Annotated in this window: 208 protein-coding genes, 4 tRNA genes and 1 other RNA gene (1 of these 213 cut by a window edge); 125 read left to right on the top strand and 88 right to left on the bottom strand. The window is 35.1% G+C overall.

What is annotated here, in order from left to right; translation table 11 throughout:
- Window positions 1–696, top strand: the 3' portion of a protein-coding gene (locus IEW45_RS11225; RefSeq protein ID WP_188621344.1) for an agmatine deiminase family protein. Its footprint begins 399 nt before the window's first position; the window shows 696 of its 1095 coding nt (coding positions 400–1095); the start codon falls outside the window, past its left edge; the stop codon is at window positions 694–696.
- Window positions 697–751: 55 nt separating this feature from the next.
- On the opposite strand, the gene trxA is transcribed toward IEW45_RS11225, so the two are convergent.
- The 6 genes from trxA to IEW45_RS11195 form a co-directional block, all read right to left on the bottom strand.
- Window positions 752–1054: a thioredoxin gene (gene trxA / locus IEW45_RS11220; protein ID WP_188621343.1), complete on the bottom strand. Its 303-nt coding sequence runs from the start codon at window positions 1052–1054 to the stop codon at window positions 752–754.
- Between the two features lie 86 nt (window positions 1055–1140).
- The gene (locus tag IEW45_RS11215) at window positions 1141–2553 is read right to left on the bottom strand and encodes an MBL fold metallo-hydrolase (RefSeq protein WP_188621342.1); all 1413 of its coding nucleotides are present in this window, start codon (window positions 2551–2553) and stop codon (window positions 1141–1143) included.
- Between the two features lie 149 nt (window positions 2554–2702).
- Window positions 2703–3503: a sulfite exporter TauE/SafE family protein gene (locus tag IEW45_RS11210; protein WP_188621341.1), complete on the bottom strand. Its 801-nt coding sequence runs from the start codon at window positions 3501–3503 to the stop codon at window positions 2703–2705.
- 70 nt (window positions 3504–3573) lie between these two features.
- On the bottom strand, window positions 3574–4209 hold the full coding sequence (locus IEW45_RS11205) for a Crp/Fnr family transcriptional regulator (RefSeq protein ID WP_188621340.1): 636 nt from the start codon (window positions 4207–4209) through the stop codon (window positions 3574–3576).
- 27 nt (window positions 4210–4236) lie between these two features.
- Complete coding sequence (locus IEW45_RS11200) at window positions 4237–4650, bottom strand: DUF6691 family protein (protein ID WP_188621339.1); 414 nt, start codon at window positions 4648–4650, stop codon at window positions 4237–4239.
- A 6-nt stretch (window positions 4651–4656) separates the two neighbouring features.
- Window positions 4657–5217, bottom strand: a complete 561-nt coding sequence (locus IEW45_RS11195; RefSeq protein WP_188621338.1) for a YeeE/YedE family protein — start codon at window positions 5215–5217, stop codon at window positions 4657–4659.
- A gap of 155 nt (window positions 5218–5372) precedes the next feature.
- On the opposite strand from IEW45_RS11195, the gene IEW45_RS11190 reads away from it, so the two are divergent.
- A complete protein-coding gene (locus tag IEW45_RS11190; protein WP_188621337.1) occupies window positions 5373–6959 on the top strand; it encodes a L,D-transpeptidase family protein in 1587 nt (528 codons plus the stop codon).
- A gap of 37 nt (window positions 6960–6996) precedes the next feature.
- Here IEW45_RS11190 and IEW45_RS11185 read toward each other — a convergent pair whose 3' ends face one another.
- Window positions 6997–7677 carry a hypothetical protein gene (locus IEW45_RS11185; protein ID WP_188621336.1) on the bottom strand — a complete coding sequence of 227 codons (681 nt, stop codon included), beginning with the start codon at window positions 7675–7677 and terminating at the stop codon, window positions 6997–6999.
- 201 nt (window positions 7678–7878) lie between these two features.
- Between IEW45_RS11185 and IEW45_RS11180 the strand changes: the two genes are divergently transcribed.
- Both IEW45_RS11180 and IEW45_RS11175 read left to right on the top strand, forming a co-directional pair.
- Window positions 7879–8451, top strand: coding sequence for a helix-turn-helix domain-containing protein (locus IEW45_RS11180; protein ID WP_188621335.1), 573 nt, complete (start codon window positions 7879–7881; stop codon window positions 8449–8451).
- On the top strand, window positions 8451–8897 hold the full coding sequence (locus IEW45_RS11175) for a response regulator (protein WP_188621334.1): 447 nt from the start codon (window positions 8451–8453) through the stop codon (window positions 8895–8897). Before IEW45_RS11180 ends, IEW45_RS11175 begins: the two co-directional genes overlap by 1 nt.
- Before the next feature lie 6 nt (window positions 8898–8903).
- Here the strand turns inward: IEW45_RS11175 and IEW45_RS11170 are convergent, their stop codons facing one another.
- Complete coding sequence (locus IEW45_RS11170; protein ID WP_188621333.1) at window positions 8904–9149, bottom strand: hypothetical protein; 246 nt, start codon at window positions 9147–9149, stop codon at window positions 8904–8906.
- A gap of 152 nt (window positions 9150–9301) precedes the next feature.
- Here IEW45_RS11170 and IEW45_RS11165 point away from each other — a divergent pair, with 152 nt between their 5' ends.
- From IEW45_RS11165 to IEW45_RS11155, 3 genes are read left to right on the top strand one after another with little or no spacing between them, the layout of a single operon-like run.
- Window positions 9302–9736, top strand: a complete 435-nt coding sequence (locus IEW45_RS11165; protein WP_188621332.1) for a response regulator — start codon at window positions 9302–9304, stop codon at window positions 9734–9736.
- Window positions 9737–9744: 8 nt separating this feature from the next.
- Window positions 9745–10335, top strand: a complete 591-nt coding sequence (locus IEW45_RS11160; protein WP_188621331.1) for a biliverdin-producing heme oxygenase — start codon at window positions 9745–9747, stop codon at window positions 10333–10335.
- Window positions 10336–10369: 34 nt separating this feature from the next.
- Window positions 10370–12634 carry an ATP-binding protein gene (locus IEW45_RS11155; RefSeq protein WP_188621330.1) on the top strand — a complete coding sequence of 755 codons (2265 nt, stop codon included), beginning with the start codon at window positions 10370–10372 and terminating at the stop codon, window positions 12632–12634.
- A gap of 78 nt (window positions 12635–12712) precedes the next feature.
- On the opposite strand, the gene IEW45_RS11150 is transcribed toward IEW45_RS11155, so the two are convergent.
- Complete coding sequence (locus IEW45_RS11150) at window positions 12713–12871, bottom strand: hypothetical protein (protein WP_188621329.1); 159 nt, start codon at window positions 12869–12871, stop codon at window positions 12713–12715.
- A gap of 200 nt (window positions 12872–13071) precedes the next feature.
- On the opposite strand from IEW45_RS11150, the gene fumC reads away from it, so the two are divergent.
- The 4 genes from fumC to IEW45_RS11130 all read left to right on the top strand — a co-directional run bounded on the left by fumC (window position 13072) and on the right by IEW45_RS11130 (window position 16252).
- Window positions 13072–14469, top strand: coding sequence for a class II fumarate hydratase (fumC, locus tag IEW45_RS11145; protein WP_188621328.1), 1398 nt, complete (start codon window positions 13072–13074; stop codon window positions 14467–14469).
- Window positions 14470–14552: 83 nt separating this feature from the next.
- A complete protein-coding gene (locus tag IEW45_RS11140) occupies window positions 14553–15050 on the top strand; it encodes a GNAT family N-acetyltransferase (protein WP_188621327.1) in 498 nt (165 codons plus the stop codon).
- Window positions 15051–15062: 12 nt separating this feature from the next.
- Window positions 15063–15803 (top strand): DUF6597 domain-containing transcriptional factor, encoded by a 741-nt coding sequence (locus IEW45_RS11135; protein WP_188621326.1) that lies wholly within the window; start codon window positions 15063–15065, stop codon window positions 15801–15803.
- A gap of 26 nt (window positions 15804–15829) precedes the next feature.
- Window positions 15830–16252, top strand: coding sequence for a VOC family protein (locus IEW45_RS11130; protein WP_188621325.1), 423 nt, complete (start codon window positions 15830–15832; stop codon window positions 16250–16252).
- A gap of 53 nt (window positions 16253–16305) precedes the next feature.
- On the opposite strand, the gene corA is transcribed toward IEW45_RS11130, so the two are convergent.
- Entirely contained in the window at window positions 16306–17394 is a 1089-nt protein-coding gene (corA, locus tag IEW45_RS11125; RefSeq protein ID WP_188621324.1) for a magnesium/cobalt transporter CorA, read from the bottom strand.
- 70 nt (window positions 17395–17464) lie between these two features.
- Between corA and hutI the strand changes: the two genes are divergently transcribed.
- Window positions 17465–18703 carry an imidazolonepropionase gene (hutI, locus tag IEW45_RS11120; protein ID WP_188621323.1) on the top strand — a complete coding sequence of 413 codons (1239 nt, stop codon included), beginning with the start codon at window positions 17465–17467 and terminating at the stop codon, window positions 18701–18703.
- 85 nt (window positions 18704–18788) lie between these two features.
- On the opposite strand, the gene IEW45_RS11115 is transcribed toward hutI, so the two are convergent.
- Window positions 18789–19667: a DUF8428 domain-containing protein gene (locus IEW45_RS11115; protein ID WP_188621322.1), complete on the bottom strand. Its 879-nt coding sequence runs from the start codon at window positions 19665–19667 to the stop codon at window positions 18789–18791.
- A gap of 103 nt (window positions 19668–19770) precedes the next feature.
- On the opposite strand from IEW45_RS11115, the gene IEW45_RS11110 reads away from it, so the two are divergent.
- From IEW45_RS11110 to IEW45_RS11090, 5 genes are all read left to right on the top strand, one after another.
- Window positions 19771–20802, top strand: coding sequence for a formimidoylglutamase (locus tag IEW45_RS11110; RefSeq protein WP_188621321.1), 1032 nt, complete (start codon window positions 19771–19773; stop codon window positions 20800–20802).
- Between the two features lie 89 nt (window positions 20803–20891).
- Window positions 20892–22220: a DEAD/DEAH box helicase gene (locus IEW45_RS11105; protein ID WP_188621320.1), complete on the top strand. Its 1329-nt coding sequence runs from the start codon at window positions 20892–20894 to the stop codon at window positions 22218–22220.
- Window positions 22221–22282: 62 nt separating this feature from the next.
- Window positions 22283–22807 (top strand): hypothetical protein, encoded by a 525-nt coding sequence (locus IEW45_RS11100; RefSeq protein WP_188621319.1) that lies wholly within the window; start codon window positions 22283–22285, stop codon window positions 22805–22807.
- A gap of 78 nt (window positions 22808–22885) precedes the next feature.
- Window positions 22886–23203, top strand: coding sequence for a hypothetical protein (locus IEW45_RS11095; protein WP_188621318.1), 318 nt, complete (start codon window positions 22886–22888; stop codon window positions 23201–23203).
- Between the two features lie 3 nt (window positions 23204–23206).
- Window positions 23207–24052, top strand: coding sequence for an endonuclease/exonuclease/phosphatase family protein (locus IEW45_RS11090; RefSeq protein WP_188621317.1), 846 nt, complete (start codon window positions 23207–23209; stop codon window positions 24050–24052).
- Window positions 24053–24056: 4 nt separating this feature from the next.
- Here IEW45_RS11090 and IEW45_RS11085 read toward each other — a convergent pair whose 3' ends face one another.
- From IEW45_RS11085 to IEW45_RS11040, 10 genes are all read right to left on the bottom strand, one after another.
- On the bottom strand, window positions 24057–24497 hold the full coding sequence (locus IEW45_RS11085; RefSeq protein WP_188621316.1) for a protease complex subunit PrcB family protein: 441 nt from the start codon (window positions 24495–24497) through the stop codon (window positions 24057–24059).
- Window positions 24494–25627 carry an N-acetyl-alpha-D-glucosaminyl L-malate synthase BshA gene (bshA, locus tag IEW45_RS11080; protein WP_188621315.1) on the bottom strand — a complete coding sequence of 378 codons (1134 nt, stop codon included), beginning with the start codon at window positions 25625–25627 and terminating at the stop codon, window positions 24494–24496. The genes IEW45_RS11085 and bshA overlap by 4 nt, the downstream gene beginning before the upstream one ends.
- Window positions 25628–25719: 92 nt before the next feature.
- Window positions 25720–26175: a DUF1801 domain-containing protein gene (locus IEW45_RS11075; RefSeq protein WP_188621314.1), complete on the bottom strand. Its 456-nt coding sequence runs from the start codon at window positions 26173–26175 to the stop codon at window positions 25720–25722.
- A gap of 6 nt (window positions 26176–26181) precedes the next feature.
- Window positions 26182–29148 carry a serine hydrolase domain-containing protein gene (locus IEW45_RS11070; RefSeq protein ID WP_188621313.1) on the bottom strand — a complete coding sequence of 989 codons (2967 nt, stop codon included), beginning with the start codon at window positions 29146–29148 and terminating at the stop codon, window positions 26182–26184.
- Between the two features lie 97 nt (window positions 29149–29245).
- On the bottom strand, window positions 29246–29728 hold the full coding sequence (locus IEW45_RS11065) for an ABC transporter ATPase (RefSeq protein ID WP_188621312.1): 483 nt from the start codon (window positions 29726–29728) through the stop codon (window positions 29246–29248).
- Window positions 29729–29738: 10 nt separating this feature from the next.
- Window positions 29739–30533: a (Fe-S)-binding protein gene (locus IEW45_RS11060; protein WP_188621311.1), complete on the bottom strand. Its 795-nt coding sequence runs from the start codon at window positions 30531–30533 to the stop codon at window positions 29739–29741.
- 9 nt (window positions 30534–30542) lie between these two features.
- Window positions 30543–30995 carry an LNS2 domain-containing protein gene (locus IEW45_RS11055; protein ID WP_188621310.1) on the bottom strand — a complete coding sequence of 151 codons (453 nt, stop codon included), beginning with the start codon at window positions 30993–30995 and terminating at the stop codon, window positions 30543–30545.
- A 13-nt stretch (window positions 30996–31008) separates the two neighbouring features.
- Window positions 31009–32343, bottom strand: coding sequence for a 4Fe-4S dicluster domain-containing protein (locus IEW45_RS11050; protein ID WP_188621309.1), 1335 nt, complete (start codon window positions 32341–32343; stop codon window positions 31009–31011).
- 49 nt (window positions 32344–32392) lie between these two features.
- Window positions 32393–33346, bottom strand: coding sequence for an MlaD family protein (locus IEW45_RS11045; protein WP_308421051.1), 954 nt, complete (start codon window positions 33344–33346; stop codon window positions 32393–32395).
- A 117-nt stretch (window positions 33347–33463) separates the two neighbouring features.
- Window positions 33464–34594 (bottom strand): N-acetylmuramoyl-L-alanine amidase family protein, encoded by a 1131-nt coding sequence (locus IEW45_RS11040; RefSeq protein ID WP_188621308.1) that lies wholly within the window; start codon window positions 34592–34594, stop codon window positions 33464–33466.
- Between the two features lie 122 nt (window positions 34595–34716).
- Here IEW45_RS11040 and IEW45_RS11035 point away from each other — a divergent pair, with 122 nt between their 5' ends.
- Both IEW45_RS11035 and IEW45_RS11030 read left to right on the top strand, forming a co-directional pair.
- Window positions 34717–37419, top strand: coding sequence for a putative LPS assembly protein LptD (locus IEW45_RS11035; RefSeq protein WP_373283192.1), 2703 nt, complete (start codon window positions 34717–34719; stop codon window positions 37417–37419).
- A gap of 14 nt (window positions 37420–37433) precedes the next feature.
- The gene (locus tag IEW45_RS11030; RefSeq protein WP_188621306.1) at window positions 37434–37814 is read left to right on the top strand and encodes a RidA family protein; all 381 of its coding nucleotides are present in this window, start codon (window positions 37434–37436) and stop codon (window positions 37812–37814) included.
- Here IEW45_RS11030 and IEW45_RS11025 read toward each other — a convergent pair.
- The 5 genes from IEW45_RS11025 to IEW45_RS11005 form a co-directional block, all read right to left on the bottom strand.
- Complete coding sequence (locus IEW45_RS11025) at window positions 37795–38169, bottom strand: methylglyoxal synthase (protein ID WP_188621305.1); 375 nt, start codon at window positions 38167–38169, stop codon at window positions 37795–37797. The genes IEW45_RS11030 and IEW45_RS11025 overlap by 20 nt on opposite strands.
- A gap of 3 nt (window positions 38170–38172) precedes the next feature.
- Entirely contained in the window at window positions 38173–39024 is an 852-nt protein-coding gene (locus tag IEW45_RS11020) for an N-acetylglucosamine kinase (RefSeq protein ID WP_188621304.1), read from the bottom strand.
- A gap of 145 nt (window positions 39025–39169) precedes the next feature.
- Complete coding sequence (gene gap, locus IEW45_RS11015) at window positions 39170–40171, bottom strand: type I glyceraldehyde-3-phosphate dehydrogenase (protein WP_188621303.1); 1002 nt, start codon at window positions 40169–40171, stop codon at window positions 39170–39172.
- A 41-nt stretch (window positions 40172–40212) separates the two neighbouring features.
- Window positions 40213–41199 carry a 6-phosphofructokinase gene (pfkA, locus tag IEW45_RS11010; RefSeq protein ID WP_188621302.1) on the bottom strand — a complete coding sequence of 329 codons (987 nt, stop codon included), beginning with the start codon at window positions 41197–41199 and terminating at the stop codon, window positions 40213–40215.
- Window positions 41200–41407: 208 nt separating this feature from the next.
- On the bottom strand, window positions 41408–45844 hold the full coding sequence (locus IEW45_RS11005) for a translocation/assembly module TamB domain-containing protein (protein ID WP_188621301.1): 4437 nt from the start codon (window positions 45842–45844) through the stop codon (window positions 41408–41410).
- Window positions 45845–46029: 185 nt separating this feature from the next.
- Here IEW45_RS11005 and tsaD point away from each other — a divergent pair, with 185 nt between their 5' ends.
- The 16 genes from tsaD to IEW45_RS10925 all read left to right on the top strand — a co-directional run bounded on the left by tsaD (window position 46030) and on the right by IEW45_RS10925 (window position 57562).
- Window positions 46030–47052 carry a tRNA (adenosine(37)-N6)-threonylcarbamoyltransferase complex transferase subunit TsaD gene (gene tsaD, locus IEW45_RS11000; protein WP_188621300.1) on the top strand — a complete coding sequence of 341 codons (1023 nt, stop codon included), beginning with the start codon at window positions 46030–46032 and terminating at the stop codon, window positions 47050–47052.
- Between the two features lies 1 nt (window position 47053).
- Window positions 47054–47758, top strand: coding sequence for a 16S rRNA (uracil(1498)-N(3))-methyltransferase (locus tag IEW45_RS10995; RefSeq protein WP_188621299.1), 705 nt, complete (start codon window positions 47054–47056; stop codon window positions 47756–47758).
- Between the two features lie 138 nt (window positions 47759–47896).
- On the top strand, window positions 47897–48535 hold the full coding sequence (locus IEW45_RS10990; RefSeq protein WP_188621298.1) for a DUF4159 domain-containing protein: 639 nt from the start codon (window positions 47897–47899) through the stop codon (window positions 48533–48535).
- Complete coding sequence (locus IEW45_RS10985) at window positions 48535–49047, top strand: TrmH family RNA methyltransferase (protein ID WP_188621297.1); 513 nt, start codon at window positions 48535–48537, stop codon at window positions 49045–49047. Before IEW45_RS10990 ends, IEW45_RS10985 begins: the two co-directional genes overlap by 1 nt.
- A 54-nt stretch (window positions 49048–49101) precedes the next feature.
- Complete coding sequence (locus IEW45_RS10980) at window positions 49102–50193, top strand: AI-2E family transporter (RefSeq protein WP_188621296.1); 1092 nt, start codon at window positions 49102–49104, stop codon at window positions 50191–50193.
- A gap of 3 nt (window positions 50194–50196) precedes the next feature.
- The gene (locus tag IEW45_RS10975) at window positions 50197–51375 is read left to right on the top strand and encodes a THUMP-like domain-containing protein (protein WP_188621295.1); all 1179 of its coding nucleotides are present in this window, start codon (window positions 50197–50199) and stop codon (window positions 51373–51375) included.
- A gap of 4 nt (window positions 51376–51379) precedes the next feature.
- Window positions 51380–51952: a hypothetical protein gene (locus tag IEW45_RS10970; protein ID WP_188621294.1), complete on the top strand. Its 573-nt coding sequence runs from the start codon at window positions 51380–51382 to the stop codon at window positions 51950–51952.
- Between the two features lie 163 nt (window positions 51953–52115).
- Window positions 52116–52199 (top strand) — tRNA-Ser (locus IEW45_RS10965).
- Between the two features lie 5 nt (window positions 52200–52204).
- Window positions 52205–52279, top strand: a tRNA-Pro gene (locus IEW45_RS10960).
- Between the two features lie 30 nt (window positions 52280–52309).
- Window positions 52310–52383: transfer RNA gene (locus IEW45_RS10955), tRNA-Arg, on the top strand.
- A 62-nt stretch (window positions 52384–52445) separates the two neighbouring features.
- Window positions 52446–52955, top strand: coding sequence for an AAA family ATPase (locus IEW45_RS10950; protein WP_188621293.1), 510 nt, complete (start codon window positions 52446–52448; stop codon window positions 52953–52955).
- A 285-nt stretch (window positions 52956–53240) separates the two neighbouring features.
- Window positions 53241–53525, top strand: coding sequence for a hypothetical protein (locus IEW45_RS10945; protein WP_188621292.1), 285 nt, complete (start codon window positions 53241–53243; stop codon window positions 53523–53525).
- Window positions 53526–53826: 301 nt separating this feature from the next.
- Window positions 53827–55008, top strand: a complete 1182-nt coding sequence (locus IEW45_RS10940) for an acetyl-CoA C-acyltransferase (protein ID WP_188621291.1) — start codon at window positions 53827–53829, stop codon at window positions 55006–55008.
- A gap of 168 nt (window positions 55009–55176) precedes the next feature.
- Entirely contained in the window at window positions 55177–55938 is a 762-nt protein-coding gene (locus tag IEW45_RS10935) for a C40 family peptidase (RefSeq protein WP_188621369.1), read from the top strand.
- A gap of 14 nt (window positions 55939–55952) precedes the next feature.
- A complete protein-coding gene (locus IEW45_RS10930) occupies window positions 55953–56798 on the top strand; it encodes an alpha/beta hydrolase (protein ID WP_188621290.1) in 846 nt (281 codons plus the stop codon).
- A 53-nt stretch (window positions 56799–56851) separates the two neighbouring features.
- Entirely contained in the window at window positions 56852–57562 is a 711-nt protein-coding gene (locus IEW45_RS10925; protein ID WP_188621289.1) for a carboxypeptidase-like regulatory domain-containing protein, read from the top strand.
- A gap of 65 nt (window positions 57563–57627) precedes the next feature.
- Here IEW45_RS10925 and IEW45_RS10920 read toward each other — a convergent pair whose 3' ends face one another.
- Window positions 57628–58173, bottom strand: a complete 546-nt coding sequence (locus tag IEW45_RS10920; protein ID WP_188621288.1) for a DUF6252 domain-containing protein — start codon at window positions 58171–58173, stop codon at window positions 57628–57630.
- A 128-nt stretch (window positions 58174–58301) separates the two neighbouring features.
- Window positions 58302–60209: a molecular chaperone DnaK gene (gene dnaK, locus IEW45_RS10915; RefSeq protein ID WP_188621287.1), complete on the bottom strand. Its 1908-nt coding sequence runs from the start codon at window positions 60207–60209 to the stop codon at window positions 58302–58304.
- Between the two features lie 421 nt (window positions 60210–60630).
- Between dnaK and IEW45_RS10910 the strand changes: the two genes are divergently transcribed.
- The 3 genes from IEW45_RS10910 (at window position 60631) to IEW45_RS10900 (ending at window position 63545) form a co-directional block, all read left to right on the top strand.
- Complete coding sequence (locus tag IEW45_RS10910) at window positions 60631–61038, top strand: response regulator (protein ID WP_308421049.1); 408 nt, start codon at window positions 60631–60633, stop codon at window positions 61036–61038.
- 169 nt (window positions 61039–61207) lie between these two features.
- Entirely contained in the window at window positions 61208–63157 is a 1950-nt protein-coding gene (locus IEW45_RS10905) for a sensor histidine kinase (protein ID WP_188621286.1), read from the top strand.
- On the top strand, window positions 63123–63545 hold the full coding sequence (locus IEW45_RS10900; RefSeq protein WP_188621285.1) for a response regulator: 423 nt from the start codon (window positions 63123–63125) through the stop codon (window positions 63543–63545). The genes IEW45_RS10905 and IEW45_RS10900 overlap by 35 nt, the downstream gene beginning before the upstream one ends.
- Window positions 63546–63548: 3 nt before the next feature.
- Here the strand turns inward: IEW45_RS10900 and IEW45_RS10895 are convergent, their stop codons facing one another.
- Window positions 63549–66038, bottom strand: a complete 2490-nt coding sequence (locus tag IEW45_RS10895) for a M14 family zinc carboxypeptidase (protein ID WP_188621284.1) — start codon at window positions 66036–66038, stop codon at window positions 63549–63551.
- Between the two features lie 160 nt (window positions 66039–66198).
- Here IEW45_RS10895 and IEW45_RS10890 point away from each other — a divergent pair, with 160 nt between their 5' ends.
- Both IEW45_RS10890 and pheT read left to right on the top strand, forming a co-directional pair.
- The gene (locus tag IEW45_RS10890) at window positions 66199–67788 is read left to right on the top strand and encodes a S8 family serine peptidase (protein ID WP_188621283.1); all 1590 of its coding nucleotides are present in this window, start codon (window positions 66199–66201) and stop codon (window positions 67786–67788) included.
- Window positions 67789–67939: 151 nt separating this feature from the next.
- Complete coding sequence (pheT, locus tag IEW45_RS10885) at window positions 67940–70363, top strand: phenylalanine--tRNA ligase subunit beta (protein WP_188621282.1); 2424 nt, start codon at window positions 67940–67942, stop codon at window positions 70361–70363.
- An 80-nt stretch (window positions 70364–70443) separates the two neighbouring features.
- Here pheT and IEW45_RS10880 read toward each other — a convergent pair whose 3' ends face one another.
- Both IEW45_RS10880 and gyrA read right to left on the bottom strand, forming a co-directional pair.
- Window positions 70444–71724, bottom strand: coding sequence for a tetratricopeptide repeat protein (locus tag IEW45_RS10880; RefSeq protein WP_188621281.1), 1281 nt, complete (start codon window positions 71722–71724; stop codon window positions 70444–70446).
- Window positions 71725–71744: 20 nt separating this feature from the next.
- Entirely contained in the window at window positions 71745–74276 is a 2532-nt protein-coding gene (gene gyrA, locus IEW45_RS10875) for a DNA gyrase subunit A (protein ID WP_188621280.1), read from the bottom strand.
- A gap of 259 nt (window positions 74277–74535) precedes the next feature.
- On the opposite strand from gyrA, the gene IEW45_RS10870 reads away from it, so the two are divergent.
- The 4 genes from IEW45_RS10870 (at window position 74536) to IEW45_RS10855 (ending at window position 79763) form a co-directional block, all read left to right on the top strand.
- Entirely contained in the window at window positions 74536–77085 is a 2550-nt protein-coding gene (locus tag IEW45_RS10870; RefSeq protein ID WP_188621279.1) for an ATP-dependent Clp protease ATP-binding subunit, read from the top strand.
- A gap of 141 nt (window positions 77086–77226) precedes the next feature.
- Window positions 77227–78597, top strand: coding sequence for a 30S ribosomal protein S6--L-glutamate ligase (rimK, locus tag IEW45_RS10865; protein WP_188621278.1), 1371 nt, complete (start codon window positions 77227–77229; stop codon window positions 78595–78597).
- 215 nt (window positions 78598–78812) lie between these two features.
- Window positions 78813–79205 carry a hypothetical protein gene (locus tag IEW45_RS10860; RefSeq protein WP_188621277.1) on the top strand — a complete coding sequence of 131 codons (393 nt, stop codon included), beginning with the start codon at window positions 78813–78815 and terminating at the stop codon, window positions 79203–79205.
- A 15-nt stretch (window positions 79206–79220) separates the two neighbouring features.
- Window positions 79221–79763: a GNAT family N-acetyltransferase gene (locus IEW45_RS10855; protein ID WP_188621276.1), complete on the top strand. Its 543-nt coding sequence runs from the start codon at window positions 79221–79223 to the stop codon at window positions 79761–79763.
- Window positions 79764–79801: 38 nt separating this feature from the next.
- On the opposite strand, the gene hutH is transcribed toward IEW45_RS10855, so the two are convergent.
- Together hutH and IEW45_RS10845 are read right to left on the bottom strand one after the other, a co-directional pair.
- Window positions 79802–81310, bottom strand: coding sequence for a histidine ammonia-lyase (hutH, locus tag IEW45_RS10850; RefSeq protein ID WP_188621275.1), 1509 nt, complete (start codon window positions 81308–81310; stop codon window positions 79802–79804).
- Window positions 81311–81385: 75 nt separating this feature from the next.
- Window positions 81386–82867, bottom strand: coding sequence for an NAD(P)H-hydrate dehydratase (locus IEW45_RS10845; protein ID WP_188621274.1), 1482 nt, complete (start codon window positions 82865–82867; stop codon window positions 81386–81388).
- Between the two features lie 213 nt (window positions 82868–83080).
- Between IEW45_RS10845 and gcvT the strand changes: the two genes are divergently transcribed.
- The 7 genes from gcvT to IEW45_RS10810 all read left to right on the top strand — a co-directional run bounded on the left by gcvT (window position 83081) and on the right by IEW45_RS10810 (window position 90178).
- Window positions 83081–84166 carry a glycine cleavage system aminomethyltransferase GcvT gene (gene gcvT, locus IEW45_RS10840; RefSeq protein ID WP_188621273.1) on the top strand — a complete coding sequence of 362 codons (1086 nt, stop codon included), beginning with the start codon at window positions 83081–83083 and terminating at the stop codon, window positions 84164–84166.
- A gap of 3 nt (window positions 84167–84169) precedes the next feature.
- Window positions 84170–86218: a S41 family peptidase gene (locus tag IEW45_RS10835; RefSeq protein WP_188621272.1), complete on the top strand. Its 2049-nt coding sequence runs from the start codon at window positions 84170–84172 to the stop codon at window positions 86216–86218.
- Between the two features lie 79 nt (window positions 86219–86297).
- Entirely contained in the window at window positions 86298–87011 is a 714-nt protein-coding gene (locus IEW45_RS10830; protein ID WP_188621271.1) for a YebC/PmpR family DNA-binding transcriptional regulator, read from the top strand.
- A gap of 131 nt (window positions 87012–87142) precedes the next feature.
- Complete coding sequence (locus tag IEW45_RS10825) at window positions 87143–87709, top strand: RNA polymerase sigma factor (RefSeq protein WP_188621270.1); 567 nt, start codon at window positions 87143–87145, stop codon at window positions 87707–87709.
- A complete protein-coding gene (locus tag IEW45_RS10820) occupies window positions 87702–88295 on the top strand; it encodes a hypothetical protein (RefSeq protein ID WP_188621269.1) in 594 nt (197 codons plus the stop codon). Before IEW45_RS10825 ends, IEW45_RS10820 begins: the two co-directional genes overlap by 8 nt.
- Window positions 88276–89328: a hypothetical protein gene (locus IEW45_RS10815; protein WP_188621268.1), complete on the top strand. Its 1053-nt coding sequence runs from the start codon at window positions 88276–88278 to the stop codon at window positions 89326–89328. The genes IEW45_RS10820 and IEW45_RS10815 overlap by 20 nt, the downstream gene beginning before the upstream one ends.
- Before the next feature lie 124 nt (window positions 89329–89452).
- Window positions 89453–90178 carry a head GIN domain-containing protein gene (locus tag IEW45_RS10810; protein ID WP_188621267.1) on the top strand — a complete coding sequence of 242 codons (726 nt, stop codon included), beginning with the start codon at window positions 89453–89455 and terminating at the stop codon, window positions 90176–90178.
- An 81-nt stretch (window positions 90179–90259) separates the two neighbouring features.
- Here IEW45_RS10810 and capA read toward each other — a convergent pair whose 3' ends face one another.
- Both capA and IEW45_RS10800 read right to left on the bottom strand, forming a co-directional pair.
- Window positions 90260–91300, bottom strand: coding sequence for a cysteate synthase (gene capA, locus IEW45_RS10805; protein ID WP_188621266.1), 1041 nt, complete (start codon window positions 91298–91300; stop codon window positions 90260–90262).
- An 84-nt stretch (window positions 91301–91384) separates the two neighbouring features.
- Window positions 91385–93514 (bottom strand): S9 family peptidase, encoded by a 2130-nt coding sequence (locus tag IEW45_RS10800; RefSeq protein WP_188621265.1) that lies wholly within the window; start codon window positions 93512–93514, stop codon window positions 91385–91387.
- 74 nt (window positions 93515–93588) lie between these two features.
- Here IEW45_RS10800 and IEW45_RS10795 point away from each other — a divergent pair, with 74 nt between their 5' ends.
- A complete protein-coding gene (locus tag IEW45_RS10795) occupies window positions 93589–93912 on the top strand; it encodes a YbaB/EbfC family nucleoid-associated protein (RefSeq protein WP_188621264.1) in 324 nt (107 codons plus the stop codon).
- Window positions 93913–94100: 188 nt separating this feature from the next.
- Here the strand turns inward: IEW45_RS10795 and IEW45_RS10790 are convergent, their stop codons facing one another.
- Complete coding sequence (locus IEW45_RS10790) at window positions 94101–95126, bottom strand: threonine aldolase family protein (protein WP_188621263.1); 1026 nt, start codon at window positions 95124–95126, stop codon at window positions 94101–94103.
- A 50-nt stretch (window positions 95127–95176) separates the two neighbouring features.
- Between IEW45_RS10790 and prfB the strand changes: the two genes are divergently transcribed.
- The 3 genes from prfB (at window position 95177) to IEW45_RS10775 (ending at window position 98865) form a co-directional block, all read left to right on the top strand.
- A protein-coding gene (prfB, locus tag IEW45_RS10785; protein WP_188621262.1) for a peptide chain release factor 2 occupies window positions 95177–96275 on the top strand; the annotation gives its coding sequence in 2 pieces (ribosomal slippage) (window positions 95177–95239 and window positions 95241–96275; 1098 coding nt in all).
- Between the two features lie 390 nt (window positions 96276–96665).
- The gene (locus tag IEW45_RS10780; protein WP_188621261.1) at window positions 96666–97880 is read left to right on the top strand and encodes a GAF domain-containing sensor histidine kinase; all 1215 of its coding nucleotides are present in this window, start codon (window positions 96666–96668) and stop codon (window positions 97878–97880) included.
- A gap of 67 nt (window positions 97881–97947) precedes the next feature.
- The gene (locus IEW45_RS10775) at window positions 97948–98865 is read left to right on the top strand and encodes an AraC family transcriptional regulator (RefSeq protein ID WP_188621260.1); all 918 of its coding nucleotides are present in this window, start codon (window positions 97948–97950) and stop codon (window positions 98863–98865) included.
- Here the strand turns inward: IEW45_RS10775 and IEW45_RS10770 are convergent.
- The 6 genes from IEW45_RS10770 to IEW45_RS10745 form a co-directional block, all read right to left on the bottom strand.
- Window positions 98862–99239: a DUF779 domain-containing protein gene (locus IEW45_RS10770; protein ID WP_188621259.1), complete on the bottom strand. Its 378-nt coding sequence runs from the start codon at window positions 99237–99239 to the stop codon at window positions 98862–98864. The genes IEW45_RS10775 and IEW45_RS10770 overlap by 4 nt on opposite strands.
- 87 nt (window positions 99240–99326) lie before the next feature.
- Window positions 99327–100361, bottom strand: a complete 1035-nt coding sequence (adhP, locus tag IEW45_RS10765; RefSeq protein WP_188621258.1) for an alcohol dehydrogenase AdhP — start codon at window positions 100359–100361, stop codon at window positions 99327–99329.
- A gap of 69 nt (window positions 100362–100430) precedes the next feature.
- Window positions 100431–101936, bottom strand: coding sequence for an aldehyde dehydrogenase family protein (locus tag IEW45_RS10760; RefSeq protein WP_188621257.1), 1506 nt, complete (start codon window positions 101934–101936; stop codon window positions 100431–100433).
- Window positions 101937–102128: 192 nt separating this feature from the next.
- On the bottom strand, window positions 102129–103052 hold the full coding sequence (locus tag IEW45_RS10755) for a phospholipase A (protein ID WP_188621256.1): 924 nt from the start codon (window positions 103050–103052) through the stop codon (window positions 102129–102131).
- A 69-nt stretch (window positions 103053–103121) separates the two neighbouring features.
- A complete protein-coding gene (locus IEW45_RS10750; protein WP_188621255.1) occupies window positions 103122–104180 on the bottom strand; it encodes an inorganic phosphate transporter in 1059 nt (352 codons plus the stop codon).
- A 21-nt stretch (window positions 104181–104201) separates the two neighbouring features.
- The gene (locus tag IEW45_RS10745; RefSeq protein WP_188621254.1) at window positions 104202–104846 is read right to left on the bottom strand and encodes a DUF47 domain-containing protein; all 645 of its coding nucleotides are present in this window, start codon (window positions 104844–104846) and stop codon (window positions 104202–104204) included.
- A gap of 273 nt (window positions 104847–105119) precedes the next feature.
- On the opposite strand from IEW45_RS10745, the gene IEW45_RS10740 reads away from it, so the two are divergent.
- The 4 genes from IEW45_RS10740 (at window position 105120) to IEW45_RS10725 (ending at window position 110393) form a co-directional block, all read left to right on the top strand.
- Complete coding sequence (locus IEW45_RS10740; RefSeq protein WP_188621253.1) at window positions 105120–106232, top strand: hypothetical protein; 1113 nt, start codon at window positions 105120–105122, stop codon at window positions 106230–106232.
- 169 nt (window positions 106233–106401) lie between these two features.
- Window positions 106402–108030, top strand: coding sequence for an acyl-CoA carboxylase subunit beta (locus tag IEW45_RS10735; protein WP_188621252.1), 1629 nt, complete (start codon window positions 106402–106404; stop codon window positions 108028–108030).
- Window positions 108031–108055: 25 nt separating this feature from the next.
- Window positions 108056–108709: a class I SAM-dependent methyltransferase gene (locus IEW45_RS10730; RefSeq protein ID WP_188621251.1), complete on the top strand. Its 654-nt coding sequence runs from the start codon at window positions 108056–108058 to the stop codon at window positions 108707–108709.
- 52 nt (window positions 108710–108761) lie between these two features.
- Complete coding sequence (locus tag IEW45_RS10725) at window positions 108762–110393, top strand: M1 family metallopeptidase (RefSeq protein ID WP_188621250.1); 1632 nt, start codon at window positions 108762–108764, stop codon at window positions 110391–110393.
- On the opposite strand, the gene IEW45_RS10720 is transcribed toward IEW45_RS10725, so the two are convergent.
- Entirely contained in the window at window positions 110390–111442 is a 1053-nt protein-coding gene (locus tag IEW45_RS10720; RefSeq protein WP_188621249.1) for an AMP-binding protein, read from the bottom strand. The genes IEW45_RS10725 and IEW45_RS10720 overlap by 4 nt on opposite strands.
- A 7-nt stretch (window positions 111443–111449) precedes the next feature.
- Window positions 111450–112370, bottom strand: a complete 921-nt coding sequence (locus IEW45_RS10715) for a CPBP family intramembrane glutamic endopeptidase (RefSeq protein ID WP_188621248.1) — start codon at window positions 112368–112370, stop codon at window positions 111450–111452.
- An 82-nt stretch (window positions 112371–112452) separates the two neighbouring features.
- On the opposite strand from IEW45_RS10715, the gene arsC reads away from it, so the two are divergent.
- Together arsC and IEW45_RS10705 are read left to right on the top strand one after the other, a co-directional pair.
- Window positions 112453–112794: an arsenate reductase (glutaredoxin) gene (gene arsC, locus IEW45_RS10710; RefSeq protein ID WP_188621247.1), complete on the top strand. Its 342-nt coding sequence runs from the start codon at window positions 112453–112455 to the stop codon at window positions 112792–112794.
- 89 nt (window positions 112795–112883) lie between these two features.
- Window positions 112884–115421: a TonB-dependent receptor gene (locus IEW45_RS10705; RefSeq protein WP_188621246.1), complete on the top strand. Its 2538-nt coding sequence runs from the start codon at window positions 112884–112886 to the stop codon at window positions 115419–115421.
- A gap of 50 nt (window positions 115422–115471) precedes the next feature.
- Here the strand turns inward: IEW45_RS10705 and IEW45_RS10700 are convergent, their stop codons facing one another.
- Window positions 115472–116746 (bottom strand): Glu/Leu/Phe/Val family dehydrogenase, encoded by a 1275-nt coding sequence (locus tag IEW45_RS10700; protein WP_188621245.1) that lies wholly within the window; start codon window positions 116744–116746, stop codon window positions 115472–115474.
- 245 nt (window positions 116747–116991) lie between these two features.
- Between IEW45_RS10700 and IEW45_RS10695 the strand changes: the two genes are divergently transcribed.
- From IEW45_RS10695 to IEW45_RS10680, 4 genes are all read left to right on the top strand, one after another.
- Window positions 116992–118401 (top strand): MBL fold metallo-hydrolase, encoded by a 1410-nt coding sequence (locus IEW45_RS10695; RefSeq protein ID WP_188621244.1) that lies wholly within the window; start codon window positions 116992–116994, stop codon window positions 118399–118401.
- Window positions 118402–118492: 91 nt separating this feature from the next.
- Entirely contained in the window at window positions 118493–119650 is a 1158-nt protein-coding gene (locus IEW45_RS10690; RefSeq protein ID WP_188621243.1) for a TlpA disulfide reductase family protein, read from the top strand.
- A gap of 181 nt (window positions 119651–119831) precedes the next feature.
- A tRNA-Tyr gene (locus IEW45_RS10685) sits at window positions 119832–119917 on the top strand.
- A 155-nt stretch (window positions 119918–120072) separates the two neighbouring features.
- On the top strand, window positions 120073–120897 hold the full coding sequence (locus tag IEW45_RS10680; RefSeq protein ID WP_188621242.1) for a universal stress protein: 825 nt from the start codon (window positions 120073–120075) through the stop codon (window positions 120895–120897).
- Window positions 120898–120965: 68 nt separating this feature from the next.
- Here IEW45_RS10680 and IEW45_RS10675 read toward each other — a convergent pair whose 3' ends face one another.
- From IEW45_RS10675 to IEW45_RS10655, 5 genes are all read right to left on the bottom strand, one after another.
- The gene (locus IEW45_RS10675) at window positions 120966–121397 is read right to left on the bottom strand and encodes a MarR family winged helix-turn-helix transcriptional regulator (protein ID WP_188621241.1); all 432 of its coding nucleotides are present in this window, start codon (window positions 121395–121397) and stop codon (window positions 120966–120968) included.
- 33 nt (window positions 121398–121430) lie between these two features.
- On the bottom strand, window positions 121431–121916 hold the full coding sequence (locus IEW45_RS10670; protein WP_188621240.1) for a glutathione peroxidase: 486 nt from the start codon (window positions 121914–121916) through the stop codon (window positions 121431–121433).
- Window positions 121917–121990: 74 nt separating this feature from the next.
- Window positions 121991–122407, bottom strand: a complete 417-nt coding sequence (locus IEW45_RS10665) for an organic hydroperoxide resistance protein (RefSeq protein WP_188621239.1) — start codon at window positions 122405–122407, stop codon at window positions 121991–121993.
- A gap of 147 nt (window positions 122408–122554) precedes the next feature.
- The gene (locus IEW45_RS10660; protein ID WP_188621238.1) at window positions 122555–123256 is read right to left on the bottom strand and encodes an SIMPL domain-containing protein; all 702 of its coding nucleotides are present in this window, start codon (window positions 123254–123256) and stop codon (window positions 122555–122557) included.
- Between the two features lie 58 nt (window positions 123257–123314).
- Complete coding sequence (locus tag IEW45_RS10655; RefSeq protein ID WP_229665937.1) at window positions 123315–123968, bottom strand: rhomboid family intramembrane serine protease; 654 nt, start codon at window positions 123966–123968, stop codon at window positions 123315–123317.
- A 106-nt stretch (window positions 123969–124074) separates the two neighbouring features.
- Between IEW45_RS10655 and IEW45_RS10650 the strand changes: the two genes are divergently transcribed.
- Window positions 124075–124968 (top strand): lysophospholipid acyltransferase family protein, encoded by an 894-nt coding sequence (locus tag IEW45_RS10650; RefSeq protein ID WP_188621237.1) that lies wholly within the window; start codon window positions 124075–124077, stop codon window positions 124966–124968.
- Here the strand turns inward: IEW45_RS10650 and IEW45_RS10645 are convergent.
- Together IEW45_RS10645 and IEW45_RS10640 are read right to left on the bottom strand one after the other, a co-directional pair.
- Window positions 124958–126454 (bottom strand): aminotransferase class V-fold PLP-dependent enzyme, encoded by a 1497-nt coding sequence (locus IEW45_RS10645; RefSeq protein ID WP_188621236.1) that lies wholly within the window; start codon window positions 126452–126454, stop codon window positions 124958–124960. The two genes, IEW45_RS10650 and IEW45_RS10645, sit on opposite strands and share 11 nt — an antisense overlap.
- A 62-nt stretch (window positions 126455–126516) precedes the next feature.
- Window positions 126517–127737, bottom strand: coding sequence for a porin (locus tag IEW45_RS10640; RefSeq protein WP_188621235.1), 1221 nt, complete (start codon window positions 127735–127737; stop codon window positions 126517–126519).
- A 75-nt stretch (window positions 127738–127812) separates the two neighbouring features.
- Here IEW45_RS10640 and prmA point away from each other — a divergent pair, with 75 nt between their 5' ends.
- The 11 genes from prmA to IEW45_RS10585 all read left to right on the top strand — a co-directional run bounded on the left by prmA (window position 127813) and on the right by IEW45_RS10585 (window position 145405).
- The gene (prmA, locus tag IEW45_RS10635; RefSeq protein WP_188621234.1) at window positions 127813–128646 is read left to right on the top strand and encodes a 50S ribosomal protein L11 methyltransferase; all 834 of its coding nucleotides are present in this window, start codon (window positions 127813–127815) and stop codon (window positions 128644–128646) included.
- Between the two features lie 26 nt (window positions 128647–128672).
- Entirely contained in the window at window positions 128673–128948 is a 276-nt protein-coding gene (locus tag IEW45_RS10630) for an ATP-dependent Clp protease adaptor ClpS (RefSeq protein WP_188621233.1), read from the top strand.
- Window positions 128949–129438: 490 nt separating this feature from the next.
- Entirely contained in the window at window positions 129439–130854 is a 1416-nt protein-coding gene (locus IEW45_RS10625) for a T9SS type A sorting domain-containing protein (protein ID WP_188621232.1), read from the top strand.
- Window positions 130855–131003: 149 nt separating this feature from the next.
- Window positions 131004–133805, top strand: coding sequence for a helix-turn-helix and ligand-binding sensor domain-containing protein (locus IEW45_RS10620; RefSeq protein WP_308421048.1), 2802 nt, complete (start codon window positions 131004–131006; stop codon window positions 133803–133805).
- Between the two features lie 244 nt (window positions 133806–134049).
- Window positions 134050–137109, top strand: a complete 3060-nt coding sequence (locus IEW45_RS10615) for a SusC/RagA family TonB-linked outer membrane protein (protein WP_188621231.1) — start codon at window positions 134050–134052, stop codon at window positions 137107–137109.
- Between the two features lie 10 nt (window positions 137110–137119).
- Window positions 137120–138595 (top strand): RagB/SusD family nutrient uptake outer membrane protein, encoded by a 1476-nt coding sequence (locus IEW45_RS10610; RefSeq protein WP_188621230.1) that lies wholly within the window; start codon window positions 137120–137122, stop codon window positions 138593–138595.
- 13 nt (window positions 138596–138608) lie between these two features.
- Window positions 138609–140168 carry a PKD domain-containing protein gene (locus IEW45_RS10605; RefSeq protein ID WP_188621229.1) on the top strand — a complete coding sequence of 520 codons (1560 nt, stop codon included), beginning with the start codon at window positions 138609–138611 and terminating at the stop codon, window positions 140166–140168.
- A 7-nt stretch (window positions 140169–140175) separates the two neighbouring features.
- Window positions 140176–141828, top strand: coding sequence for a glycoside hydrolase family 16 protein (locus IEW45_RS10600; protein WP_188621228.1), 1653 nt, complete (start codon window positions 140176–140178; stop codon window positions 141826–141828).
- Between the two features lie 87 nt (window positions 141829–141915).
- On the top strand, window positions 141916–144222 hold the full coding sequence (gene bglX / locus IEW45_RS10595; protein ID WP_188621227.1) for a beta-glucosidase BglX: 2307 nt from the start codon (window positions 141916–141918) through the stop codon (window positions 144220–144222).
- A gap of 4 nt (window positions 144223–144226) precedes the next feature.
- The gene (locus tag IEW45_RS10590) at window positions 144227–145003 is read left to right on the top strand and encodes a glycoside hydrolase family 16 protein (RefSeq protein ID WP_188621226.1); all 777 of its coding nucleotides are present in this window, start codon (window positions 144227–144229) and stop codon (window positions 145001–145003) included.
- Between the two features lie 138 nt (window positions 145004–145141).
- Entirely contained in the window at window positions 145142–145405 is a 264-nt protein-coding gene (locus tag IEW45_RS10585) for a hypothetical protein (protein WP_188621225.1), read from the top strand.
- A 49-nt stretch (window positions 145406–145454) separates the two neighbouring features.
- On the opposite strand, the gene IEW45_RS10580 is transcribed toward IEW45_RS10585, so the two are convergent.
- Together IEW45_RS10580 and IEW45_RS10575 are read right to left on the bottom strand one after the other, a co-directional pair.
- The gene (locus IEW45_RS10580; protein WP_188621224.1) at window positions 145455–145868 is read right to left on the bottom strand and encodes a DUF6691 family protein; all 414 of its coding nucleotides are present in this window, start codon (window positions 145866–145868) and stop codon (window positions 145455–145457) included.
- A gap of 16 nt (window positions 145869–145884) precedes the next feature.
- Window positions 145885–146442, bottom strand: coding sequence for a YeeE/YedE family protein (locus tag IEW45_RS10575; RefSeq protein WP_188621223.1), 558 nt, complete (start codon window positions 146440–146442; stop codon window positions 145885–145887).
- Window positions 146443–146568: 126 nt separating this feature from the next.
- Here IEW45_RS10575 and IEW45_RS10570 point away from each other — a divergent pair, with 126 nt between their 5' ends.
- The 8 genes from IEW45_RS10570 to creD all read left to right on the top strand — a co-directional run bounded on the left by IEW45_RS10570 (window position 146569) and on the right by creD (window position 151805).
- Window positions 146569–147024: a 2-dehydro-3-deoxyphosphooctonate aldolase gene (locus tag IEW45_RS10570; RefSeq protein WP_188621222.1), complete on the top strand. Its 456-nt coding sequence runs from the start codon at window positions 146569–146571 to the stop codon at window positions 147022–147024.
- Window positions 147025–147081: 57 nt separating this feature from the next.
- On the top strand, window positions 147082–147900 hold the full coding sequence (gene kdsA / locus IEW45_RS10565; protein WP_188621221.1) for a 3-deoxy-8-phosphooctulonate synthase: 819 nt from the start codon (window positions 147082–147084) through the stop codon (window positions 147898–147900).
- 134 nt (window positions 147901–148034) lie between these two features.
- Complete coding sequence (locus tag IEW45_RS10560) at window positions 148035–148652, top strand: hypothetical protein (RefSeq protein WP_188621220.1); 618 nt, start codon at window positions 148035–148037, stop codon at window positions 148650–148652.
- Entirely contained in the window at window positions 148652–148951 is a 300-nt protein-coding gene (locus tag IEW45_RS10555) for a winged helix-turn-helix domain-containing protein (RefSeq protein WP_188621219.1), read from the top strand. The genes IEW45_RS10560 and IEW45_RS10555 overlap by 1 nt, the downstream gene beginning before the upstream one ends.
- A gap of 54 nt (window positions 148952–149005) precedes the next feature.
- Complete coding sequence (locus tag IEW45_RS10550) at window positions 149006–149659, top strand: DUF1361 domain-containing protein (RefSeq protein WP_188621218.1); 654 nt, start codon at window positions 149006–149008, stop codon at window positions 149657–149659.
- Window positions 149660–149722: 63 nt separating this feature from the next.
- Window positions 149723–150124 (top strand): hypothetical protein, encoded by a 402-nt coding sequence (locus IEW45_RS10545; RefSeq protein WP_188621217.1) that lies wholly within the window; start codon window positions 149723–149725, stop codon window positions 150122–150124.
- A gap of 2 nt (window positions 150125–150126) precedes the next feature.
- Window positions 150127–150444, top strand: coding sequence for a hypothetical protein (locus IEW45_RS10540; protein ID WP_188621216.1), 318 nt, complete (start codon window positions 150127–150129; stop codon window positions 150442–150444).
- An 11-nt stretch (window positions 150445–150455) separates the two neighbouring features.
- Window positions 150456–151805, top strand: coding sequence for a cell envelope integrity protein CreD (gene creD / locus IEW45_RS10535; RefSeq protein ID WP_188621215.1), 1350 nt, complete (start codon window positions 150456–150458; stop codon window positions 151803–151805).
- 67 nt (window positions 151806–151872) lie between these two features.
- On the opposite strand, the gene IEW45_RS10530 is transcribed toward creD, so the two are convergent.
- The 13 genes from IEW45_RS10530 to IEW45_RS10470 form a co-directional block, all read right to left on the bottom strand.
- Entirely contained in the window at window positions 151873–152289 is a 417-nt protein-coding gene (locus IEW45_RS10530; RefSeq protein ID WP_188621214.1) for a hypothetical protein, read from the bottom strand.
- Between the two features lie 101 nt (window positions 152290–152390).
- Complete coding sequence (locus IEW45_RS10525; RefSeq protein ID WP_188621213.1) at window positions 152391–154055, bottom strand: MFS transporter; 1665 nt, start codon at window positions 154053–154055, stop codon at window positions 152391–152393.
- Window positions 154056–154109: 54 nt separating this feature from the next.
- Window positions 154110–155876 (bottom strand): family 43 glycosylhydrolase, encoded by a 1767-nt coding sequence (locus tag IEW45_RS10520; RefSeq protein ID WP_229665936.1) that lies wholly within the window; start codon window positions 155874–155876, stop codon window positions 154110–154112.
- A 15-nt stretch (window positions 155877–155891) separates the two neighbouring features.
- A complete protein-coding gene (locus IEW45_RS10515; protein WP_188621212.1) occupies window positions 155892–157982 on the bottom strand; it encodes a glycoside hydrolase family 97 protein in 2091 nt (696 codons plus the stop codon).
- A gap of 228 nt (window positions 157983–158210) precedes the next feature.
- Entirely contained in the window at window positions 158211–160451 is a 2241-nt protein-coding gene (gene bglX, locus IEW45_RS10510; RefSeq protein ID WP_188621211.1) for a beta-glucosidase BglX, read from the bottom strand.
- Between the two features lie 46 nt (window positions 160452–160497).
- Entirely contained in the window at window positions 160498–161202 is a 705-nt protein-coding gene (locus IEW45_RS10505; protein WP_188621210.1) for a carboxylesterase family protein, read from the bottom strand.
- A 2-nt stretch (window positions 161203–161204) separates the two neighbouring features.
- On the bottom strand, window positions 161205–162587 hold the full coding sequence (locus IEW45_RS10500) for a glucoamylase family protein (protein WP_229665935.1): 1383 nt from the start codon (window positions 162585–162587) through the stop codon (window positions 161205–161207).
- A 123-nt stretch (window positions 162588–162710) separates the two neighbouring features.
- Window positions 162711–163760: a hypothetical protein gene (locus IEW45_RS10495; protein ID WP_188621209.1), complete on the bottom strand. Its 1050-nt coding sequence runs from the start codon at window positions 163758–163760 to the stop codon at window positions 162711–162713.
- A gap of 67 nt (window positions 163761–163827) precedes the next feature.
- Complete coding sequence (locus tag IEW45_RS10490) at window positions 163828–164718, bottom strand: LamG domain-containing protein (RefSeq protein ID WP_188621208.1); 891 nt, start codon at window positions 164716–164718, stop codon at window positions 163828–163830.
- Window positions 164719–164754: 36 nt separating this feature from the next.
- Window positions 164755–166215, bottom strand: a complete 1461-nt coding sequence (locus IEW45_RS10485) for a RagB/SusD family nutrient uptake outer membrane protein (protein WP_188621207.1) — start codon at window positions 166213–166215, stop codon at window positions 164755–164757.
- 28 nt (window positions 166216–166243) lie between these two features.
- Window positions 166244–169048 (bottom strand): SusC/RagA family TonB-linked outer membrane protein, encoded by a 2805-nt coding sequence (locus IEW45_RS10480; protein ID WP_188621206.1) that lies wholly within the window; start codon window positions 169046–169048, stop codon window positions 166244–166246.
- A 242-nt stretch (window positions 169049–169290) separates the two neighbouring features.
- Window positions 169291–172044: a helix-turn-helix and ligand-binding sensor domain-containing protein gene (locus IEW45_RS10475; RefSeq protein WP_188621205.1), complete on the bottom strand. Its 2754-nt coding sequence runs from the start codon at window positions 172042–172044 to the stop codon at window positions 169291–169293.
- A 90-nt stretch (window positions 172045–172134) separates the two neighbouring features.
- Complete coding sequence (locus IEW45_RS10470; protein WP_188621204.1) at window positions 172135–173343, bottom strand: NAD(P)-dependent oxidoreductase; 1209 nt, start codon at window positions 173341–173343, stop codon at window positions 172135–172137.
- Between the two features lie 196 nt (window positions 173344–173539).
- On the opposite strand from IEW45_RS10470, the gene ssrA reads away from it, so the two are divergent.
- The 8 genes from ssrA to IEW45_RS10430 all read left to right on the top strand — a co-directional run bounded on the left by ssrA (window position 173540) and on the right by IEW45_RS10430 (window position 183432).
- Window positions 173540–173938: a transfer-messenger RNA gene (gene ssrA, locus IEW45_RS10465) on the top strand.
- 203 nt (window positions 173939–174141) lie between these two features.
- Complete coding sequence (locus tag IEW45_RS10460; RefSeq protein ID WP_188621203.1) at window positions 174142–178266, top strand: hypothetical protein; 4125 nt, start codon at window positions 174142–174144, stop codon at window positions 178264–178266.
- The gene (locus IEW45_RS10455) at window positions 178263–178601 is read left to right on the top strand and encodes a nucleotidyltransferase domain-containing protein (RefSeq protein ID WP_188621202.1); all 339 of its coding nucleotides are present in this window, start codon (window positions 178263–178265) and stop codon (window positions 178599–178601) included. The genes IEW45_RS10460 and IEW45_RS10455 overlap by 4 nt, the downstream gene beginning before the upstream one ends.
- 14 nt (window positions 178602–178615) lie before the next feature.
- Window positions 178616–181228 carry a hypothetical protein gene (locus IEW45_RS10450; protein ID WP_188621201.1) on the top strand — a complete coding sequence of 871 codons (2613 nt, stop codon included), beginning with the start codon at window positions 178616–178618 and terminating at the stop codon, window positions 181226–181228.
- Window positions 181229–181236: 8 nt separating this feature from the next.
- Window positions 181237–181545, top strand: coding sequence for a YrhB domain-containing protein (locus IEW45_RS10445; protein WP_188621200.1), 309 nt, complete (start codon window positions 181237–181239; stop codon window positions 181543–181545).
- Window positions 181546–181547: 2 nt separating this feature from the next.
- Entirely contained in the window at window positions 181548–182003 is a 456-nt protein-coding gene (locus IEW45_RS10440) for an SUKH-3 domain-containing protein (RefSeq protein WP_188621199.1), read from the top strand.
- Window positions 182004–182090: 87 nt separating this feature from the next.
- Window positions 182091–182624, top strand: coding sequence for a hypothetical protein (locus tag IEW45_RS10435; protein WP_188621198.1), 534 nt, complete (start codon window positions 182091–182093; stop codon window positions 182622–182624).
- Between the two features lie 343 nt (window positions 182625–182967).
- Complete coding sequence (locus IEW45_RS10430) at window positions 182968–183432, top strand: SUKH-3 domain-containing protein (protein ID WP_188621197.1); 465 nt, start codon at window positions 182968–182970, stop codon at window positions 183430–183432.
- Window positions 183433–183479: 47 nt separating this feature from the next.
- Here IEW45_RS10430 and IEW45_RS10425 read toward each other — a convergent pair whose 3' ends face one another.
- Window positions 183480–183887 (bottom strand): rhodanese-like domain-containing protein, encoded by a 408-nt coding sequence (locus tag IEW45_RS10425; RefSeq protein WP_188621196.1) that lies wholly within the window; start codon window positions 183885–183887, stop codon window positions 183480–183482.
- 126 nt (window positions 183888–184013) lie between these two features.
- Here IEW45_RS10425 and hemN point away from each other — a divergent pair, with 126 nt between their 5' ends.
- On the top strand, window positions 184014–185375 hold the full coding sequence (hemN, locus tag IEW45_RS10420; RefSeq protein WP_373283189.1) for an oxygen-independent coproporphyrinogen III oxidase: 1362 nt from the start codon (window positions 184014–184016) through the stop codon (window positions 185373–185375).
- A gap of 61 nt (window positions 185376–185436) precedes the next feature.
- Here the strand turns inward: hemN and IEW45_RS10415 are convergent, their stop codons facing one another.
- From IEW45_RS10415 to IEW45_RS10380, 8 genes are read right to left on the bottom strand one after another with little or no spacing between them, the layout of a single operon-like run.
- Window positions 185437–186150, bottom strand: coding sequence for a sulfite exporter TauE/SafE family protein (locus IEW45_RS10415; RefSeq protein ID WP_188621194.1), 714 nt, complete (start codon window positions 186148–186150; stop codon window positions 185437–185439).
- 24 nt (window positions 186151–186174) lie between these two features.
- Window positions 186175–186630, bottom strand: coding sequence for a FixH family protein (locus IEW45_RS10410; protein ID WP_308421047.1), 456 nt, complete (start codon window positions 186628–186630; stop codon window positions 186175–186177).
- Between the two features lie 11 nt (window positions 186631–186641).
- Entirely contained in the window at window positions 186642–188048 is a 1407-nt protein-coding gene (gene ccoG, locus IEW45_RS10405) for a cytochrome c oxidase accessory protein CcoG (RefSeq protein ID WP_188621193.1), read from the bottom strand.
- A 20-nt stretch (window positions 188049–188068) separates the two neighbouring features.
- On the bottom strand, window positions 188069–189052 hold the full coding sequence (locus IEW45_RS10400; protein ID WP_188621192.1) for a cbb3-type cytochrome c oxidase N-terminal domain-containing protein: 984 nt from the start codon (window positions 189050–189052) through the stop codon (window positions 188069–188071).
- Between the two features lie 12 nt (window positions 189053–189064).
- Window positions 189065–189265, bottom strand: a complete 201-nt coding sequence (locus IEW45_RS10395; RefSeq protein ID WP_188621191.1) for a CcoQ/FixQ family Cbb3-type cytochrome c oxidase assembly chaperone — start codon at window positions 189263–189265, stop codon at window positions 189065–189067.
- 9 nt (window positions 189266–189274) lie between these two features.
- A complete protein-coding gene (gene ccoN / locus IEW45_RS10390; RefSeq protein WP_188621190.1) occupies window positions 189275–191482 on the bottom strand; it encodes a cytochrome-c oxidase, cbb3-type subunit I in 2208 nt (735 codons plus the stop codon).
- Window positions 191483–191484: 2 nt separating this feature from the next.
- Complete coding sequence (gene ccoS, locus IEW45_RS10385; protein WP_188621189.1) at window positions 191485–191664, bottom strand: cbb3-type cytochrome oxidase assembly protein CcoS; 180 nt, start codon at window positions 191662–191664, stop codon at window positions 191485–191487.
- Between the two features lie 30 nt (window positions 191665–191694).
- Window positions 191695–194115 (bottom strand): heavy metal translocating P-type ATPase, encoded by a 2421-nt coding sequence (locus tag IEW45_RS10380; RefSeq protein ID WP_188621188.1) that lies wholly within the window; start codon window positions 194113–194115, stop codon window positions 191695–191697.
- Between the two features lie 115 nt (window positions 194116–194230).
- Between IEW45_RS10380 and IEW45_RS10375 the strand changes: the two genes are divergently transcribed.
- On the top strand, window positions 194231–194905 hold the full coding sequence (locus IEW45_RS10375; protein WP_188621187.1) for a Crp/Fnr family transcriptional regulator: 675 nt from the start codon (window positions 194231–194233) through the stop codon (window positions 194903–194905).
- Window positions 194906–195194: 289 nt separating this feature from the next.
- Window positions 195195–195626, top strand: a complete 432-nt coding sequence (locus IEW45_RS10370; RefSeq protein ID WP_188621186.1) for a response regulator — start codon at window positions 195195–195197, stop codon at window positions 195624–195626.
- A gap of 47 nt (window positions 195627–195673) precedes the next feature.
- Here the strand turns inward: IEW45_RS10370 and IEW45_RS10365 are convergent, their stop codons facing one another.
- Genes IEW45_RS10365 through IEW45_RS10355 form a run of 3 tightly spaced genes read right to left on the bottom strand, consistent with a single transcriptional unit; the run spans window position 195674 to window position 197288 of the window.
- On the bottom strand, window positions 195674–195988 hold the full coding sequence (locus IEW45_RS10365) for a rhodanese-like domain-containing protein (RefSeq protein ID WP_188621185.1): 315 nt from the start codon (window positions 195986–195988) through the stop codon (window positions 195674–195676).
- 26 nt (window positions 195989–196014) lie between these two features.
- The gene (locus IEW45_RS10360; RefSeq protein ID WP_373283188.1) at window positions 196015–196713 is read right to left on the bottom strand and encodes a thioredoxin family protein; all 699 of its coding nucleotides are present in this window, start codon (window positions 196711–196713) and stop codon (window positions 196015–196017) included.
- 23 nt (window positions 196714–196736) lie between these two features.
- Complete coding sequence (locus tag IEW45_RS10355; RefSeq protein ID WP_188621184.1) at window positions 196737–197288, bottom strand: TlpA disulfide reductase family protein; 552 nt, start codon at window positions 197286–197288, stop codon at window positions 196737–196739.
- A 145-nt stretch (window positions 197289–197433) separates the two neighbouring features.
- On the opposite strand from IEW45_RS10355, the gene IEW45_RS10350 reads away from it, so the two are divergent.
- Genes IEW45_RS10350 through IEW45_RS10340 form a run of 3 tightly spaced genes read left to right on the top strand, consistent with a single transcriptional unit; the run spans window position 197434 to window position 199157 of the window.
- Complete coding sequence (locus IEW45_RS10350) at window positions 197434–197889, top strand: MarR family winged helix-turn-helix transcriptional regulator (protein WP_188621183.1); 456 nt, start codon at window positions 197434–197436, stop codon at window positions 197887–197889.
- A gap of 22 nt (window positions 197890–197911) precedes the next feature.
- Window positions 197912–198550: an NAD(P)H-dependent oxidoreductase gene (locus IEW45_RS10345; RefSeq protein WP_188621182.1), complete on the top strand. Its 639-nt coding sequence runs from the start codon at window positions 197912–197914 to the stop codon at window positions 198548–198550.
- A 37-nt stretch (window positions 198551–198587) separates the two neighbouring features.
- A complete protein-coding gene (locus IEW45_RS10340; protein ID WP_188621181.1) occupies window positions 198588–199157 on the top strand; it encodes a YceI family protein in 570 nt (189 codons plus the stop codon).
- Between the two features lie 82 nt (window positions 199158–199239).
- Here IEW45_RS10340 and cysK read toward each other — a convergent pair whose 3' ends face one another.
- Complete coding sequence (cysK, locus tag IEW45_RS10335; RefSeq protein WP_188621180.1) at window positions 199240–200148, bottom strand: cysteine synthase A; 909 nt, start codon at window positions 200146–200148, stop codon at window positions 199240–199242.
- 12 nt (window positions 200149–200160) lie between these two features.
- Window positions 200161–200976 carry a serine O-acetyltransferase EpsC gene (gene epsC, locus IEW45_RS10330; protein ID WP_188621179.1) on the bottom strand — a complete coding sequence of 272 codons (816 nt, stop codon included), beginning with the start codon at window positions 200974–200976 and terminating at the stop codon, window positions 200161–200163.
- 291 nt (window positions 200977–201267) lie between these two features.
- Between epsC and IEW45_RS10325 the strand changes: the two genes are divergently transcribed.
- The 3 genes from IEW45_RS10325 to IEW45_RS10315 all read left to right on the top strand — a co-directional run bounded on the left by IEW45_RS10325 (window position 201268) and on the right by IEW45_RS10315 (window position 202760).
- The gene (locus IEW45_RS10325; RefSeq protein ID WP_188621178.1) at window positions 201268–201837 is read left to right on the top strand and encodes an anthranilate synthase component II; all 570 of its coding nucleotides are present in this window, start codon (window positions 201268–201270) and stop codon (window positions 201835–201837) included.
- 104 nt (window positions 201838–201941) lie between these two features.
- Window positions 201942–202235, top strand: a complete 294-nt coding sequence (locus IEW45_RS10320; RefSeq protein WP_188621177.1) for a DUF3861 domain-containing protein — start codon at window positions 201942–201944, stop codon at window positions 202233–202235.
- A gap of 78 nt (window positions 202236–202313) precedes the next feature.
- Window positions 202314–202760: a lipocalin family protein gene (locus IEW45_RS10315; RefSeq protein ID WP_188621176.1), complete on the top strand. Its 447-nt coding sequence runs from the start codon at window positions 202314–202316 to the stop codon at window positions 202758–202760.
- Window positions 202761–202820: 60 nt separating this feature from the next.
- On the opposite strand, the gene yaaA is transcribed toward IEW45_RS10315, so the two are convergent.
- The gene (yaaA, locus tag IEW45_RS10310) at window positions 202821–203579 is read right to left on the bottom strand and encodes a peroxide stress protein YaaA (protein ID WP_188621175.1); all 759 of its coding nucleotides are present in this window, start codon (window positions 203577–203579) and stop codon (window positions 202821–202823) included.
- Between the two features lie 172 nt (window positions 203580–203751).
- On the opposite strand from yaaA, the gene IEW45_RS10305 reads away from it, so the two are divergent.
- From IEW45_RS10305 to IEW45_RS10280, 6 genes are all read left to right on the top strand, one after another.
- Entirely contained in the window at window positions 203752–204141 is a 390-nt protein-coding gene (locus tag IEW45_RS10305) for a response regulator transcription factor (protein WP_229665934.1), read from the top strand.
- Between the two features lie 111 nt (window positions 204142–204252).
- Complete coding sequence (locus tag IEW45_RS10300; RefSeq protein WP_188621173.1) at window positions 204253–204783, top strand: DUF4199 domain-containing protein; 531 nt, start codon at window positions 204253–204255, stop codon at window positions 204781–204783.
- 94 nt (window positions 204784–204877) lie between these two features.
- Window positions 204878–205468, top strand: a complete 591-nt coding sequence (locus tag IEW45_RS10295; RefSeq protein ID WP_188621172.1) for a Crp/Fnr family transcriptional regulator — start codon at window positions 204878–204880, stop codon at window positions 205466–205468.
- 300 nt (window positions 205469–205768) lie between these two features.
- Window positions 205769–206497 carry a pirin family protein gene (locus tag IEW45_RS10290; RefSeq protein WP_229665939.1) on the top strand — a complete coding sequence of 243 codons (729 nt, stop codon included), beginning with the start codon at window positions 205769–205771 and terminating at the stop codon, window positions 206495–206497.
- 30 nt (window positions 206498–206527) lie between these two features.
- Window positions 206528–207058: a YceI family protein gene (locus IEW45_RS10285; protein ID WP_188621170.1), complete on the top strand. Its 531-nt coding sequence runs from the start codon at window positions 206528–206530 to the stop codon at window positions 207056–207058.
- A 146-nt stretch (window positions 207059–207204) separates the two neighbouring features.
- Window positions 207205–210618, top strand: a complete 3414-nt coding sequence (locus IEW45_RS10280; protein ID WP_188621169.1) for a hypothetical protein — start codon at window positions 207205–207207, stop codon at window positions 210616–210618.
- Here the strand turns inward: IEW45_RS10280 and IEW45_RS10275 are convergent.
- From IEW45_RS10275 to IEW45_RS10265, 3 genes are read right to left on the bottom strand one after another with little or no spacing between them, the layout of a single operon-like run.
- Window positions 210611–211084 carry a hypothetical protein gene (locus tag IEW45_RS10275; RefSeq protein ID WP_188621168.1) on the bottom strand — a complete coding sequence of 158 codons (474 nt, stop codon included), beginning with the start codon at window positions 211082–211084 and terminating at the stop codon, window positions 210611–210613. The two genes, IEW45_RS10280 and IEW45_RS10275, sit on opposite strands and share 8 nt — an antisense overlap.
- Window positions 211085–211139: 55 nt before the next feature.
- Entirely contained in the window at window positions 211140–212186 is a 1047-nt protein-coding gene (locus tag IEW45_RS10270) for an RluA family pseudouridine synthase (RefSeq protein ID WP_188621167.1), read from the bottom strand.
- 1 nt (window position 212187) lies between these two features.
- Window positions 212188–212805, bottom strand: coding sequence for a PASTA domain-containing protein (locus IEW45_RS10265; RefSeq protein ID WP_188621166.1), 618 nt, complete (start codon window positions 212803–212805; stop codon window positions 212188–212190).
- 103 nt (window positions 212806–212908) lie between these two features.
- Between IEW45_RS10265 and IEW45_RS10260 the strand changes: the two genes are divergently transcribed.
- From IEW45_RS10260 to IEW45_RS10250, 3 genes are read left to right on the top strand one after another with little or no spacing between them, the layout of a single operon-like run.
- Window positions 212909–213895, top strand: a complete 987-nt coding sequence (locus tag IEW45_RS10260) for a D-alanine--D-alanine ligase (protein WP_188621165.1) — start codon at window positions 212909–212911, stop codon at window positions 213893–213895.
- A 47-nt stretch (window positions 213896–213942) separates the two neighbouring features.
- Complete coding sequence (gene coaD / locus IEW45_RS10255; RefSeq protein ID WP_188621164.1) at window positions 213943–214398, top strand: pantetheine-phosphate adenylyltransferase; 456 nt, start codon at window positions 213943–213945, stop codon at window positions 214396–214398.
- 5 nt (window positions 214399–214403) lie between these two features.
- The gene (locus IEW45_RS10250; protein ID WP_188621163.1) at window positions 214404–214967 is read left to right on the top strand and encodes a hypothetical protein; all 564 of its coding nucleotides are present in this window, start codon (window positions 214404–214406) and stop codon (window positions 214965–214967) included.
- Window positions 214968–214970: 3 nt separating this feature from the next.
- On the opposite strand, the gene IEW45_RS10245 is transcribed toward IEW45_RS10250, so the two are convergent.
- On the bottom strand, window positions 214971–215576 hold the full coding sequence (locus IEW45_RS10245; protein WP_188621162.1) for an NUDIX hydrolase: 606 nt from the start codon (window positions 215574–215576) through the stop codon (window positions 214971–214973).
- 7 nt (window positions 215577–215583) lie between these two features.
- Here IEW45_RS10245 and pyrE point away from each other — a divergent pair, with 7 nt between their 5' ends.
- From pyrE to IEW45_RS10225, 4 genes are all read left to right on the top strand, one after another.
- On the top strand, window positions 215584–216225 hold the full coding sequence (gene pyrE, locus IEW45_RS10240) for an orotate phosphoribosyltransferase (RefSeq protein WP_188621161.1): 642 nt from the start codon (window positions 215584–215586) through the stop codon (window positions 216223–216225).
- 27 nt (window positions 216226–216252) lie between these two features.
- Window positions 216253–216645: an SRPBCC family protein gene (locus tag IEW45_RS10235; RefSeq protein WP_188621160.1), complete on the top strand. Its 393-nt coding sequence runs from the start codon at window positions 216253–216255 to the stop codon at window positions 216643–216645.
- 77 nt (window positions 216646–216722) lie between these two features.
- The gene (locus IEW45_RS10230) at window positions 216723–217259 is read left to right on the top strand and encodes a hypothetical protein (protein ID WP_188621159.1); all 537 of its coding nucleotides are present in this window, start codon (window positions 216723–216725) and stop codon (window positions 217257–217259) included.
- 86 nt (window positions 217260–217345) lie between these two features.
- Complete coding sequence (locus IEW45_RS10225) at window positions 217346–218059, top strand: DUF4241 domain-containing protein (protein ID WP_188621158.1); 714 nt, start codon at window positions 217346–217348, stop codon at window positions 218057–218059.
- Here the strand turns inward: IEW45_RS10225 and IEW45_RS10220 are convergent.
- Complete coding sequence (locus IEW45_RS10220; protein WP_188621157.1) at window positions 218056–218784, bottom strand: biotin--[acetyl-CoA-carboxylase] ligase; 729 nt, start codon at window positions 218782–218784, stop codon at window positions 218056–218058. The two genes, IEW45_RS10225 and IEW45_RS10220, sit on opposite strands and share 4 nt — an antisense overlap.
- 92 nt (window positions 218785–218876) lie before the next feature.
- Between IEW45_RS10220 and rsfS the strand changes: the two genes are divergently transcribed.
- From rsfS to IEW45_RS10180, 8 genes are all read left to right on the top strand, one after another.
- Window positions 218877–219248 carry a ribosome silencing factor gene (gene rsfS / locus IEW45_RS10215; protein ID WP_188621156.1) on the top strand — a complete coding sequence of 124 codons (372 nt, stop codon included), beginning with the start codon at window positions 218877–218879 and terminating at the stop codon, window positions 219246–219248.
- Window positions 219249–219266: 18 nt separating this feature from the next.
- Window positions 219267–221198, top strand: coding sequence for an ATP-dependent zinc metalloprotease FtsH (gene ftsH, locus IEW45_RS10210; protein ID WP_188621155.1), 1932 nt, complete (start codon window positions 219267–219269; stop codon window positions 221196–221198).
- A 114-nt stretch (window positions 221199–221312) separates the two neighbouring features.
- Window positions 221313–221915: a lactate utilization protein B/C gene (locus IEW45_RS10205; RefSeq protein WP_188621154.1), complete on the top strand. Its 603-nt coding sequence runs from the start codon at window positions 221313–221315 to the stop codon at window positions 221913–221915.
- Between the two features lies 1 nt (window position 221916).
- Complete coding sequence (locus IEW45_RS10200) at window positions 221917–222723, top strand: phosphatidate cytidylyltransferase (RefSeq protein WP_188621153.1); 807 nt, start codon at window positions 221917–221919, stop codon at window positions 222721–222723.
- Window positions 222713–223363, top strand: a complete 651-nt coding sequence (locus IEW45_RS10195; RefSeq protein ID WP_188621152.1) for a phosphatidylserine decarboxylase family protein — start codon at window positions 222713–222715, stop codon at window positions 223361–223363. Before IEW45_RS10200 ends, IEW45_RS10195 begins: the two co-directional genes overlap by 11 nt.
- A gap of 3 nt (window positions 223364–223366) precedes the next feature.
- A complete protein-coding gene (locus IEW45_RS10190; RefSeq protein ID WP_188621151.1) occupies window positions 223367–223630 on the top strand; it encodes an acyl-CoA-binding protein in 264 nt (87 codons plus the stop codon).
- Between the two features lie 141 nt (window positions 223631–223771).
- Complete coding sequence (locus IEW45_RS10185; RefSeq protein WP_229665938.1) at window positions 223772–224419, top strand: superoxide dismutase; 648 nt, start codon at window positions 223772–223774, stop codon at window positions 224417–224419.
- Window positions 224420–224531: 112 nt separating this feature from the next.
- Window positions 224532–225626: a hypothetical protein gene (locus IEW45_RS10180; protein WP_188621149.1), complete on the top strand. Its 1095-nt coding sequence runs from the start codon at window positions 224532–224534 to the stop codon at window positions 225624–225626.
- A gap of 71 nt (window positions 225627–225697) precedes the next feature.
- On the opposite strand, the gene IEW45_RS10175 is transcribed toward IEW45_RS10180, so the two are convergent.
- Window positions 225698–228328, bottom strand: coding sequence for a valine--tRNA ligase (locus IEW45_RS10175; RefSeq protein WP_188621148.1), 2631 nt, complete (start codon window positions 228326–228328; stop codon window positions 225698–225700).
- 163 nt (window positions 228329–228491) lie between these two features.
- Here IEW45_RS10175 and IEW45_RS10170 point away from each other — a divergent pair, with 163 nt between their 5' ends.
- Both IEW45_RS10170 and IEW45_RS10165 read left to right on the top strand, forming a co-directional pair.
- The gene (locus IEW45_RS10170; RefSeq protein ID WP_188621147.1) at window positions 228492–228920 is read left to right on the top strand and encodes a DUF1573 domain-containing protein; all 429 of its coding nucleotides are present in this window, start codon (window positions 228492–228494) and stop codon (window positions 228918–228920) included.
- A 158-nt stretch (window positions 228921–229078) separates the two neighbouring features.
- Window positions 229079–230272 carry a pyridoxal phosphate-dependent aminotransferase gene (locus IEW45_RS10165; RefSeq protein WP_188621146.1) on the top strand — a complete coding sequence of 398 codons (1194 nt, stop codon included), beginning with the start codon at window positions 229079–229081 and terminating at the stop codon, window positions 230270–230272.
- Window positions 230273–230686: the final 414 nt, after the last annotated feature.

Genomic DNA, 230686 nt, shown 5'->3' with positions numbered 1-230686 from the left:
GACTGGGGTTATAACGCATGGGGTGATAAATATCCTCCGTATGACCTTGATGATGTCATCCCTACCAAAATAGGTGATGCATTAGGGCTGAAAGTATTTCACCCTGAAATTGTAATGGAAGGTGGTAGTGTGGAGTTTAACGGCAAAGGAACGTTAATGACTACTACAGCCTGCCTGCTTAACAAAAACCGAAACCCGCACTTAAGTAAAGAGCAAATAGAAGAATACCTTAAAGAGTTTTATGGTGTTGAGCATATACTATGGTTGGGTGATGGTATAATTGGCGACGATACTGACGGGCATATTGATGATATTACCCGTTTTGTAAACGAAGATACCGTAATAACTGTAGTAGAAGATAATAAGGAAGACGACAACTACGAGATATTACAGGAAAACCTAGAGCTATTGCAAAACATGAAGTTACAGGATGGCACTCCGTTAAAAATAGTGGAACTACCTATGCCGAAGCCTGTGGAATATGACGGGCAACGTTTACCGGCATCATACGCTAATTTTTATATTGCTAACAAGTGTGTGATTGTACCTACTTTTAGAGATAAAGTAAACGATAAAAAAGCTCTTGAAATATTACAATCATGCTTTAAAGACCGTGAAGTAATTGGTATTGATTCTACTGACATAATATGGGGACTTGGTAGTTTCCATTGTTTAAGTCAGCAAGAACCTTTATAAACTAAATAGTTTAATAGAATATAAAAGCACTCTGTAACAGAGTGCTTTTTCTTTTTTAAATATAGCTTGAAACCTGGCTTATAATTTCATCTTTAGAGACAACTCCTGATTGTTTCCAGAGTATTTCTCCTTTTTGAAATAACATTAATGTAGGTACTCCCCTAACCTGATAATCAGGATGTGCCATTAACTCTTGGTTTTTATCTACATCAACTTTAAGTATTGTCACCCTTTCGCCCAAGTTTTGTTTTACTTCCTTTAATATAGGGCTCATCATTTTACATGGTCCGCACCATGTAGCAAAAAAATCAACCAATACAGGTTTTTCGCCATTTATTATTTTATTAAAACTCTCCATATTAAATCAGTTTGGATAAAAATACAAAAGAAAAAGCCCTTTTCATTATCGATAAAAGGACTTTTTTCTAAAAGTTTTGTTAATTATTACAGTAATGTAGTTGGGCAAACATAATCTGTTTTTGGTATATCAGTAGAAGCTATTTCTTTAAAACCTCCTTCTACATCCACAAAATTATCATACCCCAGTTGTTTTAATATAGATGATGCTATCATACTTCTGTACCCGCCAGCACAATGCAATACAAAAGATTTATCTTTTGGTATTTCAGACAGGTTACTGTATATACTGTTCAAAGGAATATTAACCGCATCAACCACATGTTCTGAGTCAAACTCACTTTTCTTTCTTACATCAACTACCAAAGTATCTTTATTGTATTTATTTGCAAATTCCTGTGCACTTATTCTTGCTGTAGTATCAATTTCTTTTCCTGCTGCTTTCCATGCCTCAAAACCGCCTTTCAGGTAACCTATAGTATTGTCATACCCTACACGTGACAAGCGAATCATAGCTTCTTCTTCTTTACCTGCATAGGTAACTAAAAGTATCTCCTGATTAATATCTTTTATCATTTCACCTATCCACATAGCAAAACTGCCATCTAATCCAATATTTATACTGTTTGGAATAAAGCCTTTTGCAAAATCTTCAGGGTTACGCGTATCCAAGACTAATGCTCGTGTAGCATTGGCAGTCATTTCAAATTCTTCAGGGCTTAAAGGCGTTTTAGCTTTTTCCATTACATTGTCTAAACTCTCATACCCCTGAATGTTCATCAATACATTTTTAGGGAAATACCCCGGAGGCGTTGTAAGTCCTGTTAATAATTCTTTTACAAACTCTTCCTCTGTCATATCAGCACGAAGGGCATAGTTTGTTTTCTTTTGGTTACCCAGTGTATCAGTAGTTTCCTTACTCATCATTTTACCGCAAGCACTACCTGCACCATGGTTAGGATATACTATTAAATCATCCGATAAAGGCATTATTTTATTACGTAATGAGTGGAATAAGTGTCTTGCCAATTTTTCTTCCGTAAGGTCGGCAATTACATGTTGGGCAAGATCAGGCCTTCCTACATCGCCTATAAATAAAGTATCTCCTGTTATAATACCGTGTTCTTTATCGTTTTCATCTATTAATAAGTAAGTAGTACTTTCCATAGTATGCCCCGGAGTATGCAATACTTTTACTTTGTAGTTCCCTACTTCGAATACCTGACCGTCCTCAGCTACTATAGCATCATATCCCGGTTTTGCAGTAGGACCAAAAACAATTTGAGCACCTGTTTTGGCTTTCAGATCAAGGTGACCGCTCACAAAATCGGCATGAAAGTGTGTTTCAAAAACGTACTTAATTTTAGCATTGTCTTTATTTGCTCTGTCAATATAAGGTTGTACTTCACGAAGCGGATCAAAAATTGCAGCTTCTCCGTTGTTTTCAATATAATATGCCGCATGGGCAAGACATCCTGTATAAATTTGTTCTACTTTCATTTTTTAAGTTTTTTAAATTTGTAATGTAAAAATATACTGTTCTGAAAGCCTGTGCAGTAACAAAAGTTACAGAACTTTACATACTACAAATAAAGAAAACAGCGCTAATTTTAGAAATGACTTTTGTCATGTAGCAGGCAGTACTGCCCTTAAAAGAAAAGTTCTTTTGAAAGAATATATACTCCCATAATAAGCACGAACCAGCCAAAAAGTGATTTTAGCTTTTCGGCCGGTATTTTTTTAGCAAGGTACATACCTATAAATATACCGATTACAGAAGCCAGTGAAAATAATAAAAGGAAAGACCAGTCTATAGGGTTACTACCTATATCTCCCATAAAACCTGCCATGGATTGTATAGCTATGATTATTAAAGAAGTACCAACTGCCTTTTTCATAGGTAAGCCTGCAAGAAATATCAATGCGGGAATAATTATAAAACCACCACCTGCTCCTACCGCTCCGGCAAGTAATCCTGTAAATACTCCCGATAGTAATAGCTGCGATAAAGATGGTTTTATTTCTTTTTGAACTGTTTTATTACGTTTTGATGATTTTATCATTCGTAAAGAAGCGATAAGCATTACCACAGCAAACAATACCATCATTACTAATGGTTTTGTTACGGCAAAGCCCTCTGTTTCATATAAAGTATGAGGAATTGCGGGTATTATATAAGCTCTGGTTAGGTATGCCGCTACAAGCGATGGCAAACCAAACGTGGCTGCGGTTTTAAAATCCACATTATGCTTTAATGCATTACGCACACCGCCTACCATAGCTGATGAACCAACTACAAAAAGCGAGTAACCTGTAGCAATAACGGGATCTATTGCCATTATATAAACCAATATAGGTACTGTAAGTATTGAACCTCCACTACCAATAAGCCCTAAAGAAAGCCCTACAAGTACTGCTAAAATATATCCGATAAGCTGATGTATCTCCATTTCTGATTTTAGGGCTAATTTATTGCTTGCTTAGTATTTGGGCAGTAACAAAAGTTACATTAAGGGCTAATTAATCTATAGCTATTATTTCTATGTTATTTCTGTTGAGTTTTATCTTACCGTCATTTTCAAATGCCTTTAAAAGCCTGGACACTACCACTCGCGATGTATTAAGCGCATAGGCTATTTCCTGATGGGTGCTGCTTATTACTGTGGTATTGTTAACCTTTGCTTTTTCTTTAAGATAGTTTAAAAGCCTGTCATCCATGTGCATAAAAGCAAGGTTGTCTATTGCGCTAAGCATTTCGCCTAGTCGCTTGTTATAGCTTTCAAAAACGTAGTTACGCCAACTTTTATATTTACCCAGCCATTCTTCCATTTTAGTAACGGGTATCATCACTACACTTCCTTTATTTTCCGCTATGGCTCTTATAGCACTTCGGGTTTGCCCCATGCAGCAAGCCAAGGTCATGGCACAGGTATCTCCTTTTTCTAAAAAGTATAAAAGCAATTCTCCTTCATCAGGGTCTTCTCTCATTATTTTTATGGCACCATTTAAAAGTAAAGGCATGGAACGGATATAGTCGTTAATTTCTATAAGTCTATCACCTTCTTCAAAGTCTATTAAAGCTGCTGTTTCAGCTATTTCTTTAACCAGTTCTTTTTCAAAAATACCGGAATAGGCTTCCTGTATAAATTCTTCCATAAAAACAATGTTTTGGCTAATATAATATTAATGTGGCAATTTATCTTTTAAAAGTCCATAAAACCAAGTGCCCAGTACAGCCCCCAATATTACTACAAGCATTGGCATATACCCTGCTCCTGCCAATACAAACATAGGTCCCGGGCATGCTCCTGCTAATGCCCAGCCTAAGCCAAAAAACGTTCCGCCAATAAAATAACGGGCAAAGCTTTTATTTTTTGGCGCAAATAATATAGGGTTCCCTGAAACATCTTTTAGCCTAAACTTTTTAATTATTGCTGTTAAAATAACTCCGCTAACTACGGCTGTACCAATAATACCGTACATGTGAAATGATTTAAACTGAAACATTTCGTAAATTCTGAACCACGATGCCGCTTCTGATTTGTATAATACTACACCCAGTAGTAAACCTGTAATTATATATGCTAAATTTTTCATCTGTTTTTAAAATAATAAAGGGAATAATAAATGAACCATAATAAGCCCGCCTACAAAAAAGCCTATAATTGCTATTAAAGAAGGTAATTGCAAATTGGTAAGACCTGATATTGCGTGACCTGATGTACACCCGCCTGCATAACGAGAACCAAAGCCTACTAAAATTCCTCCTGCTAATAATAGTAGTAGTAGTCCTTTAGGGGAGGAAAAAACAGCATTACCAAAAAGTTCTATAGGTAAATAAGTTTCTCCTGCGCTTGCAAAGCCTAAACTGTTTAACTGCGTAACAACATCGCTATTAATATCAGGAGAATTATCTGCCGAAAGGTAATGTGCTGCTAAAAATCCACCTATTACTGATCCCAGCACTACCAGTAAATTCCAGCGTTGTGCTTTCCAGTCAAAAGAAAAGAAGTCGCAGCTTTTACCTGCTCCAAATACAGAGCACATAGTGCGAAGGTTTGCAGACATACCAAAATTACGCCCTAAAAAAAGTAATATAGCCATAACGGCTGTTATTAAAAGCCCTGAAACATACCAAGGCCACGGTTGAAGTATTGCTTCCATGTTTTCAATTTTAATTGCAAAACAAAGAAAATTAATTGCCTTTATCAGTATCATTTGTTACATAAGCTTTAATCCCAATTTTTGGTTAAAAACGGCCTGTCTCGACAACTTATAACATAAATTTTTTCTTACTTTGAAAAAAAGAAAATGTTGCTATGAAAAAATTGAAGTTATCTATAATATTACTATGCGGTTTACTGGCTATTGCTACCTCATCCTGTAAGAAAGATAAAAGTGACCCTGAAAATTTAACCTCAGAAGATGTACATAATCACGATGGAGAAACTATCCCCCTTGACAGCACCGCTATAGATCCATTTTTTGAAAAATATGCGAAGTTTAAAGAGTTTGAACCTCAGGTAAAAGAGTTATACAAAAAACATGATTACCACTATATATGGCATGACAAAAAAGGAATTATAGAGTTTGCAGGGGTACTGTTCAACCGTTCAACTCAACTGGATGAAGAAGGTTTACCTTCGGAGCTACCTTATCAGCAGGAGTTTAATAATTTATTTTACAGTATGGACAGTAATAAGCCTGATATTACATCAGAGTTATTAATTAGCTCCATGTACTTTTATTTTACTAAAAATGTATATGAAGGTGTAGACCCTGAAAAAAGTAAAGAAACAGGCTGGTATCTCCCACGGGAAAAAGTATCTTATGTTGCTTATCTTGACACTTTAATGCGTGACCCAAAACTAATTACTAAAGACCAAAAAGAATTTTATTCGCAGTACTATAACCTTAAAAAAGGATTACAAAAATACCGTAAAATAAAACGTACGGGGGGTTGGGGCACTATTACCCTTAATGAAGACGCAAAATCATTAAAGCCGGGAGATACTGCCACCGCTATAGCACAAGTAAGAACCCGACTTTATAAAGAGGGATACCTTAAAAAAGACAGTGGTAAAAAAATATATGATGATGATTTAATAGAGGCTGTAAATACTTATGACAAAAGGCATAACTATAATATAGACAGTCTTATAACTCCTAAATTAGTAAAGGAACTAAACATTCCTGTTGAGGAGCGTATTAAAACTATATCAGTAAATATGGAACGCTGCCGATGGATTACCCCAAAAGTTGATACTTATAGTGAGTATATAGCGGTAAACATACCATCATTCAGGTTACATTATTTTCAGGATGGAAAGCGTGAACTTACTTCAAGGGTGGTAGTAGGAAAAAAACTCAATAAAACAGTGGTATTTAGTGGCGAAATGAGTTATATAGCTTTTAGCCCGTATTGGAATGTACCACAAAGTATTCTTAAAAATGAAATTTTACCGGGACTTGAAAAAAATCCTAATTATTTAGTTGACAGAAATATGGAATGGGTTGGCGACAGGGTAAGACAAAAACCGGGAGGCAGAAATTCTTTAGGTTTAGTTAAGTTTATGTTCCCTAACTCTAACAATATTTATTTACATGATACTCCTTCTAAAAGTTTATTTAATCGTGAAGAAAGAGCATTTAGCCATGGGTGTGTACGTGTAGAAAAAGCTCGCGAGTTAGCTATTGCAATTACTAAAAAGCACGGAGACTGGAGTGAGGAAAAGGTAGACAAAGCAATGCACAGTAAAAGTGAAAATATATTTACTATTGAAGATAAAATACCTGTGTATATTGCTTATTTTACAGCTTGGGCTGACGAAGAGGGTAATGTAGCCTTTTATGATGACGTATATAATAAAGATGGCAGACTTGCTAAGCTACTTTATAAGAGTTAAGCAATAGTATAAATAAAAAGTAAATAAAAAAGCGACGTTATAACGTCGCTTTTTGTGTGTTGTTAATAAGATAAATATACTGAAACATACAAAATGCAGCTACTGCGCCAAATGTATGCCACAAAAAGTGAGTACCTATACTCAACCACTCCAGATTATCTACAACCCTAAAAGTTAGTGCCAGTACAAAGGCTATAAGAGCAAAACCTACCCACTTACCATTTATAAATTTAGTTGAAATAAGGTATGCCAGTACAGGAAACAGTACTATAGCTGCCAGTATAGCATAGTTTATATTGATAAAGAGGTGTATATCCTTATCACCCGAAATAATTTGTTGTCGTGCATAAAACTGAAAGGCTGTATACAATAAAATCAGTAAAACAGCATAATACCATTTGGTAACCTTTGCTAAAAAATATACTCCTGCGGCAACGCATAGTAACATAATAGGCATCCAGTCCATCATAATAAAAAAACTCCATTGCCTTAATCCATGATAAATAGTCCCGCCTATCCCCCCTATATACAGTAATAGTAAGGCTACAGAAAGAAAAATATGTTGTTTCATTTTTCCTTTCAACTTAAATGTCCAGTAAACGGCAATAGCAATAAAAAAGCAGGAAGTTATAGTATTTACAGGCTCCGGAAACAAACTTTCCATATCTGTTTCGGCATATAATATACCGCCATCAGGTGGGTTTTGGTATAAAAACATAGCGTATAATAGTGTTTATACAGTAAATATAGCGGTAATAATTATTCTAAATAGTTTAAAACATAAATATATACTAAACATAAGGTTTTGGGTGCCAGTATTTAATATTTATTACAGTAATTTGATTTACAGTAATTTTTTTAAGTTTAAACAGGTGTTAAATAAATTTACTACTTTTACTACAGAAAAGTAAAATGAAGGATGGAACTTTACATTAAATACAACATTGATATAATGTGTAAGGTTCTCTTGCAGCAGCAGCTTGATAAGTTTAATATTAACTGTGTGGTTACAGAACCCGGATATGTTAAGTTCAGGGAGAATATTCCTATGGAAACTTATCAAAAGTTCATAGCCTCTTTGGGGCAATTTGGTATTGAAATAGTAGATAATCATAAAAGTATATTAGTTCAAAAGATTAAAAATGCTATTATAGAAATGGTATATTCTGATAAAGGCATGCAATCTTTAAAAATATCTACTTACCTGTCTGAAAAACTGAATGAGAGTTACAGAACACTTTCTCAGGTATTCTCGGAGGTAACATTTATATCAATAGAGAACTTTATTATTTTACACAAAATAGAACGTGTAAAACAGTTGTTGTTAACAGAGAATTTATCACTAACTGAAATTTCTTTTATGCTGAATTACAGTAGTGTTGCATATTTATCACAACAATTTAAAAACATAACAGGTGTTACCCCTACCGCTTTTCAGAAAATTATGAAGCAAAAGAGGTACTCTGACTCTATAAATAATACAACTACCTAATGCAACCAAGCTTAATGCATATAATGCTTGCCGATGACGATGAAGACGACAGGCAATTTTTTAAAGAAGCTTTTGAAGATATAGAAGTAAAGCACAAAATATCGGTGTTTAACAACGGTGTTTTGCTAATGGAGTACCTTAACAATTTAGAAAATCCTCTGCCTGATATAGTGTTTCTTGACCTTAATATGCCAATGAAATCAGGTAAAGAGTGCTTACAGGAAATAAGAGGTATACCCCGATTAAAAAATCTTACTATAGCTATCTACTCTACCTCTTCTGCTGAGAGAGATATAGAGGATACTTTTGTGTCGGGAGCAAATGTTTATATATGCAAGCCAACTGATTTTAATGCCTTGAAAAAGGCACTAACAAATGTTATAAATGTTAACTGGCAATATGTAACTGATGGGTTAAATAAAGACAGCTTTATATTGAACGTTTAAGCTTTATTATACTTTACCACTCAATGAATCTTCATCTGTAGTCTTTATCTTTCGGAGCATCTCCTTAAGGTCGGGCAACGTCATAAACAACCCTACCAAGCTGTTACATAAAAGGATTACAAGCAGCAATATGTAGATTATATTGTTAATACTTTGGTAGTTAAAAACAAACAGGTCTTGAGATAAAAAGTAAACTGAAGCACAGAACCCTGCTAGGGAGATTAAAAACAAACCTGCTCTCATTATTGTCATAGTAAGCCTCGTTAATTTGTAAATACTGTTTGTAAAATTACAGCATAAATTATACACAATGTTTATAACATTTTACGTATTCTGTTATAACTCACCGGCATTGTAGTCTTTTTTAGTTACATTTGTTTATGTACAACTAAAAACCTGGTACCATGAAAGAAGGAGTAACTATATTTTATACAGATGATGACCAGGAAGACATTGCGTTTTTCAAAGAAATAGTAAGCCTTATTAACAGTGATTTATCGGTAGTAACACAGTGTAACGGGAAAGAGTTATTACACGCACTTGATAACCCACCACCATCCCCCTACGTTGTTTACCTTGATTTAAATATGCCCGGTCTAAACGGGTTTGATGTATTAAAAAAAATGAAGGAATCAGATAATTATAAAAATATTCCTGTAGTTATATTTTCTACATCAAGCGATGAAAGGACAATACAGAAAAGTTGGGATATGGGAGCAAGCTACTATTTACCTAAAACGGGCTTATTCGACCAACTAAAAAAATCTATTGAACATACATTAAAAATAAACTGGAACAGCTTTATTGCTGACAGAGCTAACTTTGTATATAATTATTAGATTAAAGAATGAATAATAGCACATCGGAAAGTCAGGCTTTTTTACAAAAGCTAAGAAATGCAACAGCGCAATCACACACCGCGCTTGAAGAACTTCCTGTTTCTAAAAGCATAATAAAGCCTGACGTTTCTAACCAAGAGTACATAACTTATCTTACACTTATGTACAACGTAATAAAAGATACCGAAGAAAATATATACCCACTTATAGAACATATTTTTGAAGATCTTGGAGAAAGAAGGAAAAGTCATTACCTGGAAAATGATATACAAAAACTAGGTGCTAAACTCCCTGAAAGTAAAGCACCTTTAACAAGTACCGGTTTCAATGCAACCCCTGGGTTTGCGGCTGGTGTTATGTATGTAATAGAGGGATCTACACTTGGCGGGAGAGTTATTTATAAAAACATAAATAATACTTTAGGTCATACTGAAGAAAACGGAGCATCGTACTTTGCAGGGTATGGTAATACGACCGGAAGTCACTGGAAAAAATTTCTTGAAAAATTTACCACCTATACAATAGACAATAATTGTGAAACTGAAGTTATGGCAGGAGCAGATTATGCTTTTAACGCTATAAGGCAGCACTTAAGTTAAACCCTATCATTTTATTATTTAATTTTTTTTGTAAATGGAGTTTAAGGATATTGTAAATCGTGATATTGTAAATTTAGAAAACTGCGAACAAGAACCTATACACATACCCGGAAGCATTCAGCCTCATGGTTTTTTATTAGGTTTAAATGAAACTACCCTTACCGTAGATTTTTGTAGCGAAAACAGTAAAGACTATATAAACCTCGCTCATTCTGAAATTTTAGGCGAAAATTTTCAGGAACTCTTCGGAGAGTCTGTTAAAAATCAACTCATTGATTATATCAATGATGGGTTCATGCTATCTTCCAAACTGATGGAACTAAACCTAGCAGGAAAGAACTTTTTGTGTACGGTACATAAAAGTGAAGGTGTTATAATACTGGAAGCAGAATTAAAAGATCCTTTCCCTCAAGAAACCAGCCAGTTATACGACCAGACTTCTCAGTTTTTAAACTATATGCACGATACGCATACGTTAAAAGAGCTGTGCCAGTTAGTAGCAAAAGGTACACGTCAAATAACAGGGTATGACAGGGTTATGATATATCGTTTTGATAAAGATTACAATGGTGAGGTTTATGCAGAAGATTGCAGAGAAGATTTAGAGCCTTTTTTAGGCTTGCACTACCCACATACTGATATACCTGCACAGGCAAGACAATTATATAAAAAGAATTTACTTAGACTTATTACTGATGTAGATTATACCCCGGTACCTATTTATGCAAAAGACAGTAGTAACGATAATAAAAACCTTGATTTAAGCCTTTCAATATTAAGAAGTACCTCGCCTATTCATGTGCAGTATTTACACAATATGGGCGTGGGAGCTACACTTACCATATCGCTTATTCATAAAAAGGAATTATGGGGGCTAATAGCCTGTCATCACTACTCACCTAAAAACTTAAGTCCGGAAACACGATTGGCAGCACAATTGCAAGGACATTTTATTACTTCGCAAATAGATTTGAGACAGTCAAACGAAGAATATGAAATAGACCGCAAAACAAAACAGGCACTTAATGCTGTTAACAGATTTAGCCTTGAAAGCCCTGATTCTTTTAAAGATTTAGTTAAATGCGATGATATTTTAAAATTGTGTAATGCCTCAGGCGTATCTATAGTATTTAATGGAGCTGTACATAAGTGTGGGCTTACACCTAGTGACGACCAAGTGCAAAACATAGCGAATTACTTCGCTACCTATACTAATAACAGTAGTTTTAGCACTAATAAATTAATAGATGTTTTCCCTGAATATGGTGATAACTGTAAAGAGACTTCAGGGGTAATATACCATTCGTTAAATGTTGATAATAACGACTGTATTATATGGTACAGGCCCGAAACCCGAATGGAGGTAAACTGGGCAGGAGACCCTGCTAAATCAATAATAAAAGATAAAAAAGGGCTTTCTCCAAGAAACTCTTTTGAACTTTGGAAGGAAGTAGTAAAATGCACTGCTAAACCATGGTTAGAGCCTGAACTAATGAGTGCTGCAGCATACTCATACAGCTTGCAGAAACATATAAACTTGTTATTAATCTCTCAGGAAGAAGAAAAATACAGAAAGTTAAGTGAACTTCTTAAAGAAACGAACTCCGAACTTGAAAATATAAACTGGATTAGTACACACGACCTACAGGAACCACTGCGCAAAATACAATTAATATCTTCTCGCTTACTTATAAAGGAGGAGGAAAATATACCTGAAAGTGTACAAACCGCTATAGTAAAAATGAGTGCCTCTGCTAACAGGATGCAAACACTACTCACCGATATACTTAAATATACAAGGGTTAAAAATGCAGACGGTTCTTTTGAAGATGTAGACCTTAACACTGTGATGGAGAGTGTTAAAGAAGAGCTGGAAGAAACAATATCAGAATCGAATGCAGAAGTAATAGTGAATAAACTACCTGAAATACAAGGAATACCGTTTTTACTTAAGCAACTTTTCTCTAACCTTATAGCAAACTCTATTAAGTATTCTTCCGTAGAAAGAGCACCCGAAATAAAAATTACTGCTTCATCAAAACCTCAGCACCACAAACCAAGTGACCCTACTTTATATCATGTTATACAGATAGAGGATAACGGTATTGGTTTTGAAGAGCAGTTTGCAGAATCTATTTTTAATATATTTACCAGATTACATTCTAATTCTGAATATAAAGGCTCAGGAGTTGGGTTGGCACTTTGTAAAAAGATAATGCAAAACCACAAAGGCTATATAGAAGCTGTAGGAAAGCCAAACGAAGGGGCATCCGTTTTAATATACTTCCCGATAAATTAAAAGCAATTTATTTAAAGTAAAATAACCGAAGGGAGAAAAAATAAAGAAATAAAAAAAGCTGCTTAAAAGCAGCTTTTTTTATTCTTGTAGTCTGTTATTTCTTCTTTCTTTAATAAGCTCTACAGTAGCACCACCTACCCAGTAGAATACAAAGCTTACAAGGAACATCATTAACCAGAAGCCTATTGTTATTATAGTTAAGAAAGCTAAAAAACCTAAATATTGTTGAAATTCCATTTTCTCGTGTTTATAATACTACTCGCAAAGATAAGTTTATTATTTTTTCTGGCAAATACCAAGACTGTAAAAACAGTAAAATAATTTAAGAAAAACGTTTTTTTACCTGCCTATTATCCTTAATTTTGACTGACTTCAGATAATGCCTGTTTACAGGCACTAACTATAAATAAACAATTAAGAAAACAACAACCAATACAATGGACTACAGAATTGAAAAAGACACCATGGGTGAAGTAAAAGTCCCTGCCGATAAATATTGGGGGGCACAAACAGAACGTTCCAGAAACAACTTTAAAATAGGTAACCCTGCCTCTATGCCAAAAGAGATTGTAGAAGGGTTTGCTTATCTTAAAAAAGCAGCAGCTTATGCTAACCATGATTTAGGCGTGCTTCCTGTTGAAAAACGTGATGCTATCGCTCAGGTGTGTGATGAAATACTGACTGGTAAGTTAGACGACCAGTTCCCGCTTGTAATATGGCAAACAGGTTCGGGTACACAAAGTAACATGAATGTTAATGAAGTAGTTGCCAACAGAGCGCAGGTTTTAGCCGGTAACAAAATTGGCGAAGGCGAACCGGTACTAAAAGCAAATGATGATGTAAACAAATCGCAATCATCAAACGATACATTCCCTACAGGTATGCATATTGCAGCCTATAAAAAAGTAGTAGAAACAACTATTCCCGGTGTAGAGCAACTAAGAGATACACTTAAAGCTAAAGCTGAGGCTTTTAAAAACGTAGTGAAAATAGGTAGAACTCACCTTATGGATGCTACTCCCCTAACCTTAGGTCAGGAATTTTCAGGATATGTAGCACAACTTAACTTTGGTTTAAAAGCACTTAAAAACACTTTACCTCACCTTTCTGAGCTTGCTCTTGGTGGTACTGCTGTAGGCACAGGGCTTAATACTCCCGATGGTTATGATGTAAAAGTTGCTGAATATATAGCTGAATTTACAGGGCTGCCTTTTGTAACAGCTGAAAATAAATTTGAAGCACTGGCTGCTCACGACGCTATTGTAGAAAGTCATGGAGCATTAAAACAACTGGCTGTTTCTCTTAACAAAATAGCTAACGATATTCGTTTACTGGCATCAGGACCACGTTCTGGTATTGGTGAGATATTAATTCCTGCTAACGAACCGGGGTCATCTATCATGCCGGGTAAAGTAAACCCAACCCAATGTGAAGCTTTAACTATGGTTTGCGCACAGGTTATGGGTAATGATGTGGCTATTACAGTAGGTGGTACACAAGGCCATTATGAACTTAATGTATTTAAACCTGTTATGGCGGCAAACTTCTTGGAGTCTGCTAGGTTAATTGGCGATGCATGTGTATCATTCGATGAGCATTGTGCAAGCGGTATCGAGCCAAACCATACAAGAATTAAAGAATTAGTAGATAACTCTTTAATGCTGGTTACAGCGCTTAACACCAAGATAGGTTATTATAAGGCGGCTGAAATTGCACAAACAGCACACCAAAACGGAACTACTTTAAAAGAAGAAGCGGTACGTTTAGGTTATGTTTCTGCTGAGGATTTTGATGAGTGGGTAAAACCGGAAGATATGGTAGGTTCTTTAAAATAAGAATTTTTCAAGTTATATAAAATTAGTAAGGCTGCTCATTAGGGCAGCCTTATTTATTATTTTTGCTTTGTAAAATACAAGTAATGGAAATAACCATACAAACTGCAACTGTAGCGCACTTAAATAGTATTCTTGGTATAATGAACCAAGCTATACTATACACAACTGCTATATATGACTATGAACCAAAGAATATAAAAGAAGTTGAGCTTTGGTTTAAAACAAAACAAGATGGTAACTTTCCTGTTATTGTTGCTCTGCAAAATGATGAAGTAGTTGGTTATGCTACTTATCATCAACTAAAAGATAAAGCAGGTTACAAGTTTTGTGTAGAACACTCCGTTTATGTAGCCGAAGAACAAAAAGGGAAAGGCATTGGCAAACTATTACTCAGTGAACTTATCGATATAGCTAAAGAACAATCTATGCACAGCATGATAGGACTTATAGATGCCGAGAACAAAAACAGCATAGCTTTTCATGAAAAGTTTGGGTTTACCAAAGCAGGACTGCTAAAACAGGCAGGCTATAAATTTAACCGTTGGCTTGATGTACAAATTATGCAATTGATACTAGACTAGTAATTAAAAGTTATGAATTACTACGAAATAAAACCTAGCGAATTTTTAAAAAGCTTTATTAAATGCTTTTGGTTTTATGAAAACGATGTTGAAACCACACATACTATTTTACCTGATGGTTATTTTGATATTATTGCAACGGTAGAGGATGAACAAATAGTTAGCCTTACACTTACCGGTATATGGAACACCCCAAAAGAAGTAAAACTGCATAAAAATACTACGATTTACGGTATCCGTTTTAAACTTCCGGCAGTAGAATATCTTTTCCGAAAAGAAATACAATCCATACTTAATACATTTAATGAATTGCCCTTACATTTTTGGGGTATTAATACTACAAGCTATACATCATTGGAACAGTATGTTGAATATATTTCAAACTACATAGAAACTGTTGCGGAAAAAACTGCAAAACCTGACGACAAAAAGATTTTATTATTCCGGCTTGTATATCAAAAACAGACTTTTAGTGTAAAAGAAATAGCGGAAAAACTCAATTGGAGTAGCCGCCAAATTAATCGGTATTTTAAAAGTCAATTCGGTATTACCTTAAAGGATTTCATCAATATTGTACGGTGTAATTCTGCTTATAAAGATATAGCCAAAGGCAATTTATACCCTCAAAATAATTTTTACGACCAGGCACACTGCATTAAAGAAGTAAAAAAGTATACCGGCACAACTCCAAAAAAATTGTATAAAAACGATGATGACCGATTTTTACAATTATCGCATTCTAAGTTTAAATAATTTTGTTTTAATATAATTTAAAACACATGAAAATAAGTAAACTTACACCCAATTTAGAAGTATCGGACATTAAAGATACTGTTGCTTTTTATCTAGATATACTGGGCTTTAATTTAGTAATGGCAGTGCCGCACAGCCAAGATAGTATGGACCAGAAATTTTCACCTGAAAAAGAATATGTTTATGCTATGGTTCAGAAAGATAATGTAGAAATCATGTTCCAACGTTCTGATTCATTTAAGAATGATGTAGTTTTTGCCGAAAATTTACCAATTGGCGCTAGTGTATCCTTTTATATGGATGTAGAGGGAATAGCAGAACTTTATGAAGATTTAAAAAATAAAGGACAAGCTATGACGGTACTTAAAACTTCTTGGTACGGAATGAAAGAGTTCTACATGAAAGACCCAAACGGATATATACTTGGCTTTGCTGAAAAATCAGAATAGCTTTTACTTTTCAGGAGTGTTTTTTTAAAACCTCCTGAAAGTTTTTTTAACTGCTAAAACCAATCTTTTACTTTAAAGTAAATAACCATAATTATAGTAATTACCGCCATAGCCCCCAGTGCTACATAATAGCCGTATTGGGTATGCAGTTCGGGCATGTTTTCAAAATTCATTCCATATACTCCCACTATAAAGGTTATTGGCATAAATATAACCGAATAAATAGTAAGCGTTTTCATAATCTCGTTCATGCGTTGCCCTTGCGCAGAATAATGAAAATTAGAGATACTTTCCAGCGAGTTAAGGTCATACTCCACTTGGTCTAACAACTCCATGCTTTTATGGTGTAAACGAGCAAAAAAGGCATAACTACTTTTATTTATCACCTGAAATTCGGCATCTTCCTCTACGTTTCTTAAATTATATAATGCTTCTTTTAAAGGGCTTATAGCACGCTTAAGGTAATTGAGGTCTTCCCTTATTTTTTCAACCTTAGTAATTATATCTGCCTTATAATTTGTTTTAGCTTCTATAGTTAGTTTTTCAATACGTTCTTCATACTTTTCAATCGTAATAAAAAAGTTTTCAATAATAGCATCAAGCATCATGTAAAGCAAATAGTCTGTTTTACGCTTACGAATAATGCCGATGTTTGAACGTATCCTCTCCCTTATATGAGAAAAATAATCACTTTTCTTTTCCTGAAAAGAGATAATAGTATTATCTCTTAGCATTACAAAGCTAATCTGTTCCGTTTGTATAAAATCTTCGCCCTCTTCTTGTGGCAGTATTGATTTCACACTGAAAAATAACATCTCCCCTAAATCTTCAATACGGGTACGCTGAGAAGTATTTAAAATATCACCCATTACAAAGCCATCCAATTCTAAGCGGCTTCCAACCTCTTTTATAAGTTCTGTATCATGTAAACCATGAATATTAAACCATTTAACGCTATCACTTTTACTTGTGTTGTTTTTGGCTTTTACCAATTTATCAACCGATACTTTATTGTCTTCTTCGCAATGCTCTTCATCATAAGTAAATAGCTGCATTTCTACAGGTACTGTAGTATATGCCCCTGTGTATTCATAGCCGTACGGTTGTACTTTTCGTACTTTCCTGTATTTTATTCTTCTCAAAACCTTTATTTGTTTATATAAAGATAGGAGTTTTTTAAAATCAATTCTATTTTTACAAAAAGTTTAAAATATGAAGTTACTTATTACCAATATTACAACATTACTACAGGTACGCGATACCAATATTGATAAAATATCAGGAAAAGACATGGCAAACCTGCCTTTACTTGAAAACGCATGGTTACTTATAGAAAATGACACTATAGCCGATTATGGCACTATGGACAACTGTCCTGATATAAATGATGCTGAAATTATAAACGCAGAAGGTAAAACGGTACTGCCTGCTTGGTGCGACAGCCACACCCACATAGTATATGCCGGTAACCGTGAACAGGAGTTTGTAGACCGTATTAACGGACTTTCATACGAGGAAATAGCATCGCGCGGAGGTGGTATACTAAACTCTGCTAAAAAACTGAATAAAACCAGTGAAGAGGAACTATATCAACAGTCAAAAGAAAGGCTGGAAGAAGTAATGCGTCAGGGTTCGGGAGCGGTAGAAATAAAATCTGGTTACGGGTTAACTGTAGATGGCGAACTTAAAATGCTACGCGTTATAAAACGCCTTCGTGAAGAATATCCTGTTGCTATTAAAGCTACTTTTTTAGGGGCTCATGCATTCCCTGCGGAATATAAAGAAAACCATGAGGGCTATATAGATGTTATAGTTAACGAAATGCTTCCTAAAATTGCCGAGGAAAATTTAGCAGACTATATTGATGCTTTCTGTGAAACGGGTTACTTCTCTGTAGCAGAAACCGAACGCATTATGGAAGCGGGTAAAAAATACGGACTTACCGCTAAAATACACGTTAACCAGTTTACAGCTATTAACGGTATAGAGGCTTGTGTTAAGCACAATGCACTAAGCGTAGACCACCTTGAAATAGTTACTGATGAGGATGTTGAAGTACTGAAAAACAGTAACACAATTCCAGTAGCACTACCTAGCTGTTCTTTCTTTATCAGTATACCATATACACCTGCTCGAAAAATTATTGATGCAGGTTTACCACTGGCACTTGCTACCGATTTTAACCCTGGTACTACCCCATCCGGTAATATGAACTTAGTTGTGGCAACAGCCTGTATTAAAATGAAAATGACTCCGGAAGAGGCTATTAATGCAGCGACTGTAAATGGTGCATATGCTATGGGTATAAGCGATACTCATGGCAGTATTACAAAAGGGAAAAAAGCTAATATTATAATTACAAAACCGCTTTCTTCATACTATCAACTACCGTATGCTTTTGGCAGTAACTTAATTGATACTGTATTAATAAACGGTAAAGCTATAGAGTAGAAAGCCAATATTGCTTTTAGGTATGAGCAATAAAAAAGCCTGTAGTTGTACTACAGGCTTTTATTTTTATATGTTGCTTACTTTATTAGTCTAAAGTAAAGGTTGATGAAGCTACAGGTGTACCTCCGTCAAAAAGGTTTACATAATAAGTACCTTTTTCAAAATCATCTCCTTTAAGTTCTTCTGAAACTTTTATCGTTTTATTTTCATATTCTGCATTGGTTATAAAGCTATACGTTAACGTATACTCACCAAACACTTCTGTTTTCTTATCACCTAAAACGTTGTTCTTAGGGTCTATAACCTGTACATAGTACATCTTTTCTCCCGCATTTGCTACTTCGTTAGCAGCAATAGTAAATCCTATTTTTAAAAGGTCTACACGTCTCGCTCTGTCCGTAGCAATTAATTTACCGGATCTTCTTTGCTTGTAAGGTTCCGCTTTAAGGTCTACAATAGTTAACTTAGAAGCTCTGTCAATAGTTTTACTTAAACGCTCATTTTGGTTTATCAGCGTATCATTATACGTCTTAGAGTCACTAAGTGCAGTCATGGTACTGTCACGCTCTGTTAATAACCTGGCATTTTCCTCTTTAAGCATTTTATTTTCAGCTATAAGGTTATCCATCTCCTTTTTAAGCTTAAAATATTGTTGCTTGTATCTGTTTAATGCTGCAACATCGCCTTCTGCTTTTTTAACCTGCTCCAAAAGTTCCTGCACTTTAGCGCGCTCTTCCTCAAAATCAGCAGCTAACTCTGAATTTTGCGCCTCAGCATCACTGTACTGTTTTTTAGCAGCTTCAAGGTCAGCTATTAACTGCTCTTTTTCAGTTACAAACTTTTTCTCAGAAGCTTCATTGTCTGTACTCATTTTATACATAAAGGCAAGACTACCTACTAAAAGAATAGCAAGAACTACTATTATAGCTTTTAAGCTGGAATTACTTTTCTCTCTTTTTTCCATGTCTAATTTATAGTTTCAACAAAGTTAAATATTATTTATATATACTATATTTTTTAACGAAATTTTAGTTAATTATAGTATTTTTGGGGTACTAGAAAATTATATGGAAAACATTATAAGGCTTACAAACAGCGATATTACCAAGTATACATCGCAACGCAGTGGAGAAATAAAATTTGGCGAACGCATACTTACAGTTCCCAAAAACAAAGATATCTGGGAGTTTACTAAAGAGTGTAATGCGGAATTTGTATTATTTGGTATACCCGAAGATATTGGTGTTCGGGCTAACTTTGGCAGATGCGGGGCTACATCAGCATGGGAATCTGCTCTAAAAAGTATTGTTAACATACAGCATAATAAATTTTGTAAAGGCAGTCACCTATTAGTACTGGGACATCTTGACGTTACACAGGCTCTTGAAGATGCCGAAGATTTAGATACTAACGTACCGGAAGAAAGAAAAGAACTTTCTTCTATTATTGCTGCTATAGATAAAGAGGTATCACATATAGTACGCAATATAGTTGCAGCAGGTAAAACACCTATTATTATTGGCGGAGGGCATAATAATGCTTACGGTAATATAAAAGGTACTGCCCTTGCCTATGGTAAACCTATTAATGTTATTAATTTTGATGCCCATACTGATTTCCGAATAATGGAAGGACGCCATAGTGGTAACGGATTCACCTATGCTTATGAAGAAGGTTTCCTTAAAAAGTACTTCATATTCGGTATTCATGAAAACTATACCTCAAAAGGTGTATTAGAAAGCCTTAAAAAGCAAAAGGAAAGAATAAAATATAACACTTATGAGCAAATAGCCGTACGCGGAGAAAAAAATTTCTCTGATGAGCTTGGTCATGCGCTTGGTTTTATAGAAGATGAAACCTTTGGTATTGAAATAGACTTAGATGCTTTACCAAATGTTGCCAGTAGTGCTATGACGCCAAGCGGTTTCAGTATAGAAAAAGTACGCCAGTTTATACATTATTTCGGGAGAAATAAAAAAGCTGCTTACCTGCATTTATGCGAGGGAGCACCTACCTTAGACAATAAAGCTAACCAGCACTTAACAGGCAAGCTAATTGCATTTTTAGTTACTGACTTTATGAAAGCTAAAGAGTTGTAAACCATAGCAAAAATAACTGCTAAATTTAAATAGATTACCTTTGAAGGCGCTTAGTACATATTGCTAAGCGCTTAATACTATTATTATACATGAAATTTGAAGATTTAAACTTATTAAAAAACATACAACATGCATTGGCTGACCAAGGGTACGAAGAACCTACCCCTATACAACAGCAAGCCATTCCTGTTATACTTAACGATAAAGACCTTGTGGGCTGCGCTCAAACCGGTACCGGTAAAACAGCAGCTTTTGCTATACCTATACTTAATCAACTACATAGAATTGTAGGTTCGGCAAAAAAAGTAAAGCGTATACGCACACTTGTTATTACCCCTACCCGCGAGCTTGCACTGCAAATTGGTGAAAGTTTTGATACGTATGGTAAATATACCAATGTACGGCAGCTTACTATTTTTGGTGGTGTAAATCAGGTTACACAAACAGACCAGCTTAAAAAGGGTGTTGATGTACTTATTGCAACACCAGGACGTTTACTGGATTTGCACAAACAAGGCTTTATAAACCTTGATTACCTGCACCACTTAGTGCTTGATGAAGCCGACCAAATGCTGGATATGGGCTTTATTAACGATGTAAAAAAGATTATAAAGCTAACACCCGATAACAGGCAAACATTATTGTTTTCGGCTACTATGCCTATTGCAATACGTGAACTTGCCGACACCTTCCTTACTGAACCTGAATACATATCAGTAGCACCTATATCGTCAACAGCCGAACGTGTTAAACAACAGGTTTACCATGTAGATAAAACCAATAAGCGTAAACTACTATACCATCTTATTCGCAATGAAAACCTGTCTAATGTTTTAGTATTTACCCGTACCAAGCACGGTGCTGATAATGTTGTAAAAGCATTAAAAAAGAATGGTATAGAAGCGGGTGCCATTCACGGTGATAAATCACAGAATACAAGAGTTAAAATGCTTAATGCATTTAAAAATAAAGAAATAGCTGTTTTAGTAGCTACTGATATTGCTGCAAGAGGTATAGATATTGACAACCTGCCTTATGTTATTAATTTTGACTTACCTAATATTCCCGAAACTTACGTTCACCGTATTGGGCGAACAGGAAGAGCGGGTAACGAAGGGCTTGCTATTTCATTCTGCGGAAAAGATGAACTTACCTATCTTAAAGATATTCAGAAGTTAATACGACTGCAAATTAAGGTTATTGACGGTCACCCTTATCCCTATCAGGAAAACGCTGATAAAGAAGAGGAAAGTAAAAAGCCTGCGGGTAATAACCGAAACAGTAACAACAGGAATAATAACAGAAGTAATAGTAATAAAGGAGGTAGTAGTAATAAAGGAGGTAGTAGTAATACCTCGAAAAAATCAAAGTCTCGAAAGTCTACTGCTTCTAAAAAAAAGAAAAAACGCTGGTATTAATCAGTGTTTTTTCTTTTTAAATATGTTTACATTTATATGCTGTAAATAATGCTTTAAAGTTTATGAAGAAGTTTTTTATATTTTGCCTGTTCCTAGTTGCAGGTACAGGTTTTTCACAAAATAATACATCATCTGAAAAAACAGATAAAAGTGAATGGGATGCTTTAGATAAAGTTTTCATCAAGCTAATAGAATCTCTATTAAACGAGGACAAAAACACATTTAAAACTGTTTGTTATGGTGCTGTAGACTGTATAGATTGTGTAGGAAAACCTGAATTTAACGAAGAAGGTAATTTTGTAACATCGGAAGTATTCTATTTAAACATTGCCAAAAACTTTGATAAATCACCTGTGTATAAAGCATTAGTAAAAAGAGGCTACACTTTTAGCACAATTACTATAAAAGACTTTAAATCTAAATACTTACCAACAAACTATCCTAAGGATTTAAAGCTTTATGAGGTATGGATACCTACCTACTTAGCAAACGAACTTTCGAAAGGGCACCCGGGCTCCAGCCATGCTTTTCAGTTTGTAAAAATAAACGGTGAATTTAAACTTTACGGAATGACTTCTATTCCATAAAAAGGGTATTGGAGCAACTTACATTTAACACGCTAAATAAAAATATTTAAGTACTTTTAAGGATAAATAATAATCCTTATGAGTAACATTTCCTATCACTACGCTACTGTTTTAAAAGCTATAAACGAACTAAGAGAAAAAGGTTACACCGAAGATTTTAACCTTGAAGAAAACTGCCTAACCTGTATTTCGGGCAATTTTAATCATGATGAGTTTGAAATAAGCGATATTTACTTTTACGAAGGCGAATCAAACCCTGATGATGAAGCTACTGTATATGGTATTGTATCAACATCGGGTGTAAAAGGTATATTGGTAACAGGTGATGAAACCACTTCTTCTCCTATGGAGAATAAAGTTATCGAAAAACTTTTGATACACCGTAAAAGGAAGTAAACAATGACTTGTAAAAGAACTTTAGTCCTTTTCACATTACTAATCAGTCTCAATAGTTTTTGTCAGGATATTAAGGTCATGTCCTATAACATCAGGCTTGATGTAGCAAGCGACGGTGAAAACCGTTGGGACAACCGAAAGGAATTTTTAGCACAACAGGTAATGTTTTATGAACCCGACTTTATGGGCGTTCAGGAAGCCTTACCTACGCAAATGGCATATCTTCTTTTGTATTTAAACAATCAGTATGATGCTATAGGTGTTGGACGAGAAGATGGAAAAGCCGAAGGCGAATATTCAGCTATATTTTACAATAGTAAAAAATATAAGGTAGTACAGCAATCAACCTTTTGGTTGTCCGAAACACCTGATTTACCATCAATGGGTTGGGATGCTGCCTGTAAAAGAATTTGTACTTATGGCTTATTTGAGAATATAATTACCAAACAAAAAATATGGGTTTTTAATACGCATTTTGACCATGTAGGGACTATTGCACGTGCTGAAAGTGCTGAACTTATCCTTAAAAAGATAAACGAGCTAAACACACAAAACTATCCTTTTGTACTTACCGGCGATTTTAATTTAGAACCTGATAGTGAACCTATAAATGAAATAAAAAAAGTATTAAATGACAGTAAAGATATAGCCGAACTTACTTTTGGACCTATAGGCACATTTAACGGTTTTGAGTTTAACAAACCTGTTACTCGTAGAATAGATTATATTTTCACGACTCCTACAGGTATAACAGTAGTAAAATATGCTGTATTAAGCGATTCTAAAGATTGCCGTTACCCTTCTGACCATCTGCCTGTATATGCAGAGATAGAAATAACAGAACCTTAAAAACTTACATCTTTACAGGATTCTCTTTTACCTCAACATCATTTGCTTTGGGTATTAATGCTACACAGTAAGGTGCTGTTAATGCCATAGTAACGGCAGCACCGGGCTCAGGAACTGTGTTTTTAACTAAAACAAGTGCTGTGTTCTCTTCAACTGTAACCTTTTCTATAGTTATACTATAGCCACCACTTCTTTTTTGCCCCATAAAAACAGCTACTACACTATTTTTGGCAAAGTTTACAGCAGGTACTTCCTGAATATTCAATTCTTTGCATAGTGCTATTAACGCTTTTGTATCGTTAACAAGTTCGTGCGATTCGGTTTCTCTGCCTCCGTAGCCATTTTCTTTTAAAATGGTGAAGTTGGCTTCTCCGGAAGCTGCTTTTTTACTGTTACAACTTATTATTGTTATCAAGATAAAACTTAATGCTACTAATTTTTTCATACTAATTTTTTTAAAGCTTTACGATATAATTGTTCGTATAAAGGTACTATTTTATCTATATTAAATTCCTGTGCTACTTTTAAAGCATTTGATTTGAACTTTAGTAATACTTCATCATCCGAAAGTATGCTTAGGGCTTTTTGTGCCATATCCTGCACATCGCCCACATTACTAAGGTAACCTGAAACACCATCTCTGTTAACTTCCGGTAAACCACCAGTGTTAGTAGATATTACAGGTACTCCGCTAGCCATAGCCTCCAGTGCTGCAAGACCAAAACTCTCCGTTTCCGATGGTAACAGGAATAAATCACTAAAACATAATATTTTATCTATCTCGTGGCTATTACCAAAAAATATCACTTTGTCTCCTATGCCCAATTTATCACATAAATCTTCTGCTTCTGCTTTTTCAGGACCATCACCCACCATCATTAATTTGGCAGGTATGCTCTTTTGCACTTCATAAAACACCTTAACAACATCTATAATACGCTTTACACCTCTAAAGTTACTAATGTGTGTTATAATTTTTTGCGTTTCGGTAGCCATCATAGAACGGTGACATTCCGATGTTATATCCGTTTTGTTTTTATCTATTTCAATAAAGTTAGGTATAACTGTTATTTCTCGGTTTATATCAAAATGTTTATACGTATCTTCTTTTAAATTCTCCGATACTGAAGTTACTACATCCGAATGGTTAATACTAAAACTAACGGCAGGTTTATACGTTGGGTGCTTCCCTACAAGTGTAATATCAGTACCGTGCAGTGTAGTTACCATTGGTATGTGTATTCCCTGTTCTTTCAGCATTTTTTTAGCCATATAGCCTGCATAGGCATGCGGAATAGCATAATGCACGTGTAAAAGCTCTATACCATGTAGTTTTACCATATCTACCAGTTTACTGGACAGGGCTAGCTCATACGGTTGGTAGTGAAATAAAGGATATTCAGGAACGTGAACTTCATGATAATGAATGTTTGCATTTAACAATGCCAAACGTACGGGCTGGCTATAGGTAATAAAATGTATTTCGTGCCCTCTGCGTGCTAACTCCAACCCCAGTTCGGTAGCTACAACACCACTACCGCCAAAAGTTGGGTAACATACTATTGCTATTTTCATATAATTATTAAAATGGAGTAACGAAATTAAATAAAAAAAACAGGGTAAGCCCTGTTTTTACACGAAATTAACGCTATAGTGTTTTTATAAAATCAACGTTTAATTTGCGATTCATATAGTGCTATCCATCTTTCAGGAGCAATTTTTGCTACTAATTCTGCTATTAAATCATACGGTATAGCTTCAACTTTTTTAAAACGTACACAGCTTTTACCCATATCCAGTTTGTACTTACTGTGCTTGGGGAACTCTTCAACAAACCAGTTGTACAACTCTTTATCACTATACATACCCATGTGGTAAAACCCTATAAAGTTTTTTTGCGAAGCAATACTCAAAAATGGTAAAGGTGTATTTGGTGTACAATGGTAACCGGCAGGGTATAACGAAAGTGGCACTACATAACCCAACATTCCATAAGCCATACACTCTTCAAAACCTTTAGGTAAATTATTTAAAATCACGTCTCTCAGTTTTTCCATTGCTTCTTTACGATCTTCCGGTAACGAAGCTAAGTATTCTTCAGGTGTTTTTGCTGCTGACTGCATAAGTACTTATTTCTTTTGATTTGTTGTAGTTGACTTTTCTTCTGTGTTAGCCATATCATCAGGCAGCTCTTCATCTATTATAGAATCTTGTATCACCTTTTGTATATCCTCTCTTATGTTATTTTTAGAAAGCCTGTTTTCTCCTGCTTCAGGATACGTCCTGTTAGACAAGAATACATATACAATTTCTGTTTCAGGGTCTGCCCACGCCATAGTACCTGTAAATCCTGTATGCCCAAAACTGGCTTCAGATACACAGTCGCATGTTGGTCCCGGTGGTGTTATTTGCGGCTTGTCAAAACCTAAACCTCTCCTGTTATCTTTTTTACGGGCATAGCTGGTATTAAAAGTATCAAACGTTTCTTCTGAGAAAAAGCGTTGCCCGCCATACGTACCTTTATTTAGGTACATCTGCATAATTTTCGCAACATCCATACTGTTAGAGAAGATGCCGGCATGACCTCCTACTCCGCCCTGCATAGCGGCGCCCATATCGTGTACATAACCTTGTATAGTTTGGTAGCGGAAATAATTGTCTATCTCCGTTGGTGGTATAATACACATATCAAACTTACGTAATGGATTATATGTTGTATAACTTGCACCCAATGGTTTATAGAAAGCCTCATCACTCAACACATCCAGTGTTTTACCCGATTGTCTTTCTAAGTACTCTTTTAAAAGTATAAAAGTAAAATCGCTGTATTTATATTTCTTTTTGGGTAATAAGTCTGTCTCAGCAATTATCTTAACTATACTATCAGGATAGTCTTTACGCATATACAGGTTTTCCGATACTTGATATGGAAATTCAGGGCTATATACTTTCTTGTAATAAATGGAATCAGGGTGTTTGGTACTATCCAATGTATTTACATAGAAAGGTAACCAGGGCTTAAATCCTGCCTGATGCAATAACATATCTTTTAGTGTAATGTTCTTTTTATCAGTATTAGCAAACTCTTTCAGCATTTTACCAAGTCTTGCATCCAACTCAAGTTTATTTTCGTCATATAACTGCATTACATTAGGTAATGTAGAAAGTATTTTGGTTAAAGAAGCTACATCATAAATATCGCTGTTCTTTACAGGCATATCATTATCATAGGTATGGTAACCAAATGATTTTTGGTAGAAAACCTTACCTCTGCGCGCTAGTAATACCTGTAAACCGGGAGTCATTTTTTCAACAATAGCTTTACGTGCCAGTAAATCTATGTGGGTAAGCATAGCAGGATTCATACCTACATTTTGAGGCGTTGTAAAACCAAGCCTGTTTAGTGACTGCGTTTCTATACCTTCGCCCACTGCAAAACTGCCACCTATAGAAACAGGTACTTTTCCTTTTGAGCCTAATGCCCCAAAAATAACTTCGGCAGCAACTGTTTGCGCTATTTCATTATTTTGATATGCCAAAACAAGTCCTTCAATAGACTTGAAGTTTTTAATTGGTATTAAAGAATAAGGTTTTGTAAAAGCCGTAAGTATTACTTTTTTTTGTGCTGCAATAGTATCCAGCCACAGTAATTCTTCATCAGTAAAATTATGGTTTTTCCATGCGCCATCAGCTTTATGGAAACCTATAATTACCGTGCTATATCCTGAAAGATTATCTAATATCTCAGATAAATTATCGCCTGATACTTCGGTAACGGCTGCATACTTTTGTAGCATTTCTAAAAAATGAGAACCATCATCATTACCCATTTTTACATACGCTATATTTTCTGTAGCAAGGTCTTGTATCGGTAAAGTATTATAGTCGCTTTTCAGTACTGTTACCGCTTCTTCATACAGCTTATAGTTGATATCATCATTCTCAAAGCCGTTTAAATCATTGTATAAATTATCAATTTCAATCGGCTTATAGTTATTTAATCCTGCCCTGAATTTATATGCTAATATCTTTTTAACCGAATACTCTAAACGCTCCTCTGACAGCACCCCATTATCGTAGGCTTCCTTAAACTTTTCAATAGCAGTAGGTACATTTTCACTAAACAATAACACATCGTTACCTGCTAAAAAGGCTTCTACATCAATATCACCCGGTTGCATATAGCTACTGGCGCCTTTCATATTAAGGGCATCTGTAAAAATAAGACCTCTAAACCCTAATTCATCCTGTAGTATATTGGTTACTACATTATACGATAATGAGGTAGGATAATTGGGCGTAGGGTCAACACTCGGTACATTAAGGTGTGCTACCATTATACTGGCAAGCCCTTCATCAAAAAGCTGTTTATAAGGATAAAACTCCATGTTTTCGAGCCTTTCCCTGTTAAATGGTAAGTATGGTAACGAATGATGAGAATCAGTAGCCGTATCGCCATGTCCCGGGAAGTGTTTACCTGTTGCATACACTCCTTGGCTTTGCAGTCCTTTCATTAATGCTAAAGCGTGGCTGGCAACATTTTCTTTACTTTCTCCAAATGAACGATTACCTATAATCGGGTTATCAGGATTTGTATTAATATCCAAAACAGGTGCGAAATTAAAATGAATACCCATTCGGTTAGATTGTAACCCCATCTGCTCACCAAGTGTCTCAATAAGGTCTAAATCTTGCACTGCACCAAGTGTCATATTCCAGGGAAAGCGGTAGGTGGAGTCTAATCTCATACTTAAACCCCACTCGGCATCTATACCGATGAATAGAGGAACGTCAGACTCTGCCTGATAGCGATTAGTAAGTTTTGCCTGTCTTACAGGTCCACCCTGAAAAAAAATAAGCCCACCTATTTTATGCTTAGTTATAAGTGTATCTATACTTTGTACATGCTTCGAATCTTTATTGGAATAGGCTGCAACCATAAATAACTGCCCTACTCTTTCTTCAAAAGTAAGTTTGTTATACAAACTGTTTACCCATTGTTGTTCGGCAGGTGTTTTGTAACCGTTGAAAACTTTTACTTCTTGTGCGCAAACAAACTGAGTAAATAAAAATATATATACTATAAGTAACCGCATTAATAATACAGGTGTTTATATATGACAAATCATCATTATCAATTACGTGTAATGATGATTCGCGGATTAATTTTTTATTATTGAAGATGTTATATCTTTAAAAAAAGCGGCTGTGCCAACTTTCACTTGCGGGAACTTCCCAAAAGTCCTGCAACTCTCCTATAGTATTAACGAGATTATTAAACACTATAGTATTTGCCGAAACAGCTTTTTCTTTAGCCATTCTCTTGAAGTCCTTTAAAGGCTTGTGTGCTATATGCTCACCTGTTTTAAAAGTAACGTTCATTTTATCCAGCAGAGAAACATTATATTTTTTCTCTAACTCCTGTATAAAATGTACGGAAGCATCTATAGAACAGCCCGTAGCTGATTGTGACTCCTGATTTACTGCCAGTATTATAAAACGATTGTATTTTATTTGGTAAGAGGCTTCTAAACCTGTACCATGGGCAGCCCACCCTTCAATAAATGTTTGTAATGCTGCATCTAATTCTGCTAATTCTTCTTCAGAGAACTTTCTGTCAGACTGATATATCCATACCCTTGCTTCTTCGGGTAAATTTTCAAATGGAACGTACATAGTTTCTTAATTATAAATCTTGTGCATTAGCAATAAGCTCGGCAACATCCAGCACCTGAACATCTGCTTCTCTGTTTTTGGCTTTAACACCATCGGTAAGCATAGTGTTACAGAAAGGGCAACCTGCTGCTATAATTTCAGGCTGTGTTTCCAGTGCTTCTTCTGTTCTTTCTACGTTAACGTCCTTATCTCCTTTTTCAGGTTCTTTAAACATTTGCGCGCCACCAGCACCACAACATAAACCATTTCTTTTAGAGCGTTTCATTTCTACCAATGCAGCATCCAGTTTCTCTATAAGTTCACGCGGTGCTTCATAAACATTATTTGCGCGACCTAAGTAACAAGGGTCGTGGAAAGTAATTTTCTTTCCTTTAAACTGACCGCCTTCAATGGTTAGCCTGCCATCTTCCAGTAATGATTTTAAAAACTGGGTATGGTGTACTACTTCATATTTTCCACCTAACCCCGGATATTCGTTTTTAATAGTATTAAAGCAATGCGGGCATGCAGTAACTATTTTCTTTACCTCATAACCATCTAAAACCTGAATGTTCATCATGGCCTGCATCTGGAAAAGAAACTCGTTTCCTGCTCTTTTAGCAGGGTCTCCCGTACAACCTTCTTCTGTGCCTAAAACAGCAAAAGAAACGTTTGCACGGTTTAATATTTTTACAAATGCTTTGGTTATTTTTTTCGCCCTGTCATCAAAACTGCCCGAACAACCAACCCAAAATAAAACTTCCGGTTGTTGTCCTTGTGCCATCATTTCGGCCATTGTGGGTACTTTCAATTCTTCCTGACTCATATTGTTCTTTTATATATCATGTTTACCATCATCAAAAACCTGAATGGTAACTTCTTTTTCTATTAAATCTGTAAATTTTCCTCTGTAGCGGGTTGCCTTTACTAAGTGGTTATCAATCCAGTGATAGTTTCCTCCACGTGGTTTCCCCATTATCATTCCATGGTATTTGAAACCATGTTTTTTTAACCAGTCTTCAGTTACTTTTCTGTGTTCCTCAGTACGCGATGTAAAAAAGCAAATAATATGCCCCTCATCATACCAACGGTTAAGTGTATCTAAAGCATCAGGATAAACTTCGGCAGTAGCCATACGCTCAGGCTCTTCGTTAGGAATGTCATCACATATAGTACCGTCAATATCAATCAGGTAGTTTTTAATACCTGACGGAAGTATAGGGCTAATGTGTTCCCCGTTTTCGGTAACCTGCTGTAGCTTTTTGTTTATGTCTTCCTGATTTGCCATGTATATATTTAACCTATTCGTCTTTCCAGTTTAACCTGTCCATTTGGTTATACTGCCATGGTGCACCGTTGTTTTCAACATTCGTCATCATGTTGTTTAACTCCATAGGTGCGGCACTCTGTTCCATTACAAGGAATTTTCTTAAATCCATAATAATAGAAAGCGGGTCTATGTTTACCGGACAAGCCTCCACACATCCATTACATGTAGTACATGCCCAAAGTTCTTCCTGGGTTATATAATCATTAAGTAGTGATTTACCATCATCTACAAATGTACCTTTGTTTTTATCAATATTCTTTCCTACCTCTTCCATTCTGTCACGTGTATCCATCATAATTTTACGTGGTGACAGTTTTTTACCTGTTAAATTAGCAGGGCATGCGGAAGTACAACGCCCGCATTCCGTACAAGTATATGCATTCATTAGCTGTACCCAGTTAAGGTCTTGCACATCACTTGCTCCGAATTTTGAAGGAACTTCTTCTTCGCCTGCTTCATTTTCAGGTGGTGCAGCAAATGGGTCAGCATTAGGATCCATCATTAACTCTACCTCTTTAGTTACAGAAGCAAGGTTTTCAAATTGCCCTTTAGGCTTAAGGTTTGCATAATACGTATTAGGGAAGGCTAACAGTATGTGTAAGTGTTTTGAGTAGTACAGGTAGTTCATAAATATTAAAATACCTATAATGTGTAACCACCATGTAGCTCTCTCAATCATTATTACAGTACCTTCTGCCATACCGTCAAAAAGCGGTGCTATAAAGCCTGATACAGGAAATGCTCCTGCCTGAGTGTAATGGTCTGCTCCTACTGTTTGTAAATGGAAATCTGCTGCATTCATTGTAAGGAAAAGCAGCATTAATACTGTTTCAAAGTATAAAATATAGTTAGCATCATTATGTGGCCAGCCTTTAAGGTCGCCATGTGCAAAACGCCATAGTTTTATAATATTTCTTCTTATCCAGAAAATTACTACTGATACTATAACACCCAGTGCTAAAATCTCAAAAAAGCCTATTAAAAAACTATAAGCTCCTCCTAAAAACGAAAATACTCTGTGTGTACCGAATATACCATCTATAATAATTTCAAGAAGTTCAATGTTAATTATTACAAAACCTACATATACTATAATGTGCAGTATACCGGCTACAGGTCGCCTTACCATTTTAGACTGACCCAGCGCAATAAGCGCCATATTATTCCAGCGCTCCTTCGGGTTATCAGAACGGTCTATATCGCGCCCTAATTTAATATTGCGTATTAGTTTTTTTACATTAAACGCAAAAAAGCCGAAGCCTGCTGCGAGAATTAAAACGAATAAAATATTATCAATATAACTCATATAATAAAAAAGTGGCTGGAATATAATACTTAGTATTCTTTCAAAGTTACTATTCTTTTTCTTCTTTTTCTACATAAGGAGTTCCTTTTCTCCCGAATACTGAAAAATGTATATAACGCTTAGGGTTATTTTTTATATCCGCAAGCAGTTCTTTTAATTCGTTTGATGCATCGTTAAGGTTGTTATACATGCTTTCATCTTTAAGCAATTTGCCCATTGTACCTTTACCTGCCTGTACATCATTTATTATATTATCTACATTAGCTAAAGTGCTTTCCAGTTTTCTTACTGTTTGTGCTAAGTTAGCTGCGTTAATAGAATCTGTTATTTTAGCTAAGTTACTTGTTGTAGCCGTAAGGTTTGTCATAGTACTATCTATTTTAACCCGGTTATCAGCAATAACCCCGTTAATAGATTTTGTAGTATAACTAAATTGTTTCATAGTATTGCTTAACTCAGCGATAGAAGAACGAAGGTTGGCCTGTGTTTGTTTATCAAACACATTGTTTAAATTGTTTAAAAGGCTATCGGCAGTTGTAACTGTGGCTTCTACTTTTTCCTGTAAAGGAGATAGCTTTTTTCCTACTACTGAAAGCATTCCGGGCTCTATACCGCTTTTAAGGTAATCACCATCTTCTGCCAGTGTTGTATTCTCCATATCAGGAATAATAGCAATTTTTTTACCGCTAACTATTCCTAAGCCCGGCTCGTATAATACTGCATTACTTGTTTTAGAGATTGGAAAATCAGTATTTTCTATTTGCATTTCTACCAGCAGGTCGCCTTTTACATCATCAATAAAACTTATTGATTTTACATGCCCTATGTTTAAGCCATTAAGCGTAACAGGAGCCGATGGTGATAGTCCTTCTACTTCCTCATATACTACATAAAAGGTTTTATAGGAATTAAAAAGATCTTTACCTTTTAAATAACTGTATCCCCAAATAAATACCAGTATAGCTGCTATTACCAGTATGGCTGTTTTAATTTCTTTACTCACTTTTATAATTTCAATTTATTTTCTTAACAAATGTAGTGCAATAAGTTTTAACAAAGTGTGAAGAATATTCTAAAGGTTTAGAATATTGCTATTTATATTTTTAACTCTTTCTCCCTCCTACTGCTTTTTTTGCAAACTAAGTGCTTCTGTTACTGATATTTTTTCTCCTTTTTTAAATGCTACAGCAAATGCTTCTTTAAAGCCTTTTTCCCTTGCTTCTTTTTGCAGGTTTTGAACTGTTTCGTAACTATTTGTACTACCATAGTAGTATTTTATAAGTGTACCTGACTTTAGCTTAGATACATTATCCAGTCCTTTAAAGTTAGATGCAACCAACTCTAAATCATTACGGCTTGCTGCAATTTGCACCTTATATATAACACCATCTTCATCTACCTCCTCTATGATAGGTTTTGCATCTGGCTCCGGCTTATTGTCTTTTGCAGGGGCTGTATTTACTGTACTTTGTATTATAGGTATATAATATTCCTTTTTATATTCCAATATTGCATCAGCAATAGCTTTTGCCAGTTTATCCTGTCCTTCATCAGAGTTTAGGTATTTCCCTTCAGGCTTATGCGATAAAAATCCTAATTCTACAAGTATTCTTGGCATATATACACCTCTCAAAACAAGGAAACCTGCCTGTTTAACACCTCTGTTTTTTCTCTTTAAATCCTGCGTAAATCCTTTTTGAATTTTACTGGCAAGCTCTATACTTTGGTCAAGGTATTCCTCTTGCTGAATTTGAAGCCCTATTAAAGACTCCGGCTTATTAGGATCATACCCCTTATATTTTATTTTATAGTTCTCCTCCATTGTAACTACGGCATTTTCCTTTTTAGCAACTTCAAGATTCGATGCATTTTTAGTAATACCCATTACAAAGGTTTCAGTACCGTAAGCTGATTGATTGTCTACTGCGTTACAGTGAATGGAAACAAAAATATTAGCATTAGCATTGTTCGCAATATTAGCTCTTTCATCAAGCTCTATAAAAACATCTGTTTTACGGGTATATACCAGGTCAACATCTTTTTGCTGTTCCAGTAGCTTACCCACTTTAAGTACTACGCTTAACGCTATCTGCTTTTCTACATAGCCGTGAGATGATGCTCCCGGGTCTTTACCCCCATGCCCTGCATCAAGAACTACTTTAAATTTAGAGTTGCCTTGTGCAAAAACACTACCACAGCATATAATAAAGACAAATAATATAAGTTTACAATTAAGGCTTCTTTTTGTCATAATATATCTCATTTCAATCCCTTATTGTTAAATTGGGATTAGTGGTTTATTTTACTAAAAATGTCGTAAGTTTGACACTTCAAAAAATAAGCCACATTTTTACAAAAATAGTATTAATAGCGTTGCACACAAAGTTATTTCATATCGTTTTATCAGCAATTTTCCTAACAATCGGGATTTCAGAAATATCAGCTCAGGAAATACCTGATAAATCAATTTCCGTACCCGCTGAAACTGAAAACGATAAGAATCAGGAATTAAAACCTGCTCTTGTTAAAAAGAACGATACTACAGAACAAAAAATTGTCACTGAAACTGATACTGTTAAAAAAAGTAAGTCTTCGCTTGATGCTATTATAACACGTGTAGCTGAGGATTACGAAGAGTTAAATCAGGAAACAAAACAGTTAACTTTATATAATAAAGCTGTACTGCAATATAAAGACATAGAGCTTAAAGCCGGCATAATTGTAATGAATTATGATACTAATGAAATATTTGCCGGACGTATAAAGGACTCTACAGGCACTTACAGCCAACTGCCTTACTTTAAACAAGGAGAAAATGTTGTTGAAGCTGACTCTATTCATTTTAATACTGAAACTAAAAAAGCCCGTATATGGAACTCCCGAACTAACCAAGGAGAGTTTTGGGTTAACGGTGAAGTAACTAAAAAGGAGAACGACTCTGTATACTTTATAAAAGGCGCACGTTTTACAACATCAAAAAATATTGAAGACCCTGAATATTATTTCTACACAAAAAAAATTAAACTGGTTCCCAGTAAAAAAGTTGTTGTAGGTACTACTTATATGGTAATTGCCGATGTACCCACTCCCCTTGCACTACCTTTTGCCTTTTTCCCAATGACAGATTCAGCTGAATCAGGTTTTATAGTACCAACATTTGGAGATAATAACAGACAGGGATATTTCCTTCAAAACGGAGGATATTATTTTGCATTAAGCGATTATTACGATTTAACTGTTTTAGGGGATTACTATACCAATGGTAGTTACGGTTTACGGTTCCAGTCCAGCTATGCAAAGCGATATAAGTTTAATGGTAATGTAAACATACGTTTTGAAAACAATATACAAAGTGAACGGGGTTTTCCTGACTATGCAAGGTCGAAACAGTATAATATACAGTGGTCGCACAATCAGGATGCAAAAGCAAACCCTAACTCCCGATTTTCTGCCAGTGTAAACTTAGGTTCCAGCCAGTATTACAGGCAATCACAAAACCTAAATAACGTAGGTGCAGGATTAAACAATACCTTACAATCATCAGTATCCTACTCCAAAACGTTCCAAACCGTACCGCAGGTTAATTTCTCGCTTAGTGCTACGCATAGTCAAAACACTAATACGGAAGTTATAAATATGACATTGCCTACTTTACAGGCAAGTGTGGACCGTATTTTCCCTTTTGCATCTGAAGATGAACCAAAAAAAGGAATAATAAAAAATGTAAACCTGCAATATAACCTGCGTGGTGAAAACCGAATAAGAACTACTGACTCTTTATTTTTTAAACCTGAGATGTTTAGAGATGCTAAAAGCGGTATGCAACACACTATACCTATTAGCACTAACTTTAAAGTATTTAAGCATTTTAGTGTTTCTGCCAGTACAAACTATCAGGAAACATGGGTTATGAACACTATACAGCGTTATTACAACTCTAATACTAACGAAGTTGAAACCAAAGACGTTAAAGGCTTTGAAACCTTCCGTACTTATAACTTTTCATCTAGTGTAGGTACTACAATATATGGTACGTTTAATTTTGGTGAAGACAAAAAAATACAGGCAATACGCCATACAATACGTCCATCGGTTTCCTATACCTACACTCCTAGCTTTGAAAGATATTATGATACCTATCAAATAGATGCTACAGGAACTACTTATGAGGATTATACACGTTTTGAAGGTGGGCTTTTTGGTGCTCCCGGTAAAAACTATTCTAATAACATAGGACTTAAAGTTAATAACAACTTTGAGGCTAAAATAAGGAACGATAAGGAACCTGATGAAGAGCCTAAAAAGTTAATGCTGCTTAATAACCTTAACTTTGATACCAGCTATAATATGGCTGCCGATTCATTAGCATGGTCGCCCCTACGGGTAACAGCAGGAACAAACCTGTTTAACCAAAAAATGAACATTAACTTCGGTACAACGTTAGACCCTTATGCACTTAATAACGCAGGTGAAAGAATAGATACTTATAATATTAACAATGGCGGTAGCTTGTTTAGAATGACAAGTGCTAACATTAATTTAAACTACTCCCTTTCCAGTAACGATGGTAAGAGCGGGAAAAATAAAAATGAGGATAACCAAACAGCCAGAAACGGTGGTCGTGAAGATGACTTATTTGGTGTTGCTACCGATTTAAGTGACAGGCGTACCAGTATGTTTGATGAAGATGATGATATTGACGAAACTGAAAGTGAAGGCGACACCTTTTTTAATGCTAAACTCCCTTGGGATTTAAGGCTTGCCTATTCCTTAACCTACAATAACAATAAACGACAAAAAAAAATAACAGGTAACTCTATAATGGTTTCGGGTAATATAGACCTTACCCCACGTTGGAAAGTTGGTTTTTCTACAGGTTATGACTTTGTGCAAAAAGGGGTAACATTTACACAACTCCGTTTTGAAAGAGACCTTTTAAGCTGGCGAATGGATTTCCAATGGGTTCCCACAGGTTACAACAAATACTGGAGTTTCTTTATCGGTATAAAATCATCTGTACTTAGCGATATTAAATACGATAAACGTCAAGTACCGGACAGAGTAATTGGTAACTAAAAACGGACTATAAAATGAAAAAAATAATATTTACAGATAAAGCACCCGCCCCTATAGGACCATACAATCAGGCTGTACTTAGCGGCGATACATTATATACATCAGGACAGATAGCTTTACACCCTGAAACAGGTGAACTAATTACCAGTGATATTGAAACAGAAACCAAACAAGTAATGGAGAACATGAAGGCTGTACTTGAAGCTGCCAACATGAACTTTGAACAAGTAGTAAAGGTTTCTATTTTTATTAGTGACATGAACAATTTTGCTAAAATAAACAGCGTTTACGCTACTTATTTTAATGAAAAAACCGCTCCTGCAAGAGAAACGGTTCAGGTGGCATGCTTGCCTAAAAATGTAAATGTTGAAATATCTATGATTGCTGTGAAATAGCCTGCAATAAAAGTTCAGCAGTAGCAGGATTAGTAGCCAGTGGCACATTGTGCACATCACACACTCTTATCAGCATATTAATATCTGCATCATGCGGATGGCTTGCCATTGGGTCTTTAAAGAATAATACCATTTTGGTTTTACCTTCTGCAACGCGAGCTGCTATTTGTGCATCGCCCCCTATTGGTCCCGAAAGCATTTTGTTTACTTTAAAACCTGCCTTTTCAGCTTTACTACCTGTTGTACCGGTAGCAATTAGTTTTATATTCTCCTGAATAAGAATATCTTTATTTTTATTTAAAAACTGCACCATTTCGGCTTTCATACCGTCATGTGCTATTATGGCTATTTCCATAACTTAGTTCAGCTTATGATATTCAATTAACCCGTCAATAGGTCTTCTTAATACGTTACCTATTTTTAAATTGTTCTTAGTTAAAACTTCCGTAAGTTCTGCTTTAAGGTAAAACGCTATAGAACCAACAAAGTGTACAGGAACATCATATGCATTATCATATTGCAGTATATAGTTATCTACAAATACCTGCATAGCATCTGTTATAATTTCTTTTATAAAGCTGTTATCTTTATTCTGAATAAGAAACTTAGCAAAGGTTGCTAAATAAGCGTTTGGATTAGGCTCCTTATATAGGTTATGCTTTATCACATCCGGGTCAAGGTCATACTCTTTTTCAAACTTTTCCGCCAGTTCTTTAGGCATTTTATTGAAATAGTAGCCTCTTATTAAATCTCTCCCAAAACGGTTACCACTACAGTCATCCATGGCAATATAGCCTAATGATTGTACTTTTTGGTGTAATTCTTCACCATCAAAATAGCTACAGTTAGAACCTGTACCCAGTATGCATACTATAGATTTTTCACTAGTAGGATTAGTAGCATAGGCAGCAGCATAAGTATCTTCTTTTACAGATATCTCAGCATTTGGGAAAAACTCCTGAAAAACTTCTTCTTTCATAAAGTTCTTCATTCTGTCAGTTCCGCAACCTGCTCCGTAAAAATACAAGCTGGAAACTTCATTTCTGTTATTATAAATATCAAAGCGAGCTTTAAGACGTTCCAAGGCTTCTTTTTTGCCTATAACTTCCGGACTAAGTCCCAAAGTTTGCGTGGTAAATAGACGGTCGCCATTTTCATCAAGCGCAATCCAGTCTGCCTTTGTAGCCCCGCTGTCTACTAATAATTTCATAATAAATAAGAGTTAGTTATATGTTAAGTTATGTTTGGTATTTAAACCTTGGGTAATTATTGGGTTTAGATTAGGTTAATTTGGGTAAGTATAAAAAAATAAAATCCCGCCTTTACCGTAATAAAAGCGGGATACAATTAATTTTTTATAGAGAAGCAACGTGAACCGAAAGGTCTATTAATTTGCTTGAATATCCGTACTCATTATCGTACCAGGATACTAATTTAAAGAAAGTAGAGTTTAACCCGATACCTGCTTTAGAGTCTACAATACTTGTTCTTGAATCAGAAACAAAATCCTGAGAAACTACGTCGTCTTCAGTAAAGCCAAGAATACCTTTCATTGAAGTTTCCGAAGCATTTTTAAGAACACTCATTATTTCTTCATAAGATGTTTCTTTCTGCACTTTTACAGTAAGGTCTACTACCGAAACATCGGCTGTAGGAACACGCATAGCCATACCTGTAAGCTTACCGTTAAGTTCCGGTATTACTTTACCTACTGCTTTTGCAGCACCTGTACTTGCAGGTATAATGTTTAGTAATGCCGCTCTACCACCACGGAAATCTTTTTTAGATGGTCCGTCTACCGTAAGCTGAGTAGCTGTAGTAGCGTGTATAGTAGTCATAAGTGCTTCTTCAATACCAAAGTTATCATTAATAACTTTTGCTAAAGGTGCCAGACAGTTAGTAGTACATGAAGCGTTTGAAACTATTTTATCATCAGCAGTTGCTTTATCGTGGTTTACTCCCATTACAAACATTGGGGCATCAGCTGAAGGTGCTGAAATAACTACTTTTTTAGCACCTCCTTTAAGGTGAGCATCTGCTTTATCAAGTGTTGTAAATATACCGGTACATTCAGCAACTACATCAACATTTACCTCATCCCATTTAAGTGTTGAAGGATCTTTTTCTGCAGTTACTCTTATTTGATTACCATTCACATAAAGGTTTCCGTCTTTTACTTCAACTTCTCCTTTAAACGGTCCGTGAACTGAATCATATTTTAAAAGGTATGCTAAATGCTCTACATCAAGAAGATCATTAATTGCAACTACCTCTACATTATCTCTGTTTATCGATTCGCGGAAAACAATACGACCTATTCTGCCAAAGCCGTTTATTCCTAATCTTACTTTTGCCATTTTCGTGATTTTAGTTTATAGTTTATTGTTGTTTTCTCTGATTATATAGAAACTATATCAGATACTTTTATTAATTCTTTTTCTATTTGAGATTTACCTTTTACAGCCTGCTCCAGCGGAGTAAGTACTATTTCGTCCTTTAGTAACCCCACCATATAGTTTGATTTTCCTTCTAATAATGTTTCAACAGCTTTAACCCCTAGTCGGCTTGCTAAAACCCTGTCAAAACAAGTTGGGCTTCCACCCCTTTGCATATGCCCAAGTATTGATACTCGTACATCATATTCAGGCATGTTTTCTTCTACATAGTCCTTAAGTTCAAAAACATTTTTACCTATTTTATCTCCTTCAGCTACTACTACCAGACTTGATAGTTTTCCTGATGCTTTACTTTTTCTAAGGGATTCCAACAACCTGTCAAGTCCCATGTCTTCTTCAGGTATCAGTATTTCCTCTGCACCTGCGCCTATACCTGCATTTAAAGCTATGTGCCCGGCATCACGCCCCATAACCTCAACAAAAAACAGCCTGTTATGAGAACTGGCTGTATCGCGTATTTTATCTATAACTTCTACTACGGTATTTAACGCTGTATCGTACCCCAGTGTAAAGCTGGTACCAAAAATATCATTATCAATAGTACCCGGTATACCAATTACAGGAAAACCATATTCTTCATTAAATACTAACCCTCCTGTAAAACTACCGTTACCGCCTATTACTACAAGGGCGTCAATATTATTATCAACAAGGTTTTTATGTGCTTGTTCACGACCTTCTTTAGTCATAAAGTCTTTAGACCTTGCTGATTTAAGAATAGTTCCGCCTTTATTAATAATGTTATTTACACTACGTGGGTTCATTTCTTTAAAGTCACCTTCAATCATACCCTGATAACCACGGTATATACCGGCACACTCAATATTATAATAAGCAGAAGCACGAACTACAGCCCTTATAGCTGCATTCATTCCCGGAGAATCTCCTCCTGATGTTAACACTCCTATCTTCTTGATATTTATAGACATTTTTTAATATTTAATTGTAAAACTAATAATTTAATATAATAAATTCATTATAAAATCCAATCTATTAATAATCCCCTAACATTTCAAACGTTTTCGTTAATAAGTTTTTTCCGATTTTTAAGTTTTATAATATTAAAAAAGGTCATTATCGCATTATAATGACCTCTTTTTTTGTAATTGATAAAAATATCTTGAGAATAATTACGGATTAATCAATTTCCGGTATCCTTTCCGGTGGCTTTTCATCCTTGTCTTCCTTCTTAGTTTTTTTCTTATTCCTGTTTTCTGAGAATTGTATAAATTCAGGAGATAATTCTGAATCCGGTATATGGTTACCGCTATCACTATCTGTTTTTAATTCTGTTTTCCTGAAAATTTTTCTCCAAAGTTCGTTTAAGGTATTAAAATCAACTTCATAAGTAAGACCTATACCCTGTGTATAACCTATGCCCTCACCTAGAAAGTTAATATCGTTCTCTCTGTTAAAGACTCTTGCTTTTAAACTATTATCATCATTAAGCCTGAATTGCGCTTCTATATTCCCTACAATACTCGATTCGTTTACGCCTCCTACAGGAACCCCTACCTGACCGTTTACCGTAATTCTGTCATTAATTTGAGAGGAAAGGGTTACTCCTAATTGGGAGTTGGTTTCTACATAAGGGTTACGCTCTCCCTGAACATAATTTACACCCACCTGTACTTTACTGTCATCATCACTAAACAGGTCGTTAAACAAACTACTTGCCGTTTCCAACAGTGGTGCGTATGCCATTGAGTTAGCATTTGTAGGGCTTAAGAACGATCTTTGGTATAATAAGGATAACGCTTGCTTTTGGCGCATATCAGGATCATTAAGCCTATACTCTAAATCCGATTTTACAACTGAGCTTACATTAGGAAAGTTTATCTGGAACTCATGGTCGGGCTGCATTAAGTTACCTGTCAATTGTATTACTACCTCAACGGGTATATTACGACTAAATGAGGCGTTTTCTAACAATACCGAAGGGTTTGCCTGCGTTTTATATACCGCTTCAAGGTTTAACCTTGCGCGCGTAGGGTCGCCTTCCCAACTTATATAGCCTCCGGGCTTCGCTACAAGTTGTTTATCAAATAAACCTGCATATTTAAAATTGTAAATTCCTTCACTTACCTGGAAATCTCCCCACATATTAAACTTACCAAGGGTATTAATTTCCAATAGCATATTACCGTTTCCTCTTGCCGATAATCCGTGCCCTGTATTTTTATCTATAATAATTTCAAGTTTAGCATCAGGCGTTACTTCAAAATTAAAAGCCATTTCCATACCCTTATACAGCCTGGTATTAGCTACTACCTGTTCTATACCTTTCTTCTCTTTTTCCTCGGGACTTAAAAAGTCTATGTAAGGGTTAGAGCCTCCGCTACCTGTATTATTAATAGGTATTTTTATATCGGTTCCTTTTGCCGATTTTGCTTTAACCCCTATGTATAATGCTGTGGTAGGTCCTGTTACTGTAGCTGTACCATCCATAAAAGCAGTACCGTAAAACATTGCATCATCAGAGTCTTCTGTATCTAAAGCTACCAGCCTGTCAGTTTCTATTTTAAGGTCAAGCCCCCAATCTTTAAACATATTATGTGTAACCTTACCTTCCAGATAACCAAAAGTATTATACTTGGTATCTGTCATTTTTGGTCTCCTAAAGAATATCTCTTTTTCGGTTAAATCTATTACTGAGTTTGGCTCAAAGGCATAATCAGTATTTAAGTAGCCTACTTTTAGCCCTGCATCATTAAGGTAAAAGCGTGCATCTATCTCGGGTTCTTTTATATTACCAACTATAGCTGCCCGCCCTGTGGCATTACCTCTTATATCAGGGAATATAGTACTTAAGAAAATCTCTAAAAAGCTAATATCAAAATCGGTAAATATTGCATCAAGAGAGAGCTCTGTTTGCTGATTAACTATATCTATACTTCCGTAAGTATATAGTTTTTCTTCTTCATCTTTAAATATTGTAGAACTTACATTAAACTTTCTTAACTTTTCGTCACCATATATTTGTAAATCTAAATCTCCTAATATATTATCATTCATACGGAGGTCTGTTATCGTAAGCATAGACTGCGGTTTATACTCACTACGCTGCTGCTTTACTGTAATATCTCCGTTAATTTTACCCCCAAATTCTAAATTACCTAAAGAGGGAGTTACTTTTTCCAAAGCCACTTCATTAAACCTCAGGGTTACATCTTTGTATGTAGAATCCCTCATTACTCCCATTAACTCTACTTTCTCTTTGTTGTGGGACAAGGTGATTTTATCAATTTTAAAATCAGTAAGTTTTTTATTGAAAATTACTTTATTATCGGCTTCATTTTCTTCATTTAAATACCACAGGTAATCTTTAAAGTTAATTTCCGACCGTTTAAGCCCTACTACTGATTTATTATCTTTATTAATCGTATGGTACAGGTTGATATTAAAATAGTCTTTTGCTTCTTCTCCACCTTTAAACTCTGAACGCAGGTATAGTGTGTCGCTTTCGGTTACATTTACCAAGTTAAAATCTGAAACTTTATAGGTTTTAGTACGGAGGCTATCCATACTAATATAGGTGTTATAAAGTGGGTTTTTATTGTTTATATCAACCGAAAGATTGTTAAAGTAATTGTCTTTAAGTGTAATTTTAGGGGAGTTAAAGTCCAGTACAAAATCACCTTTATCTGCATTTATTCTACCTCTCAATTTGGTATTTTTAGCCAATGTAACATCAGGCAGGAAAATACCAATTATCTTATTGTAAATAGTAAAATTGAAATCTAAAAACTGTCCTTTTTTAACCTTATAAGGTGAATAGTTAGTGTACAAACTACCCATTGCATTTTCTACTACTTTTGGCAACTGGTTAACATCAAACTTACCTCTTACTCTTCCTTCTATTATATCGGTAGAATTAAAGGTTATAGTTCGTATATCATCGTCGTCAAAAGTTGAGTTTACATAAAAATCCTCAAAGTAATAGCTGCTTCTGCTATTTTGATAGGATAATCGGGATATTTGCAGCGTACCTGCAAGGTTGTTTATAGTATTACCTGTAGCATTAAGTAATAAATCTCCTTTAAAAATAGATATAGTATCTTGCTTTATAAGTTTTAAAGCAGCTAAGTCTGCATAATCTATCTGCGCATGGAAATCATACTCATTCGCTTTTTTCCTTATATCTACCAACCCGTCAAACGACATTAACAAGTTAGGATCGTTACTGTTTATTACACCTTTATAATAAGGCCATTTCATTCTGCCGTCTACTGTAATACTGCTATAAGTATATCCGTTAAACCTTAGTTTACTAATATTACCTTTTAAAGTAGTATTAAGCGACTGATTATTAAACCCTGTACCATTAACAACCAGGTTAGCAGTAGTATTACCAATAATATTATTTTCTGCCAGTACTCCTATATTAAAGCCATACAAATTTACCGTACCGGAATACTTAGCTATATCCGGTTTATTAAAATCATCTATAGTAAGGTTTGCCTCTGCTTCCCCAAGCTCTGACATTATTTGTAAATCAGTTTCTAAATCTTTCTTAGTTAACTTTACGTGCCCTGTTAAGTTTACCCAACCCAATTTATCTAGAACTTTTGGTAAGCTCTTGCCCAATATTCTCGGCATTATTTCGCGCAGGTTATTATACTTAGAGGTAACATCCGAGAAATTCCCATCCATATAAAACCCAGGTCCTTCTTTATCGAATAAATTTTTAAAGTTTACAGTACCTATAATTTTACTGTGCTCATCATCCAGCAACTTTAAATCGTGTAATACAAAATTATTAAGAGGTCCTGTTAGCGTAGTAGAAAGGTAGAATTTTTGGTTTTCACCAAATTCATTATAAAAATAATTCAGGTCGTTAGAAGATACTGCACCCTTTTCAACTTTAAAGTCAAACTTAACCTTATTAATGAAATCTTTCATATCCTCTCGGGTATACGTAAGTTTCACATCTCCTTTTAAGGTTGAATTTGCTGTTTTTAAATCGAAGTCTGTTAAAAACATACTGTCAGGGTTATAGGTATAATCTCCCGTCAGGTTTTCTACAAAAAGTCCTCTATGGTCTAATAATGACAAATTTTCTATTCCTGCCGATACACTTGGTCCTTTTATAGAAAAATTACTTAGCTCCCCGTTAAGTTTTTGAAAGTCGAGTATTTTAGGTGTCGTACCATTTTCATTAGTAAGTCTGTACCTTCCGTTAGTTACATATAACTCATCAGCATTTAAACGAAAAGAACCATCGCCTTTTTTACCATTGTCTAATGATTTTACAAAAACATCTAGACTTGAGTTATCTTCCCCTTTATATGTTTTCATATGGAAAGTAAGCGCATCAGCCTTTATAGTACCAAATTGAAATTTATTATTAGTAAGCTGTTTAAAACTTAATATATTTGTTTGTATTCTGTCAGCTGAAATTAAAGTATCATTATGGTGGTCTAAAATAAGTACCTTTTTTAGTTTCACACTCCCAAATAACGATATAGCAACTTTCTCTACCTGGATGTTTGTACCTAAATTCTCATTAAGCTTATCTGTAGCATAATGTGCCAGTTTAGTTTGTACAAAAGGCAGTGAAAGAGCAATACCCAAGAGTAACAAAAACAGGATAATACCTATTAATGTGCGGACAAGTATTTTTTTAAATTTTTTGATACTGCTATTTGTTTTTAAATTTGCGGAACGGCAGCTTTTACAATTTTGAACAAATGTAGGTAAATTTGCCTTTTGTTAAAATAACTACACTTGTTTTTGCTGTTCAAATACCATGCCCTAAAATGACAGATAAACCCATATATATACTAGCCATAGAAAGTTCATGCGATGATACTGCTGCTGCTGTATTAAAAAACGGTAAAGTACTTTCTAATATTGTAGCCCGCCAGTCCGTACACGAAGAATATGGCGGTGTTGTGCCGGAGCTTGCCTCCAGAGCACACCAACAAAATATAGTTCCTGTAATTGATGTAGCACTTAAAAAAGCAGGAATTACCCGTAACGAGCTTAATGCCATAGCATTTACCCAAGGTCCGGGGCTTATGGGGTCGCTATTAGTTGGCAGCTCATTTGCTAAGTCAATGGCATTGGCTTTAGGCATTCCGCTTATAGCCGTAAACCACATGCAGGCACATATTTTGGCTCACTTTATAGAGGAAGAAGGTTTTGATAAACCTGATTTTCCCTTCCTTGCCATGACTATTAGTGGCGGACACACCCAAATAGTAAAAGTGAACAGCTATTTTGATATGGAGGTTATAGGCGAAACCACTGATGATGCCGTAGGCGAAGCCTTTGATAAAAGTGCTAAAATATTAGGGCTACCATACCCCGGAGGTCCTTTAATTGATAAATACGCTCAGGAAGGTAACCCAAAGGCTTTTCCGTTTACTAAACCAAAAGTAGATGGGTTAAACTTTAGCTTTAGCGGACTGAAAACTCAGATACTTTATTTTGTACAGAAAAAAGTTGCTGAAAACCCTGATTTTATAGAAGAAAATCGCAACGATATTTGTGCATCTATACAATATACCATCATCAATATTTTGATGGATAAACTTAAAGCAGCTGTTAAAGAAACAGGTATTAATCAGGTAGCTATTGGCGGAGGGGTTTCTGCAAACAGTGGTATCAGGAATACACTAAAAGAAGCAGAGAAAAAGTATGGCTGGAAAAGTTTTATTCCTAAATTTGAATATACAACCGATAATGCTGCAATGATTGGTATTGTGGGCTACCATAAATACTTGGAAGGCACATTTAACGATGTTACAGTAACCTCTAAAGCGCGAATTTCTTTATAATATGCAACTATTCTATAATGCTGATATAAACACGGAAACATCTGAATTTACTTTTGATAAGGATGAAAGCCGACATATTGTAAAAGTACTGCGTAAAAAAGAGGGAGATGTTATTCAGTTAACTAATGGTAAGGGCGACCTTTTCACTGCCGAAATTATTTTTGCAGCCGATAAAAAATGTACCGTTAGCATTACTGATACTGCAACACATGCTGCACTACCTTATTACTTACATTTGGCAGTAGCACCTACCAAAATGAACGACCGCTACGAGTGGTTTTTAGAAAAGGCAACCGAAATAGGTATTAGCGAAATAACCCCTATCATCTGTGAACATAGCGAGCGTACCGTTTTTAAAACAGAACGTTTTAATAAAATTGTACAAAGTGCCATGAAACAGTCTTTGCAATACCATTTACCTATATTAAACGAGCCTGTTTCTTTTAAAGACTTTATGAGTACTGAAAGAGACGGACAATTATTTATAGCACATTGCGAAGAAACAGATAAAAAACTGCTTAAAAACGAAATACAGCCACAGCAAAAAATAACAATTCTTATAGGTCCTGAAGGTGATTTTTCTCCTGCTGAAATAGAACAGGCATTACAGCAAAAGTATATTCCTGTTTCACTGGGTAACACCCGCCTGCGTACCGAAACTGCTGCTATAGTAGCTACGCATAGTGTTGCTTTTGTTAATGAGTAATAAGACAAGATTGCCACGTCGTTCCTCCTCGCAATGACAAATAAACATAATAGGGTTTTAGGCTACCATGTCATCGCGAGGTACGAAGCGATCTTAACCCAAATAATTACTTATATTTACAACTATTCAAATATTACTATGAAAAAACTATTCTATATACTTTTACTGGCTCCTGCTTTGCTTATGGCACAGGAAATAGCAGTACTAAAATATTCCGGTGGTGGCGACTGGTACGGTAACCCTACTTCATTACCTAACTTAGCGAAGTTTTGCAATCAAAATATCAATACCAAAATAAACAGTGCAATAGCAACAGTTGAAGCAGGCAGCCCTGACTTATTCTCATACCCTTTTGTACACATGACAGGGCACGGAAATGTAGTTTTCAGCGATAATGATGTGGTTAACCTGCGGAACTACCTCAACTCAGGTGGTTTTTTACACATAGATGACAACTATGGTATGGATAAGTACATCCGAAAGGAAATACAAAAGCTGTTCCCTGACAATCAACTGGTATTAGTTCCCGCCGACCATGAAATTTTTAAAGGTCCTTATGTATTCTCAAAAGGGTTGCCTAAAATACACGAACACGACAACAAAACACCACAGGCATGGGGTATTTTTGTAGAAGGTAGGCTAGTACTGCTTTATACTTTGGAAAGCGACTTAGGTGACGGTTGGGAAGATGAAGAAGTACACAACGACCCTAAAGAAGTTCGTGAAAAAGCACTAAAAATGGGTGCTAATATTGTTAATTATGCTTTTACCAACTAATGCAACAGCAATTAACCCACGAAGAAACTTTTTTTACTGAACAAAAATTCCCGATAACCTTACTTTGCGACGGTATAACCTACCAACCCAATATAGGTTCTGTATTCCGTATTTGTGAAGCGTTTGGGGTAGCTAAAGTAATTTTTGTTGGCGAAAACATAGCCTTAACTCCGCGTAAAATAAACCGTACCTCTCGGGCTACACATTTGCAAGTACCGCATCAGGTTGCAAAATTAGAAGAGGCTATAACACTGCTTCAAGGAGCAAAAGACAATTCAGAAATTATAGCTCTTGAAATTACTGATAAAAGTAAACCGTTAAAAGATATTTCTTTAAATAGAAACAAACCTGTTGTTGTAATTGCAGGAGGAGAAGTAAATGGTATTTCCGAAGTGCTTTTAAAACTGGCTAACCAAACAGCACATATTACCATGTATGGCAAAAACAGCAGTATGAATGTGGTAAATGCTGTAGGAATAGCGCTTTATGAAATCACAAACAAAATTTCATAATCACATAAAAAGAGTATCTTAGCATTATTATTTTTTGCTATTAAATTATACAAAATGATTTCATCAAAAATTATAGCTAACGGTATCCTTCGGGCACTAGGTATCGCTTTGGGTATTTATATACTTTTAATGTTCCTGTATAAAATACAGGCAGTTATAATTTACCTGTTTATAGCTATAATTGTAGCTATGATAGCAAGCCCTATCGTAAAATTTTTAAAACGTAAACTTAAGTTCCCTCATATAGCTGCGGTAATAACTACGTTATTCTTTTTTATATGCCTTATGGCAGGTTTTATAATGTTGTTCGTTCCTTTGATTATTTCACAAAGTGAAAATCTGTCACTGCTCGATACCGCAAAATTAGAACAAGACTTTATCAACCTCATTAACCAGGTAAACGGCTATTTAAGCCAGCATGATATTGATACCGAAAAACTTATCAATGAATCAGAGCTAACATCTAAATTAAACTTCAATTTTATACCGGAGTTTATTAATTCATTACTTGGTGTACTTAGTGGTTTCGGTATTGGGTTTGCATCCGTGCTATTTATAACGTTCTTCTTTTTAAAAGACCGTAAAATTATGGACAAAGGGTTTCGTAAGATATTGCCCGATGCTCACGAAGAAAAAATATTAAGTTCACTACGTAAAATAGACTATTTATTAAGTCGATACTTTATAGGGCTTATACTGCAAATGACGATATTGTTTATACTATACCTTATAGTACTTTTAATATTCGGTGTACAAAATGCCTTTATTATAGCTTTTATAACTGCATTTTTAAATATAATTCCATACGTAGGACCACTAATTGCTACCATACTGGTAATAGTACTTACCATGCTGGGGCTTATGGGACCTGAAACACAAGGGGAAATGTTAACCACTACCCTGTATGTTGTTATAGGTTACAGTATAGCACAGGTAATAGATAATAATGTTAGCGCACCTTTAATATTCTCAAACAGTGTTAACTCCCACCCACTTGAAATTTTCCTTGTAATACTTGCCAGTGGTTTTGTATTCGGAATACTGGGAATGATTATCGCAGTACCGTTATACACCATTATTAAAGTAGTAGCTAAGGAATTTTTCCCGGGCAACAAAGTAGTAAAAATGCTAACTAAAGACTTGTAAATTTTGAATCCGAAGTTACTGGAACCGGAAGTACAGCGTTTTATTAAAGAGAATATCAATCAGCCTGTTACACAGCTTGCACTGCAAAAAAATCCTTTTCCTTATTTAGAATGGAAAGAGGTTATAAATCAAATTGCAGCAAGGCAAAAGGCTAAAGATAAGCTACCTACATGGTACACTACCGATGGTATTATTTACCCTGCAAAAATATCTATAGAACAAACCTCATCAGAAGTTGCTGCCAAATATAAAGCAGCACTTGTATCAGGCGAAAGCCTTATTGATATTACAGGAGGACTTGGTATAGACGATTATTACTTTTCTGAAAACATAAATAAAGTTACCCACTGCGAACTGAATTTAGAATTATCTGCTATTGCGGCACATAACTTTAAAGTATTAGATAAAAGCGATAGCATTGAGTGTGTTCCCGGAGATAGTACTAATACTTTGGAACTGCTAAACAGGCAGTTCGATTGGATGTATATAGACCCCTCACGGAGAAGTGATGTAAAAGGCAAAGTATTCCTTTTAAAAGACTGTTTACCTAATGTTCCTGAACTTTTAGACTTCTACTTCAGATACACCCAGAACATACTCATTAAAACAGCCCCGTTGCTCGATATTTCGGCAGGACTTAACGAATTACATTCGGTAGAGGCTATACACATTATAGCTATTAACAATGAAGTAAAAGAACTCCTGTGGGTATTAAACAAAGACTTTAAAGGTACTCCGCTTATAGAGGCTGTAAATATAACTAAAGAAGGCATTGACAACTTTTGTACACAATGGCAAAACGATGCGAATGCGACCCTTTCAATGCCTAAAAGGTATTTATATGAGCCTAACAGTGCCGTAATGAAAACGGGGGCTTTTAATGCCGTCAGTACTCATTACGAAATTGATAAATTACACACCCATACCCATTTATATACTGCTGAAAAACTAATTAATTTTTCAGGCAGAAGGTTTATTATTAATAAAACCATACCCTACACTAAACCAGAGGTAAAAAAGCAACTTGAAGGTAAAAAAATGAATGTAAGTACCCGTAATTTTCCACTCAACGTAAATGAAATAAAAAAGAAGTGGAAAATAAAAGATGGAGGTGATATATACGCTTTCTTTACCACCAATATTAATAATGATAAAATTGTATTACTTTGCAGCAAAATTTAGGTAAATGAAGAATTTATTTTTACTACTTTCTCTGTTAACAATAAGTTTTGCTAATGCACAACAAGATTGTGATTACAGCTTTAACCAAAAAACTGAAGAAGGTATTGAAGTTAAAGGAACGAAGGAATACATGATGTATGAAAAAATATTTGGCGGAAACTCACAATACATATTTTTTTCCCTTACCAATAATGGAGGTACTCCTCTGTTAAACTTTAAAATACTATCTAAAAGCACAGGTTTTCCTGAGCTGTACTGTTTTGACAATACCAGCAAAATATACATACAGCTTACCAACGGTAAAATAATAACGCTTATTAGTGCCACACAACAACAATGCGCTACTTTAGTATACAATCCTGATGATAAGAAAAATATGAGAGTACTTTCAGGGACGTTTTTATTTACAAAAGGTTCACTTGAAGAATTAGAAAAAAGCTCTATAACCTATATTCGGGTAAGATATACAACCGATACTGTAGACTACCCTATACGAAATGAAATAGAAAGCGAAACCATAAAAGAAAAGTATTTCCCTAACAAATACTTTATAAATTACCTTAACTGTATAAAATAATTGTACTTTTATCGCCTCTGTAGTTCATTGAGTGTTAACTACTTTAATTTAATGTTGTAAAAAAATCAAAAAAACATTTAAAAATAGTTGCAAAAAACCGAATAAATAAGTTACATTTGCAACCGCAAAAAAGCAATAAGTTTTACACTTTTTGCAATTGCACGGAGAGGTGCCGGAGTGGTAACGGAGCAGATTGCTAATCTGTCGACGGGCAACCGTCGCCAGGGTTCGAGTCCCTGTCTCTCCGCTCTTCGGGGTGTAGCGTAGCCCGGTTATCGCGCCTGCTTTGGGAGCAGGAGGCCGCAGGTTCGAATCCTGCCACCCCGACATAAAAATTGAAAAATCCCTAGGATTTATGGTTGCGTAGCTCAGCTGGATAGAGCACCTGCCTTCTAAGCAGGCGGTCCCAGGTTCGAATCCTGGCGCAATCACACAAAAGCCACTTTTTTAAGTGGCTTTTTTGTTTTTAAAATATTCCAACACAAGCTAAAAAATGAGAATTGCAATAATTGGTGCTCACCAAGTAGGTAAAACAACATTAGCAGAAGAACTAATGGAAAAACTTACCGGCTATACACTGGAAACAGAACCATATCTGCAACTGGAAGCATCAGGGTATGAATTCTCATCTCCTCCTATCGGCGAAGACTTTCTGGAACAGTTTAACTACTCTCTTAAATTAGTATCTAAAGATGAAGATAATATACTATTTGACAGATGTATTATTGATATTCTTGCTTACCTCCATGCAGTTGAACCTGAAAAGAATATTCAGGAACTATTCAAAACAGCAGAAGAGGCCTTCACCGAAATTGATTTACTTGTATTTATGCCTGTAGAAGAGCCTGATTTGATTCCTAAACATCAAGCAGACATGTCTGAACTTAGAGATACTGTTAATGAATTACTTAATGACTGGATATGGAGTTTTGACATAGAAACAATTGAAGTTAGTGGCAGTGTATCAAATCGTGTAAACCAAGTACTCGCTAAAATAAGATAAATTCCTCACACCAAGTTCTATACGTATTGAATTAGATAAATTCAACAACTAACAATTACTTCTCTAAAGTAAAATTAAAAACATCTAAAAAAATTATTTTTCGGGAAATTCAGGTATAAAACAACTCAATACCAACATTTTACAGTTTACTTCTATTATTAAAAAAGCATATATAAACAATAAAAATTAAAAAATTTTCACTATTTGTTTGTTTTTTTAATAATAAACAATTAATTTAACATACTGTTTAGATGTTTATTTTTCTATTATAAACTCCCTATTATAATGAAAAACATACCTGCCCAACCGATACGAGCTTATATAAGCCGGTGCAAAAGCGAAGAAAAGAAGTTTCAGATGCTGGCACAATCTAGTGTTATTTTTAAAAAAGATATTGAGCAAATAAGTATTTTTGCAATCAATTTTTCTAATGCTATTGAGCTTATTGCCAATTCAGCAAAACAAACTATACCCGAACGCAAAAACGAAATAACTCTTATTTACAAAAGCTATGTAAGGCACTATGTTGACTTTTTAAACGGTTTGTGCCGAACTTGCGACTGTAACTAATAAATGCGTATAAAAACACCTCTTTTTACTTGAATTACTTAATCTTAACTTTACATCCAAAAAAAGATGGGTGTAAATAATATTGTTTTTATTTAACGTAGTCCACTCCCACCTTTTTCTTCTCATTTATTATACAGTAAATGTATGATAACGGTAACTATTTTTACTACAATTACCGCAACAATCTTCAATCATTCACAAAAAATCAATTTATTTGCCTTATTATTTTAAATAATTTATTTTTATAGGCGTTTAAAATCATTAATTTCGTAACGTAAATAAATAAAAACAACATAATATAATGAGCAATAAAAAAGTAGTGATTGTTTCGGCAGCACGTACCCCTATCGGTAGCTTCATGGGAGCATTATCAACTGTACCAGCATCTCACCTTGGAGCTGCTGCAATTAAAGGCGCATTAAACAAAATAAACCTTGACGGCAACCTTGTAGATGAAGTTCTTATGGGTAATGTTGTACAGGCAAATGTTGGGCAAGCTCCGGCAAGACAGGCATCAAAACATGCAGGTTTGCCTGATAGTGTTGTTGCTACTACTGTAAATAAAGTATGTGCATCGGGTATGAAAGCAGTTACACAAGGTGCGCAAAGCATTATGTGTGGCGATGCTGATATTGTAGTTGCAGGTGGTATGGAAAACATGAGCCTTATACCGCACTATGTACCTATGAGAACAGGTAGCAAGTTTGGTCCTGTTACTATGGTTGACGGTTTACAAAAAGACGGTCTTACTGATGCTTATGATAATAATGCAATGGGAGTGTGTGCAGACCTTTGTGCTACTGAATATAAAATATCTCGTGAGGAGCAGGATGAATTTGCTATAGAATCATACAAGCGCTCTGCTGCTGCATGGGATGCAGGTAAATTTGATAATGAAGTTGTACCTGTAGAAGTACCACAACGTCGCGGAGAACCTGTTGTTGTTAATAAAGATGAGGAGTATATTAATGTTAAACTGGAAAAAGTAACTTCACTTAGAGCTGCTTTTAGTAAAGAAGGTACAGTTACTGCTGCAAATGCTTCTACTATTAATGACGGTGCTGCTGCATTAGTTTTAATGAGCGAAGAAAAAGCAAACGAATTAGGATTAAAACCATTAGCATACATAAAATCATATGCTGATGCGGAACAAGAACCAAAATGGTTTACAACATCACCGGCAAAAGCGTTACCAAAAGCTTTAGATAAAGCAGGTATGAGCAAAGATGATGTAGATTTCTTCGAATTTAACGAAGCATTCTCTGTAGTAGGTATTGCTAATACAAAAATATTAGGTCTTGATGCTGCTAAAGTAAACGTAAATGGTGGTGCTGTATCGTTAGGTCACCCACTGGGATGTTCAGGTGCAAGAATTATAGTTACACTATTAAATGTACTGGAGCAAAACAATGCTAAAGTTGGTGCTGCTGCTATTTGTAATGGTGGTGGTGGTGCTTCGGCAATTGTTATAGAAAGAGTTTAAACTCAATATTGAATGTTTTTTTAGCCATATATTAGCTAAAACAAACATAACATTTGGCGTTGCTTAGGAATTAACTGCTATATTTGTGGTTTTGGACAAAGCAACGCCATTTTTTTGGCTTTACTTTTAGTAAAAAGGAGAACGTAAAAAGAAGCAACATAACAGATGATTTTTGGTATTTGTAACTTGGCTATTGTACCCCTTCGCCTTGAAGCGAACGACCGAAGCGAAATGACATCGCAAGTTTTGTTCGGTGAACATTTTAAAGTGCTGGAACAAAACAAAAAATGGTCGCGCATAGCACTGGCTTATGATAATTATACGGGCTGGATTGACAATAAGCAGTACAGAACCATATCGGAGGCACATTATAACCATTTAAGTACTGCTCCTGACGTACTTAATGCTGACCTTATAGAATATGTTACTACACCAAGTAATCAGCTTTTACCAATACCTATCGGCGCTTCATTATCCTTCTTAGACCATTCTGAAATAAATATAGAGAACTTTACTTTCGAAGGTTTACGCACTACAGGAATAACAGGCAAACAAAATTTACTTCGTACTGCTTTTATGTATCTTAACGCTCCTTATTTATGGGGAGGCAAAACACCTTTTGGTATAGACTGCTCAGGCTTTACACAAATGGTGTATAAACTGAATGGTTATAAGCTACTACGTGATGCCTCTCAACAGGCGAAACAAGGTGAAGCACTTAGCTTTATAGAGGAAAGTGAGCCGGGCGATTTAGCCTTTTTTGACAATAAAGACGGTGAAATTATACATGTTGGTATAATTATGGATGATAATTACATCATCCATGGGCATGGTAAAGTACGTATAGACCGTTTAGACCATTTAGGAATTTACAATGCAGAACAACGCAGACATACGCATAAGCTCAGGGTGATTAAAAAAATAATTTAAAAACTGAGATTACTATGAAAAAAATTTCTTTATTACCGCTACTATTTTTATTCTTGGTATTCGGGTGTAGTTCCGATGATGATAACACTATTGAAGCTCCATTAACTTCCCAAGAAATTTTAAATGTTGCCTACGGTAGCGATACACAACAGACAATAGATGTGTATTTACCCGAAGGACGTAATGAAGAAAGCACTAAGGTTATTGTATTAATTCACGGAGGCTCGTGGGTTGCAGGAAGCAAACAGGATATGAGTTTCTTAATTCCTACTATACAATCATCATTTCCTGATTACGCTATTGTAAATATTAACTACAGGTTAGCAGACGATGAAAGCCCTGCATACCCAATGCAGATAAACGATATTGAGCAAATGTTTACTTTTCTGGAAGATAGTGATTATCATATCTCTGATGATTATGCTCTTATAGGGGTAAGTGCAGGAGCTCACCTTTCTATGCTGTACAGTTATAAGCATGATACAGACCACGATGTAAAAGCAGTAGTAGATATAGTTGGTCCTGCTGACTTTACTGATCCTAACTATACTACTCACCCATTATACTCACAAGCAGCATTAACTTTAACAGGTACAGCCACTCCTACCAGTGAACAAATTGCCGAAGTTAACCCTGTAGCGTATATTACAGCACAGTCACCTCCTACCCTTTCTTTTTATGGAGGTCAGGATCCTTTAGTACCTGCTACGCAAGGCGGATTATTACAAGAAAGCCTGAATAACTCAGGGGTATATAATGAATTTAACTTTTACCCTGATGGCGGACATGCAGATTGGAACTTTGAGATTATGCAGGAAGTATTCGGGAAAACAATTCTGTTCTTACAGGAAAACTTTTAATATCTGAGTTTAAAACATCATAACACTTTTTTTAAAATTATTATATTTGGCTTATGTCCAAGCCAATAAAAATATCAATACCTAAACCTTGTCATGAAAACTGGAAAAACATGACTCCTGTTGAAAAGGGGCGTTTTTGTGCTTCCTGCCAGCAAAAGGTATATGATTTCACTAATTCATCTGACAGGGAAATTACTTCTATTTTAAGAAATGAAAAAAATGCCTGCGGACGTTTGAGAATTGATCAGTTAGACAGGGATTTAGTTATTCCGAAAGAAAAAAATAAGTTTTGGGTAGCAGCAACTGCAAGTATAATAGCTTTTTTTAGTTTAGGCAGTAATGAAGTATTATCGCAAGAAATTGAAGTAAAAATTGAACAAAATAAAACTGATAGCGAGAATATAATACCGCCTGCAAAAGATACATTAACTCCCAGCTCTATTGAAACAATAAAAATAAGTGGTTTAGTAAAAGATAAATTAGGGGTTATACCAGGAGCTACAGTAACAAATACTACATCAAAAGATACAATTGAAACAAATATTGACGGAGAGTTTACAATAAATGCTAAAATAAGTGATACAATTAAAACTTCATTTGTAGGCTTTACTACTCATTCATTTATTGCAGAAACTAAGCACGAATATGAGAAACAAGAAGTTATACTGGAATCAGATATTGATATATACCAAATAGGCACTATTGTTTACAAAAGAACATTCTTCGGTAGAATATTTCACAAAATAGGTAGCTGGTTCAGATAAATTTAAAATAATAATACTAAATAAAAAAGCCCCGCAATTGCGGGGCTTTTTTATTTACTTTATTTCTATTGTTCATATAGAGTATAAGAAACGTTTGTAAAAACTCCATTTGTAATTGTTACATCCTCCGGAGTTACTATTTGGTCTTGAAGTGTACCAACTTTATATGCTGTAAAACTAAAAGTTCCCGATGCCTTGCCATTTTCTGCATCAAAAGCTGTGAAAGTCATTTCTCCTGTACTTACAAAGTGCTCCATATACGAGTTCCCGCCTAAAAGATAGCTATTTGTAAATATAGCATTTGTATCCATAGATTCTTCATCGAAAGTATAGGTAATTAAAGGCATTCCTACTTGTATTTCACTTTCACAAGCCAACTGTATTCTTTGCTCGCCATCTTCAGCTGTGATATCAAATCTTTGAAGCCCCATAGATGAAACCTTAAGTAATGTTGAACTTGTAACTGTACCTGTCCATTCTTCTCCGTTAATAATTGCTGTAATAGTAGCTTCGGTATCATTGTTAGTAACCGCACTACTATCATCACTGCTACACGATGTAGCAAATGCAACAAAAAATGCTAACGTAATAGCATAAAAAAATCTCTTCATATTTTAATTGATTAGTGAAATACAAATAAAAACATTTTTTAAATATAAAATAACCTTTTTATAAAAAAACAAGAAGCCTCCTATACATAGGGGGCTTCTTATAAAGAATATATTTTATATCTAAAAGGTTATTTCACTTCTTCAAAATCTACATCTTGTACTTCGTCATCGCCTCCTGCTTGTGACTCACCTTGCTGTTGTGCTTGTTCTGCACCTCCTGCTCCTTGAGCTTCTGCCTGGGCTTTGTACATTTCTTCTGAAGCGTTTTTCCATGCTTCATTGATTTTATCAAGAGCAGGTTGTATAGTAGCTACATCTTTAGTTTCATACGCTTTTTTAAGCTCTTCAAGTGCTGCTTCTATTGGTTGCTTGTTAGCATCTGATAGTTTATCTCCAAATTCTGAAAGTTGCTTTTCAGTTTGGAAAATCATAGCATCAGCTTCGTTTAGCTTATCTACTTTTTCTTTAGCCGCTTTATCTGCCTCTGCATTAGCTTCAGCTTCACTACGCATTCTTTCGATTTCTTCCTGAGTTAATCCTGAAGAAGCCTCTATACGAATATCGTGTGATTTACCTGTACCTTTATCAGTAGCTGATACTTTTATAATACCGTTAGCATCAATATCAAAGCTTACTTCAATTTGCGGTACACCTCTTTGTGCCGGTGGAATACCGTCTAAGTGGAAACGACCGATAGTTTTGTTATCCTGTGCCATTGGTCTTTCACCTTGAAGTACATGTATTTCTACTGATGGCTGGTTATCTGCTGCTGTAGAGAATACCTGAGATTTTTTAGTAGGTATAGTAGTGTTAGCTTCTATTAGCTTAGTCATTACACCACCCATAGTTTCGATACCTAATGATAGTGGAGTAACATCAAGAAGTAATACATCTTTTACATCTCCTGTAAGTACACCACCTTGTATTGCTGCACCAATAGCAACAACCTCATCAGGGTTCACTCCTTTTGATGGTTTTTTACCGAAGAATTTTTCTACCTCTTCCTGTATTCTTGGTATACGTGTAGAACCACCTACTAAGATTACTTCATCAATATCAGATATTTTTAAACCTGCATCTTTAAGTGCTTTTTCGCATGGTAGCATAGAACGTTTTACTAAATCCTCTGCAAGTTGCTCAAATTTAGAGCGTGATAACGTTTTTACTAAGTGCTTAGGTCCTGATGATGTAGCAGTAATATATGGTAAGTTTATTTCTGTTTGTGTAGATGATGAAAGCTCTACTTTTGCTTTTTCAGCTGCTTCTTTTAAACGCTGTAATGCCATAGCATCGTTACGTAAATCTACACTCTCTTCTTTATTAAACTCATCTGCTAACCAGTCAATGATTACTTGGTCAAAATCATCACCACCAAGGTGTGTATCACCGTTTGTAGAAAGTACTTCAAATACTCCGTCACCTAATTCAAGAATAGAGATATCAAATGTACCACCACCAAGGTCATATACTGCAATTTTTTGGTCTTTACCTGATTTATCAAGTCCGTATGCCAATGCAGCAGCAGTTGGTTCGTTTATAATTCTTCTTACTTTTAAACCTGCAATTTCTCCTGCTTCTTTGGTAGCCTGACGTTGAGAGTCATTAAAATAAGCCGGTACTGTAATTACAGCTTCAGTTACTGTTTGTCCTAAGTAGTCTTCTGCAGTTTTCTTCATTTTTTGAAGTGTCATTGCAGAAAGCTCTTGTGGAGTGTAAAGACGACCATCAATATCAACTCTGGGAGTATCATTATCTCCGTTTACTACCTTATAAGGTACATTTTTTACTTCTTTAGTACTTTCAGAGAATTTATTCCCCATAAAACGCTTAATAGAAGATATTGTTTTGTGTGGGTTAGTTACCGCTTGCCTTTTTGCAGGATCTCCAACTTTTATCTCTCCACCATCAACAAAAGCAATTACTGATGGGGTTGTTCTTTTACCTTCAGCATTAGAAATAACTACCGGCTCACCACCTTCCATTACGGCTACACACGAGTTAGTTGTTCCTAAGTCAATTCCGATTATTTTACTCATTTGCTTAATAGTTTTATTTTCTAAATTTGGTTTTTATTTTTTTAAATCTCGCTTTATAATTGTCAATGACTATGCCATTAGCTAAAAATTAATATTATGACAGGTATAATATGACAAACTGGCATTTTACAACCTGCAATCACATATTCAATTTTTATTTTGTTTCTAAATAACTTTTTTTGTTATTTTATCACAGAGAATAAACAATATAAATACACAACTAACTATACATTTTATTCTACCCCCATTAAATTTATATAAATAATAAATCTGATTAAACTATATATACGTAGCTATTACTATACTTTAGTTTATTTATAGAAATGATATATTATATAAAAAAGTTAGATGCTGCAACCACACTACTTAAATTAGCATTAAGTGGCAGAATAGGGAAGAAATTATAATTTGGAGAAAGAAAATGAAGCGACTTAAATGCATAATGCTTATTGATGATAATAAAGTTGATAATTTTTTTCATGAAAGGATTATTAAAAAAAATGATGCAGCAGACACAATTGTAGTTAAAGAATCCGGAGAAGAAGCTTTAACTTATTTAAATACTAACACTAACTTAAAGCCTGATGTTATTCTTTTAGATATAAATATGCCCGGCATGAGTGGTTGGGATTTTATAGAAGAATACATTGAGCAAAACCATCACCTACCTACCTGTAACTGTAGTATTGTTTTATTAATTAGTGAACATCAGTCACTGGAAAATGACATTCTTAAACTAGCGGAAGAAAAGAATGTTTTTATAGCACTAAAAAACAAACCTGTTACACATGAAGTACTTAATGATATAGTTACAAGTAAGTTAAAGTAACATTATATTATTTAAAATCCATTTATCGATATCAAAACGCATTTAAACTATAGATAATGACAACATATCAGTTTACCGGGGTTGTTTATGCCTATACTTTATAATTTTGATCTTATAACAAACTGTAAAATTTATGAAGGCGCGGAATATATACCAAAGATTTACTCATATGAAAGTTCTATCTTTTGCTGTATTTGTACTTGCCCTTATGGTTATAGTAGGTTGGCTTTTTGATATTGAACAATTAAAAAGCATAATGCCAAAATATGTTTCAATGAAATTTAATACTGCATTATGTTTTATATTGATGAGTATTTCATTAACAATAGAAGCTTTCAGGCTAAGAAAATTTATTTTTATTTCCATTATTATAAATGCATTTGTTGCAGTATTCTCACTATTAACTTATTCACAGGAAATATTTGGTTATAATCTGCACATAGATCAGTTTTTTATAATTGACGAAGTAGGAATACAAGCAAAAGAAGCATTTCCCGGCAGGATGTCTCCAATTACTGTATTTCTGTTCTCCATGCTGTCTATCTCTTTAATTTTAGACAAGTGCATTAAAAGAAAGTACTTATTTATATTACAGTACATATACCATATAGTAACACTAATGGCAATTATTGCAATAATAGGTTATATATACAATGCCCCTGAATTTTATACTCTCTCTTTTTTAACATCAATGGCAGTACATACTGCTATAGGCTTTTTGTTACTCTCCGTAGGAACTGCCTTAATTCATCCCAGCTTAGGAGTTACCGGTATACTTATAGGTAACTCTGTAGGAAACAGTGTTGCCAGAAAATTATTTTCTCAAATATGTATTGCTATAATGGCATTTACCTATATCAGGTACCTTACTCATAAGTATAATATAGTCGATATAGAATTTGGTATAGCATTATTAACAATTTCATTTTTAATTATAAGTTTAGTGATAATATGGGAGGCTGCTGATAAGCTTAATAAGAAAGATGAAAAAAAGAAGCTTGCAGAAGAACATTTCAGACTGGTAGTAGAATCGGCTCCCAATGCTCTTATAATGTCAGATAGCAAGGGAACTATAACTTTAGTAAACAAACAAGCCGAAATAATGTTCGGTTATGAAAGAGAGGAACTTATAGGAAAAAAAATAGAACTTTTAGTACCCAATAAGTTTACACCAAACCACGATAAAAACAGAGTTTCGTACCACGCATCGCCCAAGGCAAAATATTTTGGTGCAGGTAGAGATTTATATGCTGTGAGAAGTACAGGAGAAGAGTTCCCTGTAGAAATAGGTTTAAATCCTATACGCAAAGAGGATGGAAAAATAGCTGTACTGGCATCTATAATAGATATTACCGAACGTAAAAAGCAAGAAGCCATAATTAGAAAGCAGGTAATTGAACTGAAACTTAAAAACCAGGAAATGGAACAGTTTAATTATATAGCTTCACACGATTTGCAGGAACCTTTACGAACAGTTTCCAACTATATAATGTTACTTAATGAGGACTATGAAGAAGAATTAAATGCTGATATAAAAATGCATTTAGTAACAATGGACGACGCTATTAAAAGAATGAGTTTATTAGTAAGATCACTATTAGATTTTGGAAGGTTAGGTCGTGATAAAAAACTTGTAAAATCAGATTGTGGTAAAATCGCTGAAAATGTACTTAAAGATTTAAGTAATCTTATTTGCGAAACAAATGCCAAAGTAAAAATAGAAGGACAGTTACCTCTTACCAATGTATATGAAATAGAATTCAGGCAATTACTCCAAAATCTTATTAATAATGCTATAAAATTCAGAAAGGCAGATGTGCCTGCGGAAATAGTGATTGGTTGTACATCTACAGCGAGCCAGCATGAATTTTATGTTACAGACAACGGTATTGGCATTAAAGAAAAATATGCTGATAAAATTTTCCAAATATTCCAAAGGCTTAATAAAAATACAGAATATGAAGGTCACGGTATAGGACTGGCAAATTGTAGAAAAATAGCTGAAATGCATGGAGGCAAAATATGGGTAGAATCTATACCGGGAGAAGGGAGTACATTTAAATTTACAATATTAAATCTAAAAGATGAAAGCACAATTAAACTGCATCATGCTAGTTGATGATAACAAAAACGATAACTTTTTCCATGAAAGAGTAATCCGAAAAAATAATGCAGCTACTCATGTAATAGCTAAAGAATCTGCTGAAGAGGCTTTGGAGCACCTTAAAAACCGTAAAACAAACGAGTCAAAACACCCTGATTTAATATTTCTTGATATTAACATGCCGGGAATGAATGGCTGGGAATTTTTACAAGAATATAAAAAACTGGATAAAGAGCTACAGTCTCAAATGGTTGTGGTAATGCTCACAACTTCAGAAAACCCTGATGACCATGCTGAAGCAAAAAAACACAAAATACTGGCTGATTTTAAAACAAAACCTCTAACAACCGAAATGTTGGAAGAGGTTTTATATAATTTTCACAAAGAAAGCTCTAAGTTTTAAAACCTAATTAACTAAAAATAAAGCATTGCTGAAAAGCAGGTTTCCATTTTCCCAAAAACCTCTAAATAAAGGGTTATCAACCATATATATTACCTTTCCCCTGCCTTTTTGTTCAGTAGCAAAGGTAACTGTATTTTGTAATCTGTTTTTTAATTTATAGCCTATAAAACCAAAACTTTTATATCCTTTTGGCACATACATTACTTGTTGAACGTTGCTCCCTGCTACTAAAGTATAATTACTACTACTTGTTTTAAGGCTAAAATACTTCTCCCCCAAACCATAAGCTAACGGATTAGTAACATCAACTTTATTTTCTATTATAGCTCCCGGTATAGATGATGATATAGATGCCCGTTCTATATTTTCATATTCAAAATTTTTAACACCACTTATTTCCTGATTAAGTGTACTTTCAAAACCTTGCTGCATTGCGTTAATACTATAACCCTGCATTGCATTAAAAACATTTAGAGCACCTCCTATCGCTATAACTTTACCTCCATTACTTATAAAACTATCAATTATACCCAGCTCTGTTTCATCAAAACTATATCGTCCGCTAGGCAGTACAATAGTATTATACTCTTCAAGCTTTACACTACTTAACCTGCTTAAGTCAACAATACTTAAAGGATAATCTGCAAACTGCTCCATATAGTACCATACCTGACCAAAATCGGTAACGCTAACATCTTCACCGGCAAAAAGCATAACCTTTGGGGCTTCAAGTAACTGATAATATTCTCCACCTAAATCAGCCCCCTCTACAGCAAAACCACTCTCTAAAACCTCAAAATTTTCTAAATCAGCTAATAGTACATCCATCATGCTTTCAAAACTCGACACACCACTATTATCACTTTTAAGTACAATAAGGTCTCCCCTGTTTACTTTTATACCGGGATAATACGAAGGTTTTCTTGCCAAACGTACTTTTATTTGGTTTTTATGTAATAAAGCCAATGCTTTTACTGATTCCCTGCTCTCCCAAGGTATATAATAAGCATAAGCCCTATCATACTCCAGTTTACCTTTACGGCTAATCTCTTTTTTAGTTTTTACAGCCAGTTCATTTTGTAAAGCATAGCTATCTTTACCATAAGCCAGTGGTAACGCCCATGCTGTAATATCGTAAGACAAGCTGTCCGACAGTCTTTGGTGTGGTTCAAAAAGTACTTGCGTTAATACCGCTTTTGACTGATTGGCATAAATAACCATGTCATTAGGTGTTATGCTAAAACTCTTTTCACTATCACTTTGGTAATGATAACCATTTACTTTTTTGGTTTCATCAGCATAACTGTAAGATATTTTACTCCTGTCTAAAAGTTTAGCTAACACTTTATTTTTAGCATCATGCTTTATAATATAGGTTTTATACTCCCCTTTAGGGTTCTGCCTGCTGTTTTTAAAATAACTTCTAAAATTTTGAATTAGCTTATCTTTTTGCATTGCTGCTGTTTCTACAACTGTAAGCACAGCAGTAGTATGGTGGTTAATCCTGTCTTGTAACGTTAATATAGTACCATTCCTCATTTGTATGGCACGCCCTGCATTTATACCACCCTGTTCATACGTCATACCAACAGCACCATTAAAACATGGGTAAGTATCACCATAACTGGGATAAAAAAGGTCAAAACGCTCACTGGTAAAATACCCCCACTCTTCCGCATCAAACTTTTTGGAGGTATTCTCCCCTATACTTTTATGAAAGTCTTTTTGATACTGTGCTATAAAATCATGTATCGGGTCTGCTGCCGGAGGGAAAAAATAAGGGTCGTTATACCCCATTTCATGCACATCAACATGAACCATCGGCATCCATTCGTTATAAAGTGCTATGCGCTGTTGGGTTTCAATTTGTGTTTGCCATGCCCAGTCACGGTTAAGGTCGTACGCATAGTGGTTTTGCCTGCCACCCGGCCAAGGCTCCATGTGCTCCCTGTCAGTGTAGCCTGTATGGAGATCTTTTCCGGCTATATCCCTAAGCCAATTCCCATAACGGGCAAAACCATCAGGGTTAAGGCAAGGGTCTAGTATTACTATAGTATTTTCCAACCACTTTTTAGTTTCCTTATTCAGTGGATTTATTAAATCATAAGCTACCTGCATAGAGCTTTCCGCAGCACCTATTTCGTTACCATGTACATTAAAACTTAACCAAACAACTGCTTTATCTATTAGCTGAGAAGGTTGCTCTGCCATACCAATAGTGTATAAATGTGTTTGGCGGATGGTTTCAATATTATTTAAATTTTCGGGAGTTGATATTATATAAGTGTTTAGTCCCCTACCCTGAGTTGTCTCACCATATGGCTGATGTTTTATATAATTTGAGTTTTCTGCTAAATAAGTGTAGTACTGCTCAAGTTGATGATAATAGGTAACATGTTGCCCGTAATCGGGTAAAAATTTTGTTGGGCTTTTTAATTGTGCCTGTATAGTAAGGCTAAAAGAAACAAAAAGAAAAAGTAATGCTTTTTTCATCAAGATTTTATGTGTTGTAAAAACCAAAAGTAAGAAATTAAATCTGGAATAGTTTTAGAGGGTTTAATAGTGTAATCACATTTTTAATACTTTTTTGTTTCAAACAAACCATTTAATTTTTGAAAAAACTATTTTTGAAAAAAATCCAATAATAAAAACTATGAAATCGATTCTTTTAACTCTATTTGCTATTATTTGTAGTACTGCACAAGCCCAAAACTTAAACATTATTTTTAAAGTAAATGATAAAGAAATTATTAGAGAAGGTAAAAACCTTACAGGTGCTAAATCATTAGACTCTATTAATTTACAATATGAGTATTTATCTTTACGAAAACTTAAGACAGGTAAAAAATCAACCAATACAACTTACATAGTGAGTTTTCCTGATACAGTAAACAGTAAAGCTGTGATAAATGCTTATTTACAAACAGGTTTAGTTGAGTATGCAGAAGTTGACGCGAAAGGTACAGGCGGAGGCGTTATGAATACTCAGGTTAATGATGCTTTGTATTTCAGACAATGGGGGTTAAAAAATGATGGTTCTTTTACATTATCTCCCGCTATAGCCGGAGCTGATATTGATATGGAAAATGCGTGGGAAATACAGCAGGGAAGTGAAAACATTATTGTCGCAGTTATGGATAGCGGTCTAAAGATGAATCATCCTGAATTTACAGGAAGACTTTGGGAGAATGTTTATGAAATTCCCGGAAATGGTATTGATGATGATGAAAATGGTTATGTTGATGATATTAACGGTTGGGATTTTGTAGATTTTGATAATAATCCTGCTGATGATCACGGGCACGGAACAAATGTAACAGGAATTATTGCGGCTAACGGAAATAACAACATAGGATATTCCGGTGTAGATTTAAACTGTAAAATAATGACTCTAAAGGGGCTTAACGCAAATAATTCCGGTAGTTATTCATGGTGGGTTGAAGCTATTACCTATGCCGCAGATAATGGTGCTGATGTAATTAATCTATCGGTAGGCGGGTCTAGCAATTCAAACGCTTTGGGAGAAGCTGTAGAATATGCTCTCGCTAACAATGTAGTTGTAGTAGTATGTATGATGAACACTGATAGTAACACCCCATACTACCCTGCAAATTACCCAAATGTTATTGCTGTAGGGGCTACCAACCCTGATGACAAGAGGTCCAGTCCTTTCTTTTGGGATATTAACAGTGGTAGTAATTACGGATCCCATATATCGGTAGTAGCTCCCGGAAATTATATATATGGTCTTTCAGCTTTTTCTAATACAAATTATGAAACATATTGGGGTGGTACTTCGCAAGCTACTCCTCACGTGGCAGGAATATGTACTTTATTAAAAGCGGAAAATCCTTCATTAACTCCGGTGCAAATAAAAAATATTATTGAAGAAACAGCCGAAGACCAAATAGGTAACCCTTTAGAAGACGGACCCGGTTTTGATATTTACTACGGGCATGGCAGGGTAAATGCATATAATGCATTAAACTCTTTAACAGCAGGTATAAATAATAATGAAAAATTGAACTTACAAATTTATCCTAACCCATCAGAAGGTATTATTACTATAAACGGAAATAATTATCCGCTTGAAGTAAGTGTATATAATACTGTAGGACAAATAATAAAAGAAAAGACTCTTACTAACAGTGATAAAAATATAACATTAAACAAATCAGGTATTTATTTTATTAAAATTAAAGATGATAATAATGAGGTTTCAAAAAAAGTTATTATAAAGTAAATAACTTCTCTCACTATTATTTCAATTCCATTATTAATTGATTTTTTTAATATCATTAAACAGTCATTTTTATTTTTTCTAAACTACTATTGTTACCTGCTTTTTTATAGGTAATTATTATCTTTGCTTGCTTAAAAAAAGAATTTACCAAATGCGTATATCCTATAATTGGTTAAAACAATTTATTAAACTGGACTGGACATCAGAACAAACTGCTGATTTACTTACAGATTTAGGTCTTGAAGTAGAAGGTGTAGATAAGTATGAATCACTTAAAGGCGGTCTGGAAGGTGTTGTAGTAGGTTATGTTATCAGCTGTGAAAAACACCCGAATGCTGATAAACTTAATGTTACAAAAGTAGATATAGGAAGCGATGCTCCTGTACAAATTGTTTGTGGTGCACCTAATGTAGCAACAGGGCAAAAAGTTCCTGTGGCAACAATAGGCACAACATTATACGATAAAGAAGGTAACGGCTTTAAAATAAAAAAAGGTAAAATACGCGGCGAAGAAAGCCACGGTATGATATGTGCCGAAGATGAACTTGGTATTGGTGAAAGCCATGACGGTATTATGGTTCTTGCCGAAGATTTAAAACCGGGTACACCGGCATCTGAAATATTTGATATAGAAACAGATGAAGTTTTTGAAATAGGTTTAACACCAAACCGCGCCGATGCTATGAGCCACTGGGGCGTAGCGCGTGATTTACGTGCAGGGTTAAACTTAAAAGACATAAATACTGAACTTATAACGCCATCTGTAAGCAATTTCAGAGTAGATAAACGTACCCTGAAAATGGATATAGAGGTCGAAGACAGTAAACTTGTACCTCGTTATTGTGGTGTAACTATATCTGACGTAGATGTAAAACCATCACCAAAATGGTTACAAAACAGACTAAAAGCTATAGGGCTTACTCCTAAAAATAATATAGTTGATGCTACTAATTATGTATTACATGAATTAGGGCAGCCATTACATGCTTTTGATGCCGGAAAAATAAGAGGTAATAAAGTTATTGTAAAAAGAGCTGTTGCCGGTACTAAATTCACAACTCTTGATGAAGTAGAGCGTACTCTGCATGAAGAGGATATAGTAATATGTGATGAGAACGGACCAATGTGTATAGCGGGTGTACTGGGAGGTATAAAATCAGGAGTTAATGAAAATACTTCTGCTATTTTCCTGGAAAGCGCCTACTTTAACCCTGTTTCTATAAGAAAAACAGCTAAGCGTCATGGTATTAATACTGATGCTTCTTTCCGTTTTGAAAGAGGTATAGACCAGACTATTACACAGTATGCACTTAAAAGAGCTGCTTTATTAATACAGGAGTTAGCAGGAGGAGAAATAACATCTGATGTTGTTGATTTCTACCCTAAAAAAATAGAAGACCATACTGTTTTCTTAAACCTTGAGAATTTAAAAAGAATAGTAGGTCAGGAAATACCTGTAGAGACTATTAAAAAAATATTAGTATCGTTGGATATAAAACTAAACACAATGTCTGAAGTTGGGCTTGGTTTAGTTATACCTTCATACAGGGTTGATGTTGAGCGTGAAATAGATGTAATTGAAGAAATATTACGAGTTTACGGATATAACAACATCAGTTTTACTCAAAAAATTAATGCCTCTATATCTGAGACTTCACGCACAGAAGATTATAAGTTACAAAACATTATAGCCACTCAGCTTGTAGCACTTGGCTTTAATGAAATGATGGCTAATTCGCTTACAACACCTGATTACGTTAAACTTTCTGAAAACCTGAAAGAAGAATTTAATGTAACCATGCTTAATCCTTTAAGCAGTGAACTTTCTGTAATGAGACAATCATTACTTTTTAGTGCATTGGAAGCGATATCATTTAATATAAACAGAAGACGTTCTGACCTTAAATTATTTGAATTTGGTAAAAGTTACCATAAACTGCCATCAGGTTATGATGAAAACAAACACCTTACACTAAGTGTAACCGGTAACAGGATAGCAGAAAGCTGGACGCAGGGTCAAAAAGCATCTGATTTCTTTATGTTTAAAGGCATGGTTACAATGGTATTGGAAAGACTTGGTATAAATAAAGCGAAGACACAGCCACTAACAAACGACCTTTTTGCCGAAGGTATGGCATATACCATAGGTCAGGATATTATTGTAGAAATGGGTACTGTTAAAAAAGCAGTCCTTAAAGAGTTTGATATTAAGCAAGAAGTATTCTTTGCTGATTTTAACTGGGGAGCTATAATTAAATTAATCTCCGCTAAAATTAAATATACTGAGATTTCTAAATTCCCGGAAGTACGCAGAGATTTAGCACTGCTTATTGATAACAGTAAAACTTTTGATGATATTTACGCTACGGCAAAACAAACAGAAAAGTCACTTTTAAAAGATATTAACCTGTTTGATGTGTATGAAGGTAAAAACCTGCCGGAAGGTAAAAAATCATATGCTGTTAGCTTTACACTTCAAGACAATAATAAAACACTTACTGATGGACAAATTGATAAGGTAATGAATAAAATCATTCAGAACCTTGAAAAGCAAGTTGGTGCTCAATTAAGATAGAGGGTTATATACAAATACAAGCATAAATAAAAAAGCCTCCTGAATTCAGGAGGCTTTTTATATTAAGAATATTAATAGTGTTACTCGTTTTTAAGAGCTTTATATTTATCCATCATTTCAAGACCTTGATATAAATTACCCAAAATAGTTTTTACATCAGTGTTATCAGGATCAATTTCATGAGCTTTTTCTAAATACTTCATCGCTTCTCTATACATTTCGTTACGCTTCTCTTTAAGCTCGTCATAACGTTTCATCTCTTTTTTAGAAGTACCTAAATTGTTCATTTCGCTAACAATTTCATCTTCTCCGCTTAATTGAAGTATACCTAAATTTTGGTACGCTCCCACTAATTGAGGATCTAACTCAATTGCTTTTGCATAATATTTTTTAGCCCCTTCTACATCACCTGATTTTGCACTTGTAACCCCCAGGTTAAAGTATAAAATAGGGTCTGTAGAACCTTGATTTAATATCTGCTGAACTGTTTTTCTGTAGTTATCGTAATCATCTGCTTCAAGATAAAGCTGTGCCTCTGCCGAAAGTATCTCAACATCATTAGGATTTGCTTTTTTCGCATCTTCAATAGCTTTTTTAGCATTTTCTTTATCACCTAATATTAAATATAATTTAGCAATATTTTTTACTATATCGCTTTTCTTAGAAGGCTCACGATGTATACCCGGTTCAACGTGCGTTTTTTGTGCTACAGATAAATCTCTTGTAGTTTTGTTAGGGAAAAATTCTACCTGACCTGTTTCTACATTTTTAGCTGTGTAATTTACACCTTTACCGGTAAATCCTAACTGCTGTAACTCTTTATAGTAATCTATAGCTTGTTTGTAATCCTGACTGTTAGAAGCATAGGCTGCTGCATTATATAAATGTACAGTATCCCTCGGGCTTATTCTGTATACCTGTTCAAATAAAGGATAAGCAGATTTATAATCCTGCTGTTTTCCTAATGCTATTGCTTGGTCCACTAAAGCACTTTTAAGTATAGGATATATCTGTTCTCTTATTTGTCCTGTATACTCATTATCACCTGTACCTTTTTCTATTTGTATAGCCTTTTCAAGACTTTCAATAGTTGGTTTTAAAAGTTCTCCCGATGTGGCAGGGTTGGTTTGCATTTTAGCTAAACCATACTTTCCTTTATAAAAGTAATATCCTGCTCTTTGTTCTTCATCAGCACTGCCTAAATTAGCTTCTAAAGCTTTAAGTTCGCTATCAAACTCTGCTAAATCCTTAGGTGCAGGCAAACCGTCTTTAGACATCTTTCTTAAAGACCTCAACTCGCTCTTTTGAGCAAAAACACTTACAGAAAGCATTATGGATGCTGCAATAAGATATTTTTTCATTTTTTTAAATTTATTTAAGTTTAGTTGTTGTTTTCACTTTCTTCAGTATTCCCTTCAATTGTGGTAGAATCTTCATTTAAGTTTTCAACTTCATCAGCTATTTCTTCTGCTTCTTCCTCGCGCATTACCTTAGCTACTGCTGCAATAGAGTCATTGTTTTTAATATTAATTAAACGAACTCCCTGTGTTGCACGCCCCATAACTCTTAAATCAGAAACCTGCATACGTATAGTAAGCCCTGATTTATTAATAATCATAAGGTCATCAGCATCTGTAACACTGTTTACAGAAACAAGCTTTCCTGTCTTATCAGTAATGTTCATTGTTTTAACCCCTTTACCACCTCTGTTAGTAATTCGGTATTCTTCTAAACTTGAACGTTTACCATATCCGTTTTCTGATACTACCAGTATTTCACTATTCATATCATGTACAGAAACCATGCCTATTACTTCATCATTATCATCAGCAAGCGTAATTCCGCGAACACCGGAGGCATTTCTACCCATTGGTCTGGTCTTACCTTCTTCAAAACGTACTATTTTACCAGATTTAACTGCCAGTAATACCTGGCTCTCTCCTGTAGTTAATTTAGCTTCCAGTAATTCATCGTCTTCTCTAACAGTAATCGCGTTTATACCATTTAACCTAGGACGAGAATATTGCTCCAGTAATGTCTTTTTAACAACACCTTTTTTAGTAGCCATAATTACATAATGGCTATTTATATATTCTTCGTCTTTAAGGTCTTTTGTACAAATAAATGCTTTTACCTTATCATCATTTTCTATATTAATAAGGTTTTGTATTGCACGACCTTTACTTGCTTTACTACCTTCCGGTATTTCATAAACACGTAACCAGAAACACTTACCTTTTTGTGTAAAGAACAACATATACTGGTGGTTAGTAGCCACAAATAAATGTTCAAGGAAGTCTTGGTCTCTGGTACTTACACCTTTTTGTCCTACTCCTCCTCTGTTTTGTGTTTTATATTCAGAAAGTGGTGTACGCTTAATGTAGCCTGCATGCGAAATTGTTATTACAACATTTTCATCTGCAATAAGGTCTTCTATACTTACATCTCCTCCTGCATATTCTATAGTAGAGCGACGCTCATCACCATATTTGTCTCGTATTTCAACAAGCTCCTCTTTAATAAGCTCCATTCTAAGCTGCTTATCTTCTAAAAGTGCTTTCAACTCCGCTATTAACTTCATGATTTCATCATACTCTGCACGAAGTTTATCCTGTTCAAGACCTGTAAGTTGTCTTAAACGCATTTCTACAATAGCACGAGCTTGTATTTCGGAAAGATTAAAGCGTTCTATTAATCTGGCTCTTGCCTGCTCTCCGTCTTTAGAGCCTCTTATTATTTGTATAACCTCATCAATATTATCTGATGCTATAATGAGACCTTCTAATATATGTGCACGTTCTTCTGCTTTGCGTAAATCGTACTGCGTACGTCTTACAACCACATCATGCCTGTGCTCAACAAAATAGTGTATTAAGTCTTTAAGATTAAGTAATTGAGGTCTTCCTTTTACAAGTGCAATATTATTTACACTAAATGATGATTGCAGTTGTGTATACTTATATAAGGTATTAAGGACAACATTAGGTACAGCATCACGTTTTAGTATATATACAATACGCATACCTCTCCTATCCGACTCATCTCTAATATTTGCAATACCTTCTATCTTTTTATCGTTAACCATTTCAGCAGTTTTCTTAATCATTTCTGCCTTGTTAACCTGATATGGTATTTCAGTTACTATAATACACTCTCTGCCGTCAACTTCTTCAAACTTTACTTTAGCTCTTAAAACAACTCTTCCTCTACCTGTTTTAAACGCTTCACGAACACCTTCGTAACCATATACAACCCCTCCCGTTGGGAAATCAGGAGCTTTTATATAGTTCATTAGCTCGTCTATCTCTATTTCTTCATTATCTATATAAGCAAGCGTACCGTCAATTACCTCAGTAAGGTTGTGCGGTGGCATATTAGTAGCCATACCAACAGCAATACCCGATGCTCCATTTATAAGTAATTGAGGGACTCTGGTAGGCATTACCGTAGGTTCGTGCAGCGTATCGTCAAAATTTAATTGAAAATCTACAGTTTCCTTATCAATATCAGCCATTATCTCTTCTGATATCTTACGCATTCTTGCTTCTGTATAACGCATAGCCGCAGGGCTGTCGCCATCTATAGACCCAAAGTTACCCTGCCCGTCTACTAATAAATAACGTAAACTCCAATCCTGAGCCATACGTACCATAGTATCATAAACAGAAGTATCACCATGGGGGTGGTATTTACCCAGTACCTCACCTACTATCCTTGCAGATTTTTTATAAGCACGGTTAGAAAAAACACCTAATTCATTCATTCCGTATAGTACTCGTCTGTGTACGGGTTTCAAGCCATCTCTAACATCGGGAAGTGCACGTGAAACAATTACTGACATTGAATAATCAATGTAAGCTGATTTCATCTCGTCTTCTATGTTAATTGGGATTAACTTTTCTCCTTCAGCCATAAGCAGTTATATTAAGTTTTTCATAATGTTACAAAACGTGCCAATATACGTATTTTAATTAGCATTTATAAGGGTTGGCGCTAATATTTTTCGCGTTTTATTAACATTTTAATACTGCTGAATCGTTAATAAAGTATTATTAAAAGGCTTTTATTTTAAATTTATTTTTTGTCACTTAGCATGTCACCTCCCCTTATAGGGTATGGTTTTTGTAAAATCTTATGTAAATGCTTAAATTTACATTATAAGAATGCACAGTATGGATGATAATTTTTCACCAAGAGTAAAGGACGTGATTACCTATAGTAAAGAGGAAGCTTTACGATTAGGTCATGACTTTATTGGTACAGAACATTTAATGTTGGGGATTTTAAGAGATGGTAATGGTAAAGCTATTTCCATTCTAAACAGCATTTCTGTTGATTTAGATCATTTACGTAGAAAAGTCGAGATATTAAGCCCTGCAAATCCAAATGCAGAACGTAACGAAAAGAAAAACCTGCACTTAACGCGCCAGGCAGAAAGAGCACTAAGAACTACTTTTTTAGAAGCTAAGGTTTTCCAGAGTACGTCGATAAGTACTGCACACCTATTGTTGTGCATATTACGTAACGAAAATGACCCCACGACTAAGCTATTGAATAAGCTTAAAATTGATTATGAAACCGTTAAACAACAATTTATTGATATGACATCAAACGAAGAAGATTACTTAGAAAATCTGCCACGTTCCGAGTCTTTTAACGAAGATGCAGGACAAGATGACAGTATGCGCGAAAGTTCTTTCAACAATCCTTCTTCGGGTAGCGGTAAACCCAATAAAAAGTCGAAAACACCTGTTCTTGACAATTTTGGGCGTGACCTTACTGAACTTGCAGAAGAAGGTAAAATGGACCCTGTAGTGGGTCGTGAAAAAGAAATTGAACGCGTATCGCAAATATTAAGCAGAAGAAAGAAAAACAACCCATTACTTATAGGTGAACCCGGTGTAGGTAAATCGGCTATTGCAGAAGGACTTGCACTACGTATAGTACAAAAGAAAGTATCGCGTATTCTATTTAATAAACGAGTTGTAACACTTGACCTTGCCAGCCTTGTTGCCGGTACTAAATACCGAGGACAGTTTGAAGAGCGAATGAAAGCCGTTATGAACGAGCTTGAAAAGAATGATGATATAATTCTTTTTATTGACGAGATACATACTATAGTAGGTGCAGGTGGTGCAACAGGTTCGCTTGATGCAAGTAACATGTTTAAACCTGCTTTAGCAAGAGGCGAAATACAATGTATTGGTGCTACTACGCTGGACGAGTACAGACAGTACATTGAAAAGGACGGTGCGCTTGAAAGACGTTTCCAAAAAGTAATGGTAGAGCCAACCTCTATAGAGGAAACTATTACCATACTTAATAATATTAAGGAAAAGTATGAGGAGCACCACAGCGTTAACTATACACCCGAAGCTATTGATGCTTGTGTTAAGTTAACCAGCAGGTATATGAGCGACCGTTTCCTTCCGGACAAAGCTATTGATGCGCTGGATGAAGCAGGCTCAAGAGTACACATTACCAATATAGATGTACCTAAGCAAATATTAGACTTAGAAAGACAACTTGAAGAAATACGCGAGCGTAAAAATTCTGTAGTTAAAAAACAGAAGTATGAAGAAGCTGCTAAACTTCGTGATGATGAAAAGCGCATTGAAAAAGACCTTGCCATAGCACAAGAGCAGTGGGAAGAAGAATCTAAAAACAATCGTGTTACCGTTACCGAAGACAATGTTGCGGATGTTGTGAGTATGATGACAGGCATACCTGTTAATCGTATTGCACAAACTGAAAGTAACAAACTGGCGCACCTACCGGAACTTATTAAAGAAAAAGTAATCGGCCAGGATGATGCTGTAACCAAAATAGCACGCTCTATACAACGTAACCGTGCCGGGCTTAAAGACCCTAATAAGCCTATTGGTTCTTTTATATTTTTAGGACAAACAGGTGTTGGTAAAACACAGTTAGCCAAAGTAATTGCTAAAGAACTGTTTGATTCGGAAGATGCATTAGTTAGAATTGATATGAGTGAATACATGGAAAAATTTGCCATATCAAGATTAGTGGGTGCACCTCCCGGATATGTAGGATATGAAGAAGGCGGACAGCTTACTGAAAAAGTAAGAAGAAAACCCTATTCAGTAGTACTTCTTGATGAAATTGAGAAAGCACACCCTGACGTATTCAATATGCTTTTACAAGTGCTGGACGATGGTTATTTAACTGATAGTTTAGGACGTAAAATTGATTTCAGAAACACTATCATTATAATGACATCTAACGTTGGGGCAAGACAACTTAAAGACTTCGGTCAAGGAGTTGGTTTTGGTACAGCAGCTAAGCAAGCACAGGCAAGTGATTATGCTAAAGGTGTTATTGAAGGTGCATTAAAGAAAACATTTGCTCCTGAGTTCCTTAACCGAATAGATGATGTTATTGTATTTAATCCTCTGGAAAAAGAAGACATTAATAAAATCATCACTATTGAGCTTGAAAAACTGTACAGCAGAATTAAAGATCTTGGTTATGAAATAACACTTTCAGATAAAGCGAGAGATTTTATAGCAGATAAAGGTTTTGATAAGCAATATGGTGCAAGACCATTAAAAAGAGCTATACAAAAATACGTTGAAGATGCATTAGCAGAAGAAATAATCACTTCTAAAATTGCAAACGGAGACCAAATTTTTATGGATCTTGATGATGATAACCAAGAACTGACTGTTACGATACAAAAAGCTGAAAATCCAGCAGACTAATTAGCAGTTAGTTATTAAATAATATACCCTTAAAAATCCTCTGAGTTAATTTCAGAGGATTTTTTTATTATATGTTTATTAATAACATTAGTATTTAAAATAAAAAATAGTACTTTAGTTTTTAGTAATATTAAAAATAAAATGTCTGAAAAAGTAATTGTCGGCAGCGAAGAGTGGTGTTCATTACCACAATTAGGTATACCAACCATTAAAGTCCGCGTAGATTCGGGGGCTAAAACTTCGTCACTGCACGCATTAAATATAAACGTATTTCAAAAAGACGGAGAGGACTGGGTTAAGTTTGATATAAACCCTATACAGAACAACGCAAAAACTATTATTAATTGCGAAGCTCCGCTTGTAGATAAAAGAATAGTAAAAAGCTCCAGCGGTTTCAGGGAAAAACGTTTAGTTGTAAAAACACAGTTACAGCTTGGTAACGAAAGCTGGGACATAGAACTTACCCTTACTAATCGTGACTCTATGGGCTTCCGAATGCTTTTGGGGCGTGAGGCAATGAGTGGGCGAATATTAGTAGACCCCGAACAGGAATACTTATTGGGACAACCTACGCAAGAAAAGCTAAGTGAATATTACGATAAGAAACAGCAAGATAAAACAGGTTTACGCATAGGGCTTTTAGCAAGTAACCCTGACTTATACAGCAACCGCCGTATAATGGAAGCAGGAGAAATGCGTGGGCACGAAATGCACTTTTTAAACATCAGGCATTGCTATATGAAGCTGGATGCGCACACTCCTGAAATACATTATCGTGGCGGAAGAGTGCTTAATGATTTTGATGCTATTATACCACGTATTCGTCCTAGCATGACGTTTTATGGTTGTGCTTTAACTCGTCATTTTGAGGCGTTAAAAGTATTTTGCCTTAACTCTGCTACCGCAATAACCCAATCACGAGATAAACTGTATTCTCTACAATTACTTTTAAATAATGGTGTAGAAATACCAACCACAGGGTTTGCTAACTCACCATTAGATACTAACGACCTTATAAAAATGGTTGGCGGTTCTCCTTTAATAGTAAAATTACTTGAAGGCACACAAGGTAAAGGCGTAGTACTTGCAGAAACAAAGAAAGCTGCCGAAAGTGTTATTAATGCTTTTAAAAGCCTTAATGCCAATATACTTGTGCAGGAGTTTATTAAAGAAGCTAACGGTAAAGACATCAGGTTATTTGTTATTGACGGTAAAGTAGTAGCTGCTATTCAACGTGAGGCATTACCGGGAGAGTTTAGAGCTAACATTCACTTAGGCGGTACGGCATCAATTATAAAGCCTACAGCCGAAGAAAAAAGAATAGCGGTAAAAGCAGCAAAAGCCATGAATTTAAAAGTAGCCGGTGTTGATATTATACGTTCTACTAAAGGACCTCTATTACTGGAAGTAAACTCATCTCCGGGACTTGAAGGGATAGAAGGCGCTACAGACCAAGATATTGCAGGTGAAATGATAAAAGCTATAGAAAAGAACTTTAAGCTAAAAAAATAGGCTTAAAGTTTATTTCTGTTTTCTGTAAAACATGAAGAAAAATGCTATAGCTATATTTACCATTGGGCTGATATTATCTGTCTGCGGTCAAATGTTTGTTATAATGCATTGGCCATATGGCAGGGTAATAAGGATAATAGGTCTTTCAGTTGTAATAATTGCTTTTTTATCAACTTACAGCAATAGTAAACCGGACAAAAAATCTAAATGAAATTATGAAATTATACTTAAACATACTGCTTTTAGTATTATTGCCTATTACAGGCTATGGGCAAAACAGTTGTGAAAAGTTTAAAGAAGGAAAGTTTAAATTTACAGATCCGAATTCACAAAAAGTAATTATAATTACCCGTAAAGGGGACGTGCAAACTGAAAAAATACTGGACAGTGATGAAATTTATGATTTTAACCTGAAATGGATAGATAGTTGTACCTATACTATAAGCCCTACCCCTGCTACTATTAAAAGAAAGAAAGAAGTAGCAGAATTGGGAACTATGACAGTTAAAATTACTCCTGCCAGTGATAGCAGCTATGTACAGGTTGCCCGTGTTGCTAATAGCCCTAAATTTAAAAGGAGAGATGAAGTTTTTATAATTGAAGAATAATAAACGCCATGTACTATGGAGTTTGAGTATATTAACACACCTCGATTAAAGCTTATAAAGCTAACTCCAGAAGTATACAACCATATATTTACTAACTATACTGATGAGGAGCTGAAAAAGTTTTTGTGGCTGTCAACTGATGAAGAATTAGCTTTTGAAAGGCGAAAATATAATAAAGGACTTACTACTTATAACTACTCATTTACCAACTTTCAGCTTATAGAAAAATCAACTAATACCCTAATAGGTTGGTGTGGTTTCCATACATGGGTGCAAAAACACAACAGAGCCGAAATAGGTTACAACCTTAACCATGACAACCATAAACAAAAAGGTTATATGAGTGAAGCTTTAAAAGCTGTTATTCAGTATGGGTTTGATATTATGAAACTTCACAGAATTGAAGCACTTGTAGCTGATTACAACATTGCTTCAGTAAAATTGCTTAAAAAATATGGTTTTACTTATGAGGGTTGCCTTCGGGAACATTATAATGTAGACGGTAAAATGGAAGACTCACAAATGTATTCTTTACTAAAACATGAGTTCAACAAATAAAAAAAGGAGGCAAAAGCCTCCCTTTTTATTCATTTTTATTATTCAAAAACGCTTTCATCAAGTTGTAGATTATTAAGGAAAGCTACTGTGTTTTCTATATCATAATGCAGTATTCTGTCTTCTTCAACAAGTGGTACTTCTTCTCTGTACGTTTGCAGAAACATTTCTACAAACTCACTCGATTTTAGAGGTCTTCTAAACTCAAGTGCCTGAGAAGCGTTCATTAACTCTATAGCTAAAATACGCTCTAGGTTATCTACTATTCGTAATGTTTTGGTAGCAGCGTTAGCACCCATACTTACGTGGTCTTCCTGCCCGTTAGAGGATACTATACTATCAACACTTGCAGGAGTTGCTAACTGTTTGTTTTGACTTACAATACTTGCTGCGGTATACTGTGGTATCATAAATCCTGAGTTTAACCCCGGGTTACTTATCAAGAAAGGTGGTAAACCACGTAAACCTGATATTAACTGATAAGTCCTTCTTTCTGAAATACTCCCAAGTTCTGCCAGTGCAATACCTAAAAAGTCTAATGTAAGTGCTAAAGGCTGCCCGTGGAAGTTACCACCTGATACTATTTCATCGCTTTCTATAAATATGTTAGGATTATCAGTTACTGAGTTAATTTCAGTACGGAAAACTCTTTTCACATAGTCTATAGCATCTTTAGACGCTCCATGTACCTGTGGCATGCAACGGAAAGAATAAGGGTCCTGTACGTGTTGTTTTTCTTGTTGTATTATTTCACTATCCTGCAAAAATTCTTTAATACGTCTTGCGGTTACAATTTGCCCCTTGTGCGGACGTACCATATGTATTAAGTCATTAAACGGGTCTATACGACCGTCAAATGCTTCAAGAGAAACAGTACCTATAGCATCGGCTAAATACGATAATTTAAAAGCTTTTATTAGAATATATACCCCATAAGCCGCCATAAACTGAGTACCGTTAAGCAGTGCCAATCCTTCTTTGGACTGTAACACTATAGGCTCCCAACCCATTTTTTCTAACACTTTATGCGAAGGCTGACGGAAACCGTCGGCATATACTTCTCCTTCTCCTAAAAGCGGTAATGAAAGGTGAGCTAAAGGCGCTAAATCGCCCGAAGCACCAAGCGAACCTTGCTCATATACTACAGGCAGAATATCATTATTATAAAACTCTATTAGTCTTTCAACAGTTTGTAATTGCACTCCTGAGTTACCATAACTTAACGACTGTATTTTAAGTAACAGCATTATTTTTATAATATCTTCAGGTACTAAATCGCCTGTACCGCAAGCATGCGATTTTACAAGGTTTTCCTGTAGCTTAGATAAATCATCATTAGAAACTTTTACATTACATAATGAACCAAACCCGGTGTTTATACCATATATAGGTTCTTTATGCTCTTTCATTTTATCATCAAGGTACGTTCGGCACTTTTCTATATTATTTCTCGCCTCTTCCGAAAGAGCCAGTTTTTTGTCGTGCATAAGTATATCTTGCACTATTTCAATTGATAAAACATCAGAACTTATATAATGTACGGTTTCCATTTATTTTTAATTTTAAAGCCCAAAATTCACTATTCCTCAATTAAAAAACAAGATTTTTGATAAGTTTTCATTCTATTACACTTTATCTATCTGTTTATAAGCCTGTGAGAGATAGTCTATAATAGATGAAGCAGTAAAAGTATGTGCACTAATTTCCTTTATTGCAATATCAGCAGTAAGCCCATGCAGATACACGCCTAAAACAGCTGCTTCAGTATTATTATACCCCTGAGCTAAAAGCCCTGTTAGTATTCCAGTTAAAACATCGCCACTGCCACCTGTTGCCAAAGCAGCATTACCACTGGAATTTACGTATACAGTATCACCATCTACAACAATAGTACGGGCATTTTTAGCTACTATAACTACTTTATTTTGTTTAGAAAATGTTTTTAGTTTTTCCAGCATATCAAAATCATCGTCCCATTCCCCTATTAATCGTTGTAACTCTTTAGGATGTGGTGTAAGTATAGACTGTTGGGGTAATAATTCCAGCCACTTTTTATTTTTTGACAGTATATTAATAGCATCGGCATCTATAACTGTTTTAGTAGGTTTCATTAAGAAGAAGTCATAAATAGATCTTTGAGTTTCCTTTTCTACTCCTAATCCCATACCAATACCTATTGATGATGGTTCTAAATCAAAAGCTATTTCCTGTATATGTTCATCACTATCGGTTAGTACCATCGCTTCCGGTAAATAGGTTTGCATAATGGTATAACCACACTTAGGAATGTATGCTGTTACCAAACCACATCCTGCTTTTAATGCTGCTTTTGCCGAAAGGCATGCTGCACCCATTTTACCATAGCTCCCCCCTATTATCATAGCATGCCCTTGCGTACCTTTATGTGCAGAAGGAGAAAGAGGCTTATATATTTGTGATGCTACCTGATTATCTGTTAAATAATAATTGGTTTCAGTTTCTGCTATACACGCTTCATCAAGACCAATATCTAATACTTCTATTGCTTTTACGTATGGATAATTGCCCGGCAGGTAAAGTGCCAGTTTAGGTACTTGAAATGTTAGTACATAGTCTGACTGTACTGCTATTTCAGTTTTTCGGTCTAAAAACAAACCTGACGGAACATCTATCGCTATTTTTACAGCTTTTGTATTATTAATATAGGTAATAACCTTTTTAACCTCATCATTAAGCGATCTCGTTAAACCTATACCGAATATAGTATCTATTATTACCTGCTTTTTTTCAGCTTCAGCATAATTAAGGGTTGGTTCTAATCCAACACTCTTTAACCTGTCTAAATTAATAGTAAAATCATCGGTAGGTTTACCCGCTCCCTCTACTATAGTGGCTGATACATTATAGCCTTCTTTTTTAAGTAATCGAGCTATTACCAAGCCATCGCCACCATTATTGCCCTGTCCGCAAAAAACATGGAAAGTGGTTTCTGTATTAGTAAATTTATTCTGAATCCATTGGAAGGCTTTAGTCGCAGCGCGTTCCATTAGTTCCGTTGAAGTAATATTCTGTTTTTGAATGCTGATAGTGTCAGCTTCTTTAACTTGGGAAGCATTAAAAATTTTCATGGGTGGTTAAATTGCAGATAGTAAATTTATGAATAAAAAATGTAAGTGCATTTTATTAAATATTACTTTAACCGTAAATTTAATACCACCGGACAACCTGATTTTCAATTGATATATGGTTGTTTTAATCTTTAATAATTAAGGATTAGAGCGCTCTTTTGCTAAATTTTCAATAATTTAGCAGCCTAAAATAATATTACAAACATAAATTCAATGAAAAATACTGCGCTTACGCACATACACGAGGCACTTGAAGCTAAAATGGTTCCTTTTGCCGATTATAATATGCCTGTACAATATGAAGGAGTAAATGTAGAACACGAAACTGTTAGAAATGGTGTAGGTGTTTTTGATGTGTCGCACATGGGCGAATTTTTACTTTCAGGACCAAAAGCTTTAGACCTTATACAGAAAGTTTGCAGTAACGATGCTTCTAAACTTACTGTGGGCAGAGCGCAATATTCTTGCATGCCAAACGAAAATGGCGGAATTGTTGATGATTTAATTATATACAGAATTAAAGAGGAAGAATATCTTTTAGTGGTAAACGCCTCTAATATTGAGAAAGACTGGGACTGGATATCATCTAGAAACAACATGGGTGTTGATATGCGTAATATTTCTGATGCTTATTCGTTATTGGCTATACAAGGGCCTAAAGCAGTAGAAGCAATGCAGTCGTTAACATCTGTAGACCTGTCTGCTATTAAATATTACCATTTTGAAGTGGCGGATTTTGCAGGTATAGACCATGTAATTATTTCAGCTACAGGATATACAGGTAGTGGCGGATTTGAAATTTACGCTAAAAATGACGAAATTGTACAAATATGGGATAAAGTATTTGCAGCAGGAGAACCTTATGGTATTAAGCCAATAGGTCTTGCAGCACGTGATACCCTGAGACTGGAAATGGGATTCTGCCTATACGGAAATGATATTGATGATACTACTTCTCCTCTTGAAGCCGGTTTAGGCTGGATTACTAAATTTACAAAAGACTTTACTAATTCGGAAGCACTTAAAAAGCAGAAAGAAGAAGGTGTAAGCCGTAAACTAATAGGTTTTGAACTTACCGAAAGAGGTATACCAAGGCAAGGTTATGAAATTGCCGATAAAGACGGTAAGGTTATTGGTAAAGTAACATCAGGTACTATGTCGCCTTCATTAAACAAAGGTATAGGTTTAGGATATGTGCCTACAGAGCTTTCATCAGAAGGAAGTGAAATATATATTAAAATCAGGAAAAATAACGTTCCTGCCAAGGTAGTTAAACTACCTTTTTATAAAAAAGAATAGCTTATGAAGAAATTTATCGCACTCGCCATATTATTATGCATACAGGCAACAGCCCAAAACCATGAAAAAGCGTGCGATATATTTTTCAGAATGAATAGTGTGCTGCAATCAGAGCACGTACAGCCTAAACCGGTAGACGACAGTCTATCGGTTTATGTTTTTAATACGGTTATTACAGCACTGGATAAATACCGAACTATTTTAGTGGAAGAAGATTACACTAAACTTTCAGTACATAAATATAAAATAGACGATTACATAAATAACAATCAGTGCGCTTTTCTTAACGATTTTATTACTACCTATAAAACAGCATTAAACCGTAGTAAAACCAGTATTGAAGAAATAACTGCCTCTGCCCTTCCCCTGTCTTTAAATGATTCTATACGGTACTCAAAAAAAGCATTTCCTTTTAATAAAGATGTTGAGACTAATAAAAAGTTTATCCGTAAAAAAATAATACACGATATACTGGAAGATATAGCCAAACAAAGTAAAAATAAAGACTCTCTTAAAGTAAAACTCACGGAGCTTGCTCCAGCATCTCAGGAAAAAATAAAAGAAGCTGCTTTATGCCGTATCAATGGTTTACTGGAACCTTCGGAGGGGTTTGAAAACAGCATGTACAATCAATTTTTCTCTGCTTTTTGTTCTTACTTCGACCCCCACTCTACCTACTTCAACTATAATGAAAAGGCTTCTTTCATGTCTACCGTTTCAAATGAAAATTATTCATTAGGAATATATGTAAGTCTTAATGAAAAGGAAGAGGTTGTAGTAGAAGAAATTGTACCAGGAGGACCTGCCTATAAAACATCTAAAATAGATAAGGGCGACCAGCTTTTAAAATTAGCAGCTAATGATTCCGAGTACACTGTAACCTGTGCATCTATGGAGGCTATTAACGATGTCGTTTTTTCTGATAGCTATAAAGACGTTACCCTTACACTTCGCAAAAAAGATGGTACAGTATATTCCGTAGCATTACAAAAGCAAATAATGCAGGCGTATGACCATAGTGTATACAGTTATATTATTGGCGATAATGAAAGCCCTATAGGCTATATTAAAATTCCGAGCTTTTATTCCGGTGCAGACCGAAATGGTATAAAAGGTTGTGCCAGCGATGTAGCTAAAGAGATAGTAAAACTTAAAGAGAAAAACATTAAAGGCCTAATTGTAGATTTACAGTATAATGGTGGTGGCTCTATAGATGAGGTTATAAGTCTTGCCGGCATGTTTATTAACTATGGTCCTGTTACAGTAATAAGCGGTAAAAGTGACTATAAAAATATTGTGAAAGATTATAACCGAGGAATGCTCTATAAAGGGCCTATGGTGGTTTTGGTAAATGAATTCTCAGCCTCGGCAAGCGAATTTTTTGCAGGTACTATGCAGGATTATAACAGAGCAGTAATTGTGGGTAGTACTACACTGGGCAAAGCCAGTATGCAGGCTATAGTACCATTACACGAAGGCAGAGAAAATAATGATTTTATAAAAGTCACTATAGATAAATTTTACAGGGTTACAGGTAAAAGTAATCAGTATATAGGTATAGTGCCCGACGTTAAGCTCCCAACATTTTATAATTACCTGAAACAAAGGGAGAGCGATATGCCAAATGCTTTTAAAAATGATAGTTTAGATATACACCTAAAATACACCCCACTATCTAACAACTATTTAAAACAGGCTGTTACTAACAGTCAACACCGTATTGCAAACGATAGTTTGTTTACGGCAATGGATAAAATCAATCAATCTATTGAAAAGGTTTATCATGAAGATAAAAAACCTGTAGCTATTAATTTTGATGCTGTTTTCAATGATGTTCATAATAACGATAGCTTATGGGAAGATGTTAATACTTTATTTGAAACCGATACGAAACTTAATGTACAACAGGTAGCTAATACCAACATGGAAGAATTAAACGATACATTTTATAAAAGTATGGACAGCTATAAAATAAAGCTTATTAAAAACGATCCTTATATAAAAGAGGGGTATAATATAGTAACCGATCTATACAATATGCAAATACCCTAAAAAACACTTTAAAATCAGTGTTACATAGTTTTGCTAAAACAATGAATAAGTTTATTTTTGTGTTGCTAAAAAATAATATATGGGAAGAGCATTCGAGTTTAGAAAAGCCAGAAAAATGAAACGTTGGTCAGCCATGGCTAAAACGTTTACCAGAATTGGAAAAGATATTGTTATAGCAGTTAAAGAAGGTGGTCCTAATCCTGAAAGTAATGCAAAACTAAGAGCTGTAATACAAAATGCTAAGGCTGCAAACATGCCTAAGGATAATATTGAAAGGGCTATAAAAAAAGCATCGGATAAAGATACTGCTAATTATAAAGAGGTTTTATTTGAAGGTTATGCTCCACATGGTATTGCTATAATTATTGAAACCGCAACTGATAACAATAACAGAACTGTAGCAAACATCAGAAGTTATTTTAATAAATGTAACGGTACACTTGGCACACAAGGTTCTGTTGAGTTTATGTTCGACCATACATGTAACTTCCGCATACCTGCCGAAGGACAAGATGTAGAAGAACTTGAACTGGAAATGATAGACTTTGGTGTTGAAGAAATATTTGAAGATGAAGATGGTATTGTAATGTATGCCCCATTTGAAAGTTTTGGGGCAATACAAAAAGAACTTGAAGACAACAGAGGTTTAGAAATCCTTTCTTCAGGATTTGAAAGAATACCACAAGTAACAAAAGAACTTAATGAAGAAGAAGTCGCTGATGTGGAGAAATTGCTTGAAAAAATTGAAGAAGATGATGATGTGATGAATGTGTATCACAACATGAAAGAATAATATGCTTATATGAAAAGCTGTATTTAAGACGCCTTAATCGGGCGTCTTTTTTATTTTTATATACTTTATTTATCCAAACTGTAACATTTGTTGTAAACAGTATGTCTTTATAATAAACAGAAAAACAAAAGTTGATAGCCACCGACACAAATATTAATGAGCTAATAGATTTATGCAAAAAAGGCAATCAAAATGCCCAGTATGAAGTATATGAGTCATACTACAAGGCTATGTATAATATTGCCCTGCGCATAGTTAAAGATGTGCATTGGGCTGAAGATATAATGCAGGAAGCTTTTTTAAAAGCATTTACTAAAATAGACTCGTTTAAAGGAGAGGTAACTTTCGGGGCATGGCTTAAGCGTATCGTTATCAATCACAGTTTAGACAGTTATAAAAAAGTAAGTAAAGAGCCGTTAACCGAACTGGAACCTACACTATATAAAGTGGAACATGAACCGGAAGATGAAAGCGAAAATAATAATGGTATTGATGTCTCAAACATTCAGGTTCAGCAGGTAAAAAATGCTATTAACAGCCTTAAAGAAAATTATCGCATAATACTTACCCTACTCTACATTGAAGGTTATGATTATGAAGAAATTTGTGAAATACTGGATATAACTTCGGCTAATTGCCGGACAACAGTAAGCAGGGCTAAAAATGCTTTGTTAAAAAAACTAAGTAAAAATGAGTAAAGAAAAAGATAAAATAGAAACGTTTTTCAGTAACCTTAAAGACTCCTCTTGGGATACTGAAGAACCAACTATAGGGCATAGAGAACGCTTTATGGCAAAACTGGGAAAGCAGGAAGGTACTGGTAACCAAAGTAAACCCAAATCATTCAGAAGACTTTGGCTAACAGTAGCTACACCCATAGCAGCAGCAATAGTATTGTTTTTAGGTATATTTTTAACCTATTCTCCTGAAGACACTATTGAAAATGATATAGCAACGAATGAAATAGCAGACTTACCACCTAAAGTACAGGAAACACAATTATATTTCTCCGGTATTATAAAGCAGGAAATGGCTAAAATTGAAAAAGAGTCTACCCCTGAAACCAAAAAAATTGTAGATGATGCTGTATTACGTATGGCTGAACTGGAAAAAGACTATGATAAGCTAATTATTGAAATCCAGAAAAACGGCGAAAACAAACGTATTATACGCGCTATGATAACTAATTTACAAACAAGGATATCCTTTTTAGAAGAAGTACTTATAAGAATTGAGAATACCAAAAAATTAAAGCAAAACTATCATGAAAAAAATAAAACATAATATAATACTATTATTGCTGCTAGCTCCTTTAGCTTTAATGGCAAACAACGCTCCATTTAAGTATTCCAAGCAGAAAAAGATAAACAAATCCTTTAATGTATCGGCTAATGTTAACTTTATTGCTTCTAATCAATACGGCCATATTTACCTTACTACCTGGGATGAAAATAAAGTAGTTGTAGATATTGTAATTACAGTTAGCTCTAACAGGGAATCTGTAGTAGAGAGAAGACTAAACGGCATTGATATAGATTTTAATGCATCACACAATAGTGTAAGTGTTGAAACAGATATAGATAACTTTTCCGGTAATGCAGAAATTTCTGTTAACTATACAGTAAAAATACCTAAAAAAGGGAACCTGGTTTTAGAAAACGAGTATGGTGGTATTATACTGGATAAAATATATGGCACTACCCAAATTTCATGTAGCTATGGCAGTGTTAAAGCTAAAGAACTTAATAGCCAAAATAATGTAATAAGCCTTGAGTATTGTGACAATAATCATATTGAATATGCTAAACGTGCCACTATAGAAGTTGAATACTCCAGTATTAAACTGGATAAAGCAGAAAGTGCTACAATAGCCGCAGAAGGCAGTGGCACAACTATAGGAACTATAGGAAGATTAACTATTGCCTCTGAATATGGTAATTTAAAAATAAAAAGTTTAGATGTTGCCACTCTTGATGTAGAATATGGGACATTAGCCATAGAAAATATCAATCAGGGAGCTACAATAGTTATTGAATATGGTAGTCTTGATATTAAAAAGCTTTCGGAGAATACTAAAAATGTTGTTATTGATAGTGAATATTCTTCTGTAAAAATTGGCTATAGTAAAGATTATGCTTTTGATTTTAATTTTGCATTAGAATATGGAGAACTTAAAGGAAAAGAAAATTTATCTATACAAAGGCAAGCTATAGACGATTATGAGTACTATTATAGTGGTTATCATAAATCATCAGGTAAAAATAAACTTACCATTTCATCAGAATATGGAGATATTATACTTAATAGGGTTAATTAATACAACCTTCAGCTAAAAAATATCGTCTACCTTATAAACAGCCGAAAATCAATCATCAATTTAATCATCAATGGCTACTAATAAAGTAGCTGCCAATTAATCATCAATCAAAAAACGTTTAATCATGAAAAAAGTAATATTTATTATTACCTGCCTTCTTATTGCCATAACCGTAGCAGCACAGGAACAGTTTATACAGGGCTCCAACAAAAAAATTAAAGTTGCTAAAACTGTAACCGAATTTAATAAGGTAATTATAAACGGTCCTTTTGATGTTAAACTGATTCAAGAAAATAACAGGAGTGATAATACAATCACATTAAAAGGTGCTGATAATATTTTGGATATGTTAGAGGTAAAAGTAGCTGATGGTACTTTAAATATAGGTTTACCTGAAGGAATGCAATTTAAAGCACACAAAAACAACAGAATCAAAATAAAAATACCTTTTAATAAATTAAGCGATATCACACTAAATGGTTCAGGTAAAATATATTCTAACGGTATTATTACCGAAAATATAAATATTATCTTAAATGGTTCAGGCTCAATTAAAATGTGGAGTAAAGCCCAAAATATACATACTACTTTAATGGGACCCGGATATGTAGAAGTTAAAGGGTATACAGATACATTTACCTGTAAACTTATAGGTAATGGAACTATTGAGGCGCAAAAGCTAAAAACTGATATTACAGATGCAGTTATATCAGGCTCCGGAAATATTAATGTGTTGTGCCAAAAATCTATTACAGGGCGAATAGACGGTGCCGGCACACTTGCTTTTAATGGTACCCCAAACAAGCAAGATTTAAAAAGAAAAGGAAATGGAGTTTTTCTTCTGTTATGATGATGCAGAGAGGTTTGAGTTTAGTTCAAAAAAAAGCATCCTTATATAAGGATGCTTTTTTATTATGTATAAGTAATTATATTACTTTATAAACTCTATCTTTTGTTCTGCTTCAAGGTTAACGCTGTCAAAAAAGCCTTGCTCATTCATCCAGTCGTCGCTAAATACTTTACTCATATAGCGCGAACCGTGGTCAGGGAATATTAATATAACATTACTGTTCTCATCAAACTCGCCTGCTTCAGCATATTGCTTTACAGCCTGGAATGCAGCACCACTGGTGTACCCTACAAATAAGCCTTCTGTTTTAGCAATATATCTTGCTGCATGAGCACTATCTTCATCTGATACTTTCATGAATTTATCAATCATATCAAAATCAGTAGCTGTAGGTATAAGGTTTTTACCTAAACCTTCTATTCTGTACGGGTAAATTTCATCGCTGTCAAACTCTCTGGTTTCATGGTACTTTTTAAGTACAGAACCATAAGCATCAACACCCAGTACTTTAATATTCGGGTTTTGTTCTTTCAAATATCGTGCAGTTCCGGAAATTGTTCCTCCTGTACCGCTACACGCTACAAGGTGCGTTATTTTTCCGTTTGTCTGTTCCCATATTTCAGGACCTGTAGTATTATAGTGTGCATCAATATTTAAATCATTAAAATACTGATTAATATATACAGAACCTTTAGTTTCTTCGTGAAGTCTTTTCGCTACATTATAGTAAGAACGCGGGTCATCTGCCGAAACGTGTGCAGGGCAAACATAAACCTTTGCTCCCATAGCACGTAACATATCAATTTTGTCTTTAGATGATTTAGAACTTACTGCTAAAACACATTCATAGCCTTTAATAATACTTACCATAGCCACACTAAAACCTGTGTTACCCGAAGTAGTTTCTATTATAGTGTCTCCCGGTTTAAGTATACCTCTTCTTTCGGCTTCTTCAATAATATATAACGCAATTCGGTCTTTGGTGGAGTGACCCGGATTAAAGGCTTCTACTTTTGCGTAAAAATTCCCTTTAAACCCTTCTGTAATTTTATTGATTTTAATTAGTGGTGTGTTACCAATTAATTCCAATATATTATCGTGGGCTTTTATTTCTTCTTTCATAAAAAAAATAAGTTAATCAAGGTAAACTATGTACATAGTTTTTATTAACCTCAAAACCATGCAAAGCTAACAAAAAAAATTTAATTACTTTTTAATTCCTTCTAAATCTAGTAAAAAAGCATACTCTTTAGCAACTTCTTTTAGAGCTTCAAATCGCCCTGAAGCTCCGCCATGCCCCGCTTCCATATTGGTATCTAAAAACAACAGGTTATTATCTGTTTTCATAACCCTTAATTTAGCGACCCATTTTGCAGGCTCCCAATATTGAACCTGAGAATCATGCAGACCTGTAGTTACAAGCATATTAGGATACTCCTGAACCTTTACATTATCGTATGGAGAATATGATTTCATATAGTCATAATACTCCTTTTCGTTAGGGTTACCCCACTCGTCATACTCTCCTGTAGTAAGGGGTATACTATCATCAAGCATAGTAGTTACTACATCTACAAAAGGTACTTGTGCAATAACACCGTTATAAAGTTCCGGTGCCATATTTACTACTGCACCCATTAATAAACCACCTGCTGAACCTCCTTCGGCATATAAATGCTTTGGTGAGGTATAGCCTTCCGCTATTACAAACTTAGAACAGTCTACAAAGTCAGTAAAAGTATTTTTCTTTTTTAATAGCTTTCCATCTTCATACCAGTCACGACCTAAGTCCTCTCCTCCGCGTATATGTGCAATGGCATATATAAAACCTCTGTCCAGCAAACTAAGTCGTACAGATGAGAAGTAAGGATCCATAGATGCACCGTAAGAACCATACGCATATAAAAGTAGCGGATTTTCGCCATCTTTTTCCATACCTTTTCGGTACACCATAGAAATAGGCACTTTAGTACCATCTTCGGCAGTAGCCCAAACTCTTTCTTCTTCGTAGTTGTTTTTATCAAACTTACCACCCAGTATTTCCTGCTCTTTCATTACCGTTTTCTCACGCGTCTTCATATTAAAATCGATAACAGAAGAAGGCGTAATCATTGACTGATAACTGTAACGTAATACATCAGTATCAAAATCAGGATTTGATGAAGTATAAGCCGTATACGTTTCACTTTCAAAAGGCAGGTAGTACTCCTCCCCTTCTGACGGACGTATTCTTATTTTATTCAATCCGTTAGAACGTTCTGATATTACTAAGTAATCTTTAAAAATATCTATATCTTCAAGCAATACATCTTTACGGTGCGGTATTACCTCAACCCAGTTATCTTTACCTGTATTACTTTCAGGCGTTTGCATTAACTTAAAGTTAGTTGCCTCGTCTTTATTGGTAAGTACATAAAATTTATCATCATAATGAGAGATACCGTATTCTAAGCCGCGTACTCTTGGCTGGAATATTTTAAATTCACCATCAGGCTTGCTGGCATCCAGTATTCTGAATTCAGAAGTTAAGGTGCTTTGCGAACCTATTACAAGGTATTTTTTAGACTTTTCTTTATATACAAAAGTTGAAAAAGTATCATCTTTCTCATGATATACCAACTCATCTTTAGCCACATCTTCGCCCAGTTTATGCTTGTATATTTTTTCTGAACGAAGCGTTACAGGGTCTTTACGGGTATAGAATAATGTTTTGTTATCACCAGCCCATGTAGAACCTCCTGTAGTATTTTCAATCTTTGCAGGTTTTATTTCTCCTGTCATAAGGTTTTTAACCTGTATAGTGTACTGCCTGCGCGAAACAGTATCTACACCAAAGGCTGCCCATTGGTTGTCTTCACTAACATTAATACCGTTTAACTTAAAGTAAGAATGACCTTTTGCCATTTCATTACAGTCAAACATTATTTCCTCTTTTGCATCAAGGCTACCTTTTTTACGAGAGTAAATTGGGTAATCCTTTCCTTTTTCATATCGGGTAATGTAATAGTATCCATTATAAAAATACGGTACCGAAGAATCATCCTCTTTAATTCTGCCCTTCATTTCTTCATAAAGGTCTTTCCTGAACTCTTTAGTGTGTTCAGTCATTTTTTCGTAATACTCGTTTTCTTTTTCTAAGTATGCTATTACTTCGGGGTTTTCCCTTTCATTCAGCCAGTAGTAGTTATCAACCCGCACATCACCGTGCTTTTCAAGTTCTGTAGGTTTTATAGCTGCTTTAGGGGGAGTTGGTGTGTCAGTCATTGATGTTTTTTCATTTTTCTGATTGCAGGCAAAAATAAAACAAACACAAACGATAAGTAAGCTTTTTTTCATTCTTTTAATTGGTTAGTATATAAACATGCAATTTAATATTTTTGCACGGTATATAATTTATAAAATCAATAAAAATGTTTGGAGATATAATGGGAATGATGGGTAAAATTAAAGAAACCCAGCAAAAGATGGAGGAAACCAAAAAAAGACTTGATTCTGTTTTGGTAGATGAGCAAAGTAACGACGGTTTATTAAAAATAACCCTTACCGCTAACAGAGAGGTAAAAAATATTGAGGTTGACGAGTCTTTACTGGAAGATAAAGAGCAACTGGAAGACTATTTGGTAATGACGCTTAACAAGGCTATTAAAAAAGCCGGAGATGTTAACGAGGCGGAACTTGGCGCAGTAGCTAAAGATGGTATGCCAAACATACCGGGAATGGATATGTTTAAGTAATATAGTTATAGTTCTCAGGCAATAGGTAATTAGGGTATTAGGCAAAAGCCAAGAGTACTAAAGAAACAAAATAATAAAAGTCATTGCGAGCGAAGTGCGGCAATCCATTAGTAAGATTGCCCTGTCAGTTCCTTTCTCACAATAACTTTTTTACTTTAAGCTAATGCCTATTGGCTAACAACTAATTACTATAAACACAACTTCTCTAAAGTATCCAGTACATAGTTGTGCATTACCTCTTTATAATCTAAATGAGTAACAATACGCAGTTTACCTTTACCCATAGCACTAATAGCTATATTTTTTTGCTTTAGTTTTTCAATTACAGCCTGTTCACTATAATTAGGCTTTACCGAAAAAATTAAAATATTAGTTTCTACAGGCTCTACTGTAGCAATCCAATTTTTTTGTTTTAGTATTTGGCCAAGTTCTTTAGCGCGTTTATGGTCGTTTTCCAAACGTCCTACGTTATTTCGCAAAGCATATAAACCTGCTGCTGCAAGGTAACCCGCTTGACGCATACCGCCACCTAATATTTTTCGGATGCGCAACGCTCTGTTCATCGTTTTCTTATCACCCAAAAGCACTGAGCCTACAGGCGCACCTAACCCTTTAGATAAGCATACTGATATTGTGTCGAAGAAAGCACCAAACTCTTTAGGGTGTTGCTTTTTAGCTACCAATGCATTCCATAGTCTTGCACCGTCTAAATGATATTTTAAACCATGTTTATCGCAAACCTGCTTAATTTGTTTAAGTGTTTCTATATCATAACAAGCTCCGCCACCTTTATTGGTTGTGTTTTCTACACATACCAAACTGGTTAACGGGCTGTGGTAAAATTCCGGTGGATTAATAGCTGCTTCTACTTGCTCAGCAGTAATCATACCCCTGTCACCATCAATAAGACAACAAGACACACCACTATTAAATGAAGCACCTCCGCCCTCGTAATTAAAAACGTGTGCCCATTTGTCACATATTAATTGCTCGCCGGGATTGGTATGTAATTTTATAGCTGCCTGATTCGCCATAGTACCGGATGGAAAAAACAAAGCGGCTTCCATACCGAATAAATCGGCAACGGTTTCCTCCAGTTCATTTACTGTAGGATCCTGTTTATAAACATCATCACCCACCTTTGCCCTAAACATGTGCTGCAACATTTCGTGGGTGGGTTTCGTTACTGTATCGCTAATTAAATTTATTTCCATATTATGAAAAGTATAACTTACTTTTGCAACTACAAAACTACAATGAATTTATGACAAATACCGAACAAATAAAAGGTATTATGGAGCGCCTTGGTGCGCTGAGGAGGTATCTTTGACATCGATAGGAAGTTAATTGAAATTACTAACGAGGAAGAAAAAACCTTCGCTCCTGACTTTTGGGAAAAGCCTAAAGAAGCCGAAAAAATAGTACGCGAACTTCGTTCTAAGAAAAAATGGGTTGAAGATTACGAAAAGGCTAAGGCTTTAGCCGAAGAGCTGGAAGTGCTATATGAGTTCTACAAAGAAGGTGATGCTACAGAGGAAGAACTTGACAACCAGTATAAAAATGCTGTAACGCATATAGAAAACCTTGAGTTTAAAAATATGCTTTCTGACGAAGGTGACAGCCTGAGCGCAGTATTGCAAATTACTGCAGGTGCTGGCGGTACCGAAAGTTGCGACTGGGCAAGTATGCTTATGCGTATGTACATGATGTGGGGCGAAAGAGAAGGCTATAAAATAAAAGAGCTTAACTATCAGGAAGGTGATGTTGCCGGTGTAAAAACCGTAACCTTGGAATTTGAAGGTGAGTATGCTTTTGGCTACCTTAAAGGTGAAAACGGTGTACACAGGCTGGTTCGTATCTCTCCTTTTGACAGTAATGCTAAAAGGCATACTTCATTTGCATCTGTATATGTATACCCACTGGCTGACGATACTATTGAAATAGAAGTAAATCCTGCTGATATTACCTGGGAAACCATGCGTTCGAGCGGTGCGGGCGGACAAAATGTAAATAAGGTAGAAACAGCGGTACGATTACGCCACCACCCTACCGGAATTATTATTGAAAACTCCGAAACACGTTCACAGCTTGACAATAAAACCAAGGCTATGCAGCTTCTTAAATCCCAGCTTTATGAAATTGAGCTGAAAAAACGTCAGGCAATGCGCGACGAGATTGAGGCCGGTAAAATGAAAATTGAATGGGGTTCACAAATTCGTAACTATGTTATGCAACCGTACAGACTGGTAAAAGATGTACGTACACAATATGAAACCAGTGATGTTGATGGTGTGCTTAACGGGCATATTGATGAGTTCCTAAAGTCCTATTTAATGATGATGGGACAAAAAGAAGAAGAGTAAATTTTCTCAAAAATATAATATCTATAATACGGACTACCCTAAAGTAATTGCTATATTGAGCGAAACGCTTTAGGGTAATTATATAACAGGTATTAACCTACATAATCGCTTTAAAATATCACAAATATTTTCGCTTGTCTTACTAAAATTAGTTAATTTTTAAACGAGTGATTATATAAGTATTAAACCATGACAATAATAACTCGTATATAAGACATCTGAAAAACAAATAAAAAATCTGAATATCAATAATATAGCGAACAGTTTATAAAATTATACCATTTTGTTACAACCTGGCATGAAAACTGCTTTCTTATTAAAATATGTTGTAATTTTAAATATTGGAAATAACTCCTCATACTAGAAATTACAGTACACCATTAACACTATATGATTTTAGGCACATTAAACTTAATAGCTGAAACAGAATCTCAGCGCTTAGAGAAGCTCCGAGAGTACGAAATAGTGGATACCCACTCTGAAGATACTTTCGACAATATTGCTATGATGGCTTCTCAGATTTTTGGTACTACAAGTTCCTTTATCTCTTTTGTTGATGAAAAAAAGGTTTTTTTCAAATCAAATATTAGTAATTCATCCTATAATGAGGTAAGCCGAGAAGACAGCCTATGCAGTATTGCTATAGCGATGGATAATGATGTAACTGTGTTTAACGACACCTATGATTACCCGGAGTTAATGACCAATCCTTATGTTAAAGCAGAAGATGGTATTCGCTTTTATGCATCTGCCGTATTAAAATCTCCCGAAGGATTTAATATGGGAACCATTTGTGTAGTAGATTATAGACCAAGAGAGGCAACATCTGAGCAACTCTCTATGCTAAAAACACTTAGTAAACTAGTAATAGATAAGTTAGAAAACAGGTTACGCTACCGTAAAATTATACAGTCGCAAATAAACCTGATGAATATAACGTTACATGAAATTAAAAACCCTTTAGCATCTATTAACTTAGCTAATGATATATTAATACATAAGGCTGAGAAAAGACAGGATATGGCTGTTATGATTAAATCATCGGTACAAAGAATACAGTCAAAACTTAATGAACTTTTAAAACAATCAGAAAAAGAAGATAAAGACTTAGTACTGGCTATTGAAAGGGTTAACCTGCACGAATTGTTTTTAAAGCTCATCAGTAATTTTGAATTACTGGCAAACAGAAAAAATCAGAAGATAAGGTTAGACTACCCTGAAGATTTACCTGCCATATATGCTGATAAAGCTAAAATATCTGATGTACTACATAATCTGGTTAGTAACGCTATTAAATATTCATATAATCAAACTACGATTTCAATCTCTGCAAGAGAAAACAATGGTTTTGTAAAAATTGAAGTACGGGATGAAGGTCAGGGGTTAAATCAGGATGATATGGATAAACTATTTAAAAAGTTTGCCAAGCTAAGTTCTAAGCCTACTGGTAAAGAAACTTCAAATGGATTAGGGCTTTCTATAACTAAATCTTTTGTAGAACTCCATAAAGGGTCTATACAGGCGTTAAGTGACGGGAAAGACAAAGGAACTACATTTGTGGTATCATTGCCTATCCAATATCAGGGAGATGCATCCATCATATAATTTTAACTACAAAACATTTAATTAAATGGTTATTTTTTGCTAAATTGATGCCAAATCAATAAGTAAAATGAGTAACCACAAAGTACTTTTAAATACTCCTTCACTTTCGGGTGAAAAATCGTTAAAAACGCTGGTTGAAAATCGTACTGTATATTCACTTGATAATTGTGAGTTAAACTTATTTGAAACCTATAAAGAGTCGGTAAAAGTTCCCTTAAAATTTAATGACCTAGTAGTAACAAGTATGCTCCGTGGTAAAAAGGTAATGCACCTTTTTGATGATCCTGCTTTTGAATACCTGCCGGGAGAGACTGTAGTAATACCTTCAAATGTGGAAATGAAAATAGATTTTCCCGAAGCATCATCTAAAAATCCTACACAATGTCTTGCTTTGGCAATAGACCATAATAAAATAAAGGAAACCTTACATTTTTTAAATGAGCGTTACCCTAAAGAGGAAGGCACAGTATGGAAACTAAATAATGACAATTACTTTTTTTATAATAACACAGAACTTGCCACAACTATAAATAAGCTCATCCGCGAGTGTATGAGTACATCGGTAACGAAGGATGCTTTGGCAGACCTAGCTTTACAGGAACTTATTGTGCGTATTATACAAACGCAGACTGTAATTGCTATAGATCAAGACACTACTACTGATAGTCCTATACATTATATAGCCGAATACATCAGGAAAAATATTACGCATACTATCACCTTAAAAGAGCTTAGTGAAAAGGCTTGTATGAGTACTACCTCTTTCTACAGGTATTTTAAGCGCGAACTGGGTATGAGTCCGATAGAGTTTATTTTGAATGAAAAAATAAAACAGGCTAAAAAGCTATTGAAAAATCCGGGAATGCAAGTTAATGAAGTATGTTTCCTTTCAGGATTTGATGATTGTAATTATTTCATCAGAATATTTAAAAAGCACGAAGGTATTACCCCAAAGCAATACCAAATGCTGAGCATTAATAACTAATATTCTTCTTTATAACGTAAAGGCTCTAAGTTATCCTGTTCTTCCTCTGTAAAAAGACGCGATTCTATAATAAATCTTTTCCCTGTAGGTATTTCTAAAGAAAAACTTGCCCCTCTGCCCTGAACAGCATTTAACGTTAAGTGGGTATGTTTCCAATATTCAAACTGGTCTTTACTCATCCAGAATTCACAACCCTCTATTTCTCCTAAGCATACATCACTGCCTCCTATTTTAAACTCTCCTTTCGGGAAACACATAGGCTGCGAACCATCACAGCATCCGCCACTTTGATGAAACATGAGTTCTCCATGCCTTTCTTTAAGTTCATTTATCAGGTCTGTTGCTTTTTCCGTTACATCTATCCTCCTATACATGGCATTTTTATTTAAAGTTAAACATTAAAAAATAAACCGCAGGTTTCTGTAATTTGAAACCTACGGCTGTTATATACAAACATTAATCTACTGTTCTGCTACTTGAAGTACCATACGTCCTTCAATCTGTCCTTTCTTCATTTTATCAAACACATCGTTTATATCATCCAATTTAGCAGCGGTAACATTAGCTTTTACTTTTCCTTCGGATGCAAACTGTATTGCTTCGTGAAGATCTTTTCGAGTTCCTACAATCGAACCTCTAATGGTTATACGATTTAACACTGTATCGAATATTGAAAGGTCAAAATTCCCCGGTGGCAAACCGTTTAACGCCATAGTACCTTTACGCCGTAATGTTTCAAGTCCCTGCTTAAAAGCAATTGGCGAAACTGCCGTTACTAAAGCTCCGTGCATCCCCCCTGTTTCTTTTTTTAGGTATTCTCCCGGGTTTTGTTCTTTGGCATTTACTACCAAATCTGCGCCCAGTCTTTTAGCCAAATCCAGTTTATCATCAGCTACATCAATAGCCGCTACATGCATACCCATTGCTTTGGCATATTGCACTGCCACGTGACCTAACCCACCAATACCTGATATAGCTACCCACTCGCCCGGTTTGGTTTCAGTTTCTTTTAGCCCTTTATATACAGTTACACCTGCACAAAGTATAGGTGCCATTTCTAAAAAGTTAACATTAGCAGGTAAATACCCTACATAGCGTGCATCGGCAATTACATATTCGGCAAAACCGCCATCTACGCTATATCCTCCGTTCTGCTGGCTTTCGCATAAGGTTTCCCAGCCTGTAATGCAATGGTCGCAACATCCGCAGGCACTGTAAAGCCATGGCACACCTACGGCATCACCTTCTTTTACATTAGTAACATCAGGTCCTACTGCTACAACATAGCCCACGCCTTCATGCCCGGGTATAAGCGGCATTTTGGGTTTAACAGGCCAGTCGCCATCTACGGCATGCAAATCGGTATGGCATACACCACTGGCTATAACTTTTACCAGTATTTGATTTTTTCCGGGTCTTTTTACTGCTACTTCTTCTATTTGTAATGGTGCACCAAATTCGCGTACCACTGCTGCTTTCATCGTTTTAGGTATCATAAATTTATTGGTTTAGATTAATAAAAAATAAGCTGCCCCTTTCGGGACAGCCTTGCCAGACAAAATATATTAGAAAAAGCCTAATTTCTTTTTATCGTATGATATCAGCATGTTTTTGGTTTGTCTGTAATGCTCTAACATCATTTTGTGGTTTTCTCTACCGAAACCTGATTTTTTATATCCTCCGAATGGTGCATGTGCAGGATAAGCATGGTAATTATTTACCCATACACGTCCTGCCTCTATAGCACGAGGTACTTGGTACAACTCGTGAGCATCGCGTGTCCAAACACCTGCTCCTAAACCATACAGTGTATCATTAGCTATTTCTATAGCCTCTTCAGCAGTTTTAAATGTGGTAACACATACTACAGGACCAAATATTTCTTCCTGAAATATTCTCATTTTGTTATGTCCTTTAAAGATAGTAGGCTGAATATAATAGCCTCCGCCAAGTTCGCCGTCAAGTTTATTTACGTCTCCTCCTGTAAGTACTTCTGCTCCTTCTTCTTTTCCTATTTTCAGGTACGACTGTATTTTTTCATACTGGTCGTTACTTGCCTGCGCTCCCATTGCCACAGTTGAGTCTAACGGATTACCAATTTTTATAGCTTCGGTACGGGCTATAACACGCTCCATGAATTTATCATAAATATCCTCGTGTACCAGCATACGTGACGGGCAAGTACATACTTCTCCTTGGTTAAGTGCAAACATTACCGCACCTTCAACTGCTTTATCAAAAAAGTCATCATCTGCATCAGCTACCGACTTAAAGAATATATTTGGCGATTTACCACCCAACTCCATAGTAGAAGGTATAATATTTTCGGCTGCATATTGCATTATTAAACGACCTGTGGTAGTTTCTCCTGTAAAAGATACTTTAGAAATTCTGGGTGAGTTTGCCAATGGTTTACCAGCTTCTATACCAAAACCGTTTACTACATTAATAACTCCCGCAGGAACTACATCTTTTATCAAATCCATCAGTATCATGATAGATACAGGAGTTTGCTCGGCTGCTTTTACCACAGTACAGTTACCGGCTGCAATAGCAGGCGCTATTTTCCATGTAGCCATAAGTAACGGGAAGTTCCAAGGAATAATTTGTCCTACTACACCTATAGGTTCATGCAATGCTATACTTACGGTATTCTCGTCATGTTCTGATATTGTTCCCTCATCTGCGCGGATAACTCCTGCAAAATAACGGAAGTGGTCTATACATAAAGGTAAATCGGCTGCAAGAGTCTCTCTTACTGCTTTACCGTTATCTACGGTCTCTACTGCTGCAAGGTAGTCTAAGTTAGCCTCCATTACATCAGCTATTTTATTTAAAACACTGCTTCTGGACGCAGGAGATGATTTCCCCCATGTTTTAAATGCCTCATGGGCTGCATCAAGTGCTAAATCTATATCTTCTTTAGTAGAACGTGCTACTTTGGCAAATGGTTTACCATCTATAGGCGATACATTATCGAAATATTCACCTTTTACAGGAGGTACAAATTTACCTCCAATGAAGTTATCATATTTATCTTTAAACTCGGGTCTTTTAACTAAATCGCTCATAATTATCTGCTTTAATTTGTTTGTTCAGTCAAATTTACCCAGCTATAACGTTTTAGAATAGCATAATTCATTCAAACAATAGCACAAATCATTCAAACCAACACAAAAAAATGCAGATTTAATTATTTCAGCAACTTATTTATAAATATGCATCAAAAAAATAATTCAAATTTTAAACATAACGCAATTCATTTATAACCAACTCACTAACGATATACCTACTCCTATGGTTGCCTGTAAATTATTATAATCTACCATTGTTTCGCCATAGCCATACCCAGCCTGAATATAAGCGTTTAAGTTTCCTTTTAAAGCATGAGACCACGAAACCTCTGCATGCCCACGGGTATATTTATTAAAGTTTAAGTTATGCCTACCTGTAAAAACAAATGTGTCTTTGCTTTTGCTATAAATAACTATAAGCTCCCCTCTGCCCATATATTCTTCAATATCAGGGTTGTCATCCTCTTTCTTTTCACCTCTTATACGCAACCACGGACGTACATATACCTGCCAATTATCTTTCTCAAAGCCTGCCTGTAAAATAATTCTGTTCCAGCTTCGGGATAACGGTTGTTCTTGTCCGTTTGACCTGTGGTTGAAAGAAATACCCAGCATCCTGCCTTTAAAACCGAGAACATCATAATCAGTAGCAAAATTCACTATTGCTTCCGGTTCATAGTTTAATTCTCTAAAAGGTCTGGATAATGACTTGTTATATACCTGCCAGTTATTAAGTTGTGTATAAGCCACCCAAAGGTCGCCATGCCCCCAAAACATAGATTCAAATACTTTTACTTTAAAACTTATCTGGAATTTTGCTTCAAGATTATTATAGTCTACTTGCTCCTCATAATCATAAGCAGGGCTTGGATTCCCGCTCACAGGTTTTTCATTGGGGTTACTGGACCACCTCGCGGGTATAATGTATACCGGTTTATATGGTGTTATTACAAATGTACCGGATTTTGAAACAGAATCGAGTTCCCAGCGTTGCGCCATAGAACGAGGACGATTTGCATTGTATAATGAGCTTATTTGTGCCGAAGCAGTGCTACTTATGATTATAAAGAGAAAGGTATACAGAAACTTGTTACGTGCTATTTTTATTTGCATGTTTATATAATGAAGTTAGATGCAAATGTAACAATACGGCTTACTAAAGCCTTTCATTTTAGTATAACATTAAAATATACTTATGATATAATAAAGTATAGCTGCTATTACTGCTGAAACGGGTATAGTAAGAATCCATGCCCATAGTAAACTAATGGTTACCCCCCACCGTACGGCAGATACCCTTTTGGTAATTCCTACTCCTATAATAGACCCCGTAATGGTATGCGTAGTTGAAACGGGAATACCAAAGTGTTCGGCTGTATATAGTGTTATTGCACCTGCTGTTTCGGCAGCTACACCTTCCAATGAGGTTACTTTAGTTATTTTAGAACCCATTGTTTTTACAATTTTCCATCCGCCACTCATAGTCCCTAAACCAATCATAAGGAAACTGGTAATAGGTACCCAACCCCAGTGGTCTACAAAGTATTTAAATGGGTCGGCAGCATTTTGATATTCTACCATTGGGTCTATCTGCGTATGGTAATATATTACCGCAGCACCTATAATACCCATTACTTTCTGTGCATCATTAGCACCATGTCCTAAGCTGAAAAATGCTGATGATACTAACTGCAACCTTTTAAACCATTTATCCGCTTTAGAAGGGTTGGCTTTACGGCACAAATTGAGTATGAGTACTGTAATTATATAGGCTACAAACATACCTATTAAAGGCGCCATAAAAATAAACAGTATAATCGGTACAACTTTACTGTAGTTTATTACAGTACTTATATCAGCTCCTTCTACTGTAAATGCGTGAGCTAATGCAGCCCCCATAAATCCACCTATAAGCGTGTGCGATGATGAAGACGGTATACCAAGCTTCCAAGTAAGTAAATTCCATGTAATAGCTGCTATTATACCCGCCAATATTACCTCGAGAGTAATAAAGTCTTCACTAACGGTTTTTGCAATAGTATTACCAATTTTAAATTCTCCTATCCAATAACGCGAAATAAAGTATGCTACAAAGTTGAAGAAAGCTGCCCAAAGTACCGCCTGGAAAGGTGTAAGTACTTTTGTGGCTACTATGGTAGCTATAGAGTTTGCAGCATCGTGAAATCCGTTAATATAGTCAAACGCTAAGGCTAGAATAATTATAATTACAAGTAAAGTCATAAATCAGGTAGTTGAAAAAGGTTACGAATGCTTTACCGTAATTGATTCTAAAACATTAGCTACTCCTTTACATTTATCTGTTGCAGTTTCTAAAGCCGAAAGCACCTCTTTATATTTAATAACATTAAGTACATCCTTTTCGTTATTAAAAATATCAGCTACAGCTCTGTCAAACACATTATCTGACTTACTTTCCAGTTTGTTTATTTTTTTACAACAATCTGCTATACCTTTCAGGTTTTTCATTCCTTTCAGGTCTCCAATAGCTTCCTCAATAAGTTGGCATGCTTCAAGATTTATTTCAGTCATCTTTCGTATGGACTTATTAATTTTATCAATTTGATACAAACGCATTCTGTTAGCAGCATCATACATGTAATCTGCAACATTATCCATAGCCGATATTAACGAGTGTATATCTTCCCTGTCAAAAGGAGTAATAAAGTTTCTGCTCAACTCTAAGTTAGTTTGGTGAGCAATGCCTTCTATAACATTTTCTAACCTTTCAATTTCCAACAGAAACTCCTCTCGTTCTTCCGAAGAAGTATTTACAGCTTCGTGAAGTTTCTCTGCAAGTAGTACAAGATTCTGGCTTGCTTGCTCTAACAATGGAAAGAACTTCTTATCTTTTGGAACAAGGAATTGAAAAATATTATTTAAAGACATGGGTTGTTTTTTTATCGGGCAAAAATACGCTTACAATGTTAACAAATAGTTAACTTATCGTAAACCAAAAGTCATTTAGAAGCTTATTAAGCTTTTAGTAATAAAAATCGAATAAATAGCAAATTATTTATATTACAAAGACTTATATGTTATTTTATATTAAAGCTTACATTAATTAATAAATTTATTCAGTTAACAATTACTTAAAACAACAATTTCTTTCACAGCAAGAATTATCAACTATTTTTGCAGAAGTTTTTAAAACTTTTTTAGATGAAGATTAAACAGAGGAAAAAAACTCCTCCTTTAAGTGTAATAGAACGCTTTTCTAACGAAAGAGTATTCCTTATAATCATTTTCCTTTTACTTATTGCAAGTGCCGTATTTTACAGCCAGCCACAAGTTGCTATGTGGATAGGTTTCTTAATGGCTGCCTATGCTACGGTTTCTAACGACAGTATACAGTCTTTAGGTACTTTTATAGAGAGTAATAAGCACCGAAAATGGTATTTACTCTGGATTTATGTAGGTACAATATTTATTGTAACTGTTACCATAAGCTGGGTAATCTACGATGGCGATGTAACCTATCAACGTCTTTTAGACTCTGAAGGAAACAGTAAATACCCACACCCTGAAAACTTCTCTTTCTTTATGTTAATGGCTCCGCTATTGCTGTTAATACTAACAAGACTGAGAATGCCGGTATCTACTACCTTCCTAATGCTGAGTGTATTCAGTTCTACATCAAGCGGTATAACATCAATGATAACCAAGAGTTTATCCGGCTATGTAATTGCTTTTGTAGTTTCAGCTTTAGTATGGTACTTTGGTTACGATTTTATCCGTAAAAGATTTAAAAGCAGAAAAGTTCATCCGGGATGGATGGTAGCACAATGGTTTGTGAGCGGATTACTTTGGGCAGTTTGGGTAATGCAGGATGGTGCAAATGTAGCCGTATTTTTACCTCGTAAACTAGACGGAACACAGTTCTTTATATTTACTGCCGTAATATTTATTGGTCTTGGATTATTATTCTACCTGAGAGGTGATAAAATACAAAAAGTAGTAAGTGAAAAAGTTCGTATATCGGATATTAGAGCTGCTACGCTTATTGATTTCACCTATGCATTAATACTTATATACAAACTGTTTATAAGTACTGTGCCTATGAGTACAACATGGGTATTCCTTGGGCTTATAGGGGGTCGTGAAATTGCAGTTAACCTGGCGAGACTTAAAAAAGGTAAGAAACACAAACAAAAAGCTATGAGGCTTATTGGTAAAGACTTTTTATATGCTGCGATTGGTTTAATAATATCTTTACTTTTAGCATCTACAGTAAACCCTGCTATAAAAGAAGACGTTCTTGGTTTATTCAGATAGTAAACCTCAATAATATAAACCTCAAAAGGGATGATTTTAAAATCATCCCTTTTTTTATTATCTTTCAATTACACATTTACCAACCATATATAGATAAAAGCAAAAATATATCAAACGATTTCGTATTTTAGCATCTCAAAATGCATTATCAATAAAACCCGCAACTATAATGGATATAAACTTCAACAAAAACGAAGATCACAACAAACTTTTATTGTCTGATATGAAGCGTAAACTGGCTAAGGTAAAACTTGGCGGTGGCGAAAAACGTATTGCTAAACTACACTCACAAGGCAAAATGACAGCCCGCGAGCGTATAGATTACCTTTTAGACAAAGACAGTAACAGTATAGAAATAGGAGCTTTTGTTGGAGACGGCATGTATGAAGAACATGGCGGATGCCCATCGGGTGGTGTAGTTGTAAAAATAGGTTACATAAAAGGGAAACAATGCATAGTAGTAGCTAACGATGCCACTGTAAAAGCAGGTGCTTGGTTTCCGATAACAGGAAAGAAAAACCTTCGCGCGCAGGAGATAGCTATGGAAAACAAACTGCCTATTATTTATTTAGTAGACAGTGCCGGTGTTTACCTGCCAATGCAGGACGAAATTTTTCCTGACAAAGAACACTTTGGGCGTATATTCCGTAACAATGCGATTATGAGCAGTATGGGCATTACTCAAATAGCTGCCGTAATGGGTAGTTGCGTCGCAGGTGGTGCTTACCTGCCCATTATGAGTGATGAAGCCCTTATAGTTGATAAAACAGGAAGTATATTCCTTGCTGGTAGTTACCTGGTAAAAGCTGCTATTGGCGAAAGTATAGATAATGAAACACTGGGCGGTGCAACAACACACTGCGAAATATCAGGGGTTACTGACTATAAATCTAAAGACGATAAAGATGCTTTAGATACCATAAAGAATATTGTAGACAAAATAGGCGACTACGAAAAAGCAGGATTTAACCGTGTAAAATCTGAAAAACCTGCACTTGAAGAGAAAGATATTTACGGTATACTACCAAAAGCCCGTAATGAGCAGTACGATATGATGGAAATTATTAAACGACTGGTAGACAACAGTGAATTTGAAGAATATAAAGCCGGTTATGGGCAAACCATTATTACAGGCTATGCCCGTATAGACGGTTGGGCTGTAGGTATAGTAGCTAACCAGCGTAAAGTAGTTAAGTCTAAAAAAGGAGAAATGCAGTTTGGCGGTGTTATCTATTCAGATAGTGCGGATAAAGCTACTCGTTTTATAGCCAACTGTAACCAAAAGAAAATACCATTGGTATTCCTACAGGATGTTACAGGCTTTATGGTAGGCTCAAAATCAGAACACGGCGGTATTATTAAAGATGGTGCCAAAATGGTAAATGCCGTAAGTAACTCGGTTGTACCTAAATTCACTGTTGTAATAGGTAACTCATACGGAGCAGGTAATTATGCTATGTGTGGTAAGGCTTATGACCCTCGTTTTATGTTTGCATGGCCAAGTGCCGAACTTGCTGTAATGGGTGGCGCACAGGCAGCAAAAGTACTTATGCAAATTGAAGCATCGGCACTTAAAGCGAAAGGTGAAGAAGTAGACGAGAAGAAAGAACAGGAACTGTTTGATAAAATAAAAGCGCGTTATGACGAGCAGGTATCGCCATACTACGCTGCTGCACGACTTTGGACAGATGCTATTATAGACCCTATGGACACCCGTAAGTGGATATCTATGGGTATAGAGGCTGCTGACCACTCACCTATTGAAAAACCATTTAACCTTGGTGTGATACAGGTGTAACTTATTACCTTTAATTCCATATAATATGGAAAAGCTTACAGAAACAGAATTAGAACAATTAGCCAGCCACTTACGATGCCCTGACGGAAGTTCGGGCATTGAAGTAGCTGATGTAATGAATAGCACCAATGCTAATATCATAACTAAAACTATAAATAGTCTTGATATTAGCATTGGTGATACTATACTGGAAATTGGACCCGGTAATGGTAAACATGTGAGCGAATTAATTAATAAAGCTAATGATCTATCTTATTTCGGTATTGATATATCTGAAACAATGATTACTGAGGCTAAACAAAATAATAGTCAATATAATAACACTTCGTTTCAACTTGTAAACGGAGAAAATATTCCGTTTGAAGATAATATATTTAGTAAAGTGTTTACTGTAAACACCATATATTTTTGGGAAAACCCTATAGCCTACGCTACTGAAATAGCACGTGTAATGCAACCTGAAGGAATACTGTCTATCGGTTTTATACCTGAAAGTACCATGAGGAAAATTCCATTTGCTAAATATGGCTTTACCATGCAAAGCGTACCTTCGGTTATTGCAATTTTAGAAAAATCAGGACTAATCGTATTAAACAGCACGCTTGAAACAGAAAAAATAGTAGGTAATAGCGGAAACGCTATAGAAAGAGAAATTGTAGTACTCACTGCAAAAAAGTAGTATGTTACCATAACATTTAGTACTTTTCATGACTGATTATAAAACTATAAACATGAAGAGGTTTACTTTACTGTTCATTTTTACATACTTATTTTTATTTACCTGTACTGTTTCAGCACAAACCTTTACCCGCCGTGACAGCCTGCAAGGTGGTTTACGACCGGAGCGCACCAGTTTTGATGTTCGTAAATATGACCTCAGCATAACTATAGACCCTGATAAAAAATACATTAGTGGTCATAATACTATAGCTTTTATAACAACTGCTGCCACTAAACGTATTCAACTGGATTTATTTGAAAACATGAAAGTTGACAGTATTGTTTTTAACGGCAAACAGCTTTCCTATACGCGAGATTATGATGCCGTTTTCATAGATTTCCCTGAAACCTTACTTGAAGGTACTCTGGATATTCTTAAGTTTTATTACAGTGGTTACCCTAAAGTTGCTAAAAATGCCCCCTGGGATGGTGGTTTTGTTTTTAGTGAAGATAATAACGGAAAACCTTGGATTGGTGTTGCCGTACAAGGCACAGGCGCAAGTTTATGGTACCCTGTAAAAGACCACCAAAGTGATGAACCAGAAGACGGTGCTTTTGTTAATGTAGAGGTACCCAATGGCTTAATGTGTGTATCAAACGGGAGGCTCTCAGGTGGCGTAGATCTAAACAATGGTTACACCCGCTGGTACTGGGAAGTAAGAAACCCTATAAATAATTATGATGTTACCGTAAACATAGGCGACTATGTACATATACACGACAACCTTAACGGTTTAGATTTAGATTACTATGTTTTACGAGATAACAAAGAAAAAGCAAAACGCCACTTTGAGGAAGTTAAACCAATGCTGGAATGTTTTCAGGAAAAGTTTGGAGAATACCCATTTAAAAAAGATGGTTATAAACTGGTAGAAACGCCTTACTTGGGTATGGAACACCAAAGTGCTGTTGCTTACGGTAATAAGTATCGTAAAGGCTATTTGGGGCGCGACCTATCCTTTACTGGTGTAGGTATGTTGTTTGACTTTATTATTATTCACGAAACAGGGCACGAATGGTTTGGGAACAGTATTACCAGTAAAGATATTGCCGATATGTGGATACATGAAGCATTTACAACCTATGCGGAAAGCGTTTATATAGAATGTCTGTACGGCTACGATAAAGCCATGAAGTATATTAACGGGCAAGGAATGAATGTAATGAACGATAAGCCTGTTATCGGTATTTTCGGTGTTAATAATGAAGGCTCAAGTGATATGTACTATAAAGGTGCACTAATGCTGAATACCATTCGCCATATAATTAACGATGATGAAAAATGGTGGAGTTTAATTTTAAACTTTGCCAACACTTACAAAAAACAAGTTATTAGTGGGGAAACAGTTATAGCATTCTTTAATAAGGAAAGTGGAATGAATTTAACTCCCGTGTTTAATCAGTACTTACAATACAGAAGAATCCCTAAACTACAATTACGTCAAGAGGGTAACAAATTGCAATACCGTTGGGTGACTGATGTAGAAAACTTTACTATACCTATAGCCTTAAAAATAAAGGATAAAGAAGTACGACTTAACGGAACAAATAACTGGCAAACATCATCAGTAAAAATAAAAAACCTCAACAAAGATGTTGAGGTCTTAAAAAATGAGTTTTATATAAAAGTTGAAAAGCTTTAAGCCATTACCATACTTTTATCGCGTATAATTTTACCCGAAGGTGTTTCGGCAAACTTTTCTACAAATAATATTTCTTTTGGTTTTTCAAATTTATCCAGTGCCTTAAACACTTTGTTATCTATGGTGTAAGGTTCACTTTCTACCACTAAAACCAGTTTTTCACCAAGTTTAGCATCGGGTACACCCTTTACAAAAAAGCGGTTATCTATTTTACCTGAAAGGCGCTCTTCTATCTGCTCAGGGAAAAGTTTAACCCCTCCACTGTTTATTACATTATCATAACGACCTAACCATACAAAATGGCTGTCATCTATTACTTTTACTACATCATTTGTAACTATAGGTTCTTCTGCTACTCTTGCAGCATCTATTACTAAACAACCTCTTTCATCCTGCGCTACTTTTACGCCCGGTAATACGGTAAAAGCCTCCTCTCCTACTTTTTTAGCGGCTATATGAGTAACAGTTTCAGTCATACCGTATGTTTCATATACTTCAGTAGGTGCTTCCTTTAAGTCTTCTGCCAAGGCGCTGTTTACTTTAGCTCCACCTAATATCAGCTTCTTTACTTTATGTAAATCATCTATAGAGTTTTGCGCCTGTAACGGAACCATTGCAGAAAAGTTATATACTTCCGATACATTTTCTAACGGAGTGGTACTTGGTTCCACTATATCCAGCTCCCAACCTAAAATAAAAGCTCTTACTATCATCATTTTTCCGGCTACATATTCTGCGGGAAGGCAAAGCAATGCTTTCTCTCCTTGCTGAACATCAAAAAAACTGCCTGTTGCTAATGCAGAGTTTACCATAGCTTGTTTACTTATTTGTATAACCTTTGGTAAACCTGTAGTGCCGGATGTACGCATTTGTATATAACTGTTATTATCAAACCAGTCTAAAATAAACTCCCCTATTTCCTGTTCATAGGGTTCACCTTCTTTAATCATGCTGTAAGCAACACAGCAAAGACCATCCTTATCTAAGTTAAATCCGTCAAGTTTAAACTTGGGGTGTACAAAATTGTAATTCAAATCCAGTCTAGTCATCGCTCAATCATTTTGTATTAGTAATATCGTTGCCGGTAAAATCTATACGCCCGGTTAGCTTATTTTTCCAACCATTCCAGCCGTATTTCTTATTAAAGATAAATAAAAGTATCGGATATATTACCAGTAAAGGCAATAAGATGTCAAAACCTGTCGACGGTTGGGAGATATCTTTCAGTAAAGAGGGTGTTTGGAACGCTGTCCAATCAGAGGTAACCAATAATGCTGAAATAAGATTGTTGGCAGCATGGAAACCTAATGCAAGTTCCATTCCCTCATCCATAAGTGTTATAATGCCTAGGAAAAAACCTGTACCTATATAGTATAGTAATAATGTATAGCCCAGCCTGCCAATTTCGGGGTTGGCAATATGCATTAAACCAAAAAATGTTGATGTAATAATTAAAGGTACCAATCTGCTATGGGTTGCTATACCTATACCCTGCATTAAGTACCCTCTGAAAAGGTATTCCTCAAAACTGGTTTGTAAAGGCACCATTATTATAGCTATTACAGCCAATATTGCAAAGGCTTTCGGCTGAAAGTTATATTCAAAATTTTCAGGAGCAGTTATATATGCCAGCCCTGTTAAAGCGGCGGTAATACCGCCCCACAAACCAAATGAAAAAAATATACGTTTCCAGTCTACCTTTCTTCTGGCAGTAGTAAGACTGGTAATAGTTTGCTTATGTACAAATTTTACCCAAAGCAGTAACATGATTAAAAAAATAACCATTGGCGCTAAGGTTTCTACAAAAACTCTGTTCTCGCCTTTCTTAGCTACCTCTTGGCGCATTATTTCTTCAACATCTATAGGTAAAACCAACAAGGCTACATAATTGAGAAGAATAATTAGTAAAAAAAGTATAGGGATGGGTAAATATTTTACAAGATCGTTGTTCTTGTGGTATGCCTGTTTTATATACATCAGTACGTTTAAAAAGTGTTAGTTTATACTAATATACTTCTATTTTACGGTATTAATGGTTTTCTTTGCAAAAAAGAATATAATGATACAAATATACCATAACCCGCGTTGCTCAAAATCACGTGAGGCACTACAACTACTGGAAGAAACAGGTAAACCGCATAACGTAGTACTGTACCTTAAAGATACACTTACAAAAGAGCAACTTACTGCGCTTATAAACAAACTGGAAATTACTCCTATTGAGTTAGTTAGAAAGAATGAGCAGGTTTGGAAGGATGGATATAAAGGCAAAGAACTTACTGATGATGAAGTAATAAATGTCATGGTAGAAAACCCGAAACTTATAGAACGCCCAATAGTAACAAATGGAAATAAAGCTGTAGTTGCAAGACCTGCAGAAGCTTTAAAAGACATACTTTAAGATTTCTTTAACCTTTTTTAACGTTTACAGGTTAAACCCTGCATAGTTTTAGCTGTCATAATAGCTTAAATAAAACACTGACACATTACATGAAAAAATTTCATTCGCTCTTTATGTTGTTATTTTTACTAACAACATTCTCTGCTATTGCACAAAATAAAGTATCAATCTCCGGAAAAATTATAGAAAAAGGCTCTAAACAGCCTCTTGAATTTGCTACAGTAACTATACAAACAACTGATAATGTTACTGTAAACGGAGGGCTTACTGATATAGATGGTAACTATAACATTCAGGTAGCCCCGGGTACTTACAACATAAAAATTGACTTTATATCCTTTAAATCTATAGTAATAGAAAACAAGCAGGTAAATCAAAATACAAATTTAGGTACTACCATTATGGAGCCTGATGCTACTATACTGAATGAGGTACAGATAGAAGCAGAACGTTCTACCGTAGAAATTAAACTTGATAAAAGAGTTTATACCGTAGGTAACGATATGGTTGTGAAAGGCGGTACAATTAGTGATGTTCTTGATAATGTTCCTTCAGTTTCAGTAGATGTTGAAGGTAATGTAAGCCTGAGAGGTAACGAAAGTGTTACTATACTTATTGATGGCAGACCTTCGAACCTTGCGGGTACAAGTGTTGCTGAAATATTGCGAATGCTGCCTGCCGACTCTGTTGATAAAGTAGAAGTTATAACTAACCCTTCTGCACGATATGATGCTGAAGGTGGTGGCGGTATTATAAATATTATTCTTAAAAAAGGTAAGGCTAATGGATTTAATGGTTCTTTCATAGCTCATACAGGTGTTCCTGCCGACCATGGAGGTTCGGCAACGCTTAATTTCCGAAGTGATAATTTTAACCTGTTTTCAAACTTTAGCTATAACAACAGAAAAAGCCCCGGTAATTCTAAAACAGATTCTGAGTATTTTGACAGTGAAGGTAACACCAGCAGCTTTATAAATGAAAGAAGAGATAGCAAGCGTGAACGTGAAGGATATACTGCGAACTTTGGGTTGGAATTGTTTTTAGACAAAACTACTACATGGACAAACTCAGTAAATATAAGAAGTAATGATGGTAACAACCCAACTGAAACTTATTATGATTATTTTGATGCAAACGGTGTTTATGATAAAACCCGTTTCCGTTATAATCTGGAAGATGAGGAAGATGATAATGTACAGTTTTCTACCAACTTTATAAAAAAGTTTAATGAAGATGGTCATGAACTTCGTTTAGATGCTTCTTTTGCTACTAATACGGATTATGAAACAGCACAAATAGATGATGTAGTACTGGGCACAACAACCCCTGAAGTTGATAACACTTACCAAAGAACACTAAATGACGAAGATGAAAACCGTAGCTTAGTACAGGCTGACTATGTTTTACCTTTTGGGGAAGGAAGCCAGTTTGAAGCAGGATATCGTGGTAGTTTTGCTGAGCTTATTACAAAATCTAAAACAGAAACACTGGAGGGTAACAACTGGATTACAGACCCTAATTATACTAACCTGTTACAGTATAAAGAGAATATAAATGCACTTTATGCGCAATACGGTTCTAAGTTTGGTAAATTCTCTTATTTATTAGGTTTACGATGGGAGGACTCTGATATTGAGGTTAATTTACTTGATGAAAATGATTACAATAATAAAAAGTATAATAACTTTTTCCCAAGTGCTTTCCTTAATTACGAGTTTTCAGAAGGAAGCAGTGCCAGTATTAGCTACAGCCGAAGAATTAATCGTCCAAGAGGTTTCTTTATAAATCCTTTTTCCAGCCTTGCCAGTAATATAAATATATTTACAGGTAATCCTGACTTAGACCCTTCTATGACTAATGCATTTGATTTAGGGTATTTAAAAAAATGGAATCAAGTTACTTTTAGCAGCTCAGCTTATATTAACATAACAGATGATTCTTACCAGTTTGTACGTAGAGAGTCGGGCGATTTTGTAACTCAGGTAATAGATGGTGAGGATATTGTAAATGAAAATAACGAAGTTGTAGAAGTTATAGGTGGCGAAGATATACGTACTCCTGTAATTTTAACTACGCCTATAAACCTTGCAAAAGAATACCGCTTTGGTTTTGAGTTCAATATAAATTATAATCCTTATAGGTGGTGGAGACTTGTAAGTAACTTTAATTTTTACAGAAATGAAACCGATGGAGATTATACTTATACTGATTTTCAGGATAATGTTGTAACACAAAACTTTGACAACGTAGCATACGGATGGTTTACCAGAGTAAACTCAAAAATAAACCTTCCTTATAAAATAGACTGGCAATTTAATATGTTCTATAGAGGTCCCAGAAATGACCCACAAGGAAGAACTAAAGGTATATTTGCAGCTAACACGGCAATAAGCAAAGATATTTTAAATGATAAAGCTACGCTTAGCTTAAATGTTAGAGATATATTTAACTCAAGAAAAAGAAGGTCTTATACTAACCTGCCGCAAGTAAGCTCATACAGCGAAAGACAATGGAGAGAAAGACAAGTTACGCTTTCATTTACATACAGATTTAACATGAAAAAGAATGAAAAGCAGCGTAACGGCGAACAAAATGGTGGTGGAGATGACGAATTTATGGGAGGATAAAACTCCTAAAATATAATATAAAAAAAGAGCCCGATTGGGCTCTTTTTTATTTATGGGAAAATTCCTCTTTGTTTGTATGCCATTTCTATTCGCGAAAGTGCTCGTATATATGCAGCAGTTCTTAAATCTGTTTTATACTGTACTGATGTATTTATTACACCGTTAAAAGCATCTTCCAGTTTTTTACGAAGTTTTACAATAACATCGTCCATGCTCCATATTTCACCATTACGGTTTTGCAGCCATTCAAAATAACTACCTATTACACCTCCTGAGTTACACAGTATATCCGGTATAATATCTACACCTTTCTCCAAAAGTATAACTTCCCCGTCAGTATCTACAGGTCCGTTAGCACCTTCTGCAACTACTTTAGCTTTTACGGTAGCAGCATTATCTTCGGTTATTTGGTTACCCAGTGCAGCAGGTATTATAATATCACAATCAATACCAAAAAACTTGTCAGAGTCATACTCTTCCATATTTTTATAGCCCATAATTGTGTTATTCTCTGTTTGGTAACGTAATAATCCTTCAGGGTCTATACCTTCAGGATTATATAATGTACCTGTAGCATCCTGCACACCAATTAATATTGCACCGTTTTTATGCATAAAGTGCGCTGCCCAGTAACCTACATTACCAAACCCTTGTACTATATATTTTTTACCTTCAAGTGTAGTACCGTTAAGTTTAGCCCAAGCCTCCAGTGTAACAACTACACCAAAACCTGTAGCCCTGTCACGTCCTTCAAGACCACCTGAACCTACAGGCTTACCGGTAACAACGTGTTGGTTTTTAGAACGCTCTGATGGAGATTTAGTAGACATATAAGTGTCTGCTATCCATGCCATCATTTGCGCATTAGTATTAACATCAGGAGCAGGAATATCGTGTTCCGGTCCTATATTATCACCAAGAGCATAAGTAAACCTTCTTGTAATTCTTTCAAGCTCAGCCTGAGAGTATTGCTTAGGGTCTATTTGTATACCTCCTTTACCTCCACCGTAAGGCAACCCTGCCAAAGATGTTTTCCAGGTCATCCATGTAGCTAATGCTCTTGCAGCATCAATATCTACAGTCGGGTGGTATCGTAAACCTCCTTTATAAGGACCCAAGGCATTATTATGTTGTACCCTGTATCCTGTAAAAACCTTTACACTTCCGTCATCCATTTTCACGGGAAAGTGTACTACAATTTCGTTATTGGTTATAGAAAGTATTTTCTTAACACTCTCGTCCAGCCCCATAACCTCAGCAGCTTTCTCAAACTGATTTTTTACGTTTTCATACATGCCCACTCTGGGCTTAATTGCTCTAGCCATAATTAAAATTATATCCTGATAATGATATACTTTTTCACTCTTTAAAAAAGCACACAAATATATAGCAAGTTTATGTATTTATTTCTTTTGAATTATTAAATTTTTAAAATCTAATCTATTATATAGCAAAGAATCTAAAACTTCATAAAAATTGAATCCTTAACATGCTTATTCCGTACTGTGTTTACGTATAAACGGCATATTTTGATACCTTTGTAGGAATTATACAATCCTATAGAGAATAGATGAAACTGGAGCAAATTTATACCGGCTGTTTAGCACAGGCAGCCTATTACTTGGAAAGCAACGGAGAAGCTGCAATATTTGACCCTTTACGAGAGGTGCAACCCTATATAGAAAGAGCCGCAAAGGATAATGCTAAGATTAAATATATTTTTGAAACACATTTTCACGCTGATTTCGTTTCGGGTCACTTAGACCTTGCCAAGAAAACGGATGCACAAATTGTATACGGTCCTACTGCAAAACCAAACTTTGAAGCTTTAATAGCACAAGACGGGCAGGAATTTAAAGTAGGTAATTACACTATAAGAGCAATACATACACCGGGACACACTTTAGAAAGTACCTGTTACCTGCTTATTGACGAAAACAATAAAACACACGGTATTATAACCGGTGATACTTTATTTATTGGTGACGTAGGAAGACCGGACCTTGCACAATCACTTACAGAAGAGTTAACACAGGAAGTACTGGCATCACATTTGTACGATTCATTACGCAATAAAATTATGCCGTTACCTGATGATATTACAGTATATCCTAGCCATGGTGCAGGTAGTGCCTGCGGTAAAAACATGAGTAAGGAAACTACTGATACACTTGGTAACCAAAAGAAAACCAATTACGCTCTTAGAGCGGATATGACAAAAGAGGAATTTATAGAAGAGTTACTTGATGGTTTGGGTAAACCGCCTGCATATTTTCCTCAAAATGTAATGATGAATATAGAAGGTTATGATAGCATTGACAGCGTTTTAGATAAAGGGCTTAACCCGCTATCCCCTACTGCATTTAAAGAAAAGGCAGAAAGTACTGATGCTTTAATTCTTGATGTAAGACCTCAGGATGAATTTGTAAAAGACCATATACCCGGCTCTATTTTTATTGGTATCAACGGTGCTTTTGCTCCTTGGGTTGGGGCATTAATAATGGATGTAAATCAGCCACTATTATTAGTTACGCCAAGAGGTAAAGAATATGAAACTATTACACGCCTTTCCCGTGTTGGTTTTGATAATACCTTAGGGTATTTAAAAGGTGGTATAGAAACCTGGAAAGAAGAAGGTAATGAAACCGATAGTATTCGTTCTATATCTCCTGAAAGTTTTGAACAGGGCTTAAAAGAAAATAATTTCCCTGTAATAGACTCACGTAAACCCGGTGAGTTTAATAACGGTCATGTTATAGATGCTGTTAACATTCCGCTGGATTATGTAAACGAGCAGCTGGCAGAAATACCTAAAAATAGTGATTTTTACATTCACTGTGCAGGTGGTTATCGCTCTGTTATTATGGCATCAATATTAAAGAGCAGAGGGTATCATAATATGATAAATGTAGAAAAAGGTTTTGGCGGTATTAAAAGTACAGGAATAAAAACAACGCTAAACACACCTGAATCTGCTTAAAACTAAAAGATTATATAATTTATGGCAGAAACTGCAACTAGCCATTTTTTAATTTACTTTTGCAGTATAGTAAACAACTGAAAGAAAAAATATGAAAAAATTATTATTTGTATTATTTGCTGCTTCAACAGCATTTGTATCATGTGAAAAATCACTTGGAGAGAATGAGTACGAAGTTACAGGTACAATTGGAGACACTATTTATAACGGTAAAAAGGTATACTTAGAAAAACAAGGTGGTTATATGGGGTTTGTTCCTGTAGATACTGCTGTGGTTGAAAACGGTAAATTTGTATTTAAAGATACTGTATCAGGACCTTCTCTTCACTTTATTTCATTTGAAGATAAGCCACAGGAAAAGGCTAACTTTATATTAGAAAGAGGTAGAATAACAATAGACATAAATACTGATACTATATATAAATCAGTACAAGGTGGTTCTTTCAATAATGAAAAACTACATGATTATTATACTAAAACAATGGCTAATAATAATAAAATGAGAGATTTTCAGAAAGAAAATCAATCTGTTATGATGAAAGCCAGACAGGAAAATGATACTGCTACAATGAATAAGCTTCAAAAAGATTATGAAGCGCTTACTAAAGATATGGAAACTACAAACAAAGAGTTTGTAAAAAATAACCCAAAGGCTTATGTAAATGTGTTTATTATAAAGCAATTACTGGGATCAGGGAATGCAGAGCGTGCTGAAGTTGAAGAACTTTACAATAACCTTGATGCTGAAGTTAAGAAAACTAAAGATGCAAAAGAAATTGAAGAGATGCTAGCTAAAATGAAAGAAACAGAAGAAGCTCAGGCAAAAGTTAGTGAAGGTAAAGTAGCCCCTGATTTTTCAGCTCCAAACCCTGAAGGGCAAACAGTTTCTCTTAAAGATGCTATGGGTAAAGTTACTATAATTGATTTTTGGGCTTCATGGTGTGGACCATGCCGTAAAGAAAACCCTAATGTAGTAGCTATGTATAATGAGTTACATGATAAAGGACTTAACATTATAGGAGTATCTTTAGATAAAAATGCTGAGGCATGGAAAAAAGCTATTGCTGATGATAACCTTACATGGACGCATATTTCTCACCTTAAGCATTGGGAAGATCCTATTGCAGCACAATATGGCGTAAGAAGCATTCCTGCTACTTTTGTATTGGATGAAAACGGTACTATAGTTGCTAAAAACCTAAGAGGTGAAGAACTAAAAGCAAAGGTAAAAGAGCTACTTAATAAGTAAAAACACCTTTTACATATACTTAAAATAAAAAAATCTCCTGTAGGAGATTTTTTTATTTATTTCACACACAACAGGTTAAATATATAAGTAAAAAAATGCTGTAAATATTATTTGTTTAGTAAAAAAACAACAGTATATTTGCAACCGCATTCAGCAAAATGGATGTGTTTTATAAAGGTTTGGGGAGATACTCAAGCGGCCAACGAGGGCAGACTGTAAATCTGCTGGTTTTCACCTTCGCAGGTTCGAATCCTGCTCTCCCCACCACAAAAAGCTCGATAGTTATATCGGGCTTTTTTTATTGCTACTACTATTATTTTATAAACTATATACTATTCAATATTAACATAGTAAGCACCAAACAGTACCTGGTTATTTTGTAAATTTATACTACATCTTTATAACCAATAAAATATATTAGAATGACAATTATTGCTACTACTGATTTCAGTGAGATTGCTGAGAATGCTGTAGAGTATGCTGCTGCGTATGCGGATGTTTGTAATGCACAGCTTATAATGTTCAATGCTTTTTCATACCCCGTACACGCATCTAACGCACACCTTTCTGCACAAAACTTTGAAGAACTCTTTAATAAAAACCTGGAACGATTAAAAAATAAAGCCAATGAACTGTCTGAGAAATACAAGGTAGAGGTTATCTCTGAAAGTTCTTTAGCGTATATAGAAGATGAGCTGATAGCTCTAACTGAAAAATATAATCCTGCTATGATTGTGATGGGAATGGTTGATAAAAGCCTTGAACAAGACCTTATAGGCAACACCACTACATCTGCAATTAAAATACTTGATGTACCTATTCTTGCCGTTCCTTTGGAAGCTAAGTTTAATACTTTAAAGAAAATACTTTTTGCCTGCGATAAGCCTCAGGAAATACCTCAGCATGTTATTGAAAAAGTAAAGGATATTGCACATTATTTAAACAGTGAAATTGAAATTTTTAGTGTTGATGAAAAAGTAAATCAACTAAGCGAAAAAAATTCTGATTCTCTTGCAGAAAATACAATTGATGAGCATCTTGAGGGAATTAATTATTATTATAAAAATGTAGAATCTAACGCTGTGATTGAAGAAATAAGAAAAGAAATAAAAAACTTTAATGCTAACTTACTTATTATGGCGCCCAGAGAATATGGTTTTTGGGAGTCTATAGTGCACAGAAGTAAAACCCGTATAATGGCATCGGGTTTAAGTATACCATTACTTTCTATACCTATAAAAAATTAAATACGTTAAAAAAATAAAGCCTTACTGTTGCTATGTAAGGCTTTATTTTTTATTACTCGTTTGGCTTATTAAAGCCCTTCAATCATCTTATAAAGGGTATTGTACATCTGCATAGCTTCTTCTTTGGTTATAGGGAGCTGCTCTGCCATATAAGCCGGTATTTGTTCAGCTTCTTGCCTCATTTCTCTTCCCTTTTCTGTAAGTGTAATTACAATACTTCTTTCATCTGTATGAGAACGGACTCTCTTTACTAAATCCTGCTCCTCCATCCTTTTTAACAAAGGTGTTAAGGTGTTAGATTGTAAAAACAACTTTTCTGCTATATAACTTAAATTAACACTGTCTTTTTCCCATAAAACCAATAAAACTAAATACTGCGGATATGTTATACCAAACTTTTTAAGCATAGGCTGGTAGCACTGCGTTAAAAGTCTGGAGGCAGTATATAAAGGAAAACATATTTGGTTTTCAAGTTTTAAAGGATCTATTTCTTTTTCCATATGAGTAAAGTGCGAAAAGGTAAAGTGTGTATCTTATAATAACTTATTTATATGCTTTTCTATTGCATCAGGTTTGGTTATAGGTGAGAATCGTTTATAAGGCTTCCCGTTTTTATCTATTAAAAACTTAGTAAAATTCCATTTTATCTTACTTCCCAACAAACCGCCCAGCTCTTTCTTTAAATATTTAAACACAGGGTGTGTATCGCTTCCGTTAACATCACATTTTTCTGTTAGCTGAAAAGTAACACCGTAATTTATCTGGCAAGCCTTTTCCAGTGTATCATTAGTTTCCGGTTCCTGATTGCCAAACTGATTACAGGGAAAGCTTAACACTATTAAACCTTTATCTCTATATTTTTGGTGCAGGGCCTCTAATCCCTCAAACTGTGATGATAATCCACATTTAGTAGCTGTATTTACTATAAGTACTACTTTATCTTTAAAATCTCCCATGGCTATTGTATCGCCTTTAGGAGTTTTAGCTGTTAAGTGATAAAAACTGTTATTGGCTGCCATTTGCTGTTTTTTATAAAGTTAAATAACGTATAACACTAAGAGAACAGAATTATAGATTATTTATGAATTAAAATTTACTGTATTTCCAGTTCTACCTCTATATTACCGCGTGTAGCATTAGAATACGGACAGACAGCGTGTGCTTTTTCAATAAGTTCTTGTGCTTTTTCTTTTTCAACTCCCGGAATTTTAGCTGTAAGCTTTACGGCTAATTGGTATCCGCCATCATCATTAGGACCTATAGCAACTGTTGCGGTAACTTCCGAAGAAGATGTTGTTTCTACTTTTTCTTTATTTATAATAAGGTTTAAAGCACTGTCAAAGCAAGCTGCATAACCTGCTGCAAAAAGTTGCTCAGGGTTTGTAGCTCCTCCTTCTCCTCCCATTTCTTTAGGTATACGTACTTTCACGTCTAATACACCGTCATGGCTTTTTACATGCCCGTTTCTTCCTCCTGTAACTGTTGCTGATGTTTGATAAAGTGTTTTCATATTTTTTCAATTATTTTATATTTAAATCGTGTACGATACAAATTTAATAAAAACAATTGCTTAAAGCCTATAACGAAATGTTAATTATATAAAACAAAATAGCCGAACACATCTGTTCGACTATTTTTATATAATAAATAAAGAATTTTATTTTCCTGTCACTTCAAATGTAATACTAACATTTGCTTTAATTTCTATTTCACCTACAGCAAGTGTTTCCTGTCCTGAACCACCGTCCATAGCCATAGATTTCATTTCCATAGCATACATTGGCGAGGGGTAGTTTGCACGTGTATTATCAGTCACCACTCTTGCATATCCTATTTTCAAACCTAAAGCTCCTGCATAATCCTCTGCTTTTTTCTTAGCATCAGCTACCGCTTTAACTCTTGCTTCGCTTTCGTACTGCTCCTGTTTAGAAGATTTAAAATCCACCCCTTGTATTTGGTTAATACCGGCATTGGTTAAGCCAACAATTAACTTATCATACATAGAAAGGTCTCTTAAATGTATGGTTATAGTTTGGGTAGCATTATAGTAATAATCCTGCTTTTTATAATTAAAATTTCTGTTCAGGTACACCCGTTGTGTTTGGTAGTCCTTCTTATCTATCTTAGATTTTTTCAGAAACTTCATTACACGGTCTACTGTTTCATCATTACTCTTTTTAACTTCATCAGCTTCTTTTCCCGTATTTACTACACCAATCGTTATTACCGCTTCATCAGGCGTAACTTTTACAGTTCCTTCTCCTGATACACTTATCTGTGGAAATGTGTCCTCCACCTGAGCTTGTGTAGTAGTAACAGCTGCTGTTAGTACTAATAGTGTCAATACAATTTTTTTCATAGTCAATTTTATTTATTGGTTTTTTCTCTAATAATTCAAAATATATGCCAGTTTTTATTTACATTTTCTTGAAGCGTTCCAACACAAATAATATTACAATAGGTATAGCAAGTAATATTACCATTAGCGTATTGGTTTGTAACATATACGGTGCTTGTGCTAATGTAATAAGGTAACCTGCTATAGCACCACCAAAGTGTGCTGTATGCCCTATATTATCAGTTTTTGCCCGCATGCCATATATAGAGTATAATAAATAGCCTATACCAAAGAGGTAAGCAGGTATTGGGAGTGCAAAAAATAAATAAAGTTTTCTGTCAGGATCAAATAATATAGCTGAATATAATACCCCTACTACTGCACCCGAAGCGCCTATTGCTCTGTAGTAATATTCATCTTTATGAAAATATAAAGTTAAAAGACTACCCGCCACCAAACTACCGAAGTAAACGAGTAAAAAAGGAAACACCCCCAATTCGTTTATTACTATTGGAGCAAAAAAGTACAGCGTAAGCATATTAAATATCAGGTGAATTGGATCGGCATGTAAAAATGCACTGGTAAACATTCTGTACTGCTGCCCTGCCCTAACACTACCTACATGAAATTCATATTTATGAAAAAACAGTCGGTCGTTAAAGCCCTTATAGCTTACAATAGAATTAGCAATAATAATTAGTAATAAAGAAATAGGTATATCTAAACTTCCCATTAAATAGTATTTTTCTGTAAAAATAACTATTGTTCAGGTATTTTAAGAAAGAAAACTCATAACAAAAACTTAATAAATAATAAAAAGTATATTTGCAAAAAAAGAAATGCAATTAATCGCGTATATATTACTATATCCCCTTCTTTACTTAATCTCTATACTACCCTTTCCCATACTATATTTTTTATCGGATATACTATACGTGATAACCTATTATATAGTAGGGTACCGAAAGAAAACAGTACGGGAAAATCTTCAACTGGCATTACCTCACCTTAACGACGCTGAAAGAAAAAAGATAGAAAAGAAATTTTACCATCACTTTTGTGACACTTTATTTGAAATGATAAAGACCATGACCATTTCTGAAAAAGAAATGAAGAAAAGGTTTGTTTTCGAAAATATAGAAGTGGTAAAAGAATATGAAGATAAAGGCAAAAGTATAGCACTAATTTGTGCACACTATGCAAGCTATGAATGGTTACTTGTAATGAACAAATACCTTACTACACACAAAGGGTTTGGTATTTATAAAAAGATAAGGAATAAATATTTTGATAAACTGGTACGCAAAATAAGAGGCAAATTTGATGCTGAACTTATTGATACCCGTAGCACTATCCCCACAATGAGACAAAACCAGCGTGATGGTGTATTAGGGTATTACGGTTTTTTAAGTGACCAGTCGCCAAAATTAAAAAATGCAGTATACTGGACAGAAGTTTTTGGTGTAGAAGTACCTGTGCATGTGGGTGCTGAGCTATTAGCCAAAAAACTTGATATGAATGTAATGTTTGTAAAAGGCAGTAAAATAAAACGAGGCTATTATAAAGCTGAATTTATACCCTACCCGCAAACTCCTAAAGATGTACCTAACTTTGAAATTACTGATGAGTTTTTACGGTTAATGGAAAAGCAGATACTGGAAGCTCCTGAATATTACTTATGGACGCACAAACGCTTTAAACATCGCGGGAAAGCTCCTAAACCTAAAGCGTAAACCAACTTTTAGCCATTTCAGTTTCTTTACGGCCATCGTTTTTGTGTACAAACTCGTTTGAAGCTCTTATATAGTCATACTCTTCCGCCCACTCTTCGTGGTTAGCTGCAAGTGCTTTTATACTTTCGCATACATACTTTACCTCTTCATCTGTAGTAGTTGGGTGTATAGACATACGAATCCAACCAGGTTTTTGTATTAAATCACCTTCAGTAATTTTATTGGTAAGGTAGTGCGATTTTTCTTCATCAACGTGCAGTAAGTAATGCCCGTAAGTACCGGCACAACTACAACCGCCACGAGTTTGTATACCAAATCTATCATTTAGTATTTTAACCCCTAAGTTGAAGTGTAAGCTATCTATAAAGAAAGATATTACCCCTAATCTGTTTTGGTGCTGTGGTGCTAAAATATTAATATTATCAACATTACCTAATTCAGCGAAAATATATTCTATAATTTCTTCCTCACGCTTAAGCATATTTTCAACACCCATTTGCTCTTTTAGCTTTACAGCTAATGCTGTTTTAATTACTTGTAAAAAGCCGGGAGTTCCGCCATCTTCACGTTCTTCTATATTATCTAAGTACTTATGCTCGCCCCAAGGGTTAGTCCAGCTTACTGTACCACCACCCGGGTGATCAGGTATCATGTTTTTATAAAGTTTTTTATTAAACACCATTACTCCTGATGTACCGGGACCTCCTAAAAACTTATGCGGAGAGAAAAATATAGCATCAAGGGCAGCCTCTTCGTCTTCAGGGTGCATATCAATGCTTACATACGGCGCAGAACAAGCAAAGTCTACAAAGCAAACCCCGTTATAGCGGTGTACCAGTTTTGCAATATCATGATAAGGTGTTTTTATGCCTGTTACGTTAGAGCAACCTGTAACCGAAGCTATTTTAAGTGTATGGTTTTTATGCTCTTCAAGTAGCTTTTTAAAACTTTCCATGCATATAAGACCCTGCTCGCATGCGGGTATTACTACCACTTTGGCTATTGTTTCTAACCACGATGTTTGGTTAGAGTGGTGCTCCATGTGGGTTACAAATACTACAGGCTTTTTTTCGTCCGGTACTTTAGTATACTCTCTTAAATTCTCAGGTACTTTAAGTCCTAAAATACGCTGAAATTTATTAATAACCCCTGTCATACCTGTACCGTCTGTAATTAGTATATCATCAGCATTGGCATTAACATGGTCTTTAATTATATGTCTTGCTTCATGGTAAGCATTTGTCATAGCAGTACCCGAAACGGTAGTTTCGGTATGTGTATTGGCTACAAACGGACCAAACTCATTAATTATTTTTTCCTCTATAGGGCGATAAAGCCTTCCGCTGGCAGTCCAGTCGGTATATACCATTTTCTTTGTTCCGTATGGTGATTCAAACTCTTGGTTTATGCCAATAATGTTTTTACGAAATTTATCGAAATATTGTTCCAAACTGCTTTTAGTAGTTGTGCTTTCTGCCTGTAACATAGGTAATAATTAAAGTTTTAAAACATTACAAATTTAGCAATTTTATAACGATATAGTTCAACTTATATTCCTATTTCAATTTGGAACCTTGTGTACCAGTCTTGCCCTGAAGTTCCATCGTAATACGAAAGGTCGTTAATACTGAACTCCAACTGCATTTTAAAGGAATGTTCCCATATATATTTGGTAACCCCTACACTATACTGATTGGTATCCGGTGTGTAGTAATGTATTTCATCTTCCACTTTTTGAGTGGAGAATCTGCCTATTACCTCATAATCACTTGGGAATAAATAACTCAACTGCCAGTCAAAACCATGCCCTGTATATACATATTCAATATCAGTATCATCCAAAGGGTTTACAGTAACAGGGTTATCTGCTACACGTTGCATATAAGCTGTTTGGAAAGACCACCCGTCATACTTTACCATTGCATCTAAAAATAACGACTGCATATCACGCTTTTCAAAAAGGTCATTACCTAACTGCCCGCGTGTTCTTCTTGCTTTATTATTAAACTGGTATGCCCCTGATATAAGTAATTTAGGAGTGCTTTCTCTGGCAATATCGCCTTCAAAATAAGTACCGTTGCGTTTAAATACCCCAAAAGGGTAAAATTCTGCTTTTCCTGTATAAGCCAATCCATTATCAGGTTCTCTGGTTGAGTTACGCCCCTCTCCCATACTTATAGCGCCTTTAAAGTTGTATGAAAATTTATCCTCATATTCATTAAAGTTATGTATTTGCACACCAAAGTCTCTGTCAATAGTAAAGCGTGCATTGTTTATAGTCCTGTCTGTAAGTTGTAATGCTCCTGATGAGTTTATACGCTGGCGGTTACCCGGTAATTTTGTTTGCCCAAAACCAATAGTCCAGTGCTTATTAGGACGGTAAAATAAAACAGCGTCACGAATAATATTTACATTCTCCCCTTCATGAACCTGCCCTACATCGCCCGGAGCAAAAGAAAGTTGTATTGCATAAAGAAAGCGAGGATCTCCTACATAACCGTCAAAACGTAATCGTAAACGGCGAATTTGTGCATCTACAGCGCCTTCTTCTCCGTCATTTTGCAAATAAGTAGCTCTGTTTTGCATACGGAAACGTATATTAAACTGAAAAAGACTATCAGGTGAAGTAAGCCCTAAACCTTTACCATAACTGTAATACGGTAAAGCTGCTAATTTAATGTCATTATTTGTTTTTGTTCTTTCAATAGTTACCTGTGCATTCACGGAAAAGCAACAGATAAATAAGATTAAAATTAATGATTTATTCATGTTGTGTTTACTTTGGCGCAAACTTACTATTAATTTTTGCAAGGGTTATGCTACCTTTGTAAAAAATTTAATTACATGTCTAATACATACATGGAGTACCGTTTTAAAGTATCTCCGAAAGAGCTGGGTACCGAAATACTTATAGCCGAACTAGGTGAAACAGCATTTGAAAGTTTTATAGAAACAGACGAAGGTTTCTCTGCTTATATTCAAAAAGATTTATGGACTGAAGGTGTACTAAATGATATACAATTATTACAGTCACCTGAATTTAAAATTGAATATGAAGTTACAGAAATAGAGCAGGTAAACTGGAATGAGGAATGGGAAAGAAATTTTGAACCTCTTTCGGTTAGTGATGCTTGTTATGTACGTGCGCCTTTCCATGAAAAGAAAGATGTACAATATGATATTGTTATTGAACCTAAAATGAGTTTTGGTACAGGGCATCATGAAACTACCCACATGATGATACAGCACTTGCTTGAAACAGATGTTAAAGGCAAAAAAACATTAGATATGGGCTGTGGTACTGCCATACTGGCAATACTTGCCGAAATGAAAGGAGCAAAACCTATTGATGCTATAGATATTGATAATTGGTGCTACTTAAACTCAATAGAAAATGCTGAACGCAATAACTGTAAGGAAATCAGCGTTTATGAAGGTGATGCTGCTTTACTGAAAGGTAAAAACTACGATGTTATTATAGCGAACATTAACCGTAACATTCTTTTAAATGATATGGACAGCTATGTAAACTGCCTTAATAAAGATGGTATATTACTTTTAAGTGGTTTTTATGAAGAAGATATTCCACATATAGATGAAGCTTGTACCCAAAGAGGGTTAAAATTTGATAAAAAACATAAACGTAATAATTGGGTTGCGTTAAAATATGTAAATTAGCAGTATAAGGAATTAAACTATTAAGTATGAGTACTAAAGAAGAAGTTTTAGAAGAAGTATTGCAGGAAGAAAGCGTTTCTTTTAACAACGAAATTATATTGTATAATGACGAGGTAAACACTTTTGACCATGTGATAGATACATTAATGAGAGTTTGTGAGCATACTCCTGAACAAGCTGAGCAATGTTCACTAATTGTACATTATAATGGTAAATGCACAGTTAAATCAGGTGAATATAAAGATTTAAAGCCGCAATGCACACAACTCCTCGAGGCAGGCTTAAGTGCTGAAATTATATAAATAAAAAAAAGGAGCTATATAGCTCCTTTTTTTTATTTACTCTTCCCTACTTACTCATTACTATTTTTTCTATAATTAATATAAGGACAGCAAATCCTTCTGCTTTTCTCTTTTACAAAAGCCCTATTTTAAAATTGCATATCTACATTTTTAAATAATAATAAACTTCTTTAATGTTTCTAATTACAACTACATCTTAACTACATATAGTCATAAAATGTAGTTGTAGTCTTAATTTCAAAGCCTTTAAGTACTACAACAAAACACCAATCTATTAAATATCACCTCAACATTACCTCAACATCTGTTGTTTTAAAGCTATTTGAGAGAAAAATAAAATTATCATTTTTATAATATTTAACCTAAAAAGCAATACATAAATCAATATATAAAGATAAAAATTAAAGTATGTATAGTTTCTATATAGGTATACAAATTACAACGTTTTCGTTATTCCTATAATTTTATCATAAATCAAAATTGAATTTATATGAAACTAAAATTACAACTTAACAAAAACATTTTAAAGACATGTGCGGTAGTAGGAATGTCTTTATTAGGGTATACTACTATAAATGCACAAACAACTGTTTCTGTAGCAGCTGATGCGCCACTTGTTGCTTATGCAAATTGGTTTGAACTTGACGGGACTACTTATGTAGATGGTTCTCCCTGGGGAGTTAGTGATTTAAAGACAGTGGTAGATACAGAAAATAATACTCTTACTTTACATCCTAACTTCACAGCTTACGGAGACGGGACAGATCCGTATTGGGCTAATGGTGAAACCGGAGCTAAGGTATTTGAAGGTAATACTTATATAGAAGATAATACTTTAATAGGACAAACTGTAATTTTTGAAGGAAGTACTGTTACAAATACATTAGCAGAAGGATATGAGGGTATTGCTTTTATTAAAATATTAAGTGCAGACTACAATTTATTACAATTCCTTTCTACCCCGCTAGTTACAGGTGAAAACTTTAGCCTTACTTCGGAAACAGCTACTATAGAAGGTGCAGCTATTTTTCAGTATGGTTATTCAGTAACAGGCGTAAATGCTAATCCTAATCAGGAAGAAGCTCTTGGTAATGCTGTAGTAACAGCAGAGACTTCGGGTGTAACTCCAGAACCTACAACTGTAACAGTAGATGCTACTTCGGAATTGGTTGCTTACGCTAACTGGTTTGAGCTTGACGGGACTACTTATGTAGATGGTTCTCCTTGGGCTCTTGAAGACCTTAAAACTGTTGTGGATACTGAAAACAATGTGCTTGTCCTATATCCTAACTTTAGTGCCTACGGAGACGGTAGTGATCCTTACTGGGCTAACGGAGAAACCGGAGCTAAAGTTTTTGAGGGAAATACCTATGTAGAAAACAATGCATTGTTAGGAGAAACTATAACATTTACAGGGAGTGCTATAACTAACACCCTTGCAGAAGGATATGAGGCGGTTGCTTTTATTAAGATATTAAGTGCAGACTACCAGTTACTTCAGTACCTAACAGCACCTTTAGTTACAGGCGAAAACTTTAGCCTTACTTCGGAAACAGGAAGTATAGCTGGTGCTGCTATTTTACAGTATGGTTATTCCGTAACAGGTGTAAACGCTAACCCGGATCAAGAGGAAGCTCTTGGAAACGCTGTAGTATCTTCAGCAAACCTTAGCACATCAAACTTTGCTACTACTCAGGCAGTAGTTTACCCTAACCCGGCTACTACTGTTTTAAATATAAAAACTCAGGAAAATATCAATAATGTAGCTATATATAACATATATGGACAAAAGGTTATGGAAGCTAAAACTTCAATAATTGATGTTTCAAACCTAAGTAATGGTGTATATATTATGAATATTACATCAGGTTCTAAAGAGAGTACTGTACGTTTCGTTAAACAATAGAGTAATTATTATTTTTTTCATGCAAGTTAAAACCGCCTTTTATTAGGCGGTTTTTGTTTTAAAAATATACTTAAAATTCAAACATTAAATCAATTAATTTCCAATTTCGGTATATTCGTAAATCAAAAGCTACTAAATTCATATAAGTTTTGTTAAAAAATATTCTATTTTCATTTTTAATACTATTCTTAACTCCTTGTTTATCACAAGACTTACCTCCTATTATTAAATACAGTACCACTACATATGGTGCAGGTAACCAAAACTGGATGGTAAGCCAAGGAGAAAATAATTTTATGTACTTCGCTAATAACGAAGGCTTATTGGAGTATAACGGAACATCCTGGTCGTTATACCCTACCTCTAATGAAACTATAATGCGCTCAGTAAAAGTTATTGGAAAGCGCATATATACGGGGTGTTACATGGAGTTCGGCTATTGGGAAAAACAACCTAACGGTCGTTTGGAATATACTCAACTATGCAAAAAAGTAAAAGATGATATTCTGGATGATGAACAATTCTGGAACATAGAAAAATATGACCATTGGGTTATATTTCAGTCACTTAACCAAATATTTATATACAACACTAAAGAAGATACTTTTAAAATTATTAAACCGGAAGCAGGAGTTAATAAGGTGTTCATTCTTAATAACGCTATACTATACCAAACTTTTGGTACCGGTTTATATGAAATAGAAAACGGTAAAAGCAAACTTTTAAGTAAAGCACCGGCTATAACAAGTAATAAAATTGTTAACATATACCCTAAAAATGACTATCTACTATTTCAAACACAGTACAATGGTTTTTTTGAGTTAAAGAATAGTACTGTAAGTCCTTGGATTACAGAGTCCGATGAAGAAATTAAATCAAACAGTATATACAGCAGCCAAATGCTTAAAAATGGTGGCTTTGTACTGGGCACTGTTTCTAATGGTATTTACATATTAAACCCTGAAGGAAAAATAAAATATCATATTACTCAAAATAAAGGACTTAGTAATAACACTGCTCTATCGCTTTATGAGGATAACAACAAAAATATCTGGGTTGGTTTAGATAATAGCATCAATTGTATAAACCTTGGCTCCGCAATAAGGAGTTATGTAGACAATACAGGACTATTGGGAACTGTATACACATCAACTTTGTATAAAGGCAACCTGTTTGTAGGAACTAATCAGGGGCTATTCTACAAACCTTACGGCTCTGAAGGTAACTTTAAGTTTATCCCGAAAACCAACGGTCAGGTATGGTCACTCTACGAATATAGAGGGACTTTATTTTGCGGGCATGATTCAGGAACATTTATTGTAGAGGAAGGAAAAGCTCATAAAATATTTGAAACATCAGGAACATGGAAGTTTGAACCCCATCCTAAAAATCCGGATTTATTACTGCAAGGTAATTACCACGGAATATCGGTACTTGAAAACAGAAATGGAAACTGGCAATATAGAAACTGGATAGATGGTTTTGAGTATTCCAGTCGATTTTTTGAAATTGGAAATCAAAACGATATATATATCAGTCACGAATATAAAGGGGTTTTTCGTATAACCGTTAACAATCAATATACTAAAGCTAAAGAGTTCCTTACGTATGAAACCCCGGTAAAGGGAAAAAACGCAAGTCTTTCCACTTATAACGGCGATATTTACTACGCTTCTAAAGACGGAATTTTTAAACTTAACAGAAAAACAAAAGAGTTTGAGAAATCTGAGAAAATATCTGAAGTATTTTTAAAGGATACCTATACCTCAGGAACATTAATAACAGATGAATCTAACCGGTTATGGTTTTTTACTAAAAACTATATTAACTACTTTACATCAGGCAAGTTAAATACCGAACTAAAGCATAATGTAGTACCTATACCCTCAAGCCTTTCTCACTCTATGCTTGGCTACGAAAATATAACCCAAATAACACCAAACATATATTTAATAGGTACTACTGATGGGTATTATACTATAAACCTTAAAAACTTTAAATCAAAAAACTACAATATTTCAATTACAGGTATAAGTACCAATGCCTTAAACGAAACAGCCATACCTAATACTATAAACACTACCGGTAATTTTGCACACTCTGAAAACAACTTAACATTTCAGTTTACAGTACCTGAATACAAAAAGTACATCAATGCAGAATTTCAGTATATATTGGAAGGAATGCAGGATGAATGGAGCGAATGGAGCGAGCAGCCCTATGCTAATTTTAAAAATTTACCTCCCGGTAATTATAGTTTTAAAGTAAGAGCCAAAACCGGAAGCTCAATTTCTCCTAATACAGCTATTTATAATTTTGCTATAAGTAAACCATGGTATGCAACCAATGTTGCTTTAACAATATATCTTATATTCATGCTTATTGCAGCCTTTTTTGTAAATAGGTCATATAAAAATTACTACCAAAGACAAAGAGAAAAACTTATTGAAGAAAATAACAGGCAACTGGAAATTAAAGAACTGGAAAAAGAGCAGGAATTAATGAAAATGAAGAATGAGAAACTGCAACAGGAATTTGAAAATAAAAACAGAGAGCTTGCCGCATCTACCATGAACCTTATCAAGAAAAATGAGTTGCTTTCTATGATTAAAGATGATTTAAAGAAAACTATAGAAGAAGGAAAAAATATAAAGTCGGTTATCACTACTATAAACAAAAATATTAATGAAGATGATACTTGGGATATGTTTAAAGAAGCATTTAATAATGCTGATAAAGACTTCCTGAAAAAAATAAAAGGTATTCATCCGGCATTAACACCAAATGATTTAAGACTGTGTGCTTACTTAAGATTGAATTTATCATCAAAGGAAATAGCACCGCTACTTAACATTTCTGTAAGAAGTGTAGAGATAAAACGATATCGTTTGCGAAAAAAAATGGACTTACCTCATGAATTAAGCCTTGTAGAGTACATTTTATCGCTTTAACAAACCACAACAAACAAAGGAAGTACCTATACATTACCACAACAAAGTAGGTAATTACAAGGTTTTCGGAAGTTTTTTTCAGAAACCTTTAAGAGTGCTGAAGCACCATAGATAAAGGAATAGTAGCATATAAGCAGCATTTGTCTTAATAAAATTATGAATTGTATATTTTTTATAGAGGTTAATTTCTATCTATTTAAAATATCACACCATAATTTTAGATAATCACAAAAAACAATTTTATATGAAGTCAAAACTATTCTTAATTGCCTTTATGCTCTTCTCCTCATTTTGTATTGCACAAAATGTTGAAATAAGTGGACAGGTAAATGAAGCGGCAAATGGTTTGCCCATTCCCGGAGTATATGTAACCGTTAAAGATGCTGAACTAAGTACAGTAACAGATATTGATGGAAATTTTACCATAGCCGTTCCCTCCGGCGCTACCCTTGTGTTCAAATATCTTGGTTTTAAAGATGTAGAAAGAGTAGTTACTTCCAGCGAAACTATAACTATTAGTATGGAAGAAAACGCTGAAACGCTTGATGAGGTTGTAGTAATAGGTTACGGTAGCCAGAAAAAAAGACAAGTAACCGGTGCCGTAGGAGTAGTTAATACTGAAAACATTCAGGATTTAAAGCCTATAAAAATGGAACAGGCACTGCAAGGTACAGTTGCCGGGGTTAATGTAACTACACAATCGGGTGCTCCCGGTGCAGGACTTGATATAAGAATACGCGGTATAGCATCTAACGGTGATGCGAAACCACTTGTGCTTATAGATGGTTACATTGGTGAACTTAGTGACCTGAATTTTGATGATGTAGCAGATATTACTGTACTTAAAGATGCTCAGGCAGCTATATATGGTACAGCCGGTGGTAATGGGGTAATTTTAGTAACTACTAAAAAAGGTAGAAAAAACACAAAACTCAGCCTGAGTTACAACAGCTATATAGGCTTATCCGAAACTACACGTAAACTACCTTTACTTAACGCTACAGAATATGCTTTATTACTAAACGAAAGCTATGCTAATGGCGGGCAGCCACTACCCTTCCCTGATGTATCACAACTTGGAGCGGGCACAGACTGGCAAGATCAGATTTTTGATACCGGTGTGCCAATTATAAGTCACTCTATTAGCGCAACAGGTGGGGGCGATAAAGTTACTTACAGTATTAGTGCATCAAACCTTGATCAAGACGGTATTATTGGTGGCAGTAAATCTCATTTTGATCGTAATACCTTCCGTATAGGTATGACAGCAGACCTTTTAGATAACCTAAAACTAAATACTAACATTATATATACAGACCTTAACCGTCAGTCATTTAACGAAAATGTATTAGGTTCTGTATTATTTAACGCTATAAATACACCCGCTACATACAGCCCGTATGACGCAAACGGAAACTTCACTGTATTACCAACAGGTAGTGCTGATATGCCGGGAAGTAATCTTGGTAACGAAATTATAAACCCGTTAGCACAAATAGACAATACTTTTAATGACTGGGATTATAAAAAATTCAGCGGAACGTTTGGTCTTGACTACCAAATAATAGAAGGGCTTACTGCAACAGCAAGAATTGGTTTTAATACTGCCGATACCAGAGAAAGAGTATTTAATAAAGAAGTTACCTATGGAGGTAAAGTATTTGACAATGTAAGGAGTAGCGTAAACCAAAGCTCTATAAACGATAATGACTATACTTTTGATGCCTTTATAAATTATACAAAATCATTTAATGATGCCCATAACTTTGAAGTAACACTGGGTAACACAATTTATAAAACATTTGGAGAGGCATTATACGCTACAGGTTTTGATGTACCTAACAACTCATGGGAATTTGCAGATATAAGCCTTACTACAGGTTACCTTGATGCTAAAACAGCTGATTCTTACAAATATGACGAAAGAAGGCTTTCCTACTTCGGAAGACTTCAATATGATTATAAAGGTAAATACCTTTTCTCTGCTATGTTAAGGCGTGACTCATCTACACGTTTTGGTCCTAATAACAGAGTTGCATACTTTCCTTCAGTTTCAGGAGGTTGGATAGCTTCTGACGAATCTTTCTTTCCGCAAAAATCTGATGCAATTACGTTCTTAAAACTAAGAGCCAGTTATGGTGTGCTAGGTAACGACAGAATTGGAGATAACATATACCTTGGCTTACTTGATGGTGAGGCTACCTATGTATTTAATAACAGCCTTGTTAACGGTTTTGCAATAGGTAGATTACCAAACCCTGATATTACTTGGGAAGAAGCAAGAAAATTTAACGTTGGTACTGATTTAAGAGTATGGAAAGATAAAATTGATATTACAGCTGATTATTTTATAGATAAGAAAAAAGACCTGCTAATAGTTAACATACCGGTTTCGGGTATATTAGGTACTTACGGACCGGGCGGGCAAAACCCGACTGCTAATGCAGGTTCAGTAGAAAACAGAGGTTTTGAACTTGGTTTAACCTATAGAGAGCAAATAGGTGACGATTTTAAATTTAAAGTAGGCTATAACGTAACATTCCTTAAAAACGAAGTAACAGAGGTAAACAACGGAACCGGATTTGTTGAAGGGGGTAATTTTGGTCTTGATACTCCTGCAACCCGTATGGAAGTAGGTAAACCGTTAGGTTATTTTTACGGATACCAAACAGACGGTATTTTCCAAAATCAGGAAGAAGTTGCTGCACATCCGTCTCAAATAGCACTTGGTGCTGAAGCACAACCGGGAGATATACGATTTGTAGATGTTAACGGCGATGGTGTGATAGATACTAATGACAGAACTGATATTGGTGACCCAATACCGGATGCTACAATGGGCTTTAACCTGAACTTTGAATATAAAGGCTTTGATTTCTCTGCTTATGCCTTTGCTTCTTTGGGTAACGACATGTTACGTAACTACGAAAGAACTTTAACTGATGTTAACAGACACCGTTATGTACTGGACAGATGGACAGGAGAAGGAACAAGTAATACAGTACCAAGAGTAACAACAGCAGCAACATCAAACAACGTACTGTCTGATTATTATGTAGAAGATGCTTCTTACTGTCGTATACAAACTGTACAGTTAGGGTATACTATAAACCCTGACTTCACTAAAAAAGCACTTATCACAAAACTACGTTTTTACGTAGGTGTAAATAACCTATACACATTTACCAAGTACAAAGGTTTCGACCCGGGTGCATCAAGCGGAGAGCCACTGTCATCTGGTATAGACTACGGTTTCTACCCTGTACCAAGAACATATTTGTTTGGAGTAAATGTTAATTTTTAATCAGAAAAAAATGAAAAGAAGAATAATAACAGCCGTTATGGCACTAGGTATTATCACTACTTCAACTATATCGTGTAGTGATGATTTTATAGACAGAGATGTTGTATACCAAATAGGTTCTGAAAACTACTTTAACTCTGAAGAGGATTATTACGCAGCACTTATTGCAGCTTATGATTTATTGCATGCTACTTACCCTAATGTTATACTTGGAGAGATTGCTTCAGATAATACACTTGCAGGAGGTGAAAGTGCTACAGATGTAGTAGGTTGGCAACAAGTTGACAAAATGATTCACACACCTGTAAACGCAAATGTAAGAGACATTTGGAACTGGATGTTCTCTGGTGTTAACAGAGCCAGCTATATACTTGAATTTAAAGACAAAACTGAATTTGAAGGAAGAGAGCAAATTATTGCCGAAGCACGATTCCTAAAATCCTACTATCAGTTTGAATTAGTAAAATGGTTTGGCGGTATTCCGTTAAAAGGAGATTCAAGGTTTGAATTTGGAGATGAAACCTCAATACCACGTTCTTCTGTAGAAGAAGTATATGCCGTTATAGAAGAAAACTTACTTTTAGCTATAGAAGATCTTGATACCGAAGCCCCTGAAGTTGGAAGAGCAACTAAAGGAGCTGCACAAGCACTTCTTGGAAAAGCCTATTTATATCAAGGCAAATATGAGGAAGCAGCAAACATGCTGGAGCAGGTTATCTCATCAGGTAACTACACCCTTGTAGATGATTATAACTCAATATTCGAATTTGAAGGAGAAAATGGAGCAGGCTCTGTATTTGAGGTACAATATACTGACATACAAGGTGCCAGTTTTGATTGTTTACAATGTAGTGAAGGTAACGTAGCTGTAGGGTTTAGCGGACCAAGAAACTACGAAGGACCTTTATTCACATCAGGATTCAGTTTTAACATACCTACACAGGAAGGTGCTTCTATTTTTGAGGAAGAAGACCTTAGAGAGGATGTTACTATACTGGATATGACAGAATGGAGTGCGGAAACAGGTGCCAGCTATGGTGCGGGGTATAATGATACAGGATATTTCAACAGAAAATATATTCCACGAAAAAGAAGCGAAGAAGCAGCCGGTGACCTTAACCTTACCAATCCTAATAATTACAGGGCTATACGCTACTCTGATGTTTTACTTATGGCTGCCGAAGCATTTAACAGAATAGGTAACGATATAAAAGCCAGAGAATATGTAAACCTTGTAAGGAGAAGGGCATTTGGCGATACTAACCACGATTTTACAGCAGGAGGAGAAGAACTATACAACAACATCCTTCAGGAGAGAAGAAGAGAGTTGTTTGGTGAAGGACATCGTTTCTTCGACTTAGTAAGAACAGGCAGAGCTGCTCAGGAAATAGAAGGTTTTACACCCGGTAAAAATGAAGTATTCCCTATTCCGCTTGAAGAAATGCAATTCTCTAATGGTAACTGGGAACAAAACCCTAATTATTAAAAAAATTACAGATATGAAAAAAATAAAATTTTTATTCAGCTTATTATTTGTAGCTGTTTTAGCAGGATGCTCTGATGATGACACTGATACTGCTTTTGCAGATAATGCTCCGGCACCACTAAATGTATCTGCTTCATTCACTATAGCACAAGATAATACAGGACTTGTTACCATAACACCTTTAGGTGAAGGCACTACAGGCTATGATGTATATTTTGGTGATGGCACAGCAGAGTCTGCACCTGTAGGCATAGGGCAGAAAGTTACGCATACTTATGCCGAAGGGCAATATGACGTTAAAATAGTAGGTAAAGCTGTAAACGGAAAAACTACCGAAGCTATAGTACCATTAACTGTTTCATTTGTTCCACCTGAAAATTTAGATGTAACAATAAACAATGTAGTGGGTAACCCATTTAAAATAAATGTTTCTGCTACAGCTGATTACGAAACTTTCTTTGAAGTTACTTACGGAGAAGACCCTTCTCAGGAACCGGAACAGTTTAATGAAGGACAAGTAGTTACACATACCTATAACCAAACAGGTACCTATACAGTTACTGTTACAGCACTTAGCGGTGGTACGGCAACAACTGTATATACTGAAGAAGTTACAATAACCAACCCTTTAGTTTTACCTGTAGATTTTGAAGACGAAACGCTTAATTATACCATAACAGACTTTAATGGTAACGTTTCAGAAGTTATTGATAACCCTGATGCGAGTGGTAGTAATACAAGCTCAAAGGTAGCAGCAATGACGCCTGCTAACGGGGCTACCTGGACAGGCGGTTTCTTAACGCTTGATGAACCGGTAGATCTTTCAACAGATCAACATGACATCAGAATAAAAGTATGGTCTCCGGCTGCCGGCATACCTGTACTTCTTAAACTGGAAAACCTGACAGATGCAAATATAAATTATGAAGCAACTGCGGTAACAACTGTGGCTAACCAGTGGGAAGAATTAATTTATGACTTTTCAGGAGCCAGTATGACTGATGAATACCACAAAATAGTATTGTTTTTTAATGCCGGTAACCCGGGTACAGGAGACACTTATTACTTTGATGATATAGAACTTTACGATGGTACTGAGCCTACAGAACTACCGCTAACTTTTGAAATACCTACTGTTGAGTACACATGGAATAACTTTGGTGGTGCAATAGGCAGTAAAATAGAAAACCCGGACATGTCCGGTATTAATACCAGTGCAAATGTTGGGCAGTTCCTTAAAACTGCGGGCTCTGAAACCTGGGCAGGTATTGCTATACCAATGGATGAGCCAATAGACTTCTCTACTATGCAACAGGTAAAAATGAAAGTATGGTCGCCAATAGCAGGAGCTACAGTATTAATGAAGTTTGAAAACATGAACCCACATGATACTTCGGTAGATATTGAAATAAGCAGTCCTACTACAGTAGCAAACCAGTGGGAAGAATTAACATTTGATTTTACAGGAATTAATAATGACAATGATTATCAGCAAATAGTACTATTCTTCAATTACGATGTTTCGGGAACAGGAGAGACCTACTATTTTGATGATGTACAATTATCAAACTAAAATGACTATGAAAAAAACATTAAATAATTTAGCAAAATTTCTTCTGCTGCTTGTTCTTGTAACAGGCTGCCAAGATGACGATAAATCTTTTGGAGACCTTACGGCTCCATCAAACCTTACAGCTTCTTATGAAATTATAGGTCAGGATGCAGATAATCCTAATGGAGACGGCTCCGGTAAAGTAGCACTTACTGCACAGGCAGATAATGCTGTTAGTTACCGCTTTGTTTTCCCTGATAACACCTCTAATACTGTAACTAGCGGTCAGTATACTAAAAGATTTACAACAGAAGGTATTAACTCTTATGAAGTTGTAGTAGTAGCTTATGGTAAAGGCGGAGTTTCAACCAGTACTACCCTACTTGTTGAAGATGTATTAAGCAACTTTAATGACCCTGTAACTACAGAGTTATTAACCAACAACAGTTCTAAAACATGGTATTGGGCTGCTGCTACACAAGGTCACCTTGGTGTAGGTCCTAACACTGTAGACGGTAATAACTATTACCCGGACTGGTATGCTGCTGCACCGTTTGAAAAAGCAGGAGCAGAATCAAGTAGTTGTATTTATGAAGATGAATTAACCTTTACGCTGGAAGGTGAAAATACTATTAAATATACCCTTAATAATGGTAGTGGTACATTTTTTAATGTTGACTATGTAAGCGTTGCAGGTGGTAATGCTACAGAAGATACTTGTTATGAATATGATACATCAGGAGAGAAAACCGTTTTATTGGGTCCTGCTGAATCTGTAGTAGCAGAAGAAAACACTACAGGTACTGCTATGACTTTTTCTGATGGTGGGTTTATGGGGTATTACGTAGGTGCAACTACTTACGAAATCCTTGATATTTCAGAAACACAAATGACGGTAAGAGCTGTACAGGGAAGTAATAGCGAACTGGCATGGTATCACATTTTTACTACTCAGCCTCCAATAGCTGATGACGGACCTGTATATGATAACCTGATATGGTCTGATGAATTTGATGTAGATGGCGCTCCTGACGCTACTAAATGGAATATGGAAATAGGAAACGGAACTAACGGATGGGGTAATAATGAACTGCAATATTACAGAGCAGAAAATGCAACAGTAGAAGGTGGTTTCTTAAAAATTACAGCCAAAAAAGAACCTTTTAATGGTTATCAATACACCTCTGCACGTATGACAACTCATAACCACTTAGATTTCACATATGGTAAAGTAGAGGTAAGAGCAAAACTACCATCAGGCGGTGGTACATGGCCGGCTATCTGGATGCTTGGTTCCAACTATACTACTAATGAATGGCCTGCTTGCGGCGAAATCGATATTATGGAACACGTAGGTAACGACCAGAACACAATACATGGTACACTACATTACCCTGGTAATTCAGGAGGAAACGGAAACACAAGCTCAACAGTAGTTGAAGGCGTTTCGGAAGAATTCCATGTGTATTCAGTATACTGGAGTCCTGATATTATTCGCTTTTATGTAGATGATAACGAATTTAAAACTTTTGCAAATACTGAATCAGTACCGTTCAACTGGGACTTCTTCGTAATACTTAACGTTGCAATGGGAGGTACTTTCGGTGGAGATATAGATCCTAATTTCGAAGAGTCAACTATGGAAGTTGATTATGTAAAAGTTTATCAGGAACAAGAATAAGATATATAACTTTTCGCATCTATTTTTTAAACACTGGTAAGAAGGTGTTTATACTAAACACCTTCTTACCTATTTCTTAAAATTATAATGAAGTATAATTTACCAAAATATGCTTTTGCTGCTTTATTGGCTATAGGTATAGGTTGTAGTACTACTAAGCAAAATAAAGTAGCTACAACAACCAGTACCGGTAATAAGCAACTACCTATAGATCGCAAAGTAGATTCAGTACTGAACCTTATGACTCTTGAAGAGAAAATAGGACAAATGAATCAATACAGCGGCTTTTGGAACATTACGGGTCCCGCACCAAAAAACGGTACAGCTGCCGAAAAATACCAACATATAAAAAATGGCTGGGTTGGCTCTATGCTTAATGTTAGAGGCGTTAAAGATGTAAGAGCACTGCAAAAAATAGCTGTAGAAGAAACAAGACTGGGAATCCCTATTTTGTTTGGTTATGATGTAGTACACGGCTATAAAACAGTAAGTCCTATTCCGTTGGCAGAAGCAGCCAGTTGGGATATGGAAACCATAAAAAAATCAGCTGAAATTGCAGCAGCCGAAGCAGCAGCTTCTGGACTTAACTGGACTTTCGCACCTATGGTTGACATCTCGAGAGATGCACGCTGGGGGCGCGTTATGGAAGGTTCGGGTGAAGACCCCTACTTGGGTAGCCAAATAGCAATAGCCCGTGTAGAAGGTTTTCAGGGAGATTTCAGCGAGTTCAATCTTGCTGCCTGTGCCAAGCACTTTGCCGGCTATGCTTTTGCTGAATCAGGAAGAGATTATAACACTGTTGATATTAGTGATAATACCTTACACAACATTATCCTCCCTCCTTTTAAAGCAGCAGCTGATGCAGGCGCTTTAACTTTTATGAACAGCTTTAATGAACTGGAAGGTATCCCTGCAACCGGAAATGCTTACCTGCAAAGAGAAATACTTAAAAGAGATTGGAACTTTCAGGGCTTTGTAGTATCTGATTGGGGTTCTATTGCAGAAATGATACCTCATGGATACGCTGCAAACCTAAAACAAGCAGCAGAACGTGCCATTAATGCAGGTTCTGATATGGATATGGAATCCAACGCTTATGTGCAATACTTAGCAGAACTTGTTAGAGAAGGTAAGGTTGACGAAGCAAAAGTTAACGATGCTGCACGCCGTATACTAAGAGTAAAATTTATGTTGGGGTTATTTGATGACCCTTATAAATTTTGTGATGAAAAACGTGAGCAGGAAACCATTGGTAAAAAAGAATTTCAGGATGGTGTGCTTGATATGGCTAAAAAGTCTATTGTACTGTTAAAGAATGAAAACAATATGCTTCCGTTAAAAAAGGAAGGACTTAAAATAGCGGTTATTGGTTCATTGGCTGATGATAAAACCAGCCCGTTAGGTAGTTGGCGCATTGGTGCGGATGATGGTACTGCTATATCAGTACTGGAAGGCTTAAGCGAATATAAAGGTAATACAATATCCTATGCAAAAGGTGCTGATGTTGCTTTAGGAAATCCTGAATTCACACAGAAAACTGAAATAAACCTAACCGATAAAAGCGGTTTTGGAGAAGCTGTAGCTACTGCTAAAAATGCTGATGTAGTCATTATGGTTTTAGGAGAACACGGGCTACAAACCGGAGAAGGCAGAAGCCGCAGTAATATAGACTTACCGGGAGTTCAGCAGGAATTACTGGAAACAGTGTATAAAGCAAATAAAAATATAGTGCTTATACTAAACAACGGCAGACCTTTGGCTATACCTTGGGCTGATGAAAACATCCCTGCTATTGTAGAAGCCTGGCAACTGGGTACACAAAGCGGTAACGCTATTGCACAGGTGCTGTATGGCGATTATAACCCAAGTGGTAAACTGCCTATGAGTTTCCCTCGTAATGTTGGGCAAGTGCCTATTTACTATAATCACAAAAACACAGGAAGGCCGGGTAATGAAGACCCTAACAGTATTTTCTGGTCACATTATAATGATGTACCTAACTCACCACTCTACCCTTTTGGTTACGGGCTTAGCTATTCAACGTTTGAATACTCAAACTTAAAAGTAAGCGCTACTACTTTAAACACCGGTAAAAGCATAACAGTTTCTGTTGATGTAACAAACACCAGTGATGTAGATGGTAAAGAAGTAGTACAACTGTATTTACATGACTTGTTTGCTTCGGTAACACGTCCTGTAAGAGAACTTAAAGGTTTTGAGCTGGTTGACCTAAAAGCAGGAGAAACTAAAACCGTAACGTTTACTATAGATGAAAAAGCTATTGCTTTTTATAGTGCTAACAAAAAATGGGAAGCCGAACCGGGCGACTTTAAAGTGTACGTAGGCGGAAGTTCTACTGCTACGCTTGAAGGTAATTTTACTTATACAAAATAATACTATGAAACTATTAGCAACTTTAGTAAGTATCCTTTTAACTACTATAGTTTCGGCTCAAATGCAAAAAAGCAAAAAGGGCGAACTAGTGTGGGAAGAAAACTTTGACGGTAATGCCTTAAATGAAGCGATATGGAACTATGAGCTTGGCGATGGTTGCCCTGACATTTGCGGTTGGGGTAATAACGAACGTCAACTTTATACTACCGAAAATCATACGGTAGAAAATGGTATGCTTACCATTACCGTTAAAAAAGACGGTGATAAGTACACCTCAACCCGTATAACTACTGCCGGGAAAAAAGAGTTTAAATATGGTTATATTGAGGCTAGAGCTAAAATACCTACCGGTCATGGTATATGGCCTGCTTTCTGGATGTTAGGTTCTAACATAAAGCAAGTTGGCTGGCCTATGGCAGGAGAAATAGATATTTTGGAATATGTAGGTAAAGAGCCTGATATGGTTTTTACCTCACTACATACACAGGATAGCCACGGAGAAACTATAAATACTAAAAAAACACGTTTTGAAGATATTGAAGAAGGCTTCCATACTTATGCTATAAACTGGACAAAAGACAAAATTGAATTTTTTGTAGACGATAAACCGGTTTACACTTTTGCCCCCAAAAACAAAAGTGTTGAAGTATGGCCTTACAGTCAACCTTTCTACTTTATACTAAATGTAGCGGTAGGCGGAAACTTTGGCGGTCCTGAAGTGGATGACACTATCTTCCCGCAGGAATTTATTATAGACTATATAAAAGTCTATGAGAATTAGATTTTGTTTTATTGTTTAAGTTAGTTACAAAAAAGGATGCTCAATCGAGCATCCTTTTTTATTTTATATTGTTTATATTTATTCAATATTTCAATTGAAAAATGAAGTCGCCTTAATTAATGATGAAAAATAAAAATCATGTATAGCAAAGAAGATGCTCTGAAACTCGCCAAATATTATAAAGATAAAGTAATCGGTAAAGACTTACATAGCAAAAAAGGAAAAGGTCTCAAAATAAGTCAAATTGATATTGATGAAGCAATGGGAGGAGGCTATAATGTATATTGCTATGCAGATGCATCACCAAGTGTTATTATGCACAATCGAATACAATTGGTTGCAGAAGATTTAGATTTACTCTCTCCAGATGAAGCTCTAAAAGAAATTAACGAAAGTACCTAAATCAACTCGGCTTAATGTAGTTTAAGTTTAGCTTATGGTAAAATACATCTCAATGCGGCAACTTATCTTTAAGTACTCCATACAGGTAAGTTCCTACTAAAGCACCTAACAGTACAATACCTATTGCCCAGTACCCTGCTCCTACTAAAATATACATTGGTCCCGGGCAGGTGCCTACAAGCCCCCAGCCCAGACCGAAAAGTGTTCCGCCGATTATATAGTTTTTAAAGCCTTTAGCCTTGTCCGGTATAACAATAGGTTGCCCCGTTATATCTTTAGCTTTAGTCTTTTTCATTAACTGTATCCCTATAGCTCCTACTCCAATAGCCGTCATAATAATACCAAACATGTGGAAGGACTGAAAATGAAACATTTCATAAATACGATACCACGATACGGCTTCCGATTTGGTTAATACAATTCCGAATACAACTCCAACCAATAAAAATTTTATAAACTTCATAGTGTAAATTTCTCAATTAAAAAATAAGGGGTAATAATAACCACGACATAATAAGTCCGCCTATAAAAAAACCTATCACAGCTATAAGCGATGGTAACTGTAAATTACTCAGCCCTGTTATGGCATGCCCGGAGGTACACCCACCGGCATAACGGGTACCAAAGCCAACTAACACCCCTCCCATAAGTAATATAGCAAGTATTTTAGGCGATTTTAAGGCTTCTGCACCAACTAATGCATCAGGTAATAATTTCCCTTTAGGAGCATCTATATCCATTTGTTTCAGTTCGGTAATTGTTTGCGGGTTAAGTTGAACTCCACTTCCATCGCTTAAATAGGTGGTGGCAATATAACCACCAAGCATAGCGCCCAATACTACTACTAGATTCCAGCGTTGGGTTTTCCAGTCAAAACGGAAAAATTCTACTTTTTTACCTGCTCCAAATGCGGAACACATAGTGCGAAGATTGGATGACATACCAAATGTTTTACCGAAGTAAATAAGTGACAGCATTATTATTCCTATCAATAAGCCTGATATATACCAAGGCCATGTACCGTAAAAACTATACATATTCTTTATTTTTTACAAAAATAGCAATAAAGCAACGCTATATAAATATATTTGGTTTTTAAGTTAACTACAGGTTTTTAATCAAACCGAAAATAATAGTAACTTTGAAACACATTAAACCATTCTATGAAAAAATATATCTTCCTGACTGCTTTGGTTATGGCAGTTACTACATCTTGTATAAGTACTAAGCTAACTATAAAAAACATAGATGATAAAGCGCGTATGCCTGCGCTTTCCAAAGAGAAAACTTTTGTGCTTACCAAAATCAGTAAAGATGCTAAATATGCGTATGACCCTGACTACCCGGTAAATCTTGGTTTTTTACCGGTACAAAATGCCGATGTTAACATAAAACGATACTTTGGTGCGCTTACAGGTCCTGCAGGACAGGAAATTAGTTATGAACGTATAGATAGTTGTTGCCCCTTCCCTTCCGAAAAAAATAATATGGGGGCGGGTATTTTAGACATTTATGAAGTTACTTGGCAAGGGCTAAAGGAACCGAAGCGTATTTACATTAACCTTTATGAGCGTGGCGAGATTATTGCCCCCTCTGGGTTTGGAATTAAGAAGTATTAAACCTGAATTTCAACTATTATTTATTGGCTATCTTTGCAACTCAAATTTTAATACCAAATGGATTTAAATACTATACCAAAAATAAAACATACCGATAGTGATAACTTTTTCCTTTTAGCAGGACCTTGTGCTATTGAAGGGGAAGATATGGCATTACGCATTGCCGAAACTATAGTTTCGGTTACTGATAAACTGCAAATACCTTATGTATTTAAAGGTTCGTTTAAAAAAGCAAACCGCTCTCGCATTGACAGCTTTACCGGTATAGGTGATGAAAAAGCACTTAAAATACTAAGAAAAGTATCCGAAACTTTTGATATTCCTACTGTTACAGATATTCATACTAATGAGGATGCCACTATGGCAGCAGAATATGTAGATGTTTTACAAATACCTGCTTTTTTAGTGCGCCAAACTGATTTGGTAGTTGCTGCCGCAGAAACAGGAAAAACGGTTAACCTGAAAAAAGGACAATTTATGAGTCCTGAGAGCATGAAGCATGCTGTACAAAAAGTATTAGATTGTAATAACCCGAATGTAATGGCTACTGACAGAGGTACTATGTTTGGTTATCAGGACATGATTGTGGATTACAGAGGTATCCCAACCATGCAACAATTTGCTACTACCGTTCTTGATGTTACCCACTCGCTGCAACAGCCTAACCAAACTATTGGTGTTACAGGCGGAAGACCGGACATGATTGAAACGGTTGCCAAAGCAGGAATTGCTGTAGGGGTAGACGGTATTTTTATAGAAACACACTTTGACCCTGCTAATGCAAAAAGTGACGGGGCTAACATGCTGCATTTAGACTATTTTGAAGCCCTAATGAAAAAACTGGTAGCGATACGCAAAACAGTTAATCAGTTTTAAATAAGGGACTAACATATTTCAGTATTATATTTAGGATAGCTTTTCAGCTATCCTTTTTTTATTTAAAGAATTTACGTTTTGCTATTGGTTATAATAAAAATATTATATTACTTTGCAATTCAAAGTACTTTAAAATGGAAAAAGAAAAAGACTATTTAAAAGATATACAAGACATCCGCAACATGATGGATAAGTCTACTCAGTTTCTTTCCTTAAGCGGACTATCCGGTATAATGGCAGGGATATATGCTTTAATAGGTGCTGCTGCCGGTAAGTACATTTATAATCTTAATTACGGACGCTATATAACATTAGAAAGTGATTCCTTTAAAGCTATTGTAGCGATAGCTACAGGCGTTCTTATACTATCAGTACTTACTGCATATATATTAACTGCTACTAAAGCTAAAAAGCGAGGCGATAGTATATGGAATAGTACCTCTAAAAGATTATTGGTTAATTTCCTTATCCCTTTAGTAACAGGTGGTATATTTACACTACTCTTAATAAAAAACAGGTACTACGGGCTTATATCCCCCATAACACTCATTTTTTATGGACTGGCTTGTATAAATGCCAGTAAATATACACTTAGAGATGTGCGATATTTAGGCATTACCATAACAATTATAGGGTTAATTGCCACAGCCTATATGGGCTATGGATTAGAGTTTTGGGCATTAGGTTTTGGCGTATGCCACATAGTGTATGGTACTGTTATGTACTTTAAGTATGACCGTAAGGAAAAATAGTGAAGAACATACTACAACATATTAATAAAGCTTTTGATCACCGTATACGCTTAGGTATAATGAGTATACTTATGGTTAATGAGTATGCTGACTTTACTACGCTAAAAGAGTTGCTTGGTGTAACAGATGGTAATCTTGCCAGCCATGCAAAGGCTTTAGAAAGCGAGAAGTATATAAGTATAGAAAAGCAATTTATAGGTAAAAAGCCCAATACCCGCTATATTGCTACAAAAGAGGGAAAAGCCGCTTTTAAAAATCATATAGATGCTCTTGAAAAATTGATTAAAAAAGATAACTAAAAATTTTTTACATATAAACTTTGAAAAACAAAGTACTTTTAAAAATCTAAAAACATGAAAGCACTAAAAATCACATTCAGTAATACCATAAGGCAGCATTATGCATTATTTTACTTAGCATTATTCTGTATAATTCTGGCGGTAGTACGTACTAAGCTTACATCCGGTCATTATCTTTTCCTTATCTGGAATTTATTCCTTGCTTATATTCCTCTTATGATTTCTGCGAGTATGCTAAACAACATACAGCTTATAGAAAAGAAAAACTACTTCTACCCTCTTCTGTGCTTTTGGTTGTTGTTTTTACCTAATGCTCCTTACTTAATTACTGATTTTATACACCTGAATACTAAAACCGGTAACGGTGTACCTGTCTGGTATGATATACTAACTATTATCTCATTTGCTACTTCCGGTATATTGGCAGGTTTAGCTTCCATGAAGCAAATTTTTACAATACTGAGCTTAAAATATAATCCGCTATTGGCTTGGTTTTGTATTGCTGCTTCCTGTTTCCTGTCAGGCTTCGGAATTTACTTAGGCAGATTTTTAAGATTCAACAGTTGGGATGTTATAAGTAATCCATTTGAGTTACTCCTCGCTGTACTTAAGAGCCTTACCGAAAGTACTGCACTGGGTGTAACTATGGGGTTTGGCTGTTTTCTGTTACTACTGTTTCACTTCTATACTTCTAATAATGACTACTAAAAAAATTTATACCTATACTTTGAAATTCAAAGTAGGAATACCAATCATAAAAACTTAAATACTATGAAAAACGTACTAAAACAACAGGAGAAAATAAGCATAAGCGAGCTTATAAGTTACCCTTATAACAGTTTAGGATTCCACTTAGGCGCTTATCTTTTTAAAAAAGAAGAAGAATGTCCTGCACCGCTTGAAAAGGAAGATATTTACAGGCTGTTACTAACCAAAGATACTTCTGCAAGAGAAGAGTTTGGTATGTATTTCTACCTATTCGGTAACGAAGATTTTAAACTCGATACCCTTTCTGAAATGTTTATAGGCTTATTCGCCTACCCACTTGCAATAAAATACTACTACAAAAGGTATCAAGAAGGTAAAAATGCGCTCCGCTTTCACGATTTAGACCATTTTAAAATGCTACACCTACCATTAGAACGTATTAAAGATACTTTTTTAATCAAGTAATTATGAGTGATACTCCAAAACAACCAAAGTACTACAAAGAGCTGTTACAAATACCTGTATGGACTGCTGCTATATCTTTCATTATAGGCACATTCCTTTTTGGTTTATATAAAGTAGATAATCATAATGAAAAAATATTAATCATCGGTTTCTATTACGTAAGCTTTGCTTTCTTTATAAACCTAGTTGTATTTCTAATAATGGTAATCCTATCATTCATTTTCAGGAATCACCAAACTGAAATTTTAAAATACGCCTCCATCCAACTAACCAACATACCTATAGTAATCCTTTACTTATTTCTGATTTTCTCTAATTAAAAACTAAAATTATGACAACCAATCAAAGCTTCTTTCAGTCTAACACTGCCAAAATCATTATGGTAGGTTTATTAACCTTAGTGTTACTTATACCATTACAATATGTAAAAAGTCTTATTTCGGAAAGGGCACACCGACAAGAAGGTGTAATCAACGAAATAAACAACCAATGGGGCAGCGATATTTATTTTTGCGGACCTATTTTAAAAGTGCCTTATACTACGTATACCGAAACTAAGGTTACCGATGAAAAAACTAAAAAAGTAAGCATAAGCCGAACGGTACATACTAAATATGCTTATTTTTTCCCTGAAAAACTGAATATAGACAGTAATGTAGAAACAAAACCTTTACATAGGAATAACTATGAAACTACTGTATTTAACTCTGAAATGAATTTAAAAGGTAACTTTATCCAACCTGATTTTACAGACGCTGAAATTGCTGAAAAAGATATACAATGGGAAAAAGCAACTGTAGTTATCAGAACCAATAATAACCTTAAAAGCATAGATGGCGCTATCAATATTAAACTAAACAATAAAGAGTATAGCTTTGAACCTGTTTATGAAGAAAATTCGAGGAGTCTTTTAACTTCATTAGAAACAAAAGCTATTAAGAGTATTGACATAGCAAAGTCTATAACTGAATTTAATATGAATATCAGTTATAAGGGTAGTGAAGAACTTTCTATTGCGCCTATAGGTAAAGTTACACAAGCAACTGTAAGTTCAAACTGGCACACGCCTAGTTTTGGCGGTAACTTTATTCCCGGAGACAAAAAAATAACCGATAAAGGCTTTACTGCTTCATGGAATATATCACAACTAAACAGACCTTTTACCCAACAATCATTTGGAGTATTACCTACTGTTAGGAAGTATTCGTTTGGAGTAAAGTTTTTAATCCCTGTAGATGAGTATCAGCAAAATGAAAGAGCTACTAAATACGGTTTTTTAGTAATAGGGCTGACCTTTTTAATATTCTTCCTTATACAATCGTTCAGTAAAATCAATATTCACATTTTTCAGTATACCATGATAGGTTTGGCACTTATTATGTTCTATACACTACTTATATCCATAACCGAACATAGTTCTTTCCAACTTGCTTATATAATAGCAGGAGTATCGGTAGTAGTAATGATAGGACTTTACTCTATTTCCATACTAAAAGGTATAAAATTCCCACTATTCATAGCTATTTCATTAAGTGCCTTATATACTTTTATCTATGTAATTATTCAACTGGAAAACTATGCCTTATTAGTAGGCAGTATTGGTTTGTTCCTGATACTAGGAGCTGTAATGTTTGTTTCTCGAAAAATTGACTGGAACAACACTCATAAAATCAATTCCTAAAAGTTCATAATATAAAAAAACTCCGAAACGAGGTTTCGGAGTTTTTTATTATTGTAATATATACAACCTATTCTTCTTCTAACTCTTCAACCTTTATAAGTACATCATTCTCCAAGTTAGTAACCTCTCCTGTTACTGTAATTATATCGCCCTCGCTAACTGTTCTGTATTGTTTAGGGTCTTTTAAGTTAGGCATACTAATAGTAGCGGAGTATTCTTTCTCTTCTTTTGTAGTTATTGTAGCGGTATACCCATCCTTGCCTACATTAACTGCTATAACTTTTCCGGTTACTGTTATCCTGTCGCCATCAGCAGGTATTGTAACAGGATCTTCAGTAGTGGCTACTTCAGTATTATCAGTACTCACAGTATCTTGTAACGCTATTGCTGCGGGTTCATTTTCAAGTTTTTCTTCAGCTTCTTTATTTTTACAAGCTGTAGTTAATAAAATTGTTATTGCTGAAATAAAAAGTATTTTTTTCATAATTATAGTGTTTTCATCAAAAGTACTATGTTTTAAATAATAAAAAAACAGCCCTGAGTATCAGGGCTGTTAAATATATTATAAAAAGTAATTGCAACTAATTAATGGGCATCTCCTACCTCTACTTCATCAGCAAGACCTTGCTTTTTAAGTACTTTAACTACATACCAGCCATAAAATGCTATATAAGCAAAACAAAGTACGGGAATAAAATAGGATTTATGAATACCAATAATATCAGCTATTTTACCTTGTAACGGCGGTATAATACCTCCTCCAAGAATCATCATTACCAAAAATGCCGAACCTTGTGAGGTATATTTACCTATACCGGCAATACCTAAAGAGAATATTGAAGGCCACATTATACTACAGAATAAACCGCCACTCATAAAGGCATATATAGCAACCATACCATCTGTAAACAGCCCTATTAGCATTGCTGCCATTCCCAGTATACCGAATATTTTTAATGTTTTGGCAGGGTGGTCCTGACCTAAAAAGAAACCTGCAATTTGGAATAATACAATACCTGCATAGGCATATAGGGGTGTAATATCCTGTCCTGATATTGCATTAGCTGCCAGTACTACACCATAAGCAACATAAGGCACTACTATAAGCAGTATTTTACGCATGCTTTTTGAAGGGTTAAATACAGATATTGCTCCTGCCCAACGCCCTATCATTAAACTACCCCAGTACATAGATATGTATGGTGCAATAGCAGAACCTTCGAGAGAACCAAAATCAGGAGTACCTAAAAGCTCCCCTAAATTACTTTGTATAGTTACCTCAACCCCTACATACGTAAAGATACCTAACATACCCAATACTAACTGAGGGTAACGCATAGCACCCCAGCCTTCCGGTTTTTTTTGTGCAGCACTGTTAGCATATAATAAACCAAATACAATAACTAATAATGTAGATACTGTTAGTCCAAGCCCTAAAAAGTCTTTTTCACTGTTTTCTATAAAACGGGTAATAAACTCAGGGTCTTCATAACGTGAAAAAATGTAACCAAAAATAGCAATCAGTAGTAATGTAATAACTAATAATGTATTCATAGCCTTTTTAGCAGGCTCAAAAACTGATTCTATTTTACCTGATGGTAGTTTTTTAGAGAAGAAGAATAAACCTGCAGCAATAAGGAATAAAGCTCCTACAAAAATGTAAAGAATCTCCATCATATCAAGTGATTCCGGTCTTTGTGCAAATTCCTCTATGTTTATTCCTGAAGCAACCCCAAATAATGCAAAAGATACCACTATAGGTCCTATTGTAGTACCAAAAGAGTTTATACCTCCCGCAAGGTTAAGCCTGTTACTGGCTGTATGCGGCTCTCCTAATGAAGCAGCAAAAGGTTGAGCCGATGTTTGCTGTAAAGAAAAACCAAGTGCTACAATAAACAATGCACCCAGTATAAGGTAATAGTCTCCTGAGTGTACCGCGAATATCATGGCTGCAGCACCTACTGTACTTATTAATAAACCATTGATGATTCCTTTTTTAAAGCCCCATGCATTAAGAATATCTTTTTTTACAAGGGTACTGAATACAAATAATAGTAAAGCGCCCATATAGTACGCTCCGTAAAAGGCGAAATCTATAAGTTGACTCTGAAACTGGTCTAGCCCGAATTTTGCTTTACAAAATGGTATAAAAACACCATTTGATGCACCAATAAAACCCCAAAAGAAGAACACTGTTACCAGTGTGGACAACGCAGGGTAATTGGTTTTTGTTGTCTGTTCTGAACTCATATTTAGTTTAGATTAATGTGAATAAATGTGATATATTAAAATAGAATTATGCGCTTATTTTGATTCTTTTATTTCCGAACGCGGACCTATCCCGTTATTATTAAATGCCTCTATCTGAAAATAATACGTATCGCTCCTATCCAGTCCGCTAAAATAGTATTCATTTTTTCCATATACCATAATTGAACCATATAATTTATCAGGAGACTTCCCGAAATATATTACATAACCATCGGCATTAGGCTCTTGTGCCCACTTAAACCATACATTTCTCCTCTCCCCTTCTTTTTTAGGTGCAGAACGTAACGGTACAAACTCCTGAACTGCCCCCGGCTTTTCTCCTTCACCCTTACCAAAAACTCTAAATCCGCTTATAGCGAACTTACCTGTAGGCATCTGTATGTTTTCCAACTTAATATAACGTGCTTTTACCGGCTTATCCAGTTCTATATAATCATGTGGTACATCTTTAGTATTCTTGCTTTTATCTACAAGCACACGCCATTTTTTACCGTTATCAGAAGTATAAATAATATACTTATGCCCTGTTGTAGTTTCAGGTTTACCCATTATATCAGCATCTTGGTCGGCATAATTTATTTGTATGGCATTAATGGTGCTTTTCTCTCCTAAGTCTGTAATAATATATTCTCCCTTATCAGCAGTCTTAGCAGACCAATAGGTTTTTATATCTTCATCTACAATAAAATTAGGCTGAAAGCCACCTAAAGTAGATGACACCTGTACGGGTTTATTATAATTTAACAGCATCCACCCTGTGAATGAATTCAAATCGGTATGCGCTTTCTTTTCAGAAGGCAAATAAGTAGGGTAATCTCCGTAAGCAGTGTTGGAATATAATACATCATCTTCATCAAAACCTGCCGGCCATATACCCAAACGGCGTTCAAAATTATTTTTAGTACAAATACCTATAGTTGATACATGCCAATACTGATTATTAGCATCCTGATACGTCCCCCCATGTCCTGCTCCTCTGGCAAAACCGTCCGGTTTGTATGAAAAAGGATTGTGCGGTTGATATTCAAATGGCCCTAATGGTTTATTACTTACATATACACCATCTCCATATCCGCTAAACTCTGTACCGGGAGCAGCATATTGCAGGTAATATTTACCGTTATATTTGGTTACAAAAGCACCTTCAAGAAAAGGTTGTAAAAAAGTATTATCATTATACTCCCCAAAGCGTTCCCAACCATGCTCAAAATCATTAAGAGCTACGACAGGTACAGGCTCACCTTCCGGTTGAAATGTTTTTCGGTTCAGTTTTACACCGTATAAAGGATACATATTACTGGAACCGTAATATAAATACACCTCATCAGTATCTTCATCCCAAAATATTTGAGGATCCCAGGCTGCTGCTTCAAAATTATGTACTAATTCCTTCCAGTCATCAACCTCAGGGTTAGTACTCATCCATATAGGGAAGTCTTTAGTGTGTGTAGAGCCTACTACTAAAAGTGTATCGTTTACATAGGATAATGACGGAGCACAAAGCTCATCGTATACTTTATGTTCCGGTCTTAAAAACTTTCTGGAAACAAATTTCCAATCCACCATATCATCACTATGCCAATACCCCCACTGGTTGGTAGAAAATAAATAATACTTTCCTTCAAAAAAAGTAATTACAGGGTCGGCAGTAGCACGGTGTTTACCTTTTGTAACAAAGTTGGGTATAGGGCAATAACCGTAATCAATATTTATTGGGTTACAGTATGTTTTTTGTTGTGCGGTGGCAATACCAAAAAACGACAACGTTATAGTTAATAAGGCAAGCTTTTTTATCATCATTCAGCATTTAAATTTTTAATTTAAAGGAATAAAGCTAATAGCTGTACCTCCGCCCGGAGCAAGCTTTAAGTTCAACTTACTTTTGGCAGTTACCTTTATTATTTTTATCTCGTAGTTAATAGGATCTTTTTTCCAGTCTGCACCTTTACCGTCTTGGTAAATAACAGCTTCGTACTCTTTACCCGGAGTAAGAAAATCTAAAGATATTGTTGATTTTCTGGCATTTTCATCAGTTATAGCTCCTAAAAACCAGTTTTCTGTACCTTTTGCTTTACGGGCTATGGTTAAGTAATCTCCCGGCTCTGCTTCAAGTACTTCAGTTTCGTCCCAATCAGCAGCTACATCTTTTATAAACTGAAATGCATCAGGATATTTCTCATAATTTTCAGGCAAGTCAGCAGCCATTTGTAACGGGCTGTACATAGTTACATATAGTGCTAACTGTTTAGCCAATGTAGTATGAACCTGTTCTGTTTTGGTAGGGTCATAATGACTCATCTTAATTTCAAAAATACCAGGAGTATAATCCATCGGTCCTCCTAATAATCTTGTAAAAGGTAATATAGTTTCATGTGCAGGAGGGTTTCCGTTACTCCAACCGTTAAACTCATTACCTCTTGCAGCTTCTGCCGCTATATAATTAGGCCACGTTCTCTGTATACCTGTAGGTCTTGATGACTCATGAGAGTTAACCATCACCTTATATTCAGCAGCTCTTTGTGGTACGTAGTTAAAATGGTTTACCATAGATTGTCCGTCGTGAAACTCTCCTCGAGGTATAATTTTACCTACATATCCCGTTTTAACAGCCCCATAACCATATTGTTTCATAAAGTTATAAGCCCTGTCTAACCTACGCTCATAGTTAGCTACCGAACCTGATGTTTCATGATGCATTATCATTTTTACGCCTTTCTTTTTGGCATAATCAGTAACTTCTTTAACATCAAAATCAGGATAAGGCGTTGTAAAGTCGAATACTTCTTCTTTCCAGTTACCAAACCAATCTTCCCAGCCTGTATTCCAACCTTCTACTAAAACACCGTCAAAACCGTGCTTTGCAGCAAAATCTATATATCTTTTTGTATTCTCTGTAGTAGCACCGTGTGTTTTTTTCTTGGTGAACTTTTTTTGAGAGGCATCTTGTGTACCACTGTAATCCCAAGTTGACTCGCCTACGTGCATTTCCCACCAAATACCTACATACTTCATTGGTTTTATCCAGGAAGTATCTTCTATTTTAGAAGGTTCATTTAGGTTTAATATCATTTTTTGTGCTACAATATCGCGAGCATCATCACTTACCATAATTGTACGCCAAGGCGTTACAGCAGGTGTTTGCAAATATGCCATATCCCCTATTGCATTTGGAGCAAAAACCGATGTAAGTTCAAAAGTCTCAGGATTAAGATCAAGATGCATTACAGGGTAATTCTTAACGGCAGCTTCAAAAATATTAATGTAAAGTCCTTTTTTAGACTTCATCATTAATGGAGACTGAACAGTATACCTGCCTGCTATGGATTTTACGGCAATACCATTATCTAAATCGAGTGCTTCGTTATCAACCTTAGATAATGGTGTTTCATTATATACATATTCCTGACTGTCAAAATCTCCCGGAATCCAAAATGCTTTATGATCTCCCGTTAAATTGAACTGCGTATTTTCTTCTTTAAGAATAAAGTAATTAAGTTTATCCTGCTTAGGAAATTCATAACGAAAAGCGACCCCTTCATTAAACACTCTGAATATTATATTCAGAAGTTTACCCGTACTTTCCTGACGTAATGATACAGAAAGTTCGTTATACTTATTGTCAATAACCGCAACCTCACCTAAAACAGGCCTCCAACTATCGTTTACAACAGCCGATTTTGTACCTGTCACAGTAAACCCACTATTTAAAGTTCCTTGATTTTTAAGTACAAAGCCTAAATAGCTTTCTTTAATTACAGGCTGGTTTTTATACGTTACTGAATAATATGGTTTTCCTTCTTTATTAAGCCCGAAATAGGCTACTATTTCTTCAGATGGTGATTTTACTGATTGAGCAGATGCGATACTCAAAAAGAAAATTAACAATGCTGTAAAAGAAAATTTCATGTGATTTTAAAATTTTTTAAATATAAAAATATCCACTTTGATAACAATATATTAATCCGCAAAAAAAAGACGTGGATTACTATGTTTCGTTTAATAAACAACAGGTTTTAAACACTTACAATGAAAATATCATAAAAACAAGGAAACGTTTTTTCGTATTAGAATGAGTTATACAAAAAACCCCGCCTATAGCGGGGCTTTTCTTCGAAGATCACAAAAAATGAAAACTCACTTAACTAACACAAACTTATCTGTTAATCCACTTACAGAATTTCCTCCGACGGTGACTTCGAAATCGCCGGGTTCTGCAGTAAATTCCATATCAATGTCATAAAATCTAAGATCTTTAGGTGTAACAGTAAATGTTACTGTCTTATTCTCTCCTCTCTGTATCTTAATCTTTTCAAATCCTTTTAACTCCTTTACAGGGCGTGTAACAGAACCTACTTTATCCTGAATATAAAGTTGTACTACTTCCTCGCCATCGTATTTCCCTATATTAGCTACATCTACGCTAACTTCAATACTGCCATTCATATCCATAGTATTTGAAGATAGTTTTAGGTTTGAATATATAAAAGTAGTATAACTTAAACCATAACCAAACGGAAATAACGGGCTGTTATCTACATCTATGTAACGAGATTTGTATTTTTGCTCAGGGTCTTTCTCTCCCAAATAAGGACGACCAGTGTTTTTATGATTATAGTAAATAGGTACTTGCCCTACATTTCTAGGGAATGTCATTGGCAGTTTACCGCTTGGTACATTCATACCATAAAGGGTTTGTGCAATGGCATCGCCACCCATAGTACCGGGGAACCAAGCTTCCAGTATGGCATCCATGTTTTCATTCTCCCAAGTAAGGTTTAACGGTCTTCCGTTCATTAAAACCAATACAATAGGCTTGTTCAGTTTTTTAAGCTCCGCTAAAAACTCTTTTTGTATTCCCGGTAAGTCAATATTGGTACGAGATGCGGCTTCGCCACTCATGTTTTCAAACTCTCCCATTACAGCTACTATGACATCTGCATTACGTGCATTGTTGATAGCTGCCTGCATCATGCTTCGGTCATCCTTTAATATCTCAACACCTTTATCAAAAGTTACTTTATTTTTATCAGATATAATTTTGTTTATACCTTCTTCAACGCTTACCGCATAACCGTATCTATCACCTGAAGCAGCCCATGAGCCGATTATATTCCACTCATCGCTAACCAATGGCCCTACAAAAGCAACTTTTTGTTCTTTTTTAAGAGGCAGTACATTGTTGTCATTTTTCAGTAATACCATCGATTTGTTCGCAATGTCAAGCGCAGCCTCCAGGTATTCTTTTTTGTAAATAGTATTCTTTTCTCTTTTATCGTCGTTATAACGGTATGGGTCATGGAAAAGCCCTAAATCATATTTAGCTTCCAATACTCTGCGACATGCATCGTTTATTTGCGCTTCGGTTACTTTACCTTCTTTAAGTAAGTTTTTAAGGTTTCTCATATAGATGCCTCCTACCATATCCATATCTACTCCCGCACGCATGGCAAGCTCTCCTGCTTGTGCAGAATCTTTAGCAACGCCATGAGGAATAAGTTCATTAATAGCGGTATAATCAGTAACTACAAAACCGTCAAAATTCCATTCATTTTTCAGAATATCTCTTAATAAAAATTTACTTCCCGTAGCAGGTACACCTGCAATCTCGTTGAACGATGTCATAAAAGTACCTACACCGGCATCTACAGTAGCTTTAAAAGGAGGTAAATAAATCTCTCTAAGCGTTCTTTCGCTCATATCTACGGTGTTATAGTCGCGCCCTGCTTCGGCAGCGCCATAGGCTGCAAAATGCTTGGTACAGGCAAGAACGGTAGTGTTTAAAGATAAATCTGTTCCCTGAAAGCCTTTTACTCTTGCCATAGCCATTTGAGAGCCTAAATAGGTGTCCTCTCCTGCGCCCTCGGATACTCTTCCCCAACGCGGGTCACGGCTTATATCAACCATCGGGGCAAACGTCCAGTGTACACCGCTGGCAGCAGCTTCTTCGGCAGCAATACGTGCAGAAAGTTCAGCAGCTTCCAAGTCCCAACTGGCAGTTTCGCCTAATGTGATAGGGAAAATGGTTTTATAACCATGAATTACGTCGTACCCAAAAATCAAAGGAATTTTAAGCCTTGAATTTTTAAGGTTTAATTCCTGCAGTTCGCGGGTATATTTTACCGAGGTAGCATTAAGTATAGAACCTACATTACCTCTTTTTATCTCATCTATATAGTTAATTCCTGCTTTTGGTCCTGTTACCGTACCGTCGGCAGTATATTGTACTAATTGTGCTATTTTTTCATCAATAGTCATCTTTGCCATAAGTTCAGGAATAAACTCATCGCGCGGTTTTATTTTTTTGTCCTTCCCTTTTTGCGCATACAAGCTAAAGGAGCAGGCTAACAGTAAAAGCAGTACTTTATTAGGTTTCATTTTAATTATATTGGCTTATTCTTTTCAGCTATAGCTGAATAATCGTTTATTTTTTCTTCTTTTTTTGCTGTAACATCCATTCATAAATGGCGGGGTCGTCATACACACGTGTCCAGCTGTCATGGTTGGCATCATCAAAAATGGTGAGCTCAATATCAGTACTGCATGTTTGTAATTTTTTGTAAATGTTAATAGAATAGCTTACATCTACTACGTCATCCAACAGCCCATGAAAAATACGGGTAGGGATGTCTTTAATTTTGCAGTTCTCAATCATGGGTACTCTATCTACAAAACCTGCAATAGGTACTAAGGCCGCAAACATATCAGGGTATGCGAAAGCTAAGTTCCAGACTCCCCAGCCTCCCATGCTCAACCCTGTAAGGTATATTCTGTCAGGGTCTATTTTATTTTCTTTAATAACTTTCTGTATCAGTCTGTACAATACCTCTTCATCCCAATATTCTTCATACGGGCATTGTGGGGCTAGTACATATGCATCGAGCTTATGTGTTTTTAAATATTTAAAAGGTCCGTGTACTTTAACCTTTTCCAAATCATTTCCTTTTTCTCCTGAACCATGCAGAAAAATAATTAGCGGTTTAGACTGCTTTGTACTTTCAGGAGTATAGAGCAGATAGTTTAATTGCTTTTCGACTGTTATTTCAGTCGAAAAAGAACCGCCCTCCGCCTTTTGAGCGAAAGACGGTAATGAAAACAAAAAAATTGCTATGAGGAAAATTCTTGTCATATTTAAAAACCATGTTGTGATGAACTGAACCCAAGTGTTGTTAACCCTTGTTGTACCTCAGGAGCTTGCATAAACAAGTTCCATAGTAGTCCTGTTCTGTGATTTTCTATCATTGGTACAATAGTACCTTGGTCTATTGCTAAATATCTTTTTGTTACCCAGTCATGGTGAGGCGAAAAGGCATCATACGGTCCTGCTACACCTACTAATGTTTCTTTTTTTTCTTCGTATAAGTATCGTAAAAATTTAAGCGATTCTTCCGGAGTATATGGATAGGAAGATAATGCTGCTGTTGGTGTAATTACACCTCTGTCATTATTCGGTTGGTGTGCAGAGTAGCCTGTACTTCCGTCACTGTTTCTGGTATAGCTTGCAGTTAAGCCCCAGCAGTTTTCTCCGTAACCTTCGTATCCGTATGGATTCGTAACACAGTATTCATACATAATTTTGGTATGGTTTTGTACCAAGTCCCAATAGTTTGCATAAGTATCATTTAACCCTCTTGGGTCTAAACCTAAATAAGAATAATGTGCCCAAAACATAGGTCCTACATTACCTGTGGCTCCGTTATAATTAAATATAACCGGTATACCGTAACGCTGGCCTCCATGCACTATATTACCGTTCCTTGCCCAGCCTTCATGGTAAGCCTCTGCATTTATAGCATGTGTAGGCGATGCAGCAGCCATAATATAGGTTATTAAACACTCATTATACCCTTCCAGTTTAAAATTCATTTCCCATTCATATTCGGGCGACCAGTGCCAGTACAGTACGTTCTCTCCACCTTTAGTGTACCAGTCCCACTCTACTCCTTTCCATAATTCATCAGCTTGTTGTGCCAATGCCTGCTCTTCCTCAGTACCATCTTTAAAATATTCTCTTATACAGATAAGTGCCTGGCAAACAAAAGAGGTTTCTACAAGATCACCACCATTATCTTTAGTACCGAATGGGATTACATTTCCGTTTGTACCATTCATCCAATGTGGCCATGCTCCGTGGAAACGGTCGGCATTTTCCAGGAAATCAAGATTTGTTTGTAATCGTGATACAGCTTCACCTCTTGGAATAAAACCTCTGTCTATACCTGCTATTATTGTCATTAGCCCAAAGCCTGAACCTCCTGTTGTAACGATATTAGCATCGTTAGAAGGATCATAAATATGATATCTTTCTCTTGCCAGTTTAGAGTTGGTTTCGGCATAGTCCCAAAAGTATTTTATAGCATCTTTTTGAACCATATCCAGTAACTCTTCTTCAGATAAAGGATCAGCTATAGGTGTATCATCTGTAATGGTAGTAGTCCCATCATCATCTTTTGTATCGCATGAGGAACATGACATACAAAAAGTAAGGATGATAAGTAATTGTAATATTTTCACTGTAAACGTTTTTTTAGATTGATGCGAAATTCTTTTTATAGTTATTGGGGTATTATAGTGGGGGGCAGTATTATTGAGTAAGAAAAGGCATCCCGACAGTTCTACTATCGGGATTATAATAAATTAATTACCCCATGCAAAATTTTGCGACCATGGGCTAAAATCACTCCACGTGCCATTTACGCATTGCGCTTTCGCTCTAACCTTTATCATCCAAGGTCCATTAGATGAAGAGGTATACTGATTTAGAGTTTTAGAACTGCTTGTACTTGTTAGAGTTCCGGTATATGATTGTCCTGTACTATTAAATATAAGGTATTCAATTTGATATGCAGTAGTATTCGCAGGCTTTGTCCATTGTATTACTCCTCCACACACTGAAGGAAGACTTGAGCTACCACATTGACTATAAACAGTTAAATTAGTTGGATAATCATTTTGCGAACATCCATTAGGGTCAACAGTAACCCAATTAGAAAATAATGCGCAAGAACTACTATAAAACTTCAGTCTAAATTTAAACGCATTACTTTGTGGCACGTAATAAAAAAAATTGCTGCCGCCTTGAGCGTTACTACTAGCAATTGTTGTTGTTCCGCTATTACCAGTAACTAAATCCACATACTCCATCAAACATCCACCTTGAGGACTAAAATTTATTGTATAGCCATAACTATAAGGGGTTGCGGTTATATTAGTTGGAGGTTGAACATAAGGGCAATTTGTTATTTCATGTTCTCTAGATAAAAAAGAGTAAGTTGCTCCATAGGCATTTTCAACTATGCAATACATTACTCCTCCATTTTGATAATCATAAAGATTTAAAGAAACATTAAAAGTTTTATACGCACTTGAATACAATCCTCCCAAACTAGTAATAACAGGAACATTATATTCACTTGCTATCATAATTGGCGAATCACCATTTTTACGTACAAATAATTTTATATTAACCTTAGGGCTTTGACTAGGGTTGGGAGTATAACCAAAATTTGCTCCACCAGCTTTAACATTTAAATTTATTACTGAATACCCTCTAAAGTCAAGGTTATTTTCACCAGTAGTTAAATTAGTTACTTGTATTGAACTAACTTGATCATCAACATAAATAGGTGTCTGTGCTGACGAAGTGTAGTAAATCGTTAAAATAAATAATAGAATAAATTTTTTCATAATTAGGTGGATTTAAATTTTTTAGCCAAGAGCAAATTTGCTCTTGGCTAAAATGTTAATATTATTTTTACCTACCAGCAAGTTCCAGTTCGTAAAGTGCATTAATATCTGCTCCGTTAAGAGCTTTGTTCCAAACTCGCATTTCATCAAGTTGTCCCATAAGACCTTTATCCCATGCATCTGTAGCTGTTCCATTCGCTGTAGTACCAAAAGCACCAATCACAGGATAGGTAGGTGTGGTAAATAAAAATGCAGGAGATTCAGGAGTACCTCTTTCTTCCCAAGCAGGATTAGAAATTTTCTGTCCGTTAACATATACTTTAAACATTCGTGTAGCTCCATCCCAAGTTAAAACAGCATGCATCCACTGCCCGCCAACTTTGTTAGGAAAAGCAACTTGTCCAGCTTCTGCGTCTTCAGGGCTAACCTTAATAGCGTTTCTGGTGTCTTGCCATGCTAACTCATTATTTGATACAATTTGTCCTTTTACAGTAATTGAATCAGAAGTAGGCTGAGCCCAGCCTGTTTCAGCTAAAAAATTAATGTTTCCAGCCCACTCATTAGGTCTTGTTAATGTAAAGAATACTGAACCTGATTGACCATTGTTAGTGACTTTAGCCCAAGTACTTATAGTAAAACTATTAAGTGTGTTACTTAAAGCTGAAATTGAAGGGTAAGATAAAAAGCCTTCATTAAAGTTTGCACCTTGTCCCTTTATAGCATCATCTATATAGCTAACACTCGATGAGTTATTTGGCATAGTTCCAGAGATAATTTCTTCTCCGTTTCCATCAAGAGGGAAGTATGCTAATAAATTATCTGCGCCTACCTCGTCAGCACTATTGTAACCTCCTATTGGTGGTAGTGAAGAACCTCCTCCATCATCATCTCCACATGAAGTCAATACAATTCCCGATGTTATCATTAGGGAATAAGCAAAAAATTTGATTGTTCTCATAAGTAATAAAATTAATTTAAGTTAGTATTAGTATAATTAGTATCCATTGTTTTGGATCAATCTTCCGCCGCTTGCCGCAATTTGTGGTTCCGGTATTGGGAATAGTTCATGAACTCCGGGAATAAACGTTTTCCCGTCGGCTGCCATTGCTGATTGTGCTTGACCTGTTCTTACCAAATCAAACCATCTTTCATGTTCCATTGCCATTTCCCAACGTCTTTCATTATATATTTGCTGTAATGTTATGCCTGATAATTCTCCTAAGCCTGCTCTAAGCCTTATTTGGTTTATCATACTTTCTACTTCATCAGTCATTCCTAATTGAAAGCCTGCTTCTGCTCTTATAAGCATTACATCACTAAATTTTAATAATCTTAAGTTTTTGGCTGTTTCGCCTTTATTACCATTCCAAGGCTCTGCTATACTGCTTTGGTATGCTTTGTAATTGTAACGGGGGTTATTCCATGTAGTTGGTGCTTCAAACCCATCCCAAAGTGTAGAAGGAACGAAAAGAACTGTAGCATCTTTACGTAAATCGCCTTCTTCGTAGGAGTTTACAAGGTTAAGTGAAGGTGTATTAAAGCCCCAGCCTAAATCGGGTGTCCCTCTTGGTCCTTGTACATCTGTATATTGTATTAATCCTTTTGTAAGGGTTGCTTGTACTTCGAATACAGACTCTTCCTGATTTTCACCTACTTCGCGCCAAACATCTTCATAATTAGGCATTAATCCATACTGTCCTGATGTTATTACATCGCCCGCAAGGCTATATGCCTGATCCCATTCTTGCTGGTATAAGTGTACTTTAGCTTTTAGTGCCTGGGCTGCTCCTCTTGTAGCACGACCTAAATCGCGAGGCGCGTATTCTGCTTTTGTAGGTAAACTTGCTATAGCGTCTTCTAAATCAGCTTCTATTTGTGCATAAACTTCTTCCTTTGTGGCTCTTGTAAGCACAAGGTTGTTAATAGATTCATTATCATTTAAATCTACATTACCAACTACTAATGGTACACCTCCAAAACATCTTACCAAATCAAAATACCAGAAAGCTCTTAAGAATTTAACCTCACCTATCAATCTGGTTTTAAGCCCCTCATCTACTTCAAACTGTTCCAAGTAGTATAATGCATTGTTTGCTCTGTAAATACCATCATATCTTCCTTTCCATATTTCATTAAAAGATATATCAGAAGCCTCAAATGTCAGATTATCCATTTTATGCTTATCTGAGCCTGTATCACTAGATGTAGAGCCTTTATCGGCATCGTCTGATGTAATACTTGTAACACCTATCCATGGAAACGAATACATGTTATAACTCAACATTTTACTGTAAACCCCGTTTACTAACTGAACAGCATTTTCGGGGTTTTGAAGTAAATCCTCCTCACTTATATTAGATTGAGGATCAACATCTAACTCGCTATCACAAGAAACAAAGAATGCCAACAATGCAAAAACTCCTGCTATTGATATATATTTGAGTTTATTATTCATAACTGAATTATTTTTCTTTTTAACTTTTTTAGAAATCTATATTAAGCCCAAACAAGTATGACTTGTTAGTAGGGTAAGCATCAAGTTCTATACCTGCACTACCTAATGGGTCTCCATTTCCGCTACCACTTAATTCAGGCGAAAAGCCGCTGTAATTTGTAAACAGGAACGGGTTAACAGCTGTAGCATATACTCTTATCCTGTCTATACCTTTAATATCTAATGGTAGTTTATACCCTAGAGTAATATTGTTGATTCTTAAGTAATCACCATTTTCTACGTAGTATGTAGAAGCTCTGGGAACGTCATTTGATGGTTTTGGATTTGTAGCGTTAGGCGTTGACGGTGTCCAGAAACTATCCAGTAAATCATACTCTATATTCTCACCGCCAAAGCGTTGCGCTTTTTTACCATTGTAAAGTTTATTACCACCTACACCATAGGCATCAACAGAAAAGTCTATTCCTTTATATGTAAGTCCTAAATTAATTCCGTAAGTTGTTGTAGGTATGTATGAGCCTGCTACAACTCTCTGGTCACTATAAGTAAATGCCCCGTCAGAATTAAATCCTGTAGTATCATATACATAGAAACTTCCCAGTGGCTGTCCTATCAGTACTTGTTTGGTATACTGACCGTTTCCTAGCCCTCCACCTGTATAAGCTCCGAATAACTCTTCGTTATATACTTCTTTAAGCTCATTTTGGTTGTAAGAGAAATTACCTCCTATCCAATAATTAATATCATTACCTATATAGTCCTGCCATTTTAAACTAACCTCAACTCCCTTATTCGTAACAACTCCACTATTCAGGAATACCGGTTCAGGAGAAAGTACCGGGGGTACTGAGATTGGTAATAATATATTTTCATTTTTTCTGTCATATAAATCTACAGTACCTGTTAACCTATATGATAATGTTGCAAAGTCTATCCCAAAATCAAACTCTTTCATTGTTTCCCAAGAAAGATTCCTGTCTATTTGTCCCGGATTGTTAAGTCCGGGGTTGATAACTTGGTCAGGACCAAATGGGTAATTTGAAACTGTAAACAGTATTTCGTTTAAGGCTAAAGAGTTACCGTTACCAACTTCTCCGTAACCGCCTCTTACTTTTAAATGGTCTAAGAATTTTACATCTCTCATAAATTCTTCATCAGTAACTAACCATCCTGCTGAAACTGCCGGGAAAATTCCGAACTTTTTATCTCCCTGAAAAACACTTATGCCCTCTCTTCGTACTGAAGCTGAGAATAAATACTTCCTTTTATACTCATATTCTGCTCTACCAAAATAGGCTACGGATACAATAGGTGTACTTGAATTGTTTTGTGCTACTGAGCCCGGAGCTACTTCTATATTATTTGTAGAAAGATCTAAATTCCAGTAGTTTGATTGTTCAGGAACATCATACCTTGTAGCATTTAAAAACTCCATAGTATTGTAGGTACTTCTTGATAAACCTGCAACTAAAGTCACATCATGGTCACCAAAGTATTTATTAAAGGTCAGGTAATTATCCCAGTTCCACCTGTAGTTACTACTTCTTCTTTGCTGAAGTGTGTTAATAATAGGGTTTTCAGGGTTTTGCGCTATATAATCTTCTACTGTTCCAGTTGGGTTTGATGCTAACCATAATTCACGGGTAGGTGTATAGGTATACCCTCTTTCCCACTCTCCTGTAGCTCCAAAGTTTGAAGTAAGCGTTAAATAGTCCAGAATTTCTAATTCTGCTTTTATAGAGCCTATTAAAAGAACATTTTTTCTTCTTTCATTATAGTAATATAACTGTGCAGCAGGGTTAGCTACATTATTATACCTATCTCCTGTCATATCATTAATTCCCTGCTCATTAACCAAAGGCGCTCCCCACCTGCCATTAGCATACCTTACGGGCATTATAGGGGACTGTTTGTAAGCATTTGTAAATACACTTAATGGCTTTGGGGTTGCCTTAGCTGAAGAAATATTAATAAAAGGAGAAACTTTTAGCTTACCATCAAATAAGCGAAACTCATTTTTACTGATAACATTAGTTCGCTCATATTCAGCACCTCTTAAAATACCTTTCTCCTTATAATTAGATGCACTTAAGTAGTAGTTAGCATTTTCATCTGCTCCTGATAGAGAGATTGTATTATTCATTACCTCTCCGGTATCAGTAACTTCTTCTAACCAGTTTGTGTTATAAGGCTGGTCAAAGCTAAAGTATGAAGAAGAACCTAAGGCTGTATTATTATAGTAGGCATAGCGATAAGAATCAGCCATTTCTACATCTCGTTGTATAAACTTCTGTCCGTAATACCCTGAGTAATTTACTTTAATATCACCTCTTTTACCTCTTTTAGTGGTAATTAGTATTACACCATTGGCTCCCTTTTGCCCATATATAGCTAAAGATGAAGCATCTTTTAAAATATCAATATTCTTAATATCATTTGGATTTAACCCTGTTATGTTTGAAGTTTCCACCCCATCTACAATATACAAAGGGTCACGCCCTCCCACAAGAGTTCCTAATCCTCTTATTCGTATTGTAGGGGTTGCTCCCGGCTCATCATTTGTTACAATATTTACACCGGCAGCTCTACCTTGTATTGCTTGTATAGGTGATTGTGCAGGTGTTCTTACTATATCATCAGCTTTTATCTGAGATACTGAACCTGTAATAGCTCCTGCTTTTTTTGTTCCGTATCCTATTAATACAACCTCTTCCATTTGGGTATCAAAAAAGAGAGAATCATTAGGAATAGAATCTAAAGGTGTTGGTGGCACCTGTGCAAACGATGTTGCTCCCAGCAAACATAAGCTAATATGGAGTAACGTTTTCTTCATATTACATTTAGATAAAATTAACGTACTTCAAATGTAAACAACTAAAACGTTATAGAGATACTAATATAGCCCTATCAATACTACATCAAAATAGTTTTATAAAATTTTAAAATACTATAAATAAGAACTTTAAAATATAAATAGCTACATCAAAAAAAGAGTAAATGATGTAGTAATGATGTATTATAAAAACGAAATAAATAAATTAAATAAATGCTTTTTTTATAAAAATAAAAGCATTTTTATAAAGTTATCATAAATCTGGAAAGGCTCTCTTCTGTAGTAATATCTAACTTTTTTCTTAATCTATATCGATGGAGTTCTACTCCTCTATAGGATATTCCCATTAAAGGAGCTATTTCTTTTGAAGACAAATTCATTTTTAAATAAATACAAAGTTTAATGTCCTTAGAGGTAAGTGCGGGATATTTTTGAGTAAGTCTTTCCACAAAATCTTCATGGCTTTTAATTAAGTTCTTCTCAAAAGTTTCCCATTCATTTTTATTTATAGAACTCGACTTTATAACCCTTTTTATTTTTGATTTAAGCTTATTAGCATTTGTTTCCTCTCCAAGTACTTCCTGTATCTTGTCAATCATTTCACTGTGTTTGGCTATAGAAAGTGATTTCCCTGCTACTTCCGAGGCTTTAGTTTGCACCTCAACTTCCAACTTTTTCTTCTCATACTCTTGCTCTCTCAGCTTATTTTCGGCTTCCATTTCAAGCTCCAATATTTCTTTTTTATGTCTCAGCTCCTCTTCGTTTAATCTGATTTTTTGGAGATATCTTACTTTATTCCATCTGTAATACAAAAAGAAAATACCTGCTATGGTAATAATATATAGCGCTATCATTAAAGACGAAAAATACCATGGTTTAGCAACAGTAAACTCGTATCTTCCTGCTTCTATTTGCTTTCCGCCTTTATTATAGTAGACAACAACTTTTTGGTTACCGCTATTTAAATTATTAAGAGTAGTTTTTCCTTCAATGATATGCTCTATATCGTCATCATTGAGTTTATAGAATAAATCAGGTCTGTTATAACCATAATAACCACTTATAATATTTATTTCTACAGGTTGATTGTATTTAATTTCTGTTTCTCCTGTTATTAATTCACCTTTGTAAAAACCTTCTATTTTTATTTCAGGCATTTCAACAATACTATCGTTAGGATTAAAAGCCAAGAACCCGTCATCCAGATTTATTAACAACCAATCATCTTTTTTATACACTTGAGTATTCTCAACTATTAAGCGTCCCTGGTAGTATTTATCTGAAAGTAATTTCCAATGAAACTCATCTTCTTCGTGAGTTATAAGGTACATATACCCTTCTCTAATAACTATAAAACTGATATCATCAATCGGTATAATGTCACTTATCCCTTTAAACTCTTTACTAAAAACAGCATTACGTATTAATTTATCTTCTATTCTATTATACGTATACCAGGAATCCCCTATATAGAAAAGAACTTCATTTTTATAATTAAATAGTTTTACATTATAATCATTACCTATATCATTTTTTTGAGATACATTTTCTACGCTACTTACATTAAACTCATTGTCATATAGTATCCGGTACAGTCCTTTGTGGCTATCTGCTGCCCACAATTCCATTCCACTATTTTGGGCAATATTACGTATTGGTTTAGCAATGCTATCTAATATTTTCCAATTGTTTAGTTCTGCTATGTTAGGATAAACAACAATTCCCGAATAATTGGTTTGAAAATAAGCGTTATCATACCCTGTCCTTAAAAAATTCCAACCTCCATTTATATTGTTTATTTTATTAAGCCCTTCTTTATTATATACATAAGTACCATCGTTATGCCCTATAATAAACTCATTATTATAGGGGTAAATATCCCATACCTGCCCCTGAGAATTTGGTACACCGGTAAGTATTTGCCCATCATATATAAACACACCATGATTAGAGCCTAATATATAACCTTGACTGTTATTTATAGCTGCTAAGGAATATACAGACCCTAATAACCCGGAATTATCAGTAAATATTGATATGGGAGAATTAACTTCAACGTGAGAAATACCGTTATCTAATCCCAGCCATAAGTTTTTCTCTCTATCCATAGTTATAGACAACACTGCATTATTTTTTAAAGCATTTTGCCTATTTATATTTTTATACGAATTATCTTTTAAATCAATAATATACAACCCTTTAAGAGATGTGCCTACAGCCAAAGTAGTATCATTTATAAACTTTACTGAAAGAATAACACTGTTTTTAAGTACATCGTTTATAGGGTTGTTCCATACCTTAAGAATATTATTTTCTTCTACATATACTCCGCTGTTTTTTGTAAAAGCGTAAATCTTGTCATCATTCTTTATCAGCCCATGTATAATATTGTTCTTTAACGCTGCCCATTCCTCTACAAGTATAAAGGAATCATTCACCATTTTATAAACACCATTTCTAACCGAAGCTGCATATATAATATCATCTATAATATAACAGTATGAAATTTGAGAAGGCAACTCTATCTTTTTTACCGCACTACCGTTATATCTGTACAACTCATTAAAAGACTGGAAATAAACATTCTCATTATGTTTAAATATTTTCCATATTTCTTCATTTATAGCACTTCCTGTAAAAAGATCTTTATCTTCTGATATTGATTGGTATACCATTTTACCATTCATCCGCTTCCAGTAGCCAAACTCTTTATATGAGCCACAATAAATACGGTTATCATCAGCAAATACCGAACGTATAATAGTTTTGTTCGGAAGAGAGTATTTTTCCCACTTCACACCATTATAGCGTAAAAAGTAATGATGATTAGCAAAATATATAGCATTGTCTTCAGCCTGAGTAATACTCCAGACTTGATTATCCCCTACATATTCTGCTTTTGAGAAATTCTTTACAAACGGGAGTAATTCTTGCGCATTACTATTAAAACATAATAGCGGAAATACTATTACTAATAAGAGCTTCTTAAAATACATTTATATAAATTGCTGTTTCAAACCCAAATTTAAGAAACTAATTTAGGTTTTGTACATATATTAAAAAAGCCCCGAAATTTGGGGCTTTTTTTATTTCTCAGTTACGTAACCTTTCAGGTATTTAAATCGTTCGGTGAGTTTTCCGTTTTCTGTGATTTTAGCTCTGGCTAAAACTCCATTTTTATCATTATTAAAAAATGCAGGAATAACATTTTCTAAAAACATTTTTCCAAACCCTATACTTGCATCTTTAGGAAGTTCACAAGGTAAATTATCTACAGCCATAACAACTATAGCCCCTGGGTGAAAAACATCAACTTCCTTACCTTCTGATGGATAATATCCATATAAAGGCTCCGCTATTGTAGAAGAGCGTATTGTACTGGCTATAGGACCATCAATATCACAGGAAATATCAGCAATAACCTTTATTTTGTTATCTTTAGATTTAAGCATATTTTGAGTTAGAATAGCCGGCGCATTATTCCCAAAAAAATGTCCTGCTATAAACATATCTGAAACCTTTGTAAACTTTTCAAAGTCGGATTCATATTCAGAAGCATTATTGTAAAAGTCTTTATTGTTTAAAACTTTACCGTCTTTCCTTTTATTATAATCCAGTACATCAATTTGTGAGTAGACAGGCTCAGTGTATTTCTTGTTTAAATAATCGTCAGGCGAAACCTCTTTTATTTTCATGGCGTCAAGAATTTCCTTAGCCCCCATACCAACTTTACCTTTCCCTGTAAGTACTATTTTTATAGATGGTAAAGTATTCTTTATCTTTTTCAACTGAGCTATTAAAGCCTCTCTATCTGATAATGTTTCTGCCTTAGGCAAATTATACAACTCATACTTAATACCAAAGGCCCTAAAACCGTTATAAGCCCCTACTATACCTGCATAGCGCCCAAAACCTATAAGTCTTTTACCTCCTTCATTAACTATAGTTTCATGATCATACAATGTTATATCATTGTCAAGTATAGTTTGCAACAACTTTTGATTATAAGGCTGTTTTTTAATAGTATGAGAAAAGAAAAAATATTTCTTATTCGGTATTAAATTAGCCACAGGGACTTCTTTAACCCCTACAAAAACATCACAATCGGTAATATCTTCTGTAACTTCAATATCTAAATCACGGTACTCCTCATCACTAAAAACCCGTATATCAGAAGATTCAACTTTTATTGTCACTTGGGGATATTTTTGCTTTAGTTCTGCAAGTTTGTCAGGTGAAAATACGACTCTTCTGTCAGGTGGATTTTTTCTTTCTTTTATTATACCAAGTTTCATTGTAATATTTTAAAATTTTTGGAGCTTTTACGTGATTTACAAAAGATTACAACATATATTGTAAATATTGTAATATTTAATACAATTAGAAGCCCAAATATACGTGAAATTAAATTAAACTTAAAAACTAAATTGCTATCTTTGCTGCCTTGTAAAAACTGGTATTGATTTTGCATTATCGTTACTAAAATTCAATGGGGCCGACTGGTTTTGACAGCAGGTCGAATTGGATGGTAAGCACGTCAGGAACGGGGACATATCCTGTAACTCATGTCTCAAACTTTTAAACGGCGAAAATAACTACGCTCTTGCTGCTTAATTCTGAATTTATAGTAAGAATATAGCCACGTCCCTGCAAGGCAGGGAGGCGGGATCCTTCTGAAAAGCCTTGGTTTATGGCGTTTCGATTAGAAGGACCGTAAAAGTAAACCTAGAAGTCTTTTTGCTTCGGAAAGGCTTCGAAATTTTAGAAGCTAAGTATTACGTGGTAGTTTTCAACCTATCGTAATATCGAAAATGTAAATGAGAACTAAACGTGTAGAAAGCTATTGAATTGCCTGTTTGGACCCGGGTTCGATTCCCGGCGGCTCCACAAATAAATCTCTTAGCTGTTTAAAATTAAATAATTAAGAGATTTATTTTTTTATTACAATTATTAAAAAAATTCGTATCTTTGCAATGTTAATTCAGAATTTGAATTATCATCTTTAATACTTCTTCCCCTTTGGGAATATTACTAGCCCTGAAACTTATTTCTATACAAAATCAGGAGCAATATTTGCCAAATTTAACTTTAACATGAGCAATGAAGTTGCTACTACCCTCTTTCGCTTTACAAGTGTAAGATCTCCTCAATTACCTGAAGAAAAAGAAGCCCCTATAAGGCGAGTACTTCAACCGGTAGATTCGAAAACATCAGTTTTTTATGGTCCTGTTTCCTCTCTTAATGGAAAGACCAAGTATGAAGTTTTAACAGCAGCCGCTGAAAGTTACCTTCCTCTTTACGCTACAAAAGATGCGGTAAAACAAAACTTTAGTGAGCTTTACAGTTTTTCGCAATGGATTGTACGCAATAGAAAGTCTTACATAGAAGACGACCTACAAGCTGAATCTCTAAAAGTTAGTGCTGAATTAACTACATCGGATCACGAAAAGTTATGGGATGATTTATTCTACCAGGTTATTACACAGAAATCAGTTCAGGCTAAAGATGCATTAATGCAGGTGCTTCTGGCTGACCACGTGTACAAAAATATGGATAAAAAAGCTTCAGGTACACTTTCTGAACTTAACCAAAAACTATTAAATGCAAGTGTAGTATTACCTAAGGAATTATTCGGTCAATACTATGGGGAGAGAGAAGCTACTGAAGGAATGACACCGGGAACTTTATACCCTTTAACACAGGATAAAAAATTAGAAAAAAGGCTTGCCAGAGCTGCTGCTTCTTATAGATTAGAAAAATATGATACTCTTAAAAAAGAGCTGAAAAAATCTGAGAAAAAATATCAAAAAGAATATACAGCAGCTCGGGAAAAAGCTCAAAAAGATTATGACACTACACACAAACCTGCTCTGGAGAAATATGCCCAGGATGTTGAGAGTGCTCGTAAAGAATATTGTGCTGCTAAAGATCCTGCTGTTGAGTATAATGAAAAAGACCCCTGCCAAGCACCTTCACGAGTACCGTATCCGGACATTCCAGAATTCACATTTGATTATGGAGATGAGGTTTCTGCAACTAAAATGCAAACAGAACTTTCTTCAGAAAGTTATGATACACTTGTAGAAGTTCTACATACTGCCGGAAGACCGCAGGCAAAAAGAGTAGTTAAGTCTAATTTACCTGAAGACACTACTACAGTTTTTGAAGGGCATACAACTTATAGTGCAATGTATGCTCCACTAAGTACTGCTGTAGAAGAAGCTACCAATACATTAGTGCAAAATGCTGATATACAGCCCAGGGTCATAAACCACAATGGTATCAACATTCCAACCAGAAGCGCAACTTTGGTAGAACCATTTTCAGCAACTGTTTGTAATAATGACATAGGCTTAGACAGAGTTTATAGTATATCTATAGGAGTGCCTGATAAATCATGGGAAGTAGAAAATGTAACAGTTACATTAACTACTCCTAGTGATACTGTATCTACAGATGTTATTAACTCTCCTAATGTTAAACGTGATGGTAATTCATTACAACTAGATAATATATACAAAACCCGAACTCATAAAGACAGAGGAGATGACTCTACTTTATTAGATTTTGATATTCAGTTTACTAACGGTTGTTCTAAAAAAATTGAACAGGTATACACTAAGTTTGCGAACTGTTTTACTACACTTGCAACAGGAGATGATTGTAACTCACTATCAGAACCTGTTCGAAATACTACTGACAATGCCTTTATCCCGTCTGGTTTTGGTTTCAGAAATTTAGGAGTACAGGACTACAAAAAAGTAGAACAAACAATTCAGTGTTATGTAGAGGGTGAAGTATCTCATATTGAGAATATCATGGCTCGTGAATATAAAGAAAGAGCTACACGCTTACTTAGACGTAGTGAGGAAACCACTACTACTTCTACTGAAAGTGAAAGTGAACAATTAAGAGATACTACAACTTCCGATAGGTTTGAAATGCAATCTGAAGTTAGTCAGATTATACAGGAGAGTCAGGATAAATCTGGTTTTGTAAATACAGGGCTATCAAGTAAATTAGGTACAAATACTACTTTAAACCTTAATGCAGGACTTAGTTATGCGAATAGTAATTCCAGAGAGAACAGTACACGTCAAGCTCAAACAGTTGCACAGGAGATAACTGAAAGAGCAATGGACAGAGTAGTCCAGAAAGTTAAAGAGGAACGTGTAAGAAAAGTTATTGAAGAATTTGAAGAAAACAACAAACATGGTTTTGATAACCGCCAAGGAAGTGAACACGTAGTTGGAGTATACCGTTGGGTAGATAAATTATACAAAAACCAAATTGTAAACTATGGTAAGCGTATGATTTTGGAATTTATGATTCCTGAACCTGCAAAACTTCATACTCTTGGATTGATACCAATAGATAATGAAAGTGAGAGCCAAGATATTGGAATTTCAAAGCCTATAGACCCCAGAAAAGAAACAGACGAGATAATAAGGTTAAGAGACTTTAGAGATGTTTATACACACACTGCAGCTATATGGGCAAGTGAGTTTAACGTAGAAATAGAAGCTGAGCCAGTAGAACATATTGCCTTAGGTGAATCTTTTAGCGTAAAATGGAATCAAGGAGGACCACTAATCAACCATGTAGAGGGTGAGTCTGGTAACGGTAAAATAACCGTACCAGAAGGGTATAAAGCTGTTACAGCAACAGGGATTTATAATGCCGTTAATTCAAACGTGGATAGCAATGGTTTCTTTATTTCTCTAACAGTTGGAAATTTAACTAAAAATGCTCCTGCAAACCAATCTTATAACACTGGTAGAAATCGTATTGAACTAGATGGATATCTTAATTCAAATTATGCAAAGGAGATTCCTATATCATTCACAAGTGGGAATCATGTCGCAGGAGATGTTTCTGTCTCTGTAAGTTGCAAACGAACTCCTGAAACTTACAAAAACTGGCAAATGAAAACTTTCAAAGCTATTATAGATGCTTATGAAGAAAAATTAGCTGAATATAATGAGAAAGTTAAGAACACTCAAACAGTAGTTGAAGAAAAAGTTAAAACAAACCCTGGTTTCTATCGTGAAATAGAAAACTCTGTATTGAAGAAAAACTGTCTTTCTTATTTAATTGACCAAAACCCTAATGCAGCCCGTACTTATGGTAAGCGCATGCATAACAATGGAGGATTTACAAACTATGAAGTTACTCTAGGAGAACAATTAGATGATTACTCCAGCTTTGTTAAGTTCATGGAACAAGCATTTGAGTGGAATATCATGTCTTATAACTTCTATCCTTACTATTGGGCTGGTAGAGAAAGTTGGTCTTCATTATATAATTATAATGATAGTGATGATCCTATTTTCAGAAGTTTTATGCAATCAGGTATGGCACGTGTAAACGTAACTGTTCGTCCAGGTTTTGAAAATGCAGTAATGATGTACCTTGATACAGGTAAAATTTGGAATGGAGAAATGGACCCTAGTCCTGAAGATGAACTTTATTTCTCTCTTACTGAGGAATTCAAAGAAATCACTCCTGAAAAAGAAGGTAAACCTTGGATAACAAAAGTACCTACATCACTTACTATATTACAAGCTGATAGTATTGGACTTAAAGTTGAAAAGGCATTACCGTGTAATTGTGATGACAGAGATGAGTTTGAAAACCCTGAACTTATACCTTGTAACTCAAACTTTGAAATAAAAGATTCTCAGGTTGGTGTTGAAAAAGAACGATTAATTCAGTTCACTTTCAAGGCAATGGATAATCTTTATGAGAGATTGGAAGGAGAAAGCCCTGAGATAAGACATTTTGACTCTATGGGTTACTTTCCTAGAGTATATGAATGTATGGGTGAAGAAATCACTATAAACCGTGATGCTTCTTGGAATACTTGGGATAATATAAGTGTTATCTTTAGTCAGTTAGCTGAACAATTATCATTAATTCATGGTGTAGAAGCTGAGCAAGTTAGCTATTTTGAAGAAAACGGAACATTATACCCCGATGCAATACAGTTTACTGTAGACGCCAATAAAGTTCCTGAATTCATCTTCAAGAAAAAAGGTAATAACGGCTCTTTTGATCCTGACTTTGATTTATTAAAAGTAGTATCAAATGATAGTGAACATGTAAGAGTTATTCATAATAACGGATACGTAAGTAAACGTATTTTTGATAAAAATGACTCCCCTATCTTAGTAAGCGAACAAAACACCTTACTACCAATAGACCGATTCAAAATATGAGTCGCAGAAAATTAGATTTAATATGGCAGCACGATAAGGTGCTGCCATACCTTTTTGATGAACTCAAATCAAAAATAGAGCTAATAAGCCCTGTACATACAATTTACCTATATGGTAGCCGTGCACGTAAACCTATAACTGAATGGAATTCTTTAACAGGTAAAGACTGGGATATTGTAATAGTTTGCGATTTCCCCATAATCAATACTAAGGCATGGACTACAGATTTAAATTACCATATTGATTTAAAAATTACTGATGAAAAAGGAGCTTTAGATTTTTTTAAATACATGAACTACCAAATTGAGCTATATCCTAATAATAAATTAGCTTAAGCTTTACAGGAGATTTGACAAAAAACATTGATATGGGAACTTTCTCTGATCTCATAAAATACCTTCGTTTAGACAGACAGGCTAAAGAAAATATTACAAGCTCTATAAACGAAGTCTTTCTCACTTACCTAGAAGATGGAAATGAAAGTTATACAGTAGATAAAAATAGTTTTGAAACTGATATGTCTACATATGTCAGAATTTTTCAAATTCTGGATACTTATAATGCCACAATAATTTATTTATGGAACACTAGTGCCGGAAGAAAATATTTTATAAAAACTTCAAATAATACTTTCTATAATTTACTTACAAATGAAACTGAATTTCCAAACTTAAACGAATTACAAGAATACCCCATTAATTTACAATATTCTGAATATATATATGATACCCTTTTAAACCGAGTAGTAATTTATCCTATTACTTTAAAGGAAGCTGTTGTTTTTTCAGACACCATTCCTTTCAATGATAGCGAAAAATACATTAAAGAGATAGAAAGTGGAGACTATAAGTATTGGTTTAGCAAGCCTGTAACCTTATTTGCAAATATTATGAATGTTCTACTATATGGAGAACAAATGTTATATGATACAGATAGAGATGTAGAGGTAATAAAGTCTCATAAAGATGGTATAATCGACATTATTCCTTTACTGGATATAGATATATACAGTAAAACTTATATATTAAAATACAGCTTCCATACTAAAGACTTTCAACCCTCATTTGGAACTGAAGATAACAGCTATGCATTAATATTAAAGTTTAATCATATAGGTGGTATTCTTTCTTTTTTAAATGAAACATTATTTGAACATGGTCTTGATTTAACCTCTGTAGGTGGCAACGCAACACGTATTACATTTCAAGACAATTTTAGAAATCAGGTTCTGCGTCCGCTGGAACGTAAAATAAAAGCTGATTCAAAACTATATTATATTGATGCTTTAGAAATATTATATTACCTGCCGGATTTTATACATATAGAAATAGATACTGAAGTTTTGTGGCTATTGGTAGAATCAGGTATAAAAAGAAATAGTTTAACTAATAAACTTACCATAGCAGAAGAAGACATCTTTATAAAAATTCTTGAAATAATTTTAGAAAGAGAAAATCTCTTTGTTTTAGAAGAGAAAGAAAAAGAAGAGAAAGGAGAGGAAGATGAAAGAAAAGCGAATGGCTTTATAGAACGTTTAGCAAAAAAAGTGGATACAGACACAGAGATGCTCATTGTAGAATATTTATATGATAGAATTCATGGAAATAATGGGCATAAATTTGTTAGAATGGTTAATAAGGCTTGGAGACAATCACGATTTGTAAACTTTGACCCTGAAGTTAACACAGAGTTTAAAACATCTGACGGACCAATATTTTTGGCATATCAATCTCAAAAATCGCTTGGCTTTTACTCCAGTAATGTTGCAGCCTATTTTGCAACCAATACAAAAGGAGAAAGAGAGCGTATCGTACAAGTTGCTTATGATACCGGACAATATGAAACAATTACAACACGTGATGGCGATGGAGGAAGTGAAGAGAAGTTGAAAGAAATTAAAGATTATTTTTGGTATCATCCTTTTCACCCTATTTACCTGAAAAATATTGAAAAACAGGAAACAGAAATGGAATTGGACACCATAGTTCCTGCTTTTGTATTATTGGCAAACAGAGATAAACAATTTTGGAGCAATGTAATGACCGCCGGTGAATATGCTTTAGATGCTGTTGCGATTGCGAGCGGAGTAGGTACTTTAGCCGAAATATCAGCAGGCGTTATACGTTCATTTGCAATACTAAGAGCTATTGGCGCTACTATAGAGCTTAGCAGTGGTGTTGCCAATGCATTATTAAAGCTAACAGGTGCAGAAGACTCTGAAATAGGACAAGCCATTAGTGAGTATCTTTTTTGGTTAGAAATGTTATCTTTAGCGGGTGAAGTTACAGCTGCTATACGAAAAGGATTAAAAAAAGCGGCACAAAAAGTTATAGGAACAGAAGAAGACCTGATAAAACTTCAAAAACAGCTGGACGATATAGCGATTGAAGAAGACGGTGTAACCCGTAAACTTACAGATGACGAAAAAGATGATGTTCTTAAAAACTTGAGAGAATCAGCCGGAATGGCTGAAAACATTAGGGTTAGTAAAGACCCAGAAAAAGTGAGAGAATTTCTCGAAGGGCTGGAAAGACTTTCCAAAATTACTCCAGAAGAAGCACTAGATAACATTGAAGAGGCTTTAATATATTTTAACCATAAAGTTATAGATGGTGAAATAGTACAAATATCAGATACTAATTGTGTAAATGTTGTGCAAGCAGTTGTTGAATTTTTAAAAACAGGAAAAATAAAAATTGTTAAGCATTCTAGTTATCAAAACATAGGTGTTTTAGAAAGTCTTTTTGAAGGAATCTTTTTTAGAAAAACTATTCCTCAATTAGGACAATCTATGAAAGAAGGTGAAATAGGAATAATATATGGCGCTAGAACTTTAAAACCTGGACATGTTTTTAATGTTATTAAGACAGATAATAAGTTACTTTTAGTAGATGGTCAAAATGGTAAAATAGCTAATCTGAAAAATGGATATGAGTATTTCAAATATTTAAAAATAAATTAAAAAACATTATGTTAACTGAACAAGAAATTTTAAACATTGCCAATAGTGAAATAAAACGGATTGAAAATGATTCGAAAATTGAAACTGTATTAATTAATGAATTAATAATTAAAAAACCATATGGAAATATTTTTTTCTATACTAGTAAAAAATATTATGAAACTCGGAATGAAAAATATGCTGTAGCAGGAAATGCTCCTTTTTTAGTAGAAAAAGAAACAGGTAATATAGTAGTTTTTGGAACTGCTCATACTGAGGATTACTACATTGAAGAATATGAGGCAGGTAGATGGCCTAACAATAGAGGATTGGATTAAAAATGCAATTTAAAACAGAAGTACAAAAACAATTTGAAAAAGCAGGATGGTTCGAAAGTCGAAACACTGAAAATAAATTAATTCAAAAAATTTCGAATTATATTGACTTACCTAATCACCTTAAAGATTTTTTAAAATCATACTGTGATTTAATAATTGAAGATTGTAAACCTTCCAAATCAGAAGTTATAAACACTTTAGATACTACTATTAAGTTCATTAAAAATAATAGTGAAAAAAACTTACCTTTTTCTGATGTTTTATATAAGGTAGGCTACTACTATCCTGACCATTATTTTGTATATACGGATTCTAATGGGGCGGTATTTTTAGCAGGAGATCGTTATTTTAAAATAAGTGATACTTTTACAGAAGGAATTGAAAAAATTATTGAAGATAATTGGACAAATTATTTTGAATGGAACCCCGAAACAAACCAATGGGTAGATGAATACTAATATAAAACCACCTTTTAGGTGGTTTTTATTTTTCAACGCTAACTATTTATAATAAAAAGAATTTAAATTTATAAATTATTCTGTATCATGAAAAAAGAAGATTTAGACTTTGAACTATTTTATTATGTGGAACCTATGAAACTCATAGATGATCCCGACGAAAGTATAGAAATGTTTTTTAAATATGATAAAGAAAAAACAGAGTTTGAAGAGTTTGCAAAAACCTGTAAAACTGAAGATATACTATGGATAATTGTAACGATGTTTAAAGATAATCATGCTGGTTTTGCTATATTTTCATCTCTAATTTCCTCTACAAGTCAAAAAGAAATATTAGATAATGGAAAAATATATCTAGAAAACTTAACATACAGAAATGATATTAAAAATTTAAAATCAAAGTATACGAAAGAAGACTTTTTTGAGTATGTAGAATTCGAGTTTATGTCACCATTAGATGATATTGAAAATGTTGTTGAGCAGTCATTAGGAGAAAAACAATGGACAAAGAATGATAACAAATATATATTAAAATCAGATAGTGGAATAGAGTATATTGAGGTAAAATCTACTAAATTTAAACTTAAAGCAAATATGAATAAAGCAAAAAGGTTTATTTAATATCTGTTATGAATAACTTTTCAACACTAAAAAATAATGAAGAATGAAGAAATGAATGAAATTGCAGAAAATTATATAAAAAAATTGAAAAGGAAATCAATATTGAATTATTAATTGGTCACCATATAACTATAAAAAAAACATACGGTAATATTTATTGCTATAATAGTAAACAACTAATTGAAAATGGAAACGAAGAATATGCTTTAGCAGGAAATGCTCCTTTTTTAGTAGAAAATAAAACCGGAAAAGTTATTGTTTTTGGAACAGCTATGGGGGTAGATTACTACATTGAAGAATATGAAGCAGGCAGATGGCCTAACAATAGAAGATTGGATTAAAAATGCAATTTAAAACAGAAGTACAAAAACAATTTGAAAAAGCAGGATGGTTCGAAGGTCGAAACATGAAATCTGCATTTGAAAAATTAGATGGATTTGAAAAGTTTCCTGATTTCTTAAAAGAGTTTTTATATGAGTATGGAGATTTAATAGTAAAAACAATACCTACTTTTGAGGGAGCTGTAATGAACTTTAAAGCTTTGACAGAAGGAGGGTATTCAATAAATGAATATCTATCAAAGCCTGCTTATTACGGAGGAAAATATACTTTCCCTATTGCATATTACCCTCTTGATAACACAACATTGGAATGTGATGCTGAAGGCAGAATATACATGGCTGGAGATTTCCCATGTCTTGTATCTAATGATTTTATAGCAGGCATAGAAAAAGTAATCATGGAAGATTATTCAGATACGCTTGTATGGAACCCCGAAACTAACCAGTGGGCTGATGAGTATCAATAAAAAAGCCCCTAGGTTTGGGGCTTTTATATATAGAGAGAGTTCCTACGTTATTTCACAACAGGTTTTTTAGCTTCAAGCCACGCATCTATACCACCGTCAAGTTCTATAACTCTTTTAAAACCTTTTTCCTTCATTATATTCACTGCTTCGGCACTCCTCCCTCCTGCTTTGCAGTATACATATACACGTTGGTCTTTATCAAGTGTTTCTAACTGCTTCTCAAAATCTTTATCATATAAATGCATATTAATAGCATTTTTTATATGTCCTGCATTATATTCCTTTTCAGTACGAACATCTATAATCTTCCCCTCATGTTCTGCCATTTTTTCATAAAAAACAGTTGGTTTAACTAAACTAATTTTTTGTTCCGTTCCATGTTTTTGTTCAGTATCATTTTTACATGAAGTTAAAGCTAAAACGGCAATGAATAATACGTAAAATAATCTTCTCATAACTCAGTTGAATTTGCCACTAAAATAATAAAAAAGAGCCTAAAACACAGTTAAAACCAATATGATAATTATCATTTTTTTATAAATCATATAGAGGTAATTTTGATTTTGGAAATTAGTATGAGTATGGAAAAGATTATTCAAAAGTACAATGTACCGGGTCCCCGATATACCAGTTACCCTACTGTACCGTATTGGGAAGAGAACAATTTTACTACACAGCAATGGATACAAACCATGCTGAGGTCATTTAACGAAAGTAATGCTACCGAGGGGATTAGTTTATACATACACCTACCCTTTTGTGAAAGTATGTGTACTTTTTGTGGTTGCAATAAAAGAATAACCAAACGCCATGAAGTTGAACAGCCGTATATAGAAGCTGTTTTAAAAGAATGGAATATGTACTGCGCAGCTTTTCCTGATAAACCAAGAATTAAAGAACTACACTTGGGCGGAGGTACTCCTACTTTTTTCAGTCCTGAAAGTTTAGAAAAACTAATAACAGGTATTTTAAGTAAAGGAGAAAAAGCTCCGGGGTACGAATTTAGTTTTGAAGGTCATCCAAACAATACTACCAGAAAGCATTTAGAAGTTTTATACAACTTAGGCTTCAGGAGAGTAAGTTTTGGTGTGCAAGACTACGATAACACTGTACAAACAGCTATACACCGCATACAGCCTTTTCATAATGTAGCAAAGGTTACGTTTTGGGCTAAAGAAATAGGGTACACTTCTATTAGTCATGATTTAGTTTTCGGGTTACCTTTTCAGAGTCTTGAAAATATTACCGATACTATCGAAAAAACTAACTCGCTAAACCCTGACCGTATATCGTTTTACAGCTATGCACACGTACCTTGGATAAAAGGGAACGGGCAACGTGGTTTTGATGAAAATAACCTTCCTAAAGACGAAGAAAAACGCAAACTTTATGAGGAAGGTAAAAAACTGCTGGCTAAAAAGGGATATCATGAAATAGGTATGGATCACTTTGCTTTGGAAACAGACAGTATGTATGAGGCTTTCCAAACAGGTAAACTACATCGTAATTTTATGGGGTACAGTGCATCAAAAACGCAGTTGATGGTTGGTCTAGGTGTATCATCAATCAGTGATAGTTGGTATTCCTTTGCTCAAAATGAAAAGAACTTAGAGGACTATTATAATAGACTTGAGCAAAATGAATTTCCTGTTTTCAGAGGACACTTGCTTAATGATGAAGATCTTGTAATAAGAAAACACATATTAAACCTTATGTGTTCTTTTAAAACATCGTGGAGTGATGAAACAAACTACTTTAAAGAGTTACCTGATATATTACTGGAACTTCATGAAATGGAAAGCGATGGACTACTACAAATAGGGAAAGACAATATAATTGTTACCGATAAGGGTAAAGCCTTTGTAAGAAATATATGCATGGCTTTTGATTTACGATTAAAAAGAAAATCACCGGAAACAAAACTGTTTTCGATGACTATATAGTGAAAAACCAGCCCAACAATTTATATAACGAAAAAAGCCTCAAATTACTTTGAGGCTTTTTTTAATGATTTATAATTCCGCAATCGGGGTTACTTTGTACAAATAAACTGGTGTCAGCCGGAGAAATAAAAGGAATTCCCAACCCAAGCCCCCTTACTATAAATAGCATACCTATAAATACTGCTACATAGGGGACAGCTTTTACCAGTTTATTTCGCCATTGCCCGGACATAAAGCCTGATACATATATTACTGCACTCATCATCGGTATAGTGCCTATTCCGTACAATGCCATATAAGCAATACCCCCCACAGGGTTTTGCATGGCAATAGCCCCGAATAATGCTGCATATACTAATGCGCAAGGTAAAAATCCGTTAAATAACCCTGTCATATAAAAAGCTGCATTGCTCGTTTTGGTAAATTGTTTACCAAGACTGCTTTTTACTTTTGATATTACTTTATATACGGGTTTAGAGAAGTTATACTTTGCAAATTGCTTTTCAGGAACCATAGCTATTACTATCATTATAATACCTGCTATAATGGATAACTGCTGTTGCATTCCTGCCAGGTAAAGCCCTTTACCAATAACGCCAAATATAAGCCCCAGGCTTGAATAGGCTGTTATTCTTCCTAAATGATATAATACAATATGAAATACCTTCTGCGCAGGAGTATCTCTGCCTACAGGCAGCATAATAGCTATAGGCCCGCACATACCAATGCAGTGCAGGCTGGATAGTAAACCTAATAATAGTGCAGAATATAGCATTATTACCTTTTTTATTTAACTACTTTAATTTAAAGTAAGCATTTTGTTATTACGATACTCTGTACCGTTATATTTCCATTCTACAGCAATGTCCCAACGGCCGCCTGCCAAATCACTTTTAGGTATGAGCAGTTGAGGAGCGGATATTGAAATAGGTATATCAAAATCCAGCCTTTGGTTAGACGGCCTGTATAAGGACACTTTGCCTGTTATTTTTGTTGCATCAAATGCTTGAGGAAAATGTATAATTATACTCTCAGCATTTTGGTGTATCGTCACTTGGTCGGTTAAGTCAGCAGCATTTTGCTCTCTGTTAAGTTTAGCTTCAAGTGTTCTTTCTTTTTTATAATAATCTTCTACAACTAACTCATTATCATAGCTATGATCAGACTGTACTTTTATTACAAAGTACATTATAAACGCTATAAAAAATAGTATAGCCAGTGCAATACCGGTTCCCCAGTTGAATTTAATTTTCATAACATTTCAGTTTAATTAAATGTACGAGGTCCTAAAAAGTTTGTGGTTTCCGTTTCAATTAAATCATCACCATTATACACTTCTATAGTAACCTTCGTTTTATCTCCTTCCAAAAAGGCAGGATTAATTTCTATAAACAGTGTTCCTTCCGCTAAGCCTTCTTTGGGTACTTTAAAATACTTGTTACCTACCATTTTAATTACCCCTTTTGGTTTGGCTATTTTAAAATAAACACTGTCAAATTCTTTACTTGTTTTGTTTACAACTTTATAAGTAAACACATTACTTATATTCTCTCCTTTGTGCTGATATAGCTGACCTGGTAACCGTAATACTGTAGCCTCTACATCATTTCTCAGGAATAACATTCCTGTAAATATCCCCAGTAATATTATAAGCACTGCGGTATACCCTTTCATTCTTGCAGAAAATGTAAACTTATTTTTCTTGGTAATTTCTTCCTCACTTGCATAACGGATAAGATCTTTAGGTAAGCCCACCTTTTCCATTACGGTATTACACTCATCAATACAAGCCGTACAGTTTACACACTCTAACTGAGTACCGTTTCTTATATCAATACCTGTAGGACATACCTGTACACAAAGTTTACAATCTATACAATCACCTTTTCCGGCTGCTTGCCTGTCTTCATTTTTTACAATACGTCCTCGCCCTGCTTCCCCTTCTCCCCTTACGTGGTCATAGGCTACAATAATAGATTTGTCATCAAGTAATACACCCTGTAGCCTACCGTAAGGACAAGCTATAATACAAACCTGCTCCCTGAACCAGGCATAAATAAAATAGAATACACAGGTAAATATAATCAGTGCTATAAAGTTACCTAAGTGTTCTGATGGTCCGTCTTCAACCATTTGTATTAAACGATCACTTCCAATTAAATAAGCTAGAAAAACATTGGCTATGATAAAGGAAATAAGAAAAAAGATACTCCATTTTAGCGCCCTTTTTCTTATTTTCTCTCCTGTCCATTTCATTTTATCCAGCTTCATCTGGGCATTACGGTCTCCATCAATCCAGTATTCTATTCTTCTGAATACCATTTCCATAAAGATTGTTTGCGGACATATCCATCCACAAAATATTCTACCAAATGCAACAGTAAAAAGTGCTACAAACACCACCCCTATTATCATAGAGATAACAAAAAGGTGGAAATCCTGCGGCCAAAAGGGAAACCCAAAAATGTTGAAACGGCGTTCCAGCACGTTAAACATTAAAAACTGATTTCCATTAATTTTAACGAAAGGAGCTAAAAACAGGAAAGCTAACAGGAAGTAGCTAACTAACTTCCTGTATTTATATAACTTTCCTGATGGCTTTTTAGGATAAATCCATGACCTTTTCCCATCTTCATTAATCGTTGCGATACTGTCACGAAACTTCTCATCCATTTTTATACAATTTTCTTCAATTAATTTGCTGCTACTTCAGGAGTACCTTCTGCTACATCAGAAGTTTCTTCTGTCTGTTCAGATTCTTCAACAGCATCTGTAGTTTCTCCTGCATCAGCATCAGTTGCTTCTGCATTTTCATCTACCCATATTTCGCCTTCAGGTTCTTTTGCATCAGCCGGGTTAGTTCCCTGTAATGACAGTACATAACTGGCAACCCTTTGTATTTCGTTTGGTCGTAATGTCGCTTTCCATGCTACCATACCTTTACCATCTCTACCACCTTCTGAAATGGTGTGGAATACATTTTTAATTCCTCCGCCTAATATCCAATACTTATCGGTAAGGTTTGGCCCTATACTTCCCCCGCCATCTGCTCTGTGGCAAGCTGCACAGGTGTTTTCAAATATAGTTTTACCTTGCGCTAAATCTGCTCCTTCTGTTAGTAGTGTAACACTTTCTGCATCAATAAGGTCTTTAGCTGTTGATTTGTATGCATCTACTGCTTTTTTAGCTTCTGCCATTTCCATTTCAAACTCCTGCTTCTGGTCATAATCACCTATTATATGAAAACGCACTAAATAAATCAGTCCAAAAATTATAGTAGCATAAAAAAGACCTACCCACCACGGTGGTAAAACATTGTCCAGTTCTTTAATACCATCATAATCATGATCCATCATAATTTCACCTTCACGCTCTATAGATTTAGAACGCGTAAGCATTTTATATAATTTACTGTTCTTAATGCTAAATGATGTCTCAGCTGCGGCAAGCCTTTCTTTCTGTTCATCTGTAAGCATTGCGTAAGTAACCCTGTCTATTGCACTAATTACTATTTCTATAGCAATTTGCAGGAATAGAAAAACAAACAGGAATACTGAAACCATTGGATATTTTATGAAGGCTGGTTTATCTCCCGAGTCTATAAAATATTCCAAAGCCATAACTACTAGGGCAAAAAGTACGGGAACCCTTACGTATGCCGGAATTAACTTTTTCATGATCCTGTTGTTTTATAGGTTATTTATTTCGTTATCATTATTCATTTCATCAGAAAATGGCAAATTGCTCATTTCTGATATTTTCTCTTTTTTATAGGTATATACCCACGTGTATAACGCTACAAAGAAGATGAAAAATATAAGTAGTGATATGATAGGGTAAACTTCAATTCCCGAAATCGTATCCAAATTATGTTTTACAAATTTTAGCATGACTTCTTTTTATTTAGTGTTATCAGCAGTTTCACCTTCTGCAGGTTTAATTTTAATATCTGTACCAAGGCGTTGCAGGTAAGCAATAAGGGCTACAATTTCTCTGTCTTTCATTGCTACAAACTCTTCTCCTCTTGCTTTAGCAGCTTTTCTGCTATCTTCATAACTTTTTACAAAGTCAGGGTCAGTATGCAGATTCTCTTCAATTTTTGCGGATTGTTCTGCTATAGATTTCTGTGCGTTCGCTATATCCTCTTCGGTATAAGGAACTCCCAGTTCAACCATAACTTCCATTTTCTTCTCAATATCAGAGTAGTCCATTTTCTTATTATCAAACAGCCATTTGTATCCCGGCATTATAGAACCTGCTGAGGTACTTTGCGGATCCCACATGTGGTTAAAATGCCAGTTATCACTGTACTTACCTCCTACTCTCATTAAGTCAGGTCCTGTTCTTTTAGATCCCCAAAGGAATGGGTGATCATAAACATACTCGCCAGATTTAGAGTATTCGCCGTAGCGTTCTACCTCACTTCGGAATGGTCGAATCATTTGAGAGTGACACCCTACACAGCCTTCTCTTATATAAAGGTCTCTACCTTCCAGTTCGAGCGGCGTATATGGTTTTACCGTTGAAATAGTTTTTATGTTAGATTTTACCATTATAGTAGGCACAATTTGTATTATACCTCCTATTAATATTGCTATTGTAGCCAATATTGTAAGTTGTATAGGTCTTCTTTCTAACCAAGGGTGGAATTTTTCACCTTTAAGTCTTCTTTTGCTTATTTTCTGTAACGCAGGTGCTTCTGCCAGTTCATCTTCTACCGGCTGACCTTGTCTTACAGTCATAATAATGTTATATACCAGTACAAGTAAACCTATTACGAATAATGTACCTCCTATAGCACGCATCCAGTACATTGGCATTATTTCCTTAACTGTTTCAAGAAAGTTACCGTATACTAAAGACCCATCAGGATTAAATTGTTTCCACATACTTGCTTGTGTAAATCCTGCTACATACATTGGTAATGCATATAATATAATACCCAGTGTTCCAATCCAGAAGTGGAAGTTGGCTAACTTAGTAGAGAATAGCGTAGTTTTTGTCATACGTGGTACTAACCAGTATATCATACCAAAGGTTAAGAAACCATTCCAAGCTAATGCTCCTACGTGTACGTGAGCAATAATCCAGTCTGTAAAGTGAGCAATAGAGTTTACATTTTTAAGCGAAAGCATTGGTCCTTCAAACGTAGCCATACCATAACCGGTAATTGCTACTACAAAGAATTTTAAAACAGGGTCTGTACGTACTTTATCCCATGCACCTCTCAGTGTAAGCAATCCGTTAATCATACCACCCCATGATGGTGCTATAAGCATGACAGAGAATACTACCCCAAGGTTTTGCGCCCAGTCCGGTAATGCTGAATATAAAAGGTGGTGAGGACCAGCCCATATATATATGAATATTAACGACCAGAAGTGAATAATTGATAATCTATATGAATATACAGGTCTGTTAGCAGCTTTTGGCAGGTAATAGTACATTAACCCAAGGAAAGGTGTTGTAAGGAAAAATGCTACCGCATTGTGCCCGTACCACCATTGTACTAACGCATCCTGAACTCCTGCGTATACTGAATAACTTTTCATTGCGCTTACAGGTAATTCTAAGCTGTTAAATATGTGCAGTACCGCTACAGTTACAAATGTTGCTAAATAGAACCAAATAGCTACATAAAGGTGACGTTCTCTCCTTTTTAATATTGTACCTATCATGTTAATACCAAAGGCAACCCAAACAAGTGTTATAGCTATATCTATAGGCCATTCCAGCTCGGCATATTCTTTAGATGTTGTATACCCTAATGGTAATGATATGGCTGCTGCAACTATTACCAGCTGCCAGCCCCAAAAGTTTACGTTACTTAAAAAATCGCTAAACATACGGGCTTTTAGCAGTCTTTGCAGCGAGTAATAAACTCCGGCAAAAATTGCATTACCCACAAAAGCAAAAATTACGGCATTGGTATGTAAAGGTCTTAACCTTCCATAGCTTAGCCACGGTATCCCGTCCGTCATGTTCGGGAATAAATACATCGTAGCGACTAATAAACCGACAAGCATTCCCACTACCCCAAATACTATGGTAGCGTAAAGGAATTTCTTAACTATTTTATTGTCGTAATAAAATTGTTGCACTTCCATAATCAATTATTGTTTGAGTTTTCTTTGTTTTGGTTTTTCTTTAATTCATCGTCAAAAAGCATTCTGACTGAGGGGGTGTAGTCGTCGTCATACTGTCCGGTTTTTACAGCCTTTATAAAGGCGAAGAAAAAACCAACAGCCACTACAATACTGATGGAGATTAATAAATATATAACACTCATACCTTACTAAATTTATGTTAACAAAGCTAGTTATGCAGCTTGGCTTAAAATATGATATTTGTCATGCTTAGTGTTTTTCTTACCCTTTTTCGCATAATAATTACTAACAACTGTTACAAAACTTACTATAGTAATTGTACTAAGCGGCATTATAATAGCTGCTGTTAAGGGTGAGAGGCTTCCTGCAATGGCAAAAGTTAGTCCTACCGCATTATACAGTAGTGACAGCCCAAAGCTCATTTTTATAGTTTTAACCGCATTTTTAGAAAAGTTAAGGAAATAGTTTATGTTTCTAAACTCTCCCGCATCGAGTATTCCGTCGCAGGCTGGGGAGAAAACATTTACATTCTCTGATATTGATATTCCTACATTACTTTGTGCTAATGCTCCTGCATCATTAAGCCCATCGCCTATCATCATTACATCTTTGCCCTGCTTTTGCAATTTTTCTATAAACTGTAACTTTTCTTCAGGTTTTTGGTTAAATATTAATTCTGTTCCTTCAGGTAATAATTCCTGTAATGCCTGACGTTCCCCTTCGTTATCTCCTGATAGAATTTTCAATTCATAGTTTTTACTCAATTCTTTAAAAAGTTCGGTTAAACCTTCCCTGTACTGGTTATCAAAAACATATTTCCCTTTATACTCGCCATTTATGGCAACGTGTACATTTGTTTTAAGCGACTCGTCTTTTGGCTGCCCTACAAAAGTTGCAGAGCCTACTTTTACAGTATTGCCTTCAACAGTTCCTTCTATACCTTTACCTGTAACCTCTATAAAGTTTTCTGCATCGGTATTTTTACCTTTTTGTAAATATTCATATAATCTTCTGCTTAGCGGGTGATTTGAGCCATGCATTACATTCCTTACAAGTTGTTCTTCTGATTGACTCAAGGTTGTACCTTCATATTTTATGGTTGACTTTTTATTACTGGTAATAGTTCCTGTTTTATCAAAAACCAGCGTGTCTATTTTAGCCATTTGCTCTATTACATTAGCATCTTTTAAATAGAGTTTCTTTTTACCCATAATACGTAGCACATTACCCAAAGTAAAAGGTGCGCTTAGTGCCAATGCACATGGGCAGGCTACTATTAATACGGCCGTAAAAACATTGAAGGCTATATTTACATTAATAAACAGCCAATAAATAAGTGTGGTAAAAGCTATTACTAATAATACAGGGGTAAAATAGCGGCTTATGTTATCAGTAAGGTTTTTATAACTTCGTTCATCTTTTTTAGTGAAGATGTCATTACTCCAAAGTTGGGTAAGGTAACTTTGTGAAACAGTATTAACTACTTCCATTTCTATTACTCCAGATGCCTGCCTGCCTCCGGCGTATATTTTATCTCCCGACTTTTTATTTACCGGAATAGCCTCTCCTGTAACAAAACTGTAATCTATATCTGTTTTATCACTCATTAATATACCATCTACCGGTATTAGCTCATTATTACGTATTAATAGCCTGTCCCCTACTTCAATATCATATACAGGAACCGATTCTTCCTTACGGTCTTTAGTAATTTTTGTAATGGCTATTGGAAAATATGATTTAAAGTCCCTTTCAAACGAAAGGAAGTTATAAGTTTTTTGCTGAAAAAACCTTCCTAAAAGCATGAAAAATACTAATCCTGTAAGACTATCGAAAAAACCTGAACCTAAATCGAATACTATATCAACAGTACTCCTTATAAACATCACTACAAGCCCTAAGGCTATGGGTACATCTATATTAAGCATACCGGAGCGGATGCTTTTCCACGCCGAGGTATAGTAACCACTTGCAGCATAAAAAAACGACGGTAGCGATAAGACAAATATTAACCAACGGAAAAAACCTTTATACTCATCCAGCCAAAACTCATCTACATCAAAATATTCGGGAAAAGAAAGTAACATTACATTACCAAAGCAAAAGAACGCTACACCTAACTTATACGTAAGGGCTCGATTTACACTTTTTTTCCGCTCCTCATAGTTTTCCAGACTTATATAAGGTTCATAACCTATAGAACTTAGTATGTGTACTAAGTTTTTTAGGGTTATTTGTTCTGGGTTAAAAACTATACGCACCTTTTTTTGCGGGAAATTAACCTGCGAACTACTAACTCCGCTATGTAACTTGTTTAGGTTCTCTAATATCCATATACAGGAACTGCAATGAATATGCGGTATGTGTAGGGTTATTATTTGCGTATCGGCTTCATTAAAATCAAGTAGCTTTGCTACTATAGCCTCGTTTTCAAGGAAGTCATATTTTCCTTTTATGTCTTGCGGTGTAGCTCCGGGAGCTACTTCAAAATTATAATAATCTGTTAGCCCATTTGCATTAAATATCTCGTAAACAGTTTTACAACCGCTACAACAAAAGGACTTTTCATCAAAAATTATTTCTTCTTTCGGGACAATATCCAATCCGCAATGGAAACATTTTTTTGCATCCATAGTTCTGCTCTTTACCTGATACAAAATTGTAAGAAATTAAAAAAATAAAATATGATAATTGTCATGTATACTAAATATTAGGTAACTTTGCACAAACACTTACAAGTATATAGTTATGAGCAAATGTGAGCAATGTATTGTAAGAGAATTCAGCTCCCTGAAAGCTTTAAATAAAAATGAATTATTGAAGCTTGCTAACTGCAAATCATCTTACACCATTAAGAAAGGAGAGCCTATTTTTTCTGAAGGAGAAAAAATACAGGGTATATTTTGTATTAAAGATGGTGTATGTAAAATGACTAAACTAAGTGAAAATGGCAATGAGCAAATTGTAAAACTTATTGCTAAAGGGGAGCTTTTAGGACAACGTTCTTTAATAAGTGAAGAACCTGTTAATCTTGGTGCCGTAGCCCTTGAAGATATGGAGGTGTGTTTTATACCTAAAGCTGAGGTTATGGGCTTTTTTAATGAAAATAACGAGTTCTCTATGAATGTTATGAGAACTATTTGCGGTGACCTTAAAAGTGCCGATGACCATTTGGTAAACATGGCTCAGAAATCAGTGAAGCAACGTCTTGCGGAATTATTACTATACCTTCATGATAAATTTGGAACTAATGAAGATAAAAGCCTGAAGATAAAACTTTCGAGAGAAGAAATGGCAGGAATTATCGGTACCGCCACTGAAAGCTGTATACGATTACTTTCTGAATTTAAAAAGAAAGGGGTAATTGAAATTTCGGGTAAAAAAATAATTCTGGCTGATATTGCAGGGTTGAAAAGTGTTTAACTTGGTTTATTTTTCTTATTTCAAGAAAAAATTTTGTTATTTTACCGCATCAAACCTGCTAATAGCATACAATTTTTTATTTGTTTAGCTTTACTTGTTTGTTGCTCCCCCACCTAAACCAAATTAAAATTAATTTATAGCTGCTTTAAGTAACGCTGTACACGTTACAGCAAAATATACATATTATTAGTTATTATAAAAGTGTAGTAAAGTTAAAAACTTATGTCAAATTTTGTAATCTGATATTGACATATAATTTATACTTATGCATTAAAGTTAAAAGCAATATATGAAAAAACACAGGGATATACTGGTTATTGAGGATGATGAAGATGATAGAGAAATATTACAGGAAATATTTCGTGATCTGGGGTACAAAAACCATATTATTTTCTTTTCTGACAGTACAGAGGCATTAGAGTATTTGAGGAAGCCTGAAATTGACCCTTTCATAGTCATATCAGATATTAACATGCCTAAACTGGGTGGTTTTGAACTGCGAAACCTTATACTTAAGGAAGAAATTTTTATGGATAAGGATATTCCGTATATATTTATCTCCAATGCTCAAGATGACAGGTCGGTTAAAGCGGCAAACAAGTTGTCTGCACAAGGATACATCCATAAAGGTAGTGACTATAACAATTATAAAGAAAAAATTAAAGACCTTATTGACTACTGGGTAGAAAATATAGGTAGCTTTAAATCGAGAAGAGCATAAAAAAAGCAGCACAATGTGCTGCTTTTTTAGTTATAAAGTTATTTAGGTTAACCGGGCATTTCTACAGGCCCACTCCACTGAGAGATACCTCCTGCTAAATTATAAGTATTTTTAAATCCAAGCTCATTCATTATACTACAGGCTTTACCACTACGGGCTCCCGCAGCACAATAAACATAGTAGTTTTTACTCTTATCAAGTTCTTCAACCTGATAAATAAAACTTTGTCCTTTATAAATATCTATATTTATAGCACCGGGAATTATTCCTCTGTTAAACTCATCATCAGTTCTAACATCAAGAACTACTGCATTCTCATCTTGTTGAGCTTTCTCCCACCACTCTTGTTGAGATAAATCCATTCTATTACTTTCTTTTTATTAAAAATTTATGCTTTTATTGAGCACCCTATAGCTTTAGTTTCTTTTACAGGAACTTCTTTACCTGCCAATAAAGCATCAACAGCATCTTCTACATACTTTTTAGTAACAGCTGATGCATCTTCGTAATTATCATCAATAGCACCAATGTATCTTACTACATTACCCTCACCTGTTTTTTCAAGAATATATACGTGAGGTGTTTTTGTAGCCCCATATTGTGGATATATTTTTTGTCCTTCGTCTAAAAGGTAAGGGAAAGTAAAACCTTTTTCAGATGCTCTTTCCTGCATCTTTTCAAAACTGTCGTCCTTAGCTTTTTCAGGATTATTTGGGTTAATAGCTACTACAGGGTAGCCTTGATCCTTATATTTCTTATCCAGTGCCACAATTCTCTCTTCATATGCTTGCGCATAAGGGCAATGGTTACAAGTAAATATCACTATATAGCCTTTAGCATCTTCCATATCTTTAAGTGATACATTTTTTTCGTCTATATTTTTAAGACTAAAGTCTGTGGCTATATCACCTACTTTATATCCTGAACGCACTTCGGTTTCACTCATATCAGACGCTACACCAGTTGAGTCAACCGCTTCAACACCTTCTTTCTTTTCATCAGCCTTAGAGCCTTCTGATTTACATGATACATTTGCAATTAAAATACTTGCCACAGCAAACAGACCTAAAATTTGTGTTCTTTTCATTTTTATTGATTTTTGTTTATTGATTATTTAATACTGTCTAAAGCCGATACCAGTTGCTCATAGTCAAAAGACTGTTCGTAAAAACTTTTCTTGTCTTTTTTATATATTACTGTTGCAGGAATAGCTCCTGACCAGGAAGGACTAATTTTAGATATCCATGAATTTGCATCAGGATCACGAAGCAAAACTACCTCACTTTTAATATCGTTATCTTTTATAAACGGTAGCAATTTACTTTCTACCATTTTAGGCATGTCAAGACTTACAAGTAAAACCTTCACATTATCATCCTTATACTCTTCTCCCAGCTTTTCAAAATATGGCATTTCTTCTACACATGGCACACACCATGTTGCCCAAAAGTTTACTACATATGTAGTATTGTCATCTCTGTTTAAAAAATACTCTAAGCCGGCAAAATCATAAGCATTTACAGTAACACCGTCTTTTTGATATACCTGTACAGGCTTTGGTTTGTTAGGATCTTCCTCTGTTTTAGCATCTTTACAGCCAGTGAAGAAAAGTGTTAGTGATAGCGTAAAAAGTAGGGTTTTAAAAAGTTTACTTGTTTTCATTAATATATGGAATGTGTTTTTATATCCTGTAAATTTAGACAAAAAATGAGGGGTTTTAAAGTTTAACAACTTATTAACAATAATACTTGTATATACAATTGTTAATTATAATACATTTGTACATACAAATTTTGCAGTTGTAATTATGAAGATTGAGAAGGTTATAAAATCCGAAACTAAACTCCCTTTACCAAAAAGGACTGTTTTAAATATAATGTATACTCAAAATGTTCAGGCAGAGAGTTTCAACGAATTATTAAAACCTTATGAGCTTTCTCCTGAGCAATTCAATGTTTTACGTATATTGAGAGGGCAAAAAGGTAAACCTGCAAATATGTGTGTTATACAAGAAAGAATGGTAGCCAAAACCAGTAATACCACACGTTTGGTAGACAAATTGCTGTTAAAGGAATTGGTAACACGCAAAGTATGTAGTGAAAACAGAAGAAAAATGGATATTGGTATTACCAAAAAAGGATTAGATTTACTTTTGGAATTAGACCCTAAAGTACAGGAACATGAAACAGGGTATGCCAAAAACTTAAATGAAACAGAACTGGAACAACTAAACCTGTTATTGGAAAAATACAGGGGTGAATAAACTCTAAAAAGAAAAACAAACTATGAACAATTATTTAGAAAGCTTAAAATGGCGTTATGCTACTAAAAAGTATGACAGCCAGAAAAAAGTATCTGACAAAGACATTGAAAACCTTAAAAGTGCAATACAACTTAGTGTTTCATCCGGAGGGTTACAACCTTACAGAGTAGTTGTAGTTAAAAGCCAGGAAATGAAAGAAAAACTTGCCGAGGCTGCTTTTGGTAACAACCAAAATGTATTTAAAGACTGCTCTCACCTATTTATTTTTGCTAACGAAATCAATTTAGGTGATAATCACGTAGATAAATACATGCAAAACATTAGTGAAACACGTAATGTAGAAAGAGAAAGTCTTGCTGATTTTGAAAATATGATAAAAGGGAGTTTAAAAAATCGCTCTGAAGAAGAAAATAGCCATTGGGCAGGAAAACAGAGTTATATTGCTTTAGGAAGCCTTATTACTGCTGCTGCTGTTGCCAAAATAGATACTACACCAATGGAAGGGTTTGACCCAAAAGGTGTTGACAGTATACTGGAACTTGATAAAAAAGGTCTTGCATCTGCTGCTATAGTAGCTGCGGGATACAGACATAGTGATGACGATTTCCAGTCGTATGCCAAAGTAAGAAAACCTGAAGAAGAATTATTTATAACTATTTAACGATAATAACCTAAAATTAATTTAAAAATTCATTAAGATGAAAAACCTAAAATCAATTGCAGTTGCGCTTGTAGTAGCATTAGGTACATTAACTGCAGCAGCTCAAACTCAGGATATTGATACATCAAGAAGTAAAATAGAATGGGTAGGTGAAAAAGTAACAGGACAGCACGAAGGTACAATTAAATTTAGTTCAGGTGCACTTATATTTAATAACGGTAACCTTGTAAGCGGTAAATTTTCTGTAGACATGAACTCTATTGAAGTTACTGATTTAAAGGCTGGTGAAGGTAAAGAAAAACTTGAAGGACACCTTAAAGCTGATGATTTTTTTGGTTCAAGCATATACCCTACATCTAGCTTAAACTTTACTTCTGTTAAAAAGAAAAGTGCTAATGTTTATACAGTAAAGGCTAACCTTACTATTAAAAACATTACTAAGCCTGTACAGTTTGACCTTAAAGTTGCTGATGGCGTAGCTACAACTCAGTTTGAAGTTGACAGAACAAAATACGGTATAGAATACAAGTCAGGAAGTATATTCGACGGACTTGGAGACAATATGATATACGATGACTTTAAACTTACAGTTACTTTATATTACTAATTTTCTGAATTTAAATTGATAGAAGAACCCCGCCAAAAGCGGGGTTTTTTATTTAGCAGCTATAAACTATAATACTACATAATTAAAATAACCCTTCTACAGAAAGATAACGCTCTCCTGTATCGTAATTAAAAGTTAATACTGTAGCATCTTCAGGTATTTCCGTCAGTTTTTTATTTACTGCTGCCAGTGAAGCACCTGTAGATATTCCTGACAGTATCCCCTCCTCTGCTGCAACTCTTTTAGCAAACTCAAAAGCCTCTTCTTTACTAACGGTTATTACACCATCAATTAAATCTTTTCTGTAAATAGAGGGTTCAAAACCTGCTCCTATACCCTGCAAAGGATGTGGTCCCGGCGCTCCACCGCTCAATACAGGCGATGCTTCGGGTTCTACAGCAAATACTTTAAGGTTGGGTAGTTTTTCCTTTAAAGCGGCTGCTACGCCCGTTATATGTCCTCCTGTACCTACTCCTGTTATTAAATAATCAATTCCTTCAGGAAAGTCGGCTAATATTTCCTGTGCTGTTGTACGCTTATGTACCTCTACATTGGCAGGATTATCAAACTGTCTTGGCGACCATGCATTAGGTGTAGCTGCTGTAAGTTCCGCTGCTTTTTCAATAGCTCCCTTCATACCCAGTTCTTTTGGTGTTAACTCAAAATCTGCTCCGTATATAGCCATTAACTTTCTGCGTTCTATACTCATAGATTCCGGCATAACCAATATCAGCTTATATCCTTTTACCGCTGCTACTAAGGATAGCCCTATACCGGTGTTCCCCGATGTAGGTTCTATAATTACACTATCAGGTTTTAATAAACCTTTCTCCTCAGCATCTTCAATCATAGCAAGGGCAATACGGTCTTTAATACTGTTAGCAGGATTGTTTCGCTCCAGTTTAATCCACACATTACGATTTCCGTATAACTTATTAAGCTTTACATGTGGTGTTTTACCTATAGTTTCTAAAATGTTATTCGCTTTCATGTATATTGATTTTTATATTACAAAATTTAAAGGTTCAGGAAAAGACTCCTTGGTTTTTATGGTTACTTCGCTTTTATGATATACTAAGGAGTGTGCAGGAATTGAATTAGTCATCCAAACATTACCACCTATTACAGAATCATCACCTATTACTGTTTTACCGCCCAGTATTGTGGCATTAGCATAAATAGTAACATTATTACCTATAGTGGGGTGGCGTTTTATAGCAGCATCTTCTTTATTTACACTAAGTGCACCTAAAGTAACCCCTTGGTATAACTTTACATCGTTACCTACAATAGTTGTTTCGCCTATAACAATACCGGTACCGTGATCTATAAAAAATCGTTCGCCTATAGTAGCACCAGGGTGAATATCTATACCTGTTTTACCGTGTATATATTCGCTTATTAATCGTGGCAGTATAGGAACATCGTTAACCCACAGCTCATGAGCCAGCCTGTAAATAGCAATTGCAAAAAAACCCGGGTATGACAGTAGTACTTCTGTTCTGCTTTTTGCCGCAGGATCGAACTCAAAAATTGCTTTTAAGTCATCTTCAAGTTTTTCATGAAGTACAGTTACCTTACTTTTTAATTCTGAAATAAATACTGATGCTTTTTCTTTATCATAACCTGAAAGTTCCAGCAGTTGTAACAGCATTTTTTCAAGCTCCTGCTCCTTCTTTAAAAAATAGTGGTAATCAGCATAAGCCGGACCTATACAAAATAACCATTTAAAAAATTCTTCTACCCAAAGTCCTGCCTGTGCTTTATCAGGCAACAACCCCGAGTGAAGATAATTTGCTTTATATATCGGGTGTTTCATAACTATATGTTTTAAATTAAAAAAGGCTCACCATATACGGAGAGCCTTGCTTTATTATTTTGATAGTTAACCAAAAAATCATGACATAGCAAGTCCCTCCCGTATACGGAAACAACACTTGCAACACGCCATATATATCTGGTCTAAAAACATATTTTTCTAATTGTTATAAACAAAGTTACAGAAAAAAGTAAAACGAGAAACATAATACCCTACTATTTTAGTAGATTTATGTATTTATTAAAATAAGGTAGAAATCTTTTATACATTTGCAGTCATTTATTAAGTAACATGAAGAAAATTTTAGTAATAGATAATTACGACAGTTTTACCTATAACCTTGTCCATTATCTTGAAGACCTCAACTGTAAAATAACCGTACTTCGTAATGATGAAGTTGAGATAGATGAGGTTAAAAACTATGATAAAATATTACTTTCTCCCGGCCCCGGATTACCTTCTGAAGCAGGTTTATTAGAACGTATTATAACTACCTATGCAAGTACTAAAAGTATATTGGGTGTGTGTTTAGGGCAACAGGCAATAGCCGAAGTTTTCGGGGGTTCACTTATCAATCTTCAAACAGTATATCACGGAGTATCATCTTCTATAAAAATCATAGTAAATAATGAGAATTTATTTAATGGGCTAGGCGACACTATAGAAGTAGGAAGGTACCATTCCTGGTGTGTAAATTCAACTGGCTTTCCCGAAGTTTTAGAAGCGACTTCCATAGATGAAAACGGAAATATTATGTCTCTAAGACATCGCTCTTTTGACTTAAAAGCAGTTCAATTTCATCCTGAATCTGTACTTACTCCACAAGGAAAGTTAATTTTATCTAACTGGATTAACAGTTAAGTTTTAGTTTAAATAACTAGTCTCAAAAAATTGAAAATCAATATCTAAATAATTTAATATAGATTTTATTTATTGCACCTTTTTTTAATAAAAATCCACATACCATGAATTTAAAATATAACCATTACCAAGTTACACTAGAGCATATCCATAACCCAAAAGGTGATGAGCTACACAGCCCTATACGGTTACAGTTTGATAACCATGATAACATTTTTAATATAATTGAAATACTTAGAGAAAGAAACCTTTTTGATGACAGAAACCAAGCCACTGAGTTTGCTATAGGGCTTAAAATGTTTAGTGAAGTTATGCTGCGCAACAGAGACCACGAACTCTTTAAAGAGCTCGCCCCTGCATTTAAAGAATTTATGAATAAGCTGAAAAAAGGTAGCTAAAAGTTTATAATAAGGTTACAAAACACTTAACCCTTTTTTAAGAAGTTTCCCACTACTTTAGCAGTATAAAAATTAGCTATGAAAAAGATTTTTTTATTATTGTTTGCTTTTGCAGCACTAAGCTGTAGTTCTGATGATGATAACGGAGTGGTTGATAACGGACTTAAAGACCCATACACAGGTAGTGTAGTCGGTTCTTGGGAAACTGTTTCTATTTGGCGCGACGACTATATAATACTTCTTGACTGCGAAGATGAAAACCTAGAAGAAACCAGTTATCTGCTTACATTTAACGAAAATGGTTCGTTTGATATGTATAACAAATGTACAGAAGCATTTTTAGGAACAGGAACGTATACCACTACCGGTAACGTACTCACTATTACTATAAACGGCGAAACAGGAAAAGCCCATATGATAGACCATTTAGATGAAGACCAACAACTGGCATTCAGGTTTACTATTGGTGATGGCGGTCTGTTTTACGGTTATGAATACAGAGTGCAAGCAGTGCCCACTGAATAGACTTTGTTTAAATACTTTAAATACTAAAGTATAAAAAACTCCGCTAAGCGGAGTTTTTTATTATCTGGTAAATACTAATTTATTCCCTTTTGATAATTTAGCGTCAAAACTATATCCATCATAGTCAAACCCCTTAATTCCATTTAACGATCGTACGTTTTTATCTATAATATAACGCACCATCATACCCCTGGCTTTTTTAGCGTAAAAGCTTACCATGCGTAATTTGCCGTCTTTATAATCTTTAAATTCCGGGGTAATTACAGGTACTTTTAAGGCTTTCGTAGCTACAGCATCAAAATATTCTTTACTAGCTAAATTTAAAAATAGTTCATCATCTTTCAATTCAGCGTTTAATGCTGCTGTAACCTCATCTTTCCAAAACTCATATAAATCTTTATTCTCCCCTACCTGCAATTTAGTTCCCATTTCTAAACGGTAAGGCTGCATTAAATCCAATGGTTTTAACACGCCATAAAGTCCCGACAATATTCTGAGACTGTCTTGCAACTTATTAAGTTTAGCGGTAGGTATAGTATAAGCATCCAGCCCGGTATAAACATCGCCGTTAAAAGCATATATGGCAGGCCGGGCATTTTTATTGGTAAAAGGTGTCTTCCACTCCTGGTTACGCTCCCAGTTAAGGTCGGCGAGCTTATCCGATATACTCATTAAATCTTTTAACTCAGCAGGAGATTTTTGCTTTAGTGTTTCCTGAATAACTTCTGATTTTTCTAAAAATTCAGGTTGCGTATATTTTCGGGTAGGTAATTTCGTTTCAAAGTCCAGCGATTTTGCCGGCGATATAACTATTTTCATTTCACTGTTTATTATCTCTCAAAGTTACTATGCCAAAATTACTTCTACAACAGAATTTTTATCTTTGCTAAGATAACCTCTCTTAATATAAATGATTTCTTTCTTCCACAAATACAAATCGATACTACTGTACGGCTCCTGCCTGGCTTTATTACTGTTTTTATTACGATGGATGGAAATCAGATTTTTAATAATCAGCCATGCACAAGATATATATTTTGGGCCACTGGCTGTTGTTTTTACTTTGCTGGGTATTTGGGTAGCTTTAAAAATTGCTAAGCCTAAAAAGGAAGTTGTAGTAGTAGAAAAGAAAATATATATACCACAGAAAAAAGATTTTGTAAGAAACGAAACTGCCTTACAAGAGCTAAATTTAAGCCCTCGTGAACTTGAAGTTTTAGAACTTATGGCAAAAGGGTACAGCAATGCTGAAATTGCCGAAAATTTATTTTTATCGCTTAATACTGTTAAGACACATTCCTCTAAACTATATGAAAAACTAGAGGTAAAAAGACGTACCCAAGCAGTAGAGAAAGCCAGGAAATTAAACATTATAGCCTAGCCAAAAAGTACTAAAAGCCTTTTAAAAATGTATAATCACCCGAAAGTATGAGGGCTGTAAATGCTATTTTAAGCACTTTTGCAGGAACAAACCTAAAAACAAAATATTATTATGACTAAAAATGTATGGACCTTCGGCATTATTGCAGGATTTATAAGTACAATTGGCTTTTTATTGACCATGCTATATCCTGATGCAATAGATATGAGTATTGGTATGATTTATGGCTACGCTTCTATGCTACTTGCTTTTTCTTTAATATTTGTAGCCATTAAAAACTATCGGGATAAATATAATAACGGCATTATATCTTTTGGTAAAGCATTTAGGATAGGGCTTTATATTACCCTCATAGCTTCTACCATTTATGTATTAGTATGGCTTGTTGACTATTACTTTTTTATAGGGGATGAGTTTATGAAGGAGTACGCCGAATACACCAGAAATAATCTTATAGCAGAAGGAGCATCGCAAGAAACCATAGCGGCAAACATGAAAGAAATGGAAGAATGGGCTGAACTTTATAAAAATCCATTTATAAACGCAGCTATAACGTATACCGAAATTATATGGGTTGGTATAGTAATTTCTCTCATTGCGGCAGGTATATTAAAACGTAAATCCCAGCACCCTACTGTTTAAAAAAACTGCACATAATATTTTAAATGCTTCTGCTACGGTAGAAGCGTTTTTTATTTCCCTATTCGTTATATTTGCTACAAAGCCTTACAAAAACATGGATGCTTACCAGCAAATAAATCATAGTATAAGTCGCTATGTTCATTTTAGTGAACAGGAACTTGAAATTCTTAACTCGTTGCTGGAGTATAAAGAAGTCCCTAAGAAAACCATAATGCTCCATGAAGGCGAAATCTGCAATTTTGAAGCCTTTGTTGTAGAGGGCTGTCTACGCAAATACTATATAGACGATAAAGGTGCTGAAGTTATTTTACAGTTTGCTACAGAAGATGCATGGGTAAGCGATATATCATTCAGTATATATGAAAACTCTCCCAGTAGAATTTTTATTGAAACGCTTGAAGACTGTAAATTTTTAATATTTTCCCCCGAAAGTAAAGAGGAATTGTTTAAAAGAGCACCCCGCTTTGAAAGAGCTTTCAGGATATTACTATATCGTCACCTTACCGTAACACAAAACAGACTTTTTGATACCATAGTAAAATCTGCTACGGAAAAGTACCTTGAATTTTTAGAGCACTACCCTACCCTTCCGCAACGTGTGGCACAGCACTACATAGCTTCTTACCTAGGCATTTCTCCCGAATTTCTAAGTAAAGTCCGTAAAAAATTAGCAAAGAAACAGTAAAAGGCAAAAGCCAACAGCCATTAGGCGTTAGCTAACTATCCTGTTAACTGAAAACCGTTAACTGTACACTAATTTTATTTCTTGTTCTAGTTCAATGCACAGGTACGCCCTGTTTCGGAAATTTGTACTGTAATCATAAAGCAATGAGCTATGGACAGAAAAGATTTCATTAAAAAGAGCCTGTTAGGCACAGGAATGTTAATCACTTCTACAGCTATTGGCAGCAAATTAAATACAAACAATAAACTAACAACTGAAAAGGTAGGCTACAACCACCTGCCCAATACTAAATCTTTAATTATGGAAAATACAGTTTTACACAGAGCAGAAACACGAGGACATGCTAATCACGGTTGGTTAGACTCTCACCACACTTTTAGTTTTGCTAATTACCATAACCCTGACAGGATGCACTTTGGGGTACTTCGCGTACTAAATGATGATGAGGTAGCTGCAGGAATGGGATTTGGTACACACCCGCACAGTAATATGGAAATTATATCTATTCCGCTGGAGGGTGATTTAGAACATAAGGACAGTATGGGCAATACTGCTGTTATTAAAAAAGGAGATATACAGGTAATGAGTGCCGGTACAGGTGTGCAACATAGTGAGTATAACCGTAACGAGGACAAGCTTACTAAGTTTTTACAGATATGGATATTCCCTAACAAGCAAAATGTTGACCCACGATATGATCAAATAACATTAACCAAATCTGACAGAGAGAATAAACTACAACAAATACTATCGCCTAACCCTGAAGATGAAGGTGTATGGATACATCAGGATGCATGGTTTCATTTAGGGAAGTTTGATAACGATATTACCACCGAATATACTCTTAAAAAAGAGGGCAATGGCGTTTATGCTTTTATACTGGAAGGTAGCTTTACCGTTAATGGCGTTGAACTTAACCGCCGTGACGGCTTGGGAGTTTGGGATGTAGAAAATATACAAATAGGAGCAACATCCGAAAACAGCGAAATACTTTTAATGGAAGTACCTATGGCTTTAAGAAGGTTATAAATAAAAATAGTAACACAAAAATTTAAAAATATGGCAACTACAAAATGGGTAGTAGACCCAACACACTCAGAAATAGGTTTTAAAGTAAAACACATGATGTTTACTAACCTTTCAGGAAACTTTACACAGTTTGAAGCTACTGCTGAAACAGAAGAAGATAATTTTGAAAATGCAACATTTAATTTCAGTGCGAATATTGATTCTGTAAGTACAGGAAATAATGACAGGGATAACCATTTAAAAAGCGGTGATTTTTTTGATGGTGAACAACACCCAAAAATTACTTTCACTTCTACATCATTCACTAAAAATAGTGACAGTGAATATACACTTACAGGAGACCTTAGTATTAGAGGGACTAAAAAGCCGATAACTCTTACTGTAGATTTTGGCGGTACAGGTAAAGACCCTTGGGGTAATGTAAAAGCCGGTCTTTCTGCAACAGGAAAGTTAAACCGTAAAGACTTCGGGCTTACCTGGAACTCTGCTTTGGAAACAGGTGGCGTTTTAGTTGGTGATGAGGTAAAGTTACAGATAGAGCTACAGTTTGTAAAAGTATAATTTTGTTTTATTTAGTTGATTAATGATTGTTAGCGCCCTGCTTTTGCAGGGCGCTTTTTTATAAATCCCCACTATTAGGTATTTGGTATTTATATCAGCTTCATACATTTACATGTTATTAGCTAACATAAAATAAATCCTGTATTATGCCTTGGGGAAACTTTACCGATAGCTTAAAAAAACACTCTGCTCTTATGGTAACCATACTAATAATTGCAGGAGCTGTTGCTGCATATTTATTAGTTATTTTACCCAAACAATCAACCAGAGAAGATGCTAAAAATATGGCTGTTTTTATGAGTGTAAAACAGCAACTTTCTGATTATATTGATAATAAGGTTAAGACTATAAACTGGGAAGAAATACCTGATAGTACAGCAATTACCATAAAACCGGCTATAAACAATAAAAATACATACTATAGCACATATATAGATATTGGACAAGAAAGACTAAAAGCTAAATATTATATTGATAATATTTTAATACAAAACATAGCTCTCAAAAAAAATGATCCTTCTACTTTAAAAATAACAAGAAAAATAGAGGTTAAAGAAACTAATAATAATGTACTTAACGGATATATTTTAGACACTATATATGTAAACCTGAATAATTTTTGGGATAAAATACCTTCATTTACAAACTTTAATTCTTTTACTATTATTAAGGATAAGGAAACGCTGTTTTCTGAAAATATAACGCTAAAAGACAGAAAGAGTTTAAAAGAAAACTGCGATAGTAACGGACCTTTTCAATTTGAAAATTCAACCTACCGTTACTACTCCGGAAAGTTAAAAGTATATAGTGAAAATGGCATAGAAAACGGAATAGTATTGACTATTGCTGCCGGTATACCTCAGGCTTATTTTGATTCATCTGTAAGGTCAATAAGACCTAGTTTATTAATTTTATCTCTTTCTTTTGCAATACTTTTAATGCTAAGCATATCTCTTATAAAGCCTATATTAAGCAGTTACAGAGAGTTGGTACATCAAAGAGATTTAATTAGTGTTATTTTCTCTATTGGGGCTATTGCGGCACTTTTAATCACACTTTCGTCAGTATTTTTATGGGACAGGACTATAAAAAACAATACCGAAGCAGACTTGTATGAAATCGTTAATAGAATAGACAATCTTCTTCCTGCACAGATAAAGTCTTATAATAATGCTTATGCAGCTATAAAAAGGTTTGACAGTATTAACGAAAATCCTTCAAGAAAAATAAAAACTTCAATTCTGGATAAAAAAATAAATTATAACCAAAAAACTAAAGAATTTACATTTAATATATACAGCGAAGACGAAGCAGGAAGCCAAAAAGCATCAATTAGTATTGATGATATAGCTTATCCTGCTTTATTAGACGGTTTTTCAGTAATGAACAAACAAGGGTTGATGATATCTGCTTTTGATAAAAAAGAGACTCAATTACTGAGAACATATGCTGACCGGGACTATTTTAAAATAGCAATGTCAGACAAAACAGCAATTGACAGTACTCTAATAAGAGCTGTATTTTCAAGAGAAAGAAATGAATACCAAATAATCAGAGCTATTAAAAAAAGTAGTGATACTATTCAGGTTATGGCTTTTAAACCTGCCTTTCAGGAAGACATGAAAATTCCGCCGGGCACTGATTATTTAATTATAGATAGCGAGGGTAAAGTTTTAGTACAAAGCGACCCTAATAAAAGTCTTTATCAGGATTTACTGAATCAAACTTCTGATAATTACGGATTACGAGACCTTATATCAAAAGGCAGTAATGGAGAACCATTTGTATTAAAATATCAGGGAGTTTCCTACCAGGCCTACGGTAAAAAAATTACAAATAAAAATGCAACCAGTGAAATACCACTATATATTGTAGCTATTCGCGATCTTACTTTTACAGAAAAACTTTCTGTATTTACTTTTTCAAACACTTTTCTTATTACTATAATCTATGGGATGTTTATTCTGGGAATAATGTTACTGTATTCAGCCCTTATACATCAAGGAAAATGTAACTTCTTTTCCCGAAAACACTTTTATTATCTGTTCCCAAATAGTGGCAATACAGTTAAATACAATCTACTTATAAAAATAAATAGTATTGCTATATTGTTAATGCTTTTAATATGGTTTATATATCCTTCTTTGGGATTTGTAAGCTGTATAGTAATAGGTTTAAACACTGCCTTTATAGACCTTATATTATTAAACTCGCCCAGAACACCTGCCACTAACTGTAAAAGCATACTAACAAAGTTTTTTATAATTATTACTATAAGTTGTATAACATCAGTATTCTTATTTCATATTGAGAAACCCTTATATGGCTTTTTATTACTGTTTGTAGTGCATTTTTTACTAATTAGTATATATCGCCTGCATTACGATACACTTTTTAAAGATTACTTACAGCCTGCCCCTTGCAGTAAAATTAACAGAAGAAGCTACGGGTTATTTTTTAGTAGTATGCTGGCAAAATACTTTATCATTTTTCCCTTTATATTATGTAGTGCAATATATGTAAACGAAGTACATAATCTCTCTTCCTGGCATTGCCCGCCTTTAGATAAAACCAAAGATAATACAGTTGTAAATGAAGATTCTGAACAATTTATAACCAAAATATATGGATGTAATTGTAAAGAAAATACAATTAAAGAACGCTATAAGCCAACCCAGGGGGTAGATGTTGCAGATTTAGGATTACTGGATAAACCTACTGCTGAAGAAATAAAAAGCTTTGTGTTTAATAATAAAGAAAATAAAAAACTTGATTACCCCTTACCCAGCCTCTTTATTAAGTCTAAAACAGGTAGTATAGACTCTAAATCAATCCTTATTTTATTATTTATAGTAGTTATACTATTTAGTATTATATATGGTTTTATAAACTATTTTGGGAATCGTTTCTTTTTTTATGACCTTATATACCTGTGCCAACAAAAGTTTTTCGAAATAAAAAGCAATACTAAAAAACTATCATTACCTGTATTCCCTGATAAAGATGAGGTGTTTAGATTAACTGAATCAGAGGAAGATAATATACGTTTAAGAAAGGCTTTTAGGAACGATATAAACGAAATACCGCCTATAGAAAGAGAAAGTTTTATACTAAACTATAACCTGATAAATTTTGATGAAAAGTATAAGGAAAAATGGGGTAATGTACCAGATCATTTAAAACCAATATTGTTTGACTTTGCTCAAGACAATTTTGTAAACTATAAAAATAAAGACAAATTAATAGAGCTTATAGAGTTGGGTTACATATATTGTAATGAAGCTACAGGAAGGCTTTGCATTGCTGATACTTGTTTTGGGCACTATATTATAGTACAAAACAAACGCGATAAAAAATTTATAAGTGAGTTTATAAAAACAAGTAAAAGAGGAATGTTTAACACCCTGAAAATGCCGATAATAATTGTGGTAGTAAGTACATTAGTTTTATTAATGTACCTTAATAAAGACAGTTATGACAGAATAGCAATGCTGGGTGCAGGTATAAGCAGTACACTGGCTATAGTAAATAAATTGCTTGGCTTTACTAAGACTACTTAATTACTTTAGGATAAACTACAGGACTACATTGAGAGAAATTTTCAGGAGCTGTAATACCAAACTTATTTGCTTTTATATACTCTTTAACAAGCGTTATAAACTTTTCCTCTTTTTCCAGAGGAATATCCCTTTTAAATTGATATAAAAAATATTCTATAGTACCGTTAGCATTAATATAAATACGGTTAAAACAATGCATACTCTCCTCCCATTCAAGACCTTTTTCCTGAAGGAAATGACCTAATCCCTGAATAAATTTCTGATACGTTTGGATGTGTTTATTAATATCTGCTTCAGTTACAAAAACTGCCTTTGTACTATCAGCATGAACAGCACTTTTATAATTCTCTTCCACAGCAGGGTAAATACCTTTTTCCTTAGCCTTCTCAAATTGCATAACCTCTTGAGCGGAAAGTGAAAATACAGAAAAACAAACTAATACAAGTAATAGGCAGGTAGACTTCATAATTTCAAGTTTACTTTAAAAAACAGTAATTTACTGAAATTATTGCTATCCCCTACTATTCTTCTTCTATCTGTCTGGATTTGGCATAGGTTCTCCATTTTTCAATACAGTCTTGTATATCCTGAGGTAATTCTGTATCAAAACGTAAAAATTCTTTAGTTACAGGGTGTTCAAAACCTAAGGTTTTGGCATGCAGTGCTTGTCTTGGTAAGGTTTTAAAACAGTTGTCGATAAATTGTTTGTATTTAGTAAATGTAGTTCCTTTTAGTATTTTATCGCCGCCATACCGGGCATCATTAAATAGTGTGTGCCCTATGTACTTCATGTGCACACGTATTTGGTGTGTACGTCCTGTTTCCAGTTTACACGAAACTAAGGTTACATAGCCAAAACGTTCTAATACTTTATAATGCGTAACAGCAGGTTTTCCCTCACTGCCATCGGCATATACTGTATTTTGCATCCTGTCTTTAGGGTGACGCCCTATATGCCCTTCTACAGTACCCTCATCTTCTTCAACATTACCCCATACTAAAGCAATGTATTCTCTTTCACTGGTTTTATCAAAAAACTGTTTTGCAAGATGCGTCATAGCCTCCTCAGTTTTGGCTATAACCAAAAGTCCCGAAGTGTCTTTATCTATACGGTGCACCAATCCCGGTCTTTCACTACTGTTAAGCGGTAAATTCTCAAAATGGTAAGCAAGTGCATTTACTAAAGTACCCGAATAATTACCATGCCCGGGGTGTACCACCATTCCGGCAGGTTTATTAACCACTAAAAGCTGGTCATCTTCATAAACTATATTAATCGGAATATTTTCAGGCTCTAAAAGTTGTTCATAAGGTGGGTGCGAAAGTAATACGCGCACTACATCATTAGCCTTAACTTTATAGTTCGATTTTACTGCAACATCATTTACATAAATGTTACCTGCTGCCGCTGCCTGTTGAATTTTATTTCGGGTAGCATTTTCAACTAAGTTCATTAAAAACTTATCTACCCGTAAAGGAGATTGCCCTTTACCTGCTTCAAAACGATGATGTTCATATAACTCATCGTCCATTTCTTCCTGCTCTACTCCTGTATTTATATCAGTCATTCTAATTTTCTTCTGATTCTTCTGTATCTGTAGTAGTGTCTATATCATCACTCTCATAGCCTTGATAGCCTGTTTTTCCATCACCTAAAACCAAGTCTATTGTAGATGATTTTTTTACAAAATCGCCAGACTTTAATTTTTTACCATTTTGTGACATTTCTAATACTACATCTTTTGCCAAGTATGGCTTATATGTTTTCTTACCTATTTTTAACCCTAGTGCTATAAGGTTATGCTCTGCTTGTCTGTATGTTTTTTGTACCAAATCAGGTATACGAACATCGTTATAGCCTCCTGCATTAATTTTTATGTATACCTTTCTGTTTTCTTTTACATTAACCTCTGGTAAAGGGTCTTGTTGTACTATACTGTATGGAGGGTATGCTTCATTATAATCAACAGTATCTAATATTACATATTGCAGGTTTACCTTTCCAAGTTCTTTCTCAGCGTCAGAAATTAGTTTTTTACTCAGGTTAGGCACTGGTATTTCCTGCCCGTGATTAGTGGTGCTATCCAGCCATTTTAAGGCGGCATACACTACCACAACTACTATAATTACTGCAAGTGCAAGCTGCAATGCAAATGTTTTACTGGTTAAAAAACGTTTAAGGCTCATGGGCAGTTAATTTTGGCAAAGATATAAATATTACCAAACTTATAAGTTTGAATAATTAATTGATATTTTTGTGTTAAGCAATTTAATTACCTAACGTAAGCCAATGAAAAATGTTGCCATTATTATGGGCGGGTATTCCAGTGAATACCAAATATCCTTAAAAAGCGGAAACGTAGTATACCGCAACCTGGATAATACTAAATACAATTTATACCGAGTACACATTTTTAAAGAAAAATGGGTTATGGTAACTGATGATGAAACAGAGTACCCAATAAATAAACACGATTTTTCTGTTGATGATTATAATGGCAGTAAGCTTACTTTTGATGTGGTTTTTAATGCCATACACGGTACCCCGGGAGAAGACGGATTGTTTTTGGCTTATTTAGAGCTTTTAGGTATTAAACATACATCATGCACCCATTACCTTTCGGCACTTACATTTAATAAGCGTGATTTTCTGTCTGTATTAAAACCATACGGGATAAAAATGGCTACTTCGCAATACATAAACTTAGATGATGCTATTAATGAAGAAGCTATACTAAATAAAATAGGGCTACCATGTTTTGTTAAACCTAACAGAGCAGGTTCCAGTTTTGGAATATCTAAAGTAAAAACAAAAGAAGAGCTAGCACCTGCTATAGAAAAAGCATTTACTGAAGATAGCGAAATACTTATAGAGAGCTTTCTTGACGGTATAGAAGTATCAGTAGGTGTAATTAATTATAAAGGTGTTGTCACGGTACTGCCTATGACAGAAATCGTATCGGAAAACGAGTTCTTTGATTACGATGCTAAGTATTTAGGTAAATCGCAGGAAATAACCCCTGCCCGAATAGCTGATAAGCTAACTGAAAAAGTGGCAGCTACCGCTAAAAGAATCTATGAAGTTTTAAAAATAGAGGGACTAACCCGTTCTGAATTTATTATTGTTGATAACGAGCCTTACTTATTGGAACTTAACACCGTTCCCGGTTTAACTGCTGAAAGTATATTACCGCAACAAGCACGCGAAGCAGGTATATCATTACAAGAACTTTTTGATAATGCTATTGAGCTGGCTTTAAACAAAAAACAAAAATAATTCGCTACTTTTAATAACTATAGACACCTGCAAAAACTAAATATACAATGAATATTGCTGTATTTCCCGGATCATTTGACCCTATAACACTTGGGCATTACGACATTATTAACAGAGGCATTAAACTTTTTGATAAAATTATTGTTGCCATTGGTGTAAATGCCGAGAAGAAATATATGTTCCCTATTGGCGAAAGGCAACGTTTTATTGAGGAAGCTTTTAAAGATGAACCTAAAGTAGAGGTTATTACCTACAAGGGCTTAACTATTGACTTATGCCATAAAGTAGGCGCTCAGTTTATATTAAGAGGGTTACGTAACCCCGCCGATTTTGAGTTTGAAAAGGCTATAGCCCATACTAACCGTGAACTTTCTAAAATTGAAACAGTATTTTTACTTACCGCAGCACGAACATCCTATATCAGCTCCAGCATAGTGCGCGATGTACTACGTAACGGTGGTGATTATACTATATTAGTTCCTGATTCAGTTAGAGTAGAATAAAAATTATGGATACAGACTCTTTAGATATTAAAAACTCTATATCACAACAAAGAACAGTATTTAATCGTGATTTAGATGATAAAGTTTGGTATTATATCTATTATGCATCTTTTATATTATCTCTGCTTATTGTAGTTATAATGTCTTCTGTAAAACTTATTACAGAAGACATTTCTATTTTCAATGTTGTTGCAATTATAATTGCAATTATCTTTGGGTTTTTAATTTTTTATGCCTTAAAAAACAATAATCATTTAGTATCAATAAAAGGAATTGATATTTCTCAGAACAAAAAATTAGTAATGAAATCCGCTAAAGAGTTGGGTTGGTATATTGAATCTAACAGAAAGTCACATAGTATTTTATCTAAACCTATGAGTTGGCGCAATAATCACTGGGGGCGTGATATGGTTATTTTTTATGAAAATAAGTGTATCTATTTTAATTGTATAACCCCTACTCGTGCCTTTATAGGCAATTCACCCTTCAACTGGTTTGGTAATCGCAGTGAAGAAGAGAAGTTTACACATGTTTTATTAGACAATATATACAAAACATATAAACAATAAAACCTATTCAGCTAAAACTGACTCTTTCTCAAACAACAGTTTTATATTTTCGTAAGAGTTTGTAAGTGCTTCTTTAATTTCAGCAGGCTTTAACCAAGCTACCTTTTCTATACCTTCCTCTTGCTGCCCTTCCACTACACCATTATATGATGTTTTCATTCTGTACCAAGTGGTAACCTTTAGCTTATACTGCCCGTTACGCTTAAATACATGATAGGTTTTTTGTAGCTTGTCTGTTATTTCAAGCCCTTTTACACCTGTCTCCTCCTCTACTTCACGAATGGCAGTTTCCTTCATGCTTTCGCCTTTCTCAGTACCGCCTTTAGGTAAGTCCCACTTACCATTCCTAAAAATAAAAAGAGCCTTTCCTTTATCATTATAAACAAGTCCGCCACCGGCTTTGGCAACAGCAATTTTCTGCTTCATTTTTTTAAGGATAGCTTTTTCATCAGGGTAATATAAAAGTGCCTTATTTACCTTGTTACTGAACATTTTTATAATAAGTTGTTCAATGTCTACGCTTTCCAGTAAAAAAATCTGAAAATCGGTTTCTTTTTCAACCTTATTTGTTAAAAAAAGCGGCTTATCGTTTACAAAAACTTTATACATTTGCAGTATGATTTTCAACACAGACACAGCTAAAAAAACAGCCGAGTTGCTTTTGCAAATAAACGCAATTAAATTAAATCCCAAAAATCCTTTTACATGGGCTTCAGGCTGGAAATCTCCTATTTATTGTGATAACCGAATAACACTCTCATTTCCTGAAATAAGAGGTTATATAAAACAGGAATTTGCAAAAAAAATAGAAGAAAAATATGGTAAGCCTGATGTTATTGCCGGTGTAGCTACAGGAGCTATTGGTATAGGCATGCTGGTTGCCGAGGCTATGAACCTGCCTTTTGTATATGTTCGCCCTGAGCCTAAAAAGCATGGCAGACAAAACCAAATTGAAGGTTCTTTACAGGAAGGACAAAAAGTAGTTGTTGTAGAAGACTTAATAAGTACGGGGAAAAGCAGCTTACAAGCTGTTGAAGCACTTAAAGCTGCCGGCGCCGAGGTTGAAGGCATGGTTGCTATTTTCACCTATGGTTTTGATGTTTCTACCGAGAACTTTAAAAATACCGGAGTACAGCTTAATACACTAGGCAACTATGACACCCTGCTTGAACTTGCTGCTGCAAAAAGCTACATTACGCAAGAAGAGCAGGAAACTTTAAAAGAATGGAGAAAAAACCCTGCTGAGTGGGGTAAATAATAGTATTTACTAAAAAAATATTGCAATATGAATTTAGACAGTCCAAAAGTTACGGTTGAAAAATCGCAACAATATATATTTGAATCACTATCTGAGGTAAAGAACTTTGAAAAACTTATGCCGGATAATATCGCTAAGTTTGAAGTTACAAGAGATGAATCTTTCATCTTTGCTTTAAAAGGCATGCCTGAAATTAAACTGAAAATGAAGGAAAAGAGTCCTTATAACCAGTTAGTTTTAGGAGCAGCTAGTGATAAACTTCCATTTACACTTACTGGAAATATAAAAGAGCTATCTGAAAACTCAAGTGAAGTACAACTACACTTCGAAGGACAGTTTAACGCTATGATGGCTATGATGGTAAAAGGACCTATCACTAAGTTTTTAGAAACTTTAGCTGGCAATATGCACAAACTGTAATAAAACAATACCGTTATTTAAAGCCTTTTAGTTTACCACTAAAAGGCTTTTTTATTACTTTTATAAAAAACAATGCAATGAAAAGAATACTGCTTTTACTTTTATTAGCACAGCTATTTATATGTAATGCCCAGTCAACTAATGGTGATATAGATATAACCGTATTAAAAGAAGCAAACAAAATGGGAGATGCTTTTGTATCAGGCAACTATGAAAAGTTTGCAAGCTACAGCCATCCTACTGTTGTTACAATGATGGGCGGAAAAGAGCACATGGTATCAGAAATAAAAAGAAGTTTCGGGTTACTAAAAGAAGATGGTATTAAGTTTACAGATGCAAGCTACGGAGAACCTTCGGAAATTATATTGTATGAAGGGCAAATGCAATGCACTTTGCAACAAATGATAGAAATGGAAACCCCTAACGGTACGGTTACAGCTAACTCTATGCTTATAGCCGTTTCTATGGATAATGGAGATAGCTGGTATTTTATAGATCCTTCAGGGAATAATATAACTACAATGCGAAAGGTTATCCCTACACTCAGCCCCATGCTGGATATACCCGTAAAAATGGAGCCTTCTTATGAAGAAGGAGAAACCGAAGAAGATTAATTTTATTTAGAGGTTAAAGATTTTATAAATAACCATAATTACAGATAAGGATTTTGTAATTTCAACTTACCATTATAAAAACAAACATGAAGAATAAAGATAATATAGAAATTCAATATAACCTTGAGGACGATATGGAAACTCAGGAACTGGTTGAAATACATATAGGTGACCTAAACCTACCTACAGGAAAAATAATTGTTGGAGATCCTTTCTTTACACATGAGCAAAGACCTCTTGCCAAAACAGTTGAGCCTGAAAAATATCCTGTTTACATCTACATGTCTGAAATTGACAAACTTCATCATAGAGTAGCTTATGCTAAAATTAAATTCAGACCTGAAGAGGCTACCAGATGGATATTAGCACTTACAGACGATATAACACCCGAAGAAGCGAATGACCTTGATGAAGATGAGTTTTTCGGCTTTCCTGTAGAATCCGGGTTGGCTTGCTTTATTGATGAAGAAACAAACAAAGAACTTATTTCTAAAATAGATGCTTTACAAATAAATTCGCCTGAATCAAATTACTATGATGAGGTACTGGCAGATGAATTTAGAGAATATTCAGGTAAGAACACTTTTTCAAGAGAATTAGGTGACTGGAATGACCATCACCCAAATAAGGATTCTGATAATAATGCTATAATGTTTGCTTCCGGTTGGGGAGATGGCTATTACCCTGCCTACTGGGGAATGGATAAAGATGGTAATACTATAGAACTGGTTATTGATTTTTTAATCAATGATTTTGAAATAGAAGAAGACGAGGACGATATTTTTAAAGAAAGTAACTAATATAACAATCGTACTTCTTTAACTGAATACTCAACAACAGAATCATCTTCAAGTTGTACTTGTAGTTGACCTGTTCGCGAAACGCCTTTTATAATACCCATGAATTTTGAATTATTTTTTTCAAAAGTCATGGGTATATTTTTTTTATATAGTTTTAAGTGGTACTCATCCCAAAGCAATTCTGTAGTATTACTTTGCATAGCCATAACATACAATTTCAGGTATTCCAGTATTTTATGTAATACCTGCTCTTTATTAAACTCCTCCCCCACTTCAACTGACATAGATGTAGCTTTTGGCAGTCCGTTAAAATTACTTTGGTTTACATTTAATCCTATCCCTACAATAGAATGGATAGCGCCATTACTGCCTATATTATTTTCAATTAAAATCCCTGCTGTTTTTTTATTACCTGTCAAAATGTCGTTAGGCCATTTTATTTTAATATTCGGCACATTAAAATACTCTAATGTTTTAGCGACACTAAGCGCAACTGCTACATTAAGGTTAAAAATGGTATTAATTTCAGGCACAGCATCTTTAACCAATACACTAAACGTTAGGTTCTTACCCGGTTCTACACTCCAAACAGCCCCCATTTGCCCTTTCCCTTTAGTTTGATGTTCTGCAACAACAACAGTAAAATTTTCCAGTAATTGTATGTGTAACAACTCTTTTAAATAGTCGTTTGTAGAGTGAATGGCATTGAGTTTGATGATATTCATTAGAAAATTTCAGTGTATATCTTTTTAATCTTATGTTAAGGTTCAAAAATAAATACAAAAAATGATAACTTTGTGGTATATATAAATTTTAAATGGCAGAAAAAAAAATTAGCACAGATGATCTACTAACAAACATCATCAAAGGAATAGAAAACGTAAAGGGTAATGATATAGATATTCTTGACTTACGGGCTATAGAAAATACTGTTTGCGACTATTTTGTAATATGCAACGGTACATCTAACACACAAGTAAATGCCATAGTACAATCCATTCAAAAAACAGTTTCAAAAGCACTTCACGATAAGCCTTGGCATGTAGAAGGTACAGACAACGGCGAATGGGTACTTATGGACTATGTGAACATTGTAGTACATGTTTTCCAAAAGCATGTTAGAGAGTATTACAATATTGAAAGCCTATGGGGAGATGCAAAAATAACATCTATAGAAACCAAAAATTAATAACAACAGTAGCACTACATGTCTAAAAAAGATAATAAACCGAATAAAACTAAAATAAGTCCTTGGCTTATATACGCAGGTATAATAGCCGTATTTATGGCAATAAGCCTTGCAAGCGGAGGATCATCATGGACTGACCCAAAGCCTACTTCTCTTTCTAAATTCTATAATTATTTAGATAAAGGTGAAGTAGACAAGGTAACATTTAGCCAGTCTACAGCTAAAGTATACTTAAAAGAAGATGCTCTTAAAAATGATGAAGAGCATAAAGACGTTAAAAAAGACGTTTTTGGTAATCAAAATAAAGGACCGCACTATTCGCTTGAAATCGGTAACTCTGAACTTTTTCAGAAAAGACTGGACACAGCGCTTGAAGAAGGGAAGTTAAATGTTTACAACCCTGAGCCTGAAAGTATGTGGGGCGATTTATTCCTTACATTATTACCAATACTTGTATTAGTAGCTTTATGGATATTCATGATGCGCCGTATGGCTGGTGGCGGTGCTGCCGGTGGTGGCGGACAGATATTTAATATCGGAAAATCAAAAGCTAAACTTTTTGATGAGAAGAACGATATTAAAGTTACATTTAAAGATGTTGCAGGATTAGAGGGCGCTAAAGAAGAAGTACAGGAAATAGTAGAATTCTTGAAAAACCCTGAAAAATATACCAGTATTGGTGGTAAAATACCAAAAGGAGCATTACTGGTAGGACCTCCCGGTACAGGTAAAACATTACTTGCAAAAGCTGTTGCAGGTGAGGCAAAAGTACCTTTCTTCTCACTTTCTGGTTCTGATTTTGTTGAAATGTTTGTGGGTGTAGGTGCTTCAAGAGTAAGAGACCTCTTTAAGCAAGCCAAAGAAAAATCTCCTGCAATTATATTTATTGATGAGATTGATGCCGTTGGTCGTGCTCGTGGTAAAAATAACTTCTCAGGCTCTAATGATGAACGTGAAAACACCCTGAACCAGTTACTTACCGAGATGGATGGTTTCGGCACAAATACTAACGTAATTGTGCTTGCTGCAACCAACCGTGCGGATGTGTTGGATAAAGCATTAATGCGTGCAGGACGTTTTGACAGACAGATTTATGTTGACCTGCCGGATATTAGAGAGCGTAAAGAAATTTTTGAGGTACATTTAACGCCTCTTAAAAAATCAGAAGATTTAGATACTGATTTCCTTGCAAAACAAACACCTGGATTCTCTGGTGCTGATATTGCTAATGTATGTAACGAAGCAGCGCTTATTGCTGCCAGAAAAGATAAGAAAGCTGTAGATAAACAAGACTTCCTTGATGCTGTTGACAGAATTGTTGGCGGTCTTGAAAAGAAGAATAAAATTATATCTAAAGAAGAAAAAAGAGCTATTGCAATACACGAAGCAGGTCATGCAACTATAAGCTGGATGCTGGAACACGCTCACCCATTGGTAAAAGTAACTATAGTACCAAGAGGGCAAAGTTTAGGTGCTGCATGGTACTTACCGGAAGAAAGGCTTATAGTAAGACCGGACCAAATGCTTGATGAAATGTGTGCTACTATGGGCGGACGTGCTGCCGAGAAAGTTATTTTTGATAAAATATCTACAGGAGCATTGAGCGACCTTGAAAAGGTTACAAAGCAGGCACGTGCAATGGTTACTATATACGGTCTTAACGACAAGCTTGGTAATATTACGTATTACGATTCAAGCGGACAAAGTGAATATAACTTCTCTAAACCATACTCTGAGGAAACTGCAAAAACTATTGACAAAGAAATATCTGAATTAATAGAGGCACAGTACTTAAGAGCTATTAAAATATTAGAAGAAAATAAAGATAAGCTTATACAACTTGCTGATATTTTAATTGAAAAAGAAGTTATCTTTAAAGATGATCTTGAAAAAATATTCGGACAAAGACCTTTTCAAAGTCCAGAACCTGAAGTAAGTACTGAGCTTTAATACCAGGCTAAACCTAAAATTTTATAAAAATCTTAATTCGATTCTTTAATTGAATTAAGATTTTTTTATCTTTGGGTTACTTCTGCATAAATTATAGGGAATATAACACAATATATGGGGCTTTTTAAAAGAATTTTTGGCGGCGGGACAGATGTTACTAATGAAGAAAAAAAATCAGAGTCCAGTCCTTTTCTTCCGGAAGAACAACTGCCTACCGATGAACTTTTTACTACCAATTTCAAAAAAAATGGCGGTAAATTTCTGTATTGTGACAATCTTTCTGAAGTACATGAGCAATTCCTGAACATACTGGAAGAAAACGATTGGTTTGAGTGCGAAGCACTTTGCTATAACGAGAAGCTATATGGCCTTTTAGAAGAAAACAAGTTAATGTATAACAGCCCTAAAAAACCAAAATTTTTATTGGCAGGCTGTGAAAACTTAATAGCAAATGAAGGCTCTATATTATTGTCTTCAAAACAAATTAAACAAAATAAGCCTAATGAACTTCCTGCTAACATTGTAATTTTTGCTACTACAAGCCAAATTGTAAAAGCAAAAAGTGACGGACTTAGGTTTATAAAACAAAAATACGAGAAAGAATATCCTACTAATATTACTACCATTAAATATTTTGAAAAAGCAAAAGTTGAAGATTTTTTACAATACGGAACCGATCCTAAAAACCTTTACTTATTGCTTTTAGAAGACCTGTAACATGAAGGAAAACATTGTAAGGGCACTATCGGGCATTATTTACATTATTCTGCTTTTAGGTGCAACCCATTATTCTCCTATTAGTTTTTCCATACTTTTCGGGCTTTTTCTTTTAATAGCTATAACAGAATTTTGCCGCTTAGTGTGCTTAAAGCAAACCCTGCCTATATTGTTAGGTGGTTTAGGCTACCTGCTATTTGGCTATATTGTAAACAACAATCCTGTTAATAATATACTCTTAACGATAGGCGCACTTGTTGTGTCAGTTGTATTAATGTATGAACTCTTTTCAGTTAAAAGCAAGGAGAAAGATACACTTGCCAAATACGTTACCTTAATCGGTTACATCATTATACCATTTCTGCTTATTATTAAACTTCCTTTTTTACAGGACGATTATAACCCAAACATAATAATAGGAATGTTTATACTTATGTGGACAAACGATACTTTTGCGTATCTTGTAGGTAAGAATTTCGGTAAGCATAAGTTATACGAAAAAATATCTCCTAAAAAAACAGTAGAAGGTTTTATAGGCGGTTTAGTTTTCACTATTTTGTGTGGCTATGTAATTAGTACATTCTATAACTTTTTACCTGTTGTACACTGGGTAATTATGGCTGCAGTATTAGTTATATTTGGCAGTACAGGCGATTTAGTAGAATCAAAGTTTAAAAGAACGGCGGGAGTAAAAGACAGCGGAAATATTATGCCGGGACACGGTGGAATACTTGACCGATTAGATAGTATTATATTTGCAATACCTTTCTTATTTTTGTATCTTCAAATTATAAATTATGTTTCATAAAGAAGGAGCCAAAATCATATTAATAACCTTAACCATAAGTGTTGCGGTTGTTTTATTAGCTGAACAGTATATTTACAGCTACTGGCTGGTAAAAGCCATACAATTTTTTGCACTTGTGTTTATGATACTCGTGCTACAGTTTTTCAGAAACCCTAAACGTAGCGTAGAGGTATCAGACCATCATATACTGGCTCCTGTGGACGGTAAGATAGTTGTTATAGAAGAGGTATATGAGCCTGAGTATTTTAAAGAAAAGAGACTTCAGGTATCAATATTTATGTCTCCTATAAATGTACACGTAACGCGCTACGCTGCAAACGGACTGATAAAATTCAGTAAATACCATGCAGGTAAATATTTAGTTGCATGGCACCCAAAAGCAAGTGAAGAAAACGAGCGTACTACTGTAGTTATAGAAACAAAACTGTTTGGAGACGTGTTATACAGGCAAATTGCAGGTGCTTTAGCAAGACGTATAGTAAATTATGCTAAAGAAGGTATGCAGGTAGTACAAGGTGCAGATGCCGGTTTTATAAAATTTGGTTCGAGAGTAGATATATTTTTACCTATAGGTACTGAAGTAAATGTAAAGCTGAATGAAAAAGCTGTAGGAGGAAAAACAATAATCGCAACAAAATAGTAAATGCAGGAAAAGGACCTAGATACCCTTTTTCAGGAGGCGTATGAAAAAGCTTCTAATATGACGGAATCTATTCCGCCGGATATGATGTTGCGAGTTTATGCCTACTATAAACAAGCAACACAAGGCAAAGAACAGTTACGCTACTTTCAAACATCTGATTTGCGTGACGGTTTTAAAATGAATGCCTGGATGCAAGTAAAACACCTATCGCCTGAAGAAGCAAAAAAATTATATATAGAAACTATAAATTCACTAATTAAATAAAAAATAATTATGAAAAAAGTAAAAGTTTTATTTGCTGCAATTGTACTTACAACAGCATTTCAATCTTGTAAAGAAAACGACAACGACTTAAAAGAAGTAGAAGTACCTTCTGAACCTGTTGAAGAAACAGCAACTACAGAAATGGGGAATCCTGCCGATGTAAAAGCAGATGGGGGTAGTTTCCAAATAGTAGCACTACCCTACGCTTACGATGCTTTAGCACCAAATATAGATGCTAAAACAATGGAAGTACATTACTCGAAACACTATGTGGGATATACTAATAAACTTAACAAGGCTATAAAAGGAACTGATTTGGAAAACAAATCAATAGAAGAAATCCTTAAAGGACTGGACATGAATAATACTGCTGTAAGAAATAATGGTGGCGGATATTACAACCACTCTTTATTTTGGGAAGTTATGGGTCCTAACGGTGGCGGTGAACCAAGTGGAAAACTTGCAGAGGCAATTAACAATGATTTAGGTTCTTTTGAAAACTTTAAAACCCAGTTTACTGATGCAGCTTCTAAACAGTTTGGTTCAGGCTGGGCATGGTTAGTAGTTGATAAAGACGGTAAACTAAAAGTTACCAACACACCTAATCAGGATAACCCATTAATGCCTGGCGCAGAAGTACAAGGTACTCCTATACTTGGTCTTGATGTTTGGGAACACGCCTATTACCTAAACTACCAAAACAAAAGACCAGAATATATTAATGCATTTTACAATGTAATAAACTGGGAGAATGTTGCTAAAAAGTATGATGCCGCAACAGCACAATAATACTGAAAAACATACAAACATATTAATCCGCCTACCGGGCGGATTTTGTTTTTATATAAGTTGTTTGTTTGCAAAAAAAGTCACATTTTTGAATACTTAACACTAATTTAAAATGAAATATACATATTCACTGGCAATAGCTTTATTTGTGCTGATTTCCTGCAAAAAAGAAGATAAGGTTTCTGAGCAAATAATAGACAGAAGCAATACAGATTGGGAGTTTTACAGCCTTAAAGGAAACGTAAAATCTATTTCTTTAAAATCTAATGAAATAGATAAAACAAATCTTGATGCAAACATTATAAAGCATGAAATCTCTACAGAGCATAATAAAGATTTAGAGTTTAATGAAGTGGGTATGCTTGTTTTAGAAAAAAAACAAAATAGTTCCGGTGGTCCTTATGAACAGACAAAATATAATGGACAAAACAAAAAACTGGAAAAAATACAGTACATAAATAACGAGCCTGGTATTAAAACTGTTTTTGAGTGGAATGAATCAGGAGAGAACAATACTTCAATTACCCGAAGAAATCCTGATAACAGCCAGATAGATCGAAAAGTTTTAAAGTATGAAGCCGGTAAACTTGCTGAAAAGTTAACCTTTAACAGGCAGGATAAGCTTGTAGATAAAGTAACTTATGTATATGATGATAACGGTAACCTAACAGGTGAAAACTTATACCTGAATAATGATAAAGTAGTGGTGAAAAATGCGTATAAGTACAATGAGAATAATCAGAAGGTTTCGTATACACGTTATGATAAGAACTCTGAAATACTTTTTAATACTCAATACGAATATAAAGGCGACAATCTTATTTTAGAAGAGACAAGAGGCAAAGAAGGAGAAGTTGAGTATTCAAGAAAAATGACTTATGATGATAATGGAAACATGCTTTCTAAAATTTCTTATGACTCGTATGATGATAGCGAAACCATAGAAAAGTTTGTATATGATGGAAAAGGCAATAAAGTAACATGGGATGTTCAGAAGAATGGAGAACCGTTTTTAAAAATAAACTATACGTATAATGAAAATGGTGACGTTACCGGTGTAAGAACATATAATAATATTGGTAAAGCCATAGAGGAAAGAAAATATACGTATAACTATGATAAAGAAGGCAACTGGATTAAGAAAAGTATATATATTGACGGAGAATTAAAATTTGTTGAGCAAAGAGATATTACTTATTACAATTAAGTAACTTCAATTTAAGTGATAAAAAAAGCAGCCATTATGGCTGCTTTTTTAGTTATACTTTATTCAGTAAATTATTTAAGACTTGCTAAACTTTGCTCTATAGTAGCAATTTTAGCTAAAGCATCTGCTTCTTTCTGTTTCTCCATAGCTACCACTTTTTCAGGAGCACCATTTACAAACTTTTCATTTTTCAGTTTACCTTGCACTGATTTTAAAAAGCCTTTTGTATAGTTAAGTTCTTCTGTAAGCTTAGCTATTTCCTCTTCTACATTTATAGCTCCCGAAACAGGAATATAGTACTCGTTTGATTTTACCCTAAACGTAAGTGCACCGTTTACAGCTTCAGTTATGTATTCTAAATCGTCAACATTACCCAGCTTGGTAATTATACTGTCAAATTCTGTAGTAGCCTTTTCATTATTAACCACTTTTAGCGAAACAGTATCTTTAAACGGAATGTTTTTATCTTTCCTTATAGAACGGATACCCGAAACTACTTCAGCAGCCATTTCAAAGCTGTTTACTATACTTTCATTTGTTTCTTTACGCTCAGGCCACTTCGATACAATTAAAGCTTCTTCTGTACTTCTGTCATCAATGTACTGCCAAATTTCCTCAGTAAGGAAAGGCATAAACGGATGAAGCAGTTTAAGGTTATTTTCAAGCATTTCAATAGCTTTTTCCTTAGTAGCTTTATCAATTGGCGCTTGGTAAGCAGGTTTTATTATCTCTAAGAACCAAGAACAGAAATCATCCCATACCAACTTGTATATAGCCATTAACGCATCAGATATTCTGTACTTTTCAAAATGGTCTTCTATTTCTGCAAGCGTTTTCTGGAATTTAGCCTCATACCACTCAATCGCTTTTTTACTGTGGTCAGGCTGCTCAATATCGCTTACCTCCCACTGCTGAATCAATTTAAAAGAGTTCCATATTTTATTAGCAAACCCTTTACCTTGGTTACAAAGCTCTTCATCAAACATTATATCGTTACCGGCAGAAGCACTTAACAGAAGTCCTACCCTTACACCATCAGCACCAAACTTTTCAATTAATTCTAATGGGTCTGGTGAGTTACCTAATGATTTAGACATTTTACGTCTTTGCTTATCACGAACCAAGCCGGTAAGGTAAACATTAGTAAAAGGCTTCTCCCCTGCATACTCATACCCTGCCATAATCATTCTGGCAACCCAGAAGAAAAGAATATCAGGACCTGTTACCAAGTCGTTAGTAGGGTAATAATATTTATATTCTTCATTTTCAGGGTCTAATATTCCTCCGAAAACTGACATAGGCCATAACCATGAAGAGAACCAAGTATCCAGTGCATCAGGGTCTTGTTTAAGGTCATTAGCTGTCAGGCTACTATTTCCTGTTCTTTCTTTAGCAAGTTCGAGAGCTTTATCAGCAGTTTCAGCAACTACAAAATCTTCTTTACCCTCACCATAGTAATAAGCAGGTATTTGCTGCCCCCACCATAATTGGCGCGATATATTCCAGTCACGAATGTTCTCCATCCAGTGACGGTAGGTATTATCAAAACGTTTAGGATGAAGTTTTACTTCTTCCGTTTCCAAAACAGCTTTAATAGCAGGTGCTGCAAGGTCTTTCATTTTTAAGAACCACTGGTCAGAAAGCCTTGGCTCTATAACCGCTTTAGTTCTTTCACTTGTACCTACTTTATTTACATGGATTTCTACTTTAGTCATGTAACCTTTGTCCTCCAGTTCTTGTGATATTTCATCACGAACCACAAAACGGTCTTTGCCTTGGTAATGTAACCCTTGGCTGTTTAATGTAGCATCTTCATTAAAGATATCTATTATCTCAAGATTGTGTCTTTCGCCAAGCTCTTTATCATTTACATCATGCGCAGGAGTTACTTTAAGGCAACCTGTACCAAACTCCATATCCACATACTCATCAAAAATAATAGGGATAACACGATTCACTATCGGTACAATAGCCTTTTTACCTTTAAGGTGTGTATATCGCTCATCATTCGGATTAATACAAATAGCAGTATCTCCTAAAATCGTTTCCGGTCGTGTAGTTGCTATAGTAATAAAGTCTTCCGAACCCTCTATTTGATATTTTAAATGATATAATTTTCCTTGTCTTTCTTCATAATGTACTTCTTCATCCGAAAGTGTTGTTTTTGCCTCAGGATCCCAGTTTACCATACGGTAACCTCTGTATATTAATCCTTTGTTGTACAAATCAACAAACGAACGTATTACCGAAGCACTCATATCATCATCCAGAGTAAACTTAGTACGTTCCCAATCACATGAAGCGCCCAGTTTTTTAAGCTGCTCCAGTATTACACCTCCATACTTGTCCGTCCAGTCCCAAGCGTGCTTTAAAAATGCATCGCGAGTTAAATCACTCTTTTTAATTCCTTCCTCTCTCAGTTTCGCTACAACTTTAGCCTCAGTAGCAATAGAAGCATGGTCTGTACCCGGAACCCAGCAGGCATTATAGCCTTTAAGGCGTGCTCTCCTGATAAGTACATCCTGTATAGTATTATTAAGCATGTGCCCCATATGAAGGACTCCCGTTACATTGGGCGGAGGGATTACAATAGTGTAAGGCTCTCTTTCATCTGGTTCAGAATGAAAATAATTATTTTTCATCCAGTAGTCATACCATTTTTGCTCTGCCGCTTTGGCATCAAATTGCGCTGGAATTGTCATAGTTTTTTATAATGTATAATATTCCCGATGATTACGGTGTAATTTTTGTACTGTTCTGTGCAAAAGTAACCATATATATAAATTAAAAAAAACAGTATTCAATATTTGCGCTTTAAAGCAAACTGATTATTTTTACAATATCGTTCATTAAAAACAACAACTAATGAAAAAACTATTAAGTTTAGTAGCATTCATAATTATATCTGCTGCTACATATGCACAAACAGGACCACAGATTGAGTTTGAATCTGATGAGATTGATTACGGAACAGTGTATAAAGGAGAAGATGATGGTATTCGTACAATTAAGTTTACCAATACAGGAGATGAGCCTTTAGTGATAAGTAACGTAAAGTCCAGTTGTGGGTGTACTGTACCTTCTAAACCTACAGAACCTATCCTTCCGGGTAAGTCAGATACTATTCAGGTAAAATACAATATGCGTCCGGGACCTATACGCAAAACTATCACAATAATGTCTAATGCTACCAACCACGAAAACGGAGTTGTGGCTATAAAGATAAAAGGAAACGTAGTTGCACCGGAAAATGTAAATGTACTGGAAAAGAAAAAAGCATTGCCAAGTCAGTAAAAAACAATAACATACAAATAAAAAAGCTCCGAAATTTGGAGCTTTTTTATTTTATAACAATTTATGTTTAATAAATATCAAATTTCACCCCTATATTATTGCAGAATATGTAAAAAATATTGCAAATTTGCCCAACTCATTTATAAAAGTTTTATGCTATGCCTAAAGTATCTCTAAAAGGGCAAGAAATGCCTGAATCACCGATAAGAAAGTTGGTTCCCTTTTCAGAAGCGGCAAAGGAAAAAGGTCTTAAAGTATATCACCTTAACATAGGTCAGCCGGATATAAAAAGTCCGGTCGCAGCACTTGATGCTGTTAAAAACAACATTCCTGAAATTTTGGAATATAGCCATTCCGCAGGTATGGAGAGCTATAGAAAAAAGCTTGCCGAATATTACCAGAAAAATGATATTGAAGTCGATATGGCCGATATCATTATCACTACGGGTGGATCAGAAGCATTACTTTTTGCTATGGGAAGTACTATGGACAATGGAGATGAAATAATTATCCCCGAACCTTTTTATGCCAATTATAATGGATTTTCGGTAGCTTCAGGAGTAAAAGTAGTACCTGTAATATCTAAAATAGAGGATGATTTTGCATTACCTCCTATTTCAGAATTTGAAAAGCTGATTACACCAAAAACAAAAGCAATATTAATCTGTAACCCCGGTAACCCAACAGGATACCTTTATACAGAAGAAGAAATACATCAACTAGCTGAATTAGTAAAAGAACATGATCTTTTCCTAATAGCAGACGAAGTATATCGCGAATTTACCTATGATGGTGGTGAACACTATTCTATAATGAATGTTTCAGGGATAGAAGAACACGCCATAATGATTGATTCCGTTTCTAAACGTTACAGTATGTGCGGAGCAAGAATTGGCTGTGTAGTGTCTAAAAACAAAGCTGTAATGTCAGCAGCAATGAAATTTGCACAAGCAAGACTAAGCCCTCCTACCCTTGCACAAATAGCTAGTGAAGCAGCTCTTGATACACCACAGTCATATTTTGATGATGTAATAAAAGAGTACAAAGACAGACGCGATACTTTAATAAACGGACTCAGCCAGATAGAAGGTGTAAAAATAGCAGTACCTAAAGGTGCTTTCTATTGTATAGCAAAACTGCCTATAGATGATGCAGACAGATTCGCACAGTGGCTATTAGAAAACTTTGAATTAGACGGAGAAACTATAATGGTAGCCCCTGCCGCAGGTTTCTATTCATCTCCAAACGTAGGTATAACCGAAATACGTATAGCCTATGTACTTAAGAAAGAAGATTTAATACGTTCTATAGAAATATTAAAAGAAGCTATAAAACAATATAACAATCAATAGATTCTATTATATATTACTTAACTAACTCAACTTTAAAAAAGCCTTACAGTATACTGTAAGGCTTTTTTGTTTTAATACATAAACATTTTTAAAACATATAAGCTTAAATAAACTTCAAGCATTTTTCCATCACTTATAACAACTATATATTACCAAAGTATAAAGTCCCCCCTCATACATAAAACAAAAAGCCTGCTCAATGAGCAGGCTTTTATCTTTATCAAAACGAACTAAAATTGTCTGTAGTTACGATTTCTTCATTATTTACTTACCTATCTTTTAAGAGCAAAGTGCGCCTTAAACTCACGGGTAACTTCAGTTGGCACCTGACCCATTACCGGTTCACCGCTATCAGGGTCTACAATCGGTGTCCCGTCAGGATTGGTAAGGGGTACTAACTGGATGATGTACTCG

The sequence above is a fragment of the Flavobacterium suaedae genome (assembly GCF_014642915.1).
GTDB classification, from domain to species: Bacteria; Bacteroidota; Bacteroidia; order Flavobacteriales; family Flavobacteriaceae; genus Flavobacterium; species Flavobacterium suaedae.
This window is presented reverse-complemented; position numbering and strand designations above follow the sequence as displayed.

Excerpts from the sequence above, each read along its gene's own strand:
- IEW45_RS11090 (WP_188621317.1), top strand. The coding sequence starts at position 23,207 with ATGACTTGTAAAAGAACTTTAGTCCTTTTCACATTACTAATCAGTCTC.
- dnaK (WP_188621287.1), bottom strand. The coding sequence starts at position 60,209 with ATGAGTAAAATAATCGGAATTGACTTAGGAACAACTAACTCGTGTGTA.
- IEW45_RS10460 (WP_188621203.1), top strand. The coding sequence starts at position 174,142 with ATGAGCAATGAAGTTGCTACTACCCTCTTTCGCTTTACAAGTGTAAGA.
- gcvT (WP_188621273.1), top strand. The coding sequence starts at position 83,081 with ATGAAAAATACTGCGCTTACGCACATACACGAGGCACTTGAAGCTAAA.
- IEW45_RS10290 (WP_229665939.1), top strand. The coding sequence starts at position 205,769 with ATGGAAAATACAGTTTTACACAGAGCAGAAACACGAGGACATGCTAAT.
- IEW45_RS10410 (WP_308421047.1), bottom strand. The coding sequence starts at position 186,630 with ATGAAAATTAAATTCAACTGGGGAACCGGTATTGCACTGGCTATACTA.
- IEW45_RS10200 (WP_188621153.1), top strand. The coding sequence starts at position 221,917 with ATGAAGGAAAACATTGTAAGGGCACTATCGGGCATTATTTACATTATT.
- rsfS (WP_188621156.1), top strand. The coding sequence starts at position 218,877 with ATGGCAGAAAAAAAAATTAGCACAGATGATCTACTAACAAACATCATC.
- IEW45_RS10260 (WP_188621165.1), top strand. The coding sequence starts at position 212,909 with ATGAAAAATGTTGCCATTATTATGGGCGGGTATTCCAGTGAATACCAA.
- IEW45_RS11065 (WP_188621312.1), bottom strand. The coding sequence starts at position 29,728 with ATGTACGTTCCATTTGAAAATTTACCCGAAGAAGCAAGGGTATGGATA.
- IEW45_RS10980 (WP_188621296.1), top strand. The coding sequence starts at position 49,102 with ATGATTTCATCAAAAATTATAGCTAACGGTATCCTTCGGGCACTAGGT.
- IEW45_RS10910 (WP_308421049.1), top strand. The coding sequence starts at position 60,631 with ATGAAGCGACTTAAATGCATAATGCTTATTGATGATAATAAAGTTGAT.
- IEW45_RS10830 (WP_188621271.1), top strand. The coding sequence starts at position 86,298 with ATGGGAAGAGCATTCGAGTTTAGAAAAGCCAGAAAAATGAAACGTTGG.
- IEW45_RS11095 (WP_188621318.1), top strand. The coding sequence starts at position 22,886 with ATGAGTAACATTTCCTATCACTACGCTACTGTTTTAAAAGCTATAAAC.
- IEW45_RS10600 (WP_188621228.1), top strand. The coding sequence starts at position 140,176 with ATGAAAAAAACATTAAATAATTTAGCAAAATTTCTTCTGCTGCTTGTT.
- IEW45_RS10315 (WP_188621176.1), top strand. The coding sequence starts at position 202,314 with ATGAAAAAGATTTTTTTATTATTGTTTGCTTTTGCAGCACTAAGCTGT.
- IEW45_RS10835 (WP_188621272.1), top strand. The coding sequence starts at position 84,170 with ATGAAGAAATTTATCGCACTCGCCATATTATTATGCATACAGGCAACA.
- pfkA (WP_188621302.1), bottom strand. The coding sequence starts at position 41,199 with ATGTCTATAAATATCAAGAAGATAGGAGTGTTAACATCAGGAGGAGAT.
- IEW45_RS11130 (WP_188621325.1), top strand. The coding sequence starts at position 15,830 with ATGAAAATAAGTAAACTTACACCCAATTTAGAAGTATCGGACATTAAA.
- ftsH (WP_188621155.1), top strand. The coding sequence starts at position 219,267 with ATGTCTAAAAAAGATAATAAACCGAATAAAACTAAAATAAGTCCTTGG.
- IEW45_RS11200 (WP_188621339.1), bottom strand. The coding sequence starts at position 4,650 with ATGAAAAATTTAGCATATATAATTACAGGTTTACTACTGGGTGTAGTA.
- IEW45_RS10230 (WP_188621159.1), top strand. The coding sequence starts at position 216,723 with ATGAAAAGAATACTGCTTTTACTTTTATTAGCACAGCTATTTATATGT.
- IEW45_RS10470 (WP_188621204.1), bottom strand. The coding sequence starts at position 173,343 with ATGAAACTTGGTATAATAAAAGAAAGAAAAAATCCACCTGACAGAAGA.
- adhP (WP_188621258.1), bottom strand. The coding sequence starts at position 100,361 with ATGATACCTAAAACGATGAAAGCAGCAGTGGTACGCGAATTTGGTGCA.
- coaD (WP_188621164.1), top strand. The coding sequence starts at position 213,943 with ATGAATATTGCTGTATTTCCCGGATCATTTGACCCTATAACACTTGGG.
- IEW45_RS10695 (WP_188621244.1), top strand. The coding sequence starts at position 116,992 with ATGAAACTGGAGCAAATTTATACCGGCTGTTTAGCACAGGCAGCCTAT.
- gap (WP_188621303.1), bottom strand. The coding sequence starts at position 40,171 with ATGGCAAAAGTAAGATTAGGAATAAACGGCTTTGGCAGAATAGGTCGT.
- IEW45_RS10540 (WP_188621216.1), top strand. The coding sequence starts at position 150,127 with ATGAGTGATACTCCAAAACAACCAAAGTACTACAAAGAGCTGTTACAA.
- IEW45_RS10590 (WP_188621226.1), top strand. The coding sequence starts at position 144,227 with ATGAAACTATTAGCAACTTTAGTAAGTATCCTTTTAACTACTATAGTT.
- IEW45_RS10650 (WP_188621237.1), top strand. The coding sequence starts at position 124,075 with ATGCAATTAATCGCGTATATATTACTATATCCCCTTCTTTACTTAATC.
- IEW45_RS10920 (WP_188621288.1), bottom strand. The coding sequence starts at position 58,173 with ATGAAGAGATTTTTTTATGCTATTACGTTAGCATTTTTTGTTGCATTT.
- ccoN (WP_188621190.1), bottom strand. The coding sequence starts at position 191,482 with ATGGAAGTGCAACAATTTTATTACGACAATAAAATAGTTAAGAAATTC.
- IEW45_RS10220 (WP_188621157.1), bottom strand. The coding sequence starts at position 218,784 with ATGAATATCATCAAACTCAATGCCATTCACTCTACAAACGACTATTTA.
- IEW45_RS10775 (WP_188621260.1), top strand. The coding sequence starts at position 97,948 with ATGAGTAACCACAAAGTACTTTTAAATACTCCTTCACTTTCGGGTGAA.
- IEW45_RS10505 (WP_188621210.1), bottom strand. The coding sequence starts at position 161,202 with ATGACAAGAATTTTCCTCATAGCAATTTTTTTGTTTTCATTACCGTCT.
- IEW45_RS10295 (WP_188621172.1), top strand. The coding sequence starts at position 204,878 with ATGGATGCTTACCAGCAAATAAATCATAGTATAAGTCGCTATGTTCAT.
- capA (WP_188621266.1), bottom strand. The coding sequence starts at position 91,300 with ATGAAAGAAGAAATAAAAGCCCACGATAATATATTGGAATTAATTGGT.
- trxA (WP_188621343.1), bottom strand. The coding sequence starts at position 1,054 with ATGGAGAGTTTTAATAAAATAATAAATGGCGAAAAACCTGTATTGGTT.
- IEW45_RS10735 (WP_188621252.1), top strand. The coding sequence starts at position 106,402 with ATGGATATAAACTTCAACAAAAACGAAGATCACAACAAACTTTTATTG.
- IEW45_RS10730 (WP_188621251.1), top strand. The coding sequence starts at position 108,056 with ATGGAAAAGCTTACAGAAACAGAATTAGAACAATTAGCCAGCCACTTA.
- IEW45_RS11060 (WP_188621311.1), bottom strand. The coding sequence starts at position 30,533 with ATGAGTCAGGAAGAATTGAAAGTACCCACAATGGCCGAAATGATGGCA.
- bshA (WP_188621315.1), bottom strand. The coding sequence starts at position 25,627 with ATGAAAATAGCAATAGTATGTTACCCAACTTTTGGCGGTAGTGGTGTT.
- IEW45_RS10890 (WP_188621283.1), top strand. The coding sequence starts at position 66,199 with ATGAAATCGATTCTTTTAACTCTATTTGCTATTATTTGTAGTACTGCA.
- IEW45_RS10605 (WP_188621229.1), top strand. The coding sequence starts at position 138,609 with ATGAAAAAAATAAAATTTTTATTCAGCTTATTATTTGTAGCTGTTTTA.
- IEW45_RS10815 (WP_188621268.1), top strand. The coding sequence starts at position 88,276 with ATGAAAAAAATAAAACATAATATAATACTATTATTGCTGCTAGCTCCT.
- IEW45_RS10340 (WP_188621181.1), top strand. The coding sequence starts at position 198,588 with ATGAAAAACCTAAAATCAATTGCAGTTGCGCTTGTAGTAGCATTAGGT.
- yaaA (WP_188621175.1), bottom strand. The coding sequence starts at position 203,579 with ATGAAAATAGTTATATCGCCGGCAAAATCGCTGGACTTTGAAACGAAA.
- IEW45_RS11185 (WP_188621336.1), bottom strand. The coding sequence starts at position 7,677 with ATGTTTTTATACCAAAACCCACCTGATGGCGGTATATTATATGCCGAA.
- IEW45_RS10905 (WP_188621286.1), top strand. The coding sequence starts at position 61,208 with ATGAAAGTTCTATCTTTTGCTGTATTTGTACTTGCCCTTATGGTTATA.
- IEW45_RS10700 (WP_188621245.1), bottom strand. The coding sequence starts at position 116,746 with ATGGCTAGAGCAATTAAGCCCAGAGTGGGCATGTATGAAAACGTAAAA.
- IEW45_RS11155 (WP_188621330.1), top strand. The coding sequence starts at position 10,370 with ATGGAGTTTAAGGATATTGTAAATCGTGATATTGTAAATTTAGAAAAC.
- IEW45_RS10750 (WP_188621255.1), bottom strand. The coding sequence starts at position 104,180 with ATGACTTTACTTGTAATTATAATTATTCTAGCCTTAGCGTTTGACTAT.
- IEW45_RS10345 (WP_188621182.1), top strand. The coding sequence starts at position 197,912 with ATGAACAATTATTTAGAAAGCTTAAAATGGCGTTATGCTACTAAAAAG.
- IEW45_RS10990 (WP_188621298.1), top strand. The coding sequence starts at position 47,897 with ATGAAAAAACTATTCTATATACTTTTACTGGCTCCTGCTTTGCTTATG.
- IEW45_RS10350 (WP_188621183.1), top strand. The coding sequence starts at position 197,434 with ATGAAGATTGAGAAGGTTATAAAATCCGAAACTAAACTCCCTTTACCA.
- fumC (WP_188621328.1), top strand. The coding sequence starts at position 13,072 with ATGGACTACAGAATTGAAAAAGACACCATGGGTGAAGTAAAAGTCCCT.
- IEW45_RS10490 (WP_188621208.1), bottom strand. The coding sequence starts at position 164,718 with ATGAGAACAATCAAATTTTTTGCTTATTCCCTAATGATAACATCGGGA.
- IEW45_RS10575 (WP_188621223.1), bottom strand. The coding sequence starts at position 146,442 with ATGTATAGTTTTTACGGTACATGGCCTTGGTATATATCAGGCTTATTG.
- IEW45_RS10270 (WP_188621167.1), bottom strand. The coding sequence starts at position 212,186 with ATGACTGATATAAATACAGGAGTAGAGCAGGAAGAAATGGACGATGAG.
- IEW45_RS10380 (WP_188621188.1), bottom strand. The coding sequence starts at position 194,115 with ATGGATGCAAAAAAATGTTTCCATTGCGGATTGGATATTGTCCCGAAA.
- IEW45_RS10435 (WP_188621198.1), top strand. The coding sequence starts at position 182,091 with ATGAAAAAAGAAGATTTAGACTTTGAACTATTTTATTATGTGGAACCT.
- IEW45_RS10455 (WP_188621202.1), top strand. The coding sequence starts at position 178,263 with ATGAGTCGCAGAAAATTAGATTTAATATGGCAGCACGATAAGGTGCTG.
- arsC (WP_188621247.1), top strand. The coding sequence starts at position 112,453 with ATGATACAAATATACCATAACCCGCGTTGCTCAAAATCACGTGAGGCA.
- IEW45_RS10745 (WP_188621254.1), bottom strand. The coding sequence starts at position 104,846 with ATGTCTTTAAATAATATTTTTCAATTCCTTGTTCCAAAAGATAAGAAG.
- IEW45_RS10870 (WP_188621279.1), top strand. The coding sequence starts at position 74,536 with ATGGATGATAATTTTTCACCAAGAGTAAAGGACGTGATTACCTATAGT.
- IEW45_RS11030 (WP_188621306.1), top strand. The coding sequence starts at position 37,434 with ATGAAAAAAATAATATTTACAGATAAAGCACCCGCCCCTATAGGACCA.
- IEW45_RS10755 (WP_188621256.1), bottom strand. The coding sequence starts at position 103,052 with ATGCAAATAAAAATAGCACGTAACAAGTTTCTGTATACCTTTCTCTTT.
- IEW45_RS10790 (WP_188621263.1), bottom strand. The coding sequence starts at position 95,126 with ATGGAAATAAATTTAATTAGCGATACAGTAACGAAACCCACCCACGAA.
- IEW45_RS10325 (WP_188621178.1), top strand. The coding sequence starts at position 201,268 with ATGAAGAAAATTTTAGTAATAGATAATTACGACAGTTTTACCTATAAC.
- IEW45_RS10235 (WP_188621160.1), top strand. The coding sequence starts at position 216,253 with ATGAATTTAGACAGTCCAAAAGTTACGGTTGAAAAATCGCAACAATAT.
- IEW45_RS10265 (WP_188621166.1), bottom strand. The coding sequence starts at position 212,805 with ATGAGCCTTAAACGTTTTTTAACCAGTAAAACATTTGCATTGCAGCTT.
- IEW45_RS11170 (WP_188621333.1), bottom strand. The coding sequence starts at position 9,149 with ATGACAATAATGAGAGCAGGTTTGTTTTTAATCTCCCTAGCAGGGTTC.
- IEW45_RS11205 (WP_188621340.1), bottom strand. The coding sequence starts at position 4,209 with ATGGAAGAATTTATACAGGAAGCCTATTCCGGTATTTTTGAAAAAGAA.
- IEW45_RS11085 (WP_188621316.1), bottom strand. The coding sequence starts at position 24,497 with ATGAAAAAATTAGTAGCATTAAGTTTTATCTTGATAACAATAATAAGT.
- IEW45_RS10670 (WP_188621240.1), bottom strand. The coding sequence starts at position 121,916 with ATGGCAGCCAATAACAGTTTTTATCACTTAACAGCTAAAACTCCTAAA.
- IEW45_RS10300 (WP_188621173.1), top strand. The coding sequence starts at position 204,253 with ATGACTAAAAATGTATGGACCTTCGGCATTATTGCAGGATTTATAAGT.
- IEW45_RS10900 (WP_188621285.1), top strand. The coding sequence starts at position 63,123 with ATGAAAGCACAATTAAACTGCATCATGCTAGTTGATGATAACAAAAAC.
- IEW45_RS10680 (WP_188621242.1), top strand. The coding sequence starts at position 120,073 with ATGACAATTATTGCTACTACTGATTTCAGTGAGATTGCTGAGAATGCT.
- IEW45_RS10225 (WP_188621158.1), top strand. The coding sequence starts at position 217,346 with ATGAAGAATAAAGATAATATAGAAATTCAATATAACCTTGAGGACGAT.
- IEW45_RS10560 (WP_188621220.1), top strand. The coding sequence starts at position 148,035 with ATGGAAAAAGAAAAAGACTATTTAAAAGATATACAAGACATCCGCAAC.
- IEW45_RS10860 (WP_188621277.1), top strand. The coding sequence starts at position 78,813 with ATGAAATTATACTTAAACATACTGCTTTTAGTATTATTGCCTATTACA.
- IEW45_RS11180 (WP_188621335.1), top strand. The coding sequence starts at position 7,879 with ATGGAACTTTACATTAAATACAACATTGATATAATGTGTAAGGTTCTC.
- IEW45_RS10250 (WP_188621163.1), top strand. The coding sequence starts at position 214,404 with ATGGATACAGACTCTTTAGATATTAAAAACTCTATATCACAACAAAGA.
- IEW45_RS10615 (WP_188621231.1), top strand. The coding sequence starts at position 134,050 with ATGAAGTCAAAACTATTCTTAATTGCCTTTATGCTCTTCTCCTCATTT.
- hutI (WP_188621323.1), top strand. The coding sequence starts at position 17,465 with ATGAAGTTACTTATTACCAATATTACAACATTACTACAGGTACGCGAT.
- epsC (WP_188621179.1), bottom strand. The coding sequence starts at position 200,976 with ATGAAACACCCGATATATAAAGCAAATTATCTTCACTCGGGGTTGTTG.
- IEW45_RS10285 (WP_188621170.1), top strand. The coding sequence starts at position 206,528 with ATGGCAACTACAAAATGGGTAGTAGACCCAACACACTCAGAAATAGGT.
- IEW45_RS10665 (WP_188621239.1), bottom strand. The coding sequence starts at position 122,407 with ATGAAAACACTTTATCAAACATCAGCAACAGTTACAGGAGGAAGAAAC.
- IEW45_RS10845 (WP_188621274.1), bottom strand. The coding sequence starts at position 82,867 with ATGAAAATTTTTAATGCTTCCCAAGTTAAAGAAGCTGACACTATCAGC.
- IEW45_RS10925 (WP_188621289.1), top strand. The coding sequence starts at position 56,852 with ATGTCCAAGCCAATAAAAATATCAATACCTAAACCTTGTCATGAAAAC.
- IEW45_RS10365 (WP_188621185.1), bottom strand. The coding sequence starts at position 195,988 with ATGGATTTATCTCAACAAGAGTGGTGGGAGAAAGCTCAACAAGATGAG.
- IEW45_RS11215 (WP_188621342.1), bottom strand. The coding sequence starts at position 2,553 with ATGAAAGTAGAACAAATTTATACAGGATGTCTTGCCCATGCGGCATAT.
- IEW45_RS11020 (WP_188621304.1), bottom strand. The coding sequence starts at position 39,024 with ATGAAATTATTAGTAGACAGCGGGGCTACAAAGGCAGACTGGATTGCG.
- IEW45_RS11110 (WP_188621321.1), top strand. The coding sequence starts at position 19,771 with ATGGAAAACATTATAAGGCTTACAAACAGCGATATTACCAAGTATACA.
- IEW45_RS10940 (WP_188621291.1), top strand. The coding sequence starts at position 53,827 with ATGAGCAATAAAAAAGTAGTGATTGTTTCGGCAGCACGTACCCCTATC.
- IEW45_RS10800 (WP_188621265.1), bottom strand. The coding sequence starts at position 93,514 with ATGAAAAAAAGCTTACTTATCGTTTGTGTTTGTTTTATTTTTGCCTGC.
- IEW45_RS11025 (WP_188621305.1), bottom strand. The coding sequence starts at position 38,169 with ATGGAAATAGCCATAATAGCACATGACGGTATGAAAGCCGAAATGGTG.
- IEW45_RS10675 (WP_188621241.1), bottom strand. The coding sequence starts at position 121,397 with ATGGAAAAAGAAATAGATCCTTTAAAACTTGAAAACCAAATATGTTTT.
- IEW45_RS11055 (WP_188621310.1), bottom strand. The coding sequence starts at position 30,995 with ATGGCAAATCAGGAAGACATAAACAAAAAGCTACAGCAGGTTACCGAA.
- IEW45_RS11175 (WP_188621334.1), top strand. The coding sequence starts at position 8,451 with ATGCAACCAAGCTTAATGCATATAATGCTTGCCGATGACGATGAAGAC.
- IEW45_RS11050 (WP_188621309.1), bottom strand. The coding sequence starts at position 32,343 with ATGAGTTATATTGATAATATTTTATTCGTTTTAATTCTCGCAGCAGGC.
- creD (WP_188621215.1), top strand. The coding sequence starts at position 150,456 with ATGACAACCAATCAAAGCTTCTTTCAGTCTAACACTGCCAAAATCATT.
- IEW45_RS10425 (WP_188621196.1), bottom strand. The coding sequence starts at position 183,887 with ATGAGAAGATTATTTTACGTATTATTCATTGCCGTTTTAGCTTTAACT.
- IEW45_RS10400 (WP_188621192.1), bottom strand. The coding sequence starts at position 189,052 with ATGAAAAAGTTAATTCCGGCATACGTAAGGGTTCCCGTACTTTTTGCC.
- hemN (WP_373283189.1), top strand. The coding sequence starts at position 184,014 with ATGGAAAAGATTATTCAAAAGTACAATGTACCGGGTCCCCGATATACC.
- IEW45_RS11040 (WP_188621308.1), bottom strand. The coding sequence starts at position 34,594 with ATGACAAAAAGAAGCCTTAATTGTAAACTTATATTATTTGTCTTTATT.
- IEW45_RS10360 (WP_373283188.1), bottom strand. The coding sequence starts at position 196,713 with ATGAAAAGAACACAAATTTTAGGTCTGTTTGCTGTGGCAAGTATTTTA.
- IEW45_RS10305 (WP_229665934.1), top strand. The coding sequence starts at position 203,752 with ATGGAAATCAGATTTTTAATAATCAGCCATGCACAAGATATATATTTT.
- IEW45_RS11115 (WP_188621322.1), bottom strand. The coding sequence starts at position 19,667 with ATGGAAAAAAGAGAGAAAAGTAATTCCAGCTTAAAAGCTATAATAGTA.
- IEW45_RS10570 (WP_188621222.1), top strand. The coding sequence starts at position 146,569 with ATGAAAAAATATATCTTCCTGACTGCTTTGGTTATGGCAGTTACTACA.
- IEW45_RS11075 (WP_188621314.1), bottom strand. The coding sequence starts at position 26,175 with ATGCAGTCAGCAGCAAAAACACCTGAAGAATACTTAGCTTCGTTACCG.
- IEW45_RS10625 (WP_188621232.1), top strand. The coding sequence starts at position 129,439 with ATGAAACTAAAATTACAACTTAACAAAAACATTTTAAAGACATGTGCG.
- IEW45_RS10245 (WP_188621162.1), bottom strand. The coding sequence starts at position 215,576 with ATGTATAAAGTTTTTGTAAACGATAAGCCGCTTTTTTTAACAAATAAG.
- IEW45_RS11070 (WP_188621313.1), bottom strand. The coding sequence starts at position 29,148 with ATGCGGTTACTTATAGTATATATATTTTTATTTACTCAGTTTGTTTGC.
- IEW45_RS10170 (WP_188621147.1), top strand. The coding sequence starts at position 228,492 with ATGAAAAAACTATTAAGTTTAGTAGCATTCATAATTATATCTGCTGCT.
- IEW45_RS10950 (WP_188621293.1), top strand. The coding sequence starts at position 52,446 with ATGAGAATTGCAATAATTGGTGCTCACCAAGTAGGTAAAACAACATTA.
- IEW45_RS10475 (WP_188621205.1), bottom strand. The coding sequence starts at position 172,044 with ATGTATTTTAAGAAGCTCTTATTAGTAATAGTATTTCCGCTATTATGT.
- ccoG (WP_188621193.1), bottom strand. The coding sequence starts at position 188,048 with ATGGATGAGAAGTTTCGTGACAGTATCGCAACGATTAATGAAGATGGG.
- IEW45_RS10415 (WP_188621194.1), bottom strand. The coding sequence starts at position 186,150 with ATGCTATATTCTGCACTATTATTAGGTTTACTATCCAGCCTGCACTGC.
- IEW45_RS10275 (WP_188621168.1), bottom strand. The coding sequence starts at position 211,084 with ATGAAGTCTACCTGCCTATTACTTGTATTAGTTTGTTTTTCTGTATTT.
- gyrA (WP_188621280.1), bottom strand. The coding sequence starts at position 74,276 with ATGGCTGAAGGAGAAAAGTTAATCCCAATTAACATAGAAGACGAGATG.
- IEW45_RS10970 (WP_188621294.1), top strand. The coding sequence starts at position 51,380 with ATGAAGAATTTATTTTTACTACTTTCTCTGTTAACAATAAGTTTTGCT.
- IEW45_RS10195 (WP_188621152.1), top strand. The coding sequence starts at position 222,713 with ATGTTTCATAAAGAAGGAGCCAAAATCATATTAATAACCTTAACCATA.
- IEW45_RS10630 (WP_188621233.1), top strand. The coding sequence starts at position 128,673 with ATGAGTACTAAAGAAGAAGTTTTAGAAGAAGTATTGCAGGAAGAAAGC.
- IEW45_RS11160 (WP_188621331.1), top strand. The coding sequence starts at position 9,745 with ATGAATAATAGCACATCGGAAAGTCAGGCTTTTTTACAAAAGCTAAGA.
- IEW45_RS10370 (WP_188621186.1), top strand. The coding sequence starts at position 195,195 with ATGAAAAAACACAGGGATATACTGGTTATTGAGGATGATGAAGATGAT.
- IEW45_RS10930 (WP_188621290.1), top strand. The coding sequence starts at position 55,953 with ATGAAAAAAATTTCTTTATTACCGCTACTATTTTTATTCTTGGTATTC.
- IEW45_RS10580 (WP_188621224.1), bottom strand. The coding sequence starts at position 145,868 with ATGAAGTTTATAAAATTTTTATTGGTTGGAGTTGTATTCGGAATTGTA.
- IEW45_RS10515 (WP_188621212.1), bottom strand. The coding sequence starts at position 157,982 with ATGAAATTTTCTTTTACAGCATTGTTAATTTTCTTTTTGAGTATCGCA.
- IEW45_RS10760 (WP_188621257.1), bottom strand. The coding sequence starts at position 101,936 with ATGAGCGATTTAGTTAAAAGACCCGAGTTTAAAGATAAATATGATAAC.
- IEW45_RS10480 (WP_188621206.1), bottom strand. The coding sequence starts at position 169,048 with ATGAAGAAAACGTTACTCCATATTAGCTTATGTTTGCTGGGAGCAACA.
- kdsA (WP_188621221.1), top strand. The coding sequence starts at position 147,082 with ATGGATTTAAATACTATACCAAAAATAAAACATACCGATAGTGATAAC.
- IEW45_RS10660 (WP_188621238.1), bottom strand. The coding sequence starts at position 123,256 with ATGAAAAAAATTGTATTGACACTATTAGTACTAACAGCAGCTGTTACT.
- IEW45_RS10820 (WP_188621269.1), top strand. The coding sequence starts at position 87,702 with ATGAGTAAAGAAAAAGATAAAATAGAAACGTTTTTCAGTAACCTTAAA.
- IEW45_RS10795 (WP_188621264.1), top strand. The coding sequence starts at position 93,589 with ATGTTTGGAGATATAATGGGAATGATGGGTAAAATTAAAGAAACCCAG.
- pyrE (WP_188621161.1), top strand. The coding sequence starts at position 215,584 with ATGATTTTCAACACAGACACAGCTAAAAAAACAGCCGAGTTGCTTTTG.
- IEW45_RS10175 (WP_188621148.1), bottom strand. The coding sequence starts at position 228,328 with ATGACAATTCCAGCGCAATTTGATGCCAAAGCGGCAGAGCAAAAATGG.
- hutH (WP_188621275.1), bottom strand. The coding sequence starts at position 81,310 with ATGGAAACCGTACATTATATAAGTTCTGATGTTTTATCAATTGAAATA.
- IEW45_RS11150 (WP_188621329.1), bottom strand. The coding sequence starts at position 12,871 with ATGGAATTTCAACAATATTTAGGTTTTTTAGCTTTCTTAACTATAATA.
- IEW45_RS10545 (WP_188621217.1), top strand. The coding sequence starts at position 149,723 with ATGAAAAACGTACTAAAACAACAGGAGAAAATAAGCATAAGCGAGCTT.
- IEW45_RS10690 (WP_188621243.1), top strand. The coding sequence starts at position 118,493 with ATGAAAAAATTATTATTTGTATTATTTGCTGCTTCAACAGCATTTGTA.
- IEW45_RS10895 (WP_188621284.1), bottom strand. The coding sequence starts at position 66,038 with ATGAAAAAAGCATTACTTTTTCTTTTTGTTTCTTTTAGCCTTACTATA.
- IEW45_RS10185 (WP_229665938.1), top strand. The coding sequence starts at position 223,772 with ATGGGGAATCCTGCCGATGTAAAAGCAGATGGGGGTAGTTTCCAAATA.
- IEW45_RS10180 (WP_188621149.1), top strand. The coding sequence starts at position 224,532 with ATGAAATATACATATTCACTGGCAATAGCTTTATTTGTGCTGATTTCC.
- cysK (WP_188621180.1), bottom strand. The coding sequence starts at position 200,148 with ATGAAAGCGAATAACATTTTAGAAACTATAGGTAAAACACCACATGTA.
- IEW45_RS10165 (WP_188621146.1), top strand. The coding sequence starts at position 229,079 with ATGCCTAAAGTATCTCTAAAAGGGCAAGAAATGCCTGAATCACCGATA.
- IEW45_RS10280 (WP_188621169.1), top strand. The coding sequence starts at position 207,205 with ATGCCTTGGGGAAACTTTACCGATAGCTTAAAAAAACACTCTGCTCTT.
- bglX (WP_188621211.1), bottom strand. The coding sequence starts at position 160,451 with ATGAAACCTAATAAAGTACTGCTTTTACTGTTAGCCTGCTCCTTTAGC.
- IEW45_RS11100 (WP_188621319.1), top strand. The coding sequence starts at position 22,283 with ATGAAGAAGTTTTTTATATTTTGCCTGTTCCTAGTTGCAGGTACAGGT.
- IEW45_RS10530 (WP_188621214.1), bottom strand. The coding sequence starts at position 152,289 with ATGAAAAAAATACTTTTTATTTCAGCAATAACAATTTTATTAACTACA.
- IEW45_RS10440 (WP_188621199.1), top strand. The coding sequence starts at position 181,548 with ATGCAATTTAAAACAGAAGTACAAAAACAATTTGAAAAAGCAGGATGG.
- IEW45_RS10585 (WP_188621225.1), top strand. The coding sequence starts at position 145,142 with ATGTATAGCAAAGAAGATGCTCTGAAACTCGCCAAATATTATAAAGAT.
- IEW45_RS10645 (WP_188621236.1), bottom strand. The coding sequence starts at position 126,454 with ATGTTACAGGCAGAAAGCACAACTACTAAAAGCAGTTTGGAACAATAT.
- IEW45_RS10445 (WP_188621200.1), top strand. The coding sequence starts at position 181,237 with ATGTTAACTGAACAAGAAATTTTAAACATTGCCAATAGTGAAATAAAA.
- IEW45_RS10985 (WP_188621297.1), top strand. The coding sequence starts at position 48,535 with ATGCAACAGCAATTAACCCACGAAGAAACTTTTTTTACTGAACAAAAA.
- IEW45_RS10715 (WP_188621248.1), bottom strand. The coding sequence starts at position 112,370 with ATGTATATAAAACAGGCATACCACAAGAACAACGATCTTGTAAAATAT.
- IEW45_RS10320 (WP_188621177.1), top strand. The coding sequence starts at position 201,942 with ATGAATTTAAAATATAACCATTACCAAGTTACACTAGAGCATATCCAT.
- bglX (WP_188621227.1), top strand. The coding sequence starts at position 141,916 with ATGAAGTATAATTTACCAAAATATGCTTTTGCTGCTTTATTGGCTATA.
- IEW45_RS10640 (WP_188621235.1), bottom strand. The coding sequence starts at position 127,737 with ATGAATAAATCATTAATTTTAATCTTATTTATCTGTTGCTTTTCCGTG.
- IEW45_RS11195 (WP_188621338.1), bottom strand. The coding sequence starts at position 5,217 with ATGGAAGCAATACTTCAACCGTGGCCTTGGTATGTTTCAGGGCTTTTA.
- IEW45_RS10395 (WP_188621191.1), bottom strand. The coding sequence starts at position 189,265 with ATGCTAAAATTTGTAAAACATAATTTGGATACGATTTCGGGAATTGAA.
- IEW45_RS10880 (WP_188621281.1), bottom strand. The coding sequence starts at position 71,724 with ATGAAAAAATATCTTATTGCAGCATCCATAATGCTTTCTGTAAGTGTT.
- rimK (WP_188621278.1), top strand. The coding sequence starts at position 77,227 with ATGTCTGAAAAAGTAATTGTCGGCAGCGAAGAGTGGTGTTCATTACCA.
- IEW45_RS10190 (WP_188621151.1), top strand. The coding sequence starts at position 223,367 with ATGCAGGAAAAGGACCTAGATACCCTTTTTCAGGAGGCGTATGAAAAA.
- IEW45_RS10995 (WP_188621299.1), top strand. The coding sequence starts at position 47,054 with ATGCAACTATTCTATAATGCTGATATAAACACGGAAACATCTGAATTT.
- IEW45_RS10810 (WP_188621267.1), top strand. The coding sequence starts at position 89,453 with ATGAAAAAAGTAATATTTATTATTACCTGCCTTCTTATTGCCATAACC.
- IEW45_RS10355 (WP_188621184.1), bottom strand. The coding sequence starts at position 197,288 with ATGAAAACAAGTAAACTTTTTAAAACCCTACTTTTTACGCTATCACTA.
- ccoS (WP_188621189.1), bottom strand. The coding sequence starts at position 191,664 with ATGAGTGTTATATATTTATTAATCTCCATCAGTATTGTAGTGGCTGTT.
- IEW45_RS10520 (WP_229665936.1), bottom strand. The coding sequence starts at position 155,876 with ATGATGATAAAAAAGCTTGCCTTATTAACTATAACGTTGTCGTTTTTT.
- IEW45_RS11140 (WP_188621327.1), top strand. The coding sequence starts at position 14,553 with ATGGAAATAACCATACAAACTGCAACTGTAGCGCACTTAAATAGTATT.
- IEW45_RS11165 (WP_188621332.1), top strand. The coding sequence starts at position 9,302 with ATGAAAGAAGGAGTAACTATATTTTATACAGATGATGACCAGGAAGAC.
- IEW45_RS10610 (WP_188621230.1), top strand. The coding sequence starts at position 137,120 with ATGAAAAGAAGAATAATAACAGCCGTTATGGCACTAGGTATTATCACT.
- IEW45_RS10780 (WP_188621261.1), top strand. The coding sequence starts at position 96,666 with ATGATTTTAGGCACATTAAACTTAATAGCTGAAACAGAATCTCAGCGC.
- IEW45_RS10485 (WP_188621207.1), bottom strand. The coding sequence starts at position 166,215 with ATGAATAATAAACTCAAATATATATCAATAGCAGGAGTTTTTGCATTG.
- IEW45_RS10945 (WP_188621292.1), top strand. The coding sequence starts at position 53,241 with ATGAAAAACATACCTGCCCAACCGATACGAGCTTATATAAGCCGGTGC.
- IEW45_RS10430 (WP_188621197.1), top strand. The coding sequence starts at position 182,968 with ATGCAATTTAAAACAGAAGTACAAAAACAATTTGAAAAAGCAGGATGG.
- pheT (WP_188621282.1), top strand. The coding sequence starts at position 67,940 with ATGCGTATATCCTATAATTGGTTAAAACAATTTATTAAACTGGACTGG.
- IEW45_RS11105 (WP_188621320.1), top strand. The coding sequence starts at position 20,892 with ATGAAATTTGAAGATTTAAACTTATTAAAAAACATACAACATGCATTG.
- IEW45_RS10855 (WP_188621276.1), top strand. The coding sequence starts at position 79,221 with ATGGAGTTTGAGTATATTAACACACCTCGATTAAAGCTTATAAAGCTA.
- IEW45_RS10770 (WP_188621259.1), bottom strand. The coding sequence starts at position 99,239 with ATGTATAGGAGGATAGATGTAACGGAAAAAGCAACAGACCTGATAAAT.
- prmA (WP_188621234.1), top strand. The coding sequence starts at position 127,813 with ATGTCTAATACATACATGGAGTACCGTTTTAAAGTATCTCCGAAAGAG.
- IEW45_RS11210 (WP_188621341.1), bottom strand. The coding sequence starts at position 3,503 with ATGGAGATACATCAGCTTATCGGATATATTTTAGCAGTACTTGTAGGG.
- IEW45_RS10495 (WP_188621209.1), bottom strand. The coding sequence starts at position 163,760 with ATGAAAAAATTTATTCTATTATTTATTTTAACGATTTACTACACTTCG.
- IEW45_RS10550 (WP_188621218.1), top strand. The coding sequence starts at position 149,006 with ATGAAAGCACTAAAAATCACATTCAGTAATACCATAAGGCAGCATTAT.
- IEW45_RS10705 (WP_188621246.1), top strand. The coding sequence starts at position 112,884 with ATGAAAAAATTTCATTCGCTCTTTATGTTGTTATTTTTACTAACAACA.
- IEW45_RS10655 (WP_229665937.1), bottom strand. The coding sequence starts at position 123,968 with ATGGGAAGTTTAGATATACCTATTTCTTTATTACTAATTATTATTGCT.
- IEW45_RS10525 (WP_188621213.1), bottom strand. The coding sequence starts at position 154,055 with ATGAGTTCAGAACAGACAACAAAAACCAATTACCCTGCGTTGTCCACA.
- IEW45_RS11190 (WP_188621337.1), top strand. The coding sequence starts at position 5,373 with ATGAAAAAATTGAAGTTATCTATAATATTACTATGCGGTTTACTGGCT.
- IEW45_RS10205 (WP_188621154.1), top strand. The coding sequence starts at position 221,313 with ATGGGGCTTTTTAAAAGAATTTTTGGCGGCGGGACAGATGTTACTAAT.
- IEW45_RS10725 (WP_188621250.1), top strand. The coding sequence starts at position 108,762 with ATGAAGAGGTTTACTTTACTGTTCATTTTTACATACTTATTTTTATTT.
- IEW45_RS11135 (WP_188621326.1), top strand. The coding sequence starts at position 15,063 with ATGAATTACTACGAAATAAAACCTAGCGAATTTTTAAAAAGCTTTATT.
- IEW45_RS10740 (WP_188621253.1), top strand. The coding sequence starts at position 105,120 with ATGAAGATTAAACAGAGGAAAAAAACTCCTCCTTTAAGTGTAATAGAA.
- IEW45_RS10375 (WP_188621187.1), top strand. The coding sequence starts at position 194,231 with ATGAGCAAATGTGAGCAATGTATTGTAAGAGAATTCAGCTCCCTGAAA.
- IEW45_RS10720 (WP_188621249.1), bottom strand. The coding sequence starts at position 111,442 with ATGACTAGACTGGATTTGAATTACAATTTTGTACACCCCAAGTTTAAA.
- tsaD (WP_188621300.1), top strand. The coding sequence starts at position 46,030 with ATGACAGATAAACCCATATATATACTAGCCATAGAAAGTTCATGCGAT.